The 230,686-nt window shown below is 42.2% G+C and carries 180 protein-coding genes, 1 tRNA gene, 1 other RNA gene, 1 pseudogene and 1 riboswitch (1 of these 184 cut by a window edge); of the genes and pseudogenes, 88 read left to right on the forward strand and 95 right to left on the reverse strand.

Annotated elements, in window-relative coordinates; genetic code table 11:
• Positions 1-38 precede the first annotated feature (38 nt).
• Positions 39-1,184: a cupin domain-containing protein gene (locus tag BCU57_RS12890; protein ID WP_102435660.1), complete on the forward strand. Its 1,146-nt coding sequence runs from the start codon at positions 39-41 to the stop codon at positions 1,182-1,184.
• A gap of 124 nt (positions 1,185-1,308) precedes the next feature.
• Here BCU57_RS12890 and BCU57_RS12895 read toward each other — a convergent pair whose 3' ends face one another.
• From BCU57_RS12895 to BCU57_RS12905, 3 genes are all read right to left on the reverse strand, one after another.
• On the reverse strand, positions 1,309-2,421 hold the full coding sequence (locus tag BCU57_RS12895) for an NADH:flavin oxidoreductase (RefSeq protein ID WP_102435662.1): 1,113 nt from the start codon (positions 2,419-2,421) through the stop codon (positions 1,309-1,311).
• A 379-nt stretch (positions 2,422-2,800) separates the two neighbouring features.
• Positions 2,801-3,841 (reverse strand): porin, encoded by a 1,041-nt coding sequence (locus BCU57_RS12900; protein WP_102435664.1) that lies wholly within the window; start codon positions 3,839-3,841, stop codon positions 2,801-2,803.
• A 2-nt stretch (positions 3,842-3,843) separates the two neighbouring features.
• Positions 3,844-4,317 carry a hypothetical protein gene (locus tag BCU57_RS12905; RefSeq protein WP_241901131.1) on the reverse strand — a complete coding sequence of 158 codons (474 nt, stop codon included), beginning with the start codon at positions 4,315-4,317 and terminating at the stop codon, positions 3,844-3,846.
• 197 nt (positions 4,318-4,514) lie between these two features.
• On the opposite strand from BCU57_RS12905, the gene BCU57_RS12910 reads away from it, so the two are divergent.
• Positions 4,515-7,187 carry an ATP-binding protein gene (locus BCU57_RS12910; RefSeq protein WP_102435668.1) on the forward strand — a complete coding sequence of 891 codons (2,673 nt, stop codon included), beginning with the start codon at positions 4,515-4,517 and terminating at the stop codon, positions 7,185-7,187.
• Positions 7,188-7,576: 389 nt separating this feature from the next.
• On the opposite strand, the gene BCU57_RS12915 is transcribed toward BCU57_RS12910, so the two are convergent.
• From BCU57_RS12915 to BCU57_RS12930, 4 genes are all read right to left on the reverse strand, one after another.
• A complete protein-coding gene (locus tag BCU57_RS12915; protein ID WP_102435670.1) occupies positions 7,577-10,720 on the reverse strand; it encodes an efflux RND transporter permease subunit in 3,144 nt (1,047 codons plus the stop codon).
• A complete protein-coding gene (locus BCU57_RS12920) occupies positions 10,717-11,979 on the reverse strand; it encodes an efflux RND transporter periplasmic adaptor subunit (RefSeq protein WP_102435672.1) in 1,263 nt (420 codons plus the stop codon). The genes BCU57_RS12915 and BCU57_RS12920 overlap by 4 nt, the downstream gene beginning before the upstream one ends.
• Positions 11,969-13,363 carry an efflux transporter outer membrane subunit gene (locus BCU57_RS12925; RefSeq protein ID WP_241901130.1) on the reverse strand — a complete coding sequence of 465 codons (1,395 nt, stop codon included), beginning with the start codon at positions 13,361-13,363 and terminating at the stop codon, positions 11,969-11,971. The genes BCU57_RS12920 and BCU57_RS12925 overlap by 11 nt, the downstream gene beginning before the upstream one ends.
• A 267-nt stretch (positions 13,364-13,630) precedes the next feature.
• Positions 13,631-15,664, reverse strand: a complete 2,034-nt coding sequence (locus BCU57_RS12930; RefSeq protein WP_241903435.1) for a TonB-dependent copper receptor — start codon at positions 15,662-15,664, stop codon at positions 13,631-13,633.
• Between the two features lie 238 nt (positions 15,665-15,902).
• Between BCU57_RS12930 and BCU57_RS12935 the strand changes: the two are divergent.
• The 4 genes and pseudogenes from BCU57_RS12935 to BCU57_RS12950 form a co-directional block, all read left to right on the forward strand.
• Positions 15,903-16,040, forward strand: a pseudogene (locus tag BCU57_RS12935) (type IV pilin protein); the annotation flags it as partial.
• A gap of 240 nt (positions 16,041-16,280) precedes the next feature.
• Positions 16,281-17,255: a methylenetetrahydrofolate reductase gene (locus BCU57_RS12940; protein WP_102435674.1), complete on the forward strand. Its 975-nt coding sequence runs from the start codon at positions 16,281-16,283 to the stop codon at positions 17,253-17,255.
• A 484-nt stretch (positions 17,256-17,739) separates the two neighbouring features.
• Complete coding sequence (locus BCU57_RS12945; RefSeq protein WP_102435676.1) at positions 17,740-18,807, forward strand: B12-binding domain-containing protein; 1,068 nt, start codon at positions 17,740-17,742, stop codon at positions 18,805-18,807.
• Entirely contained in the window at positions 18,807-19,733 is a 927-nt protein-coding gene (locus tag BCU57_RS12950) for a GGDEF domain-containing protein (protein ID WP_102435678.1), read from the forward strand. Before BCU57_RS12945 ends, BCU57_RS12950 begins: the two co-directional genes overlap by 1 nt.
• Positions 19,734-19,881: 148 nt before the next feature.
• Here the strand turns inward: BCU57_RS12950 and BCU57_RS12955 are convergent, their stop codons facing one another.
• Positions 19,882-21,462, reverse strand: coding sequence for an isocitrate lyase (locus BCU57_RS12955; protein WP_102435680.1), 1,581 nt, complete (start codon positions 21,460-21,462; stop codon positions 19,882-19,884).
• Positions 21,463-21,572: 110 nt separating this feature from the next.
• On the opposite strand from BCU57_RS12955, the gene BCU57_RS12960 reads away from it, so the two are divergent.
• On the forward strand, positions 21,573-22,523 hold the full coding sequence (locus BCU57_RS12960) for a LysR family transcriptional regulator (RefSeq protein ID WP_102435682.1): 951 nt from the start codon (positions 21,573-21,575) through the stop codon (positions 22,521-22,523).
• Between the two features lie 217 nt (positions 22,524-22,740).
• Positions 22,741-24,930 (forward strand): malate synthase G, encoded by a 2,190-nt coding sequence (locus BCU57_RS12965; protein WP_102435684.1) that lies wholly within the window; start codon positions 22,741-22,743, stop codon positions 24,928-24,930.
• A gap of 429 nt (positions 24,931-25,359) precedes the next feature.
• On the opposite strand, the gene BCU57_RS12970 is transcribed toward BCU57_RS12965, so the two are convergent.
• The 3 genes from BCU57_RS12970 to BCU57_RS12980 all read right to left on the reverse strand — a co-directional run bounded on the left by BCU57_RS12970 (position 25,360) and on the right by BCU57_RS12980 (position 30,038).
• Entirely contained in the window at positions 25,360-28,092 is a 2,733-nt protein-coding gene (locus BCU57_RS12970; protein WP_102435686.1) for a hypothetical protein, read from the reverse strand.
• Positions 28,093-28,323: 231 nt separating this feature from the next.
• Positions 28,324-28,824, reverse strand: a complete 501-nt coding sequence (locus tag BCU57_RS12975) for a zf-TFIIB domain-containing protein (protein WP_241903436.1) — start codon at positions 28,822-28,824, stop codon at positions 28,324-28,326.
• Positions 28,825-29,060: 236 nt separating this feature from the next.
• Positions 29,061-30,038 carry a transposase gene (locus BCU57_RS12980; protein WP_413211456.1) on the reverse strand — a complete coding sequence of 326 codons (978 nt, stop codon included), beginning with the start codon at positions 30,036-30,038 and terminating at the stop codon, positions 29,061-29,063.
• A gap of 124 nt (positions 30,039-30,162) precedes the next feature.
• Here BCU57_RS12980 and BCU57_RS12985 point away from each other — a divergent pair, with 124 nt between their 5' ends.
• The 3 genes from BCU57_RS12985 to BCU57_RS12995 all read left to right on the forward strand — a co-directional run bounded on the left by BCU57_RS12985 (position 30,163) and on the right by BCU57_RS12995 (position 33,693).
• Positions 30,163-30,630, forward strand: coding sequence for a DUF2726 domain-containing protein (locus BCU57_RS12985; RefSeq protein ID WP_241903437.1), 468 nt, complete (start codon positions 30,163-30,165; stop codon positions 30,628-30,630).
• Positions 30,631-30,939: 309 nt separating this feature from the next.
• On the forward strand, positions 30,940-31,953 hold the full coding sequence (locus tag BCU57_RS12990; RefSeq protein WP_102435694.1) for an SIR2 family protein: 1,014 nt from the start codon (positions 30,940-30,942) through the stop codon (positions 31,951-31,953).
• Positions 31,954-31,962: 9 nt separating this feature from the next.
• Positions 31,963-33,693 (forward strand): ATP-binding protein, encoded by a 1,731-nt coding sequence (locus BCU57_RS12995; protein ID WP_102435696.1) that lies wholly within the window; start codon positions 31,963-31,965, stop codon positions 33,691-33,693.
• A 354-nt stretch (positions 33,694-34,047) separates the two neighbouring features.
• Here the strand turns inward: BCU57_RS12995 and gcvP are convergent, their stop codons facing one another.
• The 6 genes from gcvP to BCU57_RS13025 all read right to left on the reverse strand — a co-directional run bounded on the left by gcvP (position 34,048) and on the right by BCU57_RS13025 (position 42,339).
• The gene (gene gcvP / locus BCU57_RS13000; RefSeq protein ID WP_102435698.1) at positions 34,048-36,951 is read right to left on the reverse strand and encodes an aminomethyl-transferring glycine dehydrogenase; all 2,904 of its coding nucleotides are present in this window, start codon (positions 36,949-36,951) and stop codon (positions 34,048-34,050) included.
• Positions 36,952-37,126: 175 nt separating this feature from the next.
• Positions 37,127-37,516, reverse strand: coding sequence for a glycine cleavage system protein GcvH (gene gcvH / locus BCU57_RS13005; protein ID WP_076539644.1), 390 nt, complete (start codon positions 37,514-37,516; stop codon positions 37,127-37,129).
• A 127-nt stretch (positions 37,517-37,643) separates the two neighbouring features.
• Positions 37,644-38,738, reverse strand: a complete 1,095-nt coding sequence (gene gcvT, locus BCU57_RS13010; RefSeq protein ID WP_102435700.1) for a glycine cleavage system aminomethyltransferase GcvT — start codon at positions 38,736-38,738, stop codon at positions 37,644-37,646.
• 229 nt (positions 38,739-38,967) lie between these two features.
• On the reverse strand, positions 38,968-40,179 hold the full coding sequence (locus BCU57_RS13015) for an FAD-dependent oxidoreductase (protein WP_102435702.1): 1,212 nt from the start codon (positions 40,177-40,179) through the stop codon (positions 38,968-38,970).
• Positions 40,180-40,237: 58 nt separating this feature from the next.
• The gene (gene ubiH, locus BCU57_RS13020; protein ID WP_241903438.1) at positions 40,238-41,473 is read right to left on the reverse strand and encodes a 2-octaprenyl-6-methoxyphenyl hydroxylase; all 1,236 of its coding nucleotides are present in this window, start codon (positions 41,471-41,473) and stop codon (positions 40,238-40,240) included.
• Between the two features lie 290 nt (positions 41,474-41,763).
• Positions 41,764-42,339 carry a UPF0149 family protein gene (locus BCU57_RS13025; RefSeq protein WP_102435706.1) on the reverse strand — a complete coding sequence of 192 codons (576 nt, stop codon included), beginning with the start codon at positions 42,337-42,339 and terminating at the stop codon, positions 41,764-41,766.
• 569 nt (positions 42,340-42,908) lie between these two features.
• Between BCU57_RS13025 and zapA the strand changes: the two genes are divergently transcribed.
• The 6 genes from zapA to BCU57_RS13055 all read left to right on the forward strand — a co-directional run bounded on the left by zapA (position 42,909) and on the right by BCU57_RS13055 (position 51,100).
• On the forward strand, positions 42,909-43,217 hold the full coding sequence (gene zapA, locus BCU57_RS13030) for a cell division protein ZapA (protein ID WP_076539654.1): 309 nt from the start codon (positions 42,909-42,911) through the stop codon (positions 43,215-43,217).
• A gap of 61 nt (positions 43,218-43,278) precedes the next feature.
• A non-coding RNA gene (ssrS, locus tag BCU57_RS13035) (6S RNA) lies at positions 43,279-43,461 on the forward strand.
• Between the two features lie 740 nt (positions 43,462-44,201).
• Complete coding sequence (locus BCU57_RS13040; protein ID WP_102438477.1) at positions 44,202-45,656, forward strand: glycerophosphodiester phosphodiesterase; 1,455 nt, start codon at positions 44,202-44,204, stop codon at positions 45,654-45,656.
• A gap of 60 nt (positions 45,657-45,716) precedes the next feature.
• Positions 45,717-48,182 (forward strand): hypothetical protein, encoded by a 2,466-nt coding sequence (locus BCU57_RS13045; RefSeq protein WP_102438479.1) that lies wholly within the window; start codon positions 45,717-45,719, stop codon positions 48,180-48,182.
• A 69-nt stretch (positions 48,183-48,251) separates the two neighbouring features.
• The gene (locus BCU57_RS13050) at positions 48,252-50,144 is read left to right on the forward strand and encodes a hypothetical protein (protein WP_102438481.1); all 1,893 of its coding nucleotides are present in this window, start codon (positions 48,252-48,254) and stop codon (positions 50,142-50,144) included.
• 113 nt (positions 50,145-50,257) lie between these two features.
• Entirely contained in the window at positions 50,258-51,100 is an 843-nt protein-coding gene (locus BCU57_RS13055) for a 5-formyltetrahydrofolate cyclo-ligase (RefSeq protein ID WP_241900968.1), read from the forward strand.
• Between the two features lie 98 nt (positions 51,101-51,198).
• On the opposite strand, the gene BCU57_RS13060 is transcribed toward BCU57_RS13055, so the two are convergent.
• The 7 genes from BCU57_RS13060 to BCU57_RS13090 all read right to left on the reverse strand — a co-directional run bounded on the left by BCU57_RS13060 (position 51,199) and on the right by BCU57_RS13090 (position 60,221).
• Complete coding sequence (locus tag BCU57_RS13060; protein ID WP_102438582.1) at positions 51,199-52,491, reverse strand: O-acetylhomoserine aminocarboxypropyltransferase/cysteine synthase family protein; 1,293 nt, start codon at positions 52,489-52,491, stop codon at positions 51,199-51,201.
• Between the two features lie 226 nt (positions 52,492-52,717).
• A complete protein-coding gene (gene folM / locus BCU57_RS13065) occupies positions 52,718-53,443 on the reverse strand; it encodes a dihydromonapterin reductase (protein WP_102438483.1) in 726 nt (241 codons plus the stop codon).
• A gap of 156 nt (positions 53,444-53,599) precedes the next feature.
• Complete coding sequence (gene folE / locus BCU57_RS13070; protein WP_102438485.1) at positions 53,600-54,244, reverse strand: GTP cyclohydrolase I FolE; 645 nt, start codon at positions 54,242-54,244, stop codon at positions 53,600-53,602.
• Positions 54,245-54,285: 41 nt separating this feature from the next.
• On the reverse strand, positions 54,286-54,642 hold the full coding sequence (gene folX / locus BCU57_RS13075) for a dihydroneopterin triphosphate 2'-epimerase (RefSeq protein WP_076539769.1): 357 nt from the start codon (positions 54,640-54,642) through the stop codon (positions 54,286-54,288).
• Between the two features lie 252 nt (positions 54,643-54,894).
• Positions 54,895-57,963 (reverse strand): efflux RND transporter permease subunit, encoded by a 3,069-nt coding sequence (locus tag BCU57_RS13080; RefSeq protein ID WP_102438488.1) that lies wholly within the window; start codon positions 57,961-57,963, stop codon positions 54,895-54,897.
• Between the two features lie 69 nt (positions 57,964-58,032).
• On the reverse strand, positions 58,033-59,133 hold the full coding sequence (locus BCU57_RS13085) for an efflux RND transporter periplasmic adaptor subunit (protein WP_241903521.1): 1,101 nt from the start codon (positions 59,131-59,133) through the stop codon (positions 58,033-58,035).
• 2 nt (positions 59,134-59,135) lie between these two features.
• Positions 59,136-60,221, reverse strand: coding sequence for an efflux RND transporter periplasmic adaptor subunit (locus BCU57_RS13090; RefSeq protein ID WP_102438490.1), 1,086 nt, complete (start codon positions 60,219-60,221; stop codon positions 59,136-59,138).
• 170 nt (positions 60,222-60,391) lie between these two features.
• Here BCU57_RS13090 and BCU57_RS13095 point away from each other — a divergent pair, with 170 nt between their 5' ends.
• Both BCU57_RS13095 and BCU57_RS13100 read left to right on the forward strand, forming a co-directional pair.
• Positions 60,392-60,781, forward strand: coding sequence for a thiol-disulfide oxidoreductase DCC family protein (locus BCU57_RS13095; protein WP_102438492.1), 390 nt, complete (start codon positions 60,392-60,394; stop codon positions 60,779-60,781).
• Positions 60,782-60,837: 56 nt separating this feature from the next.
• A complete protein-coding gene (locus BCU57_RS13100; RefSeq protein ID WP_102438494.1) occupies positions 60,838-61,737 on the forward strand; it encodes an SDR family NAD(P)-dependent oxidoreductase in 900 nt (299 codons plus the stop codon).
• Positions 61,738-61,854: 117 nt separating this feature from the next.
• Here BCU57_RS13100 and mdh read toward each other — a convergent pair whose 3' ends face one another.
• Positions 61,855-62,790, reverse strand: a complete 936-nt coding sequence (mdh, locus tag BCU57_RS13105) for a malate dehydrogenase (RefSeq protein WP_102438496.1) — start codon at positions 62,788-62,790, stop codon at positions 61,855-61,857.
• Between the two features lie 305 nt (positions 62,791-63,095).
• Between mdh and argR the strand changes: the two genes are divergently transcribed.
• Positions 63,096-63,566 (forward strand): transcriptional regulator ArgR, encoded by a 471-nt coding sequence (gene argR / locus BCU57_RS13110; protein WP_076539676.1) that lies wholly within the window; start codon positions 63,096-63,098, stop codon positions 63,564-63,566.
• Between the two features lie 89 nt (positions 63,567-63,655).
• Here the strand turns inward: argR and rsuA are convergent, their stop codons facing one another.
• Complete coding sequence (rsuA, locus tag BCU57_RS13115) at positions 63,656-64,345, reverse strand: 16S rRNA pseudouridine(516) synthase RsuA (protein ID WP_102438498.1); 690 nt, start codon at positions 64,343-64,345, stop codon at positions 63,656-63,658.
• 284 nt (positions 64,346-64,629) lie between these two features.
• On the opposite strand from rsuA, the gene BCU57_RS13120 reads away from it, so the two are divergent.
• From BCU57_RS13120 to BCU57_RS13135, 4 genes are all read left to right on the forward strand, one after another.
• Positions 64,630-66,720 (forward strand): M13 family metallopeptidase, encoded by a 2,091-nt coding sequence (locus BCU57_RS13120; RefSeq protein ID WP_102438500.1) that lies wholly within the window; start codon positions 64,630-64,632, stop codon positions 66,718-66,720.
• A gap of 273 nt (positions 66,721-66,993) precedes the next feature.
• Entirely contained in the window at positions 66,994-67,761 is a 768-nt protein-coding gene (locus BCU57_RS13125; protein ID WP_102438502.1) for a RelA/SpoT domain-containing protein, read from the forward strand.
• A gap of 175 nt (positions 67,762-67,936) precedes the next feature.
• Positions 67,937-68,341: an SMI1/KNR4 family protein gene (locus tag BCU57_RS13130; protein WP_076539686.1), complete on the forward strand. Its 405-nt coding sequence runs from the start codon at positions 67,937-67,939 to the stop codon at positions 68,339-68,341.
• A 78-nt stretch (positions 68,342-68,419) separates the two neighbouring features.
• Complete coding sequence (locus BCU57_RS13135; RefSeq protein ID WP_102438504.1) at positions 68,420-68,920, forward strand: DUF4447 family protein; 501 nt, start codon at positions 68,420-68,422, stop codon at positions 68,918-68,920.
• A gap of 132 nt (positions 68,921-69,052) precedes the next feature.
• On the opposite strand, the gene BCU57_RS13140 is transcribed toward BCU57_RS13135, so the two are convergent.
• The 3 genes from BCU57_RS13140 to BCU57_RS13150 form a co-directional block, all read right to left on the reverse strand.
• Entirely contained in the window at positions 69,053-69,691 is a 639-nt protein-coding gene (locus BCU57_RS13140; RefSeq protein WP_102438506.1) for a glutathione S-transferase family protein, read from the reverse strand.
• A 95-nt stretch (positions 69,692-69,786) separates the two neighbouring features.
• Entirely contained in the window at positions 69,787-71,787 is a 2,001-nt protein-coding gene (locus BCU57_RS13145; protein ID WP_102438508.1) for a TonB-dependent receptor domain-containing protein, read from the reverse strand.
• Positions 71,742-72,392 carry a TonB-dependent receptor plug domain-containing protein gene (locus tag BCU57_RS13150; RefSeq protein WP_102438510.1) on the reverse strand — a complete coding sequence of 217 codons (651 nt, stop codon included), beginning with the start codon at positions 72,390-72,392 and terminating at the stop codon, positions 71,742-71,744. Before BCU57_RS13150 ends, BCU57_RS13145 begins: the two co-directional genes overlap by 46 nt.
• 319 nt (positions 72,393-72,711) lie before the next feature.
• Here BCU57_RS13150 and BCU57_RS13155 point away from each other — a divergent pair, with 319 nt between their 5' ends.
• Together BCU57_RS13155 and BCU57_RS13160 are read left to right on the forward strand one after the other, a co-directional pair.
• Positions 72,712-73,971 carry an NRAMP family divalent metal transporter gene (locus BCU57_RS13155; RefSeq protein ID WP_102438512.1) on the forward strand — a complete coding sequence of 420 codons (1,260 nt, stop codon included), beginning with the start codon at positions 72,712-72,714 and terminating at the stop codon, positions 73,969-73,971.
• Between the two features lie 257 nt (positions 73,972-74,228).
• On the forward strand, positions 74,229-74,693 hold the full coding sequence (locus tag BCU57_RS13160) for a DUF1456 family protein (RefSeq protein ID WP_102438514.1): 465 nt from the start codon (positions 74,229-74,231) through the stop codon (positions 74,691-74,693).
• Positions 74,694-74,758: 65 nt separating this feature from the next.
• Here BCU57_RS13160 and BCU57_RS13165 read toward each other — a convergent pair whose 3' ends face one another.
• The gene (locus tag BCU57_RS13165; RefSeq protein WP_102438516.1) at positions 74,759-75,352 is read right to left on the reverse strand and encodes a hypothetical protein; all 594 of its coding nucleotides are present in this window, start codon (positions 75,350-75,352) and stop codon (positions 74,759-74,761) included.
• Positions 75,353-75,716: 364 nt separating this feature from the next.
• Here BCU57_RS13165 and BCU57_RS13170 point away from each other — a divergent pair, with 364 nt between their 5' ends.
• Together BCU57_RS13170 and BCU57_RS13175 are read left to right on the forward strand one after the other, a co-directional pair.
• On the forward strand, positions 75,717-77,405 hold the full coding sequence (locus BCU57_RS13170; RefSeq protein WP_102475319.1) for an NAD-dependent malic enzyme: 1,689 nt from the start codon (positions 75,717-75,719) through the stop codon (positions 77,403-77,405).
• 30 nt (positions 77,406-77,435) lie between these two features.
• On the forward strand, positions 77,436-77,582 hold the full coding sequence (locus BCU57_RS13175; protein WP_413201658.1) for a hypothetical protein: 147 nt from the start codon (positions 77,436-77,438) through the stop codon (positions 77,580-77,582).
• Positions 77,583-77,671: 89 nt separating this feature from the next.
• Here BCU57_RS13175 and BCU57_RS13180 read toward each other — a convergent pair whose 3' ends face one another.
• The 5 genes from BCU57_RS13180 to BCU57_RS13200 all read right to left on the reverse strand — a co-directional run bounded on the left by BCU57_RS13180 (position 77,672) and on the right by BCU57_RS13200 (position 83,556).
• Positions 77,672-78,610, reverse strand: coding sequence for a Dyp-type peroxidase (locus tag BCU57_RS13180; RefSeq protein ID WP_102438520.1), 939 nt, complete (start codon positions 78,608-78,610; stop codon positions 77,672-77,674).
• A 109-nt stretch (positions 78,611-78,719) separates the two neighbouring features.
• The gene (locus BCU57_RS13185) at positions 78,720-79,748 is read right to left on the reverse strand and encodes an ABC transporter ATP-binding protein (RefSeq protein ID WP_102438521.1); all 1,029 of its coding nucleotides are present in this window, start codon (positions 79,746-79,748) and stop codon (positions 78,720-78,722) included.
• Position 79,749: 1 nt separating this feature from the next.
• Positions 79,750-81,381 (reverse strand): ABC transporter permease, encoded by a 1,632-nt coding sequence (locus tag BCU57_RS13190; protein WP_102438523.1) that lies wholly within the window; start codon positions 81,379-81,381, stop codon positions 79,750-79,752.
• A gap of 55 nt (positions 81,382-81,436) precedes the next feature.
• Entirely contained in the window at positions 81,437-82,456 is a 1,020-nt protein-coding gene (locus BCU57_RS13195; RefSeq protein ID WP_102438525.1) for a Fe(3+) ABC transporter substrate-binding protein, read from the reverse strand.
• Between the two features lie 350 nt (positions 82,457-82,806).
• Positions 82,807-83,556 carry a ferredoxin--NADP reductase gene (locus tag BCU57_RS13200; RefSeq protein ID WP_102438527.1) on the reverse strand — a complete coding sequence of 250 codons (750 nt, stop codon included), beginning with the start codon at positions 83,554-83,556 and terminating at the stop codon, positions 82,807-82,809.
• A 317-nt stretch (positions 83,557-83,873) separates the two neighbouring features.
• Between BCU57_RS13200 and BCU57_RS13205 the strand changes: the two genes are divergently transcribed.
• Together BCU57_RS13205 and BCU57_RS13210 are read left to right on the forward strand one after the other, a co-directional pair.
• Positions 83,874-85,355, forward strand: coding sequence for an FMN-binding glutamate synthase family protein (locus BCU57_RS13205; protein WP_102438529.1), 1,482 nt, complete (start codon positions 83,874-83,876; stop codon positions 85,353-85,355).
• 154 nt (positions 85,356-85,509) lie between these two features.
• The gene (locus BCU57_RS13210) at positions 85,510-85,710 is read left to right on the forward strand and encodes a hypothetical protein (RefSeq protein WP_241900970.1); all 201 of its coding nucleotides are present in this window, start codon (positions 85,510-85,512) and stop codon (positions 85,708-85,710) included.
• 219 nt (positions 85,711-85,929) lie between these two features.
• On the opposite strand, the gene BCU57_RS13215 is transcribed toward BCU57_RS13210, so the two are convergent.
• The gene (locus tag BCU57_RS13215) at positions 85,930-86,178 is read right to left on the reverse strand and encodes a hypothetical protein (RefSeq protein WP_102438533.1); all 249 of its coding nucleotides are present in this window, start codon (positions 86,176-86,178) and stop codon (positions 85,930-85,932) included.
• 138 nt (positions 86,179-86,316) lie between these two features.
• Positions 86,317-88,104, reverse strand: coding sequence for an ABCB family ABC transporter ATP-binding protein/permease (locus BCU57_RS13220; protein ID WP_102438535.1), 1,788 nt, complete (start codon positions 88,102-88,104; stop codon positions 86,317-86,319).
• A gap of 369 nt (positions 88,105-88,473) precedes the next feature.
• On the opposite strand from BCU57_RS13220, the gene BCU57_RS13225 reads away from it, so the two are divergent.
• A complete protein-coding gene (locus tag BCU57_RS13225) occupies positions 88,474-88,647 on the forward strand; it encodes a hypothetical protein (RefSeq protein WP_102438537.1) in 174 nt (57 codons plus the stop codon).
• A 42-nt stretch (positions 88,648-88,689) separates the two neighbouring features.
• On the opposite strand, the gene aroG is transcribed toward BCU57_RS13225, so the two are convergent.
• From aroG to BCU57_RS13255, 6 genes are all read right to left on the reverse strand, one after another.
• On the reverse strand, positions 88,690-89,742 hold the full coding sequence (aroG, locus tag BCU57_RS13230) for a 3-deoxy-7-phosphoheptulonate synthase AroG (RefSeq protein ID WP_102438539.1): 1,053 nt from the start codon (positions 89,740-89,742) through the stop codon (positions 88,690-88,692).
• Positions 89,743-90,081: 339 nt separating this feature from the next.
• On the reverse strand, positions 90,082-91,320 hold the full coding sequence (locus BCU57_RS13235) for a tetratricopeptide repeat protein (protein WP_241900971.1): 1,239 nt from the start codon (positions 91,318-91,320) through the stop codon (positions 90,082-90,084).
• 110 nt (positions 91,321-91,430) lie between these two features.
• Positions 91,431-91,751, reverse strand: coding sequence for a hypothetical protein (locus BCU57_RS13240; RefSeq protein ID WP_241900972.1), 321 nt, complete (start codon positions 91,749-91,751; stop codon positions 91,431-91,433).
• Positions 91,752-91,870: 119 nt separating this feature from the next.
• Positions 91,871-93,121 carry an ammonium transporter gene (locus BCU57_RS13245; RefSeq protein WP_102438541.1) on the reverse strand — a complete coding sequence of 417 codons (1,251 nt, stop codon included), beginning with the start codon at positions 93,119-93,121 and terminating at the stop codon, positions 91,871-91,873.
• A gap of 10 nt (positions 93,122-93,131) precedes the next feature.
• Positions 93,132-93,470 carry a P-II family nitrogen regulator gene (locus BCU57_RS13250; RefSeq protein WP_076539720.1) on the reverse strand — a complete coding sequence of 113 codons (339 nt, stop codon included), beginning with the start codon at positions 93,468-93,470 and terminating at the stop codon, positions 93,132-93,134.
• 362 nt (positions 93,471-93,832) lie between these two features.
• Positions 93,833-95,173, reverse strand: a complete 1,341-nt coding sequence (locus BCU57_RS13255) for a bactofilin family protein (protein WP_102438543.1) — start codon at positions 95,171-95,173, stop codon at positions 93,833-93,835.
• A 232-nt stretch (positions 95,174-95,405) separates the two neighbouring features.
• On the opposite strand from BCU57_RS13255, the gene BCU57_RS13260 reads away from it, so the two are divergent.
• Complete coding sequence (locus BCU57_RS13260) at positions 95,406-96,026, forward strand: response regulator transcription factor (protein WP_102438545.1); 621 nt, start codon at positions 95,406-95,408, stop codon at positions 96,024-96,026.
• A gap of 176 nt (positions 96,027-96,202) precedes the next feature.
• Here the strand turns inward: BCU57_RS13260 and BCU57_RS13265 are convergent, their stop codons facing one another.
• Positions 96,203-96,481 (reverse strand): DUF3081 family protein, encoded by a 279-nt coding sequence (locus tag BCU57_RS13265; RefSeq protein ID WP_102438547.1) that lies wholly within the window; start codon positions 96,479-96,481, stop codon positions 96,203-96,205.
• 289 nt (positions 96,482-96,770) lie between these two features.
• Entirely contained in the window at positions 96,771-99,632 is a 2,862-nt protein-coding gene (glnE, locus tag BCU57_RS13270) for a bifunctional [glutamate--ammonia ligase]-adenylyl-L-tyrosine phosphorylase/[glutamate--ammonia-ligase] adenylyltransferase (RefSeq protein WP_413211457.1), read from the reverse strand.
• A 243-nt stretch (positions 99,633-99,875) separates the two neighbouring features.
• Here glnE and BCU57_RS13275 point away from each other — a divergent pair, with 243 nt between their 5' ends.
• From BCU57_RS13275 to BCU57_RS13310, 8 genes are all read left to right on the forward strand, one after another.
• The gene (locus BCU57_RS13275; protein ID WP_102438551.1) at positions 99,876-100,847 is read left to right on the forward strand and encodes a hypothetical protein; all 972 of its coding nucleotides are present in this window, start codon (positions 99,876-99,878) and stop codon (positions 100,845-100,847) included.
• A 9-nt stretch (positions 100,848-100,856) separates the two neighbouring features.
• A complete protein-coding gene (locus BCU57_RS13280) occupies positions 100,857-101,756 on the forward strand; it encodes a DUF350 domain-containing protein (RefSeq protein WP_102438553.1) in 900 nt (299 codons plus the stop codon).
• A 4-nt stretch (positions 101,757-101,760) separates the two neighbouring features.
• A complete protein-coding gene (locus BCU57_RS13285; RefSeq protein ID WP_102438555.1) occupies positions 101,761-103,536 on the forward strand; it encodes a polyamine aminopropyltransferase in 1,776 nt (591 codons plus the stop codon).
• A gap of 81 nt (positions 103,537-103,617) precedes the next feature.
• Positions 103,618-104,031: a YjfI family protein gene (locus BCU57_RS13290; protein WP_076539733.1), complete on the forward strand. Its 414-nt coding sequence runs from the start codon at positions 103,618-103,620 to the stop codon at positions 104,029-104,031.
• Positions 104,032-104,042: 11 nt separating this feature from the next.
• Positions 104,043-104,732: a PspA/IM30 family protein gene (locus BCU57_RS13295; RefSeq protein ID WP_076539734.1), complete on the forward strand. Its 690-nt coding sequence runs from the start codon at positions 104,043-104,045 to the stop codon at positions 104,730-104,732.
• 6 nt (positions 104,733-104,738) lie between these two features.
• Positions 104,739-105,395 (forward strand): hypothetical protein, encoded by a 657-nt coding sequence (locus BCU57_RS13300; RefSeq protein WP_102438557.1) that lies wholly within the window; start codon positions 104,739-104,741, stop codon positions 105,393-105,395.
• 31 nt (positions 105,396-105,426) lie between these two features.
• A complete protein-coding gene (locus BCU57_RS13305) occupies positions 105,427-105,750 on the forward strand; it encodes a hypothetical protein (RefSeq protein WP_102438559.1) in 324 nt (107 codons plus the stop codon).
• A gap of 127 nt (positions 105,751-105,877) precedes the next feature.
• A complete protein-coding gene (locus BCU57_RS13310) occupies positions 105,878-106,699 on the forward strand; it encodes an ion transporter (protein WP_102438590.1) in 822 nt (273 codons plus the stop codon).
• An 82-nt stretch (positions 106,700-106,781) separates the two neighbouring features.
• Here BCU57_RS13310 and BCU57_RS13315 read toward each other — a convergent pair whose 3' ends face one another.
• Positions 106,782-108,263, reverse strand: coding sequence for an inorganic triphosphatase (locus BCU57_RS13315; RefSeq protein ID WP_102438561.1), 1,482 nt, complete (start codon positions 108,261-108,263; stop codon positions 106,782-106,784).
• Positions 108,264-108,487: 224 nt separating this feature from the next.
• Here BCU57_RS13315 and BCU57_RS13320 point away from each other — a divergent pair, with 224 nt between their 5' ends.
• From BCU57_RS13320 to putA, 4 genes are all read left to right on the forward strand, one after another.
• A complete protein-coding gene (locus BCU57_RS13320) occupies positions 108,488-109,171 on the forward strand; it encodes a TIGR00153 family protein (RefSeq protein ID WP_102438563.1) in 684 nt (227 codons plus the stop codon).
• A 25-nt stretch (positions 109,172-109,196) separates the two neighbouring features.
• Positions 109,197-110,465 (forward strand): inorganic phosphate transporter, encoded by a 1,269-nt coding sequence (locus BCU57_RS13325; RefSeq protein ID WP_102438565.1) that lies wholly within the window; start codon positions 109,197-109,199, stop codon positions 110,463-110,465.
• Positions 110,466-110,731: 266 nt separating this feature from the next.
• The gene (locus BCU57_RS13330) at positions 110,732-111,301 is read left to right on the forward strand and encodes a TIGR04211 family SH3 domain-containing protein (RefSeq protein WP_241903522.1); all 570 of its coding nucleotides are present in this window, start codon (positions 110,732-110,734) and stop codon (positions 111,299-111,301) included.
• A 317-nt stretch (positions 111,302-111,618) separates the two neighbouring features.
• A complete protein-coding gene (gene putA / locus BCU57_RS13335; RefSeq protein ID WP_102438569.1) occupies positions 111,619-114,798 on the forward strand; it encodes a bifunctional proline dehydrogenase/L-glutamate gamma-semialdehyde dehydrogenase PutA in 3,180 nt (1,059 codons plus the stop codon).
• A 202-nt stretch (positions 114,799-115,000) separates the two neighbouring features.
• Here the strand turns inward: putA and BCU57_RS13340 are convergent, their stop codons facing one another.
• The 4 genes from BCU57_RS13340 to BCU57_RS13355 all read right to left on the reverse strand — a co-directional run bounded on the left by BCU57_RS13340 (position 115,001) and on the right by BCU57_RS13355 (position 118,771).
• Positions 115,001-115,837, reverse strand: a complete 837-nt coding sequence (locus tag BCU57_RS13340; protein ID WP_076540465.1) for a formate/nitrite transporter family protein — start codon at positions 115,835-115,837, stop codon at positions 115,001-115,003.
• 319 nt (positions 115,838-116,156) lie between these two features.
• Entirely contained in the window at positions 116,157-117,047 is an 891-nt protein-coding gene (locus BCU57_RS13345) for a cation diffusion facilitator family transporter (RefSeq protein ID WP_102438571.1), read from the reverse strand.
• A 308-nt stretch (positions 117,048-117,355) separates the two neighbouring features.
• Positions 117,356-118,240, reverse strand: coding sequence for a LysR family transcriptional regulator (locus tag BCU57_RS13350; RefSeq protein ID WP_198589270.1), 885 nt, complete (start codon positions 118,238-118,240; stop codon positions 117,356-117,358).
• A 249-nt stretch (positions 118,241-118,489) separates the two neighbouring features.
• On the reverse strand, positions 118,490-118,771 hold the full coding sequence (locus BCU57_RS13355) for a hypothetical protein (protein ID WP_347230778.1): 282 nt from the start codon (positions 118,769-118,771) through the stop codon (positions 118,490-118,492).
• A gap of 316 nt (positions 118,772-119,087) precedes the next feature.
• Here BCU57_RS13355 and BCU57_RS13360 point away from each other — a divergent pair, with 316 nt between their 5' ends.
• The 3 genes from BCU57_RS13360 (at position 119,088) to BCU57_RS13370 (ending at position 121,990) form a co-directional block, all read left to right on the forward strand.
• A complete protein-coding gene (locus BCU57_RS13360) occupies positions 119,088-120,440 on the forward strand; it encodes a Na+/H+ antiporter NhaC family protein (protein WP_368506623.1) in 1,353 nt (450 codons plus the stop codon).
• 132 nt (positions 120,441-120,572) lie between these two features.
• Complete coding sequence (locus BCU57_RS13365) at positions 120,573-121,274, forward strand: hypothetical protein (RefSeq protein ID WP_102438575.1); 702 nt, start codon at positions 120,573-120,575, stop codon at positions 121,272-121,274.
• A gap of 2 nt (positions 121,275-121,276) precedes the next feature.
• Positions 121,277-121,990, forward strand: a complete 714-nt coding sequence (locus BCU57_RS13370) for a pseudouridine synthase (protein WP_347230793.1) — start codon at positions 121,277-121,279, stop codon at positions 121,988-121,990.
• Positions 121,991-122,001: 11 nt separating this feature from the next.
• On the opposite strand, the gene BCU57_RS13375 is transcribed toward BCU57_RS13370, so the two are convergent.
• From BCU57_RS13375 to BCU57_RS13410, 8 genes are all read right to left on the reverse strand, one after another.
• Positions 122,002-124,158, reverse strand: a complete 2,157-nt coding sequence (locus tag BCU57_RS13375) for a S46 family peptidase (protein ID WP_102438577.1) — start codon at positions 124,156-124,158, stop codon at positions 122,002-122,004.
• A 207-nt stretch (positions 124,159-124,365) separates the two neighbouring features.
• Positions 124,366-125,571 carry an amino acid permease gene (locus BCU57_RS13380; protein WP_102438578.1) on the reverse strand — a complete coding sequence of 402 codons (1,206 nt, stop codon included), beginning with the start codon at positions 125,569-125,571 and terminating at the stop codon, positions 124,366-124,368.
• Positions 125,572-125,988: 417 nt separating this feature from the next.
• Positions 125,989-127,200 carry an IS256 family transposase gene (locus BCU57_RS13385; protein ID WP_413211436.1) on the reverse strand — a complete coding sequence of 404 codons (1,212 nt, stop codon included), beginning with the start codon at positions 127,198-127,200 and terminating at the stop codon, positions 125,989-125,991.
• Between the two features lie 106 nt (positions 127,201-127,306).
• Positions 127,307-128,770, reverse strand: a complete 1,464-nt coding sequence (gene katB, locus BCU57_RS13390; RefSeq protein WP_102436763.1) for a catalase KatB — start codon at positions 128,768-128,770, stop codon at positions 127,307-127,309.
• Positions 128,771-129,109: 339 nt separating this feature from the next.
• Positions 129,110-129,352 carry a YgjV family protein gene (locus BCU57_RS13395; protein WP_102436761.1) on the reverse strand — a complete coding sequence of 81 codons (243 nt, stop codon included), beginning with the start codon at positions 129,350-129,352 and terminating at the stop codon, positions 129,110-129,112.
• Between the two features lie 54 nt (positions 129,353-129,406).
• Positions 129,407-129,856, reverse strand: a complete 450-nt coding sequence (locus BCU57_RS13400; RefSeq protein ID WP_102436759.1) for a PaaI family thioesterase — start codon at positions 129,854-129,856, stop codon at positions 129,407-129,409.
• Positions 129,857-130,031: 175 nt separating this feature from the next.
• On the reverse strand, positions 130,032-130,697 hold the full coding sequence (locus tag BCU57_RS13405) for a helix-turn-helix transcriptional regulator (protein ID WP_102436757.1): 666 nt from the start codon (positions 130,695-130,697) through the stop codon (positions 130,032-130,034).
• A 256-nt stretch (positions 130,698-130,953) separates the two neighbouring features.
• Positions 130,954-131,550, reverse strand: a complete 597-nt coding sequence (locus BCU57_RS13410) for a DUF2238 domain-containing protein (RefSeq protein ID WP_102436755.1) — start codon at positions 131,548-131,550, stop codon at positions 130,954-130,956.
• Positions 131,551-131,701: 151 nt separating this feature from the next.
• On the opposite strand from BCU57_RS13410, the gene serA reads away from it, so the two are divergent.
• The 7 genes from serA (at position 131,702) to BCU57_RS13445 (ending at position 142,028) form a co-directional block, all read left to right on the forward strand.
• Positions 131,702-132,931 (forward strand): phosphoglycerate dehydrogenase, encoded by a 1,230-nt coding sequence (gene serA, locus BCU57_RS13415; RefSeq protein WP_102436753.1) that lies wholly within the window; start codon positions 131,702-131,704, stop codon positions 132,929-132,931.
• A 162-nt stretch (positions 132,932-133,093) separates the two neighbouring features.
• Positions 133,094-134,053 carry a tRNA-modifying protein YgfZ gene (ygfZ, locus tag BCU57_RS13420; RefSeq protein ID WP_102436751.1) on the forward strand — a complete coding sequence of 320 codons (960 nt, stop codon included), beginning with the start codon at positions 133,094-133,096 and terminating at the stop codon, positions 134,051-134,053.
• A gap of 205 nt (positions 134,054-134,258) precedes the next feature.
• The gene (locus BCU57_RS13425; RefSeq protein ID WP_102436749.1) at positions 134,259-134,927 is read left to right on the forward strand and encodes an ABC transporter ATP-binding protein; all 669 of its coding nucleotides are present in this window, start codon (positions 134,259-134,261) and stop codon (positions 134,925-134,927) included.
• Positions 134,920-137,463, forward strand: a complete 2,544-nt coding sequence (locus BCU57_RS13430) for an ABC transporter permease (RefSeq protein ID WP_102436747.1) — start codon at positions 134,920-134,922, stop codon at positions 137,461-137,463. The genes BCU57_RS13425 and BCU57_RS13430 overlap by 8 nt, the downstream gene beginning before the upstream one ends.
• Positions 137,464-137,576: 113 nt before the next feature.
• Positions 137,577-138,644, forward strand: coding sequence for a lipocalin-like domain-containing protein (locus BCU57_RS13435; protein WP_102436775.1), 1,068 nt, complete (start codon positions 137,577-137,579; stop codon positions 138,642-138,644).
• A gap of 373 nt (positions 138,645-139,017) precedes the next feature.
• The gene (gene napA, locus BCU57_RS13440) at positions 139,018-141,501 is read left to right on the forward strand and encodes a nitrate reductase catalytic subunit NapA (protein ID WP_102436745.1); all 2,484 of its coding nucleotides are present in this window, start codon (positions 139,018-139,020) and stop codon (positions 141,499-141,501) included.
• A gap of 101 nt (positions 141,502-141,602) precedes the next feature.
• Positions 141,603-142,028 (forward strand): nitrate reductase cytochrome c-type subunit, encoded by a 426-nt coding sequence (locus BCU57_RS13445; protein ID WP_102436743.1) that lies wholly within the window; start codon positions 141,603-141,605, stop codon positions 142,026-142,028.
• A gap of 113 nt (positions 142,029-142,141) precedes the next feature.
• On the opposite strand, the gene BCU57_RS13450 is transcribed toward BCU57_RS13445, so the two are convergent.
• The 3 genes from BCU57_RS13450 to BCU57_RS13460 form a co-directional block, all read right to left on the reverse strand.
• On the reverse strand, positions 142,142-144,106 hold the full coding sequence (locus BCU57_RS13450) for an alkyl/aryl-sulfatase (RefSeq protein WP_102436741.1): 1,965 nt from the start codon (positions 144,104-144,106) through the stop codon (positions 142,142-142,144).
• A 198-nt stretch (positions 144,107-144,304) separates the two neighbouring features.
• A complete protein-coding gene (gene fusA, locus BCU57_RS13455; RefSeq protein WP_102436739.1) occupies positions 144,305-146,395 on the reverse strand; it encodes an elongation factor G in 2,091 nt (696 codons plus the stop codon).
• Positions 146,396-146,817: 422 nt separating this feature from the next.
• Positions 146,818-151,374: a biotin carboxylase N-terminal domain-containing protein gene (locus BCU57_RS13460; RefSeq protein WP_102436737.1), complete on the reverse strand. Its 4,557-nt coding sequence runs from the start codon at positions 151,372-151,374 to the stop codon at positions 146,818-146,820.
• Positions 151,375-151,498: 124 nt separating this feature from the next.
• Here BCU57_RS13460 and BCU57_RS13465 point away from each other — a divergent pair, with 124 nt between their 5' ends.
• From BCU57_RS13465 to BCU57_RS13515, 11 genes are all read left to right on the forward strand, one after another.
• Positions 151,499-152,410 carry a LysR family transcriptional regulator gene (locus BCU57_RS13465; RefSeq protein ID WP_102436735.1) on the forward strand — a complete coding sequence of 304 codons (912 nt, stop codon included), beginning with the start codon at positions 151,499-151,501 and terminating at the stop codon, positions 152,408-152,410.
• Positions 152,411-152,466: 56 nt separating this feature from the next.
• Positions 152,467-153,660, forward strand: a complete 1,194-nt coding sequence (locus tag BCU57_RS13470) for a hypothetical protein (protein ID WP_102436733.1) — start codon at positions 152,467-152,469, stop codon at positions 153,658-153,660.
• A 94-nt stretch (positions 153,661-153,754) separates the two neighbouring features.
• Positions 153,755-154,330 carry a SprT family zinc-dependent metalloprotease gene (locus BCU57_RS13475; RefSeq protein ID WP_102436731.1) on the forward strand — a complete coding sequence of 192 codons (576 nt, stop codon included), beginning with the start codon at positions 153,755-153,757 and terminating at the stop codon, positions 154,328-154,330.
• Positions 154,331-154,544: 214 nt separating this feature from the next.
• The gene (locus tag BCU57_RS13480) at positions 154,545-155,261 is read left to right on the forward strand and encodes an endonuclease (RefSeq protein ID WP_198589380.1); all 717 of its coding nucleotides are present in this window, start codon (positions 154,545-154,547) and stop codon (positions 155,259-155,261) included.
• Between the two features lie 12 nt (positions 155,262-155,273).
• Positions 155,274-156,020, forward strand: a complete 747-nt coding sequence (gene rsmE, locus BCU57_RS13485; protein WP_102436728.1) for a 16S rRNA (uracil(1498)-N(3))-methyltransferase — start codon at positions 155,274-155,276, stop codon at positions 156,018-156,020.
• Positions 156,021-156,057: 37 nt separating this feature from the next.
• Complete coding sequence (gene gshB, locus BCU57_RS13490) at positions 156,058-157,011, forward strand: glutathione synthase (RefSeq protein WP_102436726.1); 954 nt, start codon at positions 156,058-156,060, stop codon at positions 157,009-157,011.
• A 65-nt stretch (positions 157,012-157,076) separates the two neighbouring features.
• Positions 157,077-158,558: an alkaline phosphatase gene (locus BCU57_RS13495; protein WP_241903467.1), complete on the forward strand. Its 1,482-nt coding sequence runs from the start codon at positions 157,077-157,079 to the stop codon at positions 158,556-158,558.
• 98 nt (positions 158,559-158,656) lie between these two features.
• Positions 158,657-159,691: a methyltransferase gene (locus tag BCU57_RS13500; protein ID WP_102436724.1), complete on the forward strand. Its 1,035-nt coding sequence runs from the start codon at positions 158,657-158,659 to the stop codon at positions 159,689-159,691.
• 193 nt (positions 159,692-159,884) lie between these two features.
• On the forward strand, positions 159,885-161,552 hold the full coding sequence (locus tag BCU57_RS13505) for a DUF342 domain-containing protein (protein ID WP_102436722.1): 1,668 nt from the start codon (positions 159,885-159,887) through the stop codon (positions 161,550-161,552).
• A 101-nt stretch (positions 161,553-161,653) separates the two neighbouring features.
• Positions 161,654-162,031 (forward strand): DUF4144 family protein, encoded by a 378-nt coding sequence (locus BCU57_RS13510; protein ID WP_102436720.1) that lies wholly within the window; start codon positions 161,654-161,656, stop codon positions 162,029-162,031.
• Positions 162,032-162,094: 63 nt separating this feature from the next.
• A complete protein-coding gene (locus tag BCU57_RS13515; protein WP_102436718.1) occupies positions 162,095-163,225 on the forward strand; it encodes a site-2 protease family protein in 1,131 nt (376 codons plus the stop codon).
• Positions 163,226-163,365: 140 nt separating this feature from the next.
• Here BCU57_RS13515 and BCU57_RS13520 read toward each other — a convergent pair whose 3' ends face one another.
• The 3 genes from BCU57_RS13520 to BCU57_RS13530 form a co-directional block, all read right to left on the reverse strand.
• Positions 163,366-164,514, reverse strand: a complete 1,149-nt coding sequence (locus BCU57_RS13520; protein ID WP_102436716.1) for a succinylglutamate desuccinylase/aspartoacylase family protein — start codon at positions 164,512-164,514, stop codon at positions 163,366-163,368.
• Between the two features lie 17 nt (positions 164,515-164,531).
• Positions 164,532-165,881: a lysine-sensitive aspartokinase 3 gene (gene lysC, locus BCU57_RS13525; protein WP_102436714.1), complete on the reverse strand. Its 1,350-nt coding sequence runs from the start codon at positions 165,879-165,881 to the stop codon at positions 164,532-164,534.
• 248 nt (positions 165,882-166,129) lie between these two features.
• Positions 166,130-166,306: riboswitch (Lysine riboswitch) on the reverse strand.
• 417 nt (positions 166,307-166,723) lie between these two features.
• Positions 166,724-167,161, reverse strand: coding sequence for a DUF3293 domain-containing protein (locus tag BCU57_RS13530; RefSeq protein WP_102436771.1), 438 nt, complete (start codon positions 167,159-167,161; stop codon positions 166,724-166,726).
• A 703-nt stretch (positions 167,162-167,864) separates the two neighbouring features.
• On the opposite strand from BCU57_RS13530, the gene arcA reads away from it, so the two are divergent.
• Positions 167,865-168,581: a two-component system response regulator ArcA gene (gene arcA, locus BCU57_RS13535; protein WP_076540527.1), complete on the forward strand. Its 717-nt coding sequence runs from the start codon at positions 167,865-167,867 to the stop codon at positions 168,579-168,581.
• A 194-nt stretch (positions 168,582-168,775) separates the two neighbouring features.
• Here the strand turns inward: arcA and BCU57_RS13540 are convergent, their stop codons facing one another.
• Positions 168,776-171,052 (reverse strand): S9 family peptidase, encoded by a 2,277-nt coding sequence (locus BCU57_RS13540; RefSeq protein ID WP_102436712.1) that lies wholly within the window; start codon positions 171,050-171,052, stop codon positions 168,776-168,778.
• A 249-nt stretch (positions 171,053-171,301) separates the two neighbouring features.
• Between BCU57_RS13540 and BCU57_RS13545 the strand changes: the two genes are divergently transcribed.
• Positions 171,302-172,294 (forward strand): class 1 fructose-bisphosphatase, encoded by a 993-nt coding sequence (locus BCU57_RS13545; RefSeq protein ID WP_102436710.1) that lies wholly within the window; start codon positions 171,302-171,304, stop codon positions 172,292-172,294.
• A gap of 171 nt (positions 172,295-172,465) precedes the next feature.
• On the opposite strand, the gene BCU57_RS13550 is transcribed toward BCU57_RS13545, so the two are convergent.
• The 7 genes from BCU57_RS13550 to BCU57_RS13580 form a co-directional block, all read right to left on the reverse strand.
• A complete protein-coding gene (locus BCU57_RS13550) occupies positions 172,466-173,707 on the reverse strand; it encodes a dicarboxylate/amino acid:cation symporter (RefSeq protein ID WP_102436708.1) in 1,242 nt (413 codons plus the stop codon).
• Positions 173,708-174,327: 620 nt separating this feature from the next.
• A complete protein-coding gene (locus BCU57_RS13555) occupies positions 174,328-175,548 on the reverse strand; it encodes a phosphoenolpyruvate carboxylase (protein ID WP_102436706.1) in 1,221 nt (406 codons plus the stop codon).
• Positions 175,545-176,207 carry a condensin complex protein MksE gene (locus BCU57_RS13560; protein WP_076540535.1) on the reverse strand — a complete coding sequence of 221 codons (663 nt, stop codon included), beginning with the start codon at positions 176,205-176,207 and terminating at the stop codon, positions 175,545-175,547. The genes BCU57_RS13555 and BCU57_RS13560 overlap by 4 nt, the downstream gene beginning before the upstream one ends.
• Entirely contained in the window at positions 176,207-179,881 is a 3,675-nt protein-coding gene (locus tag BCU57_RS13565) for an ATP-binding protein (protein WP_102436704.1), read from the reverse strand. Before BCU57_RS13565 ends, BCU57_RS13560 begins: the two co-directional genes overlap by 1 nt.
• A 567-nt stretch (positions 179,882-180,448) precedes the next feature.
• Positions 180,449-182,056: an alkyl hydroperoxide reductase subunit F gene (gene ahpF, locus BCU57_RS13570; protein WP_102436702.1), complete on the reverse strand. Its 1,608-nt coding sequence runs from the start codon at positions 182,054-182,056 to the stop codon at positions 180,449-180,451.
• Positions 182,057-182,218: 162 nt separating this feature from the next.
• Complete coding sequence (ahpC, locus tag BCU57_RS13575; protein ID WP_076540540.1) at positions 182,219-182,788, reverse strand: alkyl hydroperoxide reductase subunit C; 570 nt, start codon at positions 182,786-182,788, stop codon at positions 182,219-182,221.
• 627 nt (positions 182,789-183,415) lie between these two features.
• Positions 183,416-184,159: a spermidine synthase gene (locus tag BCU57_RS13580; RefSeq protein ID WP_102436700.1), complete on the reverse strand. Its 744-nt coding sequence runs from the start codon at positions 184,157-184,159 to the stop codon at positions 183,416-183,418.
• Between the two features lie 287 nt (positions 184,160-184,446).
• Between BCU57_RS13580 and BCU57_RS13585 the strand changes: the two genes are divergently transcribed.
• Positions 184,447-184,962: a DUF3332 domain-containing protein gene (locus BCU57_RS13585; RefSeq protein WP_102436698.1), complete on the forward strand. Its 516-nt coding sequence runs from the start codon at positions 184,447-184,449 to the stop codon at positions 184,960-184,962.
• 86 nt (positions 184,963-185,048) lie between these two features.
• Here BCU57_RS13585 and BCU57_RS13590 read toward each other — a convergent pair whose 3' ends face one another.
• Together BCU57_RS13590 and BCU57_RS13595 are read right to left on the reverse strand one after the other, a co-directional pair.
• Complete coding sequence (locus tag BCU57_RS13590; RefSeq protein WP_102436696.1) at positions 185,049-185,786, reverse strand: dienelactone hydrolase family protein; 738 nt, start codon at positions 185,784-185,786, stop codon at positions 185,049-185,051.
• 82 nt (positions 185,787-185,868) lie between these two features.
• Entirely contained in the window at positions 185,869-186,861 is a 993-nt protein-coding gene (locus tag BCU57_RS13595; RefSeq protein ID WP_102436694.1) for a 2-hydroxyacid dehydrogenase, read from the reverse strand.
• Positions 186,862-187,041: 180 nt separating this feature from the next.
• Between BCU57_RS13595 and BCU57_RS13600 the strand changes: the two genes are divergently transcribed.
• The 4 genes from BCU57_RS13600 (at position 187,042) to asnC (ending at position 189,184) form a co-directional block, all read left to right on the forward strand.
• Positions 187,042-187,461 carry a hypothetical protein gene (locus tag BCU57_RS13600; protein WP_102436692.1) on the forward strand — a complete coding sequence of 140 codons (420 nt, stop codon included), beginning with the start codon at positions 187,042-187,044 and terminating at the stop codon, positions 187,459-187,461.
• Positions 187,462-187,497: 36 nt separating this feature from the next.
• On the forward strand, positions 187,498-187,788 hold the full coding sequence (locus tag BCU57_RS13605; protein WP_102436690.1) for a hypothetical protein: 291 nt from the start codon (positions 187,498-187,500) through the stop codon (positions 187,786-187,788).
• A gap of 135 nt (positions 187,789-187,923) precedes the next feature.
• A complete protein-coding gene (gene rluA / locus BCU57_RS13610) occupies positions 187,924-188,601 on the forward strand; it encodes a bifunctional tRNA pseudouridine(32) synthase/23S rRNA pseudouridine(746) synthase RluA (protein WP_102436688.1) in 678 nt (225 codons plus the stop codon).
• Between the two features lie 121 nt (positions 188,602-188,722).
• Positions 188,723-189,184 (forward strand): transcriptional regulator AsnC, encoded by a 462-nt coding sequence (gene asnC / locus BCU57_RS13615; RefSeq protein WP_076540553.1) that lies wholly within the window; start codon positions 188,723-188,725, stop codon positions 189,182-189,184.
• A 69-nt stretch (positions 189,185-189,253) separates the two neighbouring features.
• On the opposite strand, the gene BCU57_RS13620 is transcribed toward asnC, so the two are convergent.
• On the reverse strand, positions 189,254-190,576 hold the full coding sequence (locus BCU57_RS13620; RefSeq protein ID WP_102436686.1) for an anaerobic C4-dicarboxylate transporter: 1,323 nt from the start codon (positions 190,574-190,576) through the stop codon (positions 189,254-189,256).
• A gap of 556 nt (positions 190,577-191,132) precedes the next feature.
• On the opposite strand from BCU57_RS13620, the gene BCU57_RS13625 reads away from it, so the two are divergent.
• The 3 genes from BCU57_RS13625 to BCU57_RS13635 all read left to right on the forward strand — a co-directional run bounded on the left by BCU57_RS13625 (position 191,133) and on the right by BCU57_RS13635 (position 194,322).
• A complete protein-coding gene (locus tag BCU57_RS13625; protein WP_102436684.1) occupies positions 191,133-191,699 on the forward strand; it encodes an outer membrane beta-barrel protein in 567 nt (188 codons plus the stop codon).
• Positions 191,700-192,042: 343 nt separating this feature from the next.
• A complete protein-coding gene (locus BCU57_RS13630; protein ID WP_102436682.1) occupies positions 192,043-192,576 on the forward strand; it encodes a heme NO-binding domain-containing protein in 534 nt (177 codons plus the stop codon).
• 9 nt (positions 192,577-192,585) lie between these two features.
• Complete coding sequence (locus tag BCU57_RS13635; protein WP_102436680.1) at positions 192,586-194,322, forward strand: ATP-binding protein; 1,737 nt, start codon at positions 192,586-192,588, stop codon at positions 194,320-194,322.
• Positions 194,323-194,502: 180 nt separating this feature from the next.
• Here the strand turns inward: BCU57_RS13635 and BCU57_RS13640 are convergent.
• Positions 194,503-194,587 (reverse strand) — tRNA-Leu (locus BCU57_RS13640).
• Positions 194,588-194,849: 262 nt separating this feature from the next.
• Here BCU57_RS13640 and BCU57_RS13645 point away from each other — a divergent pair.
• Positions 194,850-194,981, forward strand: coding sequence for a DUF3149 domain-containing protein (locus tag BCU57_RS13645; RefSeq protein WP_076540587.1), 132 nt, complete (start codon positions 194,850-194,852; stop codon positions 194,979-194,981).
• Positions 194,982-195,076: 95 nt separating this feature from the next.
• Here BCU57_RS13645 and BCU57_RS13650 read toward each other — a convergent pair whose 3' ends face one another.
• On the reverse strand, positions 195,077-195,688 hold the full coding sequence (locus tag BCU57_RS13650) for a superinfection exclusion B family protein (protein ID WP_102436678.1): 612 nt from the start codon (positions 195,686-195,688) through the stop codon (positions 195,077-195,079).
• Between the two features lie 242 nt (positions 195,689-195,930).
• Positions 195,931-196,725, reverse strand: a complete 795-nt coding sequence (gene tcdA, locus BCU57_RS13655; RefSeq protein ID WP_102436769.1) for a tRNA cyclic N6-threonylcarbamoyladenosine(37) synthase TcdA — start codon at positions 196,723-196,725, stop codon at positions 195,931-195,933.
• Between the two features lie 408 nt (positions 196,726-197,133).
• Between tcdA and BCU57_RS13660 the strand changes: the two genes are divergently transcribed.
• Positions 197,134-198,165 carry a porin gene (locus BCU57_RS13660; protein WP_102436767.1) on the forward strand — a complete coding sequence of 344 codons (1,032 nt, stop codon included), beginning with the start codon at positions 197,134-197,136 and terminating at the stop codon, positions 198,163-198,165.
• Between the two features lie 490 nt (positions 198,166-198,655).
• Entirely contained in the window at positions 198,656-199,687 is a 1,032-nt protein-coding gene (locus BCU57_RS13665; RefSeq protein WP_102436676.1) for a porin, read from the forward strand.
• An 85-nt stretch (positions 199,688-199,772) separates the two neighbouring features.
• Here the strand turns inward: BCU57_RS13665 and BCU57_RS13670 are convergent, their stop codons facing one another.
• Both BCU57_RS13670 and BCU57_RS13675 read right to left on the reverse strand, forming a co-directional pair.
• On the reverse strand, positions 199,773-200,432 hold the full coding sequence (locus tag BCU57_RS13670; protein ID WP_102436674.1) for a thiopurine S-methyltransferase: 660 nt from the start codon (positions 200,430-200,432) through the stop codon (positions 199,773-199,775).
• A gap of 164 nt (positions 200,433-200,596) precedes the next feature.
• Positions 200,597-200,953, reverse strand: coding sequence for a hypothetical protein (locus BCU57_RS13675; protein ID WP_076540594.1), 357 nt, complete (start codon positions 200,951-200,953; stop codon positions 200,597-200,599).
• Between the two features lie 276 nt (positions 200,954-201,229).
• Between BCU57_RS13675 and BCU57_RS13680 the strand changes: the two genes are divergently transcribed.
• Positions 201,230-203,038: a protein kinase domain-containing protein gene (locus tag BCU57_RS13680; protein ID WP_102436672.1), complete on the forward strand. Its 1,809-nt coding sequence runs from the start codon at positions 201,230-201,232 to the stop codon at positions 203,036-203,038.
• Positions 203,039-203,162: 124 nt separating this feature from the next.
• Here the strand turns inward: BCU57_RS13680 and BCU57_RS13685 are convergent, their stop codons facing one another.
• From BCU57_RS13685 to BCU57_RS13695, 3 genes are all read right to left on the reverse strand, one after another.
• Complete coding sequence (locus tag BCU57_RS13685; RefSeq protein ID WP_102436670.1) at positions 203,163-205,562, reverse strand: zinc-dependent metalloprotease; 2,400 nt, start codon at positions 205,560-205,562, stop codon at positions 203,163-203,165.
• A 73-nt stretch (positions 205,563-205,635) separates the two neighbouring features.
• Positions 205,636-209,343 (reverse strand): response regulator, encoded by a 3,708-nt coding sequence (locus BCU57_RS13690; RefSeq protein ID WP_102436668.1) that lies wholly within the window; start codon positions 209,341-209,343, stop codon positions 205,636-205,638.
• A gap of 321 nt (positions 209,344-209,664) precedes the next feature.
• Positions 209,665-211,059: a PhoH family protein gene (locus BCU57_RS13695; RefSeq protein WP_102436666.1), complete on the reverse strand. Its 1,395-nt coding sequence runs from the start codon at positions 211,057-211,059 to the stop codon at positions 209,665-209,667.
• A gap of 356 nt (positions 211,060-211,415) precedes the next feature.
• Here BCU57_RS13695 and rapA point away from each other — a divergent pair, with 356 nt between their 5' ends.
• On the forward strand, positions 211,416-214,322 hold the full coding sequence (rapA, locus tag BCU57_RS13700; protein ID WP_102436664.1) for an RNA polymerase-associated protein RapA: 2,907 nt from the start codon (positions 211,416-211,418) through the stop codon (positions 214,320-214,322).
• A gap of 156 nt (positions 214,323-214,478) precedes the next feature.
• The gene (locus tag BCU57_RS13705; RefSeq protein ID WP_102436662.1) at positions 214,479-215,351 is read left to right on the forward strand and encodes a DUF3530 family protein; all 873 of its coding nucleotides are present in this window, start codon (positions 214,479-214,481) and stop codon (positions 215,349-215,351) included.
• 200 nt (positions 215,352-215,551) lie between these two features.
• Here BCU57_RS13705 and BCU57_RS13710 read toward each other — a convergent pair whose 3' ends face one another.
• Positions 215,552-216,358 carry a crotonase/enoyl-CoA hydratase family protein gene (locus BCU57_RS13710; protein WP_102436660.1) on the reverse strand — a complete coding sequence of 269 codons (807 nt, stop codon included), beginning with the start codon at positions 216,356-216,358 and terminating at the stop codon, positions 215,552-215,554.
• Positions 216,359-216,738: 380 nt separating this feature from the next.
• Here BCU57_RS13710 and BCU57_RS13715 point away from each other — a divergent pair, with 380 nt between their 5' ends.
• Complete coding sequence (locus tag BCU57_RS13715; RefSeq protein ID WP_102436656.1) at positions 216,739-217,734, forward strand: response regulator; 996 nt, start codon at positions 216,739-216,741, stop codon at positions 217,732-217,734.
• An 88-nt stretch (positions 217,735-217,822) separates the two neighbouring features.
• Positions 217,823-218,782 (forward strand): GGDEF domain-containing protein, encoded by a 960-nt coding sequence (locus tag BCU57_RS13720; RefSeq protein WP_102436654.1) that lies wholly within the window; start codon positions 217,823-217,825, stop codon positions 218,780-218,782.
• A 110-nt stretch (positions 218,783-218,892) separates the two neighbouring features.
• On the opposite strand, the gene rraB is transcribed toward BCU57_RS13720, so the two are convergent.
• The 6 genes from rraB to BCU57_RS13750 form a co-directional block, all read right to left on the reverse strand.
• On the reverse strand, positions 218,893-219,294 hold the full coding sequence (gene rraB, locus BCU57_RS13725) for a ribonuclease E inhibitor RraB (RefSeq protein ID WP_102436652.1): 402 nt from the start codon (positions 219,292-219,294) through the stop codon (positions 218,893-218,895).
• Positions 219,295-219,351: 57 nt separating this feature from the next.
• The gene (locus BCU57_RS13730; RefSeq protein WP_102436650.1) at positions 219,352-220,140 is read right to left on the reverse strand and encodes a 1-acylglycerol-3-phosphate O-acyltransferase; all 789 of its coding nucleotides are present in this window, start codon (positions 220,138-220,140) and stop codon (positions 219,352-219,354) included.
• A 218-nt stretch (positions 220,141-220,358) separates the two neighbouring features.
• Positions 220,359-221,132 carry a metal ABC transporter permease gene (locus tag BCU57_RS13735; protein ID WP_102436648.1) on the reverse strand — a complete coding sequence of 258 codons (774 nt, stop codon included), beginning with the start codon at positions 221,130-221,132 and terminating at the stop codon, positions 220,359-220,361.
• A gap of 4 nt (positions 221,133-221,136) precedes the next feature.
• Positions 221,137-222,045, reverse strand: coding sequence for a metal ABC transporter solute-binding protein, Zn/Mn family (locus tag BCU57_RS13740; RefSeq protein ID WP_102436646.1), 909 nt, complete (start codon positions 222,043-222,045; stop codon positions 221,137-221,139).
• Positions 222,029-223,234, reverse strand: coding sequence for a hypothetical protein (locus tag BCU57_RS13745; protein ID WP_102436644.1), 1,206 nt, complete (start codon positions 223,232-223,234; stop codon positions 222,029-222,031). Before BCU57_RS13745 ends, BCU57_RS13740 begins: the two co-directional genes overlap by 17 nt.
• A gap of 85 nt (positions 223,235-223,319) precedes the next feature.
• Positions 223,320-223,598 (reverse strand): DUF2607 family protein, encoded by a 279-nt coding sequence (locus BCU57_RS13750; RefSeq protein ID WP_133149356.1) that lies wholly within the window; start codon positions 223,596-223,598, stop codon positions 223,320-223,322.
• 260 nt (positions 223,599-223,858) lie between these two features.
• On the opposite strand from BCU57_RS13750, the gene BCU57_RS13755 reads away from it, so the two are divergent.
• A complete protein-coding gene (locus BCU57_RS13755) occupies positions 223,859-223,981 on the forward strand; it encodes a hypothetical protein (protein WP_277869082.1) in 123 nt (40 codons plus the stop codon).
• On the opposite strand, the gene BCU57_RS13760 is transcribed toward BCU57_RS13755, so the two are convergent.
• Positions 223,978-224,295 (reverse strand): hypothetical protein, encoded by a 318-nt coding sequence (locus BCU57_RS13760; RefSeq protein WP_102436642.1) that lies wholly within the window; start codon positions 224,293-224,295, stop codon positions 223,978-223,980. The two genes, BCU57_RS13755 and BCU57_RS13760, sit on opposite strands and share 4 nt — an antisense overlap.
• A 110-nt stretch (positions 224,296-224,405) precedes the next feature.
• On the opposite strand from BCU57_RS13760, the gene BCU57_RS13765 reads away from it, so the two are divergent.
• Positions 224,406-226,031: a mechanosensitive ion channel family protein gene (locus tag BCU57_RS13765; RefSeq protein ID WP_102436640.1), complete on the forward strand. Its 1,626-nt coding sequence runs from the start codon at positions 224,406-224,408 to the stop codon at positions 226,029-226,031.
• 101 nt (positions 226,032-226,132) lie between these two features.
• On the opposite strand, the gene BCU57_RS13770 is transcribed toward BCU57_RS13765, so the two are convergent.
• Both BCU57_RS13770 and BCU57_RS13775 read right to left on the reverse strand, forming a co-directional pair.
• Complete coding sequence (locus tag BCU57_RS13770; RefSeq protein WP_241901136.1) at positions 226,133-227,002, reverse strand: MaoC/PaaZ C-terminal domain-containing protein; 870 nt, start codon at positions 227,000-227,002, stop codon at positions 226,133-226,135.
• A 141-nt stretch (positions 227,003-227,143) separates the two neighbouring features.
• On the reverse strand, positions 227,144-228,055 hold the full coding sequence (locus BCU57_RS13775; RefSeq protein ID WP_102436636.1) for a TraB/GumN family protein: 912 nt from the start codon (positions 228,053-228,055) through the stop codon (positions 227,144-227,146).
• 50 nt (positions 228,056-228,105) lie between these two features.
• Here BCU57_RS13775 and BCU57_RS13780 point away from each other — a divergent pair, with 50 nt between their 5' ends.
• A complete protein-coding gene (locus BCU57_RS13780; RefSeq protein ID WP_076540628.1) occupies positions 228,106-228,417 on the forward strand; it encodes a prephenate dehydrogenase in 312 nt (103 codons plus the stop codon).
• A gap of 99 nt (positions 228,418-228,516) precedes the next feature.
• Here the strand turns inward: BCU57_RS13780 and BCU57_RS13785 are convergent, their stop codons facing one another.
• Entirely contained in the window at positions 228,517-229,047 is a 531-nt protein-coding gene (locus BCU57_RS13785) for a DUF3016 domain-containing protein (RefSeq protein WP_102436634.1), read from the reverse strand.
• A gap of 357 nt (positions 229,048-229,404) precedes the next feature.
• On the opposite strand from BCU57_RS13785, the gene BCU57_RS13790 reads away from it, so the two are divergent.
• Positions 229,405-229,740 (forward strand): hypothetical protein, encoded by a 336-nt coding sequence (locus BCU57_RS13790; protein WP_102436632.1) that lies wholly within the window; start codon positions 229,405-229,407, stop codon positions 229,738-229,740.
• Between the two features lie 94 nt (positions 229,741-229,834).
• Here BCU57_RS13790 and BCU57_RS13795 read toward each other — a convergent pair whose 3' ends face one another.
• Positions 229,835-230,344: a DUF4240 domain-containing protein gene (locus BCU57_RS13795; protein ID WP_102436630.1), complete on the reverse strand. Its 510-nt coding sequence runs from the start codon at positions 230,342-230,344 to the stop codon at positions 229,835-229,837.
• 103 nt (positions 230,345-230,447) lie between these two features.
• Here BCU57_RS13795 and BCU57_RS13800 point away from each other — a divergent pair, with 103 nt between their 5' ends.
• On the forward strand, positions 230,448-230,686 hold the 5' portion of the coding sequence (locus BCU57_RS13800; protein ID WP_102436628.1) for a hypothetical protein. 148 nt of this gene lie beyond the right edge of the window; only the first 239 of its 387 coding nucleotides appear in the window; its start codon is at positions 230,448-230,450; its stop codon lies off the right edge, out of view.

Raw genomic sequence — 230,686 nt, forward strand, 5'->3', positions numbered from 1 at the left:
CTTGCTAGTATCGCGGCAAATTTCACTGAGTAATAAATATGCAATTAGATTTAAATGGTATGACGCCAAAACAGTTTCTTGAACAGTATTGGCAAAAGAAACCACTAGTGATCCGACAAGGCTTTAAACACTTTGAAGACCTACTTTCACCAGAAGAAATGGCAGGCCTTGCTTGCGAAGACGTGGTTGAATCGCGCCGCGTGTTTAAAGCAAACGATGAATGGCAAGCTGAGTTTGGCCCATTTGAATCCTATGAAGAGCTCGGTGAAACTGACTGGACCTTAATTGTCCAAGCCCTTAATAACTGGGTGCCAGAAGCTGAAGAACTGCTCAAATGTTTTGATTTTATCCCTCGCTGGCGCTTAGATGACGTCATGGTCAGTTATGCGACACCGGGTGGCGGAGTTGGTCCTCATATCGATCTCTATGACGTATTTATCTGCCAAGGTTCTGGCCGACGTCGTTGGAGAGTTGGCGATCTTGGGCCGCACAAAGAGTTTGCAGCTCATCCGGCATTACTGCACACCGAAGCATTCGACCCGATCATTGATGTTGAATTACTCCCTGGCGATATCTTGTATCTGCCACCAGGCTACCCTCATGATGGGGTAACCCTTGAGCCATCAATGAGCTTTTCTGTGGGTTACCGCACTGCATCGGCAAAAGATATGATCAGTTCAATGGCCGATCACATTATCGACAAAGATTTGTGCAATGAGCAAATTGCCGATCCTGACCGCGCCTTAAGCGAACACTCAGGTATTGTGAACAGCAGCGATCTTGAGCGAATTAAACAGCAACTTTTTGCCACCCTTGATGACAAGCTAGTCAGTGAATTTAGCGGTCGCTACCTGACTCAGTCTAAGTGCGAACTTGATTTACCCGAAGAGAGTTTAGGGTTTCAAAGTTTAGATGTGACTGAGCAGCTTAAGCTGCAACCTTTAGTAAAGCTTGGCGGCCTGCGCACGCTGTACTTTGAAACCAGCGTTGCTGATGGCGTGCTGTATATCAATGGCGAGCAACTGCAACTATCTGCGGGCAAAGAAGCCTTAATCGCACTGCTATGTGATACCCAAGAGCTTAGTGCACAAGACCTAAGTCCATGGTTAAACGATAACGATGTGCTTGAGCAATTAACCGCTTGGGTCAATGCTGGTTACTGGTATTTTGACGACATCGACTAAATCAGATTGGCTCAGATAAGCTGCAGTTGATGAACTCACATCAGTAAGTCAATTAACATCGCGTAAAAAAGCGAACCATCTGGTTCGCTTTTTAATCGACAAGTTTTAATGGACAGAATAAAAGTTAAAAACCCGCAATAGTTGCTTTTCGCTGTTTATTTACAATGCAAAAATTACCGCGCTTAGTGCGGCATTTTGAGCAGGTTTCACATAGGGCTTGAGCTCTATCACCATTCTGCCAACGCTTCACTAGATCAGGCTCTGACAATAATGGTCTTGATAGGGCAAAGTATTGAATATTGGTATTCGCGGCAATGGTTTCTATGGCATCAATGTCCGTTAGCCCGCCTACAGTAATAACTGGTATATTCACTTCACGACTTATCACATCGCCATATTGATGAAAATAACCCTGTGGCTGAATGGTATGCCCCTCAAACGACTCACCAATCATGTCATTAGCTTTACCATGAATATTGCCAGAAATGATAATGGCATCAACGCCAATGGCTGCAAGCTTTTTACAAATAACACGGGTTTCAGCAAAGGTTAAACCACCTTCAAAAAAATCACAGGCGGTTAATTTCACCAGTATCGGGTAATCATCACCCACCAGCTTTCTGGTTTCCGTATAGATTTCAACTAAAAAGCGCAGGCGGTTTTCTAGGCTGCCACCATATTGATCATCTCTTTGATTGTAATAAGGGCTTAAAAACTGATTAATTAAATAGCTGTGGGCCCCATGAATTTCAACCCCATCAAAACCTGATTGTTTTGCCCGTAAACTCGCTTTCGCAAATGCCTGCACTATGTAATCTATCTCGGCAATGGTCATGGCTTTACCTAAGGTTTTTGTGCCACGCTCGCAAACCTCACTTGGGGCAAAAATCACTCTTTCACCCACGTTGTAAGTGGTTTTGGTGCCACCATAGGCCAGCTGCATGGCTATTTGGGCGCCATTACGGTGAACTAATTCCGTTAGCTGTTTGTATTCCTCGATAAAGGAGTCGTCGTACATGCCCATCATGCCCGCATTGGGTTTTTCTTCTGCGACGATATTGGCATAACCTGTAATGATCAGGCCGACTTCACCTTGAGCAAGCTCTTTGTATATGGCGTATAACTTTTCTGTCATATGGCCATCTTCAGTTGCCATATTTTCCCAAGTCGCACTGCGGATAAAGCGGTTCTTTAACTGCATGCTGCCAATGTGGGTTTCTGTATACAAAGTGCTCAAGTTACATCCTCTAAAAAGCGTCATCGATTAAACGGCGGCATTATAAAGGGCGTTGTTCAACAATCAAACAACTACAAGTCAGAAGTGAGACCTAGTTATATAGTCCAAAAGAGGTAATTAACTAGGGCGATTGAATAAGAATATCCGCTAAGGGGGCGGCTGGTGTACTACATGAGGTTGATCTAAAGCTCTTTTTACGAAAAGCGTTATGAATGATGGCGCTTTGCCGTATTATTCAACATAGCAAACTAAATAGTCAATTAAGCCAAAGCAGCTATCTTTGCGAGCAAAACAGCTAAAAATAAGTATCGCGGTAAAGTGTTAACTATTTAAAAAGGCTAGGCAGTTAACTGCCTAGCCTCAAAACCTTTAGCTAGCATCAAAAGACAAAGTTCACCGTCAAGCTTAATAACTCAACATCGGTACTTTCACCCCAAATAATTGGTGGTGCGGCAAATTGCGCTCGGTTTATTGGATTATCCCCTAAAATGGACTGGTACTCAGCATTAAGTGAAATCGATGAAGTCACATCATAGCGAAGCCCTATAGTCACCCCTTGACTCTCTCTAAGCTCACGACTCTCGGCATAAACCACATAGGGAGTAAAATCATCGATTGCATAACCAACACTGGCGTACCAATTACTTTGCAGCTCATCATGTTCAAATTCAGCCATAAACTGCCAAGCATCTAAACTGTATTCTGCCCCCACAGTAAATACACTTAACTCATCAGCAGTAGGGGCTGGGCGTAAAGTATATTTAGACCGTAAAAATCCAGTATGGATACGATAATTAAACCCTACTAAATCGACATATATTCCGGTGGTATAGTCAGAATCAAATTGCATCAATATCGGCCCTAAATTCACCTCAGTTAAGCGGCCGAAACCATAATAAGGTGAAACGGTAAGTGATATTTCATCAGATAATTCATATTGCCAAGCCAGCGAAACACCATCGTATGAGGTGGTACCTAAAATCGAGTCGTAAATCTCACCCGGCGGCCTTGCCCACGCATAGGCTTGGCCAACAAAATAAAACTCAGAGACTAAAAACAAGGGTAAGCGCAATCGGCCAGCCCTTACTTTAAAGTCACTAAATTCATAACTTAGGTAGGCCCATTCTAACTCAGGTTCGCTCCATTTATCTTGGGTGCGCTTAACCACTTGAGCTGATGCATCAAAGCCCTCAAACACATCTAAATCAAGTTGTATTCCAAATAAAGTATCACAGTCATAACAGGTTTCATCTGTTATTTCCCGGTTAATAAATAATGGCGCTTTATTGTCTGATTTACTGATAGATGTTGAACCAAAACCACTGATGGAAAAGTTATCAGTCAGCTCTATCGCAGCTTGTGCATTGGTTGCCATGCCAAGGGTTAATAGTAAAATTATGTATTTTCGGTTTAATAACATGGCTACTCTCCTTGTGGCACTGTGATTAAGATATTAACTTCTTCAGGCACCGACTCTATCGGAGCATATGCAATACCATTAGGATTGTCGTTCAGCCATTTGAGGATCTTCTTTATATCATCACTGTCTAACTCTTCTGGTGGCGAGCCTTTGCCGGAGAAAGCCAACCCGGCCCAATAACCATTCATTTGTGAGACCGATTTACCCAGCAACATGCTATAAAACTCTTCGCGGTGCATGGAGGTTTCAGGTAGATCAACTAAGACAATTTTAAAGCTACCTCCGACTTTTTTAGACTTACCTCGATATAACATTCTCGCCTTACTTTTACTTAAAGGCGGCATGTCATCATTAAGGCTAAAAATAGCGAATTCGACCTCAGAGCTTTTGCTGGTATCAGCCTCTAAAGCCCAAGTTGATGGGGATAAAATTAATGCAGTAAGAAAGATAAGCCGCCTTGTGCACAATCGACTCAAAAAAAAATGCTTCAGGCTCAATAAAAAGGCTTTGTGGTTTAATCCATTAATCATATAAAAACCTTCATTCCTAGATAGTTTTTGTACTATGCTAAACATAGTCAGAAGTTTTACTAATCTAAACTTAGCCAAGAACCCTACGATATACAACTTTATAGTTAACTTTTTTATGGCTAATTTTTACTCAAGGAGCTGAGATGAATTTATTGAATCGTATTTCAATAAAAGCAAGGATGTTGGCACTAGTCTTGTTACCATTGGTTTTTGCAGGTTTTTTATCAGCGTTAGAAATCCAAAAACAAACTGATAATGTGCAAGCTTTAAACAGCCTTAACAACAAAGTGACCTTTTTAGAGTTATTTTCCCAGCTTAATCGGCAAATTACTCAAGCGCAAGACGCGCTCAGCGGCCAAGATGAGCCCTTTGTATTATCCCAATTCACATCTATTACTGAGCAACTGTCTGCGTTATTACCCACAAGCTTTAGCGCTCAACACAGTGAAGATATTCAAGCATGGTTTAACAGCACTGAAGAAGCCTTAGCTGAATCGCCAGCCCTTACCAAAGAGGATTTATTTGATTGGTCAATTTGGATGAACGAATTGCAAAACCAAGGGTTGATGACGCTAGAAAAAGATAAGCTTGATGTACCTGAAAAAATTAACCAGAACTTGACGATTTTATTTCAATTGCAATGGCTATCACTGTGGTCTGCAGAAGAAAAATGGCTAATGGATCAACTGATAACGAATCGAGGCGACGAAGATCTGCTGAGTCAATTGAATATGAGCGCTGAAAGACAACAACTGTATGTCGATCGCTTTATTAATATTAGCGCCAAGCCTGAGCAAGTAGACCTGTTATTAACTACCTTTTCAGATCAAGCATTCCAACAAAGTTATCAGCTGCGCAGCCAATTTCTGCAAGGGAATGAAATTGTTGATAATACAGATGCTAACTTGGAGGTGTTTAATCAGCGTTTGAACTTAATTCAATATGTTGTCACTTCCATTTCAGAGCAATTATCCACCAATATTCACTCTGAAATAGCAAAGTCTAAACAGCTTATTATTATGTTCTGCGTTGCATTGCTAATATCGCTCGTTACTATTGGCACCATTGGCGCAAACCTTTACCGCCGCATTCTAAAGTATCTGCATCATGTGATTAAAACCATGTCAAAAATTGAAAAAACACATGATTACTCAAATAAGATAAACGAAAGTGGTAAAGATGAATTAAGCTACTTCTCTAAAAAGCTCAATAACCTAATTCATGAACGCTTTTTAAATGATGCCAAAATATTGCAAGCAAAATCAGATGCAGAAAGAGCTAACCAAGCCAAAAGTTCTTTTTTGGCCAATATGTCCCATGAGATTAGAACACCGTTAAATGGCATTATTGGCATGTCGGAGATAATGTCAGGCACAAGGTTAACTCCTTTGCAAAATGAGTACCTGCAAACCATAGAAACATCCTCACATACCTTATTACTATTGATTAACGATATTCTGGATCTTTCTAAAATTGAGTCGGGTAACCTGTCTATTGCTTACAACGACACCAATATTACCGAGGTCATCTATGACACCCTCACTATGGTGTTAGCTAAAGTCGTTGAAAAGCAACTCGACCTTAAAATTGAAATCCCTGAACATATGCCTCACCTAGTATCACTTGACGAACATAGAATGCGCCAAGTATTAATGAACCTTCTGTCAAATGCAGTTAAATTTACCAATAACGGCTTTATTAAAGTCGCTGTGAGCTGCGATTACGACGAAGCTAACTATGCCAATATGAAAATTAAAATATACGATAGCGGTATTGGTATTAAAGAAGAAAATCAACAACAAATCTTTTCACCTTTTATCCAAGAGGATGGCACCATCACTCGTGAATTTGGTGGTACAGGGCTTGGGCTGGCAATTTGTAAACAGCTAGTGGGGTTAATGGGCGGCGATATAAAAGTTAGCTCAGAAAAAGGTAAAGGCAGTTGTTTCAGCGTTGAACTTAAAGCCCGCATCATTACCAAAGAGCAGCCTAAAAGAGACGAGTTTAAACACCTGACTACGGCAATTATTTCCAGTAATAATGATATTATTGATGCTATTGATGCTGCCTGTAGTAAACATGAATTTAGCATAAATTACCGTTACCCATCACCGTTTGACTTGTTACAGGATAAGCAAAAGTTTGATCTGTTATTTATTGATAATGCCTCAATGAACCGAGAGGCTTTAAAAGCATTACCCGAATTACTCATGCTGCAAGATAGCTTTTCCATTGCCATTAATAGCCCCTCAGAGCAGCGAACATTAGATAACATCGACGCCTCTATCACCTTGCCTCTGCTTGGCAGGCGCTTTAGTGATGCCATTCGTAACGGCATCGAAAGTCGTACTCTGCGCAACAAAGTCACCCCAGCTGAAAAAAAAGCCGCCAATGATGGTATTGATAAGCAAGAACAACCACGCACCATTCACGGCATGATTTTGATTGTTGAAGATAACCTCGTTAATCAAAAGGTCGCCTCAGTGCTAGTCAAGCAAGCGGGCTATAACTTCGTAATTGCTAATAATGGGCTTGAGGCGTTTGATTTTATTAGTGATGGCAAAATATTTGATGCAATCTTAATGGATTGTATGATGCCCATTATGGATGGTTTTACTGCCACCCAAAAAATCAGAGAGTGGGAGCAAATAAACCCATCTGTGCAACGGCTGCCAATCATTGCACTTACCGCCAGTGTACTGGATCAAGATATTGAGAAATGTTATGAATCAGGAATGGATGATTATTTGGCAAAACCATTTGAAAAGCATGTTCTTATCGAGAAAATAAAACAGGTCACCAAGCTTGCAGGTTAGCAGTAAGAGTATTTGCAGTAATTGAATTTAGGCTAACACCAATAAGCTGATTGTATAAATGCCTGATTGTATAAATGCCTGATTTGCTGACTGTATAAATATCTGATTATATAATTGGCTGATTACCTGATTGTATGAATGCCTGATTTGCTGATTATCTTGAGATGCAACCAAACATCGAAAAATCACTAATCGCTATCAATTACCTTCATATTAAGCGTTTCTGCTGCAATAATTTTTGTTTTTCCTTTTGTTTTTTATCTCGTGATAAATGTTTTGAACTTTTTAGGCCGACACATTTATCACGCTTAAAGCGTCGCCAGCAGGGCATTTCATTACTGGCAACGCTATATTTTGCGATTAAAATCGCCACTGAATTATAACCTGAGCTATACCTTAACCTTAGCAGCGCCAAAGCTATTTTCAAACTCTTGATCTAGACTGGCATTATCAACTTTATTGCCCTTTAAGCGCTCAACCACAAGGTAATTTACCGGAACCAAAATCAAGGTGATAAAGGTGGCAAAGATAATCCCAAAGCCCAATGATATCGCCATTGGAATTAAGAACTGCGCTTGGGTCGACTTCTCTAATAATAGCGGCATTAGGCCGATAAACGTGGTCAAACTGGTGAGCATAACCGGTCTAAAACGTTTTGCACCTGCGGTTAATACCGCCTCCGCTAATGCCATTCCATCGGCGCGTTTTTTATTAATAAAGTCCACCAGCACTAAAGAGTCATTGACCACAACGCCCACTAGCGCCAACATCCCCAATATACTGAAAATGGTCAGTGGCGAGCCCATTAACCAATGACCTAGTACTGCGCCAATTAAGCCAAAGGGGATCACGCTCATCACAATTAATGGCTGAATGTAAGACTTAAACGGAATTGCGAGTAGGCTATAAATCATAAACAACACAAACACTAAGCCCCATTGCAACGACCCAAAGCTGTCTCGCTGTTCACGAGCTTCGCCTTCAAGTGAGTGCCTTACTCCAGGGTATTGCTGCACTAAACCATCAAGGTACACCTTAAGATCTGCTTGTAGCACAGTCATATTGGTATTGTCTTTATCCACGTCGGCAGTGACATTTAACACCCGATAACGATCGATGCGTTGAATACTTGATGGGCTCTTACCTGAGGTCATTTTAGCCACATGACCAAGCGGCACTTGCGCGCCCTGACTGGTGGTAATCAGGACCTTTTTAAGGTCATCTAATGACTGACGTTCATCTAGCGGCAAGCGCAGCATTACTCGCACATCATCACGGCCACGCTGGATGCGCTGCACTTCTGAGCCAAAATAAAAGCTTCTTATTTGACTTGATACTTCCTGTCGAGTGAGCCCTAGCGCTTTACCTTGCTCGGTTAACTCAATTAGCAGCTCTTCTTTACCGTTAGATAAACTGTCGGCAATATCAAATACTGTCGGGTAAGTTTTTAAATGCTGTTTAACCTGATCGGCAATCTCACGTAAGGTATCAAGGGAGTTTGCACTGAGCTGCACATCAATAGGATCAGAGCTTCGGCCAATTTCAGCGCGGTAAGTCACTGACTCAGCCCCAGGAATTTCACCAACACTTTTACGCCATTCAGTTAATAGTTGCCTAGAGGTAATATCTGATTCACGCTTCTCTGCTGGGGTTATTTCAAAACGAACCCCACCTGCATTTGAGCTACCGCCGCGACCACCCGTTGTGGCCAAAATATTGATGATCACGCTTTCACCGGTTTCTTCATCACGATACTTTTCTTGCAGCGCCTCCGCTTTTGCAGCAATGCTAATGATATGGCCATTGGTCACTTCAAATGAGGTACCCGCTGGCATGGTCAAGTTAAGCCTGACGGTTTCACTGGGAATGCGCGGGAAGAAGGTAAACTTAGTCCACCCCGTGGCCAACAGTGCCGCTATCACTAACAACACACTGAGAAATAAGCTCAAGGTGGCGGTTTTATGCTTTAGCGCTATGCGTAAAAATGGTTGATAGAACTGAATGATTGCTCGTTCAAATCCATCAGCAAACTTTTGCTGAAAAATCTCAAACTTATTATAATTTTCCTTCTCGCTGCGCATCTTAATATATTTAAGGTGAGCGGGTAGCACAAACTTAGATTCGATTAACGAAAACAATAATACTGGGATCACCACTATCGCAATTTGACCAAATATCGCCCCGCGAGTGCCTTCGATAAACAACATAGGTAAGAAAGCGGTCACTGTGGTTAAGATGCCAAAGGTCACTGGCGCGGCCACTTCTTGGGTACCAAGAATCGCCGCTTGCTCGCCATTGGGCGCAGTCTTAAGGTGGGTGTAAATATTCTCGCCAGTGACAATGGCGTCATCGACCACAATCCCCAATACCAAGATAAAACCAAACAGGCTGATGACGTTTAACGACACATCAAAAAATGGCATCACAATGAATGCGCCCATAAACGAAACTGGAATACCAATAAATACCCATATGGCGATTGAAGGACGTAAAAACAATGTCAGTAATAGCAACACAAGTATGCCGCCCTGCAGCGCACTGCCTGTTAGGGTAGCAATACGGTTTTTAACGATTTCAGAATCGTCATCCCAATAGCTAAGGCCATAGCCTTCAGGCAAGGTTGCCTGACGAGAATCAATGTAGTCTTTAACCTTATCAGCCACATCAATCGCGCTTTGCTGACCAATACGATACACATCGATAAATGCCGCTTGTTGACCATTAAAGCGAGTTCTTACAGGGGTTTCTTCAAAGCCATCAACCACATTTGCAATATCGCCTAAACGAATAATGGTGCCGTCAGCGGCAGATTTAATGGCAATATTGGCAAACTCATCTTTGTAATAAGCTTGGCCTTTAGAGCGCAGTAAAATGTCGCCACCCTGAGTTTTTAAATTACCCGCAGAGATATCAGTACTAGAGGCATTAATCGCCCGTGATACTTCACTCAGAGTTAAGTTGTACTGGCGTAATTTGTTTTGCGATAAGGCTAATGACACTTCATAGTTACGCACCCCGCTTAAATCTAGTTGGGTGACCCCCTCTAGGCGCAACAATTCATCGCGCACCACTTCAGCAAACTCGATGGTTTCTTTTTCGCTATATTTGCCGGTTACCGTTACTGCGATGACTTCACGCTTACGCTGGGCAAGGGCAATGACAGGTTTTTCGGCATCAACCGGAAAGGTGTTAATGGCATCGACGCGGCTTTTAATGTCCGCTAGCATTTCTCGGGGGTCGTAACCACTGTCAACTTCAATGGTGACCTGCGATGATGCCTCTGAAGAGCTAGAAGTGATTTTTTCTATACCTTCAAGGTCTTGCACCGCCTCTTCAATACGAATTGTTACCCCCTTTTCAACATCTTCAGGGGTCGCGCCACGAAGCGATACTCGAACAGAGATCCTTTCAGACTCAACTGTCGGAAACACTTCAAGTGGGATCTGCGTTGACAGTGAACCTAAACCTAATACCAGCAGCAACAACATTAATAAATTGGCCGCTACGTGATTTTTAGCAAACCAAGCAATCATGGCTGTGACTCCTCTTTACTAGCAGGTTTGGTTTTACGCTCGCCATCAGGCTTACTGCGAGACTTGCCATCGGCTCTGCCCTCACCTCTTGGGCCTCGCTGTGGTTTAACTTTATTCGTTGCGCCAACAACAGTGACAGGGGTGCCTGAACTCACTTGTCCAAGGGAGGTAATAACCAGTTCATCGCCACTTTTCAAACCTGTTCTAACTACCGAATCTTGGCTGTTTTGCCATCTAATGGTCACTTCTCTGCGTAATAACTTGCCATCATTAACCACATACACATAGCTACCTTGATAGATTGCTTTAGTCGGGATTACGATCGCTTGGCTCAGCTTTTTACCGGCAATATTGGCTGTCAGGTATTGACCAATTTTCAGTGGCATTTGCTGATTAGCTTGATAATCAAATGGATCATCAATTTGCGCCACCACATACAACTGCTGCGAGTTACTATCGATTGCACCTTCGGTGCGAATCAACTGCCCTTCCCATTTTTGCAGGCCTATTAAGTCAGACTCAAAACTCACTTTAGCCACCACAGACTTACCTTGCTCAGGTAGTTCTACCAGTGCTAAATCACTGTTATTGATTGGTAAACGTATTTCCACATAATCGGTGGCGTAAATCGTTGCCAGCTGACTATTGGTCGAAACCACCCGGCCTACATCAACATGTTTTTCTAAAATTCGCCCAGAAAAGGGGGCAACAACTTGGGTACGTTCCAAGGCCAAGTTGGCTTGTTCAAGTTTCGCTTGGTTAGATAGCATTGCCGCTCGCGCTGCAGCTAATTGCGGCTCACGCAACACCAGCGATGTCGGCTCGCGGCCATTACTCAGGCGCTGCCAATCTGCTAAGGCTTGATTAGTACGTGCTTGTTCTTCTAATAATTGTTGCCTAGCCAACATTAACCCAGCTTCAGCAATTTTAACTTCAGCTTGATAATCTCTATCATCAAGCTCAACTAACACTTCGCCAGTTTCAAAAAAACCACCTTCACGAAAGTTGGGGCTAATAGATAGAATTTGACCTGAAGCCTGCGTCACTAACGAGCTTTGGGTGCGCGGTTTTACCACCCCAAAACTGCTCACCTGAATTTGATAATCTTGTGGCTTAAGCACCTGAGTTTCAACCGACATGGCAGCTACAGCCATCGGTTTGCCACGCTTAGTGGTAGGTGGGTTTGAGGTAATCACCATAATAGTGGCAACCGCAACCGCAACAATGCTTACTGGGATCAGGTATTTCTTATTCATCATATTTTTCTTCTTCTGTCACACTGGCATCTAAATCGCCACCTAAAGCAAGGTGTAATCCGATACGGTTGGCAATGATTTGGTTTTTTAAGCTGATAACCGAACTTTGGGCCACAAAGGCACGATTTTGGGCATCCAGTACTGTGGTATAGCTGACAAGGCCGATTTGGTATTGCTCAAATGATAGGGTTTCAGCTTGGAGGGCATTGTCTTGCGCTTGTAAAGTTGAGCGATATTGCTGCTGCAAACTGGCATCAAGATCAAGGTTGTTTTCAACTAGCTCAAAGGCACTAAACAAAGTATTTAAATACTGCTGCTCTTGCTGCTTTAATTTCAGCTTTTGCTGCTCGGTTTGTGACTTTAAGCGACCGGCGTTAAAAATCGGTGCGGTAATACCGGCAAATACTGACCATGAACTGTAATCACCACTTAATAAGTTAGCAATATCATTACTGGCGGTGCCAATATCAGCCCCTAAACGTAAGGCTGGATAACGCTGCTTTTGAGTAAAGGCCACGACGGCATCTTGAGCGAGCAACTGATACCAAGCGGCTTGCAGTTGTGGTTTACGTTTAACGAGCTCGCTGGGGACGCCAATTTTAATCCCTTGTGGCAATAGCGGCAGTGTTTCATCTATCAGTAATTTACCTGCTGGATAGCCGCCTAATAAGCGCTCTAAGGTTCTAATATCTTTATTGCGCTGACTGCGCTGTGCCAACAGGTTTGAGTTTTCACTGTGAAACTCATTTTGAGTTAAATACACATCCAGCGCGGTGTTTAACCCTTGCAGGTAACCCGACTCAATGATGTCAAAATTAAGTTTGGCATTTTCGGTGCGACGCTCAAATAGCTTAACGAGCTCTGTTGAGGTCACTACCTTGTAGTAGGCAATCACCACATCAGCAACCAGTGCATCCCTTGCTTGCTGATAATTGGCCTCAGCAGTGAGTAAATTCAGTTTTGAGGCTTTAGCGCTATCGGATAACTTGCCCCAAATATCTAGCTCATAGCTAACATCAAGACTAAGACTATTGGAGCTAGACGTTGCATCACTATTTCCCCCTCTAGCACTATTAGCCGATAAGCTTAACTCTGGCCAAAAGCTGGCATCACTGACATTAAGCTGCTGCTTGTTAACCTCGACTTCAAGAGCTAACTGAATTAACTGCTGGTTGGTGTTCAGGCCAATACTGATAAGTTCTAATAACTGATCGGTAGCGATTGGTGTTACCCAACTTTGATTGTCTTTTAATGATTTGGCGTCGGTATGCCACGACGCAGGCAGCTCAGGTTTAACCAAAGACTCGTCAAGATAGGATGAACTGCTACAAGCAGATAAAATGAATAGCGAAGTTGCAACCGCCACTAGCGTATAGCGTGTTTTCATTAACTGGAAATCCATTTTCGTTTATTATTATTTAATATGATTTAATATTATTTAGATGTTACGTGATTGATTTTAATTAGATCACTTTATAAAGAAAACTGCCAAAGGGTAACTTTGCATAGCTTTACATAGGTTATGTGAATAAAAGCAATGTATTGCAGCTAGGGACAAGTTTGTCGGCGGCTGTATCAGGCATTAAAGCAGAGGTTTCACCCAAAGTGGGCAATGATGCAGGCTTATTAAATGTAACAAGCCTGCCGGTTTTTATTAAAAATTGTAATCAAGTTTTACCCAAGCGGTTCGACCCGGCTCATTAACTTGAAATAGTGGTGAACTACCAGGAATGTCATTACCCGCTCCAGAGCGACTAACATGTTCGGCATAGGTAATATCAAATAAGTTCTCAATACCAAAACTCACTAAAATATCATCATGCTTCCAAGAGCCATTGATGGCCAATGTGCCAAAACCACTGCTTTCAGCCAGATCTTGTCCTGAGATATTACCTTGACCTATTGCGACTCTATCTTGCGCCGCAACCATCCGCCAAAATAACCCAGCGGTCCAATTTTCAGCTTCATAATTCACTGAAATACGACCCTCTAAAGGGGATATTTGCCCTAGTGGTGTATTGTCAGTGTCATTCTCACCATGGCTATAACTGACGGTGGTTTGCGCCGACCATTGATCAGTAAATGGATATAGCAGGCCTAATTCGCCGCCCCAAATCGTTGCATCAATATTGTAAGCTGCGGTCTTGGCAGTATTAGCATCAATTAAGATGTAGTCTGCCACTTTGCCGTAATAAAACGCCGTGGATATTTCAATATCGTCTTGATAAATCCAGCCAACATCAAGCTGGGTGGTTTTTTCAGCATCTAAATCAAATGCCTTAAGTGACAAATCATTATTGTCTGCCTTCATGAACTCCCAATAGTCAGGAATACGTTGGGCATGGCCGCCGCCAATATAATATTGGCTTTTATCAGTCTCAAACTCGTAGCGAACAAAGCCACTGAATAAGTCATCATCACGGCTGCCTTGCTGGGCCACATATAAACTGGTTTGCCATTGATCCATTCTTAGCCCCGTCAAGATTTTACCTTGGTTAAGCTGATAACTTGATTCAACAAATAAGCCGGTATTGATATAAGCCATGTCCTGCATAAAGGGTTTTGCTAATAAATCATCTAGGCCATTATCTTCTGCTTGATTGATGCTGCGTCCTTTGTGCTTACTGTCCATATAGTCAAGCCCGACAATGGTTTCCCATTTTTCATTGGCTGAAATATCAAACCATAAATGACCACCTGCGGTTTTTCGTCTGACATTAGTGCCTGCATTTACGCCGCGGTCAAACTGATCCATAACGTGATCGTTTTCATTACTATATAACTGAAAATCAATATTATTCAGCCAGTAAAAATCAACATCCTTTTGCAGCAGAAAGGTGACATTTTCATTATCGATCACACGAGCTTTATTGGTTCTGTCAGCGTACTCAGCCTCACCGCTTGAGCTGCCATAAGCAAGCTCAACCACGGTTGACTCGTCGGGGGTCCAACCTAAAGCAAAATTGTAATTATTACGGTCATAAAGGGATTGAATGGTGGTACCATCACCGTCTTGATAATGATCGCTTTTAGACTTATTAGCATCAAAATCAATGTAATGGGTTTCAGTACCTGCTTTTATTTCGACTAAGTAATCTTTACGGCCAAAACTGCCACCGGTTACGCTGGCGCGACCTTCAAGGCTTTTCTCACTAAAGCTATGGCGATCTTTTTCAAATAATACCGTCCCTGCGGAACCTACTGGGCCATATTTTACTGTTTGTGGGCCTTTAATCACTGTAATGGCATCATAGGCTTCTGGATAAATATAAGCTGTTGGCGGATCCATACGTCCGCCACAGGTGCCATAAACATGCTGTCCATCATCAACAATACTGATGCGTGAACCGCCCATGCCTCTTAAAGAAGGGTCGCCACCTGCGCCGCCTTTTCTGGCGATACTAAAACCGGGGATGGTTTTTAAGTAACCTGCACCGTCATAAGCGGGCAGCGGTAATCTGGGCTTTTTGGGATCGGTGACAACTTTGGCAGGATCGCGCATTAACTCCCCAGTCACCACAAGGTAGTCATCACAGCTTTTATTATCGCAGTGCTGCTTGTGTTTTTTTTCTTGGGTGGTTTCAACAGCCTGAGTGTCTGTGGGATTAGCCTCAGTGGCTTGAACGAAGGAAGTGGGTAAAAAACCTAAAGCGACAGCGATAGAAATCATCAATTTAGAGTGGTACATAAACAGTCCTATGACAAACCTATAATATTTGTGCGGACATTTATAAATTAACCAGAACAGGTTTCAACTTAAAACCAACAAACTGCGACACTATGTCACAGGCTAATTAAAGGGAGGTCAAAAATACTAAACTCTTATAAATAAAAAACCTTTTATTCAAGTAGATAAGTAGGGGTAGCAGCCCATTTGAAATAACATCGCTGCCAAATAATAAACTGAATAAATGGATTTTTGAGCCATGGCGCTTAACCATAATAAGGGTTTTACCTTAATTGAGCTCGTAGTCGTTATCATTATTCTTGCCATTCTAGCGGTAACTGCCGCACCTAAATTCATCAATTTATCAACCGATGCCAGAATTGCGGCATTAAACGGCGCAGCGATAACTCAATAAAGTCACCTCCTCAGCCAAGTACATTAACCACAACTAATAGGGAAAATGTGACTCTGCTTGCTCTATATTCAAACCCACAGACAGATAAAATCATCTGAGTTAAAACTTATCGCCGACTAATTTAAGTGGTTATTAATTATTTCAAAAAATACCCTTTTTCGGCCTTAACAAGGGTCAAAATTTAAGACACAATGGAGATAACATCCATCTAGACGGCTAAACATGAAAAAATCATTAAAACAGCGTTCATCCGATCATCACCGTGGGATCTATTTTATTGGTACAACCCCACCAAAAATCGATACTGATTTTGAATCGGTCAGTATTATCGCTGATAAATTGTTAGCTCGCCTTGATGAGATAAACTTTGATGGTTTGATCATCTACGATATTCAGGATGAAACCAGCCGCATTGATACCCCAAGGCCTTTTCCCTTTAAAGCCACTCATGATTCTGGTACTTACGCTCAGCTAATCAATCAAAAGTCAGGCAAGCCAGTTATTGCTTATAAGAGCGTTGCCGGTCTTGATGAACAGGGCTTTAGTGAGTGGTTGTCCCGCGCTTGGTATCAAAATAATGTCAGAGACTTGGTATTAGTGGGATCCCCATCGACTCAGGTTGCAAGTTCATTACCATTAAATGACGCTTACCGCGTATTAGCGGCGCACTCTCAAGCATTCTACCTTGGTGGCGTGGCCATTGCAGAGCGCCATTTAAGTAAAAAAAATGAACATATTCGCCTGTTAGGTAAATCAAACCAAGGCTGTGAATACTACATCACTCAGGCGGTGTATAACGCCCAAGCAACCATTGATATGTTAACCAGCTACGCCAAAGAATGTGCGTTAAACAATATCAAGCCTAATCGCATCATCCTGACATTTTCACCTTGCGGCAGTGCTAAAACCTTAGAATTTATCAACTGGTTAGGTGTGTCGGTACCCGAAGCTACCAGCCAGCGTATTTTGTCGGCAGAAGATCCTCTGTATGAGTCAATTAAGATTAATCACAGTAACCTGCTGAAAATTTTAGCCGCGGTTATACCGCTTAATATTCCATTAGGGCTCAATATTGAAAGTTTAACTAACCGTAAAACTGAGATTGATGCCTCGATTTTGATGTACAAACTGCTAAAGGGCACCATGGATCAAGCCTTAGCCCAAAATCAAATTGATCAATTTGTGCTAAATAAATAGTCCTCAGCGATAAAATCTTGCCCTATGGTGTTAATAGCCGCCATAAGGCAAGCTTTCAGCGTCAAGCGCCAGTAACAAATGGCTTAGCCATAAGCGCTTATATTGACTCTAAAAAATCACATAAACCACAATTAAATATTGAAAAAAACCAATAATATCAGTTATTGTTGAATTAAATATGGGGGGATAACTGTAAATTAGCAGTAATGGTTAAAGGTCAAGTGTTAGCCTATAAGTCAGCAAGGTGCTTGCTAAGTCGAAGCATTTACCAACACCGACTTGCGGCGCTAAAGGCCCTTAGTTATCTCATCAAAGCATTTCAAACAAAGGCACAGTCATCACTTAAACTTGCCTAATTTTTTACTACTTTTGCTTTAATGATAACCAGCAATGAGCTTTATTATGACTATAATAGCATTAGGTTTTGTCGACTTTTAACCTTGCGCATAAGTTCAATTTGTATCTGTTCAATTGAGGACTAACTATGGATAGCCAAAAACTCAATACACTACTTGCCACAGTGACTGACAATGCCATTAATGCATATTGTCAATTCGGTGAAGAAATGCTGGTAGAAATTAATCGCTGGATTTCAAAGCCCGAGCAAAGTCGTTTTTTAAATGGCAATTCGCTGGACTTATTAATCAATAATCACCGCAACCACCTTGGGTTTATCTCCCAGGTTATTGAATCCCGTGATGGAACCGCTTTAGTGAAAGCACTTCCCTGGGTCTATCAGGCTTATCATTCTCAAGGGGTGCCATTTCTCTACTTTAAAGAAGAACTAGAAAAATGGCAGCAATTGATTTTAAAGACAATTCCACCAATTGAGGCTGCACAATTAGTGCAAATATACGATTGGATGCTTAGGGCCCATGATGAGTGCTGTAGCCTAATAAAAGGCAACCGAGAAGAAGAGTTTATTGCAATGGATAACCCCTTTCTCCACTATATTATTACAGGTGATCACCGTAACGCCTACAGCTATGCATTCAATAAAGTCACTACATGGGAAGACTTTGAGCGTTTTTTTAATAATGAGGCTCAGCCCGCTCTCTATCAAATAGGTTTGCTTTGGCAAAATGGTGACGTATCAGTATCCACCGAACATTTAGCCACAGCCATTACCAATCGTGTGCTCACTGGGCTGCTAATGCACCTAGACCTTCCAGAAATAACTAAACCAAAGATATTGGTAACTTGCGCGGCATCTGAACAACACCAAATTGGCTCATGGATGGTTGCCACAGCGTTAGAAGCAAATGAATGGGATACAACCTATCTTGGTGCCGACGCACCTAAAGATGCCATTCTTGATTATATTACAAATGAGTCACCTAAAGCCGTAATCATCAGCGTTACCATGCCTTACAATATCAAAAGGGCTCGAGAGCTCCTCCAAGAAATCGACGCCTTATACCCAAATATTAAAACCATTGTAGGCGGTCAAGCGCTGTCTTTTTTCCATGAACCGCAAGAAGTGCTTAAAGCCGATTTCATCACCAGCGATTACAAAGAAGCGATTCAAAAGCTCAACACCTGGTTAGCTTAATGAATATCCCCAGTGAACTTGCAATAGATATCGCAGAAAATTCGCACGTATTGGCTATCGCTGAGTTTGCTTACGATGGCACATTAATCAGTTACAACCGGGGCTTTCGCATACTGTTTGCTATTTTTCTATCTGAAACAAACAATTGGCATGAATTTTTTGTCGGTGCCCCTCGAGTGACACAAATAATAGACCTTGACTCAGATCCGCAACTACTTAAAACCACAAAAGGTGAAGGGCTTTTATGTTCGTTTCGTAAAATGGAGTCCTCGTTCTATTGTATTGCTGAAATATTGGAGCTAAAAGATGAAAAGCTAATTGAAGAAATTAGCAGTCTTAGTAATCTAATGGCGCAACTCAATTTTCAGCTTCGTCGCGAAAAACGGCAACTTATTAAAGCCCACAAAGACATAGAAAAAATCGCACGTGAAGACCCGCTGACATCCTTGCTAAACCGACGAGCATTTTTTGACATCATGAATCCCAGGTTGTCGTTAGCCAAACGACAAAACATGGAGATAACCCTGTTCTTTATTGATTTAGATTTTTTCAAATCGGTTAATGATAATTGGGGGCATAATATCGGAGATAAACTACTTGTGGCGATAGCAAGTATGCTTAAAAAGACCCTTAGGCTTGAAGATGTTATTTCTCGCTTTGGAGGAGAAGAGTTTGTCGTTGTCCTTACAGGGCAATCGTTAACTGATTCGTTCACATTAGCTAACCGTATCCTAGAAAATTGCAGAGCGCTCAAAATTGCATCAATGGACAGAGTAAATACCCTTTCAATCGGCATTACCCAGTGGGATAAAAACGAAGATATTAACAAACTTATTCAACGAGCAGATGATGCATGTTACATGGCGAAAAACAGTGGCAGAAATAAATACATTGCCTTAAGCCCTGAAACGGCAACAAGCCATTAATCATGGCTGCCCATGTTATTTTCAGAGACTGACCCAAGTGATTTAGTTCGGGAAATTAAAATATAAAAAAAGCCTGAAGCGATACTTCAGGCTTTTTGGTGTAAACGATAGCGAGTTTAACACTTGCTATCGTTTGTAAAACGAGTCGTTAAAACTGGTTCATTGTGTTGTCTTTACCTGACGCTTTAAGCGCTTGGTCACCAGAGAAGTACTCTTTATGTGCATCACCCATATCAGAACCTGCCATGTTTTGGTGTTTAACACAGGCAATACCTTGACGGATTTCCTTACGTTGAACATTAGCAACATAACCCAACATGCCTTGGTCACCGAAGTACTCTTTAGCCAAGTTATCAGTTGATAGTGCTGCGGTATGATACGTTGGTAGCGTGATAAGGTGATGGAAAATACCCGCTTCACGTGCAGCATCAGCTTGGAAAGTACGAATTTTTTCATCAGCTTGAATAGCAAGCTCAGTTGTATCGTAATCAACACTCATTAATTGATCGCGGTTGTAAGCTGAAACGTCTTGTCCTGCTGCTTGCATTGCATCAAATACTTGCTGACGGAAGTTAAGTGTCCAGTTAAACGATGGTGAGTTGTTATACACAAGTTTAGCGTTAGGTACCACCTTACGGATTTCGTTAACCATGCCGCCGATTTGAGATACATGAGGCTTTTCAGTTTCAATCCACAGTAAGTCAGCACCATTTTGCAGTGAAGTAATACAATCAAGTACACAGCGCTCTTCACCCGTACCCGCACGGAACTTAAATAAACCATTGGGTAGACGAGCAGGTTTTACCAACTTTCCACCTTGTTGGAATACCACATCGCCATTTTTAAGTGTTGCTGCATCAACCGCTTCCACTTCAAGGAAACTATTGTATTTATCACCTAAGTCACCAGCTTCATTGGTTACGGCAATTTTTTGTGTTAGACCAGCACCTAGTGAATCGGTACGGGCAACAATCACACCGTCATCAATACCCAATTCTAAAAAGGCATAACGAACCGCATTAATTTTCGCTAAAAATTCAACATGGGGGACGGTCACTTTACCATCTTGGTGGCCGCACTGTTTTACATCAGACACTTGGTTTTCTAATTGAATACAACAAGCACCGGCTTCAATCATCTGCTTTGCCATCAAGTAAGTGGCTTCTTCGTTACCAAAACCTGCGTCAATATCAGCAATAATCGGTACAACATGGGTTTCGAAGTTATTAATTTTGTCTTGAATCGCCGCTTTTTCTGACTCGCTGGCATTATCTAATTGGCTGAACAGGCCACCCAATTCACGTGCGTCAGCTTGACGTAGAAAAGTGTATAGCTCTTTAATTAACGCAGCGACAGAGGTCTTTTCATGCATTGATTGGTCAGGTAATGGACCAAACTCACTGCGCAGTGCTGCAACCATCCAACCCGAAAGGTATAAGTAACGACGTTTGGTGGTTAAAAGATGCTTTTTAATAGAGATCATTTTTTGTTGGCCAATAAAACCATGCCAGCAACCTAGAGACTGAGTGTACTGCGATGAATCTTTATCGTAGTTATCCATGTCTTCACGCATAATCTTAGCAGTGTACTTTGCGATGTCTAACCCAGTTTGGAAACGATTCTGTAGACGCATACGAGCGACTGATTCTGGGTTGATGGCATTCCATGCACTACCTTCTGAATTAATCAAGGTAGCAGCTTCATCGATATTACTTCTGTAGTTAGTCATGTGTATATTCCTTTAACAAATTGATTAGCGGCAAATGATTACGTTGAAAATAATAGTTAGATTTGGTTAAATAAGTCTAATTTATACTTACTATTTTCGGTATTCATCTTATGAATGTATCTCGTATCGACTTGAACCTCCTTGTTTATTTAGATGTTTTGCTACGTGAAAGAAATGTAACTAAAGCAGCTGACCAACTTGGTATTAGCCAGCCTGCAATGAGTAACGGCCTAAAACGCTTAAGAACCTTGTTTGATGATCCCTTACTTATTCGCACCAGTCAGGGCATGACGCCGACAGAACGTGCTAAAGAGTTGCAACCCATAATCAGTACCTTGATTATCGGGCTAGAAAAAGCCGTACAGCCTCGCGCCAAATTTGACCCACAAGAAAGTGACAAAGTCTTTCGAGTAATGGCTAGTGATTATGCTGAAGCGACCTTACTACCTCCGCTAATTGCAAAACTTCGGACTCAAGCACCCAACATTATTTTAGACATCATGACCCCAAGTGATGTCAGTTTCCCTGATGTAGAACAAGGAAGAGTCGATATGGTGATCAATCGATTCGACACTATTCCGCAATCATTTCACCAGAAAGTTTTGTGGAATGACGACTTCAGCTGCTTGATTAGTAAGACGAATCCAGTTTTACACAAGTTTTCTTTAGACAGTTATTTGCAAGCCAAACACGTGTGGGTGAGTAAAACCGGAATGGGCGTTGGTGTAGGGATGGATCCTGCTGATGTTCAGCGCTTAGGTTGGGTGGATGAAGCATTAACTCGAATTGGCGTAAAACGGCAAATCACGGTTTTTACTCGCCATTACCAAGCCGCGTGTTTGTTGGCTGAGCAACAGGATTTGATCGCAACCATACCAAGTAAGATGGCTCGTCATCACAACAATAATGATCGGGTGAGTATTGTTCCGCCGCCATTTATTATTCCACCCATTGCATTAACTATGGCTTGGAGCCCCTTGCTTCAACATAATCCAGCACATCAATGGATGCGCCAATTAATCACTAAAACGGCAGATGAAATAAATAGAGGCGACGTTTAATCTTGTTGTTATTTTGATTTTTAATTACTGATACGTTGCAAATTAACCAAAAAAGGGTGTTTCACCATAGATTTGATGAATATTGGTGATAACAAGTATAAATTGGATAAATAAGCTTAATTTGATATAGAGTAAAGTCTTGCTGCGAATTAACGATTAATAATAGATTTGAGTGGTTTTTAAGTTCAGCGCACAGGAATTAAAGGTAGGGATAAACATGACAGCACGTATTCAAGTAGGTGGATTACAAGTAGCACAAGCATTGTGGCAACTGGTCGATAGTGACATTTGTCCAGGTACAGGCATTGATTCAGCAACTTTCTGGGCAAAATTTGAGGACATCATTACCGAATTTGCTCCCATTAATGTGGCCTTGTTAGAAAAAAGGCAGCAATTGCAGCAACAAATTGATCAATGGCATACAAAGCACCCAGCTAAAGACGTTAACCCAGACCAATACAAAGCTTTTCTATCCGAAATCGGCTACCTAGTACCTGAGGGTGACGATTTTAAAATTAGCACTGAAAATGTCGATCATGAAATTGCAGCGCAAGCTGGGCCACAATTAGTTGTGCCAGTAAAAAATGCACGTTTTGCCCTTAACGCCGCCAATGCACGTTGGGGCAGTTTATATGATGCGCTATATGGTACTGATGCCATATCACAACAAGACGGCGCCGAGCTGACCAAACAATACAACCCCATAAGGGGCAATAAAGTTATCGCATTTGCAAAACATCACTTAGATACCGCAGCCCCATTAGTGCAAGGCAGCCATGCTGATGTAACGCGGTATTATATTGATGCAGGCCAACTACGTATGCAGTTAACTGATGGCACAATCACAAGCTTAACCCAAGCACAAAAGTGTGTCGGTTACCAAGGTAGTGCAGATGCGCCGAGTGCGATTTTGCTGGTTAATAATGGTTTGCATATTGAGATCCAAATTGATCCAGACAGTGTTATTGGCAGCAGCGATAGTGCTGGCGTAAAAGACTTGTTAGTTGAAGCCGCTGTTACCACCATTATGGATTGCGAAGACTCTGTTGCTGCGGTTGATGCTGAAGACAAAGTTGAAGTTTATCGCAATTGGTTAGGTTTGATGCAAGGTAACTTAGCTGCCTCACTGACTAAAAATGGTAAACAAATCCTTAGAGAGCTTAATGATGATAGGGTTTATACCGCTGCTAATGTTAATGCTAGTACAGACGCTAACACCGTAACGTTACCCGGCAGAAGCTTACTCTTTGTACGTAATGTTGGCCACTTGATGACGATTGATGCCGTACTAGATAAACATGGCAATGAAGTACCAGAAGGAATATTGGATGGCATGATCACTGTGCTTGCCGCTATGCATGACCTTAAAGGTAACAATAATGGTCGCAGTAATAGCCGCAAAGGATCGGTGAATATTGTCAAACCTAAAATGCATGGCCCAGAAGAAGTGCAATTTACTTGTGACTTATTTACCAAGATAGAAGATGCACTCAACCTCCCCCGTAATACCATTAAAGTCGGCATTATGGATGAAGAGCGCAGAACCACACTCAACTTAAAAGAGTGTATCAGGGTCGCGCAACAGCGCGTTGTCTTTATTAATACCGGCTTTCTTGACCGTACCGGTGACGAACTCCATACCTCAATGTTAGCGGGCGCCTTTGTCCCCAAATCTGTGATGAAGCAGCAAAAATGGATTAAGGCTTATGAAGACTGGAATGTCGATATTGGACTTGAATGTGGCTTACAAGGTCGCTCTCAGATTGGTAAGGGTATGTGGCCGATGCCAGATGAAATGGCTGCTATGCTAGAACAAAAAGTGGCTCACCCAAAAGCGGGGGCAAACACGGCTTGGGTACCATCGCCCAATGGTGCCGTACTGCATTCTATCCATTATCATCAAATAAATGTGGCGGAAGTTCAACAGCAACTTAAGCATCGTAAGCGTGCTAGCATCGATGACTTGTTGACGATTCCATTGCTTGATGACACGACAACATTAACCCAGCAACAAATTACCTTTGAGCTAGAAAATAATGCTCAGGGTATACTGGGCTATGTGGTGCGCTGGATTGACCAAGGCGTCGGTTGCTCGAAAGTGCCTGATATTAATAATGTAGGTTTAATGGAAGACAGAGCGACTTTGCGGATCTCGTCGCAATACTTAGCTAATTGGCTTGAACATGGCTTATGCAGTGAAGAAGAAGTGATGGCGGCACTGAAAAAAATGGCTGCAGTGGTAGATGCTCAAAATGCAGGCGATCCACTGTACATTAATATGGCCCCTAATTTTGACGGCATAGCCTTTAAAGCGGCTTGCGACCTTATATTTAAAGGTAAATCGCAACCTTCTGGTTATACAGAGCCTTTACTACATGCATACAGGATCCAAGCTAAAGCAGGTTAATCTTTAGCGTTAATACTAGCTCTGTGTTTATGTAGTCACTCAATCAATAAGCCCTGATCTTGCAAAGATTAGGGCTTTTTTGAATGTTCAAGTTGGGGGATGAGATTAAGCCTACGCTCACCTTAACGGCACCCACTGATTGAAAGCAAAGGAGATCGTTAGATATTCAGCCACTCGGAGTGGGTGGCCATGTTAATTAATGGCAATGTTATTATTGATTCTATCAGTAAAACAAATATCGATATGAATTTAGAATTGTGAAAATGAAGGGGAAAGTTAACTTAGATTATAACCACCTACTGAAGTAGGTGGTTTAGGGGCTGAAAACAAAAATTACTTTCCCAGTTGTTCATCAGACAAGTTAGCGAGCCTTGATGGTTCGCTTTACTTAAAAGATGAGTGAGCTTTCGGGTTTGTAAATTATAGAGACTATAGCTCAACCATATACATAGCATTTTTTGTCGCGAAGCTAAGGCGCGGTTTTGAGCCATCTTTAGAAGGCATGTATTCAATTGAATTTGTTGTTATTGCACCTAACAACCTTGGTGTTTGCCAAATGATATCTCCTGAATTAACAGAGCGCATTGATAACGTACAATTGGGGTTATTACTTAAACCTATTTCTCCGCTATCACAACTACTTATTAGTAAATTATCTGAATCCTGAGGTTGTAAGATATTAGTCACCTCACCATCTATGAAAAAGGAATTGATTTGAGTTAGCGAGTTATCAAGTATTAACAGTTCGGTACTATTACCATATGGTGAGCCATGGGAAGATAAACAAGCTATATTAGTCGCTTGATTAATCAGCACTATTTTACTACATAAAAGTGATGCTGTACTTGCCGGTACGAATGCTCCATCTATAAACTTGAATTGTTCTGTTGAATTGAAGAGGTGGTAGTTCGAATCACGTTTTTCTATTGCCACAACTGCAATCAAGGTTCCTTCTTTATTTCTAGAAAAGTCAGCATCTAAAATGGTGGACACTTCTGTAGGTTTATAATCCCAGAGTACAGTTTGATTTACTAAGTCTTCTACATAGAGTTGTTCACTGTTAACAACAATTAAATCATTATAACCATCGTTGTTAATATCAGCATGTTCCATTTCTACTGAGCTTACATATCTTTCAGAGTTTTGGCTAAACGACTTCTCCCAGAGTAAAACTTCGGATGCTAGCTCTTGTGCAAACAGAGTAAAACCTTCTTCATATTTAGTATTAATTATCACTTCATTAACACCGTCTAAATTGGCATCAAAAATGTCAATTGCATGGATGGAACCATTTATTCCGTTCTCTAACTTGTAAAGGTTATTTTTTTCTTTTTGACCATTTTCAGAAACACTGTATAGGTTCCAATTGTGTTGAGGAGAATAAAACAGTGCTTTAAAGCTTCCACCTTCTACGATATTCCCTGCGGTATGGTAGTTTGTACTAGCAGTAGAATAATTTAAGCCCCATACAACTTCTGGGTATGGAGTTAATTTAAATGAGCTAATTGAACTATTACCTGATCTCAAGAGCTCAACTTCACCTGAGTTTTCAGTAACTGCTGAAATAATATTGTTTGTGTGGTTCGATAACTCACTCCATTGAAGCTCTAATTTCTCACTTGAATAGGAGTTCATATTCCCGCCGTAACTTGAACATGGTCCAGTAACAATGCTTTTTAGAGGTGTTACATGCAGACTGCAGATATCTTCTTCTATGGCTAAATGAGTAATAGGTGAGCTTTCTCCATATTTTAGCATTTCAATGGATTGCTCTTGCTTGTTGTATGAAATAATTTCTTCTATTTCATTGCCATCAATATCAGCTAAAGTGAATAATGTATTTTCAGAGTCAGCATGTAACCAATTTAATTTTTTGAGTTCATTATCAAATACTAAGCCATCATCTAACAAAATATGCTTTAAATTCTTGTCGATAATACTACCGATTTGTACCTCGGATGGCTGAGAATTCAGATCATAAAGTGAGCTTATCGAGTTTGATCCTGTATCCCACACCCATAAGTCGTGATTAGGTGTGTTGCCACAATCTTTGCAAGCTATGATTAAAACTATTTCGGCATGACCATCATCATTTAAATCTGCAATTGAAAAGTCGACAAATTTCTTGTCTCTTAGGATATGAGACTCTTCAAATTTTTCTATTTCGACAATGACACTTTTTTTGTTTGTATTTGGGTCGATAGATAAAATTTGGTCACTATTCATTACCACTATATGATTAAGCCGATCACCTTCAAAATCATAGTGACTGAGCTTTAAGGCATCTAGATGATAAGGATAAGACCACTGTTGTGTATACTCTTCACCATTTTTGTCCAATAGTGCAATTTGTTTATTATTCTTAAGTATCAAGATTTGTTTTTTATTTAAAGACAAAAAATTAGCTATTGAAATATCCCTTTCTTTGCCAGAAGTTGATAATTCTGAGTAGACATTTAATGCGGCGTCAGACTTTTGTTTTATTGAGAATTGCTTAGTCACTCCGTAATTAGGAATTGTAAGTGAAAACTTGATTTCTTGTTCTGCTGAAAAGGCAATTGAATGAGCCTCCCAGTTGAGAGTGCCGTCAGCAGAAATTGTCATGCCATTGGGGCCGTAAAGCAGCTCGGGTAGTACACCTAAATCGGGAGTCGTTTCGACTTTAACCCTCATAACTTCACCATAGCTTACTATTTCAGGAAGCTGAGAAAGTGTAATTTCAGGCTCTTTAATAAATGTAACTAACGGAGCACTATGTTCAGCATCTTCATACCACTCCATTTCGAACTCATCATTAAAGTCTACAAAGACGGAAAGGCTATTTCCTGCAAGATCTTGGGTATTGCCCTCGCAATCTGGCAATAAGTTTGAATGGGTAAAATTAATTGTTAAAGGGTGTTTTGTCCCAGAGTTAACTTGAGATTGAAATTGATAAATAGCGGTTGTGACTTGTTGACTAGATATTATTTTCGACGAAAGGTCATCATTGAAAATAAATGTTTCAATACATTCAGTATCTGGAATTTTTAGTAACCATCTGCCTTGTATATGGTTAGTAATAGTCGGAATGGTTGGAGTCGCAGGAGAACTCTCAGAGTCCCCACCCCCTCCGCATGCCACAAGTAAAAATGTGACAAAAATACAGACAGTTCTGATTAACATAATAAAATCCTTTTACTTCAAGTTCATCCATTCGTCATGATGACAAATTATCAGGTGGCAATACTAGCCATTTAACAAAAAAATTACAATGTGCGGCGAAGGGTATTTAATTGGCTAATTTCTTTGGACTATGTGCATATTGTTTTGGTTATTGGGTTGCTCCACCTATAAATTACTAGCGGAAGAACTGAGTCAGGGTAAGAATCTCCCATTGATTTGAATCATGGATTATTAAAATATTCTTGTATTGATAAATTGAGAGAAGCGATTCAATTTTTTAGCAAGCGATTGCTTTTGTTCAATTTGAGTGAAGTAAGCTTGGTACATTGGATCTTCTAGCATGTTTTTTTCAAAATCTTTTCCAGCCTGCTCTCTATCTGATTGATGTGGAAATAAGCCGCGTAATTTAGCGAGCTCACCATAATCAAACCAAATGCCGCCACATCCTGGGCAAATATCAATTTCTATTTGATGCTTAGGGCTATAAAACTGTCTAGCCATGACAATATCAGTACATTTAGGGCAATTAATTCTTTTAGAGTAATCTAATGCTGGCGGGGAAAATTGCGCTAGATGGTCGATTAACACAGTTCCACGCTTTTCATGCTGCTCATCAAAGTGAGCTAATTCATGATTATCAAAAAAGACACCACCACAAGCTTGTGAAATATCGACGGCGATACCGCCTACTTTGATTTGTTTTAAGTTTGATTCCGTTCTTGGACACTTCATAATAATTCCTTTAAAAAAATACATAGCCACCCATTATTTTGAAGTTATAACATAACGCTTTTCATTTTAAGTTGCTAACACCAACAATCATTTACTGAAGGGATGAACCCTGCCAAAGGACTGAAAATTTCATAATTAATCGCCAAAATTAAGTCATAAACTAAATTCAATCCAGCAGAAAAGCTTGATATCAATCAAGTGGGGAATACTTTTACTTGAAATTAAGAAATGATTTATTAAGCGCACAACCATCGCTGACAGTTAGCTGCACCTTGTCGCCGCTTGCGCTCTAGATGTTCACAATATTCAGTTAATGCAGGTAACGCCCCTACAGCTCCTTTAAATAATGCACCAAACTCAGTAGTGATTTTTAACCAGTTTTCAGCAGGAATATTCAATCTATTGAGAATATCCTGGCTACTCGCGCTTATAGCACCGCGTTTGTCATCACGAATAATCCGCCCTGTATCTTCAACCAGCACAATGTAATCTTTGACGCTAAACATCAAACCATTAGGCATATCCAAACGTTCATTGCCCACAAAAGGCAGTAACTCCGCGGGTTGCTCACCTTTCATGGCTGAGTTGATCCGGCGCTGAATGCTGGTGTAATCGGAGCTTTCAGGGGTTGTAGCCATCTTGGCGCGGATAGGGTTTAAGTCCACATAGGCCATGCACGCAAGTACTGCAGCTTCATCTAATAATGCTTGGGATTTAAAGCGCCCTTCCCAAAATCGACCAGTGCAGTTATCTTCTTTATTGGCCATTCGGGCAATAGGTTCACACAGTGAACGCATAAACCAACTGATATCAGTCAAGCGTAGTCGGTATTGAGTAATACAGTCATTCACAGCCTGTAACTCAAACTCATTAAGCACTTCACCTTTAACAAACTTATTGGTCAGCAATGTGCCTTTAAAGCCTTTATGCCATTGGGTAAGCACCTCGAAATCAGACCAGTTTTTGGCGGTATCAATATCCACTTTTAGCACCACATGTAAATGATTACTCATCACCGAATAAGCACAAATATCAATGGCAAAAATCGTCGCAAGCTCTAATATCCGAGAATCAACCCACTCACGGCGATGCTCATAGTTATCACCAGAGCTTGCATCAAAACCACATAGAAAGGCTTTACGCACCACTCTAGAACAGCAGTGGTAGTAAGGCGTATCTTCTAAACTCACGAGTGTTTCTCTTGGTCTGGCCATCATCTATCACCGATTATTAAGCAATATCCAAAGCCTAGTACAGTGTTGATAATTTAGCCACTTAAAGTGGGTGGCCATGTTATTCGTTTAAAGTGGGTGGCCATGTTATTCGTTTGTATTTATCGTGCTTATTAGACTATTTATCGCCTTTATTAGCCGCCCTCAGCAATTAAATTATCGCCGTAAAACCAAGTTATTCAGCCATGCAGAACGCTCATTTTTAGGCGTACTTGATACCGCCTGTGCAGATCAATATCGTGTATTTGCCAAAGTACGAGTTGCCGATGTGCTTACCCCAGAAAAAGACTTAAACCGTAGCAATTGGCAAACCGCATTTAATCGAATTTCAGCCAAGCACTTCGACTACATATTGTGTAAACCCAACACCATGGAGTTTGTTGCAGCCATAGAGCTAGATGATAAAAGCCATAACAGCAAACAAGCTCAAAAACGTGATGCACTCATTAATGAAGCTTGTGAAAGTGCCCAACTACCGCTCATACGATTTCCAGCCAAAGCGAGATATTCGGTGCAAGAAGTAAAACAAGTCATAGAGCAGTCTTTAACGCCTGAAATCAAAGGTAACCTTTAGCAATCTGTACCACCAAAACACAATTAACGATACATATTGTAACACCCTGCTTTTTAAATGATTTAATTTCAAACTTTCGGGTAAAACAGTGCGCTACCCCATTGCAATTGGTTAAAAAAATAGCTTATTGTATAACCAATAAAAAAACGCAGGCCAAGCTCTTAATCCAATAAGAGAACGCCTTTCAGGGAAGAAGAAGCCAATCATTCGCTTGTAAAAGCTAGTTCATTTGAACCACACAAGCACAAAGTGAAAAGTTTACTCTTGCTCCACTTATTAATTGCTCCAATTTTGAATATTAGGGTAATCATGCCAACTTTCGATTATTACAAACAATCTCAAAATTATTATTCCCAATCCCCTGCAATTATCTTAGGCAGTGGTGCGTCAGCAGCCTTCGGTATGTCAGGTATGGGCGCATTAGCAGATTATCTTAAAATTAGCGTAGATAACTCAACCTTAGAGCCGGAAGAAAGTATTGAATGGGATAAATTTGTCACCCTTCTTGATACTAATGTCGATTTAGAATCTGCACTGCATCAAGTCAACTTATCAGACAGATTGACGAGTGAAGTTGTTAGGAATACCTGGTCATTGATAACGCCTGAAGATTTAGATGTCTTTGATCATTCTTTGCGTGTACGTAATTTTTTTCCTTTAGGTCGCTTATTGGCTGACTATTTTAAAAGTACTGCTACATCTATCGATATTATAACGACAAACTATGATCGATTAGGTGAGTATTCATGTGAACAAGAAGGATTTCACCATTACACAGGTTTTTCTCATGGTTTTAGGCGTTTATTAAAAGATCCTGAATACTTACGGTGTGAGAGAGTAGTTAATATTTGGAAAGTGCATGGCTCACTTGATTGGTTTAAGTCTAATACAAGTGAAGTTGTTGGGTTCGGTAACGTTACAGAGATACCTAGTGATTTTACTCCTCAAATAGTAACGCCAGGAACCGAAAAGTATCGCATTACTCATTTAGAGCCATTTCGAACCATTATTGCAAAGGCTGATCATGCTATAGAAAGTGCTAATAGTTATTTGGCAATTGGCTTTGGGTTTAACGATCAACACATACAAGAAAAACTCATTCAAAAATGTTTAAGAGATAAAGCCAGTATTACAGTAATAACGTATCAGTTGAGTGATGCTACTAAGACATTTTTATTTGAAAGTGGTATCGAAAACTATATCGCAATAGAGCGAGGAACCCATGATGGTGAGTCAATCATATACTCATCCATGATTGATGCTCCTATCACAGTAAATGAAGAATATTGGTCATTACAAGGTTATTTAAATTTAATTCTTTAAGGAGGAAGTATGCCATTATTTAATTATTCAGACGGTGATGTTTTAGGTAAGGTTATATCAGTTGATACAACAACAGTTATTGTCGAAGTAGATAATTCAGAGCTATTAAAACGTCTACAAGTTAATCGCTTAGCTGTATTGCAAAGTAGTAAGCAAGGCCAACATCTAATAGGCTTGATAAGCCAAGTTACTAGAAAGAAAACGGGTGAAATATTAGAAGATAGCACTCCAGAAGAGATTAATGAATTAAACCTTTGTAAAGTCGCATTGATCGGTACTTTTTTGAATCGCGATGGTGCTGAGTCAAATATATTTAGAAGAACATTAGAAAGTGTGCCTGAGATTGACGCAAATTGTTTTGCTTTAGAAGGCGAAAATTTGACTGGCTTTATGCGTATTCTATCGAGGGTTGGCAATGAGGCTGCCTCTTTAACGTTGGGACAATACACACTTGACGACCAAGCCACAGCATACTTAAACGGAAACAAGTTTTTTCAACGACATGCTTTTATAGGCGGTAGTACGGGGTCAGGTAAGTCTTGGACTACAGCAAAAATTATTGAGCAGATGGCCAATCTTGAAACCTCTAACGCAATAGTTTTTGATTTACATGGTGAGTATGAACCACTAAACCAAGCAGGTATCAAACATTTTAAAGTAGCTGGACCTGCCGATATAGAAGCTGGCCGCACACTTAGTGACGGTGCTATCTACTTACCATATTGGTTACTATCTTATGAAGCGCTTGTTTCTATGTTCGTTGAACGAAGTGACCAAAATGCTCCTAACCAATCGATGATTATGTCTAGAGAAGTTAATGCAGCAAAGCAGAAATATCTCACTGATGGCGGACATACAGATATACTTGATAATTTTACTGTTGATAGTCCGGTGCCGTTTGATATTCAAGATTTAATATCTGAACTAAATGATATAAATACTGAGCAAGTACCTGGTGCTAGAGCTGGTACAACCAAAGCTGGTGAGTTTAACGGTAAGTTGAGTCGTATGATCGCTCGTTTAGAAAATAAACTGTCAGATAGAAGGCTGGGGTTTCTCTTTCAAGGTGGTGCTGACACGTTGCAATTTGATTGGTTAGAAAACTTAACAACTGCGCTAATGGGCAGTACAACAGAAAACGGTACTGGAGGAATTAAAATAATAAATTTCTCTGAAGTGCCATCAGATATATTACCTCTTATTGTATCCCTAGTTGCTAGAATTGCTTTTTCTTTACAACAGTGGACACCATCTGACTTAAGACATCCAGTAGCCTTGATGTGTGATGAAGCCCATTTGTATATGCCTCAGCGAAATGCAGCAGGAGCATCTGATGATATTTCTTTAGATATTTTTGAGCGTATAGCTAAAGAGGGACGAAAGTATGGTGTTAGCCTTGTTGTTATTAGCCAACGTCCTTCAGAAGTTAACAAAACGATGCTTAGTCAATGCAGTAACTTTGTATCTATGCGGCTAACGAATTCCGATGATCAGTCTGTTGTAAAGAAATTACTACCCGATAGCTTAGGTGGGTTTAGCGATATACTCCCTACATTAGATACTGGTGAGGCATTGGTTGTTGGTGATGCTTGTTTATTGCCAAGTCGAATTAGAATCGATGAACCTATAAATAAGCCTAATAGTGGTACTGTTGATTTTTGGAATGAGTGGCAAGAAGCAACACCTGCTAACAGATTAACTACTGCAATTGATAATTGGCGTAAGCAAAACATTCAGTAATGATGGTAATTGGATTAAATTAATAAACTTAATCCAAAACAAAAAAGCGACCTTAAGGTCGCTTTTTACTTTGATCGATACCTAAACTTCAAACAAAGCCAGCTACCTCGATAATGGCGTCGCTGGCGATGCTACATTTTCAAGTAGCTCTGCGGCGGCGAACCGAAGGCTCTAGTGCGGAGTTGAATGTTGTCAATGAGCACTCACACTCCTACATCAAGCCCACTCATATCAAATAGCGTTACTGCCGAAAGTAAGACAAAAAAGCCGCTGCTTTTTGCCACGGAGTTGACTGTTGTCAATGAGTAGCAAAAAATAGCGGCTGATGCAGTATTACTGAGGTTAAGTAGCTATTTACTCGTAATCAGAAATTGGGACGCACGAACACATCAAATTACGATCCCCATAAACATCATCAATACGATTAACCGTTGGCCAGAACTTATTCGCTTTAACCGCTGCGCTTGGGAATACGGCCACTTCGCGGCTGTAAGGACGTGAGTCAAACTCAGGATCCATAATGTCTGCCATGGTGTGTGGTGCATTGTGCAGTGGGTTGTTATCGCTTGGCCACTCGCCTGCTTCGACTTTGGCAATCTCGCCACGAATAGCGATCATCGCTTCGATAAAGCGGTCTAGCTCTACTTTTGACTCTGACTCTGTTGGCTCAATCATTAACGTACCTGCTACAGGGAAGCTCATGGTTGGGGCGTGGAAGCCGTAGTCATTTAGACGCTTAGCAATGTCCATCTCAGTGACGCCAGATGCTTCTTTAAGTGGACGTAAATCGATAATGCACTCGTGAGCTACGCGGTCATTACGGCCAGTAAATAATACTGGGTAATGGGCCGACAGCTTCTTCATCACATAGTTAGCGTTAAGTAGCGCCATTTGGGTTGATTGCTTAACCCCTTTTGTGCCTAACAGCTTAATGTACATCCAGCTAATAGGTAGGATGCTAGCACTGCCGTATGGCGCGGCTGATACTGCGCCATTATGGTCGCTTTCGCGGCCTGGTTTGACAACTTTATGGCCTGCAACAAACGGCGCTAAATGCTTTTTAATGCCGATTGGGCCCATTCCTGGTCCGCCGCCGCCATGTGGAATAGCAAAGGTTTTGTGTAGGTTAAGGTGTGATACATCAGCGCCGATAAAGCCCGGTGATGTAAGACCTACTTGTGCGTTCATGTTAGCGCCATCAAGGTAAACTTGACCGCCATGTTGATGAACGATTTCACAGATTTCGCTGATTGATTCTTCATACACACCGTGGGTCGATGGATAGGTGATCATAATGCACGATAAGTTATCAGCAAGCTCTGCCGCTTTCGCTTTTAAGTCTTCTAAATCAACGTTACCGTCTTTATCACAGGCTGTAACGACTACTTTCATGCCAGCAAGCTGGGCAGAAGCGGGGTTAGTACCGTGAGCAGATTGGGGGATTAAACAGATGTCTCTGTGCCCTTCGCCGCGAGACTCGTGATATTTCTTAATCGCTAACAGGCCAGCGTACTCGCCCTGCGCGCCAGAGTTTGGCTGAATACACACTTCGTCGTAGCCCGTAATGTTAACGAGAAAATCTGACAATTCGTTAATTAACTGAGTGTAACCTTGGGCTTGTTCAAGCGGGCAGAATGGGTGCATGTTGGCAAATTCAGGCCAGCTTACTGGTAGCATTTCAACGGCGGCGTTTAACTTCATGGTGCAAGAACCCAGCGAAATCATTGAGTGATTTAAGGCTAAATCTTTATTCTCAAGACGCTTGATGTAACGCATCATTTCAGTTTCGCTTTGGTAGCTACTGAATGTTGGGTGAGACAATATCTTGTCGTGACGGATGAGATGAGCAGGAATTGATCCCTCGCCTTCGCCAAAAGCAGCGCCGCCAATGATTTCAGCGTCGAGTGTTGCTACATCTAGACCGTGGTCAGCACCTAAGATGACATCAAATAACTGAGCGATATCGTCACGGGTGGTGGTTTCGTCAAGGCTGATGCCGACGATACCGTCGTGGTCGATACGTAGGTTCATTTCAGCAGATAATGCACGTGCGTTAACCGCATCAACATCAAGGCCTGATAATGAAAGGGTGTCAAACCAAGTGCTGTTAACTAACTCAACGCCTTTGGCTTTTAGGCCGACGGCTAAGATGTCTGTTAAACGGTTAATACGGCTGGCGATATTTTTAAGGCCAACGGCGCCGTGGAATACCGCGTAAAACGACGCCATATTGGCTAATAAGATTTGCGCTGTACAAATGTTTGAGTTGGCTTTTTCGCGGCGGATATGTTGCTCACGAGTTTGCATCGCCATACGCAGGGCTTTATTACCGCGGGTATCTTTTGATACGCCAATAATACGACCTGGCATTGAACGTTTGTGTGCATCACGTGCAACGAAGAATGCCGCATGTGGTCCGCCGTAGCCCATTGGTACGCCAAAACGCTGAGCGCTACCAAATACGATATCTGCGCCCATTGAACCCGGTGACTTAAGCAGTACCAGTGACATGATGTCAGCAGCAACAGTCACAATCGCTTTCTTTTCAGCAAGCTTAGCGAACAGTTCAGTGTTGTCGGTGATTTCACCAAAACGGTTAGTGTACTGGAATAATGCGCCGAATAGCTCGTAGTTTGCGGCTTCGCTTGCTGGGCCAACGATAACTTCAAAACCAAAGCATTCTGCGCGAGTTTGCACTACGTCTAATGTTTGTGGGAATACGTCGTCTGCCACGAAAAAGATGTTGGCTTTTTTGGCTTTTGATACGCGCTTGGCCATGGCCATTGCTTCAGCGGCGGCGGTTGCTTCATCAAGTAATGATGCTGAGGCGAGATCAAGTCCAGTTAAGTCCATAGACACTTGTTGGAAGTTAAGAATGGCTTCTAAACGGCCTTGGGCGATTTCTGGCTGGTACGGGGTGTACGCTGTATACCAACCCGGATTTTCAAACACGTTTCGTAAAATGACATTGGGTACTTCTGTACCGTAGTAGCCCATACCGATATAGCTTTTAAAGACTTTGTTTTTGTCAGCTATGCCGCGGATGTAAGCGGTGCCTTCTGCTTCGCCACATGAATCACCAATGGTCAATTCTTGCGGTAAACGAATTGAACCAGGCACTGTTTGTGCGGTTAAGTCTTCGAGCGATTCTGCGCCAACAAAATTCAACATTTCTTGCTGTTGAGTTTGGCTTGGGCCGATATGACGGCTTAAAAACAATTCGTGTTGCTCTAATTGAGTTAGGGTCTGCTTTGTCATGAGAAATCGTGTTCCAAATCTGCCAGTATTTTGCGGTAGGGCATCAATAGCTGGTCTAGGAAAAAAATGTTGTAATGCAATACTTATACGCGGGACGTAAGGATCGCTAATGCCTTTAAATATTTAAAGGTAAAACAAAAGAAGCTCCCAAGGGAGCTTCTAGTAGCGTCGACGATTATTCTTCGTCAATCACTTCTTGGTAACCGTCAGCGTCTAACAAGTTAGCCACTTCAGCTTCGTCTGAAGGCTGAACGCGGAAGAACCAACCTTCGCCAAATGCTTCGCTGTTTACTAGCTCTGGTGAGTCTTCTAATGCTTCGTTTACGGCAATTACTTCACCTGAAATCGGTGCATAGATGTCTGATGCAGCTTTTACTGATTCAGCTACGGCGCAATCTTCACCGGCTGTCACTGTGTCGCCAACTTCTGGTAATTCAACGAATACCATGTCACCTAATAGCTCTTGTGCATGCTCAGTGATACCGACAGTGTAAGTGCCGTCTTCTTCTTTGCGGATCCACTCATGAGATGATGCATATTTAAGTTCAGCTGGAATGTTGCTCATTGTCGTAATTCCTATATCTATAAATTTAAAGCGTAATCGTTAGTGTTATTTAAGTGCTGGCTAACAACCTCATTAGCAACACTTTTATTATTCAGTGACTTCAATACAAGCATTTATAACACTTTGGTTAGAATGCCTGTTTACCATTTCTGACAAAGCTTGGCGCTATTACTTTAACAGCTACGCGCTTTTTGCGCATTTCCACTTCAGCGGTATCGCTAATGCCTTGGGGTACTCTTGCCATGGCAATTGAGTAGCCTAAGGTTGGCGAGAATGTGCCGCTAGTAATTGAGCCTTGGTGCTCTAGGCCGTCTGCATCAGTAAAGAATACTGGCATGCCGTGACGCAGTACGCCTTTTTGTTCCATGACTAGGCCAACTAATTTGTCAGGTCCAGCGGCTTTAATAGCCGTTAATGCTTCGCGGCCAATAAAGTCGCGCTCGCTTGGTTCCCATGCGATAGTCCAGCCCATGTTAGCGGCTAATGGGTTAACGGTTTCATCCATATCTAAACCATAAAGGTTCATGCCTGCTTCTAAACGCAGGGTGTCACGTGCGCCTAGTCCACAAGGCTGTACGCCTGCTTCGAGTAGTGCTTGCCATAATGCTTCTGCCTCTGCTTCAGGTACGATAATTTCGTAGCCAACTTCACCGGTGTAACCCGTGGTAGCAATAAACAGTGAACCTGCTTGCACGCCAAAGAATGGCTTCATGCCTTCAACGGCGGCGTTTTGCTCAGCGCTGAATACAGTGGCGGCTTTGGCTTTAGCGTTAGGGCCTTGAACGGCAATCATCGCAAGTTCAGGGCGCTCAGTAATCGTCACCTCAAAGCCTGCAGATTGTTTTTCCATCCATGCTAAATCTTTTACCCGAGTTGCTGAGTTAACCACAACGCGGTAATGGGTATCGGTAAGATAATAAGTGATAAGGTCGTCAATTACGCCAGCATTGTCATCTAACATGCCGCTGTATAGCGCCTTGCCAGCAACTTTAAGCTTAGCAATATCATTTGCTAATAATTTGCGTAGAAATGCACAAGCATCGGTACCCGTCACATCAACCACTGTCATGTGTGATACATCGAACATACCTGCGTTTTGACGCACAGCGTTATGTTCTTCGATTTGTGAACCGTAGTTAAGTGGCATGTCCCAACCGTGGAAGTCTACCATCTTGCCATTTGATTCTAAGTGCTTGTTAAAGAGTACAGTTTTATTAGCCATTATTATCTCTTTTTTATGAACCTTCTGAGGGTAAAACTAATGAAGGTATTTTATAAATGCGCCAAAATTATACCCACAGGGTTAATTTTGTATAGTAGGAAATTTTCTAATCTGAGACTTTGTCATTAGTTTAGCTAATGCGACTATAGGCGTTTTAATATCTTTATTTACGCCAACTCGGCCCATCCCCTGATATATAAGGATTTTTAGGCCGAATTAGCTAAAAAATTTAATCTCGACAAAGCTTAGGAAGTTTCACTTTATTGCCTATAGCCTGTTTGATGAACACTGTTTTTAGTCCTGCGACATTATCAACTAGGTTTAAACCCAGATCTCTAAAGGCTTTTTTAACTGGATTGCTACCGGAAAATAGTCTTTTAAACCCTTCCATTGCGCTAATCATTTCAATGGCATCAGCTTTTCGCCAGCGCTCAAGGGCGCGAAGGTTGGCGTAATCACCGAGATCTTTACCCGCTTCATGTAACTCGCTAACGGTTTCGATAATACTGGCCGCATCTAAAAAGCCTAAGTTAACCCCCTGACCTGCTAACGGATGGATTGTATGGGCGGCGTCACCGGCTAAAATCAAACGATGACGGGCAAAATGACGGGCATAACGCATCCGTAATGGGTGCGATTGGCGCGAGCTGACCAGTTCACAAATGCCTAAACGACCATCTGATGCTGCGGTTAAGGCTTTTGAGAACTCATCACTTGATAGCGCTAATAATTCTTCTGCTTGCTGGGGCGATACTGACCACACGATTGAGCATAAATTGTCTTCATACAATGGCAATAAAGCTAATGGGCCATCGGCTAAAAACACTTGGCGGGCGGTAGCATCGTGGGGCTCACTGGTGCGAATAGTGGCGACAATGGCGTGATGACCATAATCCCAAAAGGTTAATGGGATTTGGCATTGGCTACGCACCCAAGAATTGGCGCCGTCAGCGGCAATCACTAGGGCGGCGCTTAAGTTGTCACCGTTATCTAGGGTAAGCCATGATTCACGCTCACCAAAGGCGATGCGTTCTAGTCGCTGACCTTCTAGGTGGGTGATGTTCGAGAGTTCAGCCGCGCGTTTTGCTAAGGCAAAGCTGATGGCTTGGTTTTCGATAATCGCCCCAAGGGATGGCTCGCTAATGCTGGCGGCATCAAAGGCAATTTTACCTAAACCGTCTTTGTCCCACACCGCCATTTTTGAATATGGGGTAGCGCGGGCGCTATCAATGTACTGCCAAGCACCTAAGTTGGTAAGTAGTCGCTCACTGGCTTTGTTAATGGCACTCACTCGAAGGCGTGGCTCACCTGACACAGCCTCTGTTTGGCCCGCATCAATCACCACCACGTTTAAGTTTGCCTCGGCTAAACCGATTGCCGTTGCCAAGCCAACCATACCACCGCCAACTATGGCTACATCATAGGTCTGAGTTTGAAACATGTTAATCCTTAATCTTCAATCGGTTTACTGAGATGCTTTATTACTGCACTTGCAATCTTTAGACGCTTTTCCAGCCCATGGCTTTATGGGCAATCGGCGCTTTAAGCGGCGGACACCATGACAATAATCTTAACCCTAAACTGCGCCCAGCCACTAGCGGCCAATACTGATTTGAGAAGCCACGCACTAAAAACTCAACATTGTTGATGGTGGCCATTCTATCTTGCTGTCTTGATGCAAGATAATGATGAATAAGCGAGTTGTGGCCAAGATCTAAACTTTCAATGCCAGCTTCAATACTTGTATCAATACTGCTTTTAATGCTGGTTTCAATACTTGTTTCGACAGCATCGATTAATCCAACCACATCACGTAGACCTAGGTTAAAGCCTTGACCTGCAATGGGATGTAAAGTTTGCGCCGCATTGCCAATAAACACAGTGCGATGATAAATCGGTCTTGGCATGTAAGATAAGGTTAATGGATAACTGACCCGTAAGCCGACATCAGTAAAGCGCCCGGCGCGATTGCCAAAAGCCTGTTGCAACGCGGCTAAAAAGTCGACTTTGTCACAGTGTTTAAACTGCTGGGCTTGCTCAGCATCTAGCGCCCACACTAATGACAGCCGAGTTTTACCATTTATTGGCGCCATGGGTAATAAGGCTAATGGGCCAGTGTCAGTGAAACGCTCATAGGCCCAACTATTGTGAGGTTTATCAGTTTGGACATTGGCCACCAGCGCCACTTGTTCAAATTCAACTTGAGTCACATCTTGTTTTAACGCTTGGCGCACTTTGGAGTGAGCACCATCTGCAGCCACTAACAACTTGCTGCGAATTTGCTGGCCGTTATCAAGGGTTATCGTGTGACCATCCATATCGGTTTCAAGCTGAGTTAGGCTTGCTGGGCAGTGCAATTTAATATCCGCTTGTTGAAGTTGATCAAACAAGACTTTACCGACTTTCGCTAGCTCAACCACTTGCCCCATTGATGGCAGGCCAAATTGCTCAGCGTTAAGCTCGGTCATGCCAAAGTGACCGCGATCTGAGATATGAATATTTTCAATATCGCTGCCAAGGCTTTCAATACTTGGCCAGATCCCTAACTGAGTTAACTCAAATACTGAGCCATGGGCAATGGCGATTGAACGCGAGTCAAACCCTGGGTGATTATCATCAGTTTTTTGCGCTTCAATTAAGGCGATAGATAAAGGACGGTTTAAAAGACCTGCATGTTTAGCGGATAATTTTTCTGATAATTTTGCTAAACCCAGCGCTAAACTGGCACCAGCCATAGCGCCGCCAACAATAGTGATATCCACCTGTTGTGGTGGCTGTTGTGGTGGCTGTGGTAATTGGGCACTTGCCTGTTTGCTATCTGTCTTCGCGTTTAACTCAGTCATAAAGCCTGTTCTTATTGTTTTTGTTAATTATGATATGAATTGAATATTGTTATGATGGTATTGCTATTGGCCATGTAGCTAGTTCAGCTCTGGTTCGTGTTCTGGCTGAGCTCAAGTATCTGTGATGCCAGAGGATTTTTCACCCCGAGCCAACACAGCCCAAGGCGAAAGCTACATTCTAATTAGTGCAGCGGCGCTAATGGGGATTCTTCATCTAATGGCATTTCAGGGCCAAACTCTGAGTAACATAAAATAGCCGCCATTCTGACAAACTCGTGCAACTCGATAAATGCAGCTTCTGATTCATCATCATCGCTGACATCAAATTCCACTTGAGCAATAGCGCCTAAATCTTGGATAATTTCGCGCACATCAGTTGATGCGCCGTTAAGCTTTGGCTGAATAAGCGCAATAGCGGTTAAGTAGCTTTGTACCCATAGGGCTAAGCACTCTAAGCGCAAGCTGAGTAGCTCTTCTTCTTCTGGTAATAACGGCGTAAAACCAAATTCAGCATCGCTTAAGCGAGTTGCTGTGTCTTGGAATAATTCGTTAATAAGTTGTTGCAGTTCAGTGCTGACTGCTTGACCGTCATTCATCAATTCAAGTAATGGCTTTTGCCAAGCTAATTTTGCTTGATCTACCCCACCACAAATTAAACCAACTAATGCGCCATGCACCTCAACAGGATGCTGACCAATTTCAGCTGAATCTAACGCTTGTTTTAGTTTTTCAATACATAAAGAAGGAGGGGTTGCCATGATATTGTTCCAGTTATATTCAATCAGATGCAATGCTAGCAGAGTTAATAACTGCCACCAAATTGTTCATTGCGATTTGCTAAGTATAATAGCAAATTGACCAAAGCTTCACTAACCCCGCCGCTATAAAGCTAAAGCTGATATTAACTGTCTTGTCTATAACGCAATCAACTAAGCGTTTTGCACCAAAGCGAGTATTCTTAAACGGTAAACTGTTCGATGCCATTAATTTGTAAAAATAGAAATGACGATTGTAACGCCTATTGCAATGACGGCTTGTATTAGCCTTGAGCTAGGCGCTTAACGAGTTATCCTGCCTGACGTGTAGGGAACGTGTAGAGAGTTTAGCCATAATTATGTTTTAAGATTAATTATGCTCAGACAACAAGCAAATAATCGTAAAGGCGGCGAGTTACCTTGCACTTTTAATAGTAGCGCTATATAGTCCGCAAATAGACTAATACCGTTATCAACTGTGGTAAAAGCGTAATGCTAAGGCGTTATCGCGAGGTAAGTCGTTAACCTGCTACAATTTTTATTTTTCGACAAATAAGGATCTTCAGCGAAGCATGAGTAATAGTGCTATTGATATCTCCCTGTTAGGGCGCACCTACTCGATTAATTGTCCTAAGGGACAAGAGGATGCTTTGCGTGCGATTGCCAAGGGTGTCGAGCAGCAGCTTTCTACATTAAAAACACGTACCAACAATTTGAGTCGCGAAGAATTAGCCATTATGGCCGCGTTAAATATTGGTCATGAGTTGTATGAAGAGCAGCAAAAAAATCAGCAGTATATGGCGCAAATGGATGAGCGTATCTCGTTATTACAATCAACGTTAGAAAACTCGTTGCTTGAACGAACCACCAAGAAAGGTTAACAATTTTAGAATTATGTACTGCCGCTAGTAATGGCTAACGGTACCTGGTTCAACCCTGTTTTGCTCCCTGGGATATTCGCTTGTAGGTTATGTCCCTGTGCCGATATTTACAAACCCAGGGTGAATGCTTTCATTGACATTGCGTATGCTCGGCTCGTATCGAGAAACCTTAGGATATGAACATTTTCCCGCCTTGAACCTACGGTTCAAGGGCTGCACCGACGGTCGGTATTCTGGGGAGCAATTTAATTTAAAACAAACCACCTCAATGGTGGTTTTTTTATGGCCAAAATTAGCACTTAGCTACTCACCCGCCAAGCCCTTAATCGTCCAAGCCCTTAACCATCCAAGCCCTTAATCGTCCAAGCCCTTAACCATCCAAGCCCTTAACCATCCAAGCCCTTAACCATCCAAGCCCTTAATCGTCCAAGCCCTTAACCATCCAAGACCTTAACCATCCAAGACCTTAACCATCCAAGACCTTAGCCATCCAAGCCCTTAATCGTCCAAGACCTTAACCATCCAAGACCTTAGCCATCCAAGCCCTTAATCGTCCAAGCCCTTAACCATCCAAGACCTTAACCATCCAAGACCTTAGCCATCCAAGCCCTTAATCGTCCAAGCCCTTAACCATCCAAGACCTTAATCGTCCAAGCCCTTAACCATCCAAGCCCTTAATCGTCCAAGACCTTAACCATCCAAGCCCTTCTCAATCACAAGCTCGATATTTTGGCAAGGTCACTCATTTTTAAACAACATCTTCACGGTGTTTTTTATGGCTAAAACTTATAATGGGTTGTCAATCATTCGCCAAACAGGCCCTAACGCTCCTACAAAAAATGTATCAAAACCAACTAAAGCCTCAGTAAAGTGAATCAAAAACTTCTTTGGGGCTGACACACTTGTTAAAGTTATGGTTATTATTGTCTTAACCTTTAGATTACGGTATAAAATAGCAAAATTAGCCAATTTATATAATGAGTTATGCCAAGCCGCCAGTTAAGTACCCTACTACTTTATTCTATTCTTTTTAGCTCATTTTTCATTCTTTCAGCTTGTAAATCGACTCCAGAGCCAGTGAAAACTGTGCATGTCACCCCTAAAAAACTGAGCCACTTGCCCTATGATGCTGCAACTCACGGCAAAGATATTGTCGATACTCAATTGGCCTTAGGCGATCGTAATTTATATCTTGCCAGTAACGGCAATATTAAGATGCTATCAAAAGCGCAATGCCAAATTGATATTTCAGCCCATCGTGGTGATTTTCGCCAGCCTGAAAGCAGTTACAATGCAATTTCTGCCGCACTTAACGATAACTTCAACAGTGTTGAAATTGATGTCATGTTGCTGGGCGATGGCACTTGGGTAAATCACCATGACAGCCAAACTGGCCGCGCCACTGTGCATTACACCGGTGAGCGTTTCAAACTGGAACGCATGAACCTTAAAGAGTTTAAACGGCTAAAACTGCGGGACAAGCATAATAACAATCTACTCAATGAGCGGCCGATCACCGCTAAAGAGTCCTTTAAAATATTCGCCGCCCAGCGACTGCCAAATCAAAAATTAAATGTAGAAATAAAGTCAAAAGCCAATGGCCAAAAATTGCTTGAGCTAGATAATATGCTCAGAAAGTACGTCGGCCACGAAGGCTATTACTTCTCATCGTCTGAGCAAGATACCTTAGTGAAATTGCGAGGCATAAACCCTATTGTTTACTTGGGCTTTGTCCAAGGTGGTCACCCTACCAGCATTGATATCTTGCGCAGCGACTTACGCAAAGGCGCAAGTAACGATGCTTACTATCTAGAAAATCACACTAATATTGAGCGCGCTAGCAATTATGGTACCAAACGATATCGCTCCCGTTATCAAGATCACACCAGCACTGATGCACTCAAAAAGCTAAGAGCAAAACTGGGTTACAACTCAGGGATCCACCTTGATATTCGCAGCTACATGCAAAACTCTGGGGTAAAACAACGCGCTCAGCGACTAGGAATGAAAGTGTATAGCTATTCACTTAATGGCACGGATTATCATCAGTCACAGTTGCTCAAACTGAGTAAAAATAATCTGCCTGATGGTGTCATTGTCGATGCCACGCCTTACAAGATCTGTCAGCAGTTGTTTAATGCCGCCGTGCCAGCGCAGCGCTATCAAGCAGTGACAGATTTAGGTCAATACATTGTCTCACTGCCAGTAGATGCTGACTTTGATCGCTTTAAAGAAATGCTCGGCTACCAGCATGAAGGTTACTATTTATCATTAACCTCCGGCCTTAAATCCATCTATAGCGCGAAAGCTAAAGTGGTGCCAGCCAGCACGCCTACGCCGTTATTGGAGCATGGTTTTCCCACTATCACCGATGAAAAAATTGATACCCATACAGGTGACAGCATCATCTTAACCTTGCCAAGCAGCAATGCTAAATAACTAAAACTGAAACGAGAACTAGAACTAGAACTAGACCGATAACAACAATGATTAATAACAATGACCAATAACAATCATAGCCCCTTTGCTACCGATCTACTCAATAGCGCCCCGACACAACAAAAAATGCAAGCGGCTGAGCAAGCGTTAAATAAGGTTAAATCAAAGCAGCATTCAGCGCAGGCTAAAGCCAAGCATCAGCAGCAACGTGAAGCGCAAATAACCCAAATGGGCAAACCCTTTTGGTGGATGCTACTGATGTTCATTTGCTCAGTGGTGTATTTATTTCCTGAAGCCGTTTTTAATGCCGCCTTAACCGATGTCGCCGGTGGCCGTAATGCCAGCGAAGATGAATTGCACGCCATTGAGTTATTTGGTCGCACCATCAGTGGTATAGGGGTGACGCTGCTGCTAGCAGACTTATTACTAAAGGGCCGCCGCGTTGCCAAAGTGTCGCGGGCATTGGGGTATTTTGCACTGATTGCACTGATAGTGTGGCCAACAGTTTTCTTTGGTCAAAAGTGGTTAGTGGATCATTTTATTATTGATACATCAAGCCCACAGGAGCGCCAACAAGCTTACTTATCACAGGTTCTACGCAGCGCGCTTATTGAAAAGTCTATTCAATTTGAAGGGATCCATTACGATCCCGATAGTGAACATAACGCCACCGAAAAAACCTTTCTGTCTGTATTTGGCGGCCTTGTGTATGCCGATGATAAGCTGGTCGATGATTTAGAACAGCAAAAACGGGCCATCATGGAAAAATTTGTCCGTGACCGCGCCATGTCGAATTTCGATCTGCACTATAGCGACTACGATAGTTTTCGCCTGCGCCTACAAGATAGCTATAAAGAGTACGCTCAAGGTTCTAATGATTACAACCAAGCACTGGCCAGCTCGCCAGAGCGTTCCAATGAATATTGGCTAGACACCCAAAACCAAGTTAAACAAGGCTGGGAAAAATACCAAAAAGGGACTGATGCTTACGAAGCCCGCGTGGAGTCCCGTGCCCAACAAATCGCCCCAAAGGTGTATGACTATTTTGAGCGTCGTAATAAATGCGCCGATATGAAAAAAGGCAGCAGTCGCGATCGCTGTTTCGAGCGTTTACAAACCGGTTATGACCAAGAAATCGCCAAATACGGTATTGGCTATATTCCCCCTGATGATTGGCTAAAGCGAGAAGAGATTTCGACCTCGGAAAATGTCGGTAATTCAATTATTAGCGGGGTAATGACCTTAGGCCTATTTACCGCAATGCAAGCCGTTGATGCTGCTATGGGCGGCGATGCCGGTTTTAAAGATCATAGAATGATATTCACTAACGATGTAAATCATTACAAAAGCGTGCTGATGGTAAAAATGGAGCCAGATTTTGTCAAAGAATCTGGCGGTTATCCATTAGGGATATCAAGCATACATGAGTTCAGGCACCATGAAATAACCAGTGCTAAAGTCAACGCCAGATTAAAACAAAAAGGCCTAATGTTACCAAGCACTTGGGTTATGGCTGACAGAGTGAGTTTTGATAATGCTGTCAGTAAAAAAGTGCGCCAACAAGCGGATGCCAAATGGCGTGCAGCCATGAAGAAGCAAGGCAATGATATGCCGCCTAATTTAAGCTGGCAGCAGTTTCAGCAACAGGGCGATATTCAGCGCCGCATAGCAGCTAAAATGGCAGAACTGTATGTGAACCCAACCCTTGCTGATTGGAATAATCGTGAGTTTAAGCAGCGCATCATTGAGCCTAATATTCAGCGCAAAACCACCGAGTATCTTAATGTACTTGAAGCTCAGCAAGCTGAGTTTGCTGACGGCGGCGCATTTGAATCAAGCGGTAAGTCAGCCCTAAGAGCAACGATTATTCCGCCTATTTCCATGTCAATTAGCTTGGCGTTGGTGTTGCTAACCGTGTTAAAGCTACCCATGAAAGCATTTGAGTTAGTACAAGCAAAGCGCGCCTCAAACGCCGAGGCCCGCCCTACAAAACCCTATATAAAACCGGCTATTTCAGCGGGGATATTAGTGGCTATTTTTGTGGTGCCACTGTCGCTAGGCGGGAATCATTACACCGCTAATGGCTCAGCGCTGCACTACTTTTTTGAGCAAATGAAAAAAAATGACTCAGCCAGCATTTCTTATGCGCTTAAGTGGCTATTGGTCACTCAGCCTATGGTGCAACCAATTGGCACAGCCATTGATCAAAGCCTGTTTATCACCCAGGGATTTGATGCCATCAGTGAGCCAATTCACCGCTTTGATCAAGCGATTATGTCGCCATTAACTGTCACAAAAAAACCATCGCAGTCAGCGCAAGCACATGCGCCGCTTTTACCTTTAACCATTAAAACCAATGTTAACAATGCCAAGGTGGCAGTGATGAATATAAAGCCCAAATACCAAGCGGGAATGAAACTGCCTGCCGGTGGTTACGACATTAAAGTCAGCGCTCCAGGCCATAACTCGGTGCGGCAGTGGGTCTACCTCAAAAATGATGAGACCACTTTCAACATTAAGCTTTAACAGCATAGTTAACGTTAACTGATAACATAATTTTTAGTCTTTCACGCATTGATTAACAGGACATATTACGTGAGTAAATTAGAACAATTTCAAGATTTTATCCGCTCAAACGGTAAAGAGCTAACGGGGGTAAATGTCCCTGTGGTATTAAGTGATGAAAGCGCCAAAACCACCAATGTTAAATTTCATTTTGGTTGGACAATTGAAATTGGGGTAACCAAACACGAACACGGTGGCTATTGTCCATCAGGCATACAGTCAGGAAGCTCATCGCAAGCATGTGATTGTGCCCACAATAAAGCCAAAGAGTATGTCAGTGGTCAAAATGGATTTTTTAATGAGACCTTTAAAAAAATCTTAACCGCTGATGTCGCCAAAAACTTTATCATTAAAGATACCAATCTAGGTTCAGCACCTGATAGTTATGTGGGTGAAGATATTTGCCATATCTGTAATGGCCGCGGCAAATGTTCATGCTCATCGTGTAATGGCAATGGCTCAACATCATGTACATCTTGTAGCGGCAGCGGCCGTCATCATGTGACTAGGCAAGATCACAATAACCGCACCGTTTACACCACAGAGTCGTGTTCATCATGTTATGGCAGCGGGACAAAAACCTGTTACACCTGTAATGGCTCAGGTCAAGTCACCTGTAAAACTTGTGATGGCGGCGGATATTTATATTACAGCTACACCATTGATGGCGATGCAAAACGATCAACTAAATGGTTTATCAACAGCCCCGATTATCACCAGTGGATAACAGATTACGTTACCAATGCGGGCTTTAATATTATTAACAACATCAGTGACGTGAATGAAATTGACGTTACTGAAGCCCTAAATGGCTGTACGTTCATCTATGGTTTTACTGCCAACCTACCGACCCTACAATATACCGCGACCATAGATAACACCGATACCACCCTGTGCTTTGCAGGTACCAACAATGTGACTCACAATGCCGGTGGCGTATATGACCCAGCAGTGTGGAAAAATGCCAAAAAGTTAGCCGCCGGAGACAAAGACGATGATAAGAAAGCCTTAGCGATTCCGGCCATTAAAAATATTATTGAAGCCCATGAAACCAAAACAAAAATTGCCTTACTGACTGAAAACTGGGTATCAAAAGATATCAAAGAGGCGGTCATCAGCAACTACCAAAGCTTGGTATCTCAACTTAAAAAAGATAACAATCAGGGTTTTGCATGGCAGTTGGTCAAAGGCGTTGTCAATTGGGGACTAATTTTAGCTATGGTAGCTATGTGTTTTGCCATGCTAGCACCTGAAATGATTTATGATGCTGAGTATCGCTCGGGGCTGCTAAGTCATTATCAATTTTTTATTGATTTACTGTTAGCGAGATTCGGCCTTTATGGACTCCCCACTTGGTCAAACTACCCTATCGTCCTTGCATGGTTTTGGGGATTATATGTCGCTATTCCTAAACTGTATTGGAAGCAAATTAGTCAGCCCAAACGGTTAGGGTTAACTGTACTTTCTGGCTATGTAGTATCGTACTTTTTACTGAACCTTGTTGCTATCCTGTTCACCCTTAGCCATTACCCTTTGCTCCCCACCAACATGTTAGTGGGTGGCGGGTTACTGCTGAGTTTATATTTGGTTTTTGCGGGCTTTTTTGGGCCTAAAAAGTGGTACTTCAAAATACTGGCAGGTTTGGCTGCTGTAGCTGGCGTCGCAGCGCTCCAATTCGGCTTAGAAACCGTAAGCTCTCAAGTGCAATTTATACCAGAGTACTATTCGAATTACTCGCGATACTTAGGCGCTGCAGTGGAACCGGCTATTCAATATATGCCGTTTATTTATATTGAGATAGCAGTATTAGCGGTTGCAACAGGGATTATCACCACCCGCAGACGATTCTGGATAAAGGCCAAAACCGCAGTATCTGAATACGACTGCGCCGTATTGCTTAAATCTTTAAAGCTGGACAAATAACTATCCATAAAGCGACTGGCTGGGGGATATTTTAGCCAGTCGCCCTTTTAAAATACCCTCGAACGCAGTACTCTAACCTTAATAGACATGGCAAGTATGGAGTACCGCCAATAATGAGTATGACCCGCTTAATGACCAATGCCATTTCGGTCGAACCTTCACCAGCTCGCACTCCAACTATCAATATTACTTATTTCTCTTCTATCAATAAGTCTGCAAATACCATAACGCAAAGCAATAAACACCATATTGGTGCGCATCAAACCCTGAGTATTGTGGCAGATGATAATCAACATCTTGATATTGATAACCTGAGCCATCAAGACCAAGGTTTTGAATTGAGCGATCAAGAACGTTACGCCTTATTTGATAGCCAAGGTATGAACCGTGACTTTATTCGCCGGCATATTCGTCAAGAACGTAAAAGTTATACCCAAGCAGAACAGCACCAGCTTTCGTTAATTGCCTGCCGCCATATGCTGGCAGAAATACAGCAAAAAAATGCCCAAACAGTGGCTCTGTACATCAGCCATGACGGTGAACTGGCAACACAAAAATTAATAGAAGCCCTTTGGCACATCGGGGTAAAAACCTACTTACCTCGCATTCACCCATTTAGCAAAGGTAACTTGTTGTTTTTGCATTACCATGCCGAATCAAAAATGGTATTCAATCAATATGGTATCGCTGAGCCTGCGTTGTCGGTGCAAGATATTATCCCAGTAAACAAACTGGATATGATTGTCACTCCACTGGTTGCGTTTGATGACAAGGGCAATCGCATGGGCATGGGCGGTGGCTATTACGATCGCACTTTGTGCCAAGTGATTGATGGGAAACCATTAGCAGTGGGCTTTGCCCACGACTGCCAGCAAGTGAGCCAACTCCCAGTAGAATATTGGGATGTGCCGCTACCAATAATTATCACCCCTACAAGGCGCATATCCTGTATATAAACCATTAATATGTCAGCAATTAACATGCAAAAAAAGCCCATCTAGACAATATCATGATGGGCTTAATCTTAGGCTGAGAACTCATTAACACACTGGCGTTAACTCACTGCTTTATCTAACGCTTGGCTGATATCGGCAATAATGTCATCGATGTGCTCAATGCCCACCGAAATACGTACTAAATCTTCTGATACCCCAGCTTTAGCTAATTCTGCGCTGTCTAACTGACGATGTGTAGTACTGGCAGGGTGACAAGCCAGTGACTTTGCATCGCCAATATTCACTAATCGCAGCACCATTTGCAGCGCATCAATAAATTTACCACCAGCCACTTTACCCGCCTGTGCATCGGCTGCTTTTATACCAAAACTGATAATGCCTGAGGCTTTACCGCCGGTGATTTTTTTACATGTTGCGTTAAATGGGCTATCAGCTAATGCAGCGTAGTTTACCCAGCTTACATTAGGGTGTTGCTGTAAATACTCGGCTAACGCTAGGGCATTACTGCAATGGCGTTCCATGCGCAGACTTAAAGTTTCAAGCCCTTGGAGTAATAAGAACGCACTTTGGGGTGATAAAGCTGCGCCGGTGTTTCTTAGGGGCACGACCCGGCAGCGGCCAATATAGGCAGCGGGGCCAAAGGCTTCGGTGTACACCACGCCGTGATAAGACGGATCGGGTTGATTTAAAATCGCAAAGCGGTCTTTATTGGCGACCCAATCAAATTTACCTGAATCAATGATCACCCCGCCAATAGTGGTGCCATGGCCGCCAATGTATTTGGTCAGTGAGTGGATCACAATATCTGCACCATGATCAAAAGCGCGGCAAAGCACGGGCGTTGCCACAGTATTATCGACAATTAACGGCACCCCATGCTTATGGGCAATGTCGGCCAAGCGTTGTAAATCGACCACGTTACCCGCTGGATTGCCGATGGACTCACAAAACAACGCTTTGGTTTTATCATCAATTAGCGCATCTAAGCCGTCAAAGTCATCATAGGCCGCCATGCGTACATCAACCCCTTGGCGCGGCAATGTATGGGCGAATAAGTTATAAGTACCGCCATATAACTGGCTAGTGCTAACAATATTGTCGCCTACTTGGGTGAGCGCCTGTATCGCATAGGTGATGGCAGCCATACCTGATGCCACCGCTAAGGCACCAATGCCGCCTTCGATGGCGGCTAAGCGCTGCTCAAGCACGTTAGTGGTTGGGTTCATGATGCGGGTATAGATGTTACCAGCCACTTTTAAATCGAATAAATCGGCACCATGCTGGGTATCATCAAAGGTGTAAGACGTGGTTTGGTAAATCGGCACTGCTGCGGCCTTGGTGGTCGCTTCCGACTCGTAGCCATAATGTAATGCCAGTGATTCCAGTTTCATGTTTTCTGCCGTCATAATGCCTTCCTTTACCTTAAGATATTCAAATTGGGCCATCTACCAAAAAGTTGTTTGCCGGATAAACTTTCGAATTAATAGCCGGATAAAAAACAACCAAAAACCAGTGGTACTCCACACTAACAATAAGACGTCTAGATGTCTATTTAAAATATTCAGCCATTAAAAAGGGAGCCGTAGCTCCCCTATATAAACTCAATAGCAAACACAGTTAGGCTAAGTGACGGCCACCATCCACCGCAAAACTGCGACCAGTGACGTATTGACTGCTTGTCAGGTAATCAACTAATTCAATGATCTCAGGGTTACCCGCCTCTTTAGGCAGTATGGCTTTGGCTAGCGCTTTTGCTTTGTAGGCCTCATCGTCGCCTTCATTAAACAAAATCATCGCAGGGGCAATGGAATTGACTTTCACCATAGGCGCAAGTTTACTCGCAAATGACAGGGTTAAATTGTGCATTGCCGCTTTACTGGCCGCATAGGCAATATGCTTTTTACTGCCTTTTTCTGCCACGTAATCGGTAATATGAATAATATTAGCACTACCAATATTGCCACTTGCTGAAGCGATTAATTTGTCGGCCAGAGCCAAGTTTATTTGATAAGGCGCACTGACGTGAATATTCATCATTCGGTTCATGATATCGGCTGAGGTCATGCCCGGCTTGGTTTTATCGTTATGCCAGTCAGATGCATTATGAATGATGCAATGAAGCTCGTCATGGGTGTCATTAATGCGCGCTAACATATCGTCTATTTCAGCAGGAATGCACAAATCACATTGATAAAGGTCGGCACCTAATTCAGCTAATTCATCAATAGAGGGGTAATGGGTTCTAAAGGTGCCGATGACCTTCATGCCTTTAGCGAGAAAGTCCTTTGCTAAGGCGTAACCAATACGTTTGCCGACGCCAGTAATGAAAATAGTTTGCTTCATTGCAGTTCTCTTATGATGATTTTTATTGAAAATAAGAAGTGTTAGAAAAGGTCATTAATGCAGTCGTTTATCATTGCAATTAATCACAAGCAATTAATAATAGCCTCATTGACTCGAAATTAATGACCTTTAAAGTATGATTCAAGCTAAAGCCGATTAGCTGTTAGCAAAGAATTCAGCTCTTGAGGCAGGGTTAGCTTTAAAGCAGCCGCCTAGTGCGGAGGTTTTGGTATAGGATTGAGTATCCATAATGCCTCGGGATTTAACGCAGTAATGGGTGGCATTGATACTAATGGCAACATCGTCGGTTTCAAGCAAGGTTTGCAGTGCCACCAGCACTTGCTGGGTGAGTCGCTCTTGTACTTGAGGTCGCTGGGCAAAAAATTTCACTATGCGGTTAATTTTAGATAAACCAATAATTTTGCGCCCCGGCACATAAGCAACATTGGCAACACCATCGATGGTAATAAAGTGATGTTCACAGGTACTAACCACGCTAATATCACTGACTTTAACCATTTCATCTACGCCCATTTTATTGTCAATTTGGGTGACTTTAGGGAAGTGGTTGTAATCAAGCCCTGAGAAGATTTCATTAACATACATTTTGGCGATTCGATGAGGGGTTTCACATAAGCTGTCATCGGTTAAATCAAGTCCAAGGGTAGAGATAACTTCTGTCATCAATCCTTGAATGCGAGCCACTTTTTGCTCGTTAGTCATATCATTTTCAACGACTGGGGTTTCAAGACCTCGCTCAATCAGTACTTGCTGTACTTTACGTGCTTCTTCAGAAATCATGTGTTTTCCTTATGGCAACTCGTGCCAAATTAAAACTCACTTTATTTTCGCTGCTCTAATGATAATGAAACAGAGTCGGCAAAACGTAATGCGTGTGGTTTGTCGATTGTCACCCGCGACATGGTAATGGAAGGATGCTCACTGCAAATTGCCAGCACATCAGCAACTAATTTTTCCAGTAATAAAAATCGACCTTCTTCAACATGTTGGATCACTTTCTTGGTGATTATCTTGTAGTTCAGCGCATCAGCGACATCATCAGTTTGAAAAGACTTATCGGCTGGGTACTGAATTTCAATATTAATAACAACATCTTGCTGCTTTTCTCGTTCATCAGGGTTAAAGCCGATGAAAGTACGTAAACGTAAATTAGTAACTTTAATAATTGCTTGGCTAATTGACATAGAAAGCCTCATTTTGAATACGCGTTTTTGGATACTGTTTTTGTATACCAATGCGCAATACGTGAATACATCTAGTAAAGATCAAATAAAAAAAGAGCCAACGTAAACTCTGCTGACTCTCCTATTTATAGCGATAAACAAACCATTATGCGAGTTTACGTGCTTGATAGCTTAGTTAACTTACCTTAATTAGTCAGCTTAAAGAAAATCAACTACCACAGGATTAACTTCAAGCTAGTTGGCTTACTAAAACTCTTTATAATTTCTATAACTTACCTTGAAGAAAATAAGGTAAAACACCGGCACTATGATTAATGTCAATATGGTTGCAACCCCAAGACCAAACATCACTACCGCCGCTAATGACTCAAAGAAGGCATCGGTCAATAGCGGTAGCACCCCTAAAATGGTGGTGATAGCAGCCATACAAACGGGTCTAACACGGCTAACGGTTGAGTTAAATACCGCTTCAAAGGTTTCGACGCCGTCATTAATCTCAGTGTTAATTTGATCCAGCAAGACAATACCGTTTTTAAGTAGCATACCCGATAAACTTAACATTCCCAGCAGCGCCATAAAGCTAAAGGGTTTATCTAAAATCAATAAGCCTGAGGTAATACCAATAATGGCCAGCGGCACACACGCCCAAATCACTAATGGTTTTCTCACTGAGTTAAACAAGAATACCGTTATTAAGAACATGAATAAAAAGCCCAGTGGCAAGGTGGCAAATAATGACTCTTGTGCATCATTGGATGATTCAAACTCACCGCCCCACTGCAGCTCATAACCTACAGGTAATTCTAGCGCTTCAATTTGTGGCTTAATTTGGGCAAACAATTGCGCCGGTAAAATATCATACTCAAAATCCGTATCGGCAAATACCGTTAAGGTACGTTTGCGATCCCGGCGTTGAATAATGGGATCTTCAAACTTAACCTCAAACCCATCAACCACTTGCTGCAGCGGTACAAAGGCAGACAGCGCAGGGCTCCAAATACGAACACTTTCAAGTGAGTCGATATCAATACGCTCATCTTCTGGTAAACGGCCAATGATTGGCAATAAGGTCGTCCCTTCGCGGTATACCCCTATTTGTAACCCTGTAAACGAAAACTTAATCGCTTCATCTACTTCACTTTTTACGATACCTAAACGTCTTGCTTGGGTTTCATTAAAGCGAGGCGCAATGTATTTCACCCGTTCACGCCAGTCATGACGCACGTTAACGGTTGCCGGTGTGGCCTGGAATATCTCCATCACTTGCGCTGCAATGCTTCGCAATACATCAGGGTCTGCACCGCTAATACGCGCTTCAATTTTAGCGTCTGTTGAAGGGCCGATTTCTAAGCGCTTAAACTTAAACTGCGTCTGCGGGTATTTAGCTTCGACTGCCCTTCTAAATTCAGTCATTACCTCACTAAGAGACTCAAAATCTTCGGTGCGAATAGCCATTTGCGCATAAGATGCGTAGTTTTTCTCTGGCGAGTAAGTCAGTAGAAAACGCGGAAAGCCTTTACCTATGCTCGAGCCAACAAACTCAACATTATCAAGCCCCATGGCGATGGACTCCATGCCCTCGACAATGCCCTGAGTTTCACGAATATCTGTGCCTTCTGGCATCCAGGCATCCACTAAGAAAATCGGCGTGGTAGAAGGCGGGAAAAACGATTGCTTAACGTAAGCAAAGCCATAAATCGAAATACAAAATGCCATCACCACGGCGATAACACTCACCCAGCGATGCTTCATACACCAATCGAGTAATACTTTGTAAAACACAAAAAAGGCACCACCGTAGGGATCTTTAAGCTCACCTTCCACTTTTTCAGCATCTTTTCCAAAAAATAACTGCGCAAAAAATGGTGTGATGGTAATGGCAGTAATCCAAGATAAAAACAGTGAAAACAGTAATACCCAGAATAAAGAGCCCGCAAATTCACCGGTAGCATCAGGTGATAAACCGATTGGCGCAAAGGCAGTAATAGCAATCACTGTCGCACCAAGTAATGGCCACATGGTTTGTTTTACAATGCTTTGAGCAGCTTCTAAAGTCGTTTGGCCCCGCTGCCTGCCGATTAATATGCCTTCAACGATAACAATGGCATTATCCACCAGCATCCCTAAGGCAATAATTAACGCCCCTAAGGATATTCGCTGCAGCTCAATCTCTGCTTGCAGCATCAACATGAAGGTGCCTAAACAGGTTAAGAACAAAATTAACCCAATTAAAATACCTGACTTAATGCCCATAAAGACCAGTAGCACGCCGATTACGATCACTACTGCGGCAATTAAGTTCCATACAAAGCTGCCCACTGAAGCATCTACTTCATTAGGCTGGTTATACATGGTTTCAATCATCATGCCCGCTGGGCGGACACTTTCAATACTGGCAAGCTTGGCGTCAATGGCTTTACCCACTTCAACCACATTCACCCCGGTTGAAAATGCGATGCCAATGTTGATCGCATTGTGCTGATTAAAGGTCAGTAGATTGGTGGGAATATTTTGAAAGCCCCGCGATACTGTGGCGACATCTTTTAAGTAAATAAGCTTATCGCCTTGGGTGCCTGGAATAATCAGCCCTTCTAGCTCGCTAACAGACTTAAAACCACCACTGGTACGGATTTTTAAGTTGTCACCGGCAACCTGAATGTTACCAGCATCAGACACCATATTTTGCGAATTAAGCAGGTTGCTCACTAAAGATGGATCGATATTAGAACTGGCAGCTTTGTTGAGCGACATTTCAACGAAAACTTGCTCTTGTTGATTGCCTGCCAATGACACTTTACCCACACCTGGCACGAGCTCTAATTCACGTTTAACGTAATCGACGTAATCTAAAATATCGCGGTAACTGTAATCGCTACCGCTGACCATTAGCATCACCCCGTAAACATCACCAAAGTCATCATTGACCATGGGAGCCTGAACACCTGGCGGTAAGCTGGACGACATATCATTCACTTTGCGGCGCAGCTCATCCCAAATTTGTGGAAGCTCATCAGGGCCGTAGTTATTTTTCATGGTCACAGTAATTTGTGACATTCCCGATGTGCTTAATGACTTGAGAGTATCGATATAAGGCAATTCTTGAATGGCCTTTTCGATTGGGTAGGTCACTTCTTCCTCAACTTCCGTTGAGGTCGCCCCTGGGTACAGGGTGACAACTACCGCATCTTTAATGGTAAATGGTGGGTCTTCTAATTGGCCAAGGCCGGTAAATGACATTAAGCCGCCGATCAATAAGATCAGGGTAAACATCCAGCTAATGACGGTGTTTTTGACAAAGTAGCCTGCAATATTCATATGTCACTTTCCTTTGTGTTAGCTGGAACGATTGTGAGTAATGGGTTTATTAACAATACAATCATCAGCCTACACTCCCCCTACTACTTGTACTTTTTGACCAGCCACTAAACGTGAAGCGCCCGTTTGAATAATCACTTGGCCATCTTTTAGCCCATCGATAACTTCAATTCTGTCGCCGACGATCACACCTAAAGTCACGTGCTGATACTGGATAGATTGATCAGATTTATCAAACAGCCAAACACCACTGTCTTGTATTACAATGTCACTGCCATCTTGCATAATCACCGCTTCGATAGGCACCAAGAACTGTCGGTTGTAGGTGTAAGTAAGGTGGCTTAAGTCAACTTTCACCTTGGCAGGCATACCTTCAAGCACTTTATATTTAGGGTCTAAGTCAACGGCAATTGTGGCTATATAGGTTGAAGTTGCGGGATCTTTTTCGGTGTTAACTTCCAGTAAATGGCCATCAAATGTGGCATTAGGAAAGGCTTCAAAACTGACCTCTAGCAATGCGCCTACGCTTCTGTCCTTAGCCTTCTTTGACACCGCAATCAACATATCAGGAATTTGTACATCCACTTCGATGCGCTCAATCTTTTGAATACTTACCACTGGCACGCCCGGCTGCACGTTTTCAAAAGACTCTAAAAATACATCACTGATCACCCCTGAGAAGGGCGCTCTTAGCTCAGTGTATTGCAGATTAAGCTCTGCTTGCCTTGCCTCGGCTTTTGCTACTAAGTACTGGGCATTCATTTGATCATAATCAGATTGCGCCATTAACTGCTTAGCCACCAACTGTTTACCACGTTCAGATTGTTTAAAATTAACCTCCATACGTGCCCTTCGATCGCTTAAAGCAATCTCAAAGTCAGTTTTTTCTAATATCGCCAGTAAATCTCCCTTTTCGACTTTTTTGCCTTTGCTCGCTGGAATTTGCGCGATACGGCCGCCAACACGAAAAGAAAGGTTAGTTAAGTCTTGCGCTCTAGCAACACCATTAAACTCACGGATCACCGAGTTATCTACAACCGGTAAAGCGTAAGTCGTAACTCTAGTAACATTGGGCTCAATATCGGGGCTTTTGTCACAGCCACTCAGAGTCATAACCGCCAGCAGCAGGCCAACACTTTTAAGCATGCTATAGATAAAATTACTGTTCATATTTATAAGCCTCGCTCTTTAATCCATTGCACCGCAGCTTGGCCATCTTTAAGCTCAGATGCTCCAGCAACGACTAACCAGTCACCATCTTCAAGGCCAGAGACTAAGCGATTGCCTTTTAATTTTACTGGTACTTTTTCAAGGGTTAACGCCTTTGGAGACCAGATAAAAACAAAGTCAGTTTCATTTTCAGTAATCACAGCACCAGCAGGAATTTTAGGATGAGCATCAGCGGTTCTGGCAGGCAGTTTGACTTTTACTTGGGCCGACATCCCCGGTAGCACATTAAGTTGCTCAGGCATTGGCAGGGTTAAAATGATGGTGTAACTACCTGTGGTTGAGTCGGCAATGGTATTGAGCTCTTTTAAACTGGCAGCATACCAACGATCGCGACTGTCAAACTTCACCTCAAGGTTTTGCATCTTATCAAAGCTTGAACCGGCTTTTTGAATCGCACCAATAAACTGCTCAGGTAACTGAAAACTAATATCAATGGCTGATTCGATCCGAATTCCCATCACTTCTTCTTGGGCTTGAACATATTCAAAAGCACGCTTGCTGCGTTTAGAAATGATGCCTTTGTAAGGAGCCAATAATTTGGTGTAAGTCACATCTGCTTTGGCTTTGTCTAATGCGGCTTGGGCAATGGTGTAATCGCTTTTGGTTTGATCGTAATCATTACGCGAAACCACCCCTTGCTCAACCAAAGATGCATTACGCTCGAACAGAACTTTAGCTAATTCAAATTGCGCCTGAGCGACAGCCAATTGCTGTATATAAATAGCGCCATCAAGTTGCGCAAGCACTTGGCCGGGCTCCACGGCATCGCCGGGGCGCACAAAAATGTCAGCAATTTCACCAGCAACCCTAAAAGATAAAGCGGCTTTTTCTGAGGCTTTTACTTCACCAGGTAAAAATCGTTCTCGAAAATCACTGCCCACATCAATTTGCAGGACTTTAACGGGCCTGGGGTCAAATGATGCAGCTGTTGTAGTCTGCTCAGCAGCAGTAGAATACGCGAGAAAGGGACTGGTTAAAGCCACCAAGGAGAACACGAGTAAAGAAGAAAATTTACAGGGCTTCTTCATTTTTTGCTCCGAAACATTTTAGTTAACTAGATAATAACATTCAAAAACTTACAATAATAGCGACTATAAGCCAGCAACAAAGATCTAAACAAGCACATTTGACGTATTATTCATTGTAGTAACTTATTGAGTTAATTTAGAACTTAGTAATTAACCATAGAGGTATCGAGATGGAATTACGGATTTTTTACGACAGTGCCTGCCCCTTATGCAGCAATGAAATGCAACAATTAAAGCAACATGACCGCTTGCACAAAATTGAGCTGGCTGATTTAAACCAAGACGGTTTTGCCGAAAAGTATCCCCATATCGACTTAGAAAAAGCCAACAAAATTTTGCATGCAGAAACCAACCATGGCGAAATATTACTGGGACTGGATGTGACGGCAAAAGCTTGGGCACTTACAGGAAAACATCAATGGGTACAGTTATTGCGCTTACCTTGCATCAAACCATTAGCCGATGTGGCTTATCTTGGTTTTGCAAAACACCGCTACAAATTATCCTACCTGTTAACCGGTAAGCAGCGCTGTGAAGATGGTAGCTGTAGCATCAAATAGTGAGTTAACTGCTTAAAGCCATAGCTACAATCAGCCATCAACCCAAGGAGATTTACTTGAGCCAATCATTCACTGCAAATTCAGGCTCAGTTGCGTTAATCATTGGTGCATCTTCTGGGATTGCAAAGGCCATTATTGCAGCACTGATTAAGCAAGATACGGCAACTGACATAAAGCACCTCATCAGTATCAGCCAATCTGCAACTGCTGAGACGAAATTGGCTAATGAAAGTACTAACCCCATAACTCAGCAACATATTAGCTGCGATTATTCAGCAGACGCCATTGCCACACTGTGCCAGCAATTGCAGCCGTTTAAAGGTAAAATTACTCGGGTATTTATTTGTAATGGCAGATTGCACAATCAGTATCAAATGACTGGCGCAGCAACAGGGAGCGCCTCAGAAAACACAGTTTCTAAAACTCTCCCCTTTAAAACAATAGCCCCTGAAAAGCGCTTAGAAGATGTTAACCCTGAGGCAATGCAGGCTTTGTTTGAGTCAAACACCATTACCCCTATGCTGTGGCTACAGTATTTAGTCAAACTGGTTGCAGGTAAACAGGGCTGTATTATTAATGTGCTCAGCGCCCGAGTAGGCAGTATTAGTGATAATCGCTTGGGAGGATGGTATAGCTATCGCGCTTCAAAAGCTGCGCTAAACATGCTAATTAAAACCGCGGCGATTGAATATGCTCGGCGTGCCAAAAACGTAAAGCTCATTGCTTTTCATCCCGGCACCACAGACACCCCATTATCCAAACCTTTTCAGGCCAATGTGCCCGCTGAAAAATTATTTACTGCTGAATTTGTCGCGTCGCAATTACTGAATATCAATAACGCAATTAAGGAAGCTGGAAGCGAAAGTAGTGAAGATGACAACGCTGAAATTGACCGAATTTACTACGATGGACAAGCCAGCTTTATTGATTGGCAAGGAAAACTGATTAGTTGGTAAAGGGCTTAGGTCTTTTCCCCTTGCAGCAACTTTAGCCTGTCAGCAACAAAAATGCGAAGCCAAAGGCTTCGCATTTTTATCGGTAAATCAAGTTATCAATAATTGATAAGCTTAAATTTACTTAACGAACTCAACACCAAGTTTGATGTCGCCGTTTAATGTATCAAGCATTGCATCACGGGCATTAGCTTCAAATGCGCTAACATCGCCGTATGGTAATACTTTTTCTACGCCGTTTTTACCAAGTAATACAGGTTGTGCGAAGAAGTCAGCATGTTCACTGCCGCCATCAACATAAGCACATTCAACCACGTTAGCTTCGCCTTGTAGGCCGCGAACCAATGATAGGCCAAAGCGACATGCCGCTTGACCCATAGACAGAGTCGCACTACCGCCACCCGCTTTAGCTTCAACAACTTCAGTACCCGCATTCTGGATACGTGTTGTTAGCGCTGCAACTTCTTCATCAGTAAAGCTTACGCCTTCAACTTGTGAAAGAAGTGGCAGAATAGTCACACCACTGTGGCCACCAATAACGTTGATGTTTACATCAGCAACGTTTAGCCCTTTAAGGTCAGCGATGAAGGTTTCAGAGCGGATAACATCAAGTGTCGTCACACCGAATAAACGGTTCTTATCGTAAACACCTGCTTTTTTAAGTACTTCAGCCGCAATAGCAACAGTAGTATTTACTGGGTTAGTGATAACGCCAATTAATGCTTTAGGGCAAGTTGCCGCCACTTTTTCAATAAGGTTTCTTACGATACCCGCATTGATATTAAATAGATCTGAGCGATCCATACCAGGCTTACGCGCAACACCTGCAGAGATAAGAACAACATCAGCGCCAACTAGCGCAGGAGTTGGGTCTTCACCAGCAAAACCAGCCACTTTTACATCTGTAGGGATGTGGCTTAAGTCAACTGCAACACCTGGAGTAACAGGAGCGATGTCATATAAAGACAACTCTGAACCTGCAGGAAGTTGAGTTTTTAATAGTAAAGCTAAGGCCTGGCCGATACCGCCAGCAGCACCAAGTACAGCTACTTTCATGATGATCTCCAATTACGTTCTAGTGATTGACTTCAGTCTGGTCTGTGACACAGATCATGTTTTCTTGTGGCGTCACATTACTGGATCACAGCGAGGATTTCAATTATCCCTTAGTAGATCACACTAATTTCCTTATTCTATGATATGTATATAAATAATGACTAATTTAGCCAGTAATAGCTAAAATGAATTTTTATTCACCAATTTAGCTTATTTCTTGACTTGATGCGTTTATCTATTCAGAATGAGCTACTTTTTTGAATAAAATCTATTCTTTTTAAAAATTACTATAAGACGAAAAAAATATGCCAGCGACTAAGAATCAGGATGAACTCGTAAAGACGTTTAAGTCGATATTAAAGGAAGAGCGCTTTGGTAGCCAAAGTGAAATCGTAATCGCACTGCAAGCAGAAGGTTTTGGCAATATTAACCAGTCAAAAGTTTCCCGTATGCTAAGTAAGTTTGGTGCAGTACGTACCCGTAATGCTAAGCAAGAAATGGTATATTGTTTACCCGCTGAGTTAGGTGTGCCAACAGCAGGCAGCCCTGTTAAAAACTTGGTATTGGATGTGGATCATAACCAAGCGATGATCGTAGTCAGAACCAGCCCCGGCGCAGCGCAGCTTATTGCCCGATTATTAGACTCGATAGGTAAGCCTGAAGGGATTTTGGGGACTATTGCTGGTGATGACACTATCTTTATTTGTCCTTCAAGTATCAAAACCATTGATGATACCTTAGAAACGGTAAAATCACTGTTTGGCTATAGTGAATAGCCCTCTTAGCAAATAACACCTTCACGATTTATTGAGCCATTAAAAAAGCAGCCTTAGGCTGCTTTTTTGGTTTTAACAGTGCGTAAGTGTTAAATTGAGGCGATTTCAGCATCGGTGAGAAAACGCCATTCGCCTTCTTCTAAATCAGCATCAAGTTCAATTTCACCCACAGCTTCACGATGTAAATTGACCACCCGATTCCCCACAGCAGCAAACATACGCTTCACTTGATGGTACTTACCTTCGCTGATAGTTAATCTGGCATGGTATTCATCAATGATCTCTAGCAGCGCCGGTTTAGTTAAGCCGTCTTCACTTTTTAATTGGATCCCTTCGGCAAAGGTTTCCACCAATGCAGGATCAAGTGATGCAGCAGCTTCGATAAGGTAACGTTTACCGCAATCTTTTTTAGGTGAGGTGATTTTATGTGACCACTGGCCATCGCTGGTGATCAGCACCAAACCTGTGGTGTCCACATCTAAACGCCCAGCAATATGCAGGGTATCGACTTTTTCAATATCCATTAATCCCAACACCGATTGATATTCTTCATCAATGGTTGAGCAAATGGTATCAACAGGCTTGTGCATCATGATGTAGCGCTCGCCCACGATCTTAATTTGACGACCTTCGATACACACTTCAGTATCATCTTTCACTTTAAAGCTCGCGTCTTTAACCACGTCACCATTACAGGTCACTTCACCTGACTTGATAACTCTTTTTGCTAATGAACGAGTCAGCTCGGTGCTCTCGCAGATAAATTTGTCTAAACGCATATATAAAACCAAGTGAAAACTAATTGGTCGCTATTATGAGCTGTTGGCTAGCAAATAGAAAACGATAAATGGCCACTGTAACATTCTGGTAATTTTTAGTTACACAACACAGTCAATAAATGCTCAATTTATCACTAAAAGCCTAGCCTTAGCCCTTGTTAAGTGCCCCTGTTAAGACTTAACATGTTGGTCACATAAAACTGTCTTAAGGCAGTGAACAATAAAAACAGCTCAAAATTAAGGCCGATAAAAAGGCTTCACTCTTCAATGCATAGGGAAACAACATGAAAAAGCTAGTTATCGGTGGGCTTTGCGCCTCACTTATCGCAGGCCTTAGTGCCTGCAATTCAGATAAAGCAGTCACTGAATCCGCAGCACCAGAAGTCGCTAAAACAGAAACCGCAGTTGCCGTTGAAAAAGCCCTTACCTCAGGTATTAGCTTTGACAATATGGACAAGTCAGTTCGCCCACAAGATGATTTTTACCTCTACGTAAATGGCGGCTGGTTAAACACCGCGGAAATCCCTGGTGACCGCACCAATATCGGCGCCTTTTACGACTTGCGCGAAAATGCCCGTGACGACGTTAAAGCCATCATCGAAGATGTCAGTGCAAACCCAGATCTTAAAATGGGTACTGATGAGCAAAAAGTGGCCGATCTTTACCGTTCATTTATGGATATTGAAACCTTAAATAAATTAGGTATTAGCCCAATCCAAGCTGAATTTGCCCAAATTGCCGCGCTAAAAGATAAAAATGAATTAACCGCCTATTTTGGCGAAAGCCAAGTTAATGGTGGCGGCACACCATTAGCGTTTTATGTCAATGTTGATGCTAAAGATTCAAGCCGTTACGCCACCCATATTTGGCAATATGGTCTTAGCCTTCCTGAAAAAGATTACTACTTCAATGAAGAAGAGCGCTTCGTTAATATTCGTAGCAAATACCTTGAGCATATCGAGAAGATGTTTGACCTTGCCGGCCTTGAAAATGGCAAGCAAGCAGCGCAAACGGTTTTAGCATTAGAAACCGCTATCGCTGAGCAACATTGGGATGTAGTTGAAACCCGCGACAGCACTAAAACTTATAATCTTTATCAAGTTAAAGATTTAGCGACCTTAGCACCAGACATTAACTGGGATGGCTATTTAGCAGCCCTTGGTGGTGATAAGCAGTCTGACATCATCATTAACCAACCAAGCTTTATTGAAGGCATGAACCAAGTAATTAAAGACAATGATCTTAATACTTGGAAAACCTACATGACCTGGATGGCACTCACTCATAATGCGAGTCACTTATCTGAAGCGCTTGATAATGAAAACTTCGAGTTTTTCTCAAAAACACTTAATGGCCAAGAAGAGCAACAACCTCGCTGGAAGCGCGGCGTAAGCACAGTCAGTGGCACCTTGGGTGAAGTTGTCGGTAAAGTGTATGTAAAACGTCACTTTGTACCAGAAGCAAAAACCCGTATGAGCCAATTGGTTGAAAATTTACGGGGCGCTTACGGCACTAGCATCGAATCATTGGATTGGATGAGCGAAGACACTAAAGTTGCAGCTAAAGATAAGCTGGCTAAATTCAATCCTAAAATTGGTTACCCTGATAAGTGGGAAGACTACAGCAAACTCACTATTGCAGCCGATGATTTACACGGCAACATTAAACGTTCTGCGGTTGTTTCTCATAACAAAGATATCGCAAAACTTGGTCAGCCAATTGATAAAGGCGAGTGGCACATGACGCCGCAAACCGTTAATGCTTATTACAATCCAACCATGAACGAGATTGTCTTCCCTGCAGCTATTTTACAGCCACCATTTTTCAACCTTGAAGCTGATGACGCGGTAAACTACGGCGGCATTGGTGCAGTCATTGGCCACGAAATGGGCCACGGGTTTGATGATCAAGGCGCTAAATTTGATGGCGAAGGTAACATGCGTGATTGGTGGACTGAAGCTGATTTAAAAGCCTTTACCGCTAAGGGTAAAGCATTAATAACTCAGTACAATGGTTATCAAGTATTTGATGATTTACACGTTAATGGTGAGCTAACTTTAGGTGAGAACATCGGTGACTTATCTGGTGTAACCATCGCTTATAAAGCCTACAAAATGTCATTGAACGGTGAAGAAGCACCGGTCATTGACGGCTTAACGGGTGATGAGCGCTTCTTTATGGGCTTTAGCCAAATTTGGCGAGTAAAAATGAAAGAAGAAGCACTGCGTAACCGCGTTGCTACTGATCCGCACTCACCAGGTCACTTCCGTGCATTAGGCGCACTGTCTAATATGCCTGAGTTTTACCAGACTTATGGCGTAAAAGAAGGTGACAAGATGTTTATCGCCGCTGATGAGCGAGTAAAAATCTGGTAATCATTAACTTAAAGTCATTAGCTTGAGTAAAAAATCAATAAGGGCATCATTTGATGCCCTTATTATTTGGCTACATAAAGTACAACTGTGCGCCTTAAAAGCATTAGCCCGCAAAATCTACCTATTCCTAATCCATTGCCTCTTGAGCGCAGCGTTAAGACATTGCTTTTAACCACACCATAAACCGACATGGTATTCAGGTGTTATTCAGCTAATTAAAGCTAATCTAGCCCCATCAATTTCACGCAGATATTGAACTAAGGTGAATACTCAATGAGTCGAATTTTTAGAACCTTTATTATCTTTTTATTGTTGCTGACAAGCCGCAATGCCATTGCCATAACGGTGGACACCAAACCCGTAAAGCCCACTTACGACTTTAGGCAAATTGTGAGTAACGATCTCGACAGCCTATTAGCGTTACAAAATACTCTCGGGGCGGCGCCGCAGCAATTTAGCCATGATTTAGATGCCTTGTTTGAGCGTGCCCCTGAGGCACAATCGGAGCTAAGCAATTTAGTGACTAAAATTAGCCAGCAAAATCAGGCTTACACGATTATTCCTAAAATAAAAAGCTACCAAAGAGCCCAGCAAAAAATCGCCCTTAAATTTGACGGTGATGCCAGCTACCTCACCGATATTGCCAGAGCAACCATTGTTACTAATGATGTTGCCAGCTTGATGAGCGCTTATAAAGCCATTGTCGCACACGCTGAAGTCGTACAAGTTAAGAACCGCTTTGCCACTCCTAAAGCATCTGGTTACCGTGATTTAAACCTGCTGGTTAAACTGCCTCAAAGCCAAATGGTTGCTGAAGTGCAATTACACCTTAATAAGATTGCTGAAATTAAAAGCGGCCCAGAGCACCATGTCTACGAGCAAATTCAACACATCGAATTACAAGCTCAACGCCAACATAGACCCGTCAGTGAGCTTGAATTTATGCAAATTGTGAAACTGCGTCAAACTTCACACAAGCTGTATCACAAAGCGTGGTTAAGCTATAAACGTCAGAGTTTGGCAGAACTGCAAGCGGCATAAACTCTCAAATAAAGCACTAACTCGTTTAACGTTCGCCCCTGTACCCCTTGTTATTTACCTCCCCTTGGCACCTTTTTAAAAGGTGCTTTTTTTTGCCTAAAATAAAATCTGAATTGGTTAAAAGCGCCATTCAGGCTATACTCCCGCCATTATTGCCCGATGACTGGATACACTGATGAATGACATCATTGAAATGCTACAAGACTTGAGTGAAACGGTACCAGTACCACTCGAATTACCGACATTCGAGCAACTGGTAGAAGTGGAAGAACAAATTTTAATTTCACTGCCAAATGATTTAAAAGAATACTTATTATTTGCCAGTGATGTCATTTATGGCTCCATTGAAATGGTCACGGCATCAGATCCGTATTCACACACTTATTTACCTGAAGTGACCAGCTATGCCTGGTCTATCGGCATGCCAAGAGAATATATTGCTATCTGCCAGCAAGGCGATAACTTTTATTGTATCGACCAAGAAGGCAATGTGCGTCACTTCTATAAAGGTCGCATGGTCGACATTATGTGGGAATCATTGTGGGACTGGATCCAAGACATTTGGCTGAAACGAAAATAGCCTAAGTTTGACCAGCTAACATCATCAACGTACACAGTAAACCCATACCGTTACAGTATTAGAAAATTAGGAAACATCATGGCTAAATCAAACAACTTAAACGCAATTGAAATGCAGTGTTTACGGTTATCTTTAGGGTTAACGGTTGAGCAAATTGCTGAGTTAACTAAAACCACTCCTGAAGCGGTGATTGCTTGGGAAGCAGGTGAAACTGAAGCGCCTGTGGTTGCACAAAAGAAATTGCTTGAAATTGAAGACACCATTGAGATGCAAGTGCTTAACACCACTGACGGTATCGAAGCGTTATTTAAAACTGAACCTAAGCGCCGTTTAGCCTTTGTGGTTTACCCAACTCAAGCTATTTACACTCAGTACAATCCTGAGTTTTTAAGCTCACTGCCTTACACTGAGCTTTATAATACTGCGGCGTGGCGCATCAAAAAAGAGTGCCAAATCGTACTTGATGTTGAAGTCAGCTTAGTGGCCTTAGAAGTGGAAAGCTACAAATCATTCCGTGCTGACAAGGGCATGAGTGAAAGCCGTGAGAGCCGCGCAAAATGGGCTGCAGCTCAGCTGTAAGCCCTTAAGCGAGCACTTTATGACATTAAAATGGGAAGCCTCTGGCTTCCCTTTTTATTGCTGACTTTTAGTGTCAGTTTTATCGGTGTAGCGATAGTGACATCACACTCACTCAATCAATTCGATCAAGTGTTACTCACTTTGGGCCGCCGCTTTGGCCGCTGCTGACTTTTTAAGTGCTGCCGCTAAGCTCGGGCTTTGTTGTAAACGGTCACGATAAGCGGTGAGTTTAGGCGGAATGGTTTGCTCAAACATAGTGGCCCACAATAACGTTTGCGCCAATAAAATATCAGCAATGGTTAACTCGCTGCCACAAAGATAGCCTGATTCTGGTACCCATAATTCAGCAATAGCCGCAGCACGATTAAACTCAAACTTTGCCACTGGCAACATGGCATCTAAACGCTGCTCATCTGGTAAAGCAAAGCGGTGCTTACCCATACTCCATAAAGGCTGCTCTAATTCACAAATAATAAAACTGACCCATTGATGATGTTTTGCTGACGCTGCGCTGCCAGGCATAGGTAAAAATCGGCCATTACCGTACTTTTCAGCCAAATATTGTAAAATAGCGGCTGACTCAGTTAACACCAGCTCACCATCCGTAATCACGGGCATTTTACCACTGGGATTTAAGGCCAAATAGGCTTCAGCGCGGTTATCTCCTTTTGAAAAATCCACAAAGGAAAACTGCCACTCAATGCCTAGCTCTTCTAATAGCCAAGACACGCGTAATGCGCGACTTTGGGGCGTGCCATACAAAGTAATCATAATCTGTCCCTGTTTGATAAAGTAAGCTAATAACTGCCATAAAAAAGCGGCTTGCGCCGCTTGGTATTCATGCTGTAAACATTAGCCTAGTTTAATTAAAACTGGTAGCTAACTTTACCGTACCATAAGGCGCCGATGGCTGAATGAGTTGCTTGATCGTAACCCATGAAGTCAGCAGCACTAAATGGTGGTTCTTCATTAAACACGTTATTAGCACCCACAGTCAGTGACCAATGGTCAAAGCCAATATAAGTGACATTTAAATCCAAAGTAAGCATTGAATCAATTTGACCTGTGGCGCCTGCATCAACATTATCAGTGTATTCACCAATGTAGTTTAAGCGTGCGCTGGTTTGCCAGTCGGTATAACCCCAATCCATACCACCAATCCAGCGATATTCGGGATGTTGGTACTCGCCAGCTAACTCACGCGTTGAACCGTCTTCACGTACTTGATCAAAGCTATTGACCCAAGTCAGGTTATAGCTAAAGCCAAACTCACCAGCAGAGTCGGTATTCAATACATATTTGACATCAAAATCGACACCGTCTGTAGATTGACTACCTAAGTTGCCAAATTGGTCATAAATTTCAATAATGCGCCCGGGAACATTAGTCGATGAAGGTTCACGCTTAACCACATTGGCATTATCACCTTGGGTATCGACTAAGTATTGGGTATCAGAGGTGATCAAACCATCTTGATCGTAATTCCAGTAATCCACCCCGACACTTAAACCATCAGTGATTTCCCAAACACCACCCACGTTATATGAGGTCGACTCTTCAGGTTGTAAATTAGGGTTACCAGAAAATATCACCGTACGCTCTTGGGCAGTACAATCTTCTTCTAAGCCCGTTAATGGACAACGTGTGGTATCCACTAAACCAGGTGACTCCTGAGAAGGACCTAAACCTAATTGCACCAGTGATGGCGCTCTAAACGCTTCGCCCCAACTGGCGCGCAATGTGAGGTTATCAAGCGGGGAATAACGCAGTGCTATTTTAGGGTTAGTGGTATCACCAAAGTCGCTGTAATCTTCATAACGCAGCGCTAATTGCGCTTCTAAACGCTCAAAAATCGGTACCGCTAACTCAATAAATAATGAAGTTTGATCGCGTTCACCTGCAGCTTCTGTGGCTTCAGTACCAAAAATTTCACCACGCTTAAACAGCTCATCAGGATTATCTGACAATGACTCTTCACGGTACTCAAAACCGACCGCCATGGCTAAACTGCCCGCAGGCATATCCATTAAGTCGCCACTGATTTTACCGTCGAAAGCATTGGTGGTTGATTTACCACTTCGGGTGGTATTAACACTGATATCGTCAATCACAGTGCCTTGCTGGGTCGTCGCTAACGGGTTAAACGCGCCTGAGTTTATGGCCTCTTGTAAACGTGGCGTCCACACAAAGCCTTGCTCACCAAATTCAAGGTTACGGTTATAAGAATAGGTGTAAGCTAATTCCCACTCCCAATCAGACAACATACCATTTAAGCCTAACACCACACGGGCGCTATCTGATTCTGATGATTTTTGTCGCGGCCCAGTTTCAGTTAAACGCCGACGCATGGTCAAGTCTTCACCAGGAAACGGATTAATAGCTGCGCCACTGGTAAACAGTGGGTTATCGTTGAGCATGTAAAACTCACCAAAAGATGGGCTGGCAGCGCCTTTAATCACACTTTCATTATGCTGATACATAAGCTCAGCAAATAGACTTAAGTCATCATTAAATTCATAGTTTTGAAATACTGATAAGCCCATGCGGCTCGACTCTGGCACTGAGGTCATTTCTGGCGCGTAATCATAGCGGCAGTAACTGCCTTTAACACTATCAGCGGGACAATTAACATCAGGGGTCCAGCCAAACAAGTCTGATTTAGGGGTAATTGAGCCATCCATACCAATGGTTGCAGGAATGTATGAACCAGGGTTACCCGCAGACGATCTAAAGTCGCTACCGCCATTTGCAGTTTGATCTGCTGAACGTGAATAATCACGATCGGCAAATAAGGTTTCACGCTCTTTAAAATAATCAAAAATTACTGTGGTATGAGACTTTCCATTCGCCGCTTCCGTGCCCCACAAAATAGAGCCAGCTTGCTGACCACCGCCATCTTCAACGGTTTCAGCAATCTTGCCGTTAACCTCAAAGCCTTCGAAATCTTTTTCATGATGATGTTTATCACACCAGCAATCGCATCTGAACCATAGGTTGCAGAAGCGCCGTCTTTAACGATATCAATTCGCTTAACTGCAGAAATCGGAATTGAATTTATATCAACAAAGGCAGTATCAATTGATTTTGCAAACGACGATACCGCAATACGGCGACCGTTTAATAACACCAAGGTGGCATCAGCGCCAAGACCACGAAGTGACACAGCTGCGCCACCATTAGCAGTGTCATCTGAGTTGTTACCTTGGGTAGAAAAAGTACCACTACCCGATACCGGGAGTTTACTGAGCAGTTGTGAAATATCTTGAGCGCCAGAACGGGCAATATCTTCAGCGCTTAACACCGTCATTGGTGAAGCCCCTTCGAGATCGGTCCGTTTAATATGAGTACCAGTAACTTCAATGCGTTCGACTTCGGGTTCGGCAGCAAAAGCGGTCTGCGTTAAAAACGTTGGGGTGAGCATAAGTGATACGGCAGTAGCGCAAGCGCTCCGCCAGAATTGAGGTCGTGACATAATTATCCCTAATTTAAAATATTAACTTGTTTAGACTCAACATCATTTTTAAGTCTGGTTTAGCTGAACTCTTTCGATTGAGTTTCTAATACCGCGCAGTATATTAGTACTTCGCAATACACTAACCTAAGTAATTTCCACAGGATGTTAACGATTGATTTTTAGGAAAATGTAACAACTCGTACCAGTAAGCCATTAATTTGCTATATTCAAATATTGATAAAGTGTGACATAGTCATTATCAATTTAAACAATAAGATAGTGTAATAAGCAGCTATTTTATGTCAGCCCCATGACGTGAAGAATAACGAGACAAATAATGACAACAGCTCAGCCAGCAACAAGCCGCTCTAGCCGATTTGCCACCCTCTTTGCCAGCCTAGGGCCGGGGATTTTAATGGCTGCAGCGGCCATTGGCGCCTCACATTTGGTGGCATCAACCCGTGCTGGCGCCGAGTTTGGTTGGCAATTAGCTTGGGTTGTTCTCGCAGTCAATATTCTTAAGTACCCTTTCTTTGCTGCGGGTGCTCGCTATACCGCTGCCACCAACGAAAGCTTACTCCATGGCTATTTAAAGCAAGGTCGTGGCTACCTGCTGATGTTTACCTGTTTAAATACCATTGCTGCCATTGCCAGCACTGCCGGTGTGTGTATGTTAACCGCAGCCATGCTAACCCAGTTTGTGCCGCTGCCCATTGATATACTGGCTTTTTTGGTCTTAGTCAGCTCGCTGGCATTATTGATCCTCGGTCATTATCAGTTACTCGATAAACTGACTAAAGTCATCATGCTAGCCCTGACATTAACCACGCTAATCGCTGTGACATTAGCTTTTAATCACTCAGCAGGAACGGTTGCAACTGTGCCCAGTGAATCACCTTGGCAATGGGCTTATGTGGGTTTCTTAGTGGCAATGATGGGTTGGATGCCAGCGCCAATTGAAGTCAGTGCCTGGAACTCTTTATGGCTATTGGAAAAGCAAAAAACACAAACCGTCACCAGTAAGCAAGCCATCTTTGACTTTAACTTAGGCTTTATTGTCACCGCTATTTTAGCGATTGTGTTTCTCGCCCTAGGGGCACTGGTTATGCATGGTAGTGGTGAGCAATTTGCCAGCTCTGGGGCTAAATTTGCCAGCCAGCTGATCGATTTATACAGCGATGTTATGGGCCAAGAAAGTCGTTATTTGATTGCCCTTGTCGCTTTTTTATGTATTTTCAGTACCACAGTAACCGTGATTGATGGTTACAGTAGAACCTTAGATATGGGCTGGCAGCTTTTAACCCATAAACCAGACTGCTCGGCACGATTAACCCGAGTTATGTTGCTGGTTTCCGCCTTCGCAATGGCTTTAATTTGGTTCTTTAAAGGCGCCCTATTACCACTGCTTGAGTTTGTTATGACCCTAGCATTTATGACCACGGTTATTTTTGCTTGGCTTAATTATCGCTTGATGACCAGTAATTCATTACCTGAAGAACATCGATATGGTTTGAAAATGAAAATATTATCTTGGTTTGGTTTAACCTATTTAGTCGGTTTCTCAGCTGTATTTATTTACTGGAAATTAATTCTATAATCGCTTTTTAAAAGCAAATTTAACCAGTTACAATGTCAATAAGTCAGTCACAATAAGCCATAGCATGAACTGGCATATCCGCATCATAATTATGAGAGAGCGGATCTGTGGGTAGATAATCTGACCTAATGCCCTCAACTCAGGTATAATCACTGTTCAATGTGTTTTAAGCCTAAAGCGATGTGATAGTAATATCGTTCAGGTAACTTTAAACATAAGCACTTACTTTACCAGCGCAGCCGCGCCCAGAGACCTTTATGATTAACAATGACATCCTTCGCCGCCTTCGTTTTGTATTTGATTACTCAAATGCCAAAATGACTAAAATCTTCGCTCAAGCAAATGTTGAAGTCAGCAATGACGAAATCATTAGCTTATTAAAGAAAGAAGAGGAAGAAGGTTATAAAGCTTGTAATGACAAATTAATGTGTCAGTTTTTAGATGGCTTTATCATCGAAAAACGTGGTTTACGTGAAGGTAGTGAAGTACCTGCACCGCTAAAAGATCTAACCAACAACTTAATTTTCAAGAAATTACGTATCGCATTAGAACTTCGTGAAGATGACATTATTGAGCTGATTGGTTCTGGTGACTTGGCTATTGGTAAGTCTGAATTAGGCGCGTTATTCCGTAATCCTAGCCATAAAAACTACAAAACCTGTGGCGATCAGATTTTACGTAACTTCCTTAAAGGTTTATCACTTAAACATCGCGGAATGTAATATTTTCCTTAGCGTTTAAGCTTCCTTATTTAATGCACAGCTTAGGCTGTGCATTTTTATTTGTATCAATAAGGCCTATCTGGCGATGCCAGCTCATCCCAATAAATGGCTTGTTTAAAATGCTGGGCTAAGCGTTGATTAAGTTTGTCAAAATTTGAAATCGCCACCTCTTGACCGCTAATGCAAGACCACACAAACCGATGACAGTTATTATTGAATAGCTCATACTCACGATATTGAAATAATGATTGCTGCGCCCTTTCTAGCGCCTCAGGAGCGACAAGGGGTTGATGAAGATGATTACAAGCTTGAAAAATCCGGCTGCCACTGCGGCTTTTTAAAAAGCGCGCCGACGAAATAGGCCTAATTAAGCCACTGCCATGTAACTCCACCAAGCTATTATCCCCAAGCCACACGCCTGTATGTTCAATGACCCCAAATACAAAACAGCACACGATGGCCCCAGGCTCTGGGCTTACCTTGACCTTATTATGATGCAATATACTTGGCAGTAATGGGCTGAAATTGTTGTCATCAGGCACCGCTGGCGCACGACCTAAATAGCGTTGTCTATGGAGCAATTGACGCTTTTTGTGCTCGTCAGCCACCAGCATTGCTGTGATTGCTGCGCTGCCTAACAAGATAAAAGGAACTGCCATAACACCCCAATATGTAAAACACCTTAAAATCATCATGGCAGAACCGCGCTAAATTACGCCGCTAAAAATGTAACCAACTTTGTCAAAATCACAGCTGATTGTGTGGATTATCTAAAACCTCAGTAAATACATCCACATGACTTTTAAGCCTTTACCATAAAGGTAAATAGCCAATGCCTAAAAAAACATCAATAAAAATCTGTGATTAGGCTCACTTAACAGACCACAATAAAATCAAGATGTGATAACCTGCACCGATAACAAGATACGTCTACGATTAACAACAAAATTCTATCTTTGAGATAAAAATTAACTAACTGTAGATAAAAATAACTGCAATACGTCACTGACAATAAGGTTTCCAATGGACGAGAATAAACGCCCTCTCTATCTTCCTTTCGCAGGTCCAGCGATTCTTGAATCTCCTATGCTCAATAAAGGCACTGCTTTTAGCGAAGAAGAACGCATTTACTTTAACCTTGAAGGGCTTATCCCTTGGGTGGTTGAAACTATCGATGAGCAAGCATCGCGTGCTTATGATCAATATAAAAACTTTACTAACGATCTCGATAAGCATATTTACCTGCGTAATATTCAAGATACCAACGAAACGCTTTTTTATCGTTTAGTGCGTAATCATATCAGTGAAATGATGCCAATCATCTATACCCCTACGGTAGGCTTAGCGTGTGAGCGTTTTTCTAAAAACTATCGCCGTAACCGTGGTCTGTTTATCTCGTATTCCAATAAAGACCGTATTGATGACATCCTCAATAACTCGACCCGTCATAAAGTAAAAGTCATTGTGGTAACCGATGGCGAGCGCATTTTAGGCTTAGGCGATCAAGGTATTGGTGGCATGGGGATCCCCATTGGTAAATTATCTTTATACACCAGTTGTGGCGGGATCAGTCCGGCGTACTGCTTGGCGATCACCTTAGATGTCGGCACTGACAACCCTCATTTACTAGAAGACCCTATGTATATGGGCTGGCGCCACCAGCGTATTGGCGGTGAAGAATACGCTGAGTTTGTTGAAGAGTTTATGCAAGCGGTTAGTCGTCGCTGGCCTGAAGCATTAATCCAATTCGAAGATTTTGCTCAGAAAAATGCCATGCCATTACTTGAGCGCTACAAAGATAGATTCTGTACCTTTAATGATGATATTCAAGGTACTGCAGCAGTGACTGTAGGTTCATTACTAGCAGCCTGTAAAGCTGCAAACACGCAATTATGTAAGCAAAGAGTCGCCTTTTTAGGCGCTGGTAGTGCCGGCTGTGGTATTGCTGAAGCCATTGTGGCGCAAATGGTTGCTGAAGGTATTAGCGACGAGCAAGCACGCTCACAAGTGTTTATGGTCGACCGCTGGGGACTGTTACTTGATAACATGCCAACCCTGTTAGGCTTCCAGCAAAAACTGGCACAAAAAACCGCTAATATTGAAAACTGGGACGGATTTAGCGATCACATTTCATTACTTAATGTGGTTAATAATGCCAAGCCAACTGTGCTTATTGGCGTATCTGGTGCGCCAGGTTTATTTACCGAAGAAATAATCAAAGCCATGCATAGTCATTGCAAGCGCCCGATTGTATTCCCGCTATCTAATCCAACCAGCCGCGTTGAAGCAACGCCTAAAGATGTGCTGCATTGGACCAATGGCCAAGCACTTGTGGCTACCGGTAGCCCGTTCGAACCAGTTGTAATTGAAGAAGAAACCTTTGAAATTGCTCAATGCAACAATAGCTTTATCTTCCCCGGTATTGGCTTAGGCGTATTAGCAAGTGGCGCAACTCGGGTATCAGATGAAATGCTGATGGCATCAAGTCGTGCGCTGGCAGAGTGTTCACCCCTTGGTCAAAATGGTACCGGCTCATTACTGCCAAGACTGGAAGACATTCAGCAAGTGAGCAAATATATTGCTTTTGCAGTGGCTAAAAAAGCTATCGAGCAAGAATTAGCCCTACCTTGTCCAGATGAATTACTGCAACAACAAATTGAAAGTAATTTCTGGGAACCTGAATATCGCCGTTACAAACGCACCGCGTTCTAACTACTGCCAAGACGGGAAGACATTCAGCAAGTGAGCAAATATATTGCTTTTGCAGTGGCTAAAAAAGCTATCGAGCAAGAATTAGCCCTACCTTGTCCAGATGAATTACTGCAACAACAAATTGAAAGTAATTTCTGGGAACCTGAATATCGCCGTTACAAACGCACCGCGCTCTAACAGATAACAGACCAAAAAAAGCAATGCTTAGGCATTGCTTTTTTTATCGATAATTAACCTGCTACAGTCGGCTAATTTGTTATTTGCGTTTAATCATTGGCAAAACGGGCTAAAAAATCTAGCGAAGGCGCGAAGAATGATGAGCCGGTTAATGCCTTGGTAAACTGCATCAAATGATCATGATTACCATGGCCGTCACCATGCACCATACTGCGAAGCATTTCTTCAAAGTTGGTCGGCGTGCGACAGGTTGAAATAAACATTAACCCTTGTTCTTTAAGCGACCCAAATGGCATGCTCTGACGCAATATCTCCATTGAGTTACCTTGGGCATCTTTTAAATTAACTCGCTTAATATGGCTGGTTAACGGCTTATCTTCAGAGGCGTATTCAATATCATCTTGCTTGGTACGACCAATGATATCTTCTTGTTTTTTATTCGGTAAACGATTCCATTTACTTAAGTTGTGGGCATACTTTTGCACATGAATATAACTGCCACCTTTAAAGCTGGCATCCTCATCATCAACTAAAGCCACTTGCTGACGATTACGGCCTTTCGGGTTTTCGGTGCCATCAACAAAACCAGTTAAGTCACGGCTATCCATAAAGCGGAAGCCACGCTCTTCTTCAATCAGCTCAACCAAGCCTTCAAACATTTGGTTGATTTCATTGGCCACTAGATGAAGGATGTCGTAACGATCGCAACGAATATGCACAAATAAATCATATTCAATGGCAGGCGCATCACGATTTTCAGCTTGCATCGCTGGGAATGGACGCAAATGTTTAGGACGTTGTTCACTATAAAGTGAATCCCAATAGTTAGCGCCAATAGCTACAAAGCCATTAAAGGCACTATCTGCATATTGATCTGTGAGCTCATAGATGTATTGAGCAACATTGGCTAAACAAGGGCGTAATTGAGCTTCAACAGCGTCATTTGCATTAAACATCAAATAGACGCTATGCAAATTACCTTCGGCACAAACCCCTAACTGTTCGCGAGGCATATTCTGATTTTCCATGTTGGAATCAATCACCTTTATCAAATATAAGAGAGCATAATTGTAAGGTAATTGAGCAATTAATTCCTTGTGCTCAAGCTCAATTTTTTAACAACTTTGATACGCATCACTAAAAAATAACCAGTGAATGTGGCGAGATTGATAAATTGACTTTCAGACCTAAGGTCAGTTCAGTTAATTGGCTTCTAACTTCGAGCGTTTGTTGTCCTACCTTAACCCAATAATGACAAATTGTACCTAGAAAACGACGCTCAATAATTTCACCATGGCCTTGAGAAGCAGGTTGTAGATCAATCTGTTGCGGTCTAAGTAGCAACTGGCCTTGATAGTTAGCAGCTTGAGATAACTCAGAGGTACTTTCAATTAATCCCAGAATAGATGACACTTGCTGCTGATTTTTCACCATCACAGATAAATAATTACCCGCACCAAGAAAATCAGCCACATAACGCTCTTTAGGGTGAGCATAGAGGGTTTCAGCTAAACCGTGTTGTACAATGGCGCCATCTTTAAACAATGCCAGCTTATCAGCAAACACAAAGGCCTCATCTTTACTGTGGGTCACAAACACCGCACTGACATTACGCTGTTTTAATATTTGCCTGATCTCTAACATCATTTCATTTCGTACTTGGGCATCAATGTTAGAAAACGGTTCATCAAGTAATAATAATTCAGGCTCATAGGCTAATGCACGAGCAATAGATACCCGTTGCTGTTGTCCACCTGATAACTCATGGGGGTAACGCGACTCTAGCCCTTCAAGCTTGACCAGTTGTAGCATCTCTTCAAGCCGGGCTTTACGTTGACTATTATCCAGCCCATTGACCCCAAATAACACATTCTCACTGACAGTTAAGTGCGGAAATAAGGCATAGTCTTGGAAAATCATTCCAATGCCGCGATGTTCACTGGCAACAAACGTGTTGTCACCACTTAAACACTCACCATTAATTGAAATACAGCCCTGGCTGATGGCCTGTAAACCTGCAATAGCACGTAATAAGGTGGTTTTTCCGCAACCACTTGGGCCAAGCAGTGCAACGATTTCACCTTGTTCTAAAGTGAGATCGAGCCCTTTAAGAATCACCTGTCCTTGGTAGTCACTTTTTACATTTTGAATGGTCAATGTGGACATATTAGCTCTCTTGCTCCAATGAACGGTTTAGATAAATCAATGGCACTAACCCAACTAACACAATCACGATAGCAGCCAAAGCGCCATGTTCGAGTTGTTCATCGGAGACAAACTGGAATACATAGGTGGCGAGGTTTTCAAAACCAATGGGTCTTAACAATAGCGCTGCGGGTAGCTCTTTCATGCTTTCAATAAACACTAATAATGCCCCTGCAAAAATGCCTTTGCGTAGCAGCGGTAAATGCACTCGCCATAATAACTTAGTCGGCTTTTGCCCCATGGTAATACTGGCCATATCCAAGGAAGGCGAAATACGTTTATAGCTGTTTTCAATGCTGCCAATAGATATCGCCACAAAGCGAACGCAAAAAGCAAAAATTAGCGCGATAACGCTACCGGTAAATAACAATCCTGGGCCGCGCGCACCAAAATAGTCATAGACATCATTTATAGCAAAATCTAAATACGTTAATGGCACCAACACGCCAATAGCCAGCACTGTGCCTGGTATGGCATAGCCTGTGCTACTTAATCGTGAAGGTAATAGGTCTGCCCGACGGGGGCTTACGCGCCTAACAAACATCAACACTAATGCCAGTAGCACACATATAAAACTCACGACGAGGGCAATATACAAACTGTTGAAACTGTATTGCCAAAACTGGCTGTTCCAGCTCTGGTCAAAGTAGTCGATGGCGTAGCCGCTTAATACAATAAAAGGTAATAAAAACGCGAGACCAATCAGCAGGCTACAATAGCCAAAGGCGAGCCAAGCTTTAACACCTTTTAGCTGGTATCTGTCTGATTCAGTTAACCTAGACTGCTTTTGATATAACTCTTGTTTGCGTCTGGCAAATCGCTCAAAACCCACCATGGCAAAAATCACCAGCAACATAATGGCTGATAATTTTGCTGCTGCCGATAAGCTGCCATAACCCAGCCAAGTGTCGTATACCGCAGTGGTTAAGGTTGGCACCGCAAAGTAACTCACTGTAGCAAAATCGGCAGCGGTTTCCATTGCCACTAATGCCATCCCTACTGCAAGTGCCGGCCTTGCCATTGGCAGGCCTAAACGCCAAAAGCTTTTCCACGGGCTACAGCCCATAATTCTAGAGGCGTGCAATAGGCTGGAAGATTGCTCCATAAAAGCCGTTCTGGCTAATAAATAGATATAAGGAAATAACACCAATGACAGCATAATTGCTGCGCCGGTTAGGCTGCGAATATCAGGGAAATAATAATCTTGCGGGGACGTCCAGCCAAACACTTGCCTTAGCAACTTTTGTACAGGACCGGCGTAATCAAGCATGTCGGTATACACATACGCGACAATATAAGCAGGCATTGCCAGTGGCAATAGCAGCGCCCATTGAAAGTAACGTCTAGCAGGGAAATGACAACGAGCCACCAACCAAGCGGCTGGCACTGCAATCACTAAGGAACCGACACAGACCTTCAGCATCAGCAATAGGCTGTTACTAATATAGGTCGGTAAAACGGTGTCAATTAAGTGACTAAAAACAGCTTCGTCAGGGAGTGTAGCTTGTACTAAAAGTGCAAAAAGCGGCAAAATTAATATTACCGCAATTGCATAACCAGCGAACGACCAGCCTCTGGTTAAGCCTAAGATCATAAATACTTTCCAGTCTATGCCGCGTTATCGGTTAACGCGGCGAAATAAAGCATCCTTACAGATCAAATTTTACTTCATCAATTAGCTTCACTGCCGCTTGATGGTTTTCTGCTAGCTTAAAGATTGGAAGACTATCTGCATTGAAGTCCCCCCAAGAGGCTACCATGTCAGAAGGGGCAACATCGGCTTTTACCGGATATTCCATGTTGACTTCTGCGTAAAGACTTTGAGCTACATTAGATGATAAAAATTCCATCAATTTTATAGCATTATCTTTGTTTGGGGCAAACTTAGCTAGTGCCATACCTGAAACATTTATATGGGCACCGCGGTTATCTTGGTTAGGGAAGTTGATTTCCACTGATTCAGCCCAGCTTTTTTGCTTAGGGTCCTTAATCATCTTACCAAAGTAATAACTGTTACCTAAGGCGATATCACATAAACCTTCGTTTACCGCTTTAACTTGCGCGCGATCATTGCCTTGTGGTTTACGAGCTAAATTGGCTTTAAGCCCTTCTAACCACGTTTTGGTTTCAGCTTCACCGTGATGGGCAATCATTGAAGCAACCAGGGCAATGTTATAAGGGTGCTTGAAACTACGAGTACAGATTTTGCCTTTATATTGCTCAGAGGCTAAATCTTCATAATTAATATCTAGCTTACCTAAACGCTCTTTTGAAGAATAAACATTACGTACCCGCATGGTTAATGCGTACCAATCGTTACTCGGTGAGCGGTATTGGGCCGGGATATTGTGATTTAAAGTCTCGCTATTCACATCAACAACTAATTTTTTATCAACGAGTTCCATTAAACGAGAAAAGTCAGAGGTTAACACTAGATCTGCAGGAGATAAGCGCCCTTCACGAGCAATACGCTCAGCGATGCCATCTTTGGCAAAAACCACATTCACCTTGATGCCAGTCTGTTCGGTAAATTGCGCTAAAATGGGTTCTACTAGAAAAGCTTGACGATAAGAATAGATAGTAAGATCTTCAGCAGCGGTTGCTGAAATTGAACTTAGTGACGATACTGCTGCTAATCCTAACAGTGCCAGACGCTTAAACGACTTCATTCCAAATTCTCCTTGGCGTTGCGTTACTTTTTATCAGCATAATGGCCCCGTACAGGGGGACTTTCATAATACTAACGAGTAACTGCTTATAGAAATGATAACAGTTATCAATTGCGATAAGAGTAATAGATCACTATCTAAGGAGCAAGTATTGTTTAAGGATATAAGCTAACTAAGATTAAAATATATTTTTTAAATGTACTGCATTAATTACAGCTTCTGCGCTTTTCGCAGCAAGCGAATAAACAGTTTAGCCATTGATAATGCGAGTTACAGCAATGTTACTGCCGAAATACTAACAAGCTACAGCTCGCTAGTTACTCGCTAACGAAAGTCTATTTAAAAGCAGGCTACCAATATTTTTCGACGGTAATTTGCCCTGGTGCTCGACGTAGATTCTTCACTAACCCCTTTTCTATTAGTACCGTTTGCGCATCAGAAATCATTCCTGGATTACCACAAATAAGTACTTGTGAGTTATCTTGCGACAAGGTAACTCCAGCCGCTTGTTCAATGAGACCGCTACTTAACCCATCAGGGATACGACAAGATAAGCCGTCTTTATATTCTTCACGAGTGACAATAGGTATCAGTTCAAATTTTTCGGGATATTGTTGCTGCAGCGCTTGTAATTGGGGTAAATAAGCCAAGTCTGCAATCATCCGCACACCGTACACCAGCACCACTTTTTCAAACCGTTGCCACGGCTCTGCTGTTTCCATAATCGATATAAAAGGCCCCACGGCAGTGCCAGTTGCCAAAAACCACAAATCAGGGCCTTGAAGTGCCCCTGAGGGGATTTCATCTAAAGTCATAAAGCCTGATGCCTTGGTGGTTACTTCGATGTTATCGCCAATTTTAAGTGCCTGTAAATCTGGAGATAACTGACCATCTTCAACAGCGACGGCCAGCACTTCGACATAATCTTTACCGGGTGGGTTAACGATAGAGTAGGCTCTAGCAATGCGCTTATCGTCACGCATCTGACTCAGTTTAATAAACTGACCGGCAATAAATGGCTCAACATCGGCGCGAATACGCAGCGAAAACAACTTGTCATTCCAATCTATACGTTCAATTACAGTACCAGTTGTCCACATAGGGTAATTCCTTGATTTTAGATCTGCTATTTATCTACTGGCAGGGTCTTTAAACAACATTTGGCTAGACCTTACTGTATTAAACTATAGGTTTGATCAACGCCTTCGGCAATAGCTGGGTAAAACTGTTTTAATAGCAATCAAACTCTATCGCTTACTTATACTTAGCTAGAACAAGGTCAAATTTTTTGTCATAAATATCCCCCATCAGCCATACTGAGGATAGTCATAAATCTGCATATCTGGTTAAAATAAACGCAGATAATCACAGGCTAGCGTCAAATTTGCATCAAACAGATCATTTTTAAGGAACAAAAATGCAGAAGAATTGGTTTATTTGGGGATTAGAAGTTTTTACGGGATTATTTCTTGCGTTTATCGCACTGTTCTTTATCGCGATAATTTATATGTATCTCGCAGATAAATTACAAACCAAGCAAGCGATTAGGCATAACTATCCAGTTATTGGCAGATTTAGATACTTATTTGAAAAACAGGGTGAATTTTTCAGGCAGTATTTTTTTGCCCAAGATCGAGAAGAATTGCCCTTTAATCGCGCCGAACGCAGTTGGGTTTATCGCGCTGCCAAAGGCATAAACCGCACCATTGCCTTTGGCTCAACCCAAAGCCACGATAAAACTGGCAGCATTATGTTTTTAAATGCGGCCTTTCCTAAATACGATTCTGATGAACATAATGACGCTGTCATCACCATTGGTACAAACTGTACTCATCCCTATGCGACAGCGAAAGTATGCCATATATCTGCGATGAGTTTTGGTGCGCTCTCGCGCCCAGCGATTACTGCGCTATCCCATGGCGCGGCCCAAGCGGGTTGCTGGTTAAATACTGGCGAAGGCGGATTAAGTGAACATCACCTTAAAGGTAACTGTGACTTAGTATTTCAAATTGGTACCGCCAAATATGGTGTACGTAATGAGCAAGGGTTATTGGATGATCAAAAACTTGAGCAAATCGCAGCCCATGATCAGGTAAAAATGTTTGAGATTAAGTTAAGCCAAGGCGCAAAACCCGGTAAAGGCGGGATCCTACCTGGCCTTAAGGTCACCAGTGAGATCGCCGCCATTAGAGGCATTCCTGTTGGGGAAGACTCAATAAGCCCCAATGGCCATCCTGAATTTAATCAGGTCGGCGATATTCTGGATATGGTCGCGCATATCCGTAATATCACCGGTAAACCCACAGGTATCAAAGCCGTCGTTGGAGACGAGCAATGGCTCATTAATTTATGTGAAGAAATACTGCTACGAGGCATTGAACACGCGCCGGATTTTTTTACTTTAGACAGCTCAGAGGGCGGCACTGGCGCTGCGCCGCAGGCATTAATGGACCATGTGGGTTTACCGCTTAAAGAAAGCCTGCCAATTTTAGTTAACCTGTTAAAACACAAAGGCCTCAAACAACGCATAAAAATTATTGCCAGCGGTAAAATGGTGCTGCCCTCGCAAGTGGCGTGGGCACTGGCAACGGGGGCAGACTTTATTGCCTCAGCGAGAGGTAATATGTTTGCTTTAGGCTGCATTCAAGCATTGCAATGCAACAAAGACACCTGCCCAACGGGTATCACGACCCATAACAAAAAATTACAGCAAGGCTTAGATCCGCGCAATAAGTCGGCAAGAGTGGCAAGCTACAATCGCTCACTGCATTATGATTTAAAGGTTATTGCTCATTCTTGTGGGGTGAGTGAGCCAAGACAATTAACCCGCCATCATGCGAGAATAGTCACTGACAGTGGCGTATCTATTTCATTAGATAAGTTTTATCGGCAATACTGATTTGGACGCACATGATCCGCAGCACTTATACCAGTAGCCGTATTATAGCTATTAGACTTATCGCTAATTAATTGGCCAGTTCTAATTTTGAACTAAGCCTCATTTAGGTGTAAAATCGTGACTTAGAGCAAGCTTTTATCAAAAGGGTTTACATTTGAAAGTATCACATTCATTAATGACGCCAATGATGTCTGCAAAGACAATATCATTAACCTGTAATAACTGCGAAAGGATGTCAGAAATTGAAGGTGAGAAAATCTGTTTTAACCAAGGCGAAATCAGACGATTAACCCTTGATGCTAACGCTGAGTCAATCATTAAAATGGTTTGTAATAGTTGGTCTAAAAACGCTTAATAAGCCGTTAATAAATCGCACTATTTAAGTCTTTGCTATAACAGTGGTGAGCGCTAAAAGCATTCCCTTAATAGGCTAAATCCACCAAAGGTCAATAACAGATTATAGTTAGCAGAAAAAGCAATTAGATTGCTTTTTCTGGCTTGGAAACTTGTGGTAATTTAAGCTTGATGGCTATTTAGCTACTATATTCGCAGCTAAACATGACTAGTCGGTGATTTAAATAAAAACATCTTCGGCACTATCATCGGCTTTTAGTAAACTATCTTCACTGTTATTGTCATTGATTTTAGCCAAGGTTAAACCGCGAGTGGTAACAATCAATCCTGCGCACAACTCATCATAAACAGTTTGTAGTTCATCTTGATTCATTTCTCGATTTTCAAGCGTTGCCATAATTGCAAACCAATCAGTAGTCACTTTATGTTGTGTACCTTCTAAGGCTGCTATTAAAGAAATGTTTTGCACCCACGACCTCCATACCTAGATTTAATTACCAACTAACTTCCTACTTACCTATACGAACTCAATCCTTTCAAGGCAATTAATACTAATTATACACAAAAACGCCACTATCAAAGAGATAAAACTGCTAACAGCCACTTATCAGAGGGAGAGCGCCTGCTCATTTTGAATTTTCCATAGTTTGGCATAGACCCCATTAAGCGCTAACAAGGTGTTATGGGTCCCTTGTTCAGCCACCATTCCATCTTTAAGTACCACAATTTTATCGGCATCAATAATGGTGGATAATCGATGTGCCACCACCAAACTCGTATGACCTTTAGCAGCATCTTTTATCGCCGTTAATATTGCTTGCTCTGATTTACTGTCCAAAGATGATGTCGCTTCATCAAAGACTAGTATCGGCGCAGCTTTTAATATTGCTCTGGCAATGGAAACGCGCTGCTTTTCTCCGCCTGAAAGTTTAAGACCGCGCTCGCCGACTTTAGTATCCCAGCGCTGTGGTAATGACTCAATAAACTCAGTTAAATTCGCCAGCGCTACTGCACTTTTAACTTCAGCTTCAGTCGCATCAGGGCGACCATATTGGATATTTTGAAAAATGCTATCGTTAAACAAAACAGTATCTTGAGGGACGATTGCAATAGATTGCCGCAGCGCTTGTTGCGATAGGCCTCTAACATCTGTGCCATCGATACTAATAGCGCCAGAGTTTACATCATAAAAGCGAAACAACAGTTTTATTAAAGTGGATTTTCCGGCGCCGCTTTCACCCACCACTGCGACTTTTTGTCCCGCTGGTACAGTGAAGCTCACCCCTTTAAGAATGGGTCTGTTATCGTAATTAAAGTTCACATCATGAAATGACAACGCGCCAATCGTTGGCGAGATATCTGTGGCATTCGCTTTATCATTAATGCTGGGCACTTTATCCAATAAATCAAACATCCGCTCAATATTAGCCAGTGCCCCGCGTATTTCACGATACACAAAACCCAAGAAATTTAACGGGATAAACAGCTGCATCATAAAAGCATTAATTAATACAAAATCACCTAAGCTCATATTACCTGCGGTAACTTCTGAAGCGGCTAGCCACATCATCGCCGTCATCGCCACAGCGATGATTAACGCTTGGCCCGCATTCAAAGCAAATAATGATAGACGGTTTTTACGTTTTGCGACCTCCCACTGCTCTAGTGCAGAATCATAGCGATTTGACTCATATTGCTCATTATTAAAGTATTTAACTGTTTCATAATTTAATAAGCTGTCGATGGCGCGAGTATTCGATAAAGAGTCAGCCCTTGCAGCATCCCTAACATAGCCGGTGCGCCACTCAGTGGCCACAATTGAATAACCAATATAAGCAACCACGGCAACCAAGGTAATAAGCGCAAAGCCAACACCGTACTTATAAAGGAAAATGCCAACCACTAAAGCAATTTCTAATAATGTCGGCACAATATTGAACACCATAAAGCGCATCAGAAAACTCACACCACTGGTGCCGCGCTCAATATCTCTTGATAACCCGCCGGTTCGTCTGTCTAAATGAAAATCAAGATCTAGGCGGTGCAAATGCTCAAATACGCTCAAGCCTAAACGGCGAATGGCTCTTTCAGTCACCCGACCAAACAAGGTGTCACGAATTTCGCCAATGACTACATTTAAAAAGCGCACCCCGCCATATGCAAGCACTAATGCAATAGGCACAGCAACAATAGCTGCGGTGCGTTGGCCATCTAAACTGTCGACTAAGTCTTTTAAAATAAATGGCAAACCAACACTAGCAAGTTTGGCAATGACCAAACACAGCATCGCCAAAAAGATGCGACCTTTAAACTCAAATAAGTAGGGCACTAATAACCCAACGACTTTCCAATTAAGCTTGCCTACTGGTCCATCAAAATACGCCGACGGTCTCATTCATTACCACCAATGATTAAATTTAAGAATGTTTATTGCGAAACTAGCTTTTACTTTTGCCACCACACTAAGTTAACACTTAGTCGCCAATTTAGTGTGACTTGATTTGAGCAAGACTAAAGAATTTGTTTTAAGCAGCCAAAATTAAATCATCATAGCGTTTAATATCGACGCTAATAGCACTTTAGACTTACAGATATTATCATTTGCTAGTATCAAAGGTTATTTTTTAGCAAAAAAACACAAAATATTGCAAAATCAGCTTGGTTTACAGTTCTGCAACGAAAAAGAATTTGCTACTCTTTACTCGTTACTTGTTAGCGATTTCCATTAATCATTCACCTTTATTCCCAGTTCAAAGGACGCAATATGTTAGACGCAGCAAAAACGCAGGCTCCACCAATGCAATTAATTCAAACTTGGGTGTGGATGATGATTGAGTCTGGTAACCCTGAGCTTCAGGATAAGGGAAGAAATAATCTTATTTCTGCTTTTGGTAGCCTTGCAAAAGCCAATGAATATTTAGCTAATAGCAATAATTAAGGCGCTAAAAAGCGCCTTAATTATTGGAGACAAGCAGCACTGTTAGCCGCGGCGATTTAATACGCTTTGATTTAACGTGGCTAATAGCTTTTCAGTATCACTCCAGCCAATACATGCATCAGTTATGCTTTGGCCGTAACACAACTCCTTGCCGACCACGAGATCTTGGCGGCCTTCTTCAATGTTGCTTTCAACCATCACCCCAAAAATATTGTGATTGCCTTGGCTAATTTGCCCAGCAACATCTTCAGCCACTAGCATCTGTTTATTAAAGTCTTTACTGCTGTTAGCGTGGCTAAAATCAATCATAATGTTAGCAGGCAATTTGGCGTTCTCTAATTGAGTTTCAATAGCACTAACATGAGGTTGGCTATAATTAGGCTCTTTACCGCCGCGCAGAATAATATGGCAATCTGGATTACCTTTCGTGGATACAATAGCTGAGTGACCAAACTTGGTGACTGACAAAAAGTGGTGCGGAGCACTTGCTGCACCAATCGCGTCAATCGCCACTTTAATGGTGCCATCAGTACCATTTTTAAAGCCTACAGGGCTCGATAAACCTGAAGCAAGCTCACGGTGCACTTGTGACTCTGTAGTACGGGCACCGATGGCTCCCCAACACATCATATCTGCCACATATTGCGGCGTGATCATATCAAGAAACTCACCGGCGGCTGGTATGCCAGATTCATTCAAATCGACCAATAATTTACGCGCTGTTCGTAGGCCGTCATTAAGCTTAAAGCTATTGTCCATGTAAGGATCATTGATCAGCCCTTTCCAACCTACCGTAGTACGAGGCTTTTCGAAGTAAACACGCATTACAATTTCTAGTTGATCTTTAAATTGCTCACGTAGAGCAATTAAACGCTTGCCATAATCTAAAGCTGCGACGGGATCATGTATTGAACAAGGGCCAATAACAACAAGTAAGCGATCATCTTGTTTGTTTAAAATTCTATGAATGCTATCTCGTGCATTAAACACTGTTGCTGATGCTGCTTCTGACGCCGGAAATCGCTCTAAAATAGCAATTGGGGGCAATAATTCTTTTATCTCATCAATTCTAACGTCATCATTTTTGTAATACATAGTTTATACAACTCCAGCAAACAGTTATTTATGCCAACGTTAAACGTTGAGCAGTAAAGCATTACGGACAGCTTTATATTTCAAACACTAGCATACAATAAAACATCCAATCTACGGTTTTATCAAATTATTCAATTTAAATTACTGTTATTAAATAGCTTTCATATTCAAAATATAAAATATCTAATAAATTCATTCATTTCTAAAATTATCTTCAATTCAATTCGCTTTAATCTTGAGTCTGTTCCTTCGATTATTGCTATCAAAATATATCAAGCAATAAAAAACCACTTGCAGCTAACACGCTGTAAGTGGCTAAAGTAACTAGGCCTTATTATATTAATGGCGCATCATAGCTTGCAGCTTACCTTTATAACGATCTTGATTGGTCTCATCATGGCTAAGATCTAGCGCCTTTTGCATGGTTTTCTTGGCACGTCTTTGATCACCTGTTGCCCAGTAGGCACGGGACAAACCAAAATAAAACTCATGGCGGTAATCCGCCCGTTCAACCGCACGTTTGTACCACACTAAGGCTTCTTGATATTGCTTTTCAAAATACGCCTCTTGGGCCATATCAAAGTAATAGAATGGGTTATTAATGCGGGCTAATTCAAGAATTTTATGAACCTGTTTCCACTCTTCTAGTCGCTCTTGCTCACCTAATATTAATGCAAGATTATACAGGGTAGTGATATTTTTAGGTTCTAACTGAAGCACATAGCGATAGGCTTTTTCTGCCCGTTCATCTAATCCTTTATGACGATAAATCACCGCCAGAGTGTTAATACTATTGACGTGATACGGGTCTAACTCAATAGCCCGTTTTACCAATGCATACGCTAAGTCGTAGTCACCGCGTACTAATGCTTCTGCTGCAACATTATTAAAGTACATTCCAGATAAGGTTTGTTTATTAATTTGCTTAACACGGTATGAGCGTATTGAGCGCTCAGGCAAAAAATCCACTAATATGTCCGAACCGTGAAGACTAATACTATTGGGAGCGTCACGGTGCAGTAGTTTCATATTTACGTGACCATTTACGAGGTAAAAACCTCCCCTTCTATCCCATATGGGTTCTACATCAATATCTTGAAACTTTACAGGGACATCAAGTACCTGTGCGATAGCAGTTGTCAGTACCACCAGCGACATGCAGTTACCCGCCCGCTCAAGGGCTGTCACGCTGGCCATTCGGGTGTAGTGATCTCGATATTCAAAGCCCCCCTCTTGAGCATTGATGTATTCAGCAAGCCAAAGGTTTACCGGTATTTTAAGGCCGTTAACGCCACCTGAGCGAGCAAAATCACGCTGTATTTCAGTAACTATCTCATCAGGTAAATTGTAAATCTCTGCTGTAGCGGGAATATCTACCTCATTAAAATAACTATCGTTAAATAAGCCACTGACATTAACCTTGGCTTTATTGATACTCGACGTGCTAGAGCAGCCTGAAATAAAAATCAATATTAGTAAATAAAAACAGAGATTAAGGCGTGAAAAACCAAAAGATTGAATTATTAATGAATTTTTCGAAGAAACGTCATCATGATGCAACATAATTCTACCCCACATAAAAGCCTATCATTAAGCATAGAAGTTAGTGGCAGAATTGCGATTTTGAAAAAGTTACAAAAGATGAATGTAAAAAGCTTAAGCCAGTGGCGAATATTTGAATTTCATTATTACTTGGCAACTGGCGGGTCAATTTGAATAAACACCTCTTGGTTTTGATAGGTGTATGGTCGGTAGGAATTACCGGCGCAATTAAAATAACGGTATGGCGCAGCGAATACCAAACAGCCATTCGGCAGAGCTTGTAAAATATTAATTTGCTGCTGCATTTTGAGCATTTGCTGCCATTGATAGTCCTGCTGAACTTGATTTCGTATTGCAAAAGCGTCAAATGGTTCAGATGTCTTTCTCACAACCACTTTTCCCGCAGTGGCGAAAAAGCTGATACTGATAAGTAAAGCAATCATCAATACTTGAAAGTAATTAACCATGTTAAACCTCATTGCACTTATTCACTCGTCACACTTGTTCACTTTTTAAGAGTCACAAAAAAGCAGAACCCTAAGGTTCTGCTTTTAGTTTTAACATGCTCAGTGTTTAAAGCAATCTATTATCCAGCTGATTTGATTGAAACAAACTCTGGGTAAGCATCAACACCACAGTCAGATGCATCCATACCGTTGTACTCTTCTTCTTCAGTAACACGGATACCCACTGTCGCTTTAAGGATAAACCATACTACGAATGAAGCTGAGAATACCCAAGCAAAGATAACTGCTGCGCCATATAACTGAGCACCAAAGTTTGCATCAGCATTTGATAATGGTACTAGCATTAGACCTAGGAAACCGGCAACACCATGTACAGAGATTGCACCTACTGGGTCATCAATTTTAATGCGGTCAAAGGCAACAATTGAGAAGATAACCACACCACCAGCGACGATACCAATGACACCTGACATTAATAGTGAAGGTGATAATGGGTCTGCTGTAATAGCCACTAAGCCCGCTAATGCACCATTTAAAATCATGGTTAGGTCAGCCTTACCCCAGACAACTTTACAAACTAATAATGCTGAAACTGCACCGAAAGCGGCTGCTGAGTTAGTGTTTACAAAAATCTTAGCCACTGCTGAAGCATTTTCTGCGTCTGAGACTAATAATTGTGAACCACCGTTAAAGCCAAACCAACCCATCCATAAGATAAACATACCTAATGTCGCCATTGGTAAGTTTGAACCTGGGATAGGATGAACTTCACCATTTGGGCCATACTTACCTTTACGAGCACCCAGTAATAGTACTCCTGAGATAGCTGCTGCTGCACCGGCCATATGTACAATACCACTACCAGCGAAGTCAACGAAACCAGCAGCAGAAAGGAAGCCACCGCCCCAAGTCCAGTAACCTTCAATTGGGTAGATAACCGCGGTTAATACCACTGCAAAGATTAAGAAAGACCAAAGCTTCATTCGCTCTGCAACTGCACCAGACACAATTGACATTGCCGTTGCAACAAATACAACTTGGAAGAAGAAGTCAGACTCCAGCGCATGATCTGCATCAGCGGCTTGTGAGCCAATTAATGAACCAAATGATGGTAACCAGCCACCTTCAGTGTTATCGACATACATGATGTTGTAACCCACTAACAGGAACATCACACAGGCGATTGAATATAAACATACATTTTTAGTTAAAATTTCTGTGGTATTTTTTGAACGAACTAAGCCCGCCTCAAGCATTGCAAAACCTGCTGCCATCCACATGACAAACGCACCTGATATTAGAAAATAAAACGTATCTAATGCGAAACGTAATTCGGTGACGGTTGTGCCTAACGTTGCTAACTCTTCCATTACATTCCCCTTATAGTGCTTCGTTATCTAGCTCACCCGTACGGATACGGATAGCTTGCTCAAGATCAGTAACAAAAATTTTGCCATCGCCAATCTTGCCGGTATGAGCCGCTGTCGTAATGGCTTCAATTAACATATCTAAGTTTTCTGCTTTAGTAGCAATTTCCAACTTCACTTTAGGAAGAAAGTCGACTTGGTATTCTGCGCCACGATATAGCTCAGTGTGACCTTTTTGACGACCGAAACCTTTTACTTCGGTAACAGTCATTCCTTCAATGCCCATGCTTGCAATAGCTTCACGGACATCATCCAATTTAAATGGCTTGATGATAGCGCTGACGAGTTTCATCTCGACCTCCAAAAGTGTGATTGTTATAAATTTGTTTACAAATACAATTCAATCATCAGGCCAATCATGTAAAACCATGATTCGTATAGCATTTTAAAATATAAGTTAAATAAAAAAGTCTTTTCATGCACTAATAAGGTGCAACTTTAATTTGGCGCGCACAACATTAGAGCGAAGCGTTTATAACTATTTGAATACTTGATAATAAGAATTACGCAGTTAAAAAAGTGTCAAAATGAACAAAGAAAAGCTGTGCGGAAGGGGGGGATGTTACTGATATAAAAATAAACACATTAAAGAAAGCATAAATAAAAAGACCTTCTAATGAAGGCCTTTTTATTTGCAGATTAGCTTTTAAAAATTTATAAGCTGCCAACCGTGTCAGTTGCTTCTGCTGAACTTGCAACCTCATCAGTCGTCTCTTCAGCGAGTAGATCTGCCATTAAGCTATCAACTTGAGGCTGACTGACCACTTCATCTTCAACTGCTACAACAGCCTCATTCACACTGACAAGCAAGTCTTCAGTTTCATCAGCTAAAGCAGTTTCTGTCACTTCAAGTTCTGCTTCTGTTTCAGCTGATGCAGTTGCTTGCATTTCAATTGCCGAGTCAGGCGCATCATTTGCAGTAGTCACAATTTCAGACTCGTCAATATCAGTGGTAAGCGCAACACTAACTGAAGGCTCAAGTACTTCATCTGCCTTAGCAAGTTCAATTTGGTTTTCTGCTGGCTGTATTTGCTGTGGTTCAATATCAATAACCGTCGTTGCCGGTTTCACCACTGAAGCTGTAACAGACTTTGATTCAATCAATTGAGTCAATTCATCTTTTTTATAAACCGCGCCAGCAATTGCAGCAACAGCGATAGCCGCGACAAATAGCTTAGCACCTGAACCTGATGATTTCTCTTGAGCCTTTCTCGCCGCTTCTGCTGCAGCAAGTTGAGCTTGAGGATTCGGTTGCGGCTTAATCTCAAGTTTTGACTTAGGCTTAGGTTCTGCAACTGGCTTCGGGTTATTATGAGCATCTGTATTTACTTGAGGCTCTACTCGAGAATTTGCAGTTGCAGCGCTACTACCACTGGTCTGTGAATTAATTTCTGCAAGAGTCTGTGGTTTAATCTGAGTTGTGGCAGGTGCAGGTTCAGCCTTAACATCGACTTTCTTAGGTTCGGCTTTATTAACATCTGTTTTCACCTGAACCGCTACGGTAGTTTTTACTACAGGCTCTGGCTTAAGATTGTTAAAATGTCCCTTATTTGCAGCTTGAGCTATCGGCGCCTCTGCAACAGGCGCTTCAGTCTTTGGGAAAGCATAGGCTTCTGTGACTTGTGCTTCTGGCTTATCTTCAACAGTTGCTTGGGGTAATACGCCTTCTTCAGGGCCCTTGGTTCTGGCACCTAAAAATTGACCACCATCATAAATTTCCATTTTATGGCTAGATACATCACCTTCAACTACACCAGAGCTTACAATCACTAAACTGTTGCAATGTAATTTACCTTTAAATTCACCACAAACTCTTAATTCTTGACAAAAAAGCTCACCGTCAATTTCGCCACCAACTTCAATTTTAACTTGGTCTGTTGAACGAATAACACCTTTAACTTTACCGGCAACCAAAGCAGGTCCCTGTACAGTCATATCTCCATCCAATGAAGTATCAGGGCCAATAAAAGTAACCCCATTTCCTTTGTTATTCATACCAATCAGTTTCCTTTATTATTAATTTTGACATATACTAAACCAACTTTATTAAAACAACAAATAACATTTCTTTTACACAAGTTGCAGGTCAATTCCGAGCTTTTCGCTTTAAAAGTAAAACTTAATAGTTTAATGTATCGGCTATTAGTAAAAGAGCCTGTCTTTAATATATAAATTTGCTATTGAACGGATTTTCAATAGTAGCCCAAATAACAGGGATGTAGCCGAAATGATTTTTTCAGATGTGATTTTTAAACAACTTCCAGAACCACAGGCCCTGCAAGTATCTAAAATCTCAGGATTACTCAATATTGAAACCGCCTTCTATGACTCACTAAACTTTGCCTGTAAAGCTGCCGATAAAAGGCCAAAATTTCTTATTCACTATTTAGAAGCCCCTCATAAACACGCCTATTTAATTTCAGCTGATATTCTTACAACAGGTAAGCATTTAGTCTTTTGCCCTCAACTAGATACTGAGTGTGAAACTTTACTTATCTCTAATGGATTCCATGGCGCACTCCCATTGGCCGCAACTGAAGTTGACATTATTGAAGCCCTTAAAAGCATTAATGCTAATAAGCTTTATTTCAGCCACGATGCCATGTCACGTTATATTCAATCAAAGAAACGACAACCCAATACCCAACGCCAGAATGAATTACTGTCATTAACGACCAAGAAAGAGCAGCAGGTATTAACCCTGATATGCCAAGGCTTAACCAATGATGAAATCGCTGCCAATTTAGGCATATCGATTAATACAGTAAAAATGCATATTCAGAATATGTTCAAAAAAACCAAAATATCCAGCCGTGGGCAGCTTTCTTACACCTTTGCACAAGTTTAAAAATTTAAATGTATATAATTAGCTCACTGCTAATTTGTAACGCTAGCTGTTAAATGGTGCGAGTTAACAGCTTTGAGAATTAACTACAGAAAATAACATTAATTGCACTTAGGTAAGCTTTAGCGTGCAGCAAAGCGCAACTAAAGCGCAAAATTTTTTTGGTGACATAGTGCTGTTTATACTGAGTACTTCATCACCTCAGCAAAACGCGCCATAAAATTATCAAACGCAGCATTATCTGGGTAATCAAATTGATATTTATTATGGAAATAAATCGTTAAAGAGGTTCGGCCGTCACTAAGAATAATTGTGTAGCCATCAAAGCCTGTTTGCGCATTTAAGCCACATAGTTCATAGCTAGAGTTGTCGCCATCTGCAGCGGCCAGCTTTTGCCCCATGTCGGTTATCTTATTAAATACTTTTAGCGCTTCATATATATCAATGGCATTTTTCATCACTACATCCTTACAAAGAAAACCTGTTCACTAAACACCTAATAGACAAAGCAATCAATACGAATGCGCGCTTAAGGTGGCTCAAAACAATCAGTGTAAAATAATGCAGTAACAAGACTGTGAGTTAGTCCTGAGAAAGACAAATTTTATATGAAGATGGTGTATCAAATTGAATCAGTGTGTGAATGCCGCGCTGCACCGCTTTTAATTTATATAAAACGGTGCAGGTAACTATTTTCCCGCACCGTTATCCTAACAAAACCAAAAATCTACGGTTTTAGACAAGACGTTATAGCTCTTCACCTAAAATGTGCTGATAAATATTAATAATTTCGCTGACCTTGTTATTGGCTTTATCTGCATCGATTTCGCCTTTAGCGCGCTGAAGAGTCAGGCGATGACTTTCATCCCGTAGCCAACAGTAGGTTTGAGTCAGGTATTGAGCAGTCATCACAGGTAAAATCTCAAGCTCGGCTAATAGCTGAAAAATGCGCACATTATCAGACCATATGGACAACTCTTTATTTTTGTTAGCGTAGGCTAACACTAAATACTGGGCCATAAACTCAATATCGGCAATGCCACCCGCACTCTGTTTTAAATCGAACTTACCGTTTGATGCTTTCAATAAATGCTGGCGCATTTTAATGCGCATATCGCGAACTTGTTTCGCAAGTTCAGGAAGCTGGCGCTGATGCGATAGCACCTCTGTGCGAATTTCACTAAAACGTGCCGCTAAGCGATGATCGCCATAAACAAAACGTGAGCGCACCAAAGCTTGATGCTCCCATGTCCAGGCCTCATCTCGCTGGTATTCGCGATACTGTTCAATCTCGCTAACCAATAAGCCTGAAGCGCCAGAAGGTCTTAAGCGCATATCCACTTCATAGAGCTCACCTGAGGTGGTTCGGGTAGCAAATAAATGCACAATGCGCTGCGCAAGTTTTAAATAAAAATGGCCATTATCAATCGGTCTTTTACCATCTGTAGCGCCTGCGCCTTGATGGTTATGTAAAAAAACCAGATCTAAGTCAGAGCCATATCCCAGCTCAATGCCACCTAATTTTCCATAACCAATAATAGCAAAGCCCATTTTCTCAGAGCTTGTACCTGCAGGTATGCCGTGCCTTGAGGAAATTTGATGCCAGGCTTGTAATACCACTTGCTCAATGATGGCTTCTGCAAGGTAGCTTAAGTGATCGCTCACCTCCATCACAGGTAGCACGCCAGTAATATCAGCGGCGGCAATTTTTAACTGTTGTGACAGCTTAAACTGTCGCAACGCTTCCATCTGTTGTTCCATGTCATCTTCTGGAACGCGCAATAGGTACTGCCTTAACTCACTTGGGTAGTCATCCAGCGGGGTGGTATCGTAAAGCTGAGCCGGATCGATGAGTTCATCCAGTAACATCGGAAAATTCGCTAACTCTTCGGCAATCCAGGGGCTAGCACAACAAAGGCTAATGAGCTGCTGACGGGCGCCGGGGTTCTCACACAATAATTCAAGATAAGTGGTACGGGTTAAAATTTTATCTAACACCCCTGATACCGCTTTTAATGCCACGCTCGGGACTGGTTGCTCTAATAATTCATCCAACAATTTAGGCATTAATTTTTCAAGAGTTTCACGTCCCCTGGGGCCTATTGAGCGTTTTAATACATTGCTGCGCCAGTCATCTAAGCTTGGCCATAAACTATCATCTTCAACATCATGCTCTTCAAGTAACGCTAAGGCATTTTCCTGATCATGAATTTGCCATAACTGGCAAGTCCAATGCTCGCTTGAGTCCTGTTCATCTTCGCCACCGACAGTATCTTTAAAGTGGCGATGAATGTTGCCCATGGCATTGGCAATTTTTTCCCGCAAGCTGTGCTCATCGCTCTCGCCCATGGCATAGCATAGTCGCTGCCAATCAGTGGCATTATCGGGCAATGTTTGGGTTTGCTTATCATCAAGAGCTTGAAGTAGGTTTTCAACTCGGCGCAGTAAAATGTAGCTGTGTTTTAGCTCATCAACGGCCAAGTACTCTAACTGACCTAGCTTATATAAGGTATCAATTGCGCCAAACAAACTTTGTTGTCGCAGTGCAGGTTCTCGTCCGCCACGTATCAGCTGAAAACTTTGCACCACGAATTCAACTTCGCGGATCCCGCCGGCTCCCAGTTTTATATTGCCTGTGAGCTGTCTGCGTCTAACTTCTTGTGCAATAAGTCGTTTCATTTTTCGTAGCGAATCAATGGCTGAAAAATCGATATAGCGACGATAAATAAAAGGCCTTAATAAGTCATGTAAGTCATCACTATATTGCGTCCAAGGCCCGAGTACTCGCGCCTTAACCATGGCGTAACGTTCCCAATCACGACCTTGCTCTTGATAGTAATCTTCAAGACCACTGAAACTGACCACTAACGGGCCACTTTCACCGTATGGGCGCAGACGCATGTCGACCCGAAACACAAAGCCATCAACAGTAATTTGATCTAATAAACTGATCAGTCGTTGACCCATTTTGATAAAAAATTGCTGGTTAGCTTGAGTGCGGCGACCACCGATGGTTTCACCATGTTCAGGAAAGGTAAAAATCAAATCGATATCAGAGGAAAAGTTCAGTTCTCGACCACCAAGCTTACCCATACCGAGAATAAGTAACGGCTGTGGATTGCCCTCTTCATCTGTTGGGGTGCCGATTTGCTGACACATATCGGTGTAGAGCCAATCGCGAGCACCAATTACCAGCACTTCGGCTAAGCTAGATAAATCCAGTAGTGATTCTTCAACATCGCAATAATTTAAAAAGTCTCGCCAAGCGATACGTACCATTTGGAAGTTTCGAAATTGACGTAGCTGTTTTTTAACCTGCTCTTCTGAGCTTGATGAGGCTAAATTAGTGTGTAATTCACCAGTAAAAGACTGTCTATCGAGCTGAGTTAACTGACCATCGAATAGCAATTCAATCCACTGGGGATTACGGCACAATTGCTCGGCAATATAATCACTCAAACCTAACACTAACTTTAATTCAGCTTGTTGTGACAGGGTTAGTTTTTCAGTGATTTCAGGCCATGTTTCACAAAGCCTTAACCAGTAACGTGCTGCAATTTCATTAAGCTCTGCAGACAAGACGTTGTTACTTTGGTTGTGCATGTTTATCCGATCCCTTTGGCAAATTACTAAGACTTACACATTTCAATTCGACATATTATGTCAAGGTGTGTTATACAATAAAATCAACGATCGCATAAATAGCTAGTCGATATTGTACCTTCGATTAAGACTACTATATCCTTTACAACAGTAATACCGAACCATGTAAATATTTAGTCAGTTTTAAGCATATAATTATGCGACTTGATACTATATTTATATATGTATTTTATACTATTTGGAGAACACATGGCTGGCATGCTTCCTCGTGTCCTTGCAGTATTTTCAGCGCTGATCTTGTGCATAACATTATCAGGTTGTGGTGATGACAGACCTGAAAAAATTACGCAATATCAGCAGCTGTCACAGCAGCGATTGACTCAACTCGATTCAATGCTAAACGCAGGTGAGCTTCGTAATGCCACCTTACTGACACAATATACCAGCTTACTTAAAAACAGTAAGCCTGATCTGGTGCCGCTACTTGATGAACTGGCGCGTGATGCGACCTCAAGTGGCCCTATGTACCAATCACTAAAACGCAGAACCAGTGAACTGGCCGATTCTGCCAACTTCGTTGATTTAGATCAGCAGCTCGAAGAAGCGCAAAATATTTATCAAGCAGCTGATTCAAGTTTGTTTAATGACATGCTTTCCGATCCCGTTAATGTGGTGGCTGATTTATCAGGTGGACAGCTGGCAAGGGTTAACGCCATCAGCCGTGAAGCCGAAGCAATGGCCAACGGTAGCGAAGATTTTGGTGCAGGAAGCCAGCTAGTGGGTAACCCCGCTTATGGTAGCTGGCAAACTAATTCAAGCGGCATGTCATTTTGGGCCTGGTATGGCATGTATTCGATGTTCTCTAACATCATGAATCCTGTACGCTATGACCGCTGGTCAAACAATCGTGGTTACAGCTACTACAATGATGTCGGTCGCTACCGTTATACGTCTCCTAAACAGGCGAGCGCGCAAAATCGTACATTTGAGAACACCAAGAAAACCTTTAATTCTCAAGGTAAGCAATTTAATAGCCCGTATGCGAAATCACGTACAGGCTCAACCAGCTTATCAAGACAAAGTACTGCAACACCTAAAGCCAGTACTGCCGGAACCAAAACAGCACGTAGCACAAGTAAGTTCCGTTCAAATTATTCCAAAGACAGCAGTTTCCGTAATTCAACTAGCCGCACCACACGCGGTGTACGCCGAGGCAAATAAGGACTAACCATGACATTTTTAAATGACTTCGGACTCACCCTAGATTTAGCGATAATTTTAGCGATTGATCTGACCATCGCGGTGATCTTACTGGCGCTAATGCGCTACTTACAAGGCTGGAGCGTGAGAGTAAACAGCCGCGCTGAACTCGCAGAGCGTGATAACTTTGCTTTTGGGGTTAGTACTGCGGGTGCCGTTCTGGCATTAGGGATTGTACTTTCAGGGGCGATTACAGGTGAAGCTGCTGATTCGTATATTGTTGAAGCCATTGGCATGACAGCTTACGGCTTATTTGGCTTACTTTTAATCAAGTTTGGTCGAGTACTACACGACAAAATTGCCTTAAATGAAATCGATAAAAACAGCCAAATTATCAATGGTAATATGTCGGTTGCCATCGTTGATGCCGCCGCTGCTGTTGCCACAGCAATTATCATTCGATCGGTATTAATGTGGGCAGAAGATATTACCTTAGATACTTTCATTGCTATCTTTACCGCCTTCTTAATCTCGCAATTAATGTTAGTGTTATTAACTCGCTTTCGTGAGCACCAATACGCTAAACGTAATCAAGATGCCTCAATGCAAAAAGCACTAGAGCAAGGCCAAATAGCCGTTGCGATTCGTCACAGTGGTTACATGATTGCCATGGCATTTACCTTTAAAGCGGCCAGTCACTTTATTATCTATGATCCAACTGCTTACTTAATGAATATCGTCGGCTGGTTAACCTTCTCGATAATCATGCTGGTAGTGTTGTCGCTATTACTTGCTGTGGTTAAAAAGCTAGTTTTAGCTCAAATCAACCTAACTGACGAAGTTGAGAAACAACACAACGTCGGTGTGGCTGCAGTTGAACTAGCAATTAGTGTTGCTGTTGCACTCATTTTAGCGGCGTTAATGGCATAAATAGATGAATAATACTTTGCTTGAACAGAGCCAGGAGGGCTGCGACAAGCAAAATAGCCCTTCTCAAACAGGCACCTTGCCTCCAGCGAATAAACGCAGCCTTGCTTGGTTTGATGATGCCCTATTGTTGGGCATTATGGCCTTACTGGCAGGCTGTGGTCTTATTTACGAATACCTACTTTCCCACTATGCAGGCCGCATTCTCGGCGCCTTAGAAGCTGCTATTTACACCATGATAGGCATTATGATTGTGTCTATGGGCATTGGCGCCTTTGCCGCTCGTAAAATTCGCTGTGCCTTCACCGGCTTTGCGATGCTTGAACTTATTGTGGCATTTTGTGGATCATTAGCGATTTTAATTACCGCCGCCGTGATTGGATTTGGCCAGCAATTACCGTTAATTATTGCCAACACCTTAGGCCTGCCACCAGATCATTTACCTGACGGCGGTTTTATTGGCGTATTACAAAATCTTAGTGAATATTTACCCTATATCTGGGGGGTTATTCTAGGTTTGATGATCGGCATGGAGATCCCGCTAATTGCCCGCGTACGTCAATCCTTATCTGAAGAGCACTTGCTGCACAATGCCGGCACCATTTATGGCGCTGATTATGTCGGTGCGGGTGCTGGCGCGGCTATTTGGGTACTGTTCATGCTGTCGTTAGATATTCAGCTCGCAGCAGCGCTCACCGCCAGTGTTAACTTGTTAGCAGGCTTTGTGTTTATTTGGCGCTTTTGGCAGCAAATCCGCTGGGCTAAACTGATCCTCGCAGGACATTTTATCGCCACAGGAGTATTAGTGCTACTGGCACTGCACGGCCCCAGTTGGGAGCAAAATTTCAATAACCTGCTATATAAAGACAAAGTGGTGTATTCAGAAGCTACCCGTTTTCAGCAGTTAACCTTTACCGAGCGGCTGCGAGGCAAAGGTCAAGCGCCAGTGTATTCGCTATACATTAATGGTCGATTACAGTTCTCCAGTATTGATGAGCACATCTACCACAGCTTTTTAGTTCACCCGACACTTGCAGCCAGTGCAAGGCAGGATAATGTGCTAATTATTGGCGGCGGAGATGGCTTAGGGCTTAAGCAAGTTTTCAAATGGGATCCAAAATCGGTCACCTTAATGGATTTAGATGAACAGCTCGTCGACTTGTTTAGAGAGCCCCATGAGAACATGCCAGAGCGTGTTAGCAATGCCATGTTAGCCCTTAATGGCGATGCACTAAATGATCCTCGCGTTAAGCTTATTTATGATGACGCCTTTAATGGCATTGATAAACTGATTGCTGACAATCAAAAATTTGATGCCATTATTGTGGATTTGCCAGATCCGAGTCACCCTGATTTAAATAAGCTTTATTCTGATTTATTTTATCGAAAACTGGTCGAGCTATTGAGCGCTGATGGGGCAATGACGGTACAATCGACTTCGCCTTATCATGCCCAAAATGCCTTTATTTCTGTAGGAAAAACCATTGAATCGGCAGGGTTTTCGGTCGAGCAATACCATCATAACGTGCCAAGCTTTGGTGAATGGGGCTGGTCTATCGCCACCTTATCAGGACAAAATGCCAAGCAACGTCTAGCCCATAACGAGACGTTGCCCATTAATGAGCAATGGCTGACTCCTGGGCTTATACATGGCGCATTTGAGTTTCCTGGCACATTTTATAATGATGCTGACACTATCAAAGTGAATAGAATTGGCTCATTACAGCTATACCATTACCACTTAGCATCTTGGTCTGACAACCAAGGGATGAATCTTTTTTAACCAACTCAAAAATAGTCTTGACATAATATGTCTAAGTGCTATCTTTGAAACCTAAGACATAATATGTCAATAAGGACGAATATGAATATCCATAAGATTGCTAACCATTTGACAGAACTTGGCGACCTTAGCCATACCGGTTTGAAGTTTGATTGTTTTCCAATTGATGGTGATGTTGAAGTATTACAAGTCAACGTTGCTGGCCGTGAAGAATTACCGGTATTTGTATCGGTAACTGACAATCAAATCTTATGTATCAGTTATTTATGGGATGAGAGCGAAGTAAAAACTGAAACTCGTACCCAAATGTTTGAAACTATGCTTGAACTAAACATTCCAATGCCTTTGTCATCTTTTGCAAAAATTGATGATAAATATGTGGTTTACGGGGCGTTATCAGTCACCTCAAGCATGGAAGAGATCGAGCAGGAATTATCAGTATTGTCTGATAACTGTTTAGAAGTCATCGACGAACTTGTCGAATTTTTGAAGTAAGGAGCCATATCATGGGCATTTTAAATAAAATTTTAACGGCATTTCGTGGCGGCGCAAATGAAGTCGGCCAAACTATTGTTGATGCAAACTCTACTCGTATTTTTGAACAAGAAATTCGTGACGCAGAAAAGCATTTAACTAAAGCAAAACGTGAGTTAACTGACGTTATGGCGAAAGAAATGCAAGCAAGCCGTGAAATCGATCGCCTGAAACGCAGCATCACTGAGCACGAAGGTTATGCAACTCAAGCACTTGAAAAAGATAACGAAGCGTTAGCAATTGAAGTTGCTGAAAAAATCGCTCAGTTAGATCAAGAGCTAGCAGAACACGAAACAGCGAACAGCAGCTATTCTGCACATGCTTTACGCTTAAAAGAATTAGTGAAGAAAACCGAGCGTCAATTAACTGATTATCAACGTCAGCTAAGCATGGTTAAAACCACTGAAAGCGTACAAAAAGCCACCGCGACTATTACTGATTCATTTGCATCAAGTAACTCAAAGTTAATGAATGCAAAAGATTCACTAGAGCGTATTAAAGCTCGCCAGCAACAGTTTGATGATCGCCTACAAGCATCAGAAACCTTAGCTGAAGAGAATAGCGACAAGTCTTTACACGCTAAGCTAGCAGAAGCAGGAATTGGTGAGCAAAAGTCTAGTGCTAATGCTGTTTTAGAGCGTCTTAAAGCGAAAAAAGGTTAATTGACTATGGGATTTCTGCGTGGCCTATTTGGCAAGAAAGAAGCCCCTAAACGTCAGCTTGACCATGTGAACAAGCTACTCAAGGGAGATATGATCTCCCTTGATGATAGTTTTGCCTTACCTGAGCAACTACGTGGGCAGCAACTTAAAGTTGAAGCGATTCATACTTATGAATATGAACGTTCACAACAATGTGAGTGGTTACTTCGCGGTCACAGTGGCACCGCTATTTTCATGTCTTACATTGAAGAAGATGAAGCTTACTTAAGTTTCTCAGTCAAAGTAAATCGCTCTATCGTTGAGCAAATTTTTGATCTCGATGAATTCTCACAGTTATTTGAAGAGCCCGGTAATGCTGAGCTCAAAACACTACCGCTTTCAAATGAATTAGACAGTGAATACGCACGCTGGTTAAGTGATGCTTATCATCAAGTTGAATTTGCCACTTTTGGTTATTTCCATCGTCAAGATTACCGTGGTCAAAAGCCACCTCAAGATGATAGTAATCAACAACGAGGCGATGGCTTTGAAAGCTACTCATTAGTTGATAGCGATGAAAGCCACGCTGTGGATGTCGAAGTTTATGAAGGTGGCGATACTGAAGTCATGTTGACGCTATATCGTCCATTAACGGATATTCGCGAGTTTTGGCCGGCAAGCTAAGTTAAAGCGGTTTTAGGGAGTTAAACCAACCATGAGTAAAGGTAAATCGTTACCAGAAACCTGGATAAAAAATCAGCAAGCGGCCAAGGCAACCCAAGTCGCGTTTGATTTAGATGAAAAGTTTCAGTACCAGATCCGAAAAGCCGCCCTTGATGCAGGGGTCAGCCCTTCAGATCAAATTCGCTCAATACTTGGTTTAAGCGTCACTAAGCGCCCAAAAAGGCCCAGATTAACCGTATCGTTAAGCCAAGATGATTACGTCTTACTAGCCCAGCGATACGGGTTAAATTCAGATGCACAACTTGAAATTAAAAAGCGCGTTTTAGATGATTTAGTGCAATTTGTAGACGAATAGCTGATGTTTGGATTTTAAAAAACACGCCTTGTTTAAGGCGTGTTTTTTTTGGCTGCAATTAAGGTTTACGCCATACCCCATGATTGGTAGCATCACTGCACTGCTTTTGCAAAACGGATTTGTATCGATGATAGATAAAAAACGCTGGTCATTAAAAACCTTAAATGGTCCCAGCCCTTTCGAACTGGCGATGATGGTGTTATCGCTTTTTTCAGTCTTTATTGTGATTATGCTGACTTTCAGCAAAATAGATCCTGAAACCAGACGGGTATTATTGTTTATTGATACCAGTATCTGCCTCTTGTTTATGTCGCGCTTTTTTTATGAACTTTTTAAAGCCCCAAGTAAGAAGTTTTATTTAAAACATCACTGGATTGATTTTGTTGCCAGCATCCCTGCAATTGAAGCACTGCGTATCGCCCGTGTTTTCCAAATATTACGGGTGATCAGATTAATTCGTGCCACACGCACACTAATCATTCCGCTATTAAGACAAAGCAAACAAACCACCTTAGCCGGGTTATTAGTGGCAATGGTGTTTATTTTGGGCGCAGCTTCCGTGCTAATTTTATTAGTTGAAACTGGGGTTGAAGGCGCCAACATTCAAACTGCCGAGCAAGCCATTTGGTGGGCATTAGTGACCATATCAACCGTGGGTTATGGTGATTTTTATCCAGTTAGCACAATTGGCCATATCATTGGCGCGATTGTAATTATTAGTGGCGTGAGTTTTTTTGGGGTGATTTCTGGTTACATGGCATCGGTTTTTGTCGCGCCAGACAGCAATGAACGTGAAGAGCGTGAAGAAACTAATAAACAGGATATCAAATCTGCTTTAGAGCAAGCATTGGAGCGTATGGAGCAAAACCAGCAACAAATGGAAAAAAACCAGCGTCAAATGCTTGATGAAATAGCCATTTTAAAACAGCAGCTTATAGATAAGAATTAACCAGTGCTCACCACATTCGGATTATTTCATCTATAAAAAATAAGGCCTATCAACTGATAGGCCTTATGTTTAAATGTTTAGCTTACCAGTATGGCTGGTTTTTTAAGGCACTTTTACGAGAATGCTCCATGGCAAACAGCAAACTAGCCTCTTTATCTTCAAGCCAACGGCCAATATCCACGTCGGTCTCTGCAGTCAGTTTAGCCAACAATTGATAACAACCTAAGGTTTGAATACCTAAGGCTAAATCTTGCCAAGGCGCTCTGAATGCTTCGCGGTCTTCTGCTTGATACAATTCACCATAAGCAAACCCCACCAAGATACTTTCATCTAAGCAATGGGCCACTTTTTGATAATCAAGGCTATCCATTGCCGCGCTCATTGGCATTACATCTACAATCCGCTGCCATGAATCTTGTTGTAAACGATTAGCAAACACACCCAATTCAGGATAATCCACTAAGCGGTGGGAACCATTGGCAGTTTTTAATAATAAATCCACTAATTCAAGCTGTAATTGACCGTATTCAGGTTTAAGCCAAAAAGCCTCGAGATTATTATCAGCAACAAGCTTAGCCGCACTGGCTTTAGCTAATGCCTTTAGCGGCGCTTTATTAATGGATTTACCGAATAAGTTTTGACGCTCATCAATAATTAAACTGAGGCTTTGCAGCGGCTCAATAAATTGTAGTTGTTGCTCTAACGTGTCGAAGTAACTGAGCACTTGTGAATTCAATAATCCAAATTGGCTTAGAGTCAGTCGCAACAATCGAATACAAGCCCGCAGTTGCATCCATAATTGTGCTTGCTGAGAAATTTCATCACTATCAAGCAAGATTGATTCAATGATCTGCCAGCGTTCGATGCCCGACTCTAATAATACTTCCAAGGTTTTTGATAAACTTTTATCGCTGGGTAAGCGAATATAATCGATGCTCTTTAATGATTGCGCTTGTGAGTGACCTGAAAGTAAATAGCCTCGCTGGGCTTTACTCGCTTTACCTAATCTCACCGGAACATGACGAGCAACGTCAATAGCCAACTGCAATAGCGCTGACGTGTCACCAGCTAACAGTTCAAACTCCACTTCACAAATGGGATCGGCTTTGCCGTTAGCCAGGACATTACCGGTATCAAATGCAATCTCAACTAAACTATCGCCAATATAAACATGCCATGATTGACGGCAAAAATTAGTTTCAAAAATACAGCTGATTTCAGCTTGCAGCTCACTAACCAGCATTTCTTGCGGCCAAATGGTGTCAGGAAATAATGCCAGTTCGGGGAAATCTTGCTCAATAGCCACATTATATTCGGGCCGAGAGTGAATACCGCCAATAACTTTGCCCGCAGTTTTAATGGTTTGCTCGGTATACTTTTCAGTTTGGCGTACCCTAAGCCCCATCAAATGTTGTCTTAATTGTAATTGAGGTGTATCAAAGTATTTGTTTGATAACTGACAAGTTTCTTGAGGGGTAGCGCCGTCCAATTCATTCAGTAATTTTACCAATAAATCATGGTATTGTGGCTGTATAAACAGCTTAAGTTCTATCTCAGAGTCCATTGACTTCTTTTTCACCTTGTCATTAAATCTTCATTAATGCGTCATAATTAGTTCATAATGTCACATTAGTGTAATAAAAATCCCTTAGGATAGCGTTACTCAGTTCTATATACTGACTAATATCAACTGTAGATTAAATTAAAAACACAGTTTCATTATGTGGACGCTTAAGGTAACATGCGCCCGCTTTTCCAAAATTGGAATCATTAAATAGGTTAACCGCAATGCCAGTAAACTCTATTTTAGGAGTGTTTGCAAAATCACCCCTTAAGCCCTTAGAACAGCATATCGACAAAGTTCATGAATGTGCAGTACTACTTGTACCATTCTTTGACGCAACGACCTCAGGTGACTGGGATGAAGCGGTCAAAGTCCGTAAGCAAATAAGCTTACTTGAAAATGAGGCAGATACGCTAAAGCGTGAGATCCGCCTTACCCTTCCTAGTGGGTTGTTTATGCCAGTAGAGCGTACTGACTTGCTTGAGTTATTAACTCAACAAGACAAAATCGCTAACAAGGCAAAAGACATCTCCGGCCGTATTATTGGTCGCCAATTAGTTTTCCCTCAACAAGTGCAAGCACCGTTTAAAGCTTACCTCAAACGTTGTTTAGATGCTGTCTCTCTTGCTAAGCAAGCAATTAACGAACTCGATGACCTTCTCGAAACAGGTTTTAGAGGACGTGAAGTCGAATTAGTCGCCAAAATGATCAATGAATTAGATCGTATTGAAGCTGATTCAGATGATTTGCAAATCCAAGTACGTCGCTTACTACTAAGCTTGGAAGCAGATTTGAATCCTATCGATGTCATGTTTATGTACAAGATTATCGAATGGGTTGGAGGCTTGGCAGATTTAGCCGAGCGTGTAGGCTCTCGCCTAGAGCTAATGTTAGCTCGCAGTTCATAACTAAAAAGGTTATCAAGGAAACAACATGGTTGATGTATTAGTCACCAATGGCCCAATGCTTATTGGTATTGCGGCTGTATTTGGATTTTTGATGGCATGGGGTATTGGCGCAAACGATGTCGCTAATGCTATGGGAACCTCTGTGGGTTCTAATGCTATCACTATTAAACAAGCTATTATCATTGCAATGATCTTCGAATTCGCAGGTGCATACCTTGCGGGTGGCGAAGTGACCAGCACAATTCGTAAAGGGATTATTGACGCGAGTTATTTCGTCGATTCACCTGAATTACTGGTTTACGGCATGATAGGTTCTCTACTTGCTGCAGGTATTTGGCTGATCCTAGCCTCAGCGCTAGGTTGGCCTGTATCTACGACTCACTCTATTATTGGCGCTATTGTTGGCTTTGCTGCAGTAGGTGTTAGCGTAGATTCTGTTGAATGGGGCAAGGTTGTTGGCATTGTCGGCTCTTGGGTTGTGACTCCTGCGATATCCGGTTTCATCGCCTTTATGATCTTCCAAAGTGTTCAAAAACTCATTTTTAACACTGATGATCCGTTAGCCAACGCTAAGCGTTATGTACCTTTCTACATGGCTTTTGCAGGCTTTGTGATGTCACTTGTGACTATTACTAAAGGTTTGAAGCATGTTGGATTGCACTTCTCAACTGCTGAAGCCTATGGCTTAGCCGCTATTGTTGCCGTTGTTATTGGTATCTTTGGTAAGATTATGATCGGCCGCTTAAACATGAGCACCGACGTTAATCGCCAAACTGAATATGCAAATGTAGAAAAAGTATTTGCTATCTTAATGGTAGTTACCGCTTGTTGTATGGCATTTGCTCACGGTTCAAATGACGTTGCTAACGCCATTGGCCCATTAGCAGCTGTAGTTTCAGTTGTTAACAGCGGCGGTGAAATTGGCTCTAAAGCGGCTTTAGCTTGGTGGATTTTACCATTAGGTGCGGTTGGTATTGTGATGGGTCTAGCTATCTTTGGTAAGCGTGTAATGCAAACCATTGGTAAAAACATCACTCACTTAACCCCAAGCCGTGGTTTTGCTGCTGAACTTGCTGCAGCATCAACAGTTGTTATTGCATCAGGTACCGGTTTACCTATCTCGACAACTCAAACACTAGTTGGTGCGGTATTAGGTGTGGGTATGGCTCGTGGTATTGCCGCAATTAATATCGGTGTAGTACGTAACATCGTTGTTTCTTGGGTTGTTACCTTACCTGCGGGTGCGGCATTATCTATCCTGTTCTTCTTCACCATCAAAGGGATATTTAGCTAATAACTCGTCAGTTATTAAGCTAACCACGCAAAAGCCGGTCATATTAATGTCCGGCTTTTTTGTTTCAAATAGCAAACTTTCGTTAATCAGCGGGCTAATTATTCGCTTCATTTAGCCAAAGCATAACGTTTTACGCATAATCCCATTAGATTAATCAGTAATATCGCTTATTTGAATAAGACTTTTGCGTTCTTCCTTGCAATCAAGTCGCTAAATAAATAGCATGACGGGTAGTTCTAATGGTATGGAAAAATAACGTGTTAAGAATGTTCACAATGGTAGTATTACTACTGCTCTCAAATGGCTTAATGGCGCAACAAGCGACGCATTTCATTACCGATGATGTCGATATTTACATGCATAGTGGTCCAGGGACTCAATACCGTATTTTAGGCACCATCGAAGCAGGCCAATCAGTTACCTTATTAAACGAAAGCCAAAACGATTACAGTAAAATTCGTGATCATAAAAACCGTGAAGGTTGGGTGATTTCTGAGTTAGTTAAAAAAGGCACCGGCCTTAGAAACCGTTTGCCAATTGTTGAAGCAGAACTCGCTAAAGCCAAGCAAACTTTAGCGCAGCTAGATCAAAGCTCTGAGTCTGTAACCCAACAGCTAACAGCAGCTAACCAACAGATTTTATCTCTAGAATCAGAGCTTGCTAGCGCATCTCAACAGCGCGACCATGCGATTAAAGAATTGAATGCGATTCAAGATAATGCTCAATCAAGAATGTGGCAACAAGGCGCATTAATTGCTGGATTAGGCGCCTTAATCGGTATTTTCCTAGTCTATCTACCAAGACCACAACGTAAGAAGAACAGCCGCTGGATGTAGTCCTAGCTCAATTACGCGACTTATCTTACCTGAAAAGCCAATGCCATTGCATTGGCTTTTTTGTTTCTGCTTTTTGAGCTTACGCTGGCAACAAAACACAACATTTACCCCCTCAAAAAAGTCGTTATTTTGCCTGCAAGAGGTATAAAAAACACCTAGGCTATATTTCATCATCACAACTGACACTAAATCTTGCTCAACATCACATTTTAATCGTATACTCGCCTCGATTTCGTACATTGTATACAAAATAAAAAACATCATAATAAACATCTTGTTTACAAAGTTAGTAAACAGCTCAAGACGGAATGAAAATTATGTTCAATGCCAGTGAAGTCCTAAACGGTCATTACAATAATGCTAGCTTAGATGAGCTATTCTCAGCCATAACTAATAATTACATCGTTGATGAAGAACTGTATTTATCTGAGCTTATTAAATTAGTGCCATCGTCTGATACTGAAATTAAGCAAATCACTGATAAAGCCCATCAACTGGTCTTGAAAGTGCGCCAATTTGAAAAGAAAGGCCTAATGATTGGCATTGATGCTTTCTTGCAGCAATACAGCTTAGAAACTCAAGAAGGCATTATCTTGATGTGTCTTGCTGAAGCATTATTGCGTATCCCTGATGCCGCTACTGCAGATGCCTTAATCGAAGATAAGCTCTCTGGCGCTAAGTGGGATGCGCACTTAAGTAAAAGTGATTCAGTGTTAGTTAACGCATCCACTTGGGGCTTAATGCTCACAGGTAAAATCGTTAAGTTAGATAAAAACATCGACGGCAAACCTAGTAACTTGCTAAACCGTTTAGTTAATCGTGTTGGTGAGCCTGTTATTCGTCAAGCAATGAATGCCGCGATGAAGATTATGGGTAAACAGTTTGTGTTGGGACAAACGGTTAAAGAGGCCCTTAAAAACAGTGTTGCTAAGCGCCAGCAAGGTTACACCCACAGCTATGATATGCTCGGTGAAGCCGCGTTAACCGCTAAAGATGCACATAAGTATTACACTGAATATAGCCATGCGATTGCTGAATTAGGCGCACAAGAATACGATCTATCAAGCGCTCCTCGCCCCACAATCTCAATCAAATTATCGGCGCTGCATCCACGCTATGAAGTCGCCAATGAATCACGTGTACTCAGTGAATTATATGACACTGTCATTAAACTCATCGTGCAAGCGCGCGAGCTCAACATCGGTATTTCAATCGATGCCGAAGAAATGGATCGCCTTGAATTATCACTCAAGTTATTCCAGAAGCTATATAACGCCAACGAAACTCAAGGTTGGGGCTTACTGGGGATTGTGGTTCAAGCCTACTCAAAACGTGCCCTGCCGGTATTATGTTGGTTAACTAAGTTATCCCGCGAGCAAGGCGATGAAATTCCAGTGAGACTAGTAAAAGGCGCTTATTGGGACAGTGAGTTAAAATGGGCTCAGCAAGCTGGCGACGGTGGCTACCCACTTTACACTCGCAAAGCCGGCACGGACGTATCATATTTAGCCTGTGCTCGTTATTTACTCTCTGACGCCACTACAGGCGCCATATACCCGCAATTTGCCACCCATAATGCCCAAACAGTTGCCAGTATCAGTGCGATGGGCGCGAATCGTCACTATGAGTTCCAGCGCCTACATGGCATGGGTGAAGAGCTCTACGACACTATGCTGGCTGAAAGTGGCGCAAAATCCGTGCGTATCTACGCGCCTATTGGTGCCCATAAAGATCTACTGCCTTATCTGGTAAGGCGCCTATTAGAAAACGGCGCTAACACCTCGTTTGTTCACAAATTAGTGGACCCGAAAACCCCTATCGAAAGCTTAGTGGTGCATCCATTAAGCACTTTAAAAGCTTATAAAACTTTAGCTAATAACAAAATTGTTCTGCCGGAAGATATTTTTGGTATAGAACGTAAAAACTCTAAAGGATTAAACATGAACATCATTTCTGAGTCTGCGCCATTTTTTGCCGGCGTTGACCAATTTAACGATACCCAATGGACTGCTGGGCCATTAGTCAATGGCGAGACCTTAAGCGGCGAAACCAAAAATGTACTCAGCCCATTTGACACCACTAAAACGGTGGGACAAGTAGCTTTTGCCAATAATCAGGCAATTGAAGCTGCATTAAGTTCTGCCCATGGCGCTTTTCATCGTTGGAGTCATACCCCCGTTGAGCAGCGTGCATCTGCACTGCAAAAACTGGCTGACTTACTTGAAGAGAACCGCGAAGAACTGATTGCCCTTTGTACTCGTGAAGCAGGTAAAAGCTTACAAGATGGCATTGATGAAGTCCGTGAAGCAGTAGATTTTTGTCGCTACTATGCTATTCAAGCCAAGAAAATGATGGCGGCGCCAACTTTGCTTCCTGGGCCGACGGGTGAATTAAATGAACTATTCATTCAAGGCCGCGGCATCTTTGTTTGTATTAGCCCTTGGAACTTCCCATTAGCGATTTTCTTGGGCCAAGTTACTGCGGCGCTAGCTGCTGGTAATACCGTGATTGCCAAACCCGCTGAGCAAACTTCATTAGTAGGTTACCGCGCAGTGCAATTAGCTCATGAAGCAGGCATTCCTGTCGATGTACTGCAGTTCTTACCAGGCACTGGCGCTACTGTTGGCGCAGCGATCACCGCTGATGAACGTATTGGCGGTGTGTGCTTTACTGGTTCAACCGGCACTGCTAAATTGATTAACCGCACATTAGCTAATCGTGAAGGTGCTATCATTCCGCTCATCGCTGAAACTGGCGGTCAAAATGCGATGATAGTTGACTCGACCTCACAAGCAGAACAAGTGGTTGCAGATGTGGTTTCATCGTCGTTTACCAGTGCAGGCCAGCGCTGCTCGGCATTGCGAGTGCTGTTCTTACAAGAAGATATTGCCGATCGCGTATTAGATGTAATGCAAGGCGCGATGGAAGAGCTCAGTATTGGTAACCCAAGCTTTGTTCAAACTGACGTTGGCCCTGTGATTGATGCCACTGCAAAAGCGAACCTAAATGCCCATATTGATCATATCTCGCAAGTTGGTAAGTTAATTAAGAAAATCGACTTACCCGCAGGCACTGAAAATGGCCACTTTGTGTCGCCAACAGCGGTAGAAATTGATTCAATTAAAGTGCTTGAGAAAGAACATTTCGGGCCAATTTTGCACGTTATTCGTTATAAAGCCGCTAATTTAGCCGCGGTTATTGACGAGATAAACAGCACCGGCTTTGGTCTTACTTTAGGAATTCATAGCCGCAATGAAGGCCATGCGTTAAATCTTGCAGACAAGGTTGATGTGGGTAACGTCTATATTAATCGTAACCAAATTGGCGCAGTAGTGGGTGTACAGCCTTTTGGCGGTCAAGGTTTATCAGGTACTGGCCCCAAAGCAGGCGGACCACACTACCTTACTCGTTTTATTACTGAAAAAACCCGCACCAACAATATTACTGCCATTGGCGGTAACGCGACGTTATTGTCCCTTGGTGATGCTGAAGACTAATAATTAGCAGGTTTGAAACCATAAAAATGCCCGCAGCTGCGGGCATTTTTTTGTTCAAGCTATTTTATTTAGGTTAATAGTGTTCAAGCTAATAGTATTTACCGATAAAACCATCAACGGCTTACCATTAATTAAGTAAGCAGGTATCACTTGAATCGCCATAACAAAGCCCAATCGAGACAAGGATAGGCCTTAGCACTGCTTATAAAGCTAAGCTTTCTTTTTCAGCAGCAGTTTTACGCTCAGGGCTTGTCTTAACATGGGTTAAGTACAAAGGTAAGCCCACGAGTAAAAAGCCGCCGACTAAATTACCTAATGCCGTTGGAATTTCATTCCACAATAGGTAGTCGCTAACAGTAAAGTCACCGCCCATGATCATTGAAAATGGAAATAGGAACATATTAACGATTGAATGCTCAAAACCCATAAAGAAGAACAGCATCACAGGCATCCACATTGCAGCCATTTTGCCGCTCACTGAGGTTGAGATCATAGCGCCTACCACTCCCATAGACACCATCCAGTTACACAACATGCCGCGAATAAAAATAGTAAACCAGCCTGCCACGCCATGCTCTTGATACCCTAACGTACGTGACTCACCAATTGAGCTCACTTTAGCCGCTAATACTCCACCGTCAGTGTTGTAACCATAAGTCAGGATATAGGATGCAAAAAATGCCACGGTTAACGCGCCGGCAAAATTCCCCACAAACACTAACCCCCAATTCCTAAAAAGTTGCTCCCAGGTACATCCCGGTCGCTTGTTAAGGACAGCTAAAGGCACTAAGGTAAATACACCTGTCAGCAAATCAAACTTCATCAGATACAGCATAATAAACCCAACCGGGAATAATAATGATCCGACTAACAAGCTACCTGTTTTCACGATAACGGTAATGGCAAAAAAAGCGGCAAGTCCCAGTATCGCGCCAGCCATAAATGCCCTAACTAATGTATCTCGTGTCGACATGAAGATTTTTTGCTCCCCAGCATCTACCATCTTGGTAGCAAACTCCTTTGGCTCGATATATGACATAGTCCATTCCCTATAGTTATGTAGTTGACTGCTAATAAGCCAACTTCATACCAAGGTTGATAAATGCTTATAAATCAACGCACTAATCTAATTAGATTTTTTGAAAATGGTTGTAAGTAGTGCAAGCTGCACCTAGATAGCGCAAAAAAGCCATTATTGAAAGGCCGTATTTAGCATCAAGTTTGTCTCGCTAAATGAAGCGTAATGAGCAAGTTAGTGGTTGTTGCGGCGGATAAGTGAGTCTTCGTTAAGACTCAAATGGTACCAATAATCGAATATGGTTATTGTAGTGACTAGCAATAGCTTGATGACTAAATGGTTAAATGGCAATATTCATTTTAAGCTCTAACTTGTATGGCAGCGCTGATAACTTTTGCTTGAGATTTTGCTGAAATACTTTGATATCACCGGTCTTTATAATTGACTCTTCACTAGGTACGACATTGATATCAATTCTAAGCTCATTTCCCACTTTGACGACACTGCCTAAATGCAGGGTTTCTTGGCTATCAACTTCTTTCATGCCTTTGGATACTTCTGCAATCAGTTCTTGTTGTGGTGCCATTTGCAATAACTCTTTGACCGCTTGACTCACCATAGAAAAAGGAACTTTCAAAAAGTAAGCTGAAATTAATATCATCATGAGTGGATCGGCATAACCTGCATATTGAGCCAGCGAAGTTTGCGTTAAGCCCCATGCGATAACAAACCCCAGCGTAATAGCCATGCTGAGCAAAGTATCCATCTGCCACTGCTTAGTTTCTGCTTCAATTAACCCTGAGTGCGACTCGCGGCTCATTTGGGTTATTTTCCACCAAGCAAAACCACAACCAAGGGTATTTACCAGCCCAAAAACACTCGCTACACCAATGTCTAACGGCTTGACACCTTGTATTAAACTATCGATTGCGCCGAACAGTGAATAAATCACTAGGCACATAATCACCACACCTTTGATCGCAATAACAATAGGTTCAAACATCGCCTTACCATTGGGGAAACGCTTATCTTTCGGGGAATGGATAAGCTTAGCGGCGAGCAGTGACAAAATAGTTAACAGCAAACTAATTAACGAGTATAAACCATCAAAGGCTATGACTAAGGAACCCAATATCAGCCCAACCGCCAAGCCGCCTACAGCAAACATCAGCGCAAATACTGAAGACAGTATCAACACTTTTTGCTCTATTGCTTGAGATGGCACACACATATGAATTCCTCATAAAATTAATCATTTACCCGTATAGGTAATTGAGTACAGTTTGGCATTCTGTATTAAATCAGCAATGACAAACTCAACGTCTGTGAGGTTATTTTGATAGTAATATTATTATAGCAAGGCTATTCAATGACTTAGTTTAGCAACCATCTGTCAATTATATTGACAGTGAGTGCTTGGCATGAATCCGAAATAACACGAATAAGCTAATACAAAGGTGATAGCTGGTTATTGAAATGGACCAGTTGAACAGTTTGATTTAATGACCCATCGAGGATGGGCTTATCATGAACACAAGATTAAAAAGCAAATAGATAGTCATTTAACTGATCGGCTAACCAGTTTGTCGCGGGATGCTCATTAAGGCCACTTGCTGCAAACATGCAATAGTCTTCCTGCAATAAACCGTAAGTATGCTTAATCACCGCAATGGATTGCTGCCTCAATAAATGTTTAATCAAGGGCTCAGGCATTACACCCCAAGCATCTTCAGTTTGAATGGAGCTAAGAATGTAATCAAAACTTGAAAAACCAATATAGTTACGGGAAAAAGGCTGTAATTCAGGATTGGACTTTTCATTTAAATATACCATTGATGCTTGCATGGCGCTGCGCAAGTCTTCATCTGACACTCGGCGTTTTGCTGCCAAGGGGTGGTCATGACGGCACACTGACATCATGCGAATTTTACCTAAAGGATGTGATGTCACCATGGCACTATCAGTGCTTTCATAGTCAATTCCAAAAGCAAAATTAACTTGCTCAGTTTCAACTAAATTGGCCAGATCGCCGGTGGAGGCCAGCACAATATTAAATGAGGTTGCTGGAAAGTGATTATTAAGCTGATGAGTCAACTCTAACCAAATATCGTCAGGTAAAGAGTCGTCACGGGCAATCCATACTTCTGCAGCAAACTCACCTTTAACTTGACGACAGGTTTGGCGGATCCGCTGCGCCGCTGTCAGCATACTTTGGCAATCTTTATAAATAGCCTTACCTGCTTCGGACAATGTGACTTGGTTACCGGTGCGATCAAATAATGCGGTATCGAGATCTTTTTCCATCGCTTTAATCGCCATGGTCATTTTGGTGCGATTCTGTTCTGTTTGTCTCGCCGCTTCTGACACAGAGCCCAGCTCTGCGACCAAACAAAAAGCTTCAATTTGCGAAAGTGTCAGTGCCATTATTATTCCTATAGTGAGGCTACCTCGCTAAGATAGCCTATTGCTTTGTGCCACAACAGTACGCTTTATCAATTTCGCTAGTCAGTTATCGGTTATCAACATAGCTTAGGCAATGCTAACCATCTTAAGGGAAAAAATGAAATCTAAAATTACAGCGGATATGGGAGTTTGAGGCAGGAAAGTGAGGTAGTAAAAGGCAGCTTGATAACAATCCTAATAACCATCAAGCCCTCACAGGCAATATTCGCACTATTGACTATCAAACAAACCGTTGCGCTTTAAACCTCGATGAACGTTTTTACATAACTTGGCAAATTTTTCTAAATCGCCAAAGCTCGGGGTGGCATTATTGTCCAGCGATGATTGCCAATAACTCACTTCACTATCAACAATTTCAAGCAGTTTTTTGGGACAGCCAATACAGCTACTATTAAAACCACATACGGCTAAAGCAGGATCATCTAAGGGAAAGGTATCTTTAACTTGGTTTATAAGTTGCTGCATTGCAGTCATTCTATCTGGTTTCATCATCAAGGGGCTCTTGCATCAATGAACGCCGATAATATTGCAGCGGCTGTTAAAGGTCAAAATACAGCCACCAAACCGCCTCAAGGTTAATGAGATGTATACTTTATTGTGCTGCAAATACAGTTAGCATGTGCCATTAAAGTAAAACCAACCCTAGAAGCAAAGAAGTCTAGACGTCTAGATTGACACTAATTTGTAGATCTCCTATGCTGACTATCATTGCACAAGCTATCATCATTGAAACTGAAATAACATGGATTGCTAAAGTAACTCGCAGCCTATTGGTGCAGCACCAATAACCATCAATGAATTGAATAAGATAATAAGAGAGACTCACTTGACCACACAAACACAAAAATCGGCCACCAGCCCAGCCTCCTTTGTTGCTTTACTGCCACTATTTGCTTTTTTAGCCTTATTTATTGGCGCTGGGGTTTACTTTCAAAGCCAAGGTGTAGACTTTGCTTTTTATCAGTTACCTAGTGTTATCGCGATTTTACCGGCGATTATCTTGGCGTTATTACTGTCTAAGCAAAAATTAAATCAATCCATTGATACTTTCATTGCCGGTATTGGTCACAGCAATATTATTGCTATGTGTCTGATTTATCTATTGGCAGGCGCCTTTGCCTCTGTCGCTAAAGCGACTGGTGGTGTTGATGCTACGGTTGCGCTGGGCTTATCAATGATCCCATCGAACTTATTATTACCCGGCTTTTTTGTTATTGCTGCCTTCATTGCTACCGCGATGGGCACCTCAATGGGTACCATTGCAGCGGTAGCGCCGATTGCATTAGGCGTTGCTGATCAAGCGCAAATTGATTATGCATTAATGGCTGGCGCAGTATTATCTGGTGCATTATTTGGTGATAACTTATCTATTATTTCTGATACCACCATTGCCTCAACCCGTACTCAGGGCTGTGAAATGAAAGACAAGTTCCGTGAGAACTTAATTTTCTCGCTGCCTGCATCAGCAATTGCCTTAGTGTTATTTGCTATTGCGGGTCAGGGACAAGCTGACATTGCCGCCCAAGAAATTGACTTCATTAACGTTATTCCTTACCTAACGATATTATTTTTAGCAGTATCAGGGGTTAATGTGTTTGTGGTACTAACCGTAGGCATACTGCTAGCTGGCGCTACAGGCCTGTTCACTATGGATTATAGTGCGGTCCAATTTGGTCAAGATATCTATGCTGGTTTCACCAACATGCAAGAAATCTTCATTCTATCTATGCTTGTTGGTGGTTTAGCTGCGCTGATGACACAACAAGGCGGTTTAACCTTTGTAAGCCAGAAGATTGAATCTTTGATTGCCCGCTTCTCTAAAGCCAAAGGTGACGCATCACCCCGCGCTGCTGAACTAGGTATGGCAGGTATGGTTGCAGCAACCAATGTGTGTGTCGCTAACAATACGGTATCGATTGTGGTTGTCGGTGACATTGCCAAAGACTTAGCCAGCAAGCATGGCGTTGCACCTAAGCGCGCGGCGAGTGTTTTAGATATCTTTGCTTGTATCATTCAAGGGTTAATTCCCCATGGCGCTCAAGCACTATTGATAGCATCAACCTTTGCCATTAGCCCATTAGCTGCTATTTCACACGCTTGGTATTGTATGATTTTAGCTGTGGTTGCTATTTCAATTGTGATATTGCGTAAACGCGCTTAATTCACTGTCAAACCAACGGCATAAAACCTGAGAACAACCGACTTAATGATGGTTGAACTCAGGTTTTATTTTATATAAAAGAGCGGTTTAAAAGTGTTAGTCTAAAGTTAACATTTGCATATCAAACAACCCATGAGCCAATCAATTCAGTTTAATAAACATTACGATTTATATTTAATGATTATTTTCATGTCTTTAGCGACTGCTGTAATTAGTGGCCTTGGCATTGGGGCGGCGTTAATTGCTGAAGTGTCTCGTTTGGGTATTAACCCACTGAGCATTAGAGCTGATACCTTAGGTGACTATATGAGTTCACCGTTAGCCATTGTTTACAATATGTCATTAGTCATTGCTGGAATGTGTTTAATACTGGCTATGTCAGCGCGCTACTTTGTCTTTGAAGATGGCTACAGCCGAGGTATTACCGTCACTGGCGCTACCTTAGGCGTATTAATTGTACTCATTGGTATCTTTCCAATTAACTTTTTAGAGCAACACCGTCTGTTTTCAACCGGTTATCTCATTTGCACCTTTTTGCTGCATTGTTTTTGCTTTATGGAATACTTTCGCAAGCGTAGCGCTTTAACCAGTCCATTATTCGCTCTAAATATTATTGGGTTAATATTTTCAATAATATTGATGTCTTTGCTTAACTGGTCGACATTAGATTTTGATCCATGTAGCCATGCTACCAGTGACATTTGTTGGATGTCCTTGGTGATGTGGGTACTAACTCAAACCAATATTTTGTGGTGTATGGTGTTAGCCATTGATATGAAAAACCGTATTAAGCAGCAACATCACCTTGCCAACTTATCGCTTGTAGGAAACTAATTTTGGCCAATAATATGCGCTTAGAGCAGTATTTAGCTCACTGCGGAGTCTGCTCAAGGCGCCAAGCCCAAAGGCTTATTGCCGCAGGTAGAGTGTGCTTTAATGGTCAAATCGCCTCAGCGTTAGATCGCGTCAGCCCCAATGTGGTAAACCCCAATATTTTACTAGACGGTGAAACTATTGCGCCACTAGAGAGCAAACAATATTGGCTATATCACAAACCCGTGGGCATTGATTGCCGCTTATTACCTGAGTTAGCCTCCAGTTTAATCCATCACTTACCCGCTTCACCCCGGCTGTACCCTGCAGGAAGATTAGATAAGGACTCGCGCGGATTATTACTACTGACAAATGATGGCGCGCTAACTCATCGACTGATGCATCCTGATTTTGGCCATGAAAAAGTCTATCAAGTCACGGTAAATAAACCACTTAAAAATGATTTTGCCGCGTTAATGAGTGCAGGAGTCAGCTATCGAGATGTGACCACTAAACCTTGTAAGGTCTCTGTCATTGGCGAGTGCCAATTTGAGATAACGTTAACCCAAGGGCTTAATCGACAAATTCGCAGAATGTCCCAAGCGCTGGGCTATCACGTTGTTGATTTGCTAAGAGTGAGCATGATGAATTGTCAGCTTGCTCAGTTGCCAGAAACAAAAATGCGGCCCCTAGAGGCCGCAGAATTAGTCACACTGCAGCAGCTACTTAAGTTGTAGCTGCTTATCAATTATTTTACGATGTCCATTTCTTCAAGTAAGTTGTCAGCATTATCTAAATACTTCATCACCCACAGCATGTAACGGCTATCCACTTGGATTGAGCGGTTAGTTTGAGGATCATAACCCCAGTCACCAATGATGCTTTCGTAAACGCCATCAAACAGTAAACCCACTAATTCAGCGCGGCCATTCAAAGTTGGAGAACCTGAGTTACCACCAGTGGTATCTAAAGTCGATAAGAAGTTAACCGGTACAGAATCGATTGATTTCATGTAGAAATCGCCGTACTGCTTTTGCTTAATAAGCTCAAGTTGCTTAGTCGGTGCATCAAATGGAGCTGCACCAGTATCTTTCGCAACAATACCTTCAAGACGAGTAAACGGCGCCGCCACTAAACCATCTTGGGGCGAGTATCCTTTTACGTTACCAATCGTGACTCGTAAGCTTGAGTTAGCATCAGCGTAAACCGGTTTACCTAGCTCACGATTATAGGCAATGACCGCATCCATATACTGTGGACGCACTTTCATTAAGTCTCCAGCAAGTTGTTTTTGCGCTTGTTCGCGTTGCATTTTTTCATCAAAGGTCATCACCGCATATTGAATAAACGGATCTTTCGACTGATTAAACTCAGCTACCGACTTATTCATCCAAGCTAAGCGGACGTCTTTATCTGACAGTGTGGTATTGGCATACATGCTATCAAGGGTTTTCATTAGCTTGGCTTCATCGAAGTTTTTACCAATCGAGAAAGCCTTATCAAAATCAGCTAAACGCTCAGAGGTTGGCAAAGCGGCATAACGCTTGAGTAAGTCTGCTAACATGGCTTTATCAACGCTGGCAGCATAACGACGGTCAATACGCTCCATACTTGAGGTAAACTGAGTCATGTCGCGTTCTTGATAGCCAGGCTCACGCTGCATATCCGGTAACGCTTTTTCATGAGCTAAACGATATAGGCGCTCAGCGGTGTTCTTCATGGTTGAATACCCCATGTAACTCAGCAGTAAGTCACGTTCTTGGCCTTGTTGGTCTAAGGCAATTAACTTATCTAACTGAGCTAATGTTTCACCATATTTCGCCTGACGCTTGCTATCTTTGCTAATCCACTTAGCTAATTTTTGCTCTAAACTTTTACGCTCATCTAACATGGTAGATTTACCGTAAAACTCAATCATCGAAGTAAAGTTTTTAGCGTAATTGGCTAATCCTGCAATTGAGCTTTCATATTTAATTCGCTCATCACTGCCTTCTGGGGCTGTGTCTTTGATGATTTCAATTAAACGTTCACGCAACACTTTACCTTGCGGATAAGCCCACTCAAATTGGTTTTCGACTTCATTCGCGATGCGATAACGGTTAGTACGGCCGGGGTAACCTGCCACCATAACAAAGTCCCCTTCGCTTACGCCTTTTGCAGACACTTTAAGAAAGCTTTTAGGCTCGTATGGGACATTATCTTTACTGAAATCGGCAGGCTTACCATCTTTACCGACGTAAGCACGGTAGAATGAAAAATCGCCAGTGTGACGTGGCCACATCCAGTTATCGATATCGCCGCCATATTTACCCACACTGGCTGCAGGATTATAAGTTAGGCGAACATCGCGGATTTCCATCTGTTTAACTAAGTAATACTCAAGACCGCCATGAAAACTATAAACCTTACAGCGGTAACCATCTTGCGCTTCACACTCTGCGACTAATGATTTCTCTTTTTGCTCAATGCCTTTGTAAAAGTCATTACCAGTTTTGCTCATTTCACCGTCTTTTATTTTAGCGGTGACATCAGTTACAGCTTCAGTAACATAAATACGTGAACCCGGTGTAGCAGGTAATTCTTCTGCATAAGTTTTAGCTAAAAAACCATCTTGTAACAGGTTGTTCTCTGGGGTTGAGTTGTACTGAATAGCGCCATAAGCACAATGATGATTAGTAACAACCAAGCCTTTAGGCGACACAAATGATGCTGTGCAGCCACCTAGGCTAATCACGGCATTCATTGGAAATTCGGTTAATTTTGAAATCGATTTGGCATCAATCTCCAATCCTTTTGCTTTAAGCTCATCAGCCATTGCAGGTAGCTGATAAGGCTGCCACATTCCTTCGTCTGCTTGGCTGGCAAATGTTGCCAAAATTGCAGCGCTTAATAACCATGTTTTCATTATTATTCCATTTTTAATAAAAGAGCCCCAAATTGCCTGTATTTTAATGCGGTCACAATGTCATATTGAAGCAACAATGTTCAGATTTAAGGCATAAAAAAGTCAGGCGGATAGCCTGACTTTATCATATTGTTTCTACAAAGAAATAGTCTTTGAAAAATGCCGTTACAAAGCTTATCGACAACACAGCTTCATTTATTGGCTTTTTTAGCTTAAAGCCACCATCAACTGAGCAACCACAATCAACAAACCTAATAGACCTGCGATAGCTAAGGCAAGCTTGCCACCACACACTTCATAGCCACCTAATTGTTGCTTACGCAGTTTTAATGCCATGACTATCGGCAAGAAGATAATCATAACCACTAACGGTATGGCCGCAAAGCCGAGCACTTGGAAAAAGCCATCAGGGTAATATAAAGCACATAATAGTGGCGGCACGAAAGTGACTAACCAAGTTTTAGCACGGCCTGCTTTATCATCTTTTGCTCGGGTTAACTCGGCAACATAGTCAAACAAGCTCATGGTAACGCCTAAGAAAGAAGTCACGAGTGCAAGGTTGGCAAATAAATCAATAAATTGACTGACAACTGCGGAGTTAGCTACAGCTTGTAATGCATTAACTAGTGCAGGTAACGAGCCTGCAAAACCATTGACAGTCTCACCGCCTAAGGTACCCAAGGTGACTAATATCCATAAGATATAGCAAACTAGCGGGATGGTAGAACCAATCAATAACACTTTTCTTAATGAAACCGCATCACCTTCTAGGTAGCGCACAATCGTCGCAATACAAACGTGAAAACCAAATGAGGTAAATACCACAGGAATAGCCGCTAACCACAGTTGGTCTAGTTTATCGCCTTCGGCTACATTGGCTGAAAAATTACTTAATGATGCTACAAGGTTCACTTCTGGTAGCAAAAATGCCACCACTAGAACCAGTAACACGATCATCGCAGTAAACAGCACACGAGAGACTTTATCAATCCACTTCACGCCAACGGCAATTAGGCCACCAAATACTAACGTAAATAGCAGTACTGACACTTGGTTATTTAAATCGACACCTAATAATGGCTCTAAGCGAGATTCAAGTAGCGATGATCCGCCCATTAGATACACCATGGTCAGGGCAAATAACAAACTTAAAAACGATCCGCCTTGAATAAGTTGACCAACCTTGCCTAAGGTTTTGCCTGTAATGGCGTGGACGTTATCACCCACACCAGTACGTAAGTTAATTTCTAACATTAATAAAGAGGTATAAGCTGATAATCCCCAGATAACTACCAGCAATAAAATCGCAGGCATAATACCTAGCGCTGCGGTAGCAAGTGGTAAAGCTAACATCCCCCCACCAATAGCAGTTCCTGCAACAATGGCGATTGAGCCAAGTATTTTTAAGTTCAAAACATGAGTCCCGTATGGTTTTTATTTATTGGTCGTTTTACCAAGTCTTATTGATATGGTCGATTTCGACAGTAGCAGAAGGAGATTATCACTAGCAAGAGACTTAGGCATTTAAAGGCCTACACGCGCGTTAATAAACAATTACGCAACATATTGATAATTACTTTAACGCAAGGATTTTGCAATGGTGTAGCATTACAGCCATACAAGAGGGTTTTGAGGCTAGCAAACAATTTGAAGAGCGATATTAATTGAGTAATCACATATAAAACTACCCATCAACAAATGAAATGATGAGTAAACTGACTATGCAGGTAAACCAGAACAAGATAAATAAAAAAGGAAGACCTAAGTCCTTTTACATAGTTAACAACAGGTATTTACTTGAGGGTGTAACAGATTCTGTGTAACTGCAATTTAGTTAATATGCTTCACAATTCTGTCTTCGAACTCAATAATAAATCGGCTCATCGCAGTACGCCAGTTTCGGATGGGCATGGTCCATTTTTTACTGGCTTCTTTTATCGCAAGGTAAATCATTTTCTTGGCCGAGTCATCATTAGGAAATACCTTACGTTTTTTCAACACTCGTCTAATCACGCTATTTAACGACTCTATAGCATTGGTTGTGTAAATGGCCTTACGAATATCCTGAGGATAATTGAAAAACGTATTTAAGTTGTGCCAATGATTATGCCATGACTTGCTGATTTGGGGGTATTGCTCATCCCAGGTATCGCTGAAACGGTCTAATTCAAGTAAAGCTTCCTCCTCCGTTGTTGATTGGTAGATGCTTTTAAGGTCCGCAGTGACTGCCTTGTAGTCTTTCCACGATACGTACTTTAATGAATTTCTGACCATATGTACGATACAGAGCTGTACATGAGTATCTGGATAAACGGTATTGATAGCATCAGGGAAGCCTTTTAAGCCATCAACACAAGCGATGAGAATATCCTCAACGCCTCGTTGCTGTAGTTCAGTGAGGACACCTAACCCAAATTTAGCCCCTTCATTTTCAGCTATCCAAAGCCCCATTAGCTCTTTGTGACCTTCAAGGTTAATGCCTAACGCTAAGAAAATAGATTTGTTAATAACGCGCTTATCCTGACGGATTTTTACGACGATACAATCAAGGTAAACGATTGGGTAAATGGCATCTAAAGGTCGACTTTGCCATTCAATAACTTGCTCTAGAACGGCGTTGGTAACGCGAGAAACTAACGTGGGTGATATCTCTGCGCCGTACCATTCATCAAAGGCTTGAACGATATCACGAGTACTCATGCCTTGAGCGTAGAGCCACAATATTTTATCGTCCATAGAGGTAAATCTGGACTGGTGTTTTTTAACTAACTGAGGTTCGAAACTGCCTTCACGGTCTCGCGGCGTATCAAGCTCAAATTGACCATCTTCAGTTTGAATGCGCTTGCTGGTTTTACCGTTACGGCTATTAGCAGAAGTCGATTTATGGTGTTTCTCATAGCCCAGGTGGTCATCCATTTCGGCATTAAGAGCGGCTTCGACCGTTATCTTTTTGAGCATCTGACTGAATTGGTTTAAGTCTTCTGGTGTTTTAATGCTTTTAGCAGCTTCTTTAGCAAAAGCTTCAATATCTTTTTTGTTCATGAGTATCTGCCTATCCTTGACTCTCTATAGAGTACGTGTTGATAAGCAGTTACACAAAATTAGTTACAGTCTCTATCTAATACCTTAACAATCAAATTACCAAGCATTATGCTTCCAAAAGTGTTTTGATGCGTTGACCATAATCGCTATCAGCTTTTAAGAAATGCTCAACCATTCTCAATTGCACATCTTCACTTGCTTGGCTCAATGTACCTGCAATGGTTTCAACTAAACGCTGCTTTTCTTCTTCACTAAAGATGCGGTACAAATTACCCGCCTGAGTATAGTCATCTTGGTCATAACGGCTATATCTTGCAGCCTCGCCATCAAGTCTTAGTGGCGGCTCAATAAATTGAGACGACTCTTGAAGTGCTGCCGTTGCAGTGCTTCGGCCGTAATTAGCACTTGAATCTGCACCAGTTTGACTGCCGTTATATGGGCATTGTGTCCCTGCCATAGCCCCTGCACGTTGATGATGGTTAGCTTTAGCGGCATGAGGACAATTTACCGGTAATTGGTTGTAATTAGTCCCAATACGGTAACGCTGAGCATCTGCATAAGAGAACAAACGCGCTTGCAACATTTTATCAGGTGAAGCGCCGACACCAGGAACCAAGTTACTTGGTGCTAATGCAACTTGCTCAACTTCAGCAAAGTAGTTGTCTGGCATACGATTTAACTCAAGTTCGCCAATTTCAATTAATGGATAATCTGCATGTGGCCATACTTTGGTTAAATCGAATGGGTTTATTGCATAATTATTGGCGTCTGCTTCAGGCATTATCTGCACTTTTACAGCCCACTTAGGGAAATTACCATCGGCGATTGCTGCCACCATGTCACGTTGCGATGAGTCTGGATCAATACCTTTTAAAATGTCAGCTTGCTCTGCGGTTAAGTTCACCACACCTTGCTGTGATTTAAAGTGGAACTTCACCCAGTAACGCTCACCTTTGGCATTCCATAATGAGAAAGTATGTGAACCATAGCCGTGCATTTGACGGTAATTAGCAGGAATACCGCGATCTGACATTAAGATAGTCACTTGATGCATGGCTTCTGGGTTTAATGACCAGAAATCCCACATTGCTTGCGGATCTTTCAAATTAGTCTGCGGGTTACGCTTTTGGGTATGAATAAAGTCAGGGAATTTAATGCCGTCACGTAAGAAGAATGTCGGAGTGTTATTCCCCACAATGTCATGATTACCGCGGGCAGTATAAAAACGTAAACCAAAACCACGAGGATCACGCTCTGCATCGGCGCTACCCATCTCGCCGCCAACAGTTGAGAAGCGAATGAAGGTCTCAGTTTGCTTGCCCACACCATTAAAGTGATCAGCCAAGGTGAAATCACTTAGGTCTTTAGTTAAGGTAAAAGTACCATAAACACCGGTACCTTTTGCATGTACGACTCGCTCAGGAATACGCTCACGGTTAAAGTGGGCTAATTTTTCAATTAAGTGCCAATCTTGTAATAATAATGGACCACGCTCACCTGCTGATAATGAATTTTGGTCATCAGCTATTGGGGCACCATTTTGGCTAGTTAAGTAATTGCTATTATCCATTTGTTACTCCTGATTTGCGGCATCTAGCCACTGCTCAATTAAATCAAATACTGTCGCCACGATATTTCTCCTGGCTGCGTTTCATTGAAATCATAATAACCGCAGCGAAAATAAAGTTAAAACGATTAAGATGAATTGCTACAATCTATTTTTACGATTCACTAGCAAAAAAAATGGCGAAGCATTCGCCTCACCATTTAATGATATTTAAATACAATTGAGTCATTACTGATCTCACACCAAATTAAGTGTAAATATTGCATCAATAGTTTACAAGCTGATTACCTGTGCAACTAGAAGGCAACTATATACGTAGATAAAACGACAAACTTAAAGGGTTTATTCTGATCTAGTTTCAGGTTCTTTATACAGTTTTATTAAATAATAAATATCAATCAATACAATAAAAAAATTCACTAATGCCACTGGGATGGCACCTATCGCCAAACCATAAGCGACAAAAAGCGCTGCACCAATAAGGTTCCACCAGCGTAATTTTTTTATATTAGCCATCATCAATGAAATAGCCACCACGGCAGAGGCTAAATAACCCACCCATTCCCATACTGTTGCAGCTTCCATTTATGATTCCTTTTAAGGGGTTTGACTTTATTCAGTGTAGTTAATAATTGCCTATTAAGCGCTGACTTTTCTAGCTACTACAGCCGCAGTCATCCGAGAAATACAACATAACTCACCTGCAGAATTATTGATTAGCACTTCCCATACCGAGCTACGTTTACCGATATGCACTGCTCTTGCCGTCGCAATTAACTCACCATTTCGTGACGCTTTTAAGTGATTGGCATTAATTTCTTGGCCAACACAATAAAAATGCTTAAAGTCGACCACAAAGTTAGCCGCATAACTGGCAACGGTTTCGGCCAGTGCCACATTAGCGCCGCCATGAACTATGCCTAAAGGGTTATGTACTGAAGGGTTAGCTGGCATAGTCGCCACCATATAATCTGCGCCAATTTCAGTGATTTTAATACCAAGGGTTTTCATTAATGTGCCCTTCCCATGGAGCCCACTATCCATTTTAGCGCAATCTTCAAGGGTGACTTCTCTAAACCAAATACTCATTTATCAACTTCCAGTAATACGTAATTAATTCAGTCTACTGCCAAGCTATTTAACTTTAAAGGATTTCCATAAAAAAGGGATGACAGCTGCCATCCCTTAGAAGATATCCATTATGCTTAACTCAAGCGCTAGCGCTCAACTAACACGTTTAAGTTTATTTGCCGCTAATCGAGGCTTATGCAAATTCAAAATGGGCTTGATAAGTTTGTGCCCAACGCAGTAACTCGACCCGATTGCGAGATTGAGTTTTCCTAAAGATGGAAGAGATATGTGCCTTTACCGTGTGCTCACTAATGCAAAGCCTGTGGGCTATTTCTTTATTCCTTGCACCGCTTGAAACTAGCTGAATAATGGTTCTTTCACGATTAGTGAGCATTTGCAGCATTGCGATAGTATCTGGGGGGATTTCTGTATTAGCATCAAGTTTTTGTACTAGTCGGCGGAAAATTTTGCTAATTAGCGGTCGATCATACCAAAGCTCATCAGCTACCATTTTACGTAACCCGGTCAACATTAAATCCATACGTTGGTCGGCATAAAGTAAGCCTCTTACACCTAACAATAGTGCAGACTCCTGATCTAACGAGCCTCGTTCAACTTGATATAAAGCGACAGGGACATGATTAACTAGCCGTGATACCAACAGCGGAATGCCTTTGCTATCCAGCGCGGCCCCCTTTTGGGCGATCAAATAGAAACAATTAGTATTATGTTCTACTTCAAGTTCACTAGGGTGTTTCACTACCCTGGTTTTTAACCCTATCGACTCAGCTAAAATAGCCAAGTTGCAAGGCGCTGCAACCTGGTGTAAGAAGACTAATTCATCAATATTCGAATTCATCACTTTTCTCCCTGAAAAGTATTCTGTATCTCTCGGCTATACGAGTTTCTTCCTGAAACATTGATAACATAATAACAACATAATGCAATAATAGTACATTTTAACTAGCCCATAAGGCATTTTAACTAGTCTATAAAGTATTTCTGCAATACTTAAGTACTCATTAATAGATTAAGTGCTCGCAAACCAAGCCGTTACCAAAAATAAAACAAGTAAAAATAAACTTAACAGTCACAAGATCTATAAATGTAGCTGATTAAAGTGATGCTAACTGCTTATTATGTACCTTTGTGAGCAAGACTAATGCACTAATACCACCTATAAGTGCCATAAACATATCTGACTGTGTATCCCACACATAGCCTTGAGTGCCTAAAAACGCCTCCGCATTCTCACCTGTTGCAGCTGCAACCCACCACTCAATAAGTTCGTAAAAAGCAGAAAATGCCAATACAAAACAAACTGATAGAAACTGACACCAATAGCCCGGTTGTAAGACGTGATTTCTTAGCATCACCTCTCTTGCCAGTATGACCGGAATAAACCCCTGAGCAAGATGGCCGATTTTGTCATAATTATTACGTTCGCTACCCATCACATCAGCCAACCAATCAAACAGTGGTACTTCGGCATAGGTATATTTAGCTCCGACCATGAGCACGCAGCAATGTAACAAAATCAATAAGTAAGCTAAGGGTGTTAGGGGGAATTTATTACGGGTAAAAAATAAGATGGGTAAGGCGATTAATGCTGGCAGTGCTTCTAACCACCAAGTAAACATATCTTTAGGTGAACTCACCGACCAAACGAGCACGACAGCAAAAATAACCACCCATATAACTTTCTTATTCACTATACATTCCCTTTAGATGATATTGTTCTAAACCAAGATCACAGTCTTTAGCCATCTAGCCCTCTACAATGGCAATAAATAATGCTATTTTGGTTGCGCATTAATGTCAGCATAACATAAGCATAACTATTGATAAGAGGGTACCCACACCATGGCAAAACACTCGCTTGACAAGGATAAGATTAAAATCCTGCTGTTGGAGGGCGTCCACCAAACTGCAGTCGATGTACTTAAGCGTGCAGGTTATACCAATATTGAATATCACAAAGCTTCCCTTCCTGAAGACCAGTTGCTGCGCTCAATTAAAGATGCTCACTTTGTCGGCCTGCGCTCGCGCACCCAATTAACCGCTGAAGTGTTGAACCATGCTGAAAAACTAGTCGCGATTGGCTGTTTCTGTATTGGTACTAACCAAGTTGATATTGCCGCTGCTGAGAAGTTAGGCGTACCCGTTTTTAATGCGCCATTCTCAAACACTCGCAGTGTGGCTGAGCTAGTGTTAGGTGAGATCATCATGCTGATGCGCGGTATTCCTCAGCGTAACGCCCTTGCCCACCGTGGCGGTTGGTTAAAAAGTGCCAATGGTAGCTATGAAGTGCGCGGTAAAACCTTAGGGGTCATTGGTTACGGCCATATAGGTACTCAGCTGGGTATTTTGGCTGAAACCCTCGGTATGCGGGTGGTATTTTTCGATATTGAAGACAAGTTGCCACTGGGTAATGCCAGCCAAATCCATTCAATGGAAACACTATTGAATGAAGCAGACGTTATCAGCTTGCATGTACCAGAAACTGCGCAAACTAAAAATATGATTGGTGCGACAGAGTTTGAACAAATGCGTTCAAAAAGCTTTTTTATCAATGCATCACGGGGCACTGTGGTTGATATTGATGCGCTTTCTGATGCCCTAAAGTCAGGCCATATTGCAGGCGCTGCAATTGATGTATTCCCAGTTGAGCCTAAGTCAAATGATGACGAATTTATTAGCCCACTACGTGGACAAGATAACGTCATTATTACCCCGCATATTGGTGGTAGTACTGCTGAAGCTCAAGAAAATATCGGTATTGAAGTCGCGGGTAAGCTGGCTAAATATTCTGATAATGGCTCAACTGTGTCTGCGGTTAACTTCCCTGAAGTGTCATTGCCACAACATAAAGGCACCTCGCGCTTATTGCATGTTCACCACAACCGTCCAGGTGTGTTGATTAAAATTAACCAAGCGTTTTCAGAAAAAGGCATTAACATTGCTGCGCAATATCTACAAACGACTGCAGATATTGGTTACGTGGTCATGGAAGTCAATTCAAACCAAGCCGAACAAGCGCTGGGCGAGTTAAAAGCAATTGAAGGTACTATTCGTACCCGCGTATTGTTTTAATTCAAGCTAAGTCGGTGAACGATTTAACCTTAGGCTTATCTCGCAGTTAAATTGTGAATTAAAGCTATCTTCAATTAATTGAAGATAGCTTTTTCTTTTGAGCCTCACTGAATTCCGTTACACTCAAAGCTTATCTTTGTTGCTCACCTTAGGGATCATTTTATGACACTCGCAACCACACAGCCAAACTGGGATTACTTAACTTCAACGCCCGACTTACTGGTTTCAAACTTAAGCCACTTAGGTTTAATTGAAGTGACCGGTGAGCAAGGTAAAACCTTTATTCACGGCCAAGTCACTACCGATATCGTATCGCTGACAGAAACTCAGTGGCGCTGGGGCGCCCATTGCGATCCTAAGGGTAAGATGATTGCTAGCTTTAGAACCTACACAATTGCTGAAAGCCTTTTTATTTTAATGCCAGCATCAGTATTACCGCTAAGTTTGGCCTCATGGCAGAAATATGCGGTGTTCAGTAAAGCGGAATTAACTGATGTCACTGCTAAGCAAGTTATTTTAGGCTTTGCTGGTACGAAGGCTACAGAGTTTATTGAGCAGCAATTTGGACGGATTGAACATGAAGTTACTCACGCTGAAGGCGCTATTATTTTAAAAGATGCTGAGCGCTTCATAGTGATTACATCAGCTGAAAAAGCGCAGCAATTAGTCACAGCTTCAAATCAACCACTATCTAGCCACCAAGCTTGGCAAGCATTAGAAATTCAAGCCGGTTACGCCAATATTGACGACAACCACAGCAGTGAGTTTGTACCACAAATGTGTAATATACAGGCGGTAAACGGTATTAGTTTTGAAAAAGGCTGCTACATGGGCCAAGAAACCATTGCCAGAATGAAGTACCGCGGTGGTAATAAACGCGCCCTGTATATTCTATCCGGTAGTGCCTCTGAAACTGTCAGCAGTGAAACTCAAATTGAAATTGCCTCAGAAGATGGCTTTCTTCGAACGGGTAAAGTTATCGAAGCGGTTGAATTTAATGGCCAAGTGCTATTAACCGCAGTATTGGCTAACGATACGCCAAATGATGCAAAACTAAGAGTAAAAAATGACAACCAAAGTGAGCTAGTGGTGAAGCCGCTACCTTATTCGTTAGAAGATTAACTTAAACGGTTATATGGGTTAAAGCCAACAAAGGCTGCTAACCGTAACATTAAATAAAGGCTGATGGATGAGGTTACTTCTCATTCTTCAGCCTTTTTTATTATTTCAAAATCAACATATAAACGGGTTATTTCAATGAAAAGTCGATCTAAGTAATTTTATTTGTCGTATGATGATGTAATTACAAGTAATACCAGAGACGCTAATGACAGCAGTGATCACCCAACTATCGCAAGTATCCAAAGGCTTTAACGATGGCGATAGACTCCATCAGGTGCTTAACTGTGTCGATTTATCCCTGCATCGTGGTGATACCATTGCGCTAACCGGCCCCAGCGGCACGGGCAAAAGCACCCTACTTAATATCATTGCCGGTTTTGAGAAAATTGATTCTGGTCAGTTACAACTCATGAACCAACAAGCAGCGCAGTGGCAAGATAGTCAATGGAGCCAGTTTAGGCGCGCCCAACTTGGTATTGTCTTCCAACAATTCAACTTACTCACCCCGCTTAATGTTATCGATAATATCCGTTTTGTATTACAGCTTAATAATCAAAAGTGGAGTGATTGGGGCGATGAGCTTATTACGCAGCTTGGGATTAGTGACATTTTAACAAGACCTGTTGAAACCTTATCGGGTGGTCAGCAGCAACGCGTTGCCATTGCCAGAGCGTTAATCCACAAACCGGCATTATTACTAGCAGACGAGCCAACCGGTAATTTAGATGAAGCTGCAGGTCAGCAAGTAATGGAGCTAATGTGCCAGCTTACCATGGCTGCAAATACCACGGTGTTGATGGTAACCCACAGTGAAACCTGTGCGGGCTATATGAAACGCAGGTGGCATTTAGAAAAAGGCCATATTCATGAGTAATCAGGCTCAAGACATCACTGTCAAACAATGGCTGTTGTCACTAAAAATCTTCTTTGCCCACTACCGCCATTCGCCATTACAAGCTGGTGCCATTCTTCTCGGTATCCTCCTCGCAGTCACCTTGCTAATAGGCGTCAAGTCTACCAATGAAAATGCAGTAAGAAGTTACAGCGAAGCCACCGAACTATTAAGTCAACGGGCAAGCTTGTTGATCACCCCAGCCGCAGGGCAACAACTCATTAATGAGCAGGTCTATTTCCGATTGCGTCAAAGCGGGATCAGTAATGCTTTAGCTGTGATTAATGGCCTTGCAGTCGACGATAAAGGGCGGCGCTGGCAAATTCAAGGCAGCGATTTATTTGCTGCAGTTAACTTACAAAACCATTCATCTGAAGCTCAAACGAATACCAACAGCAAAACGCCCATTAATATTCCACTGGATAAGCTATTAGCAGGCAGCAATGTGTTGTTAATGAGCCAATCCCTAGCGGATAACATAGCAAAAGACGGGTGGTTTTATTTACAAAACCCACAAGATAAAGCCGCTAACACTATCAAGCTCGAAGTGATCAGTGTCGATGATGATTATGGCTTAGGTAATGCCATTGTCGCTGATATCTCTTTAGCGCAAATCCTATTAGACCAACCCAATAAGCTGTCTTATATTGCTTTGTTTGATCCTGCTGAGCCACTGATTGAGCAAATCAATAGTCAAAATCTATTACAGCAACAGGCGAGTATTACAGAACAAGATCAAGGCCAGGCGCTACAAGAGCTTACCCGTAGTTTTCACTTAAACCTTAACGCCATGAGTATGCTGGCTTTTGTGGTAGGGCTATTTATCGCTTATAACGGCGTGCGCTACAGTTTGATGAAGCGGCAAAAATTATTAGTACAATTACTGCAATTAGGGATTAATAAGCATAATGTGATGCTAGCACTGGTCGCTGAGCTCATTGTGCTGGTGATCATTGGTGCAAGCTTAGGCTTTATTCTGGGGCTGCAACTCAGCGTCTGGCTACAACCTATGGTCGCCATGACACTAGAGCAGCTTTATGGCGCTCGGCTAATGCCCGGCAACTGGCAATGGCAGTGGTTTGCCCAAGCCATAGTGTTAACCTTGTTTGCCGGTTTACTCGCCTGCCTGCCACTGTATCGACAATTAACGCAACAACCCCTCGCCCGAGCTGGCACCAAACATAATCAAGCAAGCAGTTTGCTGGTCACCCAACGCTGGTTGTTTGCCATCGCGATAGTGGCATTAACCATTTGCGCTGCACTGTTTCCGTTTACTGAGCAATATCAATTTAGCCTCGCACTGATGGGGATTGTTATTGTCGCTATCCCACTATTGCTGCCATTAACACTGCATTATGTCAGTAGTAGTTTGGCTAAGTATTTTCCGGCAGGATTATGGCAATACATGATGGCAGAAACCAAAGAGTTAATCGGGCCGTTATCGTTAGCCATGATGGCGATGCTATTGGCGCTAACCGCGAACATTTCGATGAATACCCTAGTGGGCAGTTTTGAAGTCACCTTAAAAACCTGGCTTGAAAGCCGCCTTCATGCAGATTTATACATGCGCCCGTCAAGCGAAAACATCACTGATATTGCGTCTTTCTTAGAGAAGCAGCCTAAGGTCACTGGTATATATTCACAGTGGACAGTAAATAGCAGTTATCAAAATATGCCCGTTGAACTTGTGAGTCGCGATTTGTATTCAACTAAGATTGTCAGTTCGCTAAAACAGCAATCAGATGACTTCTGGGCTGAATTTACTCAGGGTAATCAGTTGATGATAAGTGAGCCCATTGCGATTAAATACAAGTTACAAATTGGCGATAGCTTTACATTGCCAATCATGTCAGCAAAAACGAATCAACACCCCGTGACCATTGGCGCTATCTTCTTTGATTATGGTAACCCTAAGGGTCAGGTCGTAATTGGTAATACACTATGGCAACAATTACAATTGCCCAAGCAAGCTAAAAGTATCGCTGCCAGCTATGATGGCGATATAAACGAGCTTGAACAATCACTCGTTAATAGCAAGCTAATTTCAACAGCGCAAATGTATAACCAAGCCAAAATTAAGCAGCAAGCCATAGCCATGTTTAAGCAAACCTTTTCTATCACCATGGTGCTCAATAGCCTCACCTTAATGGTGGCTGCCATTGGATTATTCAGTGCATGCTTAATGCTAACCCAAGCCAGACAAGCACCACTAGCCAAACTATATGCCCTTGGGGTGAGCAAAGCACGCTTGCGCTTTATGATGTTCATTCAAATGCAGTTTATTGTATTACTCACCTGTTTAGTGGCGCTGCCAACAGGTGCTGTACTGGGTTACTTACTGATCAACAAAGTCACTTTACAAGCCTTTGGTTGGAGTATTGCCATGCTATGGGATTGGCAAGCTTATGCCCGAGTGGTGTTAATTGCGCTGTCTACCAGCGCCGTTGCCATCGCGATCCCACTTTACTGGCAAACCCGTAAATCACTTATTCATAACCTTCAGCAAGAGGCTTTATAATGTATAACGCCCCGATAACCAACGCCATCAAAAAGCGACAGATTGACCCAGTGCTAAAGCTACGACAGTCAGCTTTTATCGCAATATGGTTACTGTTAGCTTGTCTGAGCCAAATGGGTTGTCAGCCTAATTCAACAGCAGAGTCAGATAACAAAGCCAGTATGGGCAGCCTATTAACGCAAGACGCTGACAGCCTTGAGCAATACGCCAAAGTACTGCCAGATCATCAACTCAATTTCCCGCAAGATCATTTAAGCCATGATAAATTTAGGCAAGAGTGGTGGTATTTAACGGCCAATATGACCACTGAGGCGGGTGAAGAGCTAGGGCTTCAATGGACTCAATTCAGAATTGCGTTGTCTGCTGCTGATACTGCCGCGCCAAACAACTGGGCTACTAATCAAATGTTTATGTCACACGCTGCATTAACCTCAGCATCCAAGCATCAAGCCAAAGAGAAATGGTCTCGCGCCCATCCACAACTGGCTCATGTTAGCTCTAACCCTCTCACCATCGCGTTAGATGATTGGCAGTGGCGCAGTGAAACAAATGCGTTATTTCCGGCAAATTTAACGGTTAACACTGAAAAATTTGGCTACCAATTATCATTAACCAGTAACGCGCCAATGAACCTACAAGGCGATAACGGCTACAGTATTAAAAGCCCTAACGGCGAAGTTGCTTCTTACTATTACAGCCAGCCTTTTATTGATTTAACAGGTTCTATTAACCGTGATGGTAAAACTGAAATAGTCACAGGAAAGGCTTGGCTTGATAGGGAGTGGAGCTCGCAATTCCTTACTAAAAGCCAGCAAGGCTGGGACTGGTTTTCTATTCGCCTAGATGATGGCTCTGCGCTAATGCTTTTTCAACTAAGAAACAGTAATAGTGAGGCCTTTTTTAGTGCCCGCAGAATGTTTTTCGACGGTAACGGCAGAAATATTAATAGTAAGTCACACCCAAACGACATAAAAGTTACCCCGCTTAGCTGGCAACAAACTGACAGTGGTCGCTATCCAATTAGTTGGCAGGTTAGCATTACTAGCGAAGATATTGATGTCACCGTTAAAGCACTTAACCCCAACAGTGATATGCCACTGACAATCTCTTATTGGGAAGGCCCGATCAGCGTATCAGGCAGTCATTCTGGTAATGGATATATGGAGCTAACGGGCTATTAGCACCATTGATGTTCAAAGTTAATTTTGCCTCTTCCTCGCTTTTTAAAGCCTATAGAAGCTGCTACTTCTATAGGACGGATTTTTCTATATCTGTCCTATACTTTTACCATTAACTATCAATAATCCGTAAGAATTAAATTTACATTTGCTAATTAAGTAATTGAGCAAATTGAAAAACGTGCTTTAGATCACACTTACTAGTGTGATCTACAGCAATAAACAGCCCGTATACTCAGTCTGGGGTATACCCATGAAAAATGCGCGGTTTAGACTCAATGATAGTTAAGTTTTTTGTTAATAAAAACCTTGGTAAATAAAAACAAAGATAGTTTTAAAAATACTGTCTACATACATTTAAGAGTGAGGAAACACCATGAGCATAAGCCGTCGCGAGTTTCTAAAAGCCAATGCAGCTACCGCAGCCGCTTCGGCAGTTGGACTTGCTTTACCAATAAAAATGGTTCAAGCAGAAGAGCAGTCTGCAGAAATAAAATGGGACAAAGCCCCTTGTCGTTTCTGTGGTGTGGGTTGTAGTGTTTTAGTGGGTACCAAAGGTGGCAAAGTTGTTGCGACTCAGGGCGACCCAGAAAGCCCAGTCAACAAAGGTCTTAACTGTGTTAAGGGCTACTTCCTCTCTAAAATTATGTACGGCAAAGACCGCCTTACGTCGCCATTATTAAGAATGAAAGATGGCAAGTATGACAAAGAAGGTGAATTTACCCCAGTAAGCTGGGATGTTGCCCTTGATACCATGGCTGACAAGTGGAAAGCCAGTATTGCCAAAAAAGGCCCTACATCGGTAGGTATGTTTGGCTCGGGCCAATGGACTATCTGGGAAGGCTACGCGGCATCTAAATTACACAAAGCGGGCTTCCTTACCAACAACATCGATCCTAATGCCCGTCACTGTATGGCATCTGCGGTAGGTGGATTCATGCGTACCTTTGGTATTGATGAGCCAATGGGTAGCTATGATGACTTCGAAGCTGCAGATCACTTCGTGCTTTGGGGCGCCAATATGGCAGAAATGCACCCTATTCTATGGTCACGCTTAACTGACCGTCGTTTAAGCCATGAAGGCAGTAAAGTCCATGTGTTATCGACATTTGAAAACCGCAGCTTCGAACTTGCCGACAACCCTATGGTATTTAAGCCGCAATCTGACTTAGTTATCTTGAACTTCATTGCCAATTATATCATCCAAAACGATGCGGTTAATAAAGACTTCGTCAGCAAGCATACTAACTTCGCAGAAGGTGTGACTGATATCGGTTACGGTCTTCGCCCTGAGCATCCTCTAGAGCAGAAAGCGAAAAACCCAGGTAACGGCAAATCTAAGCCTATCTCTTTTGAAGAATACGCAAAATTTGTCAGTACTTATACTGCTGAATACGCATCTGAAATGAGTGGCGTACCAGTTGAAAACCTTATCGAAATGGCAAAAGCGTATGCTGATCCTAACATCAAGATCATGAGCTTATGGACTATGGGTATTAACCAACATACTCGTGGTGTGTGGGCAAACAACATGCTTTATAACATTCACTTGTTAACAGGTAAAATTGCCACGCCAGGTAACAGCCCGTTCTCATTAACAGGTCAACCTTCAGCTTGTGGTACAGCACGTGAAGTGGGTACTTTCTCGCATCGTTTGCCTGCAGACATGGTTGTAGCAAACCCTAAACATCGCGCAATCACTGAAAAGTTATGGCAGCTACCTGAAGGCACGATTCCGCCAAAACCTGGCTACCATGCTGTACTTCAAAGCCGTATGCTGAAAGATGGCAAACTAAACTGTTACTGGACTATGTGCACCAATAACATGCAAGCAGGTCCAAACATTAACGATGAAATTTACCCAGGTTTCCGCAACCCAGAAAACTTCATTGTGGTATCAGACCCATACCCAACAGTGACAGCAACAGCTGCTGACTTGATTCTTCCTACTGCGATGTGGGTAGAAAAAGAAGGTGCTTACGGTAACGCTGAGCGCCGTACTCATATGTGGCATCAACAAGTTAAAGCCCCTGAAGGCGCTAAGTCTGACTTATGGCAGCTTGTTGAGTTCTCTAAGCGCTTCAAAGTTTCTGAAGTTTGGCCTGCAGAGTTAATTGCTAAAAAGCCTGAGTATGCAGAAAAAACCTTATATGACATCTTATTTGCTAACGGTGTCGTTGATAAATTCCCGTCATCAGAGTGTAAAGGTGACTACAACGATGAAAACGATGCATTCGGCTTCTACCTGCAAAAAGGGTTATTTGAAGAGTATGCTCAATTTGGTCGTGGACACGGTCATGATTTAGATGCATTTGACAACTATCATGAAAACCGCGGTAAACGCTGGCCTGTAGTCAATGGTACCGAAACGGTTCGTCGTTTCGTTGAAGGAAGCGATCCATACGTTAAAGCTGGTGAAGGTTATAACTTCTACGGTAAGCCTGATGGACGCGCGGTTATTTTTGCACTGCCATTTGAGCCCGCTGCTGAAGAGCCAAATGAAGAGTTTGACCTATGGATGTCTACAGGTCGCGTACTTGAGCATTGGCATACAGCAAGTATGACAGCTCGTGTACCAGAGCTGCATAAGTCTTACCCTGATGCACAGGTATTCATGCACCCTAAAGACGCGAGTAGTCGTGGCCTGAAAAATGGTGATGAAGTGAAAGTGATTTCTCCACGTGGTGAAGTGAAAACGCGTGTTGAAACTAAAGGCCGTAACAAGCCACCTGTCGGCGTGGTGTTTATGCCATTCTTTGATGCTAGACAGCTGGTCAACAAATTATTACTTGATGCTACTGATCCGTTATCGAAAGAAACAGATTTCAAGAAGTGTCCAGTGAAGATTGTTAAAGCCTAATTTGACTTACAGTGATGCTGAAAACAAATTTAGCATCACTGAATCACTATTTATCTCTATCCATTTAATCAAAAAATAATGGATATGAAGGAGTGTAAACCATGAAGAAATTACTTAGCCTTGCTGCGATAGTGCTCAGTCTTAGCGCATGCTCAGGTCAACAAGCAGCAGAAACTGCTGCACCAGTAAATGTAAAATCACTAGCTGGTGATGTACAGATTACTGACACCATTCCTGCAGATGCAAAAGCGACTTACCCAAGCCGCGGAACTGCGATTGAAAGAACATTTGTGCATCAACCACCTATGATCCCCCATAGAGATAGTTATCCTATCACTATGAAAAAGAATGGTTGTTTAACGTGTCACAGTACTGAAAAGGCAGCGCGCATGAAAGCCACGCCAATCGACAAGTCACACGTAAAAGCCGATGGAAAATTTGACGATAAATATTATTTTTGTGTTCAGTGCCATGTTGCACAAGCAGATAATAAAGAAGCATTAGTTGAGAATTACCACACAAACTAAGCTTCTACATCCAGCTTGATATCGATGTAAAATAAAAATGCCACTGGATCTCAGTGGCATTTTAGTTTGTCGCTAACATGACAACATTAGCTAAGGCTCAAAGTCTAAAGCCTTTACGGCGTCACAATATTAAACCAGAAGTTATATTCATCAAGCATGCCTAAAAACGCAGTGAATAAGCTTTCATCGCCACTAATTTTTACATCGCCTTTTTTAATGGCCTCATCAAAGGTTATCTCTTTTAGCTGGATGCTATTCATGGTTTCCATGCTCATAACTAAGCCGACATCCGGGTCTTCAACTTGATTTGAGCTGTGGTGTAATACCGCATTCTCAACTGTTAAGCTGTAACCCTTTTTAAGATCAGTGAAATCAATATTGATATCAAACTGTTTACCCGCCGCTTTGGCAGAATCCAATCTTACCGCTAAATAATCAAACAGCAATTCAGGTGTCATCGCGCGAATAGTATCAGGTGTTGCGGTTTGAGTTCCCCCTGCTGACGGAATACCATTTCGCAGCTCATAAGCACCTTGTAAATATACTGAACGCCAAGGCCCTGACTCAGCTTGATAACCTAATTGCTCAAAGGCATCGGCCAATAACTCTTTAGCCTCAGTAGATTGAGGGTTAGCAAAAACAGCATGTTTCATCACCTCAGCAACCCAGCGATATTCACCATCAGCGAAAGAGTTTTTGGCTTTTTTAACCACTTCAGCTTCGCCACCCATGTACTGCATATACTTTTTAGCAACCACTTCTGGCGGCAGATTATCAAGGTTAGATGGATTACCGTTATACCAGCCCATATAACGTTGGTACACTGCGCGGCTATTATGTTTCAGCGTACCGTAATAGCCTCTGGTAGCCCAGTTCTGCTCTAATTCAGGTGGCAGTGTGATCATTTCAGAAATCTCTTCGCCTGTGTAACCTTGGTTCATCAGTCTTACTGATTGGTCATGGGTGAATTTGTAGATATCACGCTGCTTTTTGAAATAAGGAATAATGTTGTCACTGCCCCATAAAGGCCAATGATGACTTTGGAACTTAACTTTTGCTTCTTGGCCCCACAGGCTAATAGTCTCGTCAAGGAAACTGGCCCAAATCAGCGCATCTCGCACTTGTGCCCCGCGTAGGGTTAAGATGTTATGCATGGTATTAGTCGTGTTTTCCGCCATCCACAAGGCTTTATATTGTGGAAACCAAGTGTTCATCTCAGCTGGTGCTTCAGTGCCGGGGGTTAACTGAAACTCCATTTCAACACCATCAATAGTTAATTTAGTCCCCGTCTGTTTGATTTCCTTATTAGGCACTAATAAACCCGCAAGCCCGGTCGATACTGTCATACCTAGACCGCCATTTACACCGCCCTGGGCATTTCTAGGCAGTAATGCGCCGTACATAAATACCGCACGGCGACCCATAGCATTACCAGCTATCACGTTTTCAGAGACGGCATGCTCAGTGAAATGCTCCGGTGCTATCACCTGCACTTTACCGCTGGCAACATCTTCAGCTGTGGCTAAACCCGTTGCACCGCCATAATGGTCAATATGGCTATGACTATAAACAATCGCCACCACTGGACGCTCTCCAATATGCTTATTAATTAAGTCTAATGAGGCTTTAGCTGTTTCAGGGGAGATTAATGGGTCAAATACAATCCAGCCCTTGTCGCCTTTAATGAAAGTGATGTTACTTAAGTCAAATCCACGTACTTGGTAAATATTATCAGTCACTTCAAATAAACCATGTTGAAGTACCAATTGGGTATTACGCCATAAACTAGGGTTTACCGTATCAGGGGAGGCTTTGTCATCACTGATATAGGTTTTATATTGCTCAAGATCCCAAACCACATTACCTTTAGCATCTTTAATGGTCACTACATCAGGCTTAGCAATAAAACCCCGTTTAGCATTATCAAAATCTTGCTTGTCGTTAAAGGGAAGCGCCTTTAGCACTGCGGCATTGGCTTTTTGAGTATGTTCAGTAGCAGGTTTGGATTGAGTAGCGGCAACACTATGATAAGACACAGCAACTGAAATAGCTGCGGCAAACAGATAAAGCGGTTTCATATAAGCTCCTTTTAAACACGATTAAATACTTAATTCGTTATCCTAGGAGTAAAGTTAGCTGCTTATTTAACCAAGCGCTAGCGCTATTAGTTTTATATTTATTAATAATTTTTATTTTTTATCCTCAAATTTAAAGCATAAAAAAACCGCTGTAAGCATTAGCTTGCAGCGGTTTTTATTAAAGCTTAAACGCTAGAATTACTTCTTAGCAGCAGCTTCACGTTCTTTAACGTCAGCAATTACTTTTTCAGCAACACTGTTAGGACATGGGTTGTAGTGAGCGAATTCCATAGAGAATTGGCCACGACCTGATGTCATAGTACGTAGTGAACCGATGTAACCGAACATTTCTGATAACGGTACGTCAGCTTTAATACGAACGCCAGTAACACCAGCCATTTGGTCTTTAATCATGCCACGACGACGGTTAAGGTCACCAATAACATCACCAACGTTGTCATCTGGGCTGAATACGTCAACGTTCATGATAGGCTCAAGAAGTTGTGCGCCAGCTTTAGGCATAGATTGACGGAATGCGCCTTTAGCAGCGATTTCGAACGCGATAGCTGACGAATCAACTGCGTGGAAAGCACCATCTGTAAGTTCTAGTTCAACGTCTAACACAGGGAAACCAGCAACAGTACCGGTATTCATCATGCTAGCAAAGCCCTTCTCAACTGCAGGCCAGAATTCCTTAGGAACGTTACCACCAACAACTGAAGACTTGAAAGTAAAGCCAGTATTTTGCTCGCCAGGACGGATAACATAGTCAATTTTACCAAACTGACCAGAACCACCAGACTGTTTCTTATGCGTGTAGCTATCTTCTGTAACCTTAGTGATAGTTTCACGGTAAGCAACTTGAGGTTCACCAACGATTAAGTCAACACCGTAAGTACGCTTAAGGATGTCTACTTTAATGTCTAAGTGAAGCTCACCCATACCTTTAAGGATGGTTTCGCCTGAGTCTTCGTCAGTTTCTACGCGGAAAGATGGATCTTCTGCAATCATTTTACCGATAGCGATACCCATTTTCTCACTGCCGCCTTTATCTTTTGGCGCTACAGCGATAGAGATAACTGGCTCTGGGAATACCATTGCTTCAAGAGTACAAGGATGTTTAACATCACATAAAGTGTGACCAGTTTGAACATTCTTCATACCAACGATAGCGATAATGTCACCAGCTTGCGCTGAATCTAATTCGTTACGCTCATCAGCTTGCATTTCAACCATACGACCAACACGCTCAGTTTTACCTGTAAACGAGTTAAGGATGGTGTCACCTTTGTTGATCTTACCAGAGTAGATACGTACGAAGGTTAGTGCACCAAAACGGTCATCCATGATTTTGAATGCTAACGCTTTGAATGGCTCGTCAACTGAAACTAAAGCGTGTTCGCCAGTTTCGTTACCTTCTTCATCAGTAAGAGGTTGTGGGTCAACTTCAACTGGGTTAGGTAGGTAGTCAACAACAGCATCAAGAAGAAGCTGCATACCTTTGTTCTTGAACGCAGAACCACAGTATGTAGGGAAGAATGACATATCACGGGTACCCTGACGGATACAACGCTTGATTTCTTCCATAGATGGCTCTTCGCCTTCCATGTAAGCTTCCATTAGGTCATCGTCTTGCTCTACAGCAGTTTCGATTAGCATTTCACGGTATTCTTCTACCATGTCTACCATGTCAGCTGGAACGTCTTCGATTTTGTAGTTCTCAGCTTCGCCAGTTTCGTCCCATACCCAAGCTTTACGAGTTAGTAGGTCAACAACACCACTAAACTCATCTTCGATACCAATAGGAAGAACCATAACTAGTGGGTTAGCAGCTAGAACATCTTTAGTTTGCTTAACAACACGTAAGAAATCAGCACCCATACGGTCTAATTTGTTTACGAAGATGATACGAGCAACTTCTGATTCGTTAGCATAACGCCAGTTAGTTTCTGACTGAGGCTCAACACCACCAGATCCACAGAATACACCAACACCGCCATCAAGCACTTTTAGTGAACGATAAACTTCAACAGTGAAGTCAACGTGACCAGGAGTGTCAATAACGTTAAAACGGTGGTCATTCCAGAAACAGCTTACTGCTGCTGACTGAATAGTAATACCGCGCTCAGCTTCCTGTTCCATGAAGTCAGTAGTAGATTCACCATCATGAACTTCACCGATCTTATGGATCTTACCGGTTAGCTTTAGGATACGCTCGGTGGTCGTGGTTTTACCCGCGTCAACGTGAGCGAAGATACCAATGTTTCTGTATTTGGATAATTCGGTCATGATTCAACTTTAATGATTAGTTAAGAGGTAGACGGAGCGTGTAAAAACTTAGACACACCGCACATCAGGTTATTTAAGGCGCATATTGTAAGTTGGAACCTGCAATAGCGCAAATAGGACTTGCAATTTTTATCGCATTTTACGTAAATAAATTCGATAAAAATACACATTTCTTATATAAAACAGAGAAATAAAACTTATCGTTTATTTTTCGAACAATAGTGTTTTTTTACTTCTAAGCTGTTTAAATTGACCTTAGGTTACTACAACAAGGTTAATATTGACTTAATAGCCTTCATTTAGGTGAATTTAAGTTGTTCTTCGTCGACTGATGCAAAAGTATTTAATTCGCTGTCGGACATAAAAAAATCCCTAAAAAAGCTTTAGGGATTTTTGTGTCATCAAGCAATCAAGCGTTAAGCTTATTCGCCATCAAGGGGCAAAATCACAAACAGTAAGTCACCTTGAGAAACTTGCTGACCATTACCGTTTAGAATGCGCTCAATGCGATACTTTTTATCTTCAGGGTACAGCACTGCATTTTGACGGTTAAAGCCGGCTAAGCTTACTTGAGAGAACATCTTCATCGCTTCAGTTAGCGCTAATGTTTGCTCTACTGTGACTATGTCACCTTCTTTAACAAAGTCAGGCTCACCCGGTGCTGGTGAGGTATAGAAAATACCAGCGCCTTGGGCTAACACTTTAAGCTCGTTACTTTCAGCAACCCGTAAAGACTCGGTATCTAAACCAACAGTTTCGGCCGCCGCTTCCATTTCAGCAATCAAGGCAGGTACATCTAACTCAGCCATCAAGCGTGGTAGATAGTTAGTATCGTAAACACCTTGATTGAAGGTCGCATCCTTAAGGATAAGCTTCAATAATGGAATGTTAGTGGCAATACCTTTGATGTAAGCTTCATCTAAGTAAGCAGACATCTTAGTGATCACATCTTCACGAGACTCACCGCGAATAATAATTTGCGCGATTAAGCTGTCGTAATATGGCGATACTTCTTTACCCGTTTCAGCAATTGAGATGATTTCAACATCGCCTCTTTCAGGCATGAAGCACTCACTGATCTTGCCAGGGTTTGGCAACAACTGCAGTACACCATCACTATCAAGGGCTGCTTTTTCAGCAGTAATACGCACTTCCATGGCGTAACCTTGTTCAACTGGCTCTAGATCTTCAATTGAGCGACCCGCAGCAATATCAAACTGGGCACTAACAATATCGATTCCTGAGGTTGCTTCAGTCACTGGATGCTCAACTTGCAGACGGGTATTCATTTCCATGAAGTACACTTCGTTAGCATCAAGGTTGTAGATAAACTCAACCGTACCCGCACCCATGTAATCAGTGGCGTCACCTAATGCACGAGTGTATTCAAGTACCCGTTGCTTAAGCTCTTCAGGCAACATGGTTGAACCCGATTCTTCAATCACTTTTTGGTTATTACGTTGCACTGAACAGTCACGAATACCCAACACTTTGGTGTTACCAAACTTATCACGCAGTAACTGCACTTCGATATGACGCAATGAGGTGACGTATTTCTCAAGGTAAAGGTCACCGTTACCAAATGCTGCAGCCGCTTCAGTTGAAGTCTTTTGGAACAAACCAATCATGTCCTCAGCTTTAGTTACCACTTGGATGCCTTTACCACCACCACCTTGTACCGCTTTAAGCAATACAGGGTAACCAATTTCAAGCGCTACGTTTACCGCTTGCTCGGCGTTGGTCAAAATACCGTGGCTACCCGGCACAACAGGCACGTTTTGGCCTTGTGAGGTTTTAATCGCGTTTGATTTGTTACCCATAGTCGTCATCGAATGCACGCTTGGGCCAACAAAGTTTACGCCATTGTTAACACATAAAGCAGCAAATTGCGGGCTTTCTGACAAGAAGCCAATACCAGGGTGAAGCGCATCAACGTTTTCGTAATCTGCCACTTTCAGGACAGAGTAGGCATTTAAGTAACTCTCATCAGAGGTGTTACCACCAATACAAACCAGCTTATCGTTCACTTTAAGCATGTCTGCAGGCACTGAGGTCATATCAGGATCTGATGCCACCAAAACAACATTAATTTTGTTGTCATGGGCTTTACGGATCAACTTAACCGCAGTACAACCACGTGCATGGATAAGCACTTTATCAATCGGCTTCATTAACGCACGAGGATCGTCTTGAACAATCTTCTCTTCAATGGCTTTAACTTCAGGCACTAAGGTTGATACCGCTTTAGCAATGATCTCTTGGGCATGCAATGTTGGCAGTGGCATTAACGGATCAATACTTGATAATTGGCTATCAAGAGTATCGGTGAATGGGTTATGCACTAAGCCCGTCATCGCACCCGGTACTTTAGATAAGTAGTTAGATAGCGTTGCTGTTGATGGCAAGTATGCAGGCACCACCATTTGACCAGCAAATGGCATATTAGTGCCTGATAGGTAATAAGTTTGCACTAACGGATGGGTCACAAAACTTGCCTGTGCGCCACCGGTACAATCACCAAAACCAAACATCAATACCGGTAATTCATTATCACGTACAAAACGGGTGATACGGTCATTAACCACAGCCATTGAGAATAGTGCCGCTGCACCTTCTTTGGTTTGCATACCACCAGAACTGATAAAACAAACCACTGGCAATTTACGCTTAGCACATTCAATTAATAGCGCGCTGAACTTCTCAGCACTGGCCATATCAAACGCACCAGCCTGGAAGGCAATGTTTGATACCGCAACACCGACACGCAGTGTTTGACCGTTATTATCAAAGTCAGCTAAACCGGTAATTAAACCACATGGGCGAATACCTTTGTCTAATGCATCTTCAATAGATAAACGGAAACCTGGGAAGTTGAGCAAGTTGGCAGACATCTTATCGCCATTAAGCTCTTCAAATTCGGTGAAGAACTTACCAATAATATTTTCCCAACCCATTTTCCCTTGGCGCTTTTCATCACGAAGGACTTTTTGGATCAGTAGATCTTGGTAGCCCATGGTGAGGCGGTTCCAGAAATCTTTACGACGACCAATACGCACAGGGTTGATAGCACCTGTGTACTTAGATTGATCTTCTTCACTGTCGAAATACTCTGGCAATAAACGCTCAAAGAAGTAGGTTAAGATAACAAATAAACTGTCGTTTAATTGCGGGAAACCGACACTCTTCCATTGCTCTACACGGGTTAACAGTTCTGCACGGTTAGATTGCGCCATGAAGAATTTAAGCCATTTATAGAACTTGCTCTTATCGTTGGCTTCATCATTATTTGATAACGCAGTATCGATGGCGTTATGCAATAACTTATCAACTGATTCACGTGACAAGCTCTTAGACATCATCGCTTCTTTGGAAATCGACGCTAAGTTAACCACCACATTGTCATATAGTGCATTAAAGATTAATACGTTATGACATTGCCAAATGAAGTCTTCACGCAACTCATCATTGACCACAATATCAAGTACAGTCAGTTGATTCAGCTCAGGCCAAGGCGCTTGAGTAGTAGATGATGGCAATGATTCAAGGTGCTTAATTAAGCCTTTGAAGTTGTTAGCTGAGTTACCTTTCCAGCGATGATACAAAGACCAGCCGATGTTAAAGAGCAATGCCTTACGGGCTTTCTTATAGTTCTCTTTCGGCTCACCTAAGATGAAACGAGTGATCACGTTACGTTCAGCTGAAATCTCGCTACGTTTGGCATCAAAAGTGCCCCAAAGCTTATTCAACTCTTCGTCGTAAACTAATTTATCAGGCGTCGCTAACCAAGATTGAAATACACTGTCTTGCTCTTGCTGAATACGCGCCAGTAAATCACCTTCAGGTACACTCACTTTCGACAAACGGCCATACTGTTCAACCGAAATTGAATGAATACGACTGCGCACAGTGAGATAACGCAAATAACGATAGGCACTACCAAACACATTGTGGTGCATGGTTGGACTGTTCGCCACAGCTAAGCCTTGGTTATTTTCTAAGGCTGAAAGGTTTTTAGAGGGGTCTAAATAGCGCGCTAAACTACGATCATAATGCTCTCGTAAATCGTCAGATTCACGTACAAAAGTGATGGCTGCATTTTCTACCGCTTCAATACCACTGATAATCGCGCGGCGCAGGTTATGCTGACGCTCGTCTTTATCATAAGGAGAAAAATCAACTATACCGTCAATACAACCAGCAGAAAGCAACTCTTCTGGTGATACCCCCACAGACTTAGCACATTCTTGCCATGACAAGTTGTACTTGCGGGCAATGCTTTGTAAGCCTTGCGGTTGAATAGTGTTAAAAATACCGTCACGTAATGACAATAAGATGTTTGCCGCCGCTAATGGAATCGCGCCACCAGAGTAACCTGCGCCGATCACGATACCGACAGTTGGGACGTCAACATTGGCACTTTCTGCAATGGCTTTTGAAATGGTATGGGCTTGGTTTTGGCTGTTAGCCACTTCCCCCGCATCGGCGCCAGGAGTATCAATTAAGTAAACGATTGGCATTGATAACTCAGCAAAGTGACGGATCGCTTTACATGCAGCTAAATGATGCTCAGGCATCCACGCACCGTTTGCCGAGGTTCTTTCTTGGGCGATAAAACCAATGCGGCGAGTACGTGAACCGAAATTTAATTCAATTTCAGCACTGTAAAAAGAACCTAAGTGAAACTCAGTGATCAACTTACCTTTTAGATCAGCGATAACACGTTTTGCACTTGGGCGGTTTTTATCTAAAGTCGGTTGAATAACTTTAGCCACATAACTATCGACATCTAAGGTCGACAGTTCTTTTAAATTTGCTTGGATCGCATCTTCAGATAACAATCCTTTGATTTCTTCAGCTAAAGTTTGCTTACTGTGAGCTGGAAATAATGAAAAATCTTTAGCTAAATGCTCCGCTTTAAGAAAGAGCGGGTCAGCCGATTGTGCCGATGTCTTGTGTACGGGCTGCTTTTTGCTAGTCATCCTTAGATCCTCTGCTTATATAGCCTCTAAAATTTTTAGTCGGTAAATATAACTTTGTTCCCTGTACAATTACCATTAAACTATTGGGGACGCTTTGTTCCATTTTTGAGACAGTGAGGCTAAGGTGCCTGATTTAAACGGTATGATGCTGTTTGCAGCAGTAGTTAGAGCAAAAGGTTTCTCCCAGGCGGCCAGAGATATTGGCCAGCCAAAATCAACCATAAGTCGTAAAGTCGCTCAGCTAGAAGAGCAACTTGGTGTACGCTTGCTGCAACGTGATACCCGTAATTTAAGTCTGACTCAAATTGGTGCTTTGTTTTATCAACATTGTGATTCTATCCGCCAAGAAATTGAAGCCGCCAAAGCCATTATCGAAAATACCCATAGCGATATCTCCGGTTCATTGCGGATTGCCATTCCGGTGTCATTCTCTCAAGACGTCATTGCCACCCTTTGCAGTAGCTTCATGCGCCTTTATCCCAACATCGAGCTCGACGTTCAATTCACCGACAGTAATGTTGGCTTAGTCGGCGAAGGTTATGATATTGCCATAAAATATGGCCCATTAGAATCTTCTGACTTAGTGGCTCGGTTATTGTTTGAACGCCAACCTATATTAGTTGCAAGCCCTGGATATCTCAAAAAATCAGGCACACCAGCAACCCCTCAAGAGCTGGCCCAGCACAGTGGCATATTATTAGGCACCAGCATGTCGGCGCCTATTTGGCCGGTAGGTAAAGGCAATCGCAAAACCATGGCCACCTTTAAACGCAAGGTCAGGGTCAATAGTGCCAGTATGGTCAAACGCCTCGCTCAAGATGATTTTGGTATCGCCATGCTATCCAATAATAGCTGTAAGCAAGAACTGGCAGCAGGCAGTTTAGTGCCATTACTGCAAGAGTGGCCTATGGAACCCTTCAAAGTGTACGGGGTGTATTCAAGTAGACGGCAATTAGCCAGTAATATTAGCGCCTTTTTAGATTTTTTCGCGAAACGATATGGTAGCCAAGAGTCATTACAATCAATAATGAATTAGTGCTAAAGCCGTGTTAAATTAAACTCATAAAAATAAAACATCCTAAAGGAATAGTCATGTTCAAGCCCTTGTTTGCCCCCTTATTTAACCGTACTGCTTTGGCAGCTTTTACTGCCTTATTGCTAACTTCAGCCCCTACTGTTGCCCAAGGCTTCAGCATACAACGAGACGTTGAAGAGTTACGTTTACCCACAGCGCTGAGCTCAATGCCTGCCGTGGTTAATCAATATGAACACTTTAATAGCAGCTTAGGTAACAAGCTGGTTAACTCAACTGATGAGCTGGTCATTACCCAAATGGTCGCAGCCCAAGGCACCCAACTATGGCAGCAAGCGGTAGCCGATGTTCAGTCAGGCAAACACGATGATCGCGGCCTATATTGGAGTCGCCTTGCTATGCGAGAGACCTTAAAAACCGCCCATGCGGGTTATAATATTGTCCCTTGGCAGCGTGACATCTTGATTAAAGCGTTTGAGAAGTCTTCAAGAGGCTTAAGCGACATTCAGTTTTTACCCGAAAGCCAAATTAAAATTCTCGTCACAGGTTTTGACCCATTCTTTTTAGATAAGCATATTGATCAAAGTAACCCATCAGGATTAACAGCCTTGGCTTTAGATGGCGTCACTTTTAATGTTAATGGCAAACAAGCTCAAATCGAAACTGTGATGATCCCGGTGCGTTTTGCCGACTTTGATAACGGCATGATCGAATCACTATTAACGCCTATGTATCGTGATAATAGTGTTGATATGATTTTTACTGTCAGTATGGGGCGTGATAATTTTGATTTAGAGCGCTTCCCCGCAAGAGGTCGCAGCGCAGCAGCACCTGACAATTTGAACGTTTATACTGGTGCAAATAAAACCACCCCAATGGCTCCACTTTTTAATGGCGGTAACTTAAACGGTCCCGAGTTTGTGGAGTTTTCACTGCCTGTCTCTGCCATGAAGCAAGCCCAAGGTGACTGGAGCATCAATGACAATCATCAAGTGACCAGCATTAGCAGAGGTCAATTTGATGCTAAGTCAATTTACGAACTGGCTAACGAGCAATCGGTAGAAGGCTCTGGCGGCGGTTATTTATCTAATGAGATTTCATATCGCAGCATTTTATTAAAGCAACAATTTAACCGTACTTTACCGGTTGGCCATATTCATACTCCCAGAGTCGCAGGTTTTGATGCAGAAATGGAATGGAAAATGGTGCAGCAAATCCGCGAAATGGTAAAACTTGCTGCGGGTTCGCTTTAGCATTAGTTTTATGCCCTGCTGATAATGCTATTATAGCCTTATCAGCAGGCGATTTCGCCTACAGCAACTTACAACTCTTTACGATTAGCTTATTATGTTCAAATCTATTTTCGCACGCCGAACATCAACCCCCATAGCAAATACCTGTACTAAACATCTTGCTTCAGAGGCTCGTATTCCATTACCGAAAACCGAAGCCCAACAGCAAGTATTATTGAAAATAGAATCCGACTATCAATTGGCCGAGCAGCAACTGCAGCGAAAATTTCCCCGTCCGAGCATTCTATTTAGCTTAAGAGGCAAAAGCGCTGGCACTGCGCATCTACAATTGAATAAACTGCGCTTTAACCCAGTGTTACTAGAAGAGAATGTCGATGCATTTGTAACCCAAGTGGTGCCCCATGAAGTTAGTCATTTATTGTGCTTTCAACTGTTTGGCAAAGTGAAGCCCCACGGTAAAGAGTGGCAACAGTTAATGAACGGCATTTATCAAATACCTGCAGACACCACCCATCAATTGGACACTAAATCCGTTGCAGGTAAACAGTTTCAGTATCATTGTCAGTGCGGCCCGGTCATGCTCAGTATTCGCCGCCACAACAAAGTCACTCGCAATCAAACTCAATACCGTTGTATCCGCTGTTCACAGGTACTAACAGCCAAAACATAGCCGTAAATAATTTTACTTTATCCTAATATTTATCATTCACTTATAGTGATATTTGCCATTGTTAGCATTGAAATAACACAATTGATTGCATCCCCAGTTTCAATCCCTTACCATCCTTCGCAAATATCAGGCTATACCACCCGTATAACGCCTGTGCCGTATATAAAAATCAGGGTCTTTTGTGCAACAGTATTTAAAACATATTTTACAGCCTCTGTGGCTGTTAGTGCTTTTCACCGCTATCATTTTAACGTCATCAAATTTACACGCAGCTGAACACCCGAAAAGTTTTCGAAGTGCTAAAAAAATTGCTCAGCAGATTTATAGTAGCTCGCTCCCCATGAGCAGTTTTTATTGTGGCTGCGACATTAAGGTGGTCGGTAAGCAGTGGAAACCCGATTTAGAAAGCTGTGGTTATCAGGTTAGGAAACAAATCCCTAGAGCTAACAGAATTGAATGGGAACATGTAGTTTCTGCTTGGGAGTTTGGCCATCAGGAACAATGCTGGCAAGATGGTGGCAGAAAAAATTGCGGCAGAGTTAGCCCAGAATTTAAGAAAATGGAAGCCGACTTACACAACCTCACTCCAACCGTGGGTGAAGTCAACGGCGACAGAAGCAATTACCGTTTTAGTCAGTGGAATGCAAAGTCTACCCTATATGGCCAATGTGATATGGTAGTCGACTTTAAGGGCCGAAAGGTGCAACCACCTGAGCAAAGCCGCGGCGCTATTGCCAGAACCTATTTTTACATGCAAGACACTTATGGGTTGTCGATTTCATCTAGCCAACAACGCTTGTTTGAAGTTTGGAACAGCTATTACCCTGTCAACGAAACAGAATGCCTGCGGGATCGTTTAATTGCAGAAAAACAGGGTAACCATAATAAAATTGTCTTAAAACAATGCCAAACCCTCAGCCTCATTGATTAAGGATTGTTATTTATGCGAGTTCCAAGAATTTATCAGCCCGTCAATGAGCTAGCGCTCAACCAACAAGTAAAGCTTGATGAAGACGGTGCAGCCCACATTGGCCGAGTGCTGCGTATGACACAAGGTGAGCAAATCAGTTTATTCAGCGGTGATGGTTATGACTATTTAGCCAATATCATCAGCGCCAATAAAAAGAATGTCACTGTGGAAATCATTACAAAAACGGCAAATGATTCAGAGTCACCGTTAGATTTACATTTAGGCCAGGTTATTTCTCGTGGTGACCGCATGGACTTTACTATTCAAAAGTCTGTTGAATTGGGTGTCAGCACCATAACCCCGCTATTTTCAGATCGCTGTGGGGTCAAACTTAATGGCGAACGGCTCGATAAAAAAATCGCTCAATGGCAAAAAATTGTCATTAGTGCTTGCGAGCAATCAGGGCGAAGTGTGGTCCCTGTTGTGCGCCCAGCCATGACCTTAAGTCAGTGGTGCACTGAGCAAACCGATGCGCTAAAGTTGAACCTACACCCAAGAGCGGCACATGGTATTAATGGTCTGTCATTGGATGAGACTAAAGATAGCCATAAAGTTCGTTTGCTAATTGGTCCTGAAGGCGGTTTATCAGAAGAAGAGATCGCCATGACAGAAACCCAACAATTTACCGATGTATTGCTCGGTCCAAGAGTATTACGAACAGAAACCGCTTCGCTAACGGCTATCACCGCCTTGCAACTTAGGTTTGGTGATATTGGTTAATCAATGATGCATGCATTGAGAATATAAGGATAAAAGTATGATTAAGCTCGGCATAGTAATGGATCCAATTAGTGAGATTAACATTAAAAAAGATTCTAGTTTCGCCATGTTAATGGCAGCGCAAGCTCGCGGTTATCAGTTGTTTTATATGGAAATGAATGATCTTGCTATGGTTAATGGCGAGGCTACTGCCACCATGCGTTCATTGACTGTTGCAGCAAATTCTGAAAAATGGTTTGAATTAGGCGACAGTATTGATACGCCACTGGCTGACCTTGATGTCATCTTAATGCGTAAAGACCCACCATTTGATACTGAGTTTATCTATGCAACTTATATGCTTGAGCGCGCTGAAGAGCAAGGTACACTGATCGTTAATAAGCCACAAAGTTTACGTGATGCCAATGAAAAGCTGTTTACTGCGTGGTTCTCAGAATTCACCCCAGAAACCATAGTCACCAGAGATGAGCAACGCATCCGCGCTTTCCATAAAGCCAAAGGCGATATCATTTTAAAACCACTTGATGGTATGGGTGGCAGTTCAATTTTCCGCGTTAAGAAAGATGATCCTAACTTAGGCGTTATTATTGAAACCTTAACCAATGAAGGTCAGCAATACGCCATGGCACAAGCCTTTATTCCAGATATTACTTCTGGTGATAAGCGCATTTTAGTGGTCGATGGCCAGCCAGTGCCCTTCTCACTGGCACGCATTCCACAAAAAGGCGAAACCCGTGGCAATTTAGCCGCTGGCGGCCGTGGTGTGGCGCAGCCGTTATCGGAATCTGATTGGCATATTGCTAACACTATCGGACCTGAGCTTAAAAAGCGTGGGCTTATCTTTGTTGGTCTTGACGTGATTGGCGACAAGCTAACTGAAATTAACGTCACCAGCCCAACTTGTATCAAAGAAATTGAAGCCGCATTTGATGTGGATATTACTGGGATGTTGATGGACTCAATTGAAGCGCGTATCAATAAAAAAGCATAAATCAAAAGGATAGCAGCAGTGGAGATCATTGCTGCTGATATTGTCGAACACATTTGGGACTACACATGCATTTAAGACGTACGCTAGGCTTACTGCTTAGCTTAACCCTGTGGTTTTCTAATACCACTGTTGCCAATGAACTTATCGCTGAAGCCGCCATTAATACTGATACTGCTAGCCAAACTCAAGCTGAAGCTGCTGTTACTTCCGAAGCCATTTCGGAAAAAGCAGCAATTGAACAGGTTGTAATTGATGACCCCGTAATCGTCGCGCCAATTACAGCACTAAAAAGCACTAACAAAGCTTCAACTACAGCAGCTAAACCTAAAAACATGGTCATCATGGTGGGAGATGGCATGGGCCCAGCTTACACCAGCGCCTACCGCTACTTTAAAGACAACCCCAATACCCAAGAAATCGAGCAAACCGTATTCGATCGGCTGTTAGTGGGCATGGCAAGTACCTACCCTGCTCGCAGTAGCGGTTATGTGACTGACTCTGCCGCCTCGGCAACCGCGTTAGCCACAGGATTTAAAACCTATAATGGCGCGATTTCAGTCGATGAAAATAAACGCCCACTGACCACCATTATGGAACTTGCCAAAGCGGCAGGCTTATCCACGGGTGTCGCGGTATCAAGTCAGGTGAACCACGCTACTCCTGCGGCGTTTTTAACGCACAATGAGCACCGCAAAAACTATAAAGCCATCGCACAATCATATTTAAACACCGATGCTGATGTCATTTTAGGCGGCGGCCAACAGTATTTTTCAGCTGAACTGTTGCTGCAATTTAAAGAAAAAGGCTATCAACACATTACCGAGTTTGAGCAACTTGATAGTATCACTGAGCCAAAAGTACTGGGTTTATTTGCCCCAGTGCAACTGCCATGGGTCATTGATGATAAGCAAGGCCATAAACTTAGCAGCTTAACGAAAAAGGCCTTAGAGCTATTAGCTCAAAACGACCAAGGCTTTGTGTTACTGGTTGAAGGCAGCCTGATAGATTGGGCTGGACATGATAATGATATCGCCTCAGTGATGGGCGAAATGGATGAATTTGCCAATGCCATTGAAGTGGTTGAGCAATTTGTTCGTCAACGTAAAGACACCTTGATGGTGGTTACCGCCGATCACAACACCGGCGGACTTTCTATTGGTACTAATGGTGAGTATGAGTGGCAGCCACAACTCATTCACGCCATCAATGCCTCACCAACGAATATTGCTCAGCAGTTAATTGCTACTGATGACTGGCAAACTAAGTTTAATCAACTGATTGGCTTTGACGCCAGCCAAGAAGAATTGACTCAATTAAGTAACGCCCGTATGCAGGGTGAAAAGCAGCTTACTGCCACTATATTAACAATCATTGATGCCCGCACTAATACCGGCTGGACCACACTGGGTCACACTGGATTAGACGTGCAGGTTTTTGCTGCAGGTCCAGGAGAAAGACTGTTCAGTGGCCATCAAAACAACACTGATATTGCCACTAAGATGATGAGTTTATTACCCCAAAGCCAAACTGTTATTATCAGTAATTAATTACTGATGAAGAAAGCTTAAAGGGTGACAATTTTGTCACCCTTTTTATTGCCGGTATTTGCTATAATCGACAGATTATTTTTTCAAAGGTTAATCTCGTGCTTACTAACGCTTCTCAAGTCATTTTAAGAAATGCTGAATTCATTGAAAACCAAGATGTTTTAATTCTAAATCATGAAGCTGATACCTTGGCGGCTGAGTTGCTTAACAGCGCTGCATCTGTGACGAGCTTAGCATTAGACTTTAACCATTATTTATTATTGCCGCAAAAACAACAAAAAGGCTTAAGCAGTCACTTTGGTCATCAGCTGCCAACTACCGATGCAGAAAAACGCTTTGATGTCGCTATTATCTATTTCCCAAAAGCTAAGCCCCTAGCGCCTTATTTATTTAACCTCGCCGCCAAGCATTTAAAGCAGGGCGGACACCTAATTGTCGTAGGCGAAAATAAAGGTGGGGTTAAATCGTTAGCAAAGTTACTACCTGAGTATTTCTCAACCCCAAGTAAGCGCGATAATGCCCGCCATTGTTTATTATTTGTCAGTGAGTTAATCGCCCAAGCACCTGTATTTGACCTTAATAATTGGGTCAGCCAATACTCATTATCAACCCCTCAAGGGGAGATCACCATTTGTAATCTTGTGGGCGTGTTTAGCGAAAAGCGTCTCGATCAAGGTACAGAATTATTGCTATCGCATTTGCCGACATTAGAAAAACGCGTATTGGACTTTGGCTGTGGTGCTGGGGTTATTAGCGCGGCCTTACTAAAAGCAAACCCAAGTTTATCCGTTGAGTGTATTGATATTAATGCCATGGCTTTAAAAGCCTGTGAACTCACCCTTGCCGCAAATGGCATGCAAGCAAAAGTGTATCCCTCTGATGGCTTTAACCAAATTAGCGGTCAATTTAATGGCATCATTGCTAACCCACCATTTCATGATGGCTTAGCCGCAACCACCCAAATTGCCAAAGACTTTGTTAAATCAAGTGCATCAAGCCTTGCCAAAGGCGGCGTCTGGCAAATTGTCGCTAACCGAAACTTGCCGTATGCCGACACCATAGCCGCTGAATTTGGCCAAGTAAATGTGCCAGCAGAAAACAATAAATATAAATTATATCAATTTAATAAATAACAAAAATGGCTCCACGGCTATGGAGTTCACAAATTATTTGATTTAGTTATAAAACAACCAATTACTGACTAGTTTTTATCCCTAAAAAACGCTACATTTTGTTAGCTAATAATAAACGTCATCTAAGGCGTATCGTTCTACCCATTGGGCAGCCTAATAAGCTCAAATGTAGAACGTAAAAATAAGGGATTTTATGCTAGCATCAGATTTAGCGGTTTTTAATGTTGATCAAACTCAAGTTGAGCTTCGCGTTACGCCTAGCCGTCACGGCCCCATCACTGAAGATGATATAACCCAGTTACTTAATCAGTCTGAATTTGCCATGCTGCGGCCCTTAGAGCAAAACATTGCTAAGGCGATCGCTGAAGTAAATAGTCACTGCAGTGTCGATAGCGGTAAACACGAATTATTTTTTATTATTGCTGAGCGCCTTGATGGTAAAGTCATCATCGAGATCAGCGAAGATAAAATGTCAGCCTCAATGAGCTTGGTGTCTGCCTATGGCGGCCAAGACCCAACACTGCCAACCATTTTAAATGCGCTTAAATTCCATAAGGTTAAAATGGGCTTAAGCAAACCCAACATCCTATCGCTACTACAACAATTAGACACCTTACCGCCAGGTGAGCAATGTCGCTCGCTGATCGCCCACGGTAAACAGCCCCAAAATGGCACCAATGCCAGCCTAGCAAGGCAAGTGCCATTAGCCCGCGAGCGCTTATTGCAACCCCAAGAGCGAGAAGATGGATCGGTGGATATGCGCGATTTGGGCGCCATGATCATGGTAAAACCAAACGATGTATTAATGATTAAAACCCCTGCTACAGATGGTGTTGCAGGTTATAACGTCAATGATGATGTTTTGCCGCAAATCCCCGGCAAAGACATGATTATGCAGCCAGGTAATGGCACTCAACTGGCCGTCAATGATCCTAACTTATTAATTGCGACAGTTTCAGGTCAGCCAGTTGAAACCCGCCTTGGCATGCAAGTGGATGATGTACTACAAATTAAAGACGTTGATGTCAATTTTGGCCATGTGAACTTTGAAGGCAGCGTGTTAATTAGCGGTGATGTCCATGAAGGCATGCAAGTGAAAAGTAGCGGCGATATTACCGTCATGGGGTTTGTGGACTCAGCAACACTGGATGCCAAAGGCGATATCATTGTCAGTAAAGGCATCATTGGTCGCCAAATTAAAGAGCATCAACTTAGCACCACAATTAATGCCCAAGGACAAATTTGCGCACAATTCGTGCAATACTCAAGCCTTAATGCTGACAATGATATCTTAGTGACCAAGCAATTACTTCATAGTCACGCATGTTCAAACGGTGTCATCACAGTGAGTGATCCTAGCGGCAGACGAGGCGATCTGGTTGGTGGCAAGGCGAGCGCTAGCAAAGGCATTCATGCGGTGGCAATTGGCGCTACAGCAGGCACTAAAACCGCATTATTTTGCGCCATGGATCAAGCTCAAATTCGCGCAGAAGTCAAAACTACCCATGATAAAATCAAACAGCTTGTCATTGCAGGCCTTGATATTGAAGCTAGATTACGCAAGCTGCCACCTAAAAGCGAATGGCAAACCGATGCAGGCATGATAGAGCAAGTAAAAATGATGCTGGATGAAAAGAAACAACTCGCCAGCAATCGTGCGCAGTTAGAAGCGCAGTTCAAGCAATTACAGCAAGATGCCGATGGCTACTATAATAAGCATTTTATTCAGGCCAAAAAGCATATCTTTACCAACGTTAAAATTAATATTGGCCCGTCTAAAAATACAACCCAACGGGAGCACGGCCCTTGCCTCGTCATGAATAAGCAAAATGAAATTAGTTTTGATTATGGCAACCGATAGTTGCACTATGTAACGGGTACATACTTCAAGCGGCAATAGTGTGGCCTTAAATCATTGAGTTTATCAATGGTTACTCAGTGTCACCGCCTACAGGTTTTATCATGCAAAGTATTTGTTGGCCCGCAGTCATCAAGCAGCAAAGCTGTGACGAGCTTATTTATCTAGCTAGTGATAGAGACTGGCTAGAGTTTTGCTGCTTAACTCCTCATATTGCAGGTACCTGCGATAAGTTACTCGACAGTGAAGGCAATACTTTCGATATTTCCATCAACTCAGCAACAGATACCAGCCAACCTATAACCGTAGCCGCATTGCCTCAATTAGCATTAAGCACTCAGGCTATCGACTTAATGACTTTCATTCATTATGTACGCCAACATGCCCAGCTAAATGGTCATTGCTGCAGCGCAAAGCTTATTTTCAGTACTATTAGACAAGGAATTGAAACGGTTGAATTTCTTGAGTCTGAATTTTCTTGAGTCAGCCTCACGACTCAGGCAAAATGCTGTTCCACATTTTATCCCGTAATACGAGTATCAAGCATGGAACTGTTAAACATAGAATGCCTAGGAAAACGCCTACGATTAGAGGGCTCCATGGCTGGCTGGCAACAGCTCTATTGGGATAATCAACTGGTTTCGCAAAAGTCGGCTTCTGCTGATAATCAAAGCTTTACTATCCACGAATTTGAGTTGTCTAGACCGAGTTCACTAGCAGAACCCAGTCATGATGATGTCATCACCCAAACCAACCGCCAAGTCATGAAAGTGCGCTTAGAGTCTGATGTGCAGTGGCAACCATTTATCATCAACTATACGGTTTTGGTGGACAATAACACCATTGCCGATGGCCAGCGTAACAGCAAGGACATAGAACGACAAACCCCTGAAGTGGCCCCAGTTAAACAACAAAAATTCAGTTTTGTTGGCTTAGCCTCTCTAGGTTTTAAGTTACTTAAAAGCGCCAAAGTGATTAAAGCCATGCTCGCTGCAGCCAGTGTGGCGGCCTACTCTTGGCTATTTTCAATTGAGTTTGCATTAGCCTTGATTGCCTGTTTGGTTATCCATGAATATGGTCATATCAAAGCAATGAAACACTTTGGCATGAAAACCAAAGGGATTTATTTGATCCCATTTATGGGCGGCCTTGCTGTTAGTGACGAGCGTATTAATACCCGTTGGCAGAACGTGGTGATCTCTATTATGGGGCCGACTTTTGGCCTGTTTATGTCCATCGGCTGTATGCTGGCTTATTGGCTGACGGGTAATATCTTTTTTGCCGGACTGGCCAGCTTTAACGCCCTATTAAACCTCTTTAATTTATTGCCGATACTGCCTTTAGATGGTGGTCATATTTTAAAAAGTATCACCTTTTCGATGAATAGCATGGTGGGTCTAATCGCCTGTATCGCAGGCGCAGCCGCTGGGGTATTCATTAGCTACAGCCTTGGACTGGCATTACTGGGCTTCTTATTATTAATTGGCAGTCTTGAGATTGTATTTGAATGGAAAAGCCGTCATCAAAGTCATTTATTGCCCCTTGACCGTTATGGGCAAATCTTCTCGACCTTGTGGTACTTCATTACGGTTGGCTTACTGATTGCTATTATTTGGTATTTTGCTGCATCTGGCGATGAAATGCTGTCGATGCCATTAGAAATATTAAGAAGCTAGTCAAATAAATAGCAGTGCTTAACATCAACTAAGCTAGCAAGAACTAAGCCTGAGAGAACTAAGTCCGTAAAAACTAAGCCCGTAAAAACTAGCTACGGGCTTAACTTGCTGAAAAAACGAAATTAACTTATCTATTTAGCTTATGGAATTTCAAATACCTTAGTCATGACTTTATACAGCTCAGTGCCTTGATGGACTGAAGCTGAAGCAAAATGCAGCACTGGCACGCAATCTATCGGCAAACTCACCGAAGTGACGGCATTATCACTGCCGTACTGATCTAACCTTAATAAGGTCACTAAAGGCTCGCCAGCAGCTAACGGCTCACCAACCGCTGCGCAGTATTCCACTAAACCCGCTTTAGGGGCATGAAACTTTTTATAATCCTTTAAGTAACAGCCCCAGCGTTTCATGCTGGCAGGAGCAACATGCTCTTTGATCACTCCCCGATGGCTCAAATAGGCCAAAATACCTAGGGCATCATTTTTAGCATCTGCCATATCAATACGTTCTTGGCTTGCTAGCTCTAAGGTAAAAGCCGCCACAGGCACATCGAATATGCGCCCTTTTAACGCTGCATATTCAGTTAATTGCCACCATGGACAAAAAACCGCTTCATCCATGGCGCCGCCAAATTCATTGGGGATAATTAACGATAAGGGGATCGAGAAAAACGCGGCTGCGGCTGCATCATACTCAGGGCAATAAAGGTGCTTTGCAGATTTAGGCCCGGTATGTAAATCAAGCACGATATCAGCGCCATGGGCCATATGTTGTAATGTCACCGCTAAGCGATGCCCGGTACTAATACCCCAAAGGTTGGCTAAACGTTGCTGGCAATTATTGACTAAGGTTTGCCTAAAAGCACTAAACAAGTCCTTGTCGGCAAAGTGTTGATGCTCAGTGAACCAGCTCGCAATATCAAGTGACTGATCATAATACTCTCGGTTCCAATTCACCCCAGTGATAGGATCAAATCGCCCTAAGGTAAACTCGCCACTTTTTTGATTAATGCCTAAAGGGTTGGCTAATGGCACGCAGTGAATATCGCCTAATACAGTGTAGTCTTGCAGTAAAGTCATCAGCTGATGTATCACCGCATTACCCTGCACTTCAGCCCCATGAACATTGGCCTGAATATAAACACTGGGCGCGGCGTCATCTGAGCCTTTAAAGCTAAACAGTGGCGCCGTTAACGCTTGGCCTGTGGCAAGCTCTCCCACTTCAACCCGAGACATGGTGGCTGAATAATCGTTAGCCTGTTCTGTAATTGAATTCACTGATGTCATACCTGCCACGTTAGCAATTATTCAAATAAGTTTTGGTGCAGAGAGTTAACCACATCTGCGGCTTCAGATTCAGCGACGAGAACACATAAGTTATGTGGGCTAGCCCCTTGGCAAATCATGCGCACATTATGCTGTTCAAGTACCCCAAAAACTCGGCTGCAAATACCTGCTGTTGACGCTATTTGATTACCAATAATCGCCACTAAAGCTAATTTATCTTCCACTCTTACACGGCAATTTTGTGATAGTTCTTGCAGTAATGACTCGCTTAATAACCCCTGCCCGCTGGAGTCAGAACCGGTTTTATCAAGCGTTAGTGACACATTAACTTCTGAGGTGGTAATCAAATCAACTGAAATTTTATGCTTAGCAAGCGTGGCAAAGGTGTGCGCTAAAAAGCCCTGAGCATGGAGCATTTGTAAGCTATGCAGGTTTAATAAAGTTTGATCGCGTCTTAGAGCCACAGCTCGATAAACCGGGGCATCTTCTACTTGATGACGGATCCAAGTTCCACCTTGTTCAGGTGCTTTACTGGAACCAACAAACACCTGAATTTGTTGACGCACGGCCGGTAAAATCGTCGCAGGGTGTAATACTTTAGCGCCAAAGGTAGCCATCTCAGCCGCTTCATTAAAGCTAATTTCAGCGATAGGTCTCGCATTAGGCGCTAAACGTGGGTCAGTGGTATAAATTCCGGCCACATCAGTCCAAATCTCTACCGCATCTGCTTTTAAGGCTTCAGCTAATAACGCAGCTGAATAATCACTGCCGCCACGGCCTAAGGTGGTGGTGTTGCCTGCTTCATCAGCGCCAATAAAACCTTGAGTCACGATCACTTGCTGAGCCAATAACGGCTGTAAATGCTCCGCGCCTAGGAGCGCAATTTGCTCAATTTGCGGCTCTGCTTTACCAAAATGGCTATCGGTTCTTAATACTTGGCGCACATCAAATGAACTTGATGGCGTGCCTTTTTGGCGAATAACCGCAGAGAACAATAATGATGAACATTGCTCACCCATGGATAACAGCTCATCAATGATGGCTTTGCTTCTATCGAGCACTAACTTATCACTAAGCACTGCCATTCTGCTTAATAGCTTATCAATCGTAGCAGCTACATCTTGTGGACGCGCCAGCTTATCAACAATGTCATATTGAATTTTAGCAATTTGAGTGACTAAACTTAAGCGGCGTTGGTCGTTCACATTGGCTTGAGTTAACTCAACCAGTAAATTAGTGACACCGCTAGAAGCACTAACAACAACGACGCGGGTATTGGCATTGGCTAAAATAATGTCCGCACAGCGGTTCATGGCGTCAAAATCAGCAACTGAGGTGCCACCGAACTTAGCAACAACTAAACTCATGCTGATACCTCCACGACATTCGCAGACGAACTTTTACTAGACAAAGTTTTAGTAGACAAAGTTTTAGCAGACAAACTTTGACTAAACATACTTTCAGTAGACATGGACTGAGTAGACATAAACTGAGTACACAGTATTGGAACAACTTGAAATTTAATACGTAAAAACATGATTACACTCCGAACTTACTTCGTTCGAAGAGCCTGGTGCAGTGATAACGCACCCTTAAAGAAGGGAAACAGCAATCTTTCACCAGAAGCTCTCCACCAAAAAATAGGTGACAATCGCTAGGATTCAACCTAAACGACCGATACCGAATGCCAACCAAACATACCAGTACCTCGGCGCTAATCTCCCTCATAAGCTGTCATAGGAATTGGTTTTCCTCGAACTTACTACCTAGCTAACGCTCCTCTTCTGTTTCTTCCCACAGGAAGAGCATGAAAATACCAATAAATAACAACTCAAGTCAATTGGGATATGCCATAAAGTCGTCAAATAACACAATACGTAAATAGAGACACTGAGCTCAAAATAGTATCATGTAAGCTGTTATTTATAATTTGAAACAAAAAAGTGATATAAAACAATAGTGATTAAAAAATAAAAAGTAATAACCTCAATGTAAACTCGAGGTTATTGAGTTAAAACCTTCAACTAAACTGCACAATTAAGCTTCAATATTAACAATCAAGTTTCAACAGTATATAAATAACCATTGCCCTAATAAAAATATAAAAATAACAATAAAAAAAGGCACTTAACTAAGTACCTATAGAAGGAGTTACTGATATTAAACATCCTCGATAACTGATACAAATGTCACTTAATCGCCGATCATGTTATTCATCGTGCAAATCAGGTAATTCATTAACTAAAACCGTTCGTGGGCCAAACTCGCCAATTAACACTTCCTTGTCAGGTGCTTCACCACAGGCAAGTAATGACAACACCCCATTATCAACATAGTAAATAGCGAGCTGTTTAAACTCTCGGCCTAACGCTAACGCTTGGTCTTTTTCTATAAAGACTGCCCAACTTTTTTCCATATGAGATAAGTCTGGCGCCGCGCCAATTAAGCAACGATAGGGGCTATTAAATTGCTGAATTTTCCGTTGAAGTCGCCTATCTAACAAACGGTTTTGACACGGATTCAATTGGCTGCCTAAGGGATTATGGGCGGTGACAATGGCGAAGGGGACAGCGTAAGAAAGGCGCTGAGTAAGTAGAAATTGGGTCCCTTGATACTTAAACCAAAGGTTATCTATTGAATTATTCATCATTTATTTTTCTCAATTTAGACCAATTCAGTGTAGCAAACCAAGACTTGGACCAACACCCTGTGTGATGTAAGTCACAAGAACAATAATTATATTTAACCTAAAAATCATAAGCTTACCCAAAAAAGCATTTTTGTAACAAATCTTCCCCGTAAATTTGTTAACATTTCATTTGTTAACAAATGCCTAAAACGAGTACAATATCTCACACTAGCTAGATTTTGCTACATAACGCTAAGTTGTGACACAAGCGACTACATTTACTGAAATTAAATCTTGGTAAAGTGTTCAAGCTTTTAAAATGTGTTCTACATTTTAAAAGACTGAATATAAATGTAGGACAAAATTAGGTTGCGAAGGAACTTTAATCAGCAATTTAATCTCTTAGTTTATATGAATCATCGGTTTTACAGATATTTTGACAGGTTGTGAGCTTACTCAAGCTCAGCATACGATCTGAATATTGATTTTTTATGATCAAAATTTACGTCACGTATAACTCTTTTATAGAAGTGCGATAAATATTAGTGCCTTAAACTGGTTTATATAATGTAGTTAGTCATGAAGCGTGTTTTGTTCAGGGCAGACATAGATAAACACCTATCGTGAATTTATAAATTATCGGCGTTTTCTTAGCTATATAACGCCACAGCCCTAGTGCAACATGACTAGAATCGAATTGTTTTTAATTTAGGTAAATGACATGCAAAACCCACACATTCTTATTGTTGAAGATGAAGCTGTAACCCGTAATACTCTACGTAGTATTTTTGAAGCCGAAGGGTATGTAGTAACTGAAGCAAACGATGGCGCAGAAATGCATAAAGCCATGCAGGATAATAAGATTAATCTTGTTGTTATGGATATCAACCTTCCTGGTAAAAACGGTTTATTATTAGCCCGTGAACTTCGTGAAATTAATAACATTGGCCTTATTTTCCTTACTGGCCGTGATAACGAAGTTGATAAGATCCTTGGTTTAGAAATTGGCGCTGATGACTACATCACTAAGCCATTTAACCCACGTGAATTAACTATCCGTGCTCGTAACCTATTAACTCGTGTAAACAGCGCTGGCGCTGAAACCGAAGAAAAAGGTTCAGTTGAGTTTTACCGTTTCAACGGTTGGAGCTTAGAAATCAACAGCCGTTCTTTAGTTAGCCCACAAGGTGAGTCTTACAAATTACCTCGCAGTGAATTCCGTGCGATGCTTCACTTTGTAGAAAACCCAGGCAAAATCTTAACTCGTGCAGACTTGTTAATGAAAATGACTGGCCGTGAGCTTAAGCCACATGACCGTACTGTTGACGTGACTATCCGTCGTATCCGTAAGCACTTCGAAAGTTTACCAGACACGCCAGAAATCATCGCAACTATCCACGGTGAAGGTTACCGTTTTTGTGGTAACTTAGAAGATTAATTTCGTCTGCAATTAATGTGCTTATTTGATTAAGCTCATTGGGTAGCAAATGAAAATAAAAGCCAAGTCAGTGACTTGGCTTTTTTATGGGCTATTAAAAATGAACTATCCCTCATGGACGATAACAAGTGATCTATAACTAATGGGCTATTATTGCCAACCCATTACCTATTACCCATTTGCTATAAACAGCGCTACTTAAGCTCGCGTTCTAAAAAGGCAGCTAAGGATTTATACAAATGATTCCTCACCTTTTCACCGCGCATAGAATGCTTTGAGCCAGGGTAGTCTATCATTTGAAATAACTTGCCTTCATCTTGCAGCGCTTTATATACGCGGGTGCTATTTTCAAACAACACATTATCGTCAGCCATACCGTGATACATCAGCAAACCAGACTGATAATTTTCCACATAAGGGGTAATGCTGCTGGCATCGTAACCTTGTTTATTCTTAGCAGGGTGACCCATATAGCGCTCGGTATAATGGGTGTCATACAAACGCCAATCGGTCACGGGCGCACCTGAAATTGCCGCTTTGAAATAATCAGGGGCTTTAAACTGGCTCATTAACGCCATATAGCCGCCATAACTATGACCATAAATAGCGATATTATCGCCATCAATAAATGGCAGACTTCTTAAGTAATCTACGCCCACTTTTTGATCGTTAACTTCTGCATCACCCATATTCTGGTAAATAACGTATTCAAACTTAGTACCACGATGGGCTGAGCCGCGGTTGTCTAATTGAAATACAGCAAAGCCTTGTTGTAATAGATATTGGGTAAAGTAATCCGCTTCACTCCAGCTATTAACCACTAATTGCGCATGTGGCCCACCGTATACTCGAACAACTACTGGGTATTTTTTGCTGGCATCAAAATCAGTGGGTTTAAATAATCGGTACTGCAGATTTTGGCCATCTTCAGCCTTTAATTGGCCAAAATCTGGTATTTGCCATAAACCCGCAACGTCATACAAAGGATGGGTTTGGTTAATTTCATTTTGTTCTACCCACATTAAATGCTCGCCAGTGTCATTGTGCAAACTCACCTGTGGCGGCTGAATTAAACTATTGAAGTAATCTAAATAAATTGGTTTTTTATCAGCAAAGACTGCTGAGTGCATCCCGGCTTTAGTTGATAGTTTTTCAATCTTGTCACTGGTTAATGACACTCTATATAAATGGCGTTCAACAACTGTGTCTTTTCGGCCTGAAAAATACACCCAGCCCGCCTGCTCATCCACAAACTCAAGCTCATCAACCGCCCACAGCCCTGTGGTTAATTGCTTTATTTGTTTACCCGACAGGTCAAATAAATAAAGGTGCTTAAAACCATCACGCTCTGAGGCCCAAATAAACGCTTGTTGTTGCTTTAAGAAATGTAAGTCATCGTTAAGGTTTACCCATGCTTGGCTGCGCTCTTTGACAACCGTGTTAGCTTTAACGTCTGAACCAGGTTTTGAACCAAGGTTAATGATGCGTAAGTCCAATGCCTGCTGATCGCGGCTTTGCCATTGAAATGATAACTGCTTGCTATCTGGCAGCCATTTTACTCGCGGTAAATACATATCCTTCTCTTTACCTAAATCAATCCACTGCACTGCTTTACTCGCCAGCTCAATCACGCCAAGTTCAATCTCAACATTGGCTTTACCCGCATAAGGATAACGCTGCTCAGTCAGTTTTATACCGTCAGCATAAATCTCATTACGGGTGACTAATTCAACACCTGACTCATCAATACGAGTAAAGGCGATAGCTGATTCATCTGGCGACCACCAGTAACCTGTCATTCGGCCCATTTCTTCTTGGGCGACAAACTCTGCCATGCCGTTTTTAATCGGCCCTTTACCATCAAACGTCAGCTGAGTTAGCTTTTCTGTTGCCAACTCCAGTACAAAAATATTTTGCTCGCGCACAAATGACACATAACGGCCTTTAGGGGACAAACGCGCATCAGTGACAAAGCCTTCACCGGTATTTAATGCCTGCGCCTTTTGATCCGCCAAGGTATAAAAATACAGCTTGCCTGCAGCTGGAATTAATAACGCTTGGCCATCATCAGCCCAAAAGTACTCCATGATCCCTTGACCATAAATACGTTGACGTTCGCGGCGGGCTTTTTCTTCATCAGATAATTCGCCCCCAGCCAGCTTATCGGCATTAAGCAACATACTGCGCTTTGCAGTGCTGATATCCATTTGCCATAAGTCATAAAAATGCTGGTTATCTTCACGGCTAGCAAGATACGTCACTCGGCTACCATCGGGAGACAGTTTTAATCCCCGAGGGCTAGCGCCGGCCAAGGCTGGTGATGCATGAATTCTTTCTATGGTCAGTGGAGTGGTATTGCCGGATATTTTCATGGTAAAGGCCATTGCATGATCTGAAATAAGTGCGCCAGTAAACACTAGCGGAATTGCCGACAGCATCAACGCCGCGGTCGATTTCCATTTTTTAGTCATTATCAATCCTTGGGAAGCCATAAATTTATATTTATCGTTATTATTATTTTCGCTGCCAATATTAATTTAACCAAAAATCAACTGAAAGCATTATTTACCAGCGAGTTTATAACAAATCTACTGCAAGTCATATATTGCTCATCTTTTTCACGCTGTAATATGGACAAATCTGAGGTATTATCCTTGATAATAAAATAAAACATTAACCACTGGTTACCGACCTTAACCTCTACTGTCTTAGGAACAAGCATGCAAACTTTGACACAAACCCTGACCAACCAAGCAGTATCAGCTTCGCTTTCACAATTAGTACTTAGCCTTGCCGATTGCTCAAAAGCAATTAGTAAAGCAGTGCAACATGGTGCATTAGCTGGTGTTTTGGGCGCTACTGAACAAGAAAATGTTCAAGGCGAAACCCAAAAGAAACTCGACGTGATTACCAATGACATGCTCAAAGATGCACTTAAAGCTGAAGGCAATGTTCGCGGTCTTGCATCTGAAGAAGAAGATTATGTTGTTGAAGTCAATCAAGACGGCGAATACTTAGTTTGTTTTGATCCTCTAGACGGTTCATCAAATATCGATATCAACTCACTGGTAGGGACGATTTTCTCAGTGCTACCTGCTGGCGAAGGCGAGTTTAACGAGCAAAGCTTTTTACAAAGTGGCCGCAAACAAGTTGCCGCAGGTTATGTGCTTTACGGCCCATCAACCATGATGGCGCTCACCACAGGTCAAGGTACTCAACTTTATACCTTAGATCCTGACACTAACGAGTTCCTGCTCACCACAGCAGAAGTGAGTATCAGTAAAGATACCGCTGAATTTGCGATCAATATGTCCAATCAGCGCTTTTGGGAAGCACCAATGCAAACTTACATTGCTGACTTAGTATTAGGCACTATTGGGCCCCGTGAAAAGTCATTCAATATGCGCTGGATTGCTGCAATGGTGGGTGATGTTCACCGCGTATTATGTCGTGGCGGTATCTTTGCTTACCCAACCGATAATAAGAACCCTGAAAAGCCGTACAAGCTGCGTTTAATGTATGAAGCCAACCCTATGGCTTTATTGGTTGAACAAGCCGGTGGTAAAGCATCTACAGGCTATGGTGATATCCTAGATATCGAACCAACAGCTATCCATCAACGTGTTGCTGTTATTCTTGGTAGCGCCAACGAAGTGGATACTTGCTTAAGCTACCATGATGTTGATTACAGCCAAGAGCCGACAATTGATTAATTGCGCTTTTAGCTACTATTAAAAAACCGCCTGCTAGCGGTTTTTTTGATCTTGCTAGCTATTAGTGATTAGTAATGATTGAGCTAATAGAGAGCTAAGTTTTAAAAACAACATAGCCTGCAATTGCAGGCTATGTAATGTTAGCGCTTTAGCTACGATTAAATAGCGAGCTTATGCCTCAGCATTAAGCTGATGTGGTTTTTCCGTTTGATCCACTATGGTTAATACCGCAGTATCACCCACTACGTTACAAGATGTCAGTACCATATCAATAATACGATCAAGTGCTGCCACAATGGCAAAGGCTTCGACTGGTAAACCTAATTGGTAGATAAGCACACCAATCATCACCATGCCGCCGCCGGGTACGCCACCAGCGCCCACTGACAATAAAAACACACTAAATAACAATGCTGGAATTTGCTCTGCTGTAATTGGCATACCAAAAGCATTGGCCACAAAGAAAATCGCGATAGTAATGTAAATTGACACTCCGCCCATGTTCATCGTTGCCCCGAGTGGCACCCCGAATCCAGCGACAGCGCGGCTAACAGCTAACTTATCGGTTAAGGTACGCATGGTCACAGGGATGGTCGCATTTGAACTGGCGGTAGAAAGCGAGAATAAAATCTGCTCTTTGGTTTTTTCACGAAAGCTCGAGGCTGATACCGGGGTGAAAATCGACACTGCTGTAGGGTAAACCACAAAAATCCATAACAACAGCAATGCTAAGATGATAACTAGGTATTCAACCACGCTGACAAAAATAGCCGGCTCAAGGGTTGCCGCTAATTTAAACATCAAGGCAAACACACCAATTGGCGCAAGGCTCATTACCACAGTGATTAAGCGCATCATGATTTTATTGGCTGTTTGAAAACCTTGCACTGCGCCGCTAACGCTCTCACCCATTGATTTAATCACGCCGCCTAACAGCAAGGCCATGAAAATAACTTGCAGCATATTACCTGAAGTAAATGCGGCAAATGGGTTATTAGGCACTATGCTAACAATCAGCTGCATTAAGTTAGGTAACTCAGTTGCAGTAATGCTCACGCCGCCATCGCTAGACATATCAACGCCTTTACCTGGCTCCAGTAACATGGCGACTAAAAATGCCGCTGTGATAGCCACCAAGGTATTAATAATATAAAAGCTAAAGGTTTTACCGCCCAAACGGCCAAAGCTCTTTAAATCTTGCAGTTCACACACGCCGCAAACAATACTGACAAATACCAGTGGCACCACTAGCATCATGATCATATTAACGAACATGGTACCAATACCGCTGGCAGCATTGACTAAGGTGCCTGAGAAGAAGCTGACATCATTGAGGGCAAATTGGACAATACTGCCCAATATTAGTCCAAAGAATAATCCGATAAAAATGCGGCTTGATAATGATTTGGTCATATCGCGAACGTTCCTAATAAAAGTCAAATTAACGCTGATTTCGCTGTTGTAACGACTTACACAGGCTCAATACTGAAGTTAATTCGACTGAAAATTTGTTTTAATTATTTTTAACGACAAGGATACTGGGACAAGAAGCAATTTAATTCAATGCTATCGATCAATTAGTTTGAGCGGCCACTGAGCAGCAGCATTTACAACTACCACCAAACTGTTGAATTAAAACAACTTAAACTAAAACAGTTGAATTATAAATATTTTTAGCAGGATTCAAGACTAAAAAACACAACACTAACAGTATTATACACTACCGTAAGAGTACTAATGAGTTGAGAACACTACAACTCTGACGACAATTTAAGCTAATTACTAGCGTTTTATAAAAGCGCAACATTTGCTTCTATTTATCCCATGCTGGCAGCATTAACCAGTGCCCAACAAAGATAACATTAATGCAAACAAGACGCTTAATTACCACAACATTACAGCTTATTCTATTATCGGTTAATGCTGCTTTGAAGCTCGGGCTGTAGCGCTAATGAAATGACATAAAAAAGCTGCTTGGTTGGCACCAAACAGCTTTTTTGTAAATCAGTTCTGGGATGATTCACTTATCAAGTTTAAGCCAGCCATAACTCCACATCATGGATCATAAAGTTACCGTTATAAACAGGATCAGGATGGCCTATGGGCTCAAGTTCAAAATAGGCTTTGTGCTCATCGGGCAAACCTTCGTAGCCGCCAATCACTTGATAAAGCCAATTCTCAGATGCCCAGTGCAACTTATGCTCTTCTAAGTATTCCAGTGCTGATTGACGAACTCCTGAATCAATCACGGCGCAGAAGTATTCATCTACCGCTAGCTTTAGTGGATTATCAGGAATATCAAAATCCTCCACCGCAGTCATGGTCATGGACACATCGTGCTCACGCACTTTTGCCGGCAATAAGTCGCGGCTAATGGTTTTAATTCTCGCCACCGTATCGAGCAAGATAAGCTCATGGCTGGCGTTATTAACGTCGACACTGGCAGGCTTAATGATGGCTTCAGCGCAGTTAAACAATTTCGGCACAAACTTATGCGCCACATGATCATCAGGTTGATAATCAGGATGCAAATCTGTGTGCAGTAAAAAGCCTTTTAATAATCGAGTACGCCCCTGAATTTGACGAAAACGCCCCAGTAGCTCTAGCAAGCGCCCTTGCACTGCACTAATTTCTTGAATGCACTGACTTAAGGTTTCTTGCAGATTGGTCACCAGTAAGCGTCTTAGCTCGCGAATATCACCGGCGGTATCACTAAGCTCACTAAACTGGAACATTTCTAAGCCGTTGAGTAATTCAGACACCTGACTTTGGGCTAATTCATTTTCACGAATTTTGGCACTAATACTACCAACATAACCAAACTCATTATTAATACGGCCCCACAATACCCGAATGGAGTAGCGCAGGCTGTCGGTAAAGCTGTAAACGTGCTCGTTTAAGTCAGCTAAATACGCCTCTGCTGCGCCATAATCAATATTGTGCCTTGCTTCTTTGTAATGATCAGCCAGTGTTTTAATGGTGCTAAACGCCGAGCCGACATTGGCATCAATTTGCCGATTACGCTCATCACTTAAAGCTTCTTCAAGTAACGCCCGTACCGAGCGTTTTAAGCGCAGTTCTTCATCGGGCTCTGGGCGCCATAAAATGCCACTTTTTCTGAGTTTCTCAATCACTGCTGCGTCATGGGTTTGCTCATTCACTGAGCCAGCAAGATAGGCATCCATAACCACATCAGAATGGCGACTCAGCTGTTTTAGTAGCTTAACCCCCGCTTGATGTAAATTATTGCTCATAATAAATCCTTTTGGGTAGCCGTTTCAGCTTGCGCTTCAAGGCTTAACCCTTCAGTTTCATCAATAAAGCGAATCACTTCGTACAAATAATCAAGCTTGCCGGTGGCAATATAAATTTGTTTCTCGCTATTAGGTTTTACCAAATACCCCAACTCCACTAAGCGCTTAAACACCAATTTAATTTGGTTGTCGGCATTGCTACTGGTTGAGCCAAATAAGCGATATTGGCTCAACTTAGCGAGCTGCTCCATAAACGCTGGCGTATCTTCAATACGCGCTTGCAGCTCAGTTAAGCGTATTGGCGCACCTTCACTTAAAGGCGCATCTTGGCCGCTACTTTCTTGTACTAGCACCAACCATTCCACCAGCGGAATAAGCGCCGAGCAAATATCTTTAAACTGGCTAGAAATCACTTTACGTTCTTGCTCACCCAGTTGCTGGTAGCCGCAAAAGAACACATCACCTTCTGCTGCAGAAGAAATCGTGCGGTTGATTTGATTTAAATACTGCTCCACTTTATCAAAGGTGGCACTGCTTTTCAGGGCGCGCCAGCCATCTTCATTGGTGGTGCGACAAATAAACTCACCACGAAGCAGTTGCTCAATCAGCATGCCAGTGCCAACCAGTGTTGTTTCGGTACTTGCCGTAACCTCAGACATTAAATAGCCTCCTTATTGGCATGTTGACTTAAGCGTGCAGCCAATGGGTTGGCTTTAGGTTTCACCACTTGTAATTTACGGGTTTGCTTATTGATAATGTAGCGATTAGCAAACAAGTTCAGCACTTCAGATTCTGGGTTAGGAAACGCCCCTAATACGCTGATATTGTTATTAACGCAGGCATCAAATATCTTCTTCACGTTGGTGTGGTGCAAGGTGCCCAACTCATCAATAGGCCAATGAATAGTGACATCGGCTTTACCCCGTAATAGGCGAGTAAAGGCCAGTAAGAACTTACATAAAATCAGATAAGCCATACCATGACTTGAAGATTCATTAAGCTGTCTATCGGTGCGAATAATTAAGTCGCTGTTGCCTTCTTTTAAGCGCAGCTCAATTTCCAGCAGTTTAGCAATGCCGCCACTTAACGCCGAGCGACCAATAATATCTAAGGCGCGGCGCATACTTGAGGTGTAATGCTCATCAGGCAGCTCACTAAAGCCATCTGCTTTCCACTGTTTAAAGGCTTTAACAAACACTTCAAGCTCAGGCCAAAACTCAAGTTCGCTAATGCGAGAACGAATCTTAACCGCGGATTCAGATACCCCATCAAGAAACAACTCTTCACCCACTTCGCGAGTAATACGCGCGCTTTGGGAGGCGATACGTCTGTCGATGTCTGCTAATACATCGTAATAAGCGGTTAAGTCGATACCAAAAATACGCCCTTGCTCGCGAATGGCCATCAAGGATTGCGGCACCATCACATTCAATAACTGTTCAAGTTGTGGAACCAACTTGCGATAATCCAGTAGGCGGATACCTTTATCATTGCTAAAGCTTGATTCATCTCGGGCACGTTCCCAAAACTCAGCTAAGCTCGAGCCTGACTTACTGGCAATAACCGAATCAAAATGCTCAACGTATTGTTTTACTGAGCCCAGTAAATAATCACGCTGTAGTAATAATTCTTCACCTTGTCTTAAGCGCTCACCAATGCCACCAGCGGCTTCATCTTTAGTTGGCGGCAATTTAAGCTCAGCCAGTTTTCGCATCACAGCCCGCAGCTTGGTGAGGTTTTCAGAAGCCTCAACTTGCGCAGCATCCGAGGCTTTTTTCAAGCTTTCAAAGTGTTGTTTACGCTGCTTAACGTCAGTGGTTTTATTGGCAAGCTGCTGTTCTAACTCAAGGGCTGCTTGCTTAACTTTGGATAAATCGGTTTGCAATTTCGGCTTGGCAATTAGCCAGGCATTTTGATACCAATGTTCATAACGCAATACATCACTGCGACGCTTTTCCGCATTACTGATTTGGGTTTCAAGATCCCGAATTTGCCCTTTTAATGCCACGATAGCCGCTTCATCAACCCCGCGAGATTTAAGCTCGTTTTTGTACCATGACTCACAGGCTTTTTGCTCTTGCTTAGCATTACTACGGCGAGTGTCGATATTGGCTTTAATTTGCCCTAGCTGATTATCTAGCGCACCGACCACATCTTGCCAATAGGCATTTTTTTCCATGCGGGCTTCAAGGGCTTGCTCTTTTTGCTCACTAAGCCACTCTAGGTGTTTATTATGCTGCTGCTTGAGCTCGTTTTCTAACTGAATAAGACGCTTGCTGGCATGAGCTTTACGCTCGGATAACGCTTGATTGATTTGCTCTTGTGAGCTGCGCTTTTCATCAAATAAACGCCGTACATCTTCACGGCTGTTTTTATAAGCAGTGCGGGCAAAGGTCAGCTCTTTATTAAGCGTGTCTAATTGATCGTTAATGGCAACCAGTTGATCTTCGTTTTCCGATTTTAGCTCTTCAGCTTGAGCTAAGGCTTCTTCTGCCTTAGCTAAGCGCAGACGTAAGTCTTGCTCAGACGCAGCATAATCAGGCACATCAATGGCTTTAAGATCTAAGCCAATACCAAATAATACCTCGCCATTACTGTCTGCAACATGGGGATGGAGATCGGTGCGGTGTAATAGTTCAGGGGCAATAACCTTACCAAAGCTTTGCTCCCAACCTGAGGACTCTTTACGCAAAAACTCTAATAGAGTGTGTGATTGTGGAAATAACACCCCTTTGACATCATCAACATCAGCTAAGCGCTCATTCACTCTCACACTGGCGATTCGAAGTGCCTCAGAGACTTGATCGCGTTTGGCGCGCAGTTTTCTTTCTTCTATTGATAAGCGATCGACTTTTTGATTACAGCTTTCTTGTTCTTCATCAGCGCGGCTAATGCGCTCATCAAACACTGCTAAGCTCATTTTCTCTTCTTCGGTGTAGCTGACACCGTCGATTTGATGTTTCAGCTCACCTTGGCTGAGCTTGAGTTTAAATTCTTGTTCAGCAAACTGCGCTTTACCGGCATCGGTTTTTTCACGCCATAAGCTGTCGAGTTGAGTTAAATCATCGTTAGCAGATTCACGCTGGGCATCACGGGTTTCACGAATGCTATCTTGCTCTTGATGCAGTGACTCAAGCTCTCGGTGTAACTGCTCAGCAATTTTACTACGGCGGGTACTGTAAGCCGCTTCAATGTCTTGGTGCTTTTCAGTTTGTAACTTATGACGCTCTGATAAGTTTTCTAAATCACTGCGCCAATTATCTAAACTGTCTAAGTCGGCTTTAGCTTGTTCAATATTGGCATTTAAAAAGCCTTCATATTGATCTTCAATGCCATCAAGCTCAGCTTCATATTTGCGGATATCACCTTGGGCGAATGACAATTCTTGGCTGATCTCATCGCGGGCTTCTTTCCATTCTTCGTCCAGAAGGCGCAGTTGTAAACTGGTCTCTTTAGACTGATTTTCACTGCGCTCTTGGCGCTGTGCTTCAAAGGTTTCATCGGCGCGATAGCCTTTAGCTAAACTGCCTAGTCGAAGCTCGGCGCTCAGTAACTGATTAAACTCTTGTTCTAGCTTTTCAAATTCAGGGCGAATTTGCTCAAAGCCTTGGACTAACTGACTTTCACGGATCCAGCTTTCTACTCGCTGTGGATTTAAGCGTGAGGTTGGCGGGTTAACACCATCTTCTTCTAAAATGGCGGCCACCATTGACTTAACGGTTTCCATTTTGCCTTCTTTAGAATGCACCGCTTTGGCCAGTTTTTCGATATGACGTAGCGAGTATTCGCTATCACACAATGAGAACTGATGGGCGTAATTACGTAGCTCGCTTTTATTGCCGCCGGTGGACAATAAACTGCGATCATGTTGAATAATCGCGCGGTATTCTCGGGTATTCAGCAAGTTAGTATGCGGCACCGACTGGCGCTTCATTTCACGGCCTAACTCCGCCATGGTATGACAAATGATGGTATCGCCATTACGGTTTTTAACGTAATCATCAAGCTCGAAACCTTTGGCAATAAAGCGGTAATTCACCCCTTTACCGTCACCGGCGGATGCCATTAGCGCTTGATAAAGCTGGCCGTCACTCTTTTGATATTCATAGATGATGTAACTTGAATCATGGGGAAGATACCAACGCTCAAAACTATCACGGGTTGAAGGCACGACTCGGCTAGGGTACTCACCATAAAACACTGGGACTAATCGCTGCAGTGTGGTTTTACCTGAAGCATTGGTACCACAAATGTTGGTGTGTCCATCTAGCTGCAGTTCCACCACACCAGGAAGGTGAGTATTAATTAACACTATTCTGATCAAGCTTGGCATTGGCATCCTTTTGCGTACTTTCCGCAACGGCTAAAAACAAGATTTTAGGGAATTTATTTTAATGAGCTATAAGTTAAATCAAAGCGCTGAATGAAGCAATTTAGCTGATAACAAAGCGTGAAATAATAACCGATAAAGGCTGCTTTACTCGCCTAACAAAGCAGCAAACGGCCAGTATATTGTTTTTACCAGCATGAAGTTGTGGGATATCACTTAGGTTTTATGCGAGGCTAAGGCGGATAAGCTGATTCAGAGATAAAAAAACCACCTTTGCGATGGCGTTAAAAATGAATATAACCAAATAAAATTTCACTATTAGTCAGCAGCTCCCCCCCCTTTTCACTGATTCAGGAGCCCCCTTTAATAACCATTCCAGTGCGTTATTTTTAACAGCGCTAAACACAAAAAAAGCCAGCTTATTTAAATAAGCTGGCTTTTTGTCAAAATTCAATAATGCGTTAAGCACTTTATAAACGCTTTTCTATCAGCGCTTTTCTATCAGCGCTTTTCGATTAAGAGCACGAACAAAGTGATTCGTTTTCGTTACAACACTGTCATTGCGACTAATTAAGCCGCTTCTGTCTCAGTTTTTTCAGACTCAAGCTCAACTTGCTCAGCCGCTGACATGTCAGCTTCACTGTGTCTAATCAGATAATCAAAGGCACCGAGTGAGGCAGTCGCGCCGCTACCCATGGCAATAATGATTTGTTTATAGGCTGAGTTAGTGACATCACCTGCGGCAAATACCCCTGGTATGGAAGTTTGGCCTTTGCCATCAACAATAATTTCACCACGATTAGTTAACTCTACAGTGTCTTTTAACCATTCAGTATTTGGCACTAAACCAATTTGAACGAAAATCCCTTCAAGCGCGACATTATGCGATTCGTTAGTACTGCGATCGGTATAAGTGAGCCCGGTAACGCGTTTGCCATCACCTAGCACTTCTGTGGTCATCGCTTCAGTGATGATGGTGATATTACCCATTGAGTTGGCTTTGCGCTGCAAAACTTCATCAGCGCGAAGGCTAGTATCAAACTCAAGTACAGTAACGTGCTCAACGATATTCGCTAAATCGATAGCCGCTTCAATACCAGAATTACCGCCGCCAATCACAGCGACGCGCTTACCTTTAAATAACGGCCCATCACAATGTGGGCAATAGGCTACGCCGCTGCCGCGGTATTCTTGCTCACCAGGGACGTTCATTTCACGCCAGCGCGCGCCGGTTGCTAACAATATGGTCTTACTTGATAAAATCGCGCCGCTTTCAAGTTCGATTTCAAAACGCTCACCTGATTTAAGGGATAGCGCCCGTTGGTTGTCCATGACATCAACATCGTAATCTTTCACGTGAGCTTCAAGATTGGCAACTAATTTTGGCCCTTCGGTTTTTGACACTGAGATAAAGTTTTCAATGCCGACAGTTTCTGCCACTTGACCGCCAAACTTATCAGCCACTATGCCAGTGCGCAGGCCTTTACGCGCCGCGTAAATGGCAGCAGATGCGCCTGCAGGGCCACCACCAACCACTAATACATCAAAGCTTTGTTTATTATTTAGTTGTTCTGCTTGTCGTGCTACAGCATTGACGTCTAACTTATTTAAAATTTCTACTACGCTAATGGCGCCAACAGAAAATGGCTCGCCATTCATATATACCGTCGGTACTGACATGATATTACGGTCATTAATCTCATCTTGGAATAATGCACCATCAATCATCACGTTAGTAATATTGGGGTTAATCGCTGCCATCATATTCAGTGCTTGTACCACTTCAGGACATGTCTGACAGCTTAGTGATACGTAGGTTTCAAACTTAAACTCACCGGGCAGATCTTTAATTTGCCCAATAACCTCATCGGTTAATTTAATTGGGTGGCCACCTGAGTGCAGTAGTGCCAACACTAACGAGGTAAATTCATGGCCCATAGGTAAACCAGCAAAGCTAATGTTGCTACCAAGTTCTGGGTTAATGATACTCATTGATGGGGTTCGGATCCCTTGCTGCTCTTTAAGGCTTACAAGGTTTGATAAGCCAACAATATCATTGGCTAAAGAGCTCAATTCTTTTGCTTTCGGGCTATCGTCTGCTGACACGACAAGTTCAACTGGTCGTTTAAGGTTTTGCAGATAAGTCTTCAGTTGATTTTTAATATTCGCATCTAACATACGTGTGCTCCTAGTATTGAAGTTGAGCCAAAAAAAAGCCTAATTCATAAATGCTAAACCCATTTAGCATTAACAAAGAACCAGGCAGATTGGAGTGTGATGAAACTTAGCTGAACCGTGGATGAGGCGACTCAGCTATTGGAGAGAATTAACGCCAGTGGTTTAGATTTTACCTACTAGGTCAATTGATGGTGCTAATGTGTCTTCACCTGGCTGCCATGCTGCTGGACATACTTCGCCGTCATGTGATGCAACATATTGTGCTGCTTGAATTTTACGAACTAATTCAGCTGCGCTACGGCCAATACCTAGGTCATGAATTTCAGCAACTTTGACTTCGCCTTCCGGGTTCATTACGAACGTACCACGAAGTGCTAAACCGTCTTCTTCAATCATCACACCGAAGTTGCGAGTAATTGCGCCAGTTGGGTCACCAATCATTGGGTAGTTAATTTTACCGATAGTGTCTGAACTTGAGTGCCATGCTTTATGAGTGAAGTGGGTATCTGTTGATACTGAGTAAACTTCAACACCCATTTCTTGTAACTTAGCGTAATGGTCTGCCATGTCGCCTAATTCAGTAGGACATACAAAAGTAAAATCAGCTGGATAGAAAAATACTACTGACCATTTGCCCAGTAAATCTTGTTCAGTTACTGAAACAAAGTCACCATTGTGAAAAGCAGTTGCAGAAAATGGCTTGATAGTTGAATTAATAATTGATTGAGTCATGGGTGTGCTCCGTTATATTTAAAGTAAATTCTAATTTAGTGTGTAGCTGTATCTGTTTGATGGAATAGATAATAGCGACAAGTTAGAATTAAATATAACGGGTAAAAACTATCACCCTAATCGATTTTTTAGAAAGTGAACACTAAATAAACCTTGCCAATCGAAATGCTCGATAAGCGAGCATTCGTTGGTGTAAAGGTGAGCAATGGCTATTAATTAAAGCAAAAAATAAACAATTAGCAGGATAGCCAAACTGTTGAGGCAAAGGCTGTCATTAATCGGTTGCTTGTTCGTTCGTTAGTTATTAGTACTAGCACCGCAAGTGCCACTATCATTTGCTAACAGCTATTCCCATTGAGTGAAACGTGTCAGTGAACGTCTTGTTGGATAGCCAGGCTGTTGAGGCAAAGGCTGTCATTAATCGGTTGCTTGTTCGTTCGTTAGTTATTAGTACTAGCACCGCAAGTGCCTCTATCATTTGCTAACAGCTATTCCCATTGAGTGAAACGTGTCAGTGAACGTCTTGTTGGATAGCCAGGCTGTTGAGGCAAAGGCTCTCATTAATCGGTTGCTTGTTAGTTAGTTATTAGTACTAGCACCGCAAGTGCCACTATCATTTGCTAACAGCTATTCCCATTGAGTGAAACGTGTCAGTGAACGCCCTACTGGGTAATCAAGCTGTTGCGATAATTGCTGCAACTGCTGTTTGTTATAAGCTGAGCTAAAAGAATGTGGCTGCTTACTGGCGTAAACCACCCAATTTCCCCCTCCTGTTAAAGTGGCATAAACATTGGCAAAGTGCGCTGATAACACTTGCTTTAGCAGCTCACTTTTACTGTGCTCTTTCCAGCAGTTAAGCACTAAAAAACCTTCCGCTTTAAGGCCTTTATGACAAGTGCCAATGAACTCGCTGGTTAATTGCTTTTCATCAACCCCTTGCTCGATATACATATCAGCAAAAATAATATCCACTTTTTTGTGTTCAGCTCTGGCTAAAAATGTGCCGCCATCATCAAGTTCAATTTTAAGCTTTTTGCCAATAGGCAATTGAAAATAGCGTTTAGCAATCTCAATCACATCAGCGCGCAACTCAACTGCAGTCAGCTTAATCCCGGCATCAAAACGTCTAAGTGCATGCACCAGCCCGCCGCCACCAAGGCCAAATATGATGGCACTTTTAGGTTTGCTAAATAGCAGTACCGCTAGCATGGCCTGAACATAGGTATGCTGAGGGATATGGGGCGCCGCTTTCAGTATTTTACTCTGCTCGTCATTGTCACCAAAAGATAACACGCGAAAATCGCCATCATCTAATACATAGATGGGGCCGATATCGTCACTGACATGGTGTAACTGCTGGTACTCTGACATGGAGTTCTCATGGTTTATAGGCAGGATATTCGGCGAAATTATACCGCATAAATAGATCTTTTAAGCAGTTTTTATTGCCCCTAAAACCCCAACATTTAGCTCACCAATCGTTAAAAACAACCAAGCAATAGCAACAGTTAGCCAACCTGCACACAGTAAACAAACTAGTTCAACATTTCAGATACTTAGCCATAAATAACCCAACACACTGACGTGACAGCCATCACATACTCCAAGGGAGAAATGCCTATAATCCGCAGCTGATAAAAAAATAAGAGATTGATGAAATGAAAAAGAAGTTTTTAGCAACTGCTGCAATGATCGTAACTTGTAGCCAACTATCTGGCTGTATGGGACAAATGGCCACAAGCCAAATGGTCACTAAGTTAAATTTAGATACTGTCGACAACCGTTATGGTCGTGCGGGTTTATTCGCATTATTGTCGCCAGTTTATGGTTTAGCAGCTACAGCTGATCTTTTTGTATTTAACAGCATTGAGTTCTGGACCGGGACTAACCCATTAACAGATAAAGAAGCGGTAGTTGATTTACCAACTGATGCTATTTTTAAAATGAATAAGCACGTTAGCGACGACTTTAAAACGGCGCCAGTTAAACTATCAAGTGCACAAATTAGTCAACAGGATGAGCGCACTCTGGTGATGACCTTGGCTTATGAAGATGGCTCTAAGCAAGAGTTGATTGGCAGTAAAGGCGAAGAGCATATCGATTTTTATCTTGATGACATGCTAGTGGCTCAAGTAAGCCTTGCTGAATTAGCGCAATATCAACAAGCGGCTTAAGCCATAATTCATTTGCGATTATGTCGTGAATTAATAAGCCCTGAGTATCACTCAGGGCTTATTTTTTTACTGATCCTAACAAGGTTTTACTTTAAGGTGCGCTGAAAAAAGCTCACCGCTTGCAAATACATTTGCAGTGCTAATGCCGCATCATAACGCTCGCCTTCATCACGCATAAAGGCATGCTGAGCATTCACCTCTAACCAGCTAAAGTTGGTATCAAGCTGCTCTAACTTTTGATAAATGGCTTTTCGGCCTGCTTTAGATACATGAGGATCTTGCTTGCCAAAGACTAATACCAGCTCACCATTAATATCACCACAGCGAGTTAATGAATCGTTCTCTGGCTCACAGGGCAAGGTATTTGAATGGATATCTGTGGGATATAAGCAAAAAGCACCGCTGATATCGGGGTTTAACGCTGCACGAAAAGCCAAATGGCCACCTATGCACACGCCCATCGCGCCCACTTTACAGCTGCAATATGCTTGGCTACGGGCAAAGTCGATAATCGCCTGAGTATCGCTATCATGTTGCTCTAAGGGCTTAGCAAATTTATCAGCATTGCCCTTATCTTTACCCACATCGTCATACTCAAGCACAGTGCCTAGCGGATTCAGTTCATGAAACACTTCTGGCACTAACACCACAAAACCATGTCCGGCTAAGATGGCTGCACTTCTGGCAATAGGCGCAGTTTGTTGAAAAATCTCAGAGTAGAATATGATACTGGCAAATTGCCCAGGGGCATCTGGGCGATATACATAAGTCCGCATATCACCTGTTGGGGTTTCAATATCGTGGACTTCTTTGGTAATGATCATATTGCTGATTCCTTGTTAAGTAACCTAAGCTTGGGTTAAGTCGATTTTTCTCAATCCTTTACAAACTCGAGCGACAACGGCACTAGTTGGTGAGTTCATTTACGCAGCGCTGACCATCAAGCAAGTCGGTGACATTTTGCAAGGTCGTTTGGGCAATCGCATTAAGCGCTTCAACGGTTAAGAACGCCTGATGTCCGGTAAAAATAACATTATGGCAAGCAGAAAGCCTTCTAAAGACATCATCTTGAATAATTTCATTAGAGTTATCTTGGAAAAACAGCTCTTTTTCATTTTCATAAACATCTAACGCCAATGAACCAATTTTACCGGTTTTTAACGCTTCCATGGCATCAATGGCATTGAGCAAGCCACCACGACTGGTATTAACTACCATCACCCCAGGCTTCATTTTTTCAAATGTCTTAGCAGATAACAGGTGATGATTTTCAGGTGTTAATGGACAATGTAAACTAATTACATCACATTGAGGATAGAGTGCTTCTAAGTCAATATACTCAACGCCTAATGCCTCAACTGCAGGATTAGGGTACGGATCGTAAGCCACCACTTTACAGCCAAAGCCTTGCAATATTTTGATGGTAGCAAGACCAATTTTACCGGTGCCAATCACTCCAACGGTCTTACCTTGCATATTAAAGCCCACCAGGCCAGTTAAGGCAAAATTCGCGTCTCTAGTACGTTGGTAAGCTTTATGAATTTTACGGTTTAGGGTTAACATTAAGGCAATGGTATGTTCAGCCACAGACTCTGGCGAATAGGCAGGCACATTAACCACTGTGATACCTAAGCGCTTAGCGGCATCTAAATCAACATTATTAAAGCCTGCACAGCGCATGGCGATAATCTTAGTACCGCCATTGGCAAGCTCAACCAATACCTCTTCACATAGGGAGTCATTGACAAAAGCACAAACCACTTCAAAACCATCAGCCAGTTTTACTGTTTGCATACAAAGTCGATAATCGAAATATTCAATCTCTGCGTTAAAGCCTGTATTCATGGCATCAAAATGCTGAATATCGTAGTGCTTAGCACTAAAGAACCCGATTTTCATCCTTAACTCCTGTGTTGTTTATTTGGCTCATTAAAAATGGATTGCCCGACTTTACCTATGTCAGTGCAATTGAGCGTTTGGTTAAAGCATAACAATAATTGAGTTTTTGCTACAGATCGCTGAACATTTTAGATCTTCTTGTTAAGCTGAGACATTACTCACAGGAATATGTGTATAGACATGTCAAAAAAGCAGCAGCAAGCAGTTTCAGAAGTTCAGTTTTGGATTCAACGTCTAGGAAAAACCAGCCTGAGAGCATTACATATTGTTGGTGTAGTCGGCGCTGGCGGTGGCATTCTTCTTGGCTTAGAGCAACCACTTTGGCTCAATTACTGGATCTTAGCCATGGTCAGTGGACTTGCATTATTGTCATGGGAAGTCATCAGAGATTGGCGCTGGCTTATCCAGCTAAAAGGAGTACTGACTATTTTTAAAGTACTGCTATTACTGCTGTTTATCCCTATGGCCAACTGGAAACCTGAAATTACTATTTTTATCATCCTATTATCTGTCATCGTATCCCATGGCCCTGCGGGTTTAAGACATTATTCAGTGGTTCATAGAAAAGTAATACATGGCAAAAAGGAAATAAAAGGTTAACCTAGGGTTACAACACATCAAACTTAAGGTTAACAAATGTTCCCTTACCCAGAACAATATCGATTAGCAACACCGCCTTTAACCACAAGTTTTATGGTTTTTTGGGCTTTACTCAGCCACAGTATTTTTGCTGATGCGAGCCCATTTGCACTCTACCCTTTAATGGCGTTATTTCCGCTAGTGGTGTTCAGTCATGTGTTTTTAATTTGGAACGCCCAAGGGTTATCGCGCTTAGATCAAGGTTTTTATGCCTTAGTCCATATTCCGCTAGCCTTTGTGGTGTGGACATTCACCATCATGCACGTTAACGGCAATGCATTTTCATAAAAGCTTTTTAATAAACCATTAGTTCAAGTTTTGTATAAAAGCTATAACCCTCTTAAATAGGCTCAGATGACTTGCACTCACGCCAAGGGATAGGTATCTTTGCCGCGCATTCTCTATTAAGGCTAGGCGCAACACATGGCAGACTTTATCTATACTCCCCCAACCGATCCTTGGTTAGATATTATTCATGAAGATAAAGATATTATCGTTTTGAATAAGCCATCTGGATTGCTGTCTATTCCTGGCCGCCAAGCCCAATATCATGACAGCATCTATAGCCGAGTGCTTGAACGCTTTCCTAATTCACACATTGTCCATCGACTTGATATGGCTACCTCAGGGGTCATTGTAGTGGCGTTAAGGCGTAACGCTGAGCGTGAACTGAAACGGCAATTTCGCGATCGTGAAACCGCCAAAACATACTATGCCAGAGTCGCAGGCCATGTCAGTCCGGCCGTTAAGCAAGTTGATTATCCCTTAATTTGTGACTGGCCTAATAGACCAAAACAGAAAGTCGATCACCTTGTGGGGAAACCGTCTTTAACCCATGTTGAAGTGGTAAGCTATGGGAAAAAATCAACACTGGTTAAGCTAACGCCTATTACAGGGCGGTCCCATCAACTTAGAGTACATATGATGGCAATTGGCCACCCAATTTTAGGTGATGGCTTTTATGCTGATCCTTGGGCCAAAAGTCTATCAAACAGGCTGTTATTGCACGCAGCTGAATTAACCATAAAGCATCCTTACCATCAAACGCCATTAACCTTTAATGCTGAAGTGCCGTTTATAACGCCCTTAGATACACAATAATATCAGTCACAATTGACGATAAGTGCTTAGTAAAAAACTAATCATGAGAACTTTTTGATAGCCAATTATCACATTTATCCGTAAATTAATGTCTAATTATAATTTAATTAGGCATTTTACTATGGAAACTCCATTTCAGCGTGACCAGCTAGATAACCAAATCCTAGAAGCATTAATGCAAGAGGCCAGAACCCCATTTGCAGAGCTGGCAAAGCGTTTTGCAGTAAGTGCCGGCACCATTCATGTACGAGTGGAAAAAATGAAGCAAGCCGGCATTATCACTGGCGCGCGCATTACAGTAGACCCCAAAGCTCTAGGTTATGACGTTTGCTGTTTTATTGGGATTAACTTAAAAAGTGCCGGCGATTACCCTGCCGCGATCTCCAAACTCAATGCCCTTGAAGAAGTGGTAGAAGCCTATTACACCACGGGTAATTACAGTGTTTTTGTCAAAGTGATGTGCCAATCAATCGATGGCTTACAGCACGTGTTAATTAACCGCATTCAATCAATCGATGAAATTCAATCGACAGAAACCTTGATAAGCCTGCAAAATCCTATCGTTCGCGGTGTTAAGCCTTAAGCACTGAATTGTCGATACAAAAATGCCCAGCAATTGCTGGGCATTTTTGTCAGTTAATCTGGCGATAGACTAATGGTTTATCACCACTGTTGATAGGAAGTAGCCTAATACTGTTGCGGTACTCACCCCAATAAATCCAGGCACAATAAAGCTGTGATTTAGGACGTACTTACCAATATTAGTGGTACCAGAGCGGTCAAAACTGATTGCCGCTAAATCACTTGGATAAAACGGGAAAAAGAAATAAGCATAACAGGCTGGAATAACCCCAATCAGCACAGGGGCAGGAATGCCTAATGCAAAGCCCAGCGGAAACATAATGGTTAGCACGGCTGCCTGACTTTTTAAGAATATTGATGCCATAAACATCGCAATGGCAAACGACCAAGGGTAAGCACTAACTAAATCACTCAATGAGCTCACTAAGTAACTCTTATGGTGGCCAATAATGGTGTCACTTAACCATGCGATACCAAAGATAATCACCACCGCCGTCATACCGGCTGTAAACACATTGCTGCTAACGATTTTTTGCGGCGAGACTTTTGTTGCCAGTAAAATAATGGCGCCAACGGATAGCATCATAAACTGAATGGCTACCGACATTTTTACGCCTTCAGGCAGTAATTCTTTGCTGAACATTGCCAACATGATCACAGATAAAATACCGCCTAAAAACAGCATTAAGCCTCTTTTCGCTATGGTATCGGTATGGGCTTGATCATCCGTTTCAATTTCTGGGTCAATTAAGTTGTTTTTAAACTCGTCATCTTTTAAACGCGCTTGAAAGTCTTCATCTTTATCAAGATCTTTACCGCGATTTAAGCTCCAAGCACAACCTGCTAATACGCCCACTAAAGTCGCCGGGATAGTGACAGATAAAACATTGATTAAGCTAATATCAAGATGATTATCCATTGCCGTTGCCATAACCACTGCGGCGGCTGCGGCAATTGGGCTGGCTGTAATGCCCATTTGTGATGCCACGGTAGCCATTGCTAAAGGACGCTCAGGGCGGATACCTTTTTTATAGGCCACGTCATAAATAACCGGTAATAATGGATAAACCGAATGACCCGTACCCACTAACACAGTTAATGAATAAGTACATAATGGTCCTAAAAAGGTAATTTGATTGGGGTGTTTTCTTAATAGTTTTTCAGCATACTTAACCAATAATTTCAGGCCACCAGTTGCTTCTAACGTCGCTGATGCCGCGACAACCGCTAAAATAATTAACATCACGCTGACAGGCGGTGAACCGGGGGCGACTCCGAAAGCAAACGCTAATACGGAAACCCCTAAGCCTCCTAATAACCCAAATGCGACCCCGCCATGACGGATCCCCACAAAGATCACTGCAAGCAATAACAACATGTGAACATAAAGCATTAGCCAATCTCCTTAGCAAAACCCTATCGTTTTCGAACCTGACTTGGGACAACTAAGCCATTAGCTAACTCAACAACAGCGTTAATTATCGACAAAATCATATCGATACAATTTCAAAATATGTTTCAATTATCTGAATTTATAGCTTAAATTTTAGTTATCTTTCTTACTTAGCCACATACAAGGTTATACATGAAAAATCATCCTCAAAAGTGGGCTAAAAAACAATAAAGTGACAAAGCGCATACAATCCCATAACTATCTTTCATATTTGTGATCTACCAATAATTAAGTCATATGTGATATGGCACCTCGATTCAAAAATTAATTCGATTGCAGTTTCCCAGAGCCTATTTAAGCCAAAACATTGCCAGCAAAAAACCAGTGATAAAACCAGTTCTACCCTGGTAAAAAATACATAACTCTTCTAAGCGATATGAAAATAGCAACGATTTTATTCAGTAACGATTCAGCTAGCTCGCACTATGGTGACCTCAACAGCAAAAAAACACTGTGAGAAATTATTAATAGTGATTATTTACACTTGGAGTAAAAAATGATAACGAAGCATCTTGTTCTAGCGGGTTTAATCTCATCAGTAATGTCAGTTCCAGCCATGGCATCAGATTGGTTTGTGGGTGGCGCAGCAGGTTATCAGCAAGATACCTATAAAATGAAATCTAGTGCAGCAAGCAATCAGAGAAATATAGAAGAAGATATAAGCTACCAATTTAGAGTGGGTAACTACCTCAATGATAACAACCGTATATACGCCACCTACGGCTATAACTCTGATGATATAGCAAGACAACAAACCTTTTTATTATCATATGATTACCTTGTTAGCTTAGGTGACAGTAATAAAATGAACTGGTTTGTTGGTGCAACTGCAGGTATGACGCATAACGGGATTAAAGACAGTGGCTTTGACTCTAAAAATACCTTTGTATGGGGCGGTCAAGCAGGTTTGATGTATAACATTAATAACAGCTGGTCTACTGAAGTGGGTTACCGCTATTTAAAACAAGATTATGATGTAAACGCATCTAACGGGGCGAATAGTGCCAGCTACTCATTAAATGATACACAGCAAGTGTATTTGGCTATTGATTATAAGTTCTAAGCTTAACGCCAATTTAAAGTCTCTATAGCCGATGAAACAAATAAGGATGCCTTGGCATCCTTTTTCATTAGCTGAAAATAAGAACACTATTATTCAACTTTATTTACGCGATCGCATCCATTCCACATAGGTCACGATTGAAAGGATTAAAGACTCAGAGCTTGTCTGAGCAATCACCCCAATAATAACTAACCTTGCTAAGTTTCATCGCTGACGAAATCAGTTCGCCCGAGTATCAGAATAGTTTTACAACATTCCTGTTTATCTAAAAAACTGCGATTAACTGCAGAGTAATGTCATTTTATGCCTATACTCAATACAAAGACATTAATTAAGGATGATTATGAAGGGTATTATTTTTTCTGAGTTTTTAGAACTTGTTGAAAGCACATTTGGTTTAGAAGTATGCCAAGAAATACTTGATGAAAATGCAGATGAAGGAGTGTATACCTCCGCTGGCACCTACGATCATAAGGATTTAGTAAAACTGATTATCTCTTTGAGTAAAATAACAGGTATCAGTATTGAAGAATTACAGGCTGTATATGGTAAATCAGTATTCACTAATTTACTAGACAGTATGCCAGAGCTTAAAATTAACTCGAGCTCGACTTTTCAATTTATTACCCAAGTCGAAGAATATATTCATCTTGAAGTTAAAAAGCTTTACGGCGATGCAAAGCCACCCAAGTTTGACCTTATTTCAAGCAGTGAATATGACATGGTGTTAGATTATATTTCTGCCCGTTGTTTTTCTCATGTTTGTTTTGGCCTCATTGAAGGCTGCGCTGAATATTATAATGAAAAAATTGATATCCAAATGAAACCGATTCAAGCGGACGGTTCTCAGGTTCGCTTTACATTGACCAAAGTTTAGGCTTTATAAATGGATAGTGAAAAAACAATAGAACTGCTTAAGAAAAAGATTCAACGAGAAACTAAAATTCGCAAAGCAGCTGAATCGCTATTGGAAGAAAAAAGTACCGAACTGTATTTCGCAAAATTACTTGTGGAAGACTCTTTAGTTGTTGCAAAAAAACAAGCTGAACAAGATGAACAACTGCTGATCTTCATCAATAAATTAGAATCCACCCTGTCACATTATAACTCGCAGTTATTACAAGTCCCTCCCAGTGAGCAGGTGATCCAACAATTACTTGAAGATCTGATGGATACTGCCAGTATTAAAGCAATCCGGCTGTCTTCCAGCTTGGATATATTAGAAAATGAACACTTACAATCCGGTGAAGCAACCACCTTTGATGAGTTTCCAACCCCGAAAAATAACTTCCAATGGAATCAAGATAAAACCGAGCTAGTAGTATATCTGCAATTTGGACCTAAAAAAGTGGGCCGATTACATTTTATTTTCCGTACCAGCCCTCAAGAAAGCTGGCATCGCGTGATTGAAAAACAGTACTGTTTAATTGCCGATATGATAAGTGCCTCTTTTCAGCGCCAATTATTACTTAACAAAACCATTAAGGAAAAAATAAGAGCGGAACACTCTGAAAAGTCGACCCGTGACTTTGTGGCAATGATTAACCATGAATTAAGAACCCCCTTAAATGGCTTACTTGGGGCAGCGGAGCTCATGGAGGACACCTCTATTACCAGCTACCAAAAAAAATTACTCATGAGCGTACATCAAGCGGGAGAAATGCTTCGAGTTATTATTAATGACTTACTTGATATCAGCAAAATGAACGCTGGTATGCTTGAGTTGAAATTAGCCACTTTCAGCCCGCAAACCCTAATTGATACCATAGAACAAATTTTTACTGAGAAAATCAAAGCCAAGGGACTGACATTCAGTTGCGAAAATGACCAATCAATACCTACCACCCTGCTTGGGGATGCAGACAGGATTAAACAAATCCTAATTAACCTAATCGGCAATTCAGTTAAATTTACCAATCAAGGATCGATTCATCTACACACATCATGGCAAGACACGTCATTGATTTTTATTATCTCTGACACTGGCTGCGGCATCCCCCAAAATAAGCAAGCAAGCTTATTTGAGCCCTTCACCCAAGTCGATAACTCTAGCCAAAGAAAGTTTGAAGGAACAGGTTTAGGGCTATCCATTTGTAAGCAGTTGATTGAATTGATGAATGGTGAGGTCAGCTTCGTCAGTACCCTTGATAAAGGGACAGAGTTTACCGTTAAGCTTCCCCTTGAACTTGCCGTAGAAAAAAACCAAAGTGTTATTGAGGTAAACAGGAATACTCACAGTATCAATCATCTACGCATTTTAGCCGTAGAAGACATCAAGACCAATCAAGTTATTTTAGGGATGATGCTAGATAAATTTAGCATTAACTATCAGTTCGCTGATAATGGAGAACTAGCCCTTGAAGTCTTAAAAAATAATGAATTTGATATCATTTTAATGGATTGCCGTATGCCCATTTTAGATGGATTTCAAACAACAAAGTACTTACGTAAACAGGGTTATACTAAACCGATAATTGCACTAACGGCTGGCACAACATCCACTGAAGTCGCTGAGTGCGTTGAATCAGGCATGAATGACATTTTACACAAACCTTATAAACTTAAAGAGTTGGAGGCCGCGTTAAAAAAATGGAGCTATGGGCTACAACACTATGATATTTAGCTTTCGAAGCTAGCGCTTTAGCGGGTAATTGTGTCTCATACAACAAAGCAATGAACGCAATGAACGAAATGAACGAAATGAACGAAATCAACACAATTACTATTAGGAAATTAAACCTGGCTTGGTAAATTTCAAGCACAAAAAAACCGACTTACGTCGGTTTTATCCTCAAAGAGGAGATGGTACCAGCGGTCGGACTCGAACCGACACGTCTTTCGACAGGGGATTTTGAATCCCCCATGTATACCAATTTCATCACGCTGGCATCATATTGTAGTCAATCAAGCTTGGCTCAATTGAGTGACGGAATTATACCTAGGCCAATGACAATGGCAAGCCCTTTCATAAGCAAAATGATCAAATCAATCTCAATAGCTTAAATCTCATTCAAGTAGAGTAAATTTGCGCTAATCGACATTAATTAATCTTCCCCATTAAAAAGCACTGACTTTATTGATCAAGATCATAAATGTTAAAAAATGAAAATAGTATGTTAAAGCTAGTTTTACAATGAAAGGATAATGATTATGGCTTTTTGGTTAGATTTAATGTTTGGTAACGCAATCGGATTGCTGTCAATGATTGTTATCTTCTGCACCATGGGGATCATGTCTTACATGATGTGGATGTTTATTGTGAAATCTGCTCCTAAGGAATAGTTACTACCCTCCTTCTATAATTTTTGTTATTTGTTATTTGTTTCTTTAGGGGGCTTTCGCCCCCATTTTTATGTTTATTAAACCTAATTTTTAGATTACGCGGCATGCTTTCTAGATTGCACTAGACCATTTACAAACTGTGGTCGCGCTTTAATAAGGTGATTAAGCTCTTCCTTACTTGGCTCGCCTGCGGGTAATCTCAATACTTCACGATTTAAATACAAACGCGCTTTCATTGAAATTTTATACTCAGCAGTCGGTCCTTGAATAGCATAGTGACGCTCATTACCCACTAACTCTAAAATATTACTGTCCACTAGACCTTTAACTGCCAATTCGTTTTGCGGTAGCGCCAAAATTGTCGCTCCCTGTAAAAAGAACTCTCGCAGTAACGCTCGCTCAGCGGGATCGAGTAACTTAACTTTGGCTTCTATGGTTTCAACAGCGCGTTTTTCTTTTAAAATCCCAATCGACTCGTCAACCACAAAGGTGAATAATTGGCTTAAGAAAAAAGCGGCACCAACAATGAGCCCTAAGCCAATAAAATGGCCATAATCTGACACCAGAGCCGACAAAGAAAGCGTCTCAAGCACGTGCTGAGGTGCAACTAATAATACCGCACAAGCGATCACTAACCACAGCATAGTGCTGACTAAAACGCGTTTGATATTCACTAAATTTACAGCCTTTAATTTCATTTTCATCATCATGCTATCCACAGTGTCAGATTTTTGAATCTAGACTTAGTAAAGCAATTTCAATGCCAATAAAATGAGAAATGAATAAAAGCAGTTAACGCAATGACTTATTTAGAGGGAAGAGCAAACAACGGCAGTTAGGCGCATCAAATAAGCTGTTTAATGCGCCATGAAGATCGAAACTAAGCTATAGGTTAAATGAGATTGATAAGCTAAACGTTAAGCTTAAAAATATTGGCATTCTGTATACATTATTTGGCTGCCAATTTGGCTAATACTCGACTTGCAGCAATAAAACCAAAAGTGCCAGTAACCATAGTCACTGCGCCAAAGCCTGACGCACAATCCATTCTCATACTGCCATCGGCGCTATTTTTAGTACTGCAGACGCTACCATCATTTTGAGGATATACCAGTTGTTGCGTTGAAAACACTGCGTCAACGGCAAACCTGCGGGCAACATTTTTTGAAAAGTTATATTCTCTACGCAAAATGTTTCTGACTTTCGCTAATAATGGGTCTTGATAGGTTTTAGCTAAATCGGTTAACTGAATTTGAGTGGGATCGGTTTGACCTCCCGCGCCACCTACGGTGACAATTTTCAGCTTATTTCTTTTACACCATGCAATTAACGCCGCTTTTTGTTTGACGGCATCAATACAGTCAACCACATAATCAATCGCTAACGGACTGGCTTTACTACCCAGATGCTCCGCCAAATTATCGACAGTGATAAAGTCTTCGACTTCATTCACCACGCACTCAGGATTAATTTCAATAATTCGCTGCGCCATTACTTCAACTTTGGACTGGCCGATGGTGGATGCAATTGCGTGAGATTGACGATTGGTATTAGTGACACATATGTCATCTAAATCAATCAGTGTTATTTGCCCTATACCACTTCGAGCCAGCGATTCAGCGACCCAAGTCCCTACCCCACCAATACCGATGATCACGACATGTGCATTAGCAAAGTTTTCCAATGCCGCTTGACCGTATAGTCGACCTATACCACCAAAACGATTTAAGTATGATTCAGACAACATGTATTGCTCTTTAAACTCTCAATGTGGGGGCGGTATTTTATACGAAATCAACGCAGATCTGAATGTATTCCTCAATTAAACCTTAGTTAAACCCTAGTTACACACTGAAACACCTATTACCTAAACCCGCAACATGCAGCAAAAACAAAGAAAGCCAGTTAACCGCACCAATAAAACTGTTAACTACGATTTAAGTCATTGTAAATCATAATGATACGTATAAATTAAATCCAACCTAAAGTGACATAGATCACACTTTGGCATGGGCTTTTTGTGGCAATATCCTCCACAGAACAGGAATTACTATGAATAACGATAAGGTTGATAACCCAGTCGTTATTTTCTATCAATATCAGCAAGCATAGCTGATAAAAATCAAGCCCTTACCAAAGGAAGATTAAGATGATGAAAAAAAACCTGATCACTGCAGCTATTTTATCTTGCACTGCAATGACCTCTTTTACTGCTCTAGCTGATGGCCCAAATTTTTATGGCCGCGCCGATCTTGCAATCACTAACTCTAGTGAAGGTATTGCAACTCAAAACCAAAAAGATGGCACTGTAATTGAGAACAACTTTTCATGGTTAGGTGTTAAAGGTTCTGAAAAAATCAGTGATGACGTAGAAATCTTATATCAAATGGAGTTCGGCGTTTCTAACTTTGATAACTCTGGTAATACTTTTGCTGCTCGTAACAGCTTTTTAGGTATTAAAACAGTTGCAGGTACTGCATTAGTGGGTCGTAACGACACTGTGTTCAAAGCAGCAGAAGGTGGATTTGATTTATTTGGTAACAGTAACTCTGATATCGATTTATTAGTTGTTGGTCAAAACCGTGAAGCTGATGGCATTAGCTATTACTCACCAAAAATTGCAGATTTAGTGACATTAAATGCGACTTATTTAATGGATGATAATCACGAATCAACTAGCAGTTCTATGTATGCATTAAGCGCAACTGTTGGTGATAAAGCATTTAAAACACATAACTTTTATGCAGCTGCAGCATACCAAGATGGTATCAGCGATGTAGAAGCATACCGTGGTGTAGTACAAGCTAAATTTGGTGACTTTATTGTTGGCGGTTTATACCAAAACAGTAAAAGCCAAAAAGCTGAACTAGCTCATCTTGAAGGTGATAGCTACTACGTAAACCTAGCTTACCTAATGGGTAACCTAAAGCTTAAAGCCGCTTACGGTTATGATGATTCAGGTCTTGGTAAGTACGCTAGCCGTTTTGCTAATGATACTTCTAGCTTAGAAAACATGAGCGATTTCGAAATCAACCAGTTCAGTGTTGGTGCAGATTACCGCGTTAGCCCAAGTACCTTAGTATATGGTCACTACACTAAGTATGATGGCGACATGGTACTAAACCAAACTAGCCAAAGCTTAAATGACGATATCGTGACTGTGGGTTTACGCTACGATTTCTAACTCATCACAGCGACTTATTAACGGCTTAATCATCGTTTTTAAGCGTTAATTTATCTACCGATATGATGATTAAAAACGGTCTATTTAGGCCGTTTTTTTTGTTTTAGTCATTAGAGGTTGATTTTAATGACCTAATAGCTAAAAAAACTGCAATAACAACACTTCAAAGCTCCCACTTAAGCAATCCCTAAACCTGATGTAGATCTCATAAATTACTGGGCTAGCGCATTTTTAATTAGATGTGAACCTCTCTAAATAGGTATAACGCTATAAAAGTGTTAACCAAAACCCAAATACACAGCATTTATCACATCTTTTACACACCAATCTCACCTCAAAACAAAAAACTTGATCTAGACCACAACTTTTTAACGATAAACCTGTAAATATTGCAACAAGTTTGTTACGCAGAGTGTTCTGCGAAAAATACCACTAAAACAATCCCATATAAATGGGGATAGAACATCATGTTCTAAAGGGAGTATGAAAGATGAAAAAGACATTATTATCTGCATCAGTTGTATCGGTTTTAACCCTCACTTCGTTCGCTGCGCTAGCCGACGGTCCTGATTTTTACGGTCGCTTAGATTTATCTATCACCAACTCCGAAACCGGCGCAACCCTGCAAGGCGGCACTAACGGTGTAACCCTAGGTGAAAGTGGCACTTACATTGAAAATAACTTCTCGCTATTGGGTGTGAAGGGCAGTGAAAAAATTACTGATGGCGTTGAAGTGCTATACCAAATGGAATTTCAGGTAGAGAACACGTCTGGCAAAGGTGATGTTTTCAAAGCGCGTAACACCTACTTAGGAATTAAAACTGAAGGCGGCTCAGTGCTAGTCGGCCGTAACGATACCGTATTTAAAGCTGCTGAAGGTGGTGTGGATATTTTTGGTAACACCAATGCCGATATGGATCGTTTAGTTGGCGGCCAAACCCGTAGTGCCGATGGTTTTTGGTACTATTCACCGCTGATTGCTGACATGTTTACCATTAATGCCACTTATTTAATGGAAGATAATCAAGCCTCTGATGACTCTCAATATGCCTTAAGCGTGACCTTTGGTGACAAAGGCCTTAAAAAACACAATTACTATGTTGCTGGTGCTTATAACAAAGCCATTGGTGGTATTGATGCATACCGCGCAGTAGCACAATTTAAAGCCGGCGATTTTAAAATTGGTGGTTTATTCCAAAACTCAGAAAGTGTGACTAATTCAGATCAAGACGGCAATACTTACTTTATTAATCTAGCTTACAACTTAAATGGCGTAAACTTGAAAGTAGAGTACGGTGCTGATGAAGCAGGTTTTGGTAACTACTACAAAAATCTAGGTGAAGCAGGCGCAGATGATGTCAATGTGCAAAATATCACTATTGGTGCTGATTATCGCGTTGCTAAATCAACCTTAGTGTTTGCCCATTACGCTATGTATGAAGGTGATTACACCATGGCTAATGCTAAGACAGATCTTGAAGACGATAATGTCTTCAGTGTTGGTATGCGTTACGACTTCTAACAACGAGTTAGTCTACAACTGAAAAGCGACCTGATGGTCGCTTTTTTATTGTCTGCAGCTCACTAAAACAATAGAAAAAAATTTATTAAGACTTGCGGGTTAACAAATAAGCCGCTTCATTTAGCCAAGAGACATTCTTATTTAAAAATCGAGGGTTATCCGCTAGTACATCAGCGCACTCGAGTAATTCAATCTCGAAATATGGCGCCAGGTATTGTTCAATCCACTGCGGGCTCACCGCAAATGGCGGGCCATTAAGCTCGGCTTGTGGGTAATCTAAGGTAATCAATAACCCTTTAACTTTAGCCGGAATTAACTTGGCAAGCTGTTGTGCATATTGCTGGCGCATTTGCTCTGGCCAAGCAATTAAGGCGGCGCGATCGTAAAAAGCCTGAATCGACTTTGTCGCCGTTAATGGTAGGGTAAAAATATCACCTTGAATAAGGGTTACTTGATCAGCACAAAAAAATTGATGCTCAGCTTGCGAAGTCATGCTCACAGGCAAATTATTGTCGCTAAAAAAGTCCTCAACAGCGGTTTGGCTTAGCTCACAGCCAACAACATCATGGCCTTGCTCTGCAAGGTAACACATGTCTAATGACTTGCCACATAAAGGTACAAACACCTCTGCGCTGTTATCGACGGCAAGTGTAGACCAATACTTTACTAAAAATGGATTCACTTGCGGCTGATGAAAACCGATTTGTTGTAACTGCCACTTCTCATGCCAAAAACTCGCTTCCATGTAGATAAACTCAAGTCAGTAAATAATGCGTCTAACTCTAATCACTCTAAAAGTGAGATGCAACACTAAAAAGCTTAAACCCGTAAACCACAGTTTGAACCCGACAAACGACAACTTTGATTGACTAAACCTAAGCTATAAAGCAACAGTAATGGCAATGTCTGCTACTCTTGTTCAGCTTTACCTTGAAGCACATGCTGAACTTTTTTAAGCCACTTGCAGTTATCACATTGACAATTACGACGTGATAAATGATGTGGGCTCAAATTCGAGTCAATAAAGTCCACCGCAATCAACAACTGTTGTTTCAGATCTTCCACTGATTTTTTCTCAAGGGCCACCAGTTCATCATTATGATTCATCCAAATGCACTCTTCGCCCTGATGACAAGTAGTACATTGCTCATCACTGGCATTATAAAACACCGCATGTGGACAGTGAGTAACTTCCATCGACTGTAAAATACGTTGCCGTGGAAAAGGAAATAGTGAAATTAAATCCGCTTTGTTAATGGTAGGCATAAGCACTCCTTGATTAAACCGAATATTTTTACTTACTTAAATACTACCTACCTAACGCACAAAACAATTTGACTCACGTCAAAGTTTACAACAGCTAATTTTTACGATAGGTCGGTTTGAGATCTAGGTGAGGTTAATTTGCTTTATAAAGGCTAAAACAGAAAAAAAATCGGCTCAATCAATCCAATAGCTTGCCAGCAATGTGTAAATATGAGTTTATGAGATAAGCCAATACCAATACACTCAACAGGCACCTTGGTACATAGGAAGTTAATTTTGCAAACACCGCAGTTACAGCATTTTTATATCAATGAAGAGCAATCAGTTTACCTGCTCAAGGCTGAAGATGCCCGTAAGCATCGAGCCTGGATCCGTTTATGTAAACAGCAACTAAGCAAGCTTGGTTATCATGATATCGAGTTTATCGGCAAAGGTGCCTATGGCTTTGTGTTTGCGGGTATCAATGATATTAGCCAATCCCATGTGTTTAAGTTTTCCCGCATTACCCTGCCACGAAGCGTGCAAGATAGACTTGAAGAAGAAGCCTTCATGCTCAGTCAATTAGTGCACCCTAATGTCCCTAACGCCATCAAATTTGAGCGGGTCGGCAAGCAAGGCATTATGGTCATGGAGCGAGCCAAAGGTGAAGATCTCGATAAAATCTGTCACCGAATGGGGACGTTACCCATAGCCATGATCATCAGCATTGCACGGCAATTGGCCAATTTATTGTACTACCTGCGCACAGGTAAATGCTTAGTCCATGGCGATATTAAGCCATCAAATTTAGTGTATGACATTGAAAACGACCATTTATCACTCATTGATTGGGGCTCGGCGGTGTTTGCCCAACGTGATGAGCATAATAACTCGGTTGAAGACAATGTGATGTCCTTGATGTCGAGCGATCAACAACACACCAACGCCAGAATGGGCGATGTGTACTTTATCGGTGAAGATCAGCTTAATGGGGCGTTATCCAGTCCAAGATTTGATGAGCAAGGGGTGGCAGCCACCTTATACGCACTGGCATCAGGGCAAATTAGCCGCTTTGGCAGTAAAGTGATCACCGCCAGTAGTTTAGGTTTACCCATTGAGCTGGCCCGCACTTTAGATGGCATGCTTAGCGATGACCCCAGCAGACGTAATTTAGCCGGTGATTATTTTTTAAAGAGCATGCGCCACAATCACCGTATGCACTTGCCACACCTTGGGGCTCAGCCGTTAATTGAAGATATACCACTGTGGGTTTTACCAAAGCAAAAACAAGTCGAAACCGTGAGTTACAGTTCCAGAAAATCATTTTTAAAGGAACATAACACCCAAGACCCCATTACGAAGATGGATGATATTCAATTAGAAAAATATTACCGTAATTTTCTTGCGGGCATGGGTGACACTGAAAAAGGCTTTATTGCCGCAGTGGGTAAATTAGCCCAATACCCGATTGTGGGAGGCCTTGCCATTCATTGGCGTAAAAGCGGCGTCTATATCGACTCTAACCTTGCTATTTATGACCCCGACACTAAGGAAGTGTTAATCCAAGCGGTCAATAATATGGTGACCTTAGCCCGCGGCATTCGACGTATCGGGGTATTTAAAGCCTGCTTTTTTAACGCTAAAGACACCTTACATTTAGAGCGAAACAATCCATCTGAGCCATATAAAATGGTCAACGATGCGCAATTAAGTTTTGAAGTGGGTGATGTGCCCGCATCAGAAGGCCGTTCGCGGCTACATTCTTACTTTGAAGATGGTAAAGATCCTGAAGAGAACCTTGAGCTGCCCACCGAGATCATGACAGAACTGGGTTGGATAAACCAAATTCATCATACCGGCTGTATTATTTTTGAAGCCTTACCTAACCATCTAAAAATACACAGTTATTTGCGCTTATTAAACCCGAGAAAACAAGCAGCTTTTAGAGCTTCTCTGGATAGAATCTTATTTCATGCCAGTAAGATTCAAGGCCATGGGGTCTCAGGTTTTATGAAACTGCCTTATAAAAATACCCGTCAGTTTTCCCATATTGATCATAAAGCGGATCATTTTTACCCTAAAAATCCAAAGCAAATAGCAGAGTGATTATCTGCAGATGTCATCTCATCGGCTAAATTACTGCCAATAAAAAGCCCTGTTAGTCCGAGCATACCGGCTTAACAGGGCATTTTTAGCCACGCACTTATAACGAGCAGTTCATAGCAAAAAACTAAATTGGCGAACCCGGTGGCATCATTAGAGGTTTGGCAATAAAGCGATACTCCGCTGACTCAAGCCCTTTGGCTAAACCTTGCAATAACCATTCAAAATGGGCAGCTTGATAATTACTGGCGCGATTGCTACGGCGCTTTAATTGCTTCTCGGCATACGTTAAGCGCGCTAACAATTGCGCTTTTACTTCAGCTGAGGTGTTGTCGTTATGGTAGCTAGATAGTAACTCATCTAATACCACGGTATTGACACGCATCTGCACAGCTAACAACTGCCCACGCTGTAAATCTTGAAAAAGCGTTTTCGCCAATAACTTATCGATGAGACTCACCACAGATAACTGCTCTGAATCATCCATAAAGCCTTGATTGACACGGTTTAATCTTTCTGGAACTAATATTCGGCTTACCACATGGCGGCTCATCACCTCTGCCATTCCTATGGGGTCGGTTAACACCCCAATGCCAGAGTCAAAGCTTTCTCGGGTTTTGCGGTAATTACCTGCTTTAGGCACTAATAACTCAGTGACTTCAGTCGGTACTGCTAAGCTTTCAGCCGATAGTAGCGCTAATAAAGAGCTTAAGGCTTCAGTTTGTAACTTGGGCGATAAATAATGCCAGCGCTCAGCTGAGCCATGCTGCTGATAGCTATAATCACTGCCACCAATCCACTTCGCTGCGGCATCCACTTGAAAACGGGTCAGTAAGTAAATTGGCACAAACACATCGGCAAGTTCACCTAGTGGCTGCTCTTGCAGTAAGGCATTGGCATTAAACTGCTCAATTGCCTTGCGGCGCACTTGCTCTAATCGTGTTAGTTCTGCTGCTGCAGAGTTACCGTTATCCCATAAACTTGCATAGGCATGGCTTGCTGATGCTGAGCGGGAATCTGTTTCACCAATGTAACGCAATCCTGCTGTTCTGGCTTGTTTCACTAGCTCGTCAGCATTAGCTTTATCGCCATAGCCATAAGCAATAGTAAACTTGTCCCACTCACCAATGCCTTCAACGTATGGCGCTGAAATATCAACTTGATCCCCTTTAAGGGTAATGTTGGGATGGGGATAATCCATCACCGAAGCATTGTCATTGGTTGAGGCGGCAAAGTTATGATCTAGCCCCAAGGTATGGCCAATCTCGTGAGCTGACAATTGGCGTATACGCGCCAATGCTAAGGCCATTGATGCCTCAGCAGCGGCATCTCGGTCTTGCCAACCTGCGGTTAAACCGCGAGCAATAAGGTGGTCTTGTTTAACCCGCAAACTCCCAAGGGTGACATGGCCTTTAATGATCTCACCGGTGCGCGGATCTTTAATTGACGCGCCATAAGACCAGCCGCGAGTCGCACGATGCACCCATTGGATCATGTTATAACGAATATCTTGTGGGTCGGCATCTTCTGGTAATATCTCCAGCTTAAAACCATTAATAAAGCCTGCTTCATTAAAGGCTTCTTCCCACCAGCGGCCACCATCGAGTAATGCTGAGCGAATAGGCTCTGGCACGCCAGGATCAAGATAATAAGTAATCGGTTTAACCACTTCACTAGGAGCAATACCTGGGGTGACTTTTTCAAGTCGATGACGTAAAAGATATTGTTTGCTTACTGGCGAGTCGATAGGCGCAGAGTAATCAAAATACTCATCTGATAAATAACCACTCATCGGCTGATAAGCGCGGGGCTGATAACCCGCTTCTGGCAAGGCCACAAAAGAGTAGCGCATTCGCACTGAAACAAACTTGCCATCTGGAGTCACCTGCTTAACAAATTCGCCAGCTTTAGCGCTATTGAAAGTCAGTAAAACATCGACATCGGCATTTTGCTCAAATGACTTAACTCCTTGGGGTAAGATAACTGAGCGGGATTTATCCAAGGTATAACTGCCTTGCTTAGTGTCAGCTAAACGCTGAGAAACCCCATGTAAATCATTAATCATTAGATCATTAACCGCAACTAGCGGCGTTTTACCTTCGACCACTTTACCGCGCCATAATACCGATTCAGCAAACGCCTCTTTGACCGCTAGCTGTTCCGCTGGGTTATCGCTTGATGCCCGATAAAAGGTATTTAACTGTTTAAGCAGAATATAAGGACCGTGGCGCTCAAATTGCACCATGCGTGTTTGCCCGAGTTGGCCTCGGTCTAGGCCTATATCATTAGAACCAACGCCATGGGGTAAACTGCTGATCAGTAAAAAGGGCTCATTGAGTCGGTTTGCTTCTAAAAACAACTCCCCAGAGCTATTTTGGAAATAAAAGTTGATAAACCCTTGGGCTTTGTCACTTTGCTTTATCACTTTCTGCGCCGCTGAGGTCGCAGCGTAAGTCATAATTGGGGTTGCCATGAGTACTGGCGTTAATGCCATGACTGAAGCAAGCGCCATACTTTTACGATCCATTCAACACTCTCCCTTGTTGTTGTGCTCAGGTTAATTGTTATTATTGGCGACTTAACTGACGCCATTATTGTTGTTATTTTTGCTGCTGATTTTTATAGTCAATCCAATGCTCTAAGGTATCAAACAATTCATTTAATACTATCGGCTTGGTGATATGGGCATTCATGCCCGCTTGAATACTTTTCTCTCTGTCACCAGACATGGCGTGGGCCGTCATGGCAATAATCGGCATTTGCTCTGTAGTGTAACGCTTACGTAATTCTCTGGCAGCAGTCAAGCCATCCATGACCGGCATTTGAATATCCATCAATACGGCATCAAACGGACGAGTATCGATCATATCTAGTGCTATTTGACCATTATCAGCCACTTCAACTTCATAACCGGCGCTTTTAAGTAGCTCGGTGGCTACCTGCTGATTAATAAAGTTATCTTCAACCAGCAAGACTAATCCGGTTTGTTTGGCAGCTTCGGAATCCTCTTCAACCACAGGCGCTACATTCAATTGAGGCTCAGCGGCAAAGGCGCCAATAATCTCATCAAACAAGGCTGATGCTTTAAAAGGCTTTTGCAAAACAGCAAACACACGACTGACATCAAACTCGGCCTCTAACGGCTCAGCACTATAAGCGGTCATTAAAATAATCACCGGACGCTTTTTAATCCGCCCATCAGCAACCATTTCATCAATGATATTAATCACATCGCCGCCGCCCATTTCAGGCATCATCCAATCAAGCAATAATAAATCTATTGGGCTGTGGGCTAAAACATCTAGTGCCTGTGCACCACTTTGCGCGGTTTTCACCCCAAAGCTAAAGTCGCGCATCACGGTGGAATATATCTGCAAAGCACTTGGGTTATCATCCACCACTAAGGTAGTTAAGTTATTTAACTGCTTTGGCACCACCAATGGCTCAACCACATTTTCTTCAGCAATTTCAAAACTAATGGTAAAGCTGAAAGTACTCCCTTGATTGGGCTCTGATTCAACGGCCATGGTGCCGCCCATCAGCGAGACTAAATGCTTACTAATAGACAGGCCTAATCCGGTACCACCATATTTTCGAGTGGTAGAACCATCAGCTTGGGAGAAGGCATCAAACAAGTTCGCTTGTTGCTCTTGGCTAATACCAATACCGGTATCGCGTACCCAAAACTTAAGGGTAATACGGTGATCTCGCTCGCCTACATCTTCACAGCCCAGTTCAATCTCACCATTTTGAGTAAATTTAACCGCGTTAGATAATAAGTTAACTAAAATTTGCCCTAAACGCAGAGGGTCACCACTGAGAATTAGCCCAGCGGTAACCGGGGCATATAGTAGTAACTCAACGCCTTTTTCTTGAGCCTTTTGCGCATTCATATCAATGACATGATCAAGCACTTTATCCAGTGGGAATGACACCCTTTCAAGCTCTAATTTACCCGCTTCAATTTTAGAGAAATCCAAAATATCATTAATAATGCGCAGTAATGACTGAGCAGAGAATCCCGCTTTATTTAAATAATCTTTTTGCTGAGCGGTTAACTGAGTTCGCAGCGCCAATTGCAACATACCGATAATGGCATTCATCGGTGTACGAATTTCATGGCTCATATTGGCCAAGAATTCACTCTTATACATGTTGGCTAACTCAGCATCTTGCTTAGCTTCAAGCAAGGCCACTTCGTTACTCTTTTGGCGGGTAATATCTTTATGCGTACCCAGCATTCGCTTAGACTGACCATCGGCAGCAAACTCCACTGCTCGGCCCCGAGACAGCACCCAATGATACTTTCCAGATTTAGAGCGCATACGGTATTCAATCTCATAGGTTCCTTTGGGCTTTAGCGCATATGCACTTCGATACTCTTCGACTCGCATGCGATCGTCTGGGTGAATAAGTGCATCCGTTGCTGAAATAAGCGCTGGAAATTCGTTCGGCTTATAACCTAGCATTGAATAAAATGCGGGGTTACAAATCAGCTGCTCTGAATCTAAATACCAATCCCACAAGCCATCTTCTACTGCATCCATGGCTAAATGGTAACGCTCTTCAGATAATCGTAATTGCTCAGCCGATTCATATTCACGGGTGACATCACGCCATACTGAAATAAGCCCTAATAACTCGCCGCGGCGGTTATAAAATGGCAGTTTTAAGGTATCGAGCAGTACCGTTTTACCACCAATATCGGCTTTTTCTTGATAACGCATCAGTGAGCGTTCGGTTAATACTTTTTGATCTTCTTCGCGGCTACGCACGCCTTGATCGTAACTGGTATCAAGGGACAATTGCCCGATCATGTCACTTTCTTTGCAGCCCAGCATGTACTCAGCCGATTTATTACAGCCTAAATACTTACCTTCTTTATCTTTGTAAACAATCGCCTCTGGGATTGAGTCAATCAATGAGCGTAATAGTGCAAACTCACGTTCTCGGCGCTCAGTAGTATCGCGCAAACGTTGGGTGCGCCTTGCGACTAAGTTATCCAGACGTTTATTTTGCTCGGCTAGATGACCGGTATATTGTTTGTTCTCTTCAAAAATACGACTCACCAGCAAGAACCACGGCTCCCAACCTTCAGTGATTTTTTCAGGTGGCGATTTAGGCTCGCGAGAACACTCTTCCAAATGGGTCAATAAACGTGAGGCAGGGTTAACGAATGAGCGGCGAGTTTGCCAGTGAACAATGGTCACCAGCACTGACAAGGCGAAAACCACCAGTAAGAAACTCACTTTTAACTTATCCCAAGCGTCTTGGAATAACAGGTCTTCATCTTGCAGATATAGCAAGCGCCATGGCGGGTTTTGCAGCGCGACTGAGTGAATATAGTAGCCGTTGCGCAGTATGCCATCATGGGCATCGAACATTTCTGATTCAGGCAAAGAATGCAGCTCTGACGGAATGCGCTGACTGATATGATAAACCCGGTTCATATCGCTGGCTTCAAAATCACTGTGGGACAATATATTGTTATATTGATCCAGCAAAATCACTGTACCCGGCATTTTAAAATACATCCGCATTTGCTTAGCTAACGATGCCAAAGTCATGTCTAAATTGATTGAACCAATAAACTCATCTTCAAGATATACTGGCAGACCTAGGGTGGTTAACAAACCTTGATCGGCTAAATCTACATAAGCTTCACGCCAAAAAACACTGCGCTGCGGATTCATGGCAGGAGTAGCAAGTTGGAATTGTTTTTTATTAAGCAGCTCTTCTCGAAAACGGTACTCGTCATTGGTCCACGGAAATGACGACATGATCCTTTGTTTGGATATGTAATAAATCGAAGAAGCTTTAGGGGCGGCCTCTTTCGCAACAGGGAAAGACAACGACAGCTCAAATAGCATTTCTAATTCTTGATAAAACCTGTCGCTGCGGCCATCAAGGGTACCCATACCGGTAATGCGCCCCATATTGGTAAAGGGCTCACCACTAGTGGCATAACTTGGCTCTAAGGTAAAAAATTGACCATCTTCATTGAATTTTTCGTATTGAGGTAAGCGATCTTTACGGACTAACTCGCCTAAACGTAAGTTATCTACGGCGACGTTACGTAAGCTTTTTACTGCACGGATACTCGACTCCAGCAGTAAATCAATTTGCAAGACATGACGCAATACTTGCTCTTCACGCTCTTTAATTAGCTGGGTTTTTTCACGCTCAAACAATACCCATGCCGATAAAAGTGCCATAACAATTACACCAATATAAGTATAAAAAACGGCTCGGTTATACTTTCTTTGAATAAGCGATTTTAATTGTAATTCTGGCTCGGTCGATTTCATTGAAAACCCTTTGGCTTTTCTTAGCAGCGTAGATATTTAATAAGGTAAAAAAGGAGGTACGCTAACAATGTCTATTTATGCATATTATCAGGAACATATTCGCAATCACACGAATAAATGTTCACAAAACATGACTAATTTATTTTTCACTCCATTCCACTAAAAACATAGCAAAAATCTGACCATTATTCTTGGCAATAACCCGTAAACTGGCCGCTTACATAAAAGGCGCGTTAAAAGAGCTCGTTGAAACAGATTGCTTAAAAATAAAAAATGGCCACCTAACAGGTAGCCATAAACGGTACTTTAAAGCAGAAGTGCTTATAAGTTCTCTTCAGCAAACTCTGCTAAGCGAGATCGCACCACACCATTAAGGTAAATATTGGCACTGCCGTCAAAGTCTTTAAAACGCTCCACAATATAGGTTAAACCTGATGTCACCGCCGTCAAATAGGTTGAGTCTATTTGCGCCAAGTTACCACAACACACTAGTTTGGTGCCCTCGCCCATGCGGGTGATCATGGTTTTGATTTGTGATGCGGTCAGGTTTTGGCATTCATCTAAAATGACCACTGAATTTTGAATCGAGCGGCCACGCATAAAGTTAATCGATTTAAACTGCACGTTCGCCTTCTCCATGATGTAGTTCATGCTGCCGGTGGGGTTAACATCATTTTTATGCAGCACCTCAAGGGTATCAGTAATTGCCGCAAGCCAGGGCGCCATTTTTTCCTCTTCGGTGCCAGGTAAAAAACCGATGGACTCGGCAATTTCAGGGGTGTTACGGGTTACAATGACTTTTTCGTACTGGTTTTGCTCAACCACCAGCTCAAGCGCAGCCGCCATGGCAATTAAGGTTTTACCACAACCGGCGGGGCCGGTGAGGATCACTAAGTCAATATCTGGATCTAGCAAAGCATTTAACGCCATCCCCTGATAAATATTCTTAGGTTTAACACCCCAAGCTTGCAAATGATTAAGCCTTTCGCGGCCATAATCGATGATATTAAGATGTGTTGCGGTTTTGCTGGCAACCTTGCCGCAAAAATCAGAGGTTTCATCGATAAGGTATTGATTACTGTAGAAGGGCTCGTTACCTACGGCATCGATATCCACCTGATGGACGACTTTGCCAGCTTCTCTATCAGTAGAGACTTTATCCACCTTGTCCCAAAAATCACCGTCAAACTGATAAAAGCCTTTCGCCAAAAAGCGAATATCATCAATTAACTGATCGGTGCGATAGTCTTCAACTCGCTCAATACCCGCCCCTTTAGCTTTAAGGCGCATATTAATGTCTTTGGTGACTAATACGACCTGACGAGGCTGATGCAGATTTTGTAGATGAAGTGCGGTGTTAATAATACGATTATCGTTATTATCGCCTGGCAGAGCGCCAATGATAAAGTCGATTTGATGGTCGGGGAAAATAGATAAACTACCTGATACGTCTAAATGTCCTTCGCGGCTTGGGAGTGCAACGCCGTTTAGAATTTGTTCCGGCGAGGTCTTACCGCCAAGTATGTCTTCCAATGCCCTAATCGCGACCCGGGCATCACGGCTAATATCGTGCTTTCTATCCTTTATATTGTCTAATTCTTCTAACACAGTCATGGGAATTATTACGTCATGTTCTTTAAACGAATATATCGCTAAAGGTTCATGTAGTAACACATTGGTATCCAGTACAAACAACTTTCTGTCGTCTCGTTCCATGGCGCCTCCAGAGTGCTCAATACAAAATGTAACTATGGGATTAAAGCAATATAAACTCCTGTTCATAAGCTGGATTAATCGAATCATCATGATTGATTTTCAACCAAACTTAAATTTACTATGCCAGTAATTATATCAAGTCTCAATATCATTTTATTGATTAAAGGTTCGAGTTTAAGTTGTTAAAGTTGGCACTGAGATGACACCAAGATGACACTAAGATGTCAAAAATTCGCTGGCGTAAAAGTGAAATTCCTTCAGATGAATATTTAAATCACTGCTAGAATTTAAATTGAGTAGCGTTTGGTATAACATACGCGCCCTTTGTGTTTATCCGTCCCGAATGAGAGTAAAAAATGCCGTTTTCTTTAGGTCAACGCTGGATTAGTGATACCGAGTCAGAACTTGGTTTAGGAACTGTGGTTGCTGTTGAAGGCCGTATGGTGACAGTATTGTTTCCTGCCGCCGATGAGAACCGTTTGTTCTCCCGCAGTGAAGCGCCATTAACTCGTGTAATTTTTAATCCCGGTGACTCCGTAGAAAGCCATGAAGGCTGGAGCCTAACCATCAGTGAAGTCGAAGAAAAAGATGGTTTAGTCACCTATGTTGGTATCCACAGTGAGACCAACGAGACGGTACGTCTGCGTGAAACCTTACTAAACCACAACATTCGTTTTAATAAACCACAAGACAGATTATTTGCCGGTCAAATTGATCGTCTAGAGCGCTTTGGTATTCGTTACCAAAGCCAAATGCTACGCCATAAACTTGCCACCTCAGATTTGCTTGGGCAACAAGGCCCACGTGTTGGTTTAATTCCACATCAACAGTGGATTGCCCATGAAGTCGGTCGTCGCTATGCCCCTAGAGTACTTTTAGCCGATGAAGTAGGTTTGGGTAAAACCATTGAAGCTGGCCTTATTATCCATCAACAATTATTGACTGGCCGTGCTGAACGTATCTTAGTGATTGTGCCTGACACTTTGCGCCATCAGTGGTTAGTTGAAATGCTGCGCCGCTTTAACTTACGTTTTTCTATTTTCGATGAAGATCGCTGCGTTGAAGCCTATGCCGATAACGACAACCCTTTTTACACTGAACAATTAGTCATTTGTTCATTAGAACTATTACGTAAAAAGCGCCGTTTAGAACAAGCTGTCGATGCCGATTGGGACTTAATGGTAGTGGATGAAGCCCATCACCTTGAGTGGAGCGAAACCGCCCCAAGTCGCGCTTATCAAATCGTAGAAGCCTTAAGTGAAGAAGTGCCTGGAGTGTTATTGCTCACGGCAACGCCAGATCAATTAGGCCATGAAAGTCACTTTGCTCGTTTACGATTACTGGATCCAGATCGCTTCTACGACTACAACGCGTTTCTTGAAGAAGAAAAAAGCTATCAAAGCGTTGCCGAGGCCGCCGAAGCATTAGCTGCCAACGACAAGTTAGCTGACAGTGCTGTTGTCAGCTTAACCGAATTACTCAGCGAGAAAGACATCAGCGCAAGCATTAAGCTTATCCAAGCAGATGATGTCGATGCTGACGCCCAGCAAGCTGCCCGCGCTGAGTTATTACAAGATTTACTCGACCGTCACGGTACTGGCCGCATTTTATACCGTAACAGCCGCGCCTCTGTCAGTGGCTTCCCGACCCGTATTTTTAATCCGCATCCACTGGCTATGCCGCAAGAATACGTCACGGCTGAGCGCGTTAATGCCATGATGGGATCGAAAAAATCAGCTCAAGATCAAGCTAAGCAATCTCTAAGCCCTGAAAAACTGTATCAAGCCTTTGAAACCGATAGTGCCAGTTGGTGGAAGTTTGATCCGCGAGTCGATTGGTTAATTGAATTCTTAAAAGATAATCGCAGTAAAAAAGTGCTGATTATTGCTAGCCAAGCAGAAACGGCATTAAGCCTTGAAGAAGCACTGCGCACCCGTGAAGGTATTCAGGCAACCGTTTTCCATGAAGGGATGTCGATTATTGAACGTGACAAAGCCGGCGCGTACTTTGCCCAAGAAGAAGGCGGCGCTCAGGCGTTAATTTGTTCTGAAATTGGCTCTGAAGGGCGTAACTTCCAATTTGCGAGTCAATTAGTGCTATTTGATTTACCGCTCAACCCTGACTTACTTGAGCAACGTATTGGTCGATTAGATCGTATTGGTCAGCAAAATGATATTCAAATTCATTTGCCATACCTTGAAGACACCGCCCAAGAAAGACTGATGCATTGGTATCATCAAGGCTTAAACTCATTTGAACTTACCTGCCCAAGTGGCCATGTATTGTTCAATGAATTTGCTGATGAGCTAATGAACGTACTCAACGATGACAACCCAGAGCTAATGACAGCGCTGCTTAACGGTACCCAAAGCCGTTACCAAGCACTTAAGCAAGCGATGGAGCAAGGCCGCGATAAGCTGTTAGAGATTAACTCCCATGGCGGCGAGCAATCTAAAAAGTTAGTTGAACGCTTAGCGGAGCGAGACTCAGATACCCACTTAATTGGTTCGGTGATCCGCTTGTGGGACATTATCGGTGTGGATCAAGAAGATCGCGGCGAGAACTCAATCGTATTACGCCCAAGTGAGCACATGCTATTCCCATCGTACCCAGGTCTGCCTGAAGATGGTATTTCTGTGACATTTGATCGTGAAACTGCCCTATCACGTGATGATATTGCCTTTATCTCCCAAGAGCATCCATTAGTGCAAACGGCGTTAGACTTAATCACTGACTCAGAAACCGGAACCACCAGTGTTGCAGTGCTTAAAAACAAAGCCTTACCTGCTGGAACCTTGTTCCTTGAGTTAATTTACATGGCTGATGTTTCGGCACCTAAGTCATCACAGCTTTATCGCTATATGCCACCAACCCCTATCCGAGTGTTATTGGATAAAAGTGGCCAAAACTTAGCTGACAAAGTCGATTATAAGAGCTTTGATAAACAGTTAAGTGCGGTTAACCGTCATATTGCCAGTAAGCTTGTGAATGCATCACAACCTATTTTGCACCCGTTACTGGCAAAAGGTCAGCAACAGGCTGAAATAGAATTAGCCAAACTGGTTGAGCAAGCCCGTGAAAAAATGACCACCCAGCTAACTAGTGAGTTGACCCGACTTGAAGCGCTAAAGGCCGTGAATCCGAATATTCGAGATTCTGAAGTGGATTTTATTCGCAATCAAATGGCTGAATTAAATGGCTATATTGATGATAGTCAATTCCAACTTGACGCTATTAGAATGGTATTAGTTAGCCACGTATAATACACTGCTAACTCGAAGCAAAAAGCCCTGAACTTCAGGGCTTTTTTGTATCTATTTTTTGTCATTGTTTTAAGTGTTTAGCGTAAACATAAGCTCATAAACATAAGCGCACAAGCCTATAGTGATGACATCGCAAGATTCGTTAAGGAAGCCACATTGCTGCTAAAGCCTCTGTTTGTTTTATCTGTTACCAGTCTTTTTAGCCTCAGCCTTTTCTGTCACAATGCTATGGCAGCCAGTGAGTTGCCTACTGCTAATGCTGGAAAACAATTTATCAGCGTCCAAGATCAACAACAGCCAGTTTGGGTCAAACCTTGGCAAGGCCCGCACCAGCGCGGCGCAGCTATTATCGTCGGTCCAACCGATTCCCCCGCCAGTGGCAGTGGCCTGATTCGCTATTTACGTGATGAGATCCCCGCATTTGGCTGGGCAAGCTTGAGCATAAAACCCACTGAAGGTTTATACCGACCAAATTTTGCAACTGACGCCGAAGAAATTCCCAAAGCCGGTGAAGCGCAGTTAACCCTGAGTCGTCACCAGCAAGCCCCCAAATTTAGCTCAAACCAACTACTTGAACTGCGTAACTTTCAGCAAGAACTTATGGTGGACAGTCTCGACCAATTGCAAGCTATTGAGGCGCAGTTCCCAGGAAAAAGACTATTAATCGTCACCGATGATAGTGCGGGCATGGTCATTAACTTACTTTTTGAAGCTAAGCTAGCCAAGCCCGACTTATTAGTGGTGATCAACCCCTATCGTGAATATGAGCAGATTATTGCGCCGCAACATCGCGGTTTATCCATTGCCCAACAGCTCAGAGAAATCGATATCCCAATACTGGATCTGCAATCAGCCGATGCTCATCAAATATCTATGACTGAAAGTGCTAGCAGAAAAGCACTCAATAAAGCTAAATCGAGCCAGTATTACCGCCAATATCAATTAGCGCTTAATCTCGATAATCAAAGTGGTTGGGAGCAAGTACTGCATCATATTGCAGGCTTTAGTAAAGTCATTACCGCACGATAAAAAGGGCCAGCATATTGCTGCCCCTTAATGGCTATTTGCTTATTTTAAGACTGAGTAATAAAGCGTATTTTCAATTTTTTCAATAACATCGCATAATAATCAATCTCCAATGGCCTTTCAGCTATTCACTAAATTTGTGTAATGCAGTATTGGCCGCACTAGTCTAAAAGCTGATTAACTCACAACTGACTCGCTCATTATCACCACCAAGGCTGACGAGACTGATAAGCTTGCTCGGTTTGCTTTATTTCACGATTAGCGGCAATGATACGGTTTTTACCCGCTAACAGGCGAACTTGGCTTAAAGACTCACGACTTAATAACCGCCTTGTTGAGGCTGACCAACTATGATTAATGCTCATTTTAATGGCCGCATTCACATCAGGAGAGCGGGTCATAAACTGCTCGGCAAGCTCAATAGCACGCTGCAATGGCTGTGAACTTTTCTCGGTCACTAAACCAAAATCTAGCGCCTGTGCGGCTGATAGCACTTCTGCGCTATAGGTAATTTTTAAGGCCTTATCTTTGGGCATCACCTGTCTAAGCGCTGCCAGTCCTGCCATATCAGGCACTAAGCCCCATTTTGATTCCATAATAGACAGCTTGGCATCATCACTTGCAATACGAATATCTGCCCCTAGCGCAATTTGCATACCGCCACCAAAACAGCAGCCATCTAATACTGCAATCACAGGGATGGGTAAACGCTGCCAGCCAATAGACACCCGCTGGGCTAAGTTGGCATTACCTGGTAGCCATTTGAACAGCAATTTGGCAATCATGGAGGGGGATTTAGCAATCGCTTTAACATCTAAGCCCGAAGAGAAATTACCATCGGCGCCGGATAATATGACCGCATTAATTTCGCTATCTTTTCTAATATTTTTAATGGTTTTATCAATGGCTTTAAACATTTCATAATTGAGCGCGTTATATTTATCTGGTCGGTTTAGCGTCACAAAAGCAATACCGTTTTGTTTTTGTAACGCCACTAACTTCTTATTCATTGTTCATCCTTAATATAAATAATAACTGGTCAGTCCAGAAGTTACGTTAGCATAAATTGGCTTACTGGCGAATAGTTAAGCTAATTTGATATTCTTCATAAGCAGCTAAAACTACAACAATATACATGTTCCCGCAGGAACAAAAGTACCGTCAAAATTCAGATTTACTGAATTTAAGAGCATTTTTTCGTTAAACGCCAAAAAATTGTCGATTTTTGGTGCGAAAAGTCAGCAATAAGTTGTAGTATGTTTGCCCATAAAAAGTAACATTACTCATCGACTCATTTTTCTTGTTTAATCGGAGTTCGTTTAAGTGCTCGATCGAGTAATAGCTAATGCATTCAAAATAATAATACCCTGTAAAAGGATCTGCTGTAGCCATGACTATTCCTATTTTAATCTGTGATGACTCAGGATTAGCCAGAAAACAAATGGCGCGAACACTTCCCAAACATTGGGATGTTGAAATCAGTTACGCCACCAATGGTGAAGAAGGCTTGGAGGTGATCCGTCAAGGAAAAGGGGAAATTGTCTTTCTCGACCTTAATATGCCCGTCATGGATGGCTATGAAGTACTAGAAGCCATTCAGCGAGAAGACTTGCCCGCCTTAGTCATTGTGGTCTCTGGTGATATTCAATTAAAAGCCCATGAGCGAGTAAAAGCCCTTGGCGCATTAGATTTTATTCAAAAGCCGGTTAGTGCTGAGTCCATCAGCAATATCTTAGAAGAATACGGCATTTTAACTTTAGCCCTTAAACAATCAACCAATGACACGCCGATGTTTAAAGTTGATTTACGTGACGCTTGCCAAGAAATTGCCAATGTCGCCATGGGCCGCGCTGCCGACTTATTAGCGAAACTACTCGATGTTTTTGTAAAACTGCCAATCCCCAACGTCAATGTTTTAGAAGTCAGCGAACTGACCATGGCACTTAAAGCCACCGAAGAAAGCTCGAAGATTTCTGCATTATGCCAAGGTTTTATTGGCGCTGGGGTTGCTGGTGAGGCGTTATTACTGTTCCATGACTCAAGCTTTGCTGACATGGCTAAACTCATGGGCCACAGTGATCCTGAAGATGCTAACAATGAAATTGAAGTGCTCATTGATACTGGTAATGTGCTTATTGGGGCATTCTTGAATGGCATTTCAGAGCAGCTTGATATGAAATTTAGTCAAGGTCACCCCGTTGTACTTGGTCGCCACTGCACGGTAAATGAGCTTATCCATGACAACTCAGAAAAATGGCAACGCACCCTTGCCATGGAAATCAATTATCAGATTGAAGACCACAATATTCAGTGTGACTTATTACTGTTATTTACGGAAGACTCAATCCCTACATTGAATGCAAAGCTTCACTATATATTTGAATAGATTAAGATAATAATCATATAAACAGTTAGTTAATTGCAATGACTTAACATTGCACATAAAAAGAATAATACAATACGGATGTTAGAGCATGGCTACTGATCAAAGCGCAATGAACGAGCTACACTGGCTTATTGATATGGTACAAACCATTGAAGTTGGCTTGGTGGTGTTAGATCGTGACTACAATATCCAGCTTTGGAATGGTTTCATGGAAAACCATAGCGGTGTGTCACCTAACAGTATTAAAGGTCGCAATCTTTTTGAAGCGTTTAACGATTTACCCTCTGAATGGCTTAAGCAAAAAATGGAGTCGGTATTTCTACTCAAAAACCGATCTTTCATCAGCTGGGAGCAGCGCCCTTATGTCTTCCAGTTTAAAAATTATCGCCCGATCACTGGCCGCGCTGATTACATGTACCAAAACATTACTTTGCTGCCACTGGCGTCGCTAACGGGTGAAATCACCCATATTAGTATTATCGTTTATGATGTGACTGATATCGCCATCAATAAATTACAGCTAAAATCAGTCAATGAGCAACTAGAAACACTCAGCCAAACCGACAGCTTAACCCAGTTGTATAATCGCCGTCATTGGCAAGTTTGCTTTGAAAAAGAATACGAGCGCTTTGCCCGTTATGGTGAAAAAGCCAGTATGATAATGATTGATATCGATCATTTTAAAGCCATCAATGATAAATACGGCCACCCTGCAGGTGACAAAGTCATTCAAAGCCTCGCCAACATATTAAAGCAATCATTACGTGAAACTGATTTTGCCGGCCGCTATGGCGGTGAGGAGTTTGCGGTAGTATTGACTTATACCACCGCTGCTGAATCAAAATACTTCACTGAGCGACTGCGTAAAAAAGTCGAAGCCTCGCAAGTGGTTTATAACAATCAAATCATTAAAATGACCATCAGTATTGGCGTTAATGATTTATCCTCTGCCACCACTAGCAGTGTAAGTTGGTTATCTGGCGCCGATAAAGCTTTATATCAATCGAAAGAAAATGGCCGTAATCAAACCACGGTATTTGAAAAATAACCTGCAGAGGTTCATTTTATCCCCACCGCGATAAGCCATTAAAAAGCCCACAATTGAGTGGGCTTATTTATTAAACGAGTGACGCTAGTTAAGCGATAGTCGTTAATGATTTAGAAACCGTCGTCATCTTGGTCTTCATCTTCATCAAGCTCTTCTTCGTCACCAATAAAGAAGGTGCCCCAGCCGTCATAATCAACTTTTTGCTTGGCAGCAAGCAGCATTAACTGCTCGCATGCTTTATCAAGTAACGATGCTTCAAGAGCATGATTGGCGATAGCATCAAAGCAAATAATGGTTGAGCCATCTTCAAGCTCCATCTCTTCAGCGTCGTTAACTTCAAAACCTAATTTGAAAGCATCAACTGCGGCTTTTTCTAAACGATCAAAGTTAGTCGAAGAGAAATGATGCTCGATAGTATATTCAGCATCAGCTTGTGAACCATCATCAAGCAGCGCCTGAATAATTTCACGGTTCTCGGCAAATTGCTCTTTAAGTTGAGCTTCAATAGACATGGATTCTCTCCGTTAACAAATTTAAATACGCTATAGGGCTAATTATACGTGATAAAGCTACTGAGGTTTAGCCATTAATAGCGATGCTTCTTGATTTAATTCAGCTAAACGCTGTGACATCACTTGATGCACCTTAGCACAAAGCTTTTTCGCATCGGCTTTATCCACGTTTGCGGTCGACATAGGTGCCATCATTTCGACAATGACCACACCATTATTCCACTTGTTAAGTTTAATATGATTTTGGCAAGATGCTAATACTGGCACAATTGATGCTTTGGCGGCGATAGCAGTATGGAATGCCCCGACTTTAAACGGCAGTAGACCGCGCCCTCTAGAGCGTGTCCCCTCAGGGAAAATCCATACAGATAACAGTTTTTCTCTCATTCTCTTAACAGTCTTGGCCATAGTATCAAAGGCACTATGACGGTTTTTACGGTCAATCAGAATATTGCCTGATAGCCAATAAATCTGCCCAAATAATGGCATCCAAGCTAAGCTTTTTTTACCTAAACTCACCGTGGCTTCCGGCACTGCAGAGGTATGGGTAAATAAATCAAAATTATTTTGATGATTCGCTAAATAGATCTTAGGTTGCTTAAGGCTTGCTTCGGTTTCAGTGTCAGTACCAGCGTTAGCCTCAGCGCCAGTGTCTACTTGAGGGTTAATCACCGCGTTACGGGTAATCACTTTAATCCCTAAAATAGGAGCAACAGATGAAAATAGTTTAGCAATCACATGGACATTATCACGATGCATAGGTCTAACAATACAAAGGATGATTGCGAAAAAAAACGCCAGTGTTAGTAACACTGCTAGAATAATTGAACGAGCAATTAACAGCACAGCAGACTCCTACAAATAAAGTGGCGACAGTATAGCCAGCACATCTGCTGGACTCAATAGCTTAAGTTAATTTCGGTGTACAAATGTAAGCTTAAAGTAGTTATACCAAGCGGATTAATGCTCTGAATAGCTCAGATAATTAATATGCTTGGCATTATACACTGCTAAAAGTGAATTAATGATGCCTTAAACATTAACGCATCATTAATTCTGCAGCGTTACATTTCAGCCTTATTAGAACGATTACTGAGCAGTAAACGCATTAACACAGCACTGACCGCTAATGCCGCAACAATGGCTGCGCCACTAGGTAAGTCATAACTAGCCGAAAGTATAAGCCCTGCTAGGTAACCAACAAATCCCACCACATAAGCCAGCAGCAAGGTATATTTACCCACATACTGATTTAACGCTAACGCTGGCAAAATTAAGGTGCTGAAAACAAGATAAACACCCACTAATTCAACCGATAGTGTAATCACTATGGCAAATAGAAAGTAAAAACCTGCGCCTTCGAGGATCTGAGGCTTCAATGCAATTAAAGCGAGGATCGCTACTGACACCAAAGCCGGCAGCACAAGCTGCGACCAATTTACCCACAATATCTGCCCCGACATTAGCTGCTTTAACAGCTCTGCGCCATGGGGATCATTAGACAATAACAACATTGCCCCAACCGCGCTAAGCACATAAAAACAACCAATAAAGGCTTCTAATTCATCGGCAAAACGCTTGGATAACCAAGCAATAAGCCCAGCGCCGCCCAAGGCAAATATGGCAGGCATCCACACATGAGAATAAGGAATATCTTCAATTCTATGATCCATATGAGCCACAATAGCCCCCAGCGCAGCCACTTGGGCAATCGCTAAGTCGATGAAAATAATACCGCGTTTAAGTACTTGTCGACCTAACACCACATGGGTAGACAAAATGATGATTCCGGCAATAAATGCCGGAAACAAAATCAATAGCAGCTCGATATCTAGCATAGGCTTATTGCGCCTCAGTTAATAACGTCAGTACGCTGTCATATAAGCTAATCAAATCCTGACTTTGACTGTTGCCACCTACTGACATTGGCAAAATCACCACAGGCAAATCAGTGCGCTCACCTAACCAATGTGCGCCACGCTCATCCTGATATGAGGCCACTATCACCGCCATCACATCACCTTGTTGGCTGCGACTTACAAGTTTAGCTAAATGGCTACTACTGGGTGGTATGCCCGGCTTCGGCTCAAGATCTGCCACTTGCTCCATGCCGAGCCAGTTAAACAAATATCGAAAGCTTGAGTGGTAAGCAATGACCTTTTTGCCCTTCAGCGATTGCGCTTGCGCTTCCCAGCGCGGAATAGCTTGCTGCCACTGCTCAGTAAACTCAGTTAATGCAACTTGATACTCAGCACTTGAGTTAGGATCTAACTCAATCATTTTCGCTGATAACGCCTGCGCCACTTTAAGGAACTTTCTAGGGTCAAAATGTAAATGCGGATTACCTTTGGCATGGACATCACCCATAGAGCGATCCACTTGCTCAAGTTGATCTAAGGTCTCGATATGATCCGCGGCATAAAAAAGCCCAGTATCAGTTGAAAGCACTTTGTTGTTTGAGGCTTTCATCTGCAACATTGGCAACCAACCAATTTCGAGATCGGCGCCAGCACACACCACTAAGTCAGCTTGACGCATTTTAGCAATTAAGCTTGGACGCGCTTGCACTTGATGTGGATCTTGCTGCGCACTCGTGGCTGAATAGACTTTAGCATCAGGAGCTAATGCCTTTGCTAATGCGCCATACTCAGGCTCACAAGCAAATACATTAAGCGCTGCATTTGCAGAACTCGTTAACAAGCTGGCAAATATGCCAGCTGCTAATATTAGTTTTTTAGAATTGATGCGCACCGTGAGCTCCTAATGACATAACATATTGTAGAGTAATGATATTATCGTCTTCAAAACCATCAAAGTTGGTGCCTTTCTGGTTAGTATATTGTAGACGTACGGTGGAGAAATGGCTCTGATGCCACGCCAAACTTAATTCGGTTTCTTTTAGCTTTTGTGGGTCTAAGTGATCGCCGTGGGCTTCAAAGCTATCCACTTCACCATAACGTAAACCAGCAGACCAATTTGGCGAGAACTGATACACGCCACTTAAGTACCAACCTTGATGGTAATCGTCATGGCCTTCAGCACTGAGTATCTCATGTTCATGTTCATCTTCATGATCTTCTTCAAATGAGAAAATATCAGTTACCCGGAAGTACTCGCCGCTAACAGTTAAGTGTTGGTATTTGTAATTACCATTTGGTGCCCACTTGTAGACAAAGTCTGCAATATAGGTATTTTCACCAGTATAGGCTGCGCTATGGCTATGACCTTCATGGTCGTGATCGTCATCAACATGGGGCTCATGCTCATCTTCTAGATAAGTTTTACCGTTTTCATTACGTAAGTAACTTAAACCCACTTGCCAAGAACTCGAGATACCAATATCACCGCCAAACTTGGTGAATGCCGAATACACCCCTACTGAACTAAAGTCACGTTCGTCATGCTCATCTTCAGCGCGCATTTTTTTACCACTAAAGGCTTCAACACCCATAGTCCAATACAAATCTGTCGGCGCTACATAAGTTAATCTGACACCATCATCAAAGTAATGCCCGCCCATAAAGGCGCGATAAACCCCAGGACGATCAGCAAAAGCGTCGGTATGAATGTGCTGATTATTTAAATAACCCACATCAGACAAGAAACGACCAGCGCGAATACCAAAACCGCCAGGCATACCCATGGTTTGAATAAAGGCTTCTTCAAGCTCAAGTTCAGTTTCGCCGTCATGCACTTCTAATATCGCAGTGACTTTACCGTAGAACATATCATCGATATTAGCGCTGATAGCAAATTCAGTTTCACCCAAACCAAAGCCTTCACTTCTGCCACCTAAACCACGATCACCTGATTGATAAAAACCATCTAACACCGCACTGATATTAGGATTGGTTAAGCTTGAATCTTCTGCAAAAACAGAGCTTGAAGAAAAGGCACACGCGATTGCGACTGCTGACAGTCGTTTATTTGAACTAAACATAAAATCTCCAAAATACAACAAACACCCGGCTATTTTACTTAATAGTCGGGAAATATAATTTATAATTATTAATTAAACTGTTGAATTAAATAAAGATTGGCGGTGCGCGGCTATGGTAATAAGCCTGATGTGAACTAAGAGATTCTGAATTGGCTAACGGTGTGAGTTCATACTCTTGACGTACAACCGGAATGCTAAATTCAATACTTGGAAGGGTTTTGTGAACCTGATGCTTATGAAAACATAAGCTGCAGTGAGTGTTAATGCTTTCATGTTTATGAACAGATTCGTGAGCGGATGCGGCAAAAGACAATAATACGAGCATGGCGCAAAGCCACATCGCAATATTTCGTCTTATGTGCAAAGCAAATCTCACTTAACTAGTCTCATCCATTAAATCATATCAGCGAATACCCAGTAACAATGGCTGCTATTCTTATAAATTAAAACTAAAAAATCAACTACAAGTTTGTTACAAATCACTTCTACTGAAAATTTGTGATCAACAAGGGCGCTTTAACCCTCTCAACATTATGCTATTTTAAGATTAGCTTAAGCTGAAAAGGCTAATATATTTACTATAAATACCAATTTAATCTGCCAATGACAGAGGAATTATCTATAATGAATTTATTAAAAGACAATGTGGGCATTATTTTAACAATGGTGATCATCGGTGTTGTAGTTCTTGGCGGTATTTACTACGTTGAAACATCACTAGAAAATCAAGTTCAAGTAGTAGATTAATTTGTTTGAGAGCCCTCTTCAGGCGCTTCAATAACCAATAAATGATCCATTAAATGCGTTACCCCTGTAAGGATCAGCGACAGCATGATTACGGGGGTAATGATATTGGCTAATCCTGCCACAAAATAGCCTGTCAGCCCCGCACCTACCGCAGTATAAAAGCCAAGTATTTTTAACATCGTAAGATAACGATGGCGACCAAGCCAAGCCTGGCAGTGATAGCACTGAATATGCGATGAGAACCCCTTACCTCGAGTTCCACTGATCTTACTAATCGACATAGGCTTGTGACAATGTGCGCATTGCAGTGCCATGATGAGCAACCTGTAGCTGAAAATAAAAAGTGCGTTAGTCTAGCAAATTATCGTCAAACTTCCTTCAATAACTTATGATAAAGTCATTATCAATATACAGGACGTTTATCATGCCTAGAATCTTGCTTATCTTATGTTGTTTCGTCAGCTTAATGAGCTTTTCACAAAGCAGTGTTGCAGCGCCAGCTGACCCTGCAACCATTAATAAAATAGCCCAACTACAACAACGCATTGATGCCGATGTAAGCTACCTTAAAACCGCAAAAGGTGAATTAAAAGCAATCAGTGAATTCCGCATTCTGAATAAAAACAATCAACTACGAGAAAAATTAGATTCATTAGTTAATCAAGAAAACCCGGATTTAGCCTATCTCACCCCGCAAATACAGCAACAATTGGGCTTTTTAGATAATGTCGGTAAATATTTAGATGATGACATCACAGCCCTGAAACTGGCATTAGATGACGAAAATCAGACTCAAACAATGAAAGCGGTTATTGATCGTGAAGCCGACAGGGATCTTTACTTACAGGCTGAACTACAAACAATCAATTGGGCCAACACCTTAAATATTAATGTCGACAGTGCCAAAACAGCATTAACCAATGAGCTAACCCTGCGGGCTGACTATCTTGAAAGTATCGTCAACTATACCCAAAACCAACTTAAACAAGCGATTAGTGACGCATCAACTGCTGGCGCTGATATCACTGCCGAGCAAAAATCCAAAGTTATTGAACTCAAAGAGCGATTATCACAGCACAGCAGCAGTTTAAGTATTGCCGCCGATATGCTTGATGACTTAGGCCAAGACACTGCGCAAATTAAGCAAACGCTATTTAGTGTTTCAGGGGATATTACTCAAGATGTTTTAAACTTTGATGTAGCGTCAAGTTTACTGAATGACTGGATGGATATAGCTAAAAATCAAGCGCTGGAAAATGGCACAGGGCTTACCTTTAAAGTGGTTATCTTCATCATCATTTTATTTTTAACCAGCTTAGTGTCTAAATTAGTTAAAAAAGTGGTTCGCAAAGCAGTTAATTCTTCCCAGCTTAATTTCAGCATGCTATTGCAAGATTTCTTCACCTCTATTTCTGGTAACGTCATCTTCGCGTTAGGTTTGCTTATCGCACTATCACAACTTGGCTTTGAATTAGCACCACTGCTGGCAGGTTTTGGTATCGCTGGTGTGATTATCGGTTTTGCCTTGCAAGATACCTTATCTAACTTTGCCTCAGGAATGATGATTTTAATCTACCGCCCTTACGATGTCGGTGACTTAATCAATGCTGCAGGTGTTACGGGGCGTGTTAGCCATATGAGCTTAGTCTCTACCACAGTGAAAACCTTAGATAACCAACGCTTGATTATTCCTAATAATAAGATTTGGGGCGATACCATCAATAACATCACCGCCGAGCAAGAACGTCGTGTGGATATGACCTTTGGCATTGGCTATGGCGATGATATTCCTAAAGCGGAAAAAATCTTAACCGATATTGTTATGGCTCACCCAAAAGTGAAAAAGTTTCCAGAGCCGACGATTAAGTTACATACACTCGGTGAATCGTCAGTAGACTTTGTGGTTCGCCCTTGGGCAAATCCAGTGGATTACTGGGAAGTCTATTGGGATATTACTCGTGAAGTGAAAATGCAGTTTGATGCCCAAGGCGTCAGTATTCCATTCCCACAACGAGATGTGCATATTTATCATGAAAAGGCGGCAGACTAAGCTGTGACAAGTTAATCTAATAGCCTTAAAATACTAAAAAGCCCGCTGCAATTTCTTGCTGCGGGCTTTTTTGTTATGCATTTACCGATAACGCTAGGGTATCAATCTAAGTACGACATGGTACCCATTAGATGTGGTCTGCGGCCTTTAATATCACGCATTTCAAAACGCTTACCATTTTCTATGCTTTCAAAAGCAAAGGTGACATCCGAAGGCATAAATACTGGCAACTTAAACTCTACGTCCACCTTAAATGGTCTATCACCAATAAATTGCATCAACCCAGCAAGTGAACGGGCTTTAGACCACATTCCATGGGCTAAAACACGATCAAAACCAAAACGCTTAGACACCATTGGGTGCAGGTGGATCAGGTTATAATCACCTGAGGCTTTGGCATACTGACGGCCTAAATTTTCAGCTAATGACCAGGTATTGACGTCTTCCCACACCATATCAGAAGCTCGCGGTGGTCTTGCTCTGCGGCCTTTAGACTCAATACGGTATAGGTAAGTTGATAAGGCTTGCCACACGAGTTCATCACCAACATAGACTTTAGATTCTAGTTCAAATTCAAGTCCTGCATCCGTGGTTTGGCTAGTAATAAGGTTGCACTCAACCTTAAAAACCTCATCAGCGTTAATAGGCCGATACAAGCTAATGCTATTTTTAAGATGGATCATCCCCAATAAAGGAAAGGTAATCGCTTTATGGGTAAAAATGGTGGCATGTAATCTAAATGCAAGCACGTACAAAAATGTTGGCGGTAACACTTTGCCATCATAATCAAACTGACATACCTCAGCATATTGACGAATTTTCTTATCTGATAATCTAATGCCATCCGTCTGTACATGGATCTTTGGTAAAGGTTGCTGATCCCAACCAGGCTTACGCGATAATAATATTTTGCGGTATAAAGACAACAACGACGGCATTGACGTTAATGCTATAGAGTAATCGTTACTCAAGTGGCTTACCTTTTTATACGGTGAAATTACTGTGCAAAATAACGGTATTTCTCCGTTTCACACTACTCACAAATGCTTTAATGCGCGCATTATACTACAGTGTAAAAATACCGCACAGCCCCAAAGTTTACTCACTGGCGTTTATAAACACTGGGCATGCCAACAATCTGTTACCTCAGCCCCTGTTTGCTTTAATATCATCGGCATCGATTGGCGGCCCACCAAGTGGCCTGCACCGACAATGATAAACAGCTGCTGATAATTGCCTTCTTTTAATAGCGCTATGGTGCGCTGACTCATTTGCTGATTCCGCTGCCACAGCAGTTTTTCAACTAATTCTTTGGCTACATCATCGCTTTGATGCTCCATGATATCGGCAAGTTTTTGTTTATCTCCACCGCGCCAAGCGGCCACCATTTCCAGCATTTCTTCATCACTTGTCTCAACCGCTTCATCTAACATTTGCCGTTGCGTTTGCTGACTAAAAGATGAAATCAACTCAAACTGGTAGGCCACACTTTCAAGCTCTAACAAAGTGCGCCCTTGATTTTTAGCTACAAAAGTCACATCCACCCCTTCTTCAGCGCTAAACCCTAACTGACTGAAACGCACTAATGCTACTTGCGCAGCCTGAAGCCATGGCGCTAAAGGCGATAATCCCTGACAAACCGCTAAATTGAGTTTACAAAAAGCTGGATAAGCCTGCCCTAAATCGACGCTGCTTGCTGGAGTTGCTAGGCCATATTGACCTAATAGTTGTTGAGTATCGGCTTTAGTCACATCCGCTTCAATTACCAATGCATCAGCCTGAGAAAAAGCCTGCTCAATAACCGGTGCCATCGGGTAAAAATCAGCTTTGCCCACATGAATTGAGCCTAATATGAATGCCTGTTTACCTTGATAAGTGACCTTATAAAAAGGCGGCGTGTCGGTTTCAGCTGCAGTCGCTAAACCACAGCTTAAAATAGCGACGATTAACAAACTCAAATAAGCAGAGCAACGCTTTATTGCAGCAAACGTTAATTTAAAATCCATTAGACTTGTTAGTCCCATAGCAGACCCTTATAATTTAGCTTAATTTGAAGATGTTGAATGAGGCTATCATGCCGTATACCAAAGTTATCCAGCAAATAAAAGAAAGCCTGCAAACAGGATACCGTCAAGCCATTGATGCCGATAAAAGACTCGATGAATTACACCAAGTCGGCCACGGTAAGTTTGTAGCAATTTTTACCGAAGAACAAGGCTTTAGCCAAAGTAGTAACCGCTTCTTGCCTTATGTACAAGAATTAGCTGACGAGTTAGATGAGATCCAAGAACTCAGACATATTCCGCCTGAAACCTTAGAGGCTTATGTGAAAAAGCTCGGTGCTTTGCTGCAAACCTTGCACTTATTCAAACAGAACACCAAATAGCTAACACCAGCACTTAGTGATGTTTAGGCACAAAAAAGCGGCTTATCAATAAGCCGCTTTAGATTTTAAATATAACATAAACTACTGAATCATAGATATTTATAACTTAGGTGCTACGGTTTTCTTTAACCAATCTTCAAGCATTTTAGTCTCATACTCAAACGGCTTTTGATTACGGGTTGAATGGGTGCCATACATAAAGTTCATATCAACTAACTTTTCATCACCGGCCATAATCACTTGCTCACCTTCAGTGATGCTGTAGCTAAAGGTCATACGTGGTGGGTATAAGTCTTTTACAATCCGCAGTTCACTAGCGGAGGTCGCGCCAAATGTTGGCCGCAGATCACCGGCTAAATCCACATCAGAAACCACCATCTCAAGTTTCTGCTCTGGTTTTAAAATCTTTTCAGCTTCTTTGTTGATATTTTTAGTCATAGTGTCGAAAAAGCGCTGCTGAAAACGAGATTTCACTTCATTGGCCGTTTTTAAATCTCGGTACTTTTTAGGTTCTTGCCATTGAATTTTAACCACACCGTCTTCAGTCACTGGGTTGACCACGACTTCGTCCTTAGCTGCAGCAACATTACATACCAATGCACCTGCTAATAGTAAATATTTCATTTTCATCATTTTCCCCTAGCTATGAACCTAGTGTTTAAAAAATCAACAATTCTATACTTGTCGGATTATACAAGCAGTTACCTGAATATAAGCTTAACCTACTCTAGCAATACTTGCTGAAACAACATTTGATAGAGATTAATACCGACCAACCCAAAATCTGCTCAAATAACAAACCAACTGTTCAGTAATCATTCAGTAAAAATAGGTTAATGTGTCTCTCAACAAGTACTAGCGCCTTATTTCCCTTAACAATATCAAGGTGAATATCGCGAAAGACTGACCAACGAATAAAATTTGGACATATATATCGCTCAAGGATTCAGCGCTAATAGCAATTAACGTATCAATACTGGAGTTAATATGAATAACATCGAAACCAATACAGCAATCGGCACAACTACCAGCAATAAGATGATTAAGCCTATCGCTCTCGCAGCGACAGTTTTTATCGCCATGCTGGTGTCATCTTCAAGCTTTGCCCATCAATTTGATATCGATTCAAAAGGCGCCGAAGCGATAAAACAACACCAGCAATTAATGAACCAGCATATACAAGTCGCTGAGCAAGAGTTTAATGCTGAATTAGAGAAAAACCTTGATCAGCAGTTACAAACCGCTGCACACAAGTTTATGACTCAAGCCTGCGCTAAATACGGTTTAGAGTTTGATACTCAATCAGAAACTTGCAGTAGCTAAGTCTGCCGATTGACAGGCTTACATCTCAATTACACTAAAAATGCAGCTATAAAGCTGCATTTTTTGTGGATGCTTAATTAACTTTCAGCGATATTTAAAATGGAAAACGCTGGCTTAATAAAGGATAGTTTTTACGGAGATCTTTTTTCTTGGTACTGAACTTTTTACCTTGAGGAGTATGCTGACCAGAGGGTACAAAAGGCAGCTCTTCACCGCAGCGGTCTTCATAGATTTTTCCGGCAATCAAATCATAATCTTCAATAAAGGGATAAGCATAGTCATCTTTTGTTGGCCATAACTCAAGCTCGCCCAAACAGTCGGGGTTAGCAATAATCTTGTTATACCAGGTCTCACCTAAGGATAAAATAAACCCTCGAAACTCCACAAAGCCATAATCTGAATCACAGCCAGTAACAATGTAAGCTGCGCCCCAAATATCCCAGCGGTAACTGCGGCGCATTTGTTGGCCAAATATCTTATCAAAAGCCGCTAAGTCAGCATCATCGAGCGCCGACAATTTTTCCACTAATTGATCATGGCACGCTTGCTCTGATTGCTCAGGATGGCTACGGGTCACCAAAGACCAAAATTCCGCCTCAGTCATTACTTATCCTAATTTCTTAAAAAACGTTTTCACAAACTATCTCTACTCACGCTATTCTACACCACATGACCACTCACATAGTTCCAATAATGATAATAATACTATGAATAAACCACCGTTAAGATTAACCCTATTAATTGCATTGTACGTGTTACTGTCTATTGTGGCCCTTTGGCGCTCTTATAGCATTCAAAGTATAGATTTATTCAGTATCGGCGTTATCCCTGTGTTGGTTGGCTTATTAATGCGAACACACTGGGCCAGCATTGCCTTAAAGGTATATTTAGCCATTCAAACCTTAGCGATATTAGCACTGTCTACCACTGCTATTATCGCCTATCA

Origin of the sequence: Shewanella sp. 10N.286.48.B5, from assembly GCF_002874355.2 — a bacterium.
Lineage (GTDB): Bacteria > Pseudomonadota > Gammaproteobacteria > Enterobacterales > Shewanellaceae > Shewanella.

Excerpts from the sequence above, each read along its gene's own strand:
- rluA (WP_102436688.1), top strand. The coding sequence starts at position 187,924 with ATGGCAGACTTTATCTATACTCCCCCAACCGATCCTTGGTTAGATATT.
- rraB (WP_102436652.1), bottom strand. The coding sequence starts at position 219,294 with ATGTCTATTGAAGCTCAACTTAAAGAGCAATTTGCCGAGAACCGTGAA.
- BCU57_RS13395 (WP_102436761.1), bottom strand. The coding sequence starts at position 129,352 with ATGGAAGCTGCAACAGTATGGGAATGGGTGGGTTATTTAGCCTCTGCC.
- rsuA (WP_102438498.1), bottom strand. The coding sequence starts at position 64,345 with ATGCGTTTAGACAAATTTATCTGCGAGAGCACCGAGCTGACTCGTTCA.
- BCU57_RS12960 (WP_102435682.1), top strand. The coding sequence starts at position 21,573 with ATGAATGTATCTCGTATCGACTTGAACCTCCTTGTTTATTTAGATGTT.
- BCU57_RS13040 (WP_102438477.1), top strand. The coding sequence starts at position 44,202 with ATGCCAAGCCGCCAGTTAAGTACCCTACTACTTTATTCTATTCTTTTT.
- BCU57_RS13135 (WP_102438504.1), top strand. The coding sequence starts at position 68,420 with ATGGCTAAATCAAACAACTTAAACGCAATTGAAATGCAGTGTTTACGG.
- BCU57_RS13430 (WP_102436747.1), top strand. The coding sequence starts at position 134,920 with ATGAGTAATCAGGCTCAAGACATCACTGTCAAACAATGGCTGTTGTCA.
- BCU57_RS13375 (WP_102438577.1), bottom strand. The coding sequence starts at position 124,158 with ATGAAAACATGGTTATTAAGCGCTGCAATTTTGGCAACATTTGCCAGC.
- BCU57_RS13350 (WP_198589270.1), bottom strand. The coding sequence starts at position 118,240 with ATGGCACTGACACTTTCGCAAATTGAAGCTTTTTGTTTGGTCGCAGAG.
- BCU57_RS13090 (WP_102438490.1), bottom strand. The coding sequence starts at position 60,221 with ATGAAGAAGCCCTGTAAATTTTCTTCTTTACTCGTGTTCTCCTTGGTG.
- fusA (WP_102436739.1), bottom strand. The coding sequence starts at position 146,395 with ATGACCGAATTATCCAAATACAGAAACATTGGTATCTTCGCTCACGTT.
- lysC (WP_102436714.1), bottom strand. The coding sequence starts at position 165,881 with ATGAGTTTAGTTGTTGCTAAGTTCGGTGGCACCTCAGTTGCTGATTTT.
- BCU57_RS13055 (WP_241900968.1), top strand. The coding sequence starts at position 50,258 with ATGAGTATGACCCGCTTAATGACCAATGCCATTTCGGTCGAACCTTCA.
- folE (WP_102438485.1), bottom strand. The coding sequence starts at position 54,244 with ATGATTTCTGAAGAAGCACGTAAAGTACAGCAAGTACTGATTGAGCGA.
- BCU57_RS13245 (WP_102438541.1), bottom strand. The coding sequence starts at position 93,121 with ATGGAAGAGTTAGCAACGTTAGGCACAACCGTCACCGAATTACGTTTC.
- BCU57_RS13660 (WP_102436767.1), top strand. The coding sequence starts at position 197,134 with ATGAAAAAAAACCTGATCACTGCAGCTATTTTATCTTGCACTGCAATG.
- BCU57_RS13140 (WP_102438506.1), bottom strand. The coding sequence starts at position 69,691 with ATGATTACTTTGTATGGCACGCCCCAAAGTCGCGCATTACGCGTGTCT.
- BCU57_RS13385 (WP_413211436.1), bottom strand. The coding sequence starts at position 127,200 with ATGAACAAAAAAGATATTGAAGCTTTTGCTAAAGAAGCTGCTAAAAGC.
- BCU57_RS13125 (WP_102438502.1), top strand. The coding sequence starts at position 66,994 with ATGAGTCGAATTTTTAGAACCTTTATTATCTTTTTATTGTTGCTGACA.
- BCU57_RS13180 (WP_102438520.1), bottom strand. The coding sequence starts at position 78,610 with ATGGAAAATCAGAATATGCCTCGCGAACAGTTAGGGGTTTGTGCCGAA.
- BCU57_RS13790 (WP_102436632.1), top strand. The coding sequence starts at position 229,405 with ATGAATAACATCGAAACCAATACAGCAATCGGCACAACTACCAGCAAT.
- BCU57_RS13580 (WP_102436700.1), bottom strand. The coding sequence starts at position 184,159 with ATGTCAGAGTACCAGCAGTTACACCATGTCAGTGACGATATCGGCCCC.
- gcvH (WP_076539644.1), bottom strand. The coding sequence starts at position 37,516 with ATGAGCAACATTCCAGCTGAACTTAAATATGCATCATCTCATGAGTGG.
- BCU57_RS13520 (WP_102436716.1), bottom strand. The coding sequence starts at position 164,514 with ATGACATCAGTGAATTCAATTACAGAACAGGCTAACGATTATTCAGCC.
- BCU57_RS13355 (WP_347230778.1), bottom strand. The coding sequence starts at position 118,771 with ATGATGAAACCAGATAGAATGACTGCAATGCAGCAACTTATAAACCAA.
- ubiH (WP_241903438.1), bottom strand. The coding sequence starts at position 41,473 with ATGGCTGGTGCCAGTTTAGCGCTGGGTTTAGCAAAATTATCAGAAAAA.
- BCU57_RS13630 (WP_102436682.1), top strand. The coding sequence starts at position 192,043 with ATGAAGGGTATTATTTTTTCTGAGTTTTTAGAACTTGTTGAAAGCACA.
- BCU57_RS13765 (WP_102436640.1), top strand. The coding sequence starts at position 224,406 with ATGCCTAGAATCTTGCTTATCTTATGTTGTTTCGTCAGCTTAATGAGC.
- BCU57_RS12970 (WP_102435686.1), bottom strand. The coding sequence starts at position 28,092 with ATGTTAATCAGAACTGTCTGTATTTTTGTCACATTTTTACTTGTGGCA.
- BCU57_RS12995 (WP_102435696.1), top strand. The coding sequence starts at position 31,963 with ATGCCATTATTTAATTATTCAGACGGTGATGTTTTAGGTAAGGTTATA.
- BCU57_RS13720 (WP_102436654.1), top strand. The coding sequence starts at position 217,823 with ATGGCTACTGATCAAAGCGCAATGAACGAGCTACACTGGCTTATTGAT.
- BCU57_RS13235 (WP_241900971.1), bottom strand. The coding sequence starts at position 91,320 with ATGTGGGGTAGAATTATGTTGCATCATGATGACGTTTCTTCGAAAAAT.
- BCU57_RS13205 (WP_102438529.1), top strand. The coding sequence starts at position 83,874 with ATGCAGAAGAATTGGTTTATTTGGGGATTAGAAGTTTTTACGGGATTA.
- BCU57_RS13190 (WP_102438523.1), bottom strand. The coding sequence starts at position 81,381 with ATGATCTTAGGCTTAACCAGAGGCTGGTCGTTCGCTGGTTATGCAATT.
- BCU57_RS12965 (WP_102435684.1), top strand. The coding sequence starts at position 22,741 with ATGACAGCACGTATTCAAGTAGGTGGATTACAAGTAGCACAAGCATTG.
- ygfZ (WP_102436751.1), top strand. The coding sequence starts at position 133,094 with ATGACACTCGCAACCACACAGCCAAACTGGGATTACTTAACTTCAACG.
- BCU57_RS13265 (WP_102438547.1), bottom strand. The coding sequence starts at position 96,481 with ATGAAAAATGCCATTGATATATATGAAGCGCTAAAAGTATTTAATAAG.
- BCU57_RS13225 (WP_102438537.1), top strand. The coding sequence starts at position 88,474 with ATGTTAGACGCAGCAAAAACGCAGGCTCCACCAATGCAATTAATTCAA.
- BCU57_RS13470 (WP_102436733.1), top strand. The coding sequence starts at position 152,467 with ATGTTCAAGCCCTTGTTTGCCCCCTTATTTAACCGTACTGCTTTGGCA.
- BCU57_RS13165 (WP_102438516.1), bottom strand. The coding sequence starts at position 75,352 with ATGGCAGTTCCTTTTATCTTGTTAGGCAGCGCAGCAATCACAGCAATG.
- BCU57_RS12945 (WP_102435676.1), top strand. The coding sequence starts at position 17,740 with ATGGATAGCCAAAAACTCAATACACTACTTGCCACAGTGACTGACAAT.
- rsmE (WP_102436728.1), top strand. The coding sequence starts at position 155,274 with ATGCGAGTTCCAAGAATTTATCAGCCCGTCAATGAGCTAGCGCTCAAC.
- BCU57_RS12955 (WP_102435680.1), bottom strand. The coding sequence starts at position 21,462 with ATGACTAACTACAGAAGTAATATCGATGAAGCTGCTACCTTGATTAAT.
- BCU57_RS13130 (WP_076539686.1), top strand. The coding sequence starts at position 67,937 with ATGAATGACATCATTGAAATGCTACAAGACTTGAGTGAAACGGTACCA.
- BCU57_RS12930 (WP_241903435.1), bottom strand. The coding sequence starts at position 15,664 with ATGTACCACTCTAAATTGATGATTTCTATCGCTGTCGCTTTAGGTTTT.
- BCU57_RS12925 (WP_241901130.1), bottom strand. The coding sequence starts at position 13,363 with ATGAAAACACGCTATACGCTAGTGGCGGTTGCAACTTCGCTATTCATT.
- BCU57_RS13280 (WP_102438553.1), top strand. The coding sequence starts at position 100,857 with ATGACATTTTTAAATGACTTCGGACTCACCCTAGATTTAGCGATAATT.
- BCU57_RS13425 (WP_102436749.1), top strand. The coding sequence starts at position 134,259 with ATGACAGCAGTGATCACCCAACTATCGCAAGTATCCAAAGGCTTTAAC.
- mdh (WP_102438496.1), bottom strand. The coding sequence starts at position 62,790 with ATGAAAGTAGCTGTACTTGGTGCTGCTGGCGGTATCGGCCAGGCCTTA.
- BCU57_RS13670 (WP_102436674.1), bottom strand. The coding sequence starts at position 200,432 with ATGGAAGCGAGTTTTTGGCATGAGAAGTGGCAGTTACAACAAATCGGT.
- BCU57_RS13325 (WP_102438565.1), top strand. The coding sequence starts at position 109,197 with ATGGTTGATGTATTAGTCACCAATGGCCCAATGCTTATTGGTATTGCG.
- ahpC (WP_076540540.1), bottom strand. The coding sequence starts at position 182,788 with ATGACTCAATCAATTATTAATTCAACTATCAAGCCATTTTCTGCAACT.
- BCU57_RS13240 (WP_241900972.1), bottom strand. The coding sequence starts at position 91,751 with ATGGTTAATTACTTTCAAGTATTGATGATTGCTTTACTTATCAGTATC.
- BCU57_RS13275 (WP_102438551.1), top strand. The coding sequence starts at position 99,876 with ATGGCTGGCATGCTTCCTCGTGTCCTTGCAGTATTTTCAGCGCTGATC.
- BCU57_RS12920 (WP_102435672.1), bottom strand. The coding sequence starts at position 11,979 with ATGATGAATAAGAAATACCTGATCCCAGTAAGCATTGTTGCGGTTGCG.
- BCU57_RS13170 (WP_102475319.1), top strand. The coding sequence starts at position 75,717 with ATGGACGAGAATAAACGCCCTCTCTATCTTCCTTTCGCAGGTCCAGCG.
- gcvT (WP_102435700.1), bottom strand. The coding sequence starts at position 38,738 with ATGGCTAATAAAACTGTACTCTTTAACAAGCACTTAGAATCAAATGGC.
- gcvP (WP_102435698.1), bottom strand. The coding sequence starts at position 36,951 with ATGACAAAGCAGACCCTAACTCAATTAGAGCAACACGAATTGTTTTTA.
- BCU57_RS13200 (WP_102438527.1), bottom strand. The coding sequence starts at position 83,556 with ATGTGGACAACTGGTACTGTAATTGAACGTATAGATTGGAATGACAAG.
- BCU57_RS13745 (WP_102436644.1), bottom strand. The coding sequence starts at position 223,234 with ATGTTTAGTTCAAATAAACGACTGTCAGCAGTCGCAATCGCGTGTGCC.
- BCU57_RS13260 (WP_102438545.1), top strand. The coding sequence starts at position 95,406 with ATGATTTTTTCAGATGTGATTTTTAAACAACTTCCAGAACCACAGGCC.
- BCU57_RS13155 (WP_102438512.1), top strand. The coding sequence starts at position 72,712 with ATGACAACAGCTCAGCCAGCAACAAGCCGCTCTAGCCGATTTGCCACC.
- BCU57_RS13550 (WP_102436708.1), bottom strand. The coding sequence starts at position 173,707 with ATGACCAAATCATTATCAAGCCGCATTTTTATCGGATTATTCTTTGGA.
- BCU57_RS13185 (WP_102438521.1), bottom strand. The coding sequence starts at position 79,748 with ATGTCCACATTGACCATTCAAAATGTAAAAAGTGACTACCAAGGACAG.
- aroG (WP_102438539.1), bottom strand. The coding sequence starts at position 89,742 with ATGTATTACAAAAATGATGACGTTAGAATTGATGAGATAAAAGAATTA.
- BCU57_RS13605 (WP_102436690.1), top strand. The coding sequence starts at position 187,498 with ATGTTCCCTTACCCAGAACAATATCGATTAGCAACACCGCCTTTAACC.
- BCU57_RS13665 (WP_102436676.1), top strand. The coding sequence starts at position 198,656 with ATGAAAAAGACATTATTATCTGCATCAGTTGTATCGGTTTTAACCCTC.
- BCU57_RS13505 (WP_102436722.1), top strand. The coding sequence starts at position 159,885 with ATGCTAGCATCAGATTTAGCGGTTTTTAATGTTGATCAAACTCAAGTT.
- BCU57_RS12975 (WP_241903436.1), bottom strand. The coding sequence starts at position 28,824 with ATGAAGTGTCCAAGAACGGAATCAAACTTAAAACAAATCAAAGTAGGC.
- BCU57_RS13060 (WP_102438582.1), bottom strand. The coding sequence starts at position 52,491 with ATGAAACTGGAATCACTGGCATTACATTATGGCTACGAGTCGGAAGCG.
- BCU57_RS13315 (WP_102438561.1), bottom strand. The coding sequence starts at position 108,263 with ATGGACTCTGAGATAGAACTTAAGCTGTTTATACAGCCACAATACCAT.
- BCU57_RS13195 (WP_102438525.1), bottom strand. The coding sequence starts at position 82,456 with ATGAAGTCGTTTAAGCGTCTGGCACTGTTAGGATTAGCAGCAGTATCG.
- BCU57_RS13560 (WP_076540535.1), bottom strand. The coding sequence starts at position 176,207 with ATGTCTGAGGTTACGGCAAGTACCGAAACAACACTGGTTGGCACTGGC.
- BCU57_RS13025 (WP_102435706.1), bottom strand. The coding sequence starts at position 42,339 with ATGGCAACCCCTCCTTCTTTATGTATTGAAAAACTAAAACAAGCGTTA.
- BCU57_RS13515 (WP_102436718.1), top strand. The coding sequence starts at position 162,095 with ATGGAACTGTTAAACATAGAATGCCTAGGAAAACGCCTACGATTAGAG.
- BCU57_RS12910 (WP_102435668.1), top strand. The coding sequence starts at position 4,515 with ATGAATTTATTGAATCGTATTTCAATAAAAGCAAGGATGTTGGCACTA.
- BCU57_RS13715 (WP_102436656.1), top strand. The coding sequence starts at position 216,739 with ATGACTATTCCTATTTTAATCTGTGATGACTCAGGATTAGCCAGAAAA.
- BCU57_RS12950 (WP_102435678.1), top strand. The coding sequence starts at position 18,807 with ATGAATATCCCCAGTGAACTTGCAATAGATATCGCAGAAAATTCGCAC.
- BCU57_RS13650 (WP_102436678.1), bottom strand. The coding sequence starts at position 195,688 with ATGATGAAAATGAAATTAAAGGCTGTAAATTTAGTGAATATCAAACGC.
- BCU57_RS13095 (WP_102438492.1), top strand. The coding sequence starts at position 60,392 with ATGGAATTACGGATTTTTTACGACAGTGCCTGCCCCTTATGCAGCAAT.
- BCU57_RS13620 (WP_102436686.1), bottom strand. The coding sequence starts at position 190,576 with ATGCTTTATGTTCACATGTTGTTATTGCTTGCAGTGATCTTTGTGGGG.
- BCU57_RS13045 (WP_102438479.1), top strand. The coding sequence starts at position 45,717 with ATGACCAATAACAATCATAGCCCCTTTGCTACCGATCTACTCAATAGC.
- asnC (WP_076540553.1), top strand. The coding sequence starts at position 188,723 with ATGGAAACTCCATTTCAGCGTGACCAGCTAGATAACCAAATCCTAGAA.
- BCU57_RS13085 (WP_241903521.1), bottom strand. The coding sequence starts at position 59,133 with ATGAACAGTAATTTTATCTATAGCATGCTTAAAAGTGTTGGCCTGCTG.
- napA (WP_102436745.1), top strand. The coding sequence starts at position 139,018 with ATGAGCATAAGCCGTCGCGAGTTTCTAAAAGCCAATGCAGCTACCGCA.
- BCU57_RS13330 (WP_241903522.1), top strand. The coding sequence starts at position 110,732 with ATGTTCACAATGGTAGTATTACTACTGCTCTCAAATGGCTTAATGGCG.
- BCU57_RS13460 (WP_102436737.1), bottom strand. The coding sequence starts at position 151,374 with ATGACTAGCAAAAAGCAGCCCGTACACAAGACATCGGCACAATCGGCT.
- katB (WP_102436763.1), bottom strand. The coding sequence starts at position 128,770 with ATGGATAATAGCAATTACTTAACTAGCCAAAATGGTGCCCCAATAGCT.
- BCU57_RS13675 (WP_076540594.1), bottom strand. The coding sequence starts at position 200,953 with ATGCCTACCATTAACAAAGCGGATTTAATTTCACTATTTCCTTTTCCA.
- BCU57_RS13625 (WP_102436684.1), top strand. The coding sequence starts at position 191,133 with ATGATAACGAAGCATCTTGTTCTAGCGGGTTTAATCTCATCAGTAATG.
- BCU57_RS13755 (WP_277869082.1), top strand. The coding sequence starts at position 223,859 with ATGAATTTATTAAAAGACAATGTGGGCATTATTTTAACAATGGTGATC.
- BCU57_RS13600 (WP_102436692.1), top strand. The coding sequence starts at position 187,042 with ATGTCAAAAAAGCAGCAGCAAGCAGTTTCAGAAGTTCAGTTTTGGATT.
- BCU57_RS13645 (WP_076540587.1), top strand. The coding sequence starts at position 194,850 with ATGGCTTTTTGGTTAGATTTAATGTTTGGTAACGCAATCGGATTGCTG.
- BCU57_RS13080 (WP_102438488.1), bottom strand. The coding sequence starts at position 57,963 with ATGAATATTGCAGGCTACTTTGTCAAAAACACCGTCATTAGCTGGATG.
- ahpF (WP_102436702.1), bottom strand. The coding sequence starts at position 182,056 with ATGTTAGATGCGAATATTAAAAATCAACTGAAGACTTATCTGCAAAAC.
- BCU57_RS13295 (WP_076539734.1), top strand. The coding sequence starts at position 104,043 with ATGGGCATTTTAAATAAAATTTTAACGGCATTTCGTGGCGGCGCAAAT.
- BCU57_RS13305 (WP_102438559.1), top strand. The coding sequence starts at position 105,427 with ATGAGTAAAGGTAAATCGTTACCAGAAACCTGGATAAAAAATCAGCAA.
- BCU57_RS12890 (WP_102435660.1), top strand. The coding sequence starts at position 39 with ATGCAATTAGATTTAAATGGTATGACGCCAAAACAGTTTCTTGAACAG.
- rapA (WP_102436664.1), top strand. The coding sequence starts at position 211,416 with ATGCCGTTTTCTTTAGGTCAACGCTGGATTAGTGATACCGAGTCAGAA.
- BCU57_RS13220 (WP_102438535.1), bottom strand. The coding sequence starts at position 88,104 with ATGAGACCGTCGGCGTATTTTGATGGACCAGTAGGCAAGCTTAATTGG.
- gshB (WP_102436726.1), top strand. The coding sequence starts at position 156,058 with ATGATTAAGCTCGGCATAGTAATGGATCCAATTAGTGAGATTAACATT.
- BCU57_RS12980 (WP_413211456.1), bottom strand. The coding sequence starts at position 30,038 with ATGGCCAGACCAAGAGAAACACTCGTGAGTTTAGAAGATACGCCTTAC.
- BCU57_RS13150 (WP_102438510.1), bottom strand. The coding sequence starts at position 72,392 with ATGTCACGACCTCAATTCTGGCGGAGCGCTTGCGCTACTGCCGTATCA.
- BCU57_RS13015 (WP_102435702.1), bottom strand. The coding sequence starts at position 40,179 with ATGTTTCAAACTCAGACCTATGATGTAGCCATAGTTGGCGGTGGTATG.
- BCU57_RS12940 (WP_102435674.1), top strand. The coding sequence starts at position 16,281 with ATGAAAAAATCATTAAAACAGCGTTCATCCGATCATCACCGTGGGATC.
- BCU57_RS13795 (WP_102436630.1), bottom strand. The coding sequence starts at position 230,344 with ATGACTGAGGCGGAATTTTGGTCTTTGGTGACCCGTAGCCATCCTGAG.
- BCU57_RS13585 (WP_102436698.1), top strand. The coding sequence starts at position 184,447 with ATGAAAAAGAAGTTTTTAGCAACTGCTGCAATGATCGTAACTTGTAGC.
- BCU57_RS13530 (WP_102436771.1), bottom strand. The coding sequence starts at position 167,161 with ATGAATAATTCAATAGATAACCTTTGGTTTAAGTATCAAGGGACCCAA.
- BCU57_RS13595 (WP_102436694.1), bottom strand. The coding sequence starts at position 186,861 with ATGAAAATCGGGTTCTTTAGTGCTAAGCACTACGATATTCAGCATTTT.
- BCU57_RS13545 (WP_102436710.1), top strand. The coding sequence starts at position 171,302 with ATGCAAACTTTGACACAAACCCTGACCAACCAAGCAGTATCAGCTTCG.
- BCU57_RS12990 (WP_102435694.1), top strand. The coding sequence starts at position 30,940 with ATGCCAACTTTCGATTATTACAAACAATCTCAAAATTATTATTCCCAA.
- BCU57_RS13345 (WP_102438571.1), bottom strand. The coding sequence starts at position 117,047 with ATGTGTGTGCCATCTCAAGCAATAGAGCAAAAAGTGTTGATACTGTCT.
- BCU57_RS13365 (WP_102438575.1), top strand. The coding sequence starts at position 120,573 with ATGAGCCAATCAATTCAGTTTAATAAACATTACGATTTATATTTAATG.
- BCU57_RS13400 (WP_102436759.1), bottom strand. The coding sequence starts at position 129,856 with ATGAGTATTTGGTTTAGAGAAGTCACCCTTGAAGATTGCGCTAAAATG.
- BCU57_RS13590 (WP_102436696.1), bottom strand. The coding sequence starts at position 185,786 with ATGATCATTACCAAAGAAGTCCACGATATTGAAACCCCAACAGGTGAT.
- BCU57_RS13450 (WP_102436741.1), bottom strand. The coding sequence starts at position 144,106 with ATGAAACCGCTTTATCTGTTTGCCGCAGCTATTTCAGTTGCTGTGTCT.
- BCU57_RS13780 (WP_076540628.1), top strand. The coding sequence starts at position 228,106 with ATGCCGTATACCAAAGTTATCCAGCAAATAAAAGAAAGCCTGCAAACA.
- arcA (WP_076540527.1), top strand. The coding sequence starts at position 167,865 with ATGCAAAACCCACACATTCTTATTGTTGAAGATGAAGCTGTAACCCGT.
- BCU57_RS13555 (WP_102436706.1), bottom strand. The coding sequence starts at position 175,548 with ATGAGCAATAATTTACATCAAGCGGGGGTTAAGCTACTAAAACAGCTG.
- BCU57_RS13300 (WP_102438557.1), top strand. The coding sequence starts at position 104,739 with ATGGGATTTCTGCGTGGCCTATTTGGCAAGAAAGAAGCCCCTAAACGT.
- serA (WP_102436753.1), top strand. The coding sequence starts at position 131,702 with ATGGCAAAACACTCGCTTGACAAGGATAAGATTAAAATCCTGCTGTTG.
- BCU57_RS13540 (WP_102436712.1), bottom strand. The coding sequence starts at position 171,052 with ATGACTAAAAAATGGAAATCGACCGCGGCGTTGATGCTGTCGGCAATT.
- BCU57_RS13735 (WP_102436648.1), bottom strand. The coding sequence starts at position 221,132 with ATGCTAGATATCGAGCTGCTATTGATTTTGTTTCCGGCATTTATTGCC.
- BCU57_RS13685 (WP_102436670.1), bottom strand. The coding sequence starts at position 205,562 with ATGGATCGTAAAAGTATGGCGCTTGCTTCAGTCATGGCATTAACGCCA.
- folM (WP_102438483.1), bottom strand. The coding sequence starts at position 53,443 with ATGAAGCAAACTATTTTCATTACTGGCGTCGGCAAACGTATTGGTTAC.
- BCU57_RS13445 (WP_102436743.1), top strand. The coding sequence starts at position 141,603 with ATGAAGAAATTACTTAGCCTTGCTGCGATAGTGCTCAGTCTTAGCGCA.
- zapA (WP_076539654.1), top strand. The coding sequence starts at position 42,909 with ATGAGTAATAGTGCTATTGATATCTCCCTGTTAGGGCGCACCTACTCG.
- BCU57_RS13405 (WP_102436757.1), bottom strand. The coding sequence starts at position 130,697 with ATGAATTCGAATATTGATGAATTAGTCTTCTTACACCAGGTTGCAGCG.
- BCU57_RS13695 (WP_102436666.1), bottom strand. The coding sequence starts at position 211,059 with ATGGAACGAGACGACAGAAAGTTGTTTGTACTGGATACCAATGTGTTA.
- BCU57_RS13785 (WP_102436634.1), bottom strand. The coding sequence starts at position 229,047 with ATGAAAATGAAATATTTACTATTAGCAGGTGCATTGGTATGTAATGTT.
- BCU57_RS13775 (WP_102436636.1), bottom strand. The coding sequence starts at position 228,055 with ATGGGACTAACAAGTCTAATGGATTTTAAATTAACGTTTGCTGCAATA.
- BCU57_RS13435 (WP_102436775.1), top strand. The coding sequence starts at position 137,577 with ATGGGTTGTCAGCCTAATTCAACAGCAGAGTCAGATAACAAAGCCAGT.
- BCU57_RS13120 (WP_102438500.1), top strand. The coding sequence starts at position 64,630 with ATGAAAAAGCTAGTTATCGGTGGGCTTTGCGCCTCACTTATCGCAGGC.
- BCU57_RS13510 (WP_102436720.1), top strand. The coding sequence starts at position 161,654 with ATGCAAAGTATTTGTTGGCCCGCAGTCATCAAGCAGCAAAGCTGTGAC.
- BCU57_RS13340 (WP_076540465.1), bottom strand. The coding sequence starts at position 115,837 with ATGTCATATATCGAGCCAAAGGAGTTTGCTACCAAGATGGTAGATGCT.
- BCU57_RS13690 (WP_102436668.1), bottom strand. The coding sequence starts at position 209,343 with ATGAAATCGACCGAGCCAGAATTACAATTAAAATCGCTTATTCAAAGA.
- BCU57_RS13565 (WP_102436704.1), bottom strand. The coding sequence starts at position 179,881 with ATGCCAAGCTTGATCAGAATAGTGTTAATTAATACTCACCTTCCTGGT.
- BCU57_RS13255 (WP_102438543.1), bottom strand. The coding sequence starts at position 95,173 with ATGAATAACAAAGGAAATGGGGTTACTTTTATTGGCCCTGATACTTCA.
- putA (WP_102438569.1), top strand. The coding sequence starts at position 111,619 with ATGTTCAATGCCAGTGAAGTCCTAAACGGTCATTACAATAATGCTAGC.
- BCU57_RS13475 (WP_102436731.1), top strand. The coding sequence starts at position 153,755 with ATGTTCAAATCTATTTTCGCACGCCGAACATCAACCCCCATAGCAAAT.
- BCU57_RS13160 (WP_102438514.1), top strand. The coding sequence starts at position 74,229 with ATGATTAACAATGACATCCTTCGCCGCCTTCGTTTTGTATTTGATTAC.
- BCU57_RS13495 (WP_241903467.1), top strand. The coding sequence starts at position 157,077 with ATGCATTTAAGACGTACGCTAGGCTTACTGCTTAGCTTAACCCTGTGG.
- BCU57_RS13290 (WP_076539733.1), top strand. The coding sequence starts at position 103,618 with ATGAATATCCATAAGATTGCTAACCATTTGACAGAACTTGGCGACCTT.
- BCU57_RS12915 (WP_102435670.1), bottom strand. The coding sequence starts at position 10,720 with ATGATTGCTTGGTTTGCTAAAAATCACGTAGCGGCCAATTTATTAATG.
- BCU57_RS13760 (WP_102436642.1), bottom strand. The coding sequence starts at position 224,295 with ATGGCACTGCAATGCGCACATTGTCACAAGCCTATGTCGATTAGTAAG.
- BCU57_RS13320 (WP_102438563.1), top strand. The coding sequence starts at position 108,488 with ATGCCAGTAAACTCTATTTTAGGAGTGTTTGCAAAATCACCCCTTAAG.
- BCU57_RS13710 (WP_102436660.1), bottom strand. The coding sequence starts at position 216,358 with ATGAATAAGAAGTTAGTGGCGTTACAAAAACAAAACGGTATTGCTTTT.
- BCU57_RS13285 (WP_102438555.1), top strand. The coding sequence starts at position 101,761 with ATGAATAATACTTTGCTTGAACAGAGCCAGGAGGGCTGCGACAAGCAA.
- argR (WP_076539676.1), top strand. The coding sequence starts at position 63,096 with ATGCCAGCGACTAAGAATCAGGATGAACTCGTAAAGACGTTTAAGTCG.
- BCU57_RS13250 (WP_076539720.1), bottom strand. The coding sequence starts at position 93,470 with ATGAAACTCGTCAGCGCTATCATCAAGCCATTTAAATTGGATGATGTC.
- BCU57_RS13310 (WP_102438590.1), top strand. The coding sequence starts at position 105,878 with ATGATAGATAAAAAACGCTGGTCATTAAAAACCTTAAATGGTCCCAGC.
- BCU57_RS12900 (WP_102435664.1), bottom strand. The coding sequence starts at position 3,841 with ATGTTATTAAACCGAAAATACATAATTTTACTATTAACCCTTGGCATG.
- BCU57_RS13635 (WP_102436680.1), top strand. The coding sequence starts at position 192,586 with ATGGATAGTGAAAAAACAATAGAACTGCTTAAGAAAAAGATTCAACGA.